Origin of the sequence: Aquabacterium sp. OR-4 (assembly GCF_025290835.2) — a bacterium.
Lineage (GTDB): Bacteria > Pseudomonadota > Gammaproteobacteria > Burkholderiales > Burkholderiaceae_C > Pseudaquabacterium.
In genome coordinates this window covers 1977281-2207966 of sequence record NZ_JAOCQD020000002.1, presented here as the reverse complement: position 1 = coordinate 2207966, position 230686 = coordinate 1977281, and the positions used below count along the sequence as shown (strand labels likewise).

Here is a 230686-nt window from a genome sequence, read left to right as displayed (position 1 = left end):
GCGCCTGATGGCGGGCCTGGATGTGCCCACCGAGGGCCGCGTGCGCGTGGATGGCCGCGATGTCACCGGCATGGCGGTGCGCGATCGCAACGTGGCCATGGTGTACCAGCAGTTCATCAACTACCCGTCGATGACGGTGGCCGACAACATCGCCTCGCCGCTCAAGCTGCGCGGCGGCCTCAGCCGTGCGGCGATTGCCGAGCGGGTGCAGGCGCTGGCCGCGCAGCTGCACATCGAGCCCTTTCTGCAGCGCCTGCCGGCCGAGCTGTCGGGCGGCCAGCAGCAGCGCGTGGCCCTGGCCCGTGCGCTGGCCAAGAACGCGCCGCTGATGCTGCTGGACGAGCCCCTGGTCAACCTCGACTACAAGCTGCGCGAAGAGCTGCGCGACGAGCTCTCGGCGCTGTTTGCCGCCGGCGATTCCACCGTGGTGTACGCCACCACCGAGCCCACCGAGGCCCTGCTGCTGGGCGGCTGGACGGCGGTGATGGACGCCGGCCGGCTGCTGCAGTACGGCCCCACGGCCGAGGTCTTTCACCGCCCGGCCAACATCCGCGTGGCGCGGGCCTTCAGCGATCCGCCGATGAACCTGATCGCCGGTGGCCTGCAGGCGCTGGGCCCCGAGCTGGCCGGGCCGCTGCGCGACAGCCTGGCCATGGCCACGCCCGACACCACGCTGGGCCTGCGCGCCGGCGCGCTGCGGGTGCAGCAGCGCCCGGGCGACATCGCGCTGCCCGGCACCGTGGAGCTGGCCGAGATCTCGGGCTCCGACACCTATGTGCATGCCGACACGCCGGCCGGCGAACTGGTGGTGCAGCTCACCGGCGTGCACTACTTCGAGCTGGGTGCGCGCATCACGCTGTACCTCGATCCGCAGCAGGTGTATGTGTTTGCGGCCGACGGGCTGCTCAGGCGCGCGCCGGGCGTGGCCGTGGCGACGGCGGGGGTGAACTGACATGGCCCGCATCGATCTCGACCTGGCCCACAGCTACAAGCCCGACCCGCAGCAAGACAGCGACTACGCGCTGCTGCCGCTGAAGATGACGTTCGACGACGGTGGCGCCTATGCGCTGCTGGGCCCCTCGGGCTGTGGCAAGACCACCATGCTCAACATCATCTCGGGCCTGGTGCAGCCCTCGCATGGCACGGTGCGCTTCGGCAGCGACGATGTCACGCGCAAGTCGCCGCAGCAGCGCAACATCGCCCAGGTGTTCCAGTTCCCGGTCATCTACGACACCATGACCGTGGCCGAGAACCTGGCCTTTCCGCTGAAGAACCGCGGCGTGCCGGCCGATCGCATCAAGGCCCGCGTGGGCCAGATCGCCGAGATGCTGGAGCTGTCGGGCCAGCTCAACACCCGCGCCGCCGGCCTGGCCGCCGATGCCAAGCAGAAGATCAGCCTGGGCCGCGGCCTGGTGCGCGACGACGTCAGCGCGGTGCTGTTCGACGAGCCGCTCACCGTGATCGACCCGCACCTCAAGTGGCAGCTGCGGCGCAAGCTCAAGCAGATCCACCATGAGCTCAAGCTCACGCTGATCTACGTCACGCACGACCAGGTGGAGGCGCTGACCTTTGCCGACCAGGTGGTGGTGATGACCCGCGGCCGCGCGGTGCAGGTGGGCACGCCCGATGCGCTGTTCGAGCGCCCGGCGCACCGCTTCGTGGGCCACTTCATCGGCTCGCCGGGCATGAACTTCCTGCCGGTGGCGCTGCTGGGCGAGGCCCGGTCACAGGCCCCGGCCGGCGCCCAGACCCTGGGCGTGCGCCCCGAGTACGTGACGCTGGCCGCGCCCGGCGACGCCGGCGCGCTGCCGGCCACCGTGCAGCGCGTGCAGGACATCGGCACCTACCGCCTGCTCACGGCCCGCCTGGGCGGCGCGGACGGCACGGGCGAACACGCGGTGCGCGCCCGCCTGGCACCTGAGCTGAGCGTGCCGGCCGTGGGCAGCACCACCTGGCTGGGCCTGCTGGGCAGCCACAGCTGCTGGTACGGCGCCGACGAGCAGCTGATCAGCAGCCCGATCCACATGAAGGAGGAGCTGGCATGAAGCCGGTCAACCAGAAGGCCTGGTGGCTGGTGCTGCCGGTCTTCATCTGCGTGGCCTTCTCGGCCATCCTGCCGCTGATGACGGTGGTGAACTACTCGGTGCAGGACATCATCAGCCCCGAGCGCCGCGTGTTCGTGGGCACCGAGTGGTTTGCCGCGGTGATGCGCGACAGCGAGCTGCACGAGGCCCTGCTGCGCCAGATCGGCTTCTCGCTGGCGGTGCTGGCGGTGGAGATTCCGCTGGGCATCGCGCTGGCGCTCAGCATGCCGGCCAGCGGCTGGAAGAGCAGCGCGGTGCTGGTGGTGGTGGCGCTCAGCCTGCTGATCCCCTGGAACGTGGTGGGCACCATCTGGCAGATCTTCGGCCGTGCCGACATCGGCCTGCTGGGTGCCGCGCTGCAGCGCCTGGGCGTGGACTACAGCTACACCGGCAACTCCACGCACGCCTGGCTCACGGTGCTGGTGATGGACGTGTGGCACTGGACGCCGCTGGTGGCCCTGCTGTGCTTTGCCGGCCTGCGCAGCATCCCCGATGCCTACTACCAGGCTGCGCGCATCGACGGTGCCAGCAAGCTGGCGGTGTTTCGCTACATCCAGCTGCCCAAGATGCGCGGCGTGTTGATGATCGCGGTGCTGCTGCGCTTCATGGACAGCTTCATGATCTACACCGAGCCCTTCGTGCTCACCGGCGGCGGCCCGGGCAATGCCACCACCTTCCTCAGCCAGTACCTCACGCAAAAGGCGGTGGGCCAGTTCGATCTGGGGCCGGCTGCGGCGTTCTCGCTGATCTACTTCCTCATCATCTTGCTGATGTGCTTCATCCTCTACAACTGGATGCAGCGCGTGGGCACCACCGCGCAGGAGGGGGCCGGCCATGAATGACAGCCGCTCGCCGCTGCGCAGCCTGGTGCTGGCGCTGTACCTCGTGTTCGCCGTGCTGCCCATCTACTGGATGGTGAACATGAGCTTCAAGACCAACGAGGAGATCGTGGCCAGCTTCTCGCTGCTTCCGCAGCACTTCACCTGGGCCAACTACAAGCTGATCTTCACCGACCCCAGCTGGTACTCGGGCTACATCAACAGCCTGATCTATGTGGCCATCAACACGGTGATCTCGCTCACCGTGGCGCTGCCGGCGGCCTATGCCTTCAGCCGCTACAGCTTTCTGGGCGACAAGCATGTGTTCTTCTGGCTGCTGACCAACCGCATGACGCCGCCGGCGGTGTTTCTGCTGCCCTTCTTCCAGCTCTACACCACGGTGGGGCTGATGGACACGCACATCGCGGTGGCGCTGGCGCACCTGCTGTTCAACGTGCCGCTGGCGGTGTGGATCCTGGAAGGCTTCATGAGCGGCATCCCGCGCGAGATCGACGAAACCGCCTACATCGACGGCTACAGCTTCCCGCGCTTCTTTCTCACCGTGTTCATTCCGCTGATCAAGGCCGGCATCGGCGTGGCGGCGTTCTTCTGCTTCATGTTCAGCTGGGTCGAGCTGCTGCTGGCGCGCACCCTCACCAGCGTCAACGCCAAGCCCATCGTGGCCACGATGACACGCACCGTCAGCGCCAGCGGCATGGACTGGGCCACGCTGGCGGCGGCCGGCACGCTGACCATCGTGCCCGGCGCCATCGTGATCTGGTTCGTGCGGCACTACATCGCGAAGGGTTTCGCGATGGGACGGGTTTGAGGAGTCGCTGAGATGTTCGACTGGATGGTTTGGACAACGCCGGTGGCAGTGTTCTTCTGCTGCATTGCGCTGATGCTGCTGGGCATGACCGTGTGGCAGGTGAAATCGCCCACGGTGATGCGCAAGGGCTGGCTGCCGATCGCCACCACGCGTGGCGACCGCCTGTTCATCGGCCTGCTCACGGCGGCCTACATCAACCTGGGCTTCGTGGGCCTGGCCGGCAAGCTGGCCGAATGGTTCTCGCTCGACAGCGAGCCCAGCGTGTGGATCAGCCTGGTGCTGAGCATGCTGGTGCTGGGCCTGGTGATGCGCAAGGGATGAACTGATCTACCCGAGGATCCGGCCCGGTGCTTCCCCGGGGCCGTGGTGATCCTTCACTGCAACGCGGGGAAGCTGTTGAGTTCGATACCCCAACGAGGAGAGAGAGACATGAAGATGCGTTACACCGCGCTGGGCCTGGCGGCAATGTTCGTCGTGGCCAGCCCTGCCTTTGCCGGTGAGGCCGAGGCCAAGAAGTGGATCGACAGCGAGTTCCAGCCCAGCACGCTGAGCAAGGACGCGCAGATGGCCGAGATGAAGTGGTTCATCGAAGCCGCCAAGAAGCTGCAGGCCAAGGGCGTGAAGGAGATCTCGGTCGTGTCCGAGACCATCACCACGCACGAGTACGAGTCGAAGACCATGGCCAAGGCCTTCGAGGAGATCACCGGCATCAAGGTCAAGCACGACCTGATCCAGGAAGGTGACGTGGTCGAGAAGCTGCAGACCAGCATGCAGAGCGGCAAGAGCATCTACGACGGCTGGATCAGCGACAGCGACCTGATCGGCACGCACTACCGCTACGGCAAGATCCTGAACCTCACCGACTACATGAGCGGCGCGGGCAAGGACTTCACCAACCCCGGGCTCGACCTGAAGGACTTCATCGGCACCAAGTTCACCACCGGTCCCGATGGCAAGCTGTACCAGCTGCCCGACCAGCAGTTCGCCAACCTGTACTGGTTTCGCGCCGACCTGTTTGCGCGCCAGGACCTGAAGGACAAGTTCAAGGCCAAGTTCGGCTATGACCTGGGTGTGCCGCTGAACTGGAGCGCCTACGAGGACATCGCCGAGTTCTTCACCAACGACGTGAAGAACATCGACGGCAAGCCCATCTACGGCCACATGGACTACGGCAAGAAGGACCCCAGCCTGGGCTGGCGCTTCACCGATGCCTGGCTGAGCATGGCCGGCACCGCCGACATCGGCGCGCCCAACGGCCTGCCGATCGACGAGTGGGGCATTCGCGTGGCCGACGACAAGTGCACCCCGGTGGGTGCCAGCGTGGCCCGTGGCGGCGCCACCAACTCGCCGGCCGCCGTGTATGCGCTGAGCAAGTACGTCGACTGGATGAAGAAGTACGCCCCGAAGGAAGCCACCGGCATGACCTTCGGCGAAGCCGGCCCGGTGCCGGCCCAGGGCCAGATCGCGCAGCAGATCTTCTGGTACACGGCCTTCACCGCCGACATGACCAAGAAGGGCCTGCCCGTGGTCAATGAAGACGGCACGCCGAAGTGGCGCATGGCCCCCGGCCCCAACGGCCCGTACTGGAAGCAGGGCATGCAGAACGGCTACCAGGACGTGGGCTCGTGGACCTTCTTCAAGGACCATGACGCCAACAAGACCGCCGCGGCCTGGCTGTATGCGCAGTTCATCACCGCCAAGAGCACCAGCCTGAAGAAGACCATCGTCGGCCTGACGCCGATCCGCGAGAGCGACATCCAGAGCAAGGCCATGACCGACATGGCGCCCAAGCTGGGTGGCCTGGTGGAGTTCTACCGCAGCCCGGCGCGCGTGGCCTGGAGCCCCACCGGCACCAACGTGCCCGACTACCCCAAGCTGGCCCAGCTGTGGTGGAAGAACGTGGCCCAGGCGGTGACGGGTGAAAAGACCCCACAAGGCGCGATGGACAACCTGGCCGACGAGATGGACCAGGTGCTGGGCCGGCTCGAGCGTGCCGGCATGGCCAAGTGCGCGCCCAAGCTGAACAAGAAGGAAGACCCGAAGAAGTGGCTGTCCGACAAGCAGGCGCCGTGGGCCAAGCTGGCCAACGAGAAGCCCAAGGGCCAGACCATTGCGTACCAGACCCTGCTGGACGCCTGGAAGGCCGGCAAGGCACGCTGATCGTCCACGCCCGATGTCTCTCGGGCCGGCTGAGGCCGGCCCGCTCCAGGAGTTGGCCGCCGCCGCGCGCACTGCGCGCCGGCGGCTTTTTTTGTCAGGCGTGGGCGTCGCTGGCCAGGCGCACCGGCCGGCCTTCGTTGGTGATGGTCGGGTCGGTGCAGCGGCGGCGGCCCAGCGCATCGAGCACCGCCACGCGGTAGCTGTAGCTGCGCGGCTGGCGGTTGGCGTTGCGGTCGAACAGGGTCACGGTCTGGGCGTTCACCCACACCGGCGCCTGCGGAAACTGGCTCTTGTGCCCGCCCTCGATGACGATGGCGCCCAGCGTGGGAAAGCTGTAGCCCAGGGTCTGCAGCCTGAACTCGAGCGTGTGCGGGCCGTCGGTGACGGGCAGCGTTTCAGGGTTCACGATCACCTGGCCATCAACGACGCTGACGTTCACGGTGAGGATGCTGGCGGGGGGGTGAGGCATGGCAGGCGTGGAGGCTCAGTGAGCGGCAGCAAGGCGCCGGCGCAGATCGGCGCACATCGGGTGCCGGAAGGCCGATGCCTCGACGCTATCGGCCAGCGCCTGCGCCGGCTGTAGCTGCCCCAGCGCGTGCAAGGCCATGGCCCGCACGCAAATGCCGCGAAAGTCACGCCGCGGCTCGGCGCTGGCCAGTCGCCCGGCGGCAGCCTGCCAGTGTGCCGTGGCCTGCCCGTGCTGGCCGCGGGCGGCCAGGTGGTCGCCCAGGCGCAGGGCCAGCTCGGCGGCCACGCGCTGCTGCAGCGCATCCAGCCGCACGCCGCCGGCCTCGCGCTCGGCCAGCCGGGCCAGATAGCCGCTCAGCGCGTCGGGGCTGGCCAGGCCCAGCGGCAGCGCCTGGCGCAGGTAGCTGCCCTGCAGATCGACCTGCCAGTACAGCTTGCCGCTGCCGGCCTGCAGCAGGCGCTCGAGCGCCGGGCGGGCCAGGGCCAGCTCGGCGCGCCCGGTGGCGGCATCGCCGCGGGCCTGGGCCAGTTCGGCCAGATCCAGGCGCACCAGCAGCAGCTGGGCCAGCCAGTCGAGGTTGGCGCTGTCCAGCGCCACCAGGGCCTGGCTGCCCTGCAGCGCGCGGGCCAGCGCGGTGGCGGCCTGGTCGAAGCCGCTGGCGCCGTCCAGCAGCGCCAGCACGCCCAGCTCGCGCGAGGCCAGTGCCAGCTGCTGCTGCACCGGGGCCTGGCGCGCGCTGCCGGGCAGGCGCTGCAGCGCGGCAACCTTGCCGCCCAGTGCGCGGCGCGCGGCGTCGTGCTCGCCCAGCAGCTGGTGGGCCTGGGCGATCCAGCCCAGCACATTGGCCACCTCGCCTTCCGAGTCGGGGTGTCGGGTGGCATCGGCCTGGTGCACCGCCAGCGCCTGCTGAAGGGCGCCGAGCGCCTCGCGCGGGCGGCCCGTCTCGAGCTGCACGATGCCCAGGTTGGCCTGGGCATAGCCGCGTTCGAGCTGCCATTCGCGTTGCGCCGGGTTGATCGCCACCAGCTGCTCGGCCAGCTCGCGGTAGCGCTGGAATTGCGCCTCGGTATCGGCCAGCAGGCCGCGGCGCCGCGCGATGTAGCCCAGCCAGTACACGCTTTGCGAATGGTCGAAGATGCGCTGGCCATCGCGCGGGCTGCGGGCCAGCAGCAGGCCGGTGGCGCGGGCGGCCTCGGCAAAGCCCTGGGCGGCGTCGTCGAGCTGGCCGCGCTTTTCGGCCAGCTCGCCGATCAGGTGCAGCGCGCGGGCACGCCGGCCCAGCGCGTCGGCGTCCAGGCGCTGGGCGGGGTCGGCGGCGTAGTGCGCCAGCACGCGTGCGCCCACCGCATCCAGCACGTCGAGCCGGCCCACCGGCTGCAGCTTGCGCCGCAGGTCGCCGAGCATGAACTCGATCAGGCCCTCGGCCTGGTCGCGCTGGCGGCGCGCCTCGCGGCCTTCCAGCAAGGCATTGCCAACGGCCGCGGCCAGCACCAGCGTGGCCGCGCTGCCGGCGGCCACGGCCAGCCGGTGGCGGCGCACGAAGCGCCCGGCCAGGTACAGCCGGCTGTCGGGGCGGGCGGTGATCGGGGCATGGGCCAGCCAGCGCCGCAGGTCGTCGGCCAGCGCCGCGGCGTTGGCATAACGCTCGGCCGGGGCTTTTTTCAGCGCGCGCGCGACGATGGTGTCGAGGTCGCCGCGCAGTGCCCGTGCGCGGCGCGGTGCATCGGGCCCGCCCTGGGCGCGCACCGCGTCCGACAGGCGTGGCGGCTGCACCTCGAGCACGGTGCGCAGGCGCTCCAGCGGCGCGGCCTCGCGCGGCGTGGTCGGGTGGCCGCCGCCCAGCAGGCCGTACAGCAGCACGCCCAGCGCATACACGTCGGTGGCGGTGGTCACCTCGCCGCCCTGCAGCTGCTCGGGCGCCGCGCAGTGCGGGGTGTAGGCGCTGCCGGCGCGCTGGGTCAGCTCGGTGGCGTCGCTGCCGCCCTCAAGCAGCTTGGCGATGCCGAAGTCGAGCAGCAGCGCGCGGCCCTCGGGCGTGACCAGGATGTTCGAGGGCTTCAGGTCGCGGTGCAGGATCAGCCGGTTGTGGGCATGGGCCACGGCGTCGATCACCCCCAGCAGCAGCTGCACGCGGGCGCGGGGCGCCAGCTGGTGCGCGTGGCACCAGCGGTCGATCGGCACGCCGGCCACGTGCTCGAGCACCAGGTAGGGCAGGGCACCGTCGCGCGCCACGCCGGCGTCGAGCAGGCGGGCGATGTGCGGATGCGCCAGCCGCGCCAGGATCGCGCCTTCGCGCGCAAAGCGCTCGGCCTGGCCCGGGGCCGTGCTGCCGCCCAGGCCCAGCAGCTCGGCACGCAGGAACTTGATCGCCACCTGGCCTTCGTAGCGCCCGTCGCTGCGCCGCGCCAGCCACACGCTGCCCATGCCGCCTTCGCCCAGCAGGCGCTCCAGCGTGTAGGGGCCCACCGCCTCGCCGGCCGCCGGTGCCGCCACACCGGCGCCCGACATGGCCTGCAGCGCGGCCAGCCCCGGCACCGCCGGGGCGCCCAGAAAGCCGGCCTGGCTGAGCGCGGCGTCGCGCTGCAGCAGCTCGGCCAGCTGCGCGGCCAGCGCCGCATCCTCGGCCTGCAGCGCGGCCAGGCGGGCGTGGCGCGCGGCCTCGTCCAGATCCAGCAGCTCGTCGAGCAGCGGGCTCAGGCGGGTCCAGTCGGCAGGGCGGCTCACTTGAGGGCCAGCGACAGCAGCAGCCGCGCCTTCTGCCAGTCGCGCTGCACGGTGCGCTCGGTGATGGCCAGCGCCTCGGCGATCTCGGCATCGCTGAGGCCGCCGAAGTAACGCATCTGCACCACGGCGGCCAGGCGGGCATCGGTGGCGGCCAGCTCGGCCATGGCCTCGTGCACGCGCAGGATCTCGTCGGCCGGGGCGGTGGCGCCGTGCAGGATGGCGGTGTCGAGCGTGATGTGCTCGGCGCCGCCGCCGCGGCGCTGGGCCTCACGCGCACGCACCCAGTCGATCACCACGCTGTGCATGGCCTGGGCGGCATAGGCGAAGAAGTGGCGCCGGTCGGCAAACTGCAGGCCCTGGGCGCGCTGCCAGCGCAGGTAGCCCTCGTGCACCAGGGCCGTGGTGTCGAGCAGCGTGATCGCGCCCGAGCGCCGCAGCCGCGCGCGCGCCAGCTGCTGCAGCTCGCGGTACAGCAGCTGCACCACCTGGTTGGCGGCCTGCGCATCACCGGCACCGGCGGCCTGCAGCAGCTGGGTGATGGCCGGCGGCGAGGCCTCGGCCAGCGGCGGCGAGAGCACCGGCGCGGCCGGTGGTGGGGTACTGCTGCAGGCGGACATCGATACACAGTGTCACATGTCTGGGCAGGACTTTTTTTGCCGGGGCATGTCGGTTTGGCGCCGCGCGCTGCGTTTGAACAGGGCAGCACCGCTTTGCCGTCACTGCCCCATGAAACACCCGCCCCTGCGTGCCCCCGGCCTGGCGTCCGACCGGCCTGCCAGCCCGGCCGATGGGCTGCCGCCCGCACCGGCGATGGGCCTGCGCCCGCCGCTGCCGCCGGTGATGGTGTGCGCCGACATGGCTGCCGCCACCACCGCGCTGGAGGCCCAGCTGGGCCGCTGCCGCCGCCAGGCCCGGCGCGCCACGGTGCTGTGGGTGCAAGGCGCGAGTGGCGCCGCCGACGACGCGCTGCCCGACCTGCTGCAGGCCATGGGCCAGCGCCTGCGCCACCGCGTGCGGGCCAGCGACGGTGTGCTCCAGGTGGCCGCGCAGGGCTTTGTGGTGCTGCTGGCCGATGCCGATGCGGCCGCGGCCAGCGGCGTGTGCGCGCGGCTGCGCGCCGTGCTGCAAGGCCCCTACCGCGGCGCGGGCGGGCGCGCCGCGGCGCTGCTGCCGCTGCACCTGGGCATGGCGGTGCATGGCAGCGATGGCCACAGCGCCCAGGCCCTGCTGCTCCTGGCCACCCTGCGCGCCGCCGCGCCCGACTGACCGGGGTGGCTGCGCGTTGAACGCGCCAGCCCGGGGTCGCCTGGCGCGGCCGCGGCTCAGCCGGGTGCGGCCGGGGCCGCCAGCTCGGCGGCCGTCCACTCGGCGATCTGCGTGCTCAGCAGCGGCAGTGGCAGCGCGCCCTGGTCGATCACTGCGTTGTTGAAGCGGCGCAGGTCGAAGCGGGCGCCCAGCGCCTGGCGCGCCTGATCGCGCAGCTGCAGGATGTGCAGCTGGCCCACCATGTAGGCCAGGGCCTGGCCGGGGGTGGACAGGTAGCGGTCGACCTCGGCGGTCATGAACACCGGGCTTTCGCCCACCGTCTCCACCATGTAGGCAATGGCCTGCTCGCGGCTCCAGCCCAGGGCGTGCAGGCCGGTGTCGACCACCAGGCGCGCGGCGCGGAAGGTTTGCGCCTGCAGGAAGCCGTAGCGGTCTTGCGGCGTGGTGTAGAAGCCCACCTCGTCCATCAGGCGCTCGGCATACAGGCCCCAGCCTTCGCTGAAGGCGGTGTAGCTGCCCTGGCGGCGAAAGGCCGGCAGGCCGCTCAGCTCGCGTGCACGGCCGATCTGCAGGTGGTGGCCGGGCACGGTCTCGTGGGCCACCAGCGTGGGCAGGGCCCAGCGCGGCCGGCGCGAGAAGGCCAGCACATTGGCGTTGTACCAGCCGGGTGCGCTGCCATCGGCCGGCGGGCCGTTGTAGTTGTCGGCCGCGCCGGGGCCCAGGTGGGCCGGCATCGGGCGGATGCCGTAGGGCGCACGCGGCAGCTCGGCAAACAGCCGCGGCATCTCGGGGTCGAGCCGCTTGGCCACGGCGCGGTAGGCCTCCAGCATGGCCTCGGCGCTGGCGTAGAAGTGCTCGGGCTGGCGCAGCGCGGCGCCGGCCTCGGCAAAGCTGCCGTGCAGGCCCATCGCGGCCATCACCGGCTTGAACTCGGCCTGCAGCCGTGCCACCTCGGCCAGGCCCATGGCATGGATCTGGCGCGGCGTGAGCGCGGTGGTGGTGGACTGGCGCGACAGCTCGGCATACAGCGCCTCGCCGCCGGGGCGCTGGGCCAGGCCGCCGCCGGCGGGCGCGGCCGGCAGGTAGCGCTCGGCCACAAAGGCGCGCAGCCGGCGCATGACCGGCAGCACCTGGCCGGTGATGGCGGCCTCGCCCGCGGCCTGGAAGGCCAGGCGCTCGGCCTCGGGCAGCACCGGCGTGCGGCGGTTGAAGGGCTCGAAGAACGGGCCCTGGCGCACCGCCGGCGCCAGCTGGCCGTCCAGCTGGCCAAGCACGCGCTCGAGCACCGGCCGTGCCGACACCCAGCCCAGCGCGATGCCGCGCTCCAGCCGGGCGACTTCCTGCTCGACCCGCGCCGGCCAGGCGGCCAGGCGGGCCAGCAGCTGCTGGCGCTGCGCCGGCGTGTCGACCGGCACCTGCAGCAGCACCGAGGCCAGCATCTGCTGCACGCCCGACAGCGAGCCCAGCGACAACGTGCGCCAGCCCTCGAAGGCGGCGAGGCGCTGCTGCGCCTCGAGGTTGTGGATGAACATCGCGCGCGACACGCGGTCGGTGGCGCCCAGGCTGTCGGGCGCGATGGCCCGTGCCTCGGCCAGCCAGCCGGCGGTGAGGGCCAGGCGCGCCGCATCGGCCGCGGGCGACACATCGGCCCAGCGGTCACCAAAGCGGTGGTCGCCGCGGAAGGTGGCCCACTCGGGCGTCTGGCGGGCGGTTTCGTCCCAGTGGCGGGCAAACAGCGCGTGCAGGGCCTGGGCGGCGGGGCTGCGCGCCGCGCCGGGCGCGGGGGGGCCGGATGGGTGGGCGTGTGGGTGGGCGCGGACGTCTGCGCCAGCGCCGGGCCTGCACCCAGCACCGGCAGCGTGGCCAGCGCCAGGCTGTCGGCCAGCCAGTGTCGTCGGGTGATGTTCATCGGCCCCGATGCTAGGCCGCGCGCCGGCCTGCCGGCCGCGCCAGGCGGGGCCAAGGGTGCGAACGGTGGTTTGCGGGGCGCCAGCGGCGGCTGCAAACGGCCGCCGGCCTGTCACCAGGTGTGCAGCAACAGCCGCGAGCCGGCCCCGCGGGGCGATCCGCGCCGCCTTGCAAGCGCAGGGCGAGATGCGCAGCACCGCCCTGTGCCCGCGCAGCACAAAGCCGCTCAGCCCACCGCCGCCTGCGCCGCCGCCAGCCGCGCAATCGGCACGCGGAAGGGTGAGCAGCTCACGTAGTCCAGCCCCACCTGGTGGAAGAAGGCCACCGAAGCCGGGTCGCCGCCATGCTCGCCGCACACGCCGGTGGCCATGCCGGGCCGCGCGCCGCGGCCCTTGGCCACGGCCATCTGCACCAGCTGGCCCACGCCCTTTTGATCGATGCTGCGGAAGGGGTCGTGCTCGTACAGGCCCTGGGCCAGGTAGGTGGGCAAAAAGCTGCCGGCGTCGTCGCGGCTGAAGCCCAGGGTCATCTGCGTCAGGTCATTCGTGCCGAACGAGAAGAACTCGGCCTGGGTGGCGATGCTGTCGGCCACCAGCGCGCCACGCGGCGTCTCGATCATGCTGCCGATCTGGTAGGCGATGCGCTCGCCGCGCTCGGCAAACACCGCCTCGGCGCTGCGGCGGATCACCGCGGCCTGGGCATTGAACTCGCGCACCGTGCCCACCAGCGGCACCATGATCTCGGGCTGCACGGCAATGCCGCGGGCCCGGGCGTTGAGCGCCGCCTCGAGCACCGCGCGGGCCTGCATCTCGGTGATCTCGGGGTGGCTGATGCCCAGACGGCAGCCGCGGTGGCCCATCATCGGGTTGGCCTCGTGCAGCTCTTCCACGCGGGCCTGGATGCGGCCCAGGCTCACACCCATCTCGGCGGCCAGCGCGCGCTGGCCGGCTTCGTCATGCGGCACGAACTCGTGCAGCGGCGGGTCGAGCAGGCGGATGGTGACCGGCAGGCCGCTCATCTCGCGGAACAGGCCTTCAAAACACGCAGCACTTGCCCATGCCGCGCGCCACCACGGCGGCATGGCTGGTCATGCCGCCGCGGGCGGTGAGGATGCCCTTGGCCACGCTCATGCCGCGCAGGTCTTCGGGCGAGGTTTCCTGGCGCACCAGGATCACCGCCTTGCCCTGCCGGGCCCAGGCCTCGGCCTCGTCGGCAAAAAACACGATCTGGCCGCTGGCCGCGCCGGGCGAGGCCGGCAGGCCGCGGGCGATCACGCGTGCATCGGCCAGTGCCTGGCGGTCGAACACCGGGTGCAGCAGCTCGTTCAGGCGCTCGGGATCCACGCGCTTGAGCGCCGTGGCCTCGTCGATCATGCCCTGGCCCAGCATCTCGATGGCGATGCGCACCATGGCCGCGCCGGTGCGCTTGCCGTTGCGCGTCTGCAGCATCCACAACCGGCCCTGCTGGATCGTGAACTCCAGGTCCTGCATGTTCTTGAAGTGGTTCTCGAGCGTGGTCTCGGCGGCCAGGTGACTTGCTGCGGCGTGCGGATGCCGGCCACCACATCTTCACCCTGGGCATTGGCCAGGAACTCGCCGTTGAACAGGTCTTCGCCAGTGCCGGCATCGCGCGTGAAGGCCACGCCGGTGGCGCTGCTGTCACCCAGATTGCCAAACACCATGGCCTGCACGTTCACCGCCGTGCCCCAGCTGGCGGGGATGTCGTTCAGCTCGCGGTAGACGCGGGCACGCTCGTTGTTCCAGCTCTCGAACACCGCCACCACGGCGCCCCACAGCTGCTGCCACGGATCCGTTGGAAAGTCGTGCCCGATGCGCGCGCGGATCAGCGCCTTGAAGCGCGCCACCAGCTCCTGCAGATCGGCGGCATCGAGCTCGGTGTCGAGCCTCACGCCCTTCTTCTCCTTGACCATGTCGATGATCACCTCGAAGGGGTCGTGATCCTCCTTGCGCGCCGGCTTCAGGCCCATCACCACATCGCCATACATCTGGATGAAGCGGCGGTAGCTGTCCCAGGCGAAGCGGGCATCGCCGCTGCGCTGGGCCAGGCCGATCACGGCCTCGTCGTTGAGGCCCAGGTTCAGGATGGTGTCCATCATGCCGGGCATCGAGGCGTGCGCGCCCGAGCGCACCGACAGCAGCAGCGGATCAGCCGCATTGCCGAAGCGCTTGCCCATCTCCTGCTCGACAAAGCCCACGCCTTCCAGCACCTGGCCGCGGATCAGCGCCAGCACGGCCTCGCGGCCCCGTGCGGTGTAGGCGGTGCAGGCCTCGGTGCTGATCGTGAAGCCGCTGGGCACCGGGATGCCCAACCGGCACATCTCGGCCAGGTTGGCGCCCTTGCCACCGAGCAGGTTCTTCATCGTGGCATCGCCCTCGGCGCGGGCGCTGCCGAACAGGTAGACGTATTGGGTGCTGGCCATCGATCCGCTCCCGCCCCAGCGACATGCCGGGCTTCAAACCGATAGCGTCGGCCCGGCGCGGCATGCCGTGTTTGACATCGCGCAAGCGTTACCCTCGCGCCCCATGTGGATCGGAACCCTGTTTGCGCTGGCCGCCGGCCTGATGTGGGGCCTGGTGTTTGCCGGGCCGCAACTGCTGCCCGACTACCCGGCGGCGATGCAGGCTTTCGGGCGCTACATCGCCTTCGGCCTGATCGCCGCGCCGCTGGCCTGGATCGACCGCGCCCGCATGCGCGAGCTCACGCGGGCCGACTGGATCGAGGCCGCCAAGCTGGGCCTGGTGGGCAACATCGTGTACTACCTGTTCCTGGCCAGCGCCATCCAGCGCGCCGGCGGGCCGCTGCCCACGATGATCATCGGCACGCTGCCGGTGGTCATCGCCATCAGCAGCAACCTGCGCGATGCGCGGCGCGACGGCCGCCTGCCCTGGCTGAAGCTGCTGCCCTCGCTGGGGCTGATCGGCGCCGGCATTGCCTGCGTCAACCAGGTCGAGCTGCAGGCCCTGCGCGCCGACCCGGCGGGCGCCGAACTGGTGAGTTCAGGCGCCTATGCGCTGGGCGGCGCGCTGGCGGTGGGCGCGGTGGCCTGCTGGACCTGGTACCCGATGCGCAATGCCGACTGGCTGCGGGCCCATGCCGAGCGCTCGCCACGTGCCTGGGCCACGGCGCAAGGCCTGGCCACGCTGCCGCTGGCGGCGCTGGGATTTGCCGCGTTCTGGGCCTGGAGCGCGGCCAGCGGCAGCACCCTGGCCATGCCCTTCGGCCCGCGGCCAGGCCTGTACATCGGCCTGATGCTGGCCATCGGCCTGCTGGCCTCATGGGCCGGCACGCTGTGCTGGAACGAGGCCAGCCAACGCCTGCCCACCACGCTGGTGGGCCAGCTGATCGTGTTCGAGACGCTCAGCGCGCTGGCCTATGCCTATGTGCTGCGCGGCCGCGCGCCCGATGCGCTCACGCTCGCTGGCGTGGCCCTGCTGGTGGCCGGCGTGATGTGGGCGCTGCGCGTGCGGCCCGAGCCGGTGGCCGAGGCCAGCGCGCACGCCGCCTGAAAGCCGCGCCGCATGCGTGTTTCAACCGATTTTGAAACCGCTTTCATGACGGCATCATGCGGCCATGAACACCCGTCCTGACGCCCCGGTCGATGCCGGCCTGCCCGCCGTGCGCCGCAGCGACTTTCCGGCCGACTTCCGCTGGGGCTGCGCCACGGCCTCGTACCAGATCGAGGGCGGCGTGCACGAAGCCGGCCGCGGCGAGTCGATCTGGGACCGCTTCAGCCACACGCCCGGCAAGGTGAAGAACGGCGACACCGGTGACACCGCCTGCGACCACTACCACCGCTGGCCCGAAGACCTGGACCTGCTGCAGCGCCTGGGCGCCAACGCCTACCGCTTCTCGATCGCCTGGCCGCGCATCCAGCCCACGGGCCGCGGCGCGGCGCTGCAAGCCGGACTGGACTTCTATTCACGCCTGGTCGACGGCCTGCTGGCGCGCGGCCTGCAGCCCTGGGCCACGCTGTACCACTGGGATCTGCCGCAGGCCCTGCAAGACGAAGGCGGCTGGATGGCGCGCGACAGCGTGGCGCGGTTTGCCGACTACGCCGACATCGTGACCCGCGCGCTGGGTGACCGCGTCAAGCACTGGATCACCCACAACGAGCCCTTCTGCACCGCCTTTCTGGGCCACCAGCACGGCGTGCATGCGCCGGGCGTGAAGGACCTGGGCCTGGCCCTGCAGGTGCACCACCACCTGCTGCTGAGCCACGGGCGCGCGCTGCCGGTGATCCGCGCCAACGTGGCCGATGCGCAGGCCGGCATCACGCTGAGCCTGCACCCGATCAGCCCGGCCAGCCCCAGCGCGGCCGATGTGGCCGCCGCCCGGCGCCACGACGGCGGGCGCAACCGGCTGTTCCTCGACCCGCTGTTCGGCCGCGGCTACCCGGCCGACGTGATCGAGCGCCTGGGCCCGCTGGCGCCGCGCGTGGTGGCCGGCGACCTGGCCGAGATCGCGCAGCGCTGCGACTTTCTCGGCATCAATTACTACTTTCCCGAGGTGGTGGCCGATGCCACCCACGACGCCGGCCACGACCCGTTGAAAGACCCGCTGGCCACCCGCGTGGTGGACGCGCCTGGCGTGGCGCGCACCGCCTTCGGCTGGCCGGTGGTGCCCGAGGGCCTGACCGAGCTGCTGACCCGCGTGCACCGCGACTACGCGCCGCCGGCGATCTACATCACCGAAAACGGCTCCACCTTCGACGACCAGGTGCAGCCCGATGGCGCGGTGCACGATCCGCAGCGCCTGGCCTTTCTGGTCCGGCACCTAGCGGCGGCGCGCGACACGCTGGCCGCTGGCGTGCCGCTGAAGGGCTACTTTGCCTGGAGCCTGCTCGACAACTTCGAGTGGGCCGAGGGCTACCTGCGCCGCTTCGGCCTCACCCATGTCGACTTTGCCACCCAGCAGCGCACGCTGAAGACCAGTGGGCAGTGGTACGCGCGCTTTTGCCGCGACAGCCTGCCGGCCGCACCCGGCACGGCGGGCTGACGCGCGGCTGATCGGGCCGCCTGATCAGACCACCCGATGAGACCGCCCGATCAGACCGCCCGATCAGGCCCCGCGCCGGGCGCGGCGCGCCGCCAGCAGCAGGCCGCCGCCGGCCAGCATCAGTGCCCAGTCGGCGGGCTCGGGCACGGGCGCGGTGGCGCGCAGCTCGAGGCGGGTGTGCAGCTCGCCGTTGAAGGCCGTGGCGCTGCCCAGGCCGATGAAGCTGGGGCTCAGCAGCGCGCCACTGGCATCGGCAAAGTTGAAGCTGCCAGAGAGCAGCGGGCTGTCCGGCGCGCCGTGGGCCAGCGAGAGCACCAGCTGCGCGGCGCCGCTCACCGGCGCCAGGGTGGCCGCGCCGATCACGGTGATCGCGCCCAGCGCAAAGTCCTGCTTGCGCAGCACCACCTGGGCGCCACCGCCGGTCTGGCCGGTGACGAACAGCTCGACATAGTCGTTGCTGTTCGAGAAGCCGTCGGCGAAGCGCAGGCCCGCGGTGTGGCCGAGCGCAGGCAGGCTGTCGAGCGACAGGCGCAACGAGGCCGCGAAACTGCGTGATTGGGCAAAGCCCGATGCCGGATCGGAGGTGTTGGTCAGCAGCCGCAGGCGCACCGAGCGGCCCTGCGCACCCAGCGCATTGCTGGCCACGTCGCCTTGCGTGGCGTCCAGGCGCAGCGCGCTGCCCGACTCTTGCGCGGCCAATGCCGGATCGGCCCCCGCGGCCACGCCCAGCAGCTGGTAGCTGGCGGCGGTGGCCGTGCCGGTGAAGGCCGGGCCGACCAGCAGGTTGCCGTTGTCGAACCCATCGCCCAGCCAGCGGCTGTTGCCCAGCACCCAGTCGGCCGAGCTGCCGTCGCGGTAGACGTTGAGTTGGGTCATGGCCGTCACCGGCGCGGCGGCGCTGGCCAGCTGGCCGGCCAGCAGGCCGGTGCTCAGGGCCGCGGCCTGCACGGCGCGCGACAGCAGCAATTGCCGCGACGTGGCGCGGCTGGATGGATTGGACATGGGGCCTCCCGGTTGAACAACAAAGGCCCGTCGGCGACTCCCCTCGCCTCGAGGCCGCGGCATGTTATCGGCCGTGCCGGCACGGCGGACACCGCTTCTGGGGGGGGCGTGGTGGTGACGGGGGCCGGGTGGCCGTAGTTGGTGGTCGGCGGCTGTGGCCTGTGGCCGGTGCGCCGGTGCGCCGCGGGCCAGGCCCGCTCAGGGCAGTCCCAGCGCCATCCGCTCGAGCCAGCGGGCCCAGTTCACCGGGCCGCGGTCGCGGCCCAGGCGCACCACCACCGCATCGGCCTGCGGCACGACCACGATGTACTGGCCGTGCAGGCCCTGGGCAAACAGGGTCGGGCTCGGGCTCAGCATTTCGCTGGGCACGCCGCGCACCGCGGGCTGGGCCAGGCGCCGCCACTGCCAGGCATAGAAGGCCGGCGGTGCCCACGGCCGCCGCTCGATGTTGCGCTGCGCCTCATCGCTGGCGCCGGGCAGGCCCTGCTGCGCTGCGGTGCTCTGCCGCAGCCACTCGGCCGGCAGCACGGCGCGGCCGTCGCGCTGGCCGCCATCGAGCACCAGCTGGCCCAGGCGCGCGTAGTCGACTGCGCGCGCGTTCAGGCAGCAAAAACCGCGCACCACGCCCGAGGCGGCGCTGTCCAGGCTCCAGCTGGCCGGGTAGGCGGCACCCATCGGCTGCCACAGGCGTTGCTCGACATAACGCGCAAAGGGCTGGCCCACCGCGCGCTGCACGGCCATGGCCAGCAGCTGGGTGTCGCCGCTGCTGTAGGCGTAGGCCTGGTCGGGCGGGCCGGCAATGCGCAGGCGCCGGATCTCGGCGTTCAGGTCGGGCCGCAGGTAGAAGCGGCCGGCCTCGGCAAAGGGGTTGTTGTAGCTCTCGTCGAAGGCGATGCCGCTGCGCATGCTGAGCAGGTGGCGCAAGCGGATCTGGCCAAAGCGCGGGTCGTTGGCCCGCAACTCGGGCAGGTGGCGGGTGATGGGCTCGTCCACCCCGGCGATGTGGCCATCGGCAATGGCCAGGCCGACCATCAGCGAGACCACCGACTTGGCTGCCGAGAAGCTGGTGAACAGGCTGTCGCGCTGGTAGCCGTGAAAGTAATGTTCGGCCACCAACTGGCCACGCCGCAGCACCAGCAGCGCCACGGTGCCGTTGTCGGCCAGCCAGCGCGCGGCGGCGTCGTCGTCCATGCCGTCGGGCCAGGGCAGGGCGGCGGGCGCCTCGGGCAGCGGCCGGGGCGTGGCCGCGGCGGCGATGGGCGCATTGTCGAAGTGCTGGTGGTCGGTGATCATCGACCGGCCCTGCAGGATCATCCAGCCGGGCAGGCTGCTGCAGCCGGCCAGCAGCGTGGCGGCGGCCAGCAGCGCGGTGATGGACAGTCGCCGGGTGGTGGCCAGTCGCCTGGTGGTGGCCGGCGCGCGTGTCATGCCAGCACCTCGTCCAGCCATTCCACCCAGTGTTTCACCGGGGTGGCCGTGCCGCTCTGCAGGTGCTGGATGCAGCCGATGTTGCCGCTGAGGATCACCGCCGGCTGCAGCTCGGCCAGGTGGCCCAGCTTGCGGTCGCGCAGCTGGTGGCTCAGCTCGGGCTGCAGCACGCTGTAGGTGCCGGCCGAGCCGCAGCACAGGTGGCTGTCCTGGCCCGCCACCTGGATGCTCAGGCCCAGTTCGCGGAAGGCGGCTTCCACGCCGCCCTTGAGCTGCTGGCCGTGCTGCAGCGTGCACGGCGGGTGGTAGGCCAGGCATGTGCCCTGCCCGGCGGGTGAGGCGGGTGCCCCACCGCCCGGCGCCCCCGCCGGGCGGGGGCGGGCGCCCAGCGTGCTCTTCAGCGTGGGCAGCAGATCGGGTAGCAGTTCGCTCACATCGCGCGTCAGGCGGCTGATCTGCGCGGCCTTGTCGGCGTACTCGGGGTCGTGCGCCAGCGCGTGGCCATACTCCTTGACCGTGACGCCGCAGCCGCTGGCGTTCATCACGATGGCTTCCACCTTGCCCTGGCCGCTCAGGCCGGCCACATGCGGCCACCAGGCGTCGATGTTGCGCTTCATGTCGGCCAGGCCGCCGGCATGGTCGTTGAGGTGGCTGCGGATGGCGCCGCAGCAGCCGGCTTCGTCGGCCACCAGGGTCTGGATGCCGCAGGCGTCGAGCACGCGCGCGGTGGCCGAGTTGATGTTGGGCAGCATGGCCGGCTGCACGCAGCCCATCAGCATCAGCACCTTGCGCGGGTGCTCGCGCTGCGGCCACAGCCTGGCGCGCGGGTGCGGGGCGCCGGGCACCTTGTCCTTCAGCGCGGCGGGCAGCAGCGGGCGCACCACGCGGCCCAGGGCCATGGCGGTGCCGAACAGCGGCGAGTTCAGGCCCTCCTTGAGCAGCCAGCGCACCGCGCGCTCGGGCATCGGGCGCTCGACCTTTTCTTCGACGATGCGCCGGCCGATGTCGACCAGCTGGCCGTACTGCACACCGCTGGGGCAGGTGCTCTCGCAGTTGCGGCAGGTCAGGCAGCGGTCCAGGTGCTGCTGGGTGGCGCGCGTGGGTGTGGCGCCTTCGAGCACCTGCTTGATCAGGTAGATGCGGCCGCGCGGGCCGTCGAGCTCGTCGCCCAGCAGCTGGTAGGTGGGGCAGGTGGCGGTGCAGAAGCCGCAGTGCACGCACTTGCGCAGGATGGCCTCGGCGGCCTGCCCGTCGTGGCTGGCCTGGAACTCGGCGGCGAGATGGGTTTGCATGGGCGGCGGTGGGGCAGGAAGGGGCGGAGTTCAGGCCAGGGTGTAGGCCAGGACCCAGTAGTGGGTGTGGGCGATCCACTGCGCATCACGCGCACGCGGGCCCAGGCGGGCGATGGCGTCTTCGGCCGTGGGAAAGTTCTTCAGCACCTCGTGCACCGAGCCGTCGTCGAGCGTGCGGTTCTGGTAGGTGTTGCCGTCGGCATCGGTGCGGCTGATCGGCGTGCTGCTGAGCTGCACATGGCTGTTGTCGAGAAAGACCACCTGCGCGCCGGGTTCCAGCCGCGCATGCAGTGCCTGCAGCCAGCCGCCCAGCCGGGCCAGCGGCACATGGCTCCACCAGCAGCCGGCAAAGGCGGCGTCGAAGCGCTGGCCTTCGATCTGCGCAAAGCTGTAGGCATCCAGCTCGGCAAACTGCACGCAGGCCGGCAAGGCCTTGCGGCGCGCCACGGCCAGGGTCTCGGGGTTCAGGTCGGTGGCCAGCCACTGTGCGGCATCGCGCGCGCCGTGCGGGGTCCACCAGCCGGTGCCGCAGGCCACCTCCAGCACACGCCGGCCGGTGAATTGCGTGGGCAGCCAGGCCTCCATGGCGCGCAGATCCTCCTGCCGCTCGGGCTTGAAGTACACGCGCTCGTAGTAGGCGGCGCGCTGGCGGTAGTAGTCGGCCATGTCGCGGGTGATGTCGCTCATGTGGCGTGTCACTCCTCGGCGAACAGCCGGCCGCGGTTGAACAGCCGGTCGGGGTCGAAGGCATGCTTCAGCCGGCGGTGCACGGTGGCCAGCGCAGGCGCCAGCGGCGTGAAGGCGCCCTGACCCTTGTCACCGGCAAAGGCCGTGGCATGGCCGCCCACGCGGGCGGCGGCCTCGCGCATCTTGGCCGCCGGCGTGGTGGTGGCCACCCAGCGCTGCGCGCCGCCCCACTCCACCAGGTGCTCGCCCGAAAAGGGCAGCACCGGCGCCGTTTGCGGCACCGACAGCCGCCACAACGTGGCGCCGGCGGCCACGGCCTTGTGCGCGCCCTGGAAGAACTCGTCGCTGTGGTCGCGCAGGCCCTGCCAGAAGGGCGCGGCCAGGGGCTCGTCCACCACCTCGCCGCCCAGGCGCTGGCGGGCCGACTGCACGGCAGCTGCGGCGCCACTCAGGCGCAGCACCAGCATGCCGCTCCACCAGGCGCTGGCGTTGACCGGCAGCGGCTGGCCGCCCCACTCGTTGAGCTTTTGCAGTGCCGTGGCCTCGTCCCACTCGAAGCGCAGCGTGATGCTGGCCGGCGCCACCGGCAGCACCTTCAGGCTGACCTCGCAGATCACGCCCAGCACGCCCATCGATCCGGCCAGCAGCCGGCTCACGTCATAGCCGGCCACGTTCTTCATCACCTGGCCGCCAAAGCTCATCAGCTCGCCGCGGCCGTTCAGCAGCGTGGCGCCCAGCATGTAGTCGCGCACGCTGCCCACCGCGGCGCGGCTGGGCCCGGCCAGGCCGGCGGCCACCATGCCGCCCACCGTGCCGCCCACCGTGCCGCCCGACGTTGCGTCGGGTGTGCCGCCGCCTGCACCGCCGGCCAGTGCAAAGCGCGGCGGCTCGAACGGCAGGCACTGGCCGCGCTCGGCCAGCGCGGCTTCCAGCTCGGCCAGCGGCGTGCCGGCGCGCGCGGTCACCACCAGCTCGCTGGGCTCGTAGGCGCTGATGCCGGCCAGCGGCCGCACATCCAGCGTGAGGCCGGTGATCGGCCCGCCGTAGAAGGCCTTGGTGCCACCGCCGGCGATGTTGAGCGCCAGGCGGTCGCTGCGCGCGCCGCGGACCTGGTCGATCAGGCGCTGGAGGGCGAGATCCTGCGTGGCCACGGTCAGAACCTTTCCAGTTCAGGGAAGGGCAGCAGCCCCTTCTTCACATGCATGCGGCCGTACTCGGCGCAGCGGTGCAGCGTGGGGATCACCTTGCCGGGGTTCAGCGTGCCCTGCGGGTCGAAGGCGTGCTTGAGCGCCAGCATCTGCTCGCGCTCTTCAGCGCTGAACTGCACGCACATGCTGCTGAGCTTTTCCACCCCCACGCCGTGCTCGCCGGTGACGGTGCCGCCCATGGCCACGCTGGTCTCCAGGATGTCGGCGCCGAACAGCTCGCAGCGGTGCATCTGGTCGGGGTCGTTCGCATCGAACAGGATCAGCGGGTGCAGGTTGCCATCGCCGGCATGGAACACGTTGCAGCAGCGCAGCTGGTACTTCTTCTCCATCTCGGCAATGGCGATCAGGATGTCGGCCAGGCGCTTGCGCGGGATGGTGCTGTCCATGCACATGTAGTCGGGGCTGATGCGGCCGCTGGCGGGGAAGGCGTTCTTGCGCCCGCTCCAGAACTTCAGCCGCTGCGCCTCGTTCTCGCTGACCGTGAGCTGGGTGGCACCGCAGCGTTGCAGCACCGCCAGCATGCGGCCGATCTCTTCTTCCACCTCCTCGGGCGTGCCGTCGCTCTCGCACAGCAGGATGGCCTCGGCGCTCAGGTCGTAGCCGGCGTGCACGAAGTCTTCCACCGCGGCGGTCATCGGCTTGTCCATCATCTCCAGCCCGGCCGGGATGATGCCGGCGGCGATCACCGCGGCCACCGCGTCGCCGGCTTTGCGGATGTCGTCGAAGCTGGCCATGATGCAGCGCGCCACCTGCGGCTTGGGCGTGAGCTTGACCGTGACCTCGGTGATCACCGCCAGCATGCCCTCGCTGCCCACCATCACCGCCAGCAGGTCGAGGCCCGGCGCGTCGAGCGCCTCGCCGCCAAACTCGATGGCCTCGCCCTCCACCGTGTAGCCGCGCACCTTGAGCACGTTGTGCACCGTGAGGCCGTACTTCAGGCAGTGCACGCCGCCGGAGTTTTCGGCCACGTTGCCGCCGATGGTGCAGGCGATCTGGCTGCTGGGGTCGGGCGCGTAGTACAGGCCGAAACGCGCCGCCGCCTCGCTGATGGCCAGGTTGCGCACGCCGCACTGCACCACCGCCGTGCGGCTGACCGGATCGACCTTGACGATGCGGTTGAACTTGGCCAGTGCCAGCGTCACGCCCAGCGCATGCGGCATGGCGCCGCCGAAGAGACCCGTGCCGGCGCCGCGGGCCACCACCGGCACCTGCAGCGCATGGCAGGCGCGCAGCACGGCGGCCACCTGGTCTTCGGTTTCGGGCAGGGCCACCACCAGCGGCCGCTCGCGGTAGGCGGTGAGGCCGTCGCACTCGTAGGGCACGGTGTCCTCGGCCTGCCACAGCAGCGCATGGGCCGGCAGCTGGCGCGCCAGCGCGGCCACCACCTCGCGCTGGCGCTCGGCGCGGGCGGCACGGTCGGGGCTGTCGGTGGGGGCCGCGGTGGCCGTCAGGGCCAGGGCGGGTGTCGGGGCGTTCATCGGTGTCTCCTGGGCTCAGGCGGGCTCAGCCGGTGCAACTGTACGCATGGATTGCCGGACGACCCGTCGCCTGGGCGCAAAGGGGCTGCACCCTGGGTGCGGGCAATGGCGCGGGTGGGTGGGGTTGTGCCGGGATGGCTTGCGCGCTGGGCTGCGCTGGGCTGGCCTCGTTGGCTGGGGTGTCGCAGGGTTCGTTGCAGCGCGCCGGGTGTTCGCCCCGGCGGGCGACCTACTTTCTTTTTGCGAAAAGAAAGTAGGCAAAGAAAGCGCATCCCAACTTTCCGACACCACTGAGCATTTTGTTTGGTGCATCGAGGCGGGCGCCTCGCCCGCCCCGCGGGCTCGAACATAGCCAGCCGGAGAAAGTTGTAGCCGGTCCACGCGCGCGGGCCCCCCGGTCAAGACTTGCGGGCGCAGCGTGGTGTGGGAAGGGCTTGGTCCATGGCATGGCCTTGACCCCAGTTCTGCCCTTGAGCGCAGCGCGCGGTCAATGGCATGGCAGCGTCCGCTGCCAGAGCCTTCACAGATGAGTGTCCATGCCATCGGCGGCCATGTGTCCCATGCCAAGCCCATGTCGCCCGCCGGGGCGAACCCCCGGCGCGCTGCAACGAGCCATGGGAAACCACGCCAGCGAAGCCGCGCGCTCAAGACATCACGACGATCAGTGGATCACCATCAAGGTGAACGGCCACACATACGCCTGCAGCGTCACGAACAGGCCCACCAGGCAGGCCAGGGCCACCGAGTGGAAGAACACATAGCGCAGGATGTCGCCTTCGTGGTTGAACCAGCGGGTGGCGGTGCTGGCCACCACGATCGACTGCGCATCGATCATCTTGCCCATCACCCCACCCGAGGAGTTGGCCGCTCCCATCAGGTTGGGGCTCAGCCCCAGCTGCTCGGCCGCCACCTTCTGCATGCCGCCGAACAGCACGTTGCTGGCCGTGTCCGAGCCGGTCATGGCCACGCCGATCCAGCCCATCAGCGTGCCGAAGAAGGGGTACAGCACGCCGGTGCCGGCAAAGGCCAGGCCCAGCGTGGTGTCGGTGCCCGAGAAGCGGGTGAGCGTGCCGAGCGCCAGCATCAGCACGATGGTCAGCAGCGAGGTGCGCACCAGCCACAGCGTGCGGCCGAAGGTGCGCACGATGTCGCCCAGGCCGTAGCCCATCACCAGCGCCCCCACCACCGCCGACAGCAGGATGCCGGTGCCGGTGGCCGACAAGCCGTTGAGCACGTACACCGCGGCCTCCTTGTGCGGCGTGGGCACCACCGGCGGCACCTTCTCGATCAGGTTGTGCAGGCCGCCGATCGGGAACTTGGGCGCCCAGATGTCGTTGAGCGCGCTCTTCACCGCCGGCAGGCCCCACACGAACACCGCCACGGTCAGGATCAGCCAGGGCGTCCAGGCACGCAGCAGGGCCTGCGGGCTGTGCTGGACGATCACCGTGGCCGGCTTGGCCGTGCCGCCGTCGCTCTCATGGCCCTTCAGGCTGGGCGAGGTCCAGATCTTCTTCGGCTGCCAGAACTTCAGGAAGCCCACCAGGCACACCATGCTCACCAGCGCGGCGATGATGTCCACCAGCTCGGGGCCGATGAAGTTGCTCACCAGGTACTGCGGGATGGCAAAGCTCAGGCCCGTCACCAGGATGGCCGGCCACACCTCCCACATGGCCTTGCGCCCGGCAAAGGCCCAGATCAGCCAGAACGGCACCAGCAGGCTGAAGAACGGCAGCTGGCGGCCGATCATCGCCGTCACTTCCATCAGGTCGTAGCCGTGCACCTTGGCCAGCGTGATCACCGGCGTGCCCAGCGCGCCAAAGGCCACCGGCGCGGTGTTGGCGATCAGGCTCAGGCCCGAGGCGGCCAGCGGGCTGAAGCCCAGGCCGATCAGGATGCCGGCGGTCACGGCCACCGGTGTGCCGAAGCCCGCCGCACCCTCGAAGAACGCGCCGAAGCAAAAGGCGATCAGCAGCAGCTGCAGGCGCCGGTCGGCGGTGATGCCCGAGAGCGAATCCTGCAGGATCTTGAAGCTGCCGTTGCCCTCGGCCAGCTGCTGCAGGAAGATGATGTTCAGCACGATCCAGCCAATCGGCAGCAGGCCGGTCAGCGCGCCGTAGAACGCGGCATTGCCGGCCAGGCCCACCGGCATGCCGTAGCCCCACACCGCCACGCCGAACGCCGCCACCAGGCCCAGGCCGGCGGCGATGTGGGCCTTGATGTGCAGGAAGCCCAGCGCCACCAGCATCACCACCACCGGAATGGCCGCCAGCGCGGTCGAGATCCACATGTTGTGGAAGGGGTCGTACACCTGCTGCCAAAGCATGGCTTGTCTCCTGGCTTGTGTTTGAACGTCGGGTTGGGCGCGGCAGCCGGTGCCCATGCACTGGGCCCGACCCGCAGCGCGGGGCCCTGCCTTGCGTGCATCCAACAGCCACAACAAGCAGGCCGCGCCGGGGCGAGATGGTGCGCGGGCGCCCCGTGGCGGGGCGTGAAAGCTGGCACCGCCGCGCGTGAAGCTTTTTCACGCGTTCAGGTGGTGTTCAGGCCGCGCGGGCGGGCCGGGGCCGGGTCAGTCGGTGGCCAGCGCCCGCGTCAGCCAGTCGACAAAGGCCTGGCACTCCCAGCGCGCCAGCGTGCCGGGCTTCCAGCACAGCCAGTGGTGCAGCGGCGAGGGCACGGCGCGTGGCGACAGGCGCACCAGCCGGCCGCTGTTGAGCCAGTCGGCGGCCAGCTTCAGCCGGGTGAGCGCCACGCCGAAGCCGGCGGCCGCGGCGTCGAGCACCAGGCCCACGTCGTTGAACTGGGCGCCTTCGCGCGGCTCGGGCAGCACGATGCCGCAGGCCTGGAACCAGTGGCCCCAGGGCACCAGGGTGCTGCGGATCAGGCGCGCACGGCCCACCTCCTCGGCGGTTTCGAAGTGGCCGATGAAGGGCCCGGCCTCGCCCTCGTAGGCCGGGCTGCACACCGGGGTGACCTGGTCGCTGAGCAGGCGCACCTGCTCGATGCCGCTGTAGGGCCCGGTGCCGTAGCGGATCTCCAGATCGGCCTCCTCGGCCTTCAGGTCGGCCAGCGGAATGGCCACCTGCATCACCAGCTCCACCTCCGGGTAGGCATGGCGAAAGGCCGCCAGCCGCGGCAGCAGGATCTGGCGCGAAAAGGTGGGCGTGACCGCCAGCCGCAGCCGCGCCACCGGCTGGGCCGGTGCGTCCAGGCCGGGCAGCTGGGCCAGCGCCTGCAGGCCCAGGCGCACCTGGGTGAGGTAGGCCGCACCGTCGGCGCTGAGCGTGAAGTCGGCGCGGCTGAACAGACGCCGGCCGAGCTGCGATTCGAGCTGGCGGATGCGGTGGCTGACGGCGCTGGGCGTGACGGCCAGCTCATCGGCCGCGCCGCTGACGCTGCGCAGCCGCGCCACGGCCTCGAAGGCCTGCAGATTGGCGATGGGCGGAATGCGTGGCGCGGGCATGCGGCTTCACGGTTGCGGGCCGCGGGCCGAGCGCCGGGTCGCGCCCAGGCCGGCCCGCACCCGCCTGGCGGCGGGCGTTGCGTACCCGCGGCGCCGGGGGCTCACAGCAACACCGTCAGCACGCCGGTGTAGCCGTACAGATGGTGGCGGGCGACCTCGCCGCCGGCGAAGAAGCCGATCAGCGGCACATCGCCCAGCGCACGCTGCACGATCAGCGCCTCGGCCGAGGGCCCGCCGAAATGCGGCCCGCCGCGGCCCGAGCACGAGACATAGATGGCCGCGGCAATGCGCCGCCCGGGTGCCTCGCCGGCCGGCGGCGGGGCGGCGCCAGGCAGCACCGGCACCGGCGCGTCGGCCTCGAGCTCGTCGCGGATCTCGGCGCAGATGCGCACCAGGTCGCGCCGCGCGGCGGCCACGTCGCGGCGGCAGAAGGCCAGCTGCTGGCCGGGCGCCAGCACCTCGGCCACCGCCACGCCCTGGCGCACGGGGTCGATGCCGACCAGGTGGCGCACCCGCGTGTCGGCACCAAACTGGCCGCCGCGCGCCAGCATGGTGTCGTCGGCATCGCTCAGCGCCACCAGCGTGCCGCGCAGGCCGGCCACGGCCTGCTGCGGCTGGGCCAGGCTGAGCTGCAGATCGGCCAGCAGCTGCGGCAGCGCCGGCTGGCCGTCGAGGGTGAGCACCAGGTTCTGCTCGGCCGTGGTGACGCGGCGCGTCGGCCCGGCCGGCTGGCAGCCCTGGGTGACGCGTGACAGCAGCGGCACGCCGGCCGCGAAGGCCACGCCCGAGAGCCCGCCCTCGAACACGCCGTCGGCGATGTGCAGGTTGCGCCCGCGCGAGGCGGCCAGGCCGCCGAACAGGTAGCCCGAGCCGGTGCGCTCGGCCAGTTCGACGATCAGCTCCTCGAGCTCGGGCGTGGCCGGATCGGCATGCACCAGGGCCGTGTCGGCCAGGGCCTCGTCGAGTGGCCGGCGGCCGTTGAACACGCTGAACTGCGTGGTCGGCAGGTCCAGCAGCATCAGCACCAGCGCCGGTTCGTCGAAGTACTCCACGCCGCTGGCCATCACGCCCACGCCCACCGCGCCGGCCCACTGCACGCCGGGCCAGCGCTGGCGCGCATCGTCGAGCAGGGCCTCGGCCTGCGGCACGTAGCGGTCGCTCAGGTACAGCAGGCCCAGCGTGGGATGGAAGGCCGGCCGCCGCGCCGCGCGCTGGGCATCGGCCTGGGCGGCGGCCAGGGCCAGCGCCATGCGCGCATCGGGATGCGTGGCGTGGGCGGTGATGGCGGCTTGCATGGGCGGGGTGGGCCGGTGGGCTGGGGCTGGCGGGTGCGAGGGTGCGGGTGCAGGTGGGAGCAGGCGGGTGGCGGCAGGGCGGGCTGCGCCGGTGCCTGCGCCTCAGCGCGGGCTGCGCTTGGCCGCCGCCTTGCGGGCGACCTTGGCCGCGGCCTTGGGCGCCGGCGTGCCGGCCGCGCCCCGGCGTGCCGGCTTGCGCGCGGCCGGGGCTGGCGGCATCGCGGCACCACCCGCCGCAGCCCCCACCGTGCCGCCCATGGTGCCGCCCATGGTGCCGCCCATGGTGCCCGCCACCGAGGCGGCCTTCTGCGCCACGCTGGCGGCCGTCTTGACCATGTTGCCGGGCATGGCCGCGGCCTTTTTCAGCGTCTCGCCGGCGGCGTCGAAGCTCTGCTTGACCATCGCGCCGGCCAGGTTCTTGGCGGCATCGGTGGCGCTGTCGTTCATGGCCGAGGCGGCCAGGTCGGTGAACTGCTTGGTCAGCGCGCCCCACCACTGCATCGGGTCGATCACACCCGGCGGCACGCTGGCCGTCGGGGCCTCGGCCGGCGCCTCGGGTTCGGGCTCGGGGGCCGGTGCCGGCGCGCTGGCACGGGCTGCCGGGCTGGGCGCCGGGCTGGGCTCCGGCACGCGGATCTTGAGCGACTCGGTCAGGTCGCCCAGCGAGACGTTCATGGTCTTCAGCGTCGACAAGGTCATGCGCTGCACCTCCAGCGCCTGGATGGTGGCGCCCAGCATGCGCGCGTTCTGCTCCAGCCAGAACTGCACGGTGCGCAGCTCCTCGATGCGCTTTTCCAGCTCCTGCGGGTCGAGCGTGGGGGCGATCCAGTGGCCCACGTTGGGCAGCGCCGCACCGGCGTTCTTCACCAGGCCCTGCAGGAAGTCGAAGCCGGGAACCATCTTGGTGAAGGACAGAGGATCGGACATGCGCATCTCCTAGGCTGGATTTGGGGTGTGCCGGCCATGGTAGCCCGGCGCGCCGCGCCGTGGCGGGCGCCGCGCGCGCGGGCCCATGCTCAAGGGGCGGGGCGTTCGAGCCGCAGCACGCCGTCGGTCTGCGTGAAGCTCAGCTTGGACAGCACGTCCATGCCCAGCAGCGGCGCGCCCAGCTGCGGCAGCACGGTGAGCGGCAGGCGCTCGGCGCGCACGCCGCCATCCAGCAGCAGATCGGCCCGCGCCTGCCAGCCCTGCACCACGCCGCCGGCGGTGTGGCTCTGCACCCGCGCCTCGGGCTGCAGGCCCAGCTGCTCGGCCAGGGCCAGCGGCAGCGCGGTGCGCGTGGCGCCGGTGTCGACCAGAAAACTCACCGGCCGCCCGTTGACGCTGCCGGTCCAGTGAAAGTGCCCGTCGGCACTGCGCCGCAGCTCGATGTGCCGGCCCTCGATGACGATGCGGCTGGCCTGCTGCTGCGCCTGCCAGGCCTGCACGCCCAGAAACACGGCCGTGCCCAGCACCAGCCAGAGGGTGATGTGCTTGAGGGTGCGGGGAAATTCGGTCATCGGTGGCGCGGCATCGGCCGGCGGGGGGAGATGCGCCGCACGATGCCACAGCCCGCGCCAGGCCTGCGGCATCATCGTGCACCAACAGGGAGGATATTCAAATGGCAGGCATGTTGGGCCGCCCGCGCACGGGCGGCATTGGATGGCGGGACTGGGCCGCCGGGCTGGCGGCGCTGTGGGTCGGCATGGCCGCCCAGGGGCAGACGGCCGCGGTGGCGCCGGCGGCCGGTACGGCTGCCGCGACCGCAACCACGGCTGCAGCCACGACCGCCGCCCATGCGGCGGCCGGGCCCGCCAGCGCGTTGCCGCCGGCGGCGCTGTTCTTCAGCCATGACGACCTGGGCGAGGTCGAGCTGTCACCGTCGGGCCGGCAGCTGGCGGCCATTGCCAATGTGCGCGGCCGGCGCGCCCTGGCGGTGCTGCCCGTGGACGGCGCGGGCACGCCCAGGGTGGTGGCGGCCTATGCCGATGCCGACATCGAAAGCTTCGAGTGGGTGGGCAACGAGCGCCTGACCTACCGCCTGGTGGACCTGAGCCGCGGTTCGGGTGACCAGCGCGGCGCGCCGGGGCTGTTCACGGTGCAGGCCGACGGCCAGGGGCAGCGCATGGTGGTGCGCATGCGCTGGGACACGGTGGTTGATCGCGTCGGTCCCGGGCGCCAGCCGCTCGAGTGGCATCACCGGCTGCTGGCGGTGCCGCGCGACACGCAGGACGAGGTGGTCATCGGCCGCATGGTGTTCGATGGTGGTGGCGACCTGCGCGAGGTGGTGCCGATGCGCCTGAACCTGGCTACCGTCACCACCCGCTCGCTGGCCGCGGGCATGCCCGACGGTGCCACCGACTGGTGGTTCGACCCCCGCGGCGAGCCGCGCCTGGCGCAGGTCGTGCGCGACGGCGAGCTGCGGCTGCACTGGCGCGGTCCGGGCGACGCCGCCTGGCGCGAAATTGCGCGCATGCCCAACACGCGCCGGCCGTGGTCGCCGCACTCGGTGGACGAGCAGGGGGGGCTGTACGTCACCCAGCCCGCCGGACGCGAGGGCACCAGCGAGCTGCGCCGCTTCGACTTTGCCACCGGCCAGCCGGCCGGCGAGTCGCTGGTGCGCACGCAGGGCTTCGACTTTCGCGGCAGCCTGGTCAGCGCGCCCGAGGGCGGGCCGGTGCTGGGCGTGCGCGCCGAGACCGACGCCGAGACCACGGTGTGGTTCCAGCCCGATCTGAAAACCTGGCAGGCCGAGGCCGACAAGATGCTGGCCGGCCGGGTCAACCGCCTGAGCTGCCGGCGCTGCACCGGTGACGACCCGGTGCTGCTGGTGGCGTCGTGGTCCGACCAGCAGCCCGGCGAGCTGTGGCTGCTGCGCCCGCGCCGCAGCGACGCGCGCTGGAGCCGCCTGGGTGTGGTGCGCAAGGACATCGAGCCGCGGCGCATGGCCACGCTCGATTTCCACCGCGTGCCCACGCGCGACGGCCAGCAGATGCCGCTGTGGCTCACGCTGCCGGCCGGCGCCGACAAGGACAAGCGGCCGCGCCCGGCGGTGCTGCTGGTGCACGGCGGCCCCTGGGTGCGCGGCGGCCATTGGCGCTGGGATGGCCAGGCGCAGTTTCTGGCCTCGCGCGGCTATGTGGTGATCGAGCCCGAGTTCCGCGGCAGCACCGGCTACGGCGCGCGCTGGTTCCAGGCCGGTCGCAAGCAATGGGGCCGGGCGATGCAGGACGACCTGGTCGATGCCGTCCACTGGGCCGCGGCGCAGGGCCATGTCGATGCCGGCCGGGTGTGCATTGCCGGCGCCAGCTATGGCGGTTATGCCGCGCTGATGGCGCCGCTCAAGCATCCCGGCATCTTTCGCTGCGCCGCCTCGTGGGTGGGCGTGACCGATCCGCGCGCGATGATGAACCGCTGGGACGCCTGGCAAGACTTCAACGACGAGGTGCGCCGCTACAGCTGGCCGGCGCTGGTGGGCGATCCGGTGACCGATGCCGCGCTGCTGGACGAAGCCACACCGGTGCTGCGCGCCGCCGAGTGGCAGATTCCGCTGCTGCTGGCCTATGGCGCGCAAGACCGCCGCGTGCCGCTGGCCCAGGGCGAGGCCTTTCGCAACGCGCTGCGCCGCGCCGGCAAGCCCGAGCCCGAGTGGATCGTCTACGCCGACGAAGGGCATGGCTGGCTCAAGCCCGAGAACCGCTTCGACTTCGCGCGGCGGCTCGAGGCCTTTCTGGCACGGCACCTGAACTGACAGGCCGAGCGTCGTTCACCCACGCCCGCCTTGCACCCCAGGGCGCCCCGGCCCGTCAGGGGGTCTCGGCGGGGGCTGCGTCGGCCGGGGCGCGGCCGCTTCGGCGGCGTCGGGGGCTTCACCAGCCTCGGCCTCGGCCGCGCTGGCCATGCCCGGCCCCACCACGCGCTGGGCCAGGGCGCCGAACAGGCTTTGCCCGTCGCGGCCCTTCAACTCCAGGCGCACGGTGTCGCCCAGGGCCAGCCAGGCGCTGCGCGGCTCGCCGTGCAGCGCGGTCTCCAGCGCCCGCTTGTCGGCCAGGCAGCCCACGCCCTGCGCCGCATCGTCGGCGCGGGCCGGGCCGGCGCCCAGCATGCAGCCGGCGCGCAGGTTGCGCGTCTTGGCGGCCCGGGCGATCAGCTCGCCGAAGTGCCAGGCCATGCCGGCACCCGGGCACTGGCCCAGCTTGCGGCCATTGACCGCGGCCAGCAGCGGCAGATGCACCCGGCCGCCCTGCCAGGCCTCGCCCAGCTCGTCGGGGGTGATTGCCACCGGGCCGAAGGCGGGCGCCGGCAGCGCATGCTCGGTGGGCGCCAGCGCGCGCAGCCGCCACAGGTTGGCCAGCACCAGCAGGCGCACGCCGTCCAGGCCCTGCTCGGCGCTGGCGCCCATGTCCACGTCGCCGGTGATGGCGGCCAGGCCGGCGCCGAAGTCGATGTCCCAGGCGGCCGAGCCGAACCAGGCGTCGTCGCAGGGGCCGAGAAAGTCATCGCTGGCGCCCTGCAGCAGGGGCGGCTGCGCTGGCGCGTCGCTGTCGGCCGCGGCTTCAGCGCCGGCCTGGCGCTGCGCCGGCGCGGGCCAGGCATCGGCCTGCAGCCAGCCATAGGCACGCGGCAGCGGCGCCATGCACTGGCGCGGCTCAAAGGCAAAGGCATGGCGCGCCTTGCCCTGGTTCAGCGTGGTGTACAGGTCCTGCAACTGCGGCGACAGGAAGTTCCAGTCGTCCAGCACCTGCTGCAGCCGGCTGGCGATGCCGTTGGCGTAGTGCGCGGTGCTGAGGTCGCGCGAGACGACCAGCAGCTGGCCGTCGCGCGAGCCATCCTTGTAAGTGGCGAGTTTCATCGTGGTGGTGCGGTCTTGGGCGGTCTTGGGCGGTTCTGTCGGGCGCGGACTGTCGGGCGCGTTCTGTCGTGCGCGGCGCGGTGCCGCGGGCCGGGCCGCGGGGCCCGCCGGATTTGGCACCATTGTCCGATGCGCGCGCCACCCCCCCATGCCCGCCAGCCGCCGCCGCCCGGCCGGCGGCCATGGCCGCGCCTGCTGCTGCTGGCAGGCCTGGTGCTGGCGGCGCACGGCCTGCTGATCGCGCACTGGCTGGCGGGCACGCCGCCCAGCGGCAGCGGCGCGGGCCCGGCGCCGCGGCCGATGCTGCTGGTGCCACCGGCCTTGGCGCCGCCCGCTGCCCTGGCCCGGATGGCCGACACCGCGCCACCGGCCGCCGCCGCCCGGCCCGCCCCCCGCCGAGCGCCACGCCCAGCCGGCCCAGGCCCCGACCCCGACCCGCCCGCCCCCTGGCGCCGCAGCCCGGCCCGAACCCGCCGCCGCCGATGGCCCGCGGCCACCCGCGCACGATGCCGCGGCCCCCGGCGAGGCCGCCGCCCCCTGGCTGGCGCAGCGCCCGGCCGCCGCCGCGGCGCCGGCCGCGCCCGACGCCGCCGCCGACGCCGCCACCGATGCCGAACCCGACGCCGAGTCCGCCCCGCCGCCGCCGGCCGATGGCGCGCCGCCGCCGGTGTACGCCACGCGGGTGCCGCTGCCGGTGCTGCTGCGCTACCAGGTGCGCAGCGGCCAGGCCGATGCCGCAGGGGACGGCACCGCGCCGCCGGCCCGTGGTGAAGCGCGCCTGCTGCTGCGCCACGATGGCCGGCGCTACACGCTGCAGCTCGAGGCCCAGGCCGGCGGCCGGCCGCTGCTGGAGCAGGCCAGCACCGGCGGTTTCGACAGCGCCGGCCTGGCGCCCGAGCGCTTCACCGACCGACGCCGCGGCCGCGGCTGGCGCGCCGCCAACTTTCGCCGCGACACCGGCCGCATCGGCTTCTCGGGCCCGCGCATCGACTTTGCGCTGCTGCCCGGCACGCAAGACCGCTTGAGCGTGCTGGCCCAGCTGACCGCCATCGTGGCCGCGGCGCCCGAAACGCCGCCGGCCGGCGGCATCCGGGTGTTCGTGGCCGATGCGCGCGGCTGGGCCGAGACCTGGCACTGGCAGCTTGACGGTCACCCGTCGCTCCATACCCCGCTGGGCAGCCTGACCCTGGCGCACTGGCGGCGCGAGCCGCCCAGGCCCGAGGGCCTGCGCGTGGAGGCCTGGCTCGACCCCGCACGCGGCCACTGGCCGGCGCGCCTGCGCTTCACGCTGCTGCGCAGCGGCCAGGTGCTCGATCTGCTGCTGGCGGCCGAGCCGGCGCCGCCGCCGTGAGCGCCGCCGCGGCCCAGGCCCGCTGTCCACCCCCTTGACCGGGCGCCTGCCACCGGCTTGAAAGCCGCGGCGGCGGCCCCAGCTGCAGGTCAAAGGAGTTTCACCATGCAGATGCTCTACAACTCGGATCACTTCGTCGTCGTGGCCTTCGACCTCAGCGGCGACGCCGTCGCGGCCGCGCCGCTGGTGGCCGCCGCGCCAGCCGCCGCCCCGTCGGCCGCGGTCGAGCCCACCGAGGCCGCCGCCGCCGACGTCAGCCCCACCGTGCCGGCGCCGCCGCGCCTGGGCGGCTACGAGATCGTCGACAAGCTGGCGCGCAAGGAGATCTTCATCCAGGGTGCGGTGGCGGCGTCGTTCCAGCAGGGCGTGCAGGCGCTGGTGGCGCAAGGGCCCGATCCCGAGGCGCTGGACGAGTTCATCGGCAGCTTCACCACGCTGGCGCAGCAGCCGGTCGTGCTGCACTGAGCCTTCTGACCGGGCGGCCCGAGCCGGCGCGCCGGCCGCCGGCTTGCCCTGCGCCCCGGCCTGGGCCAAGATCGCCCCGCCACGGTGCCTTGCCGGCCGCTGGTGCGGGCGGGGCGCAACCCCGGTCAGCGGGGGAGGGCGCGGCGTGGCGCGAGGGCACGGTGCATCGCAGTGGATCCTGTCGCCGGGCATGGCCGAGTCGCCGGTGCTCGACCGCCTTTGCGCGCATTTCGTGCTGGCGCTCACCGTGCGCCATGGCGGCCAGTTCAACCTGCGGCGCGACGGTGCCAGCCTGCTCACCCTGGTGGGCCGCCACCTGGCCTGGCCGCCGGCCGTGCTGGGCCGGCTGCGTGCCTACCTGGGCCGGCGCTGCGAGGGCCATGCGCTGTGGCGCGGCCACCAGGCGCTGGATGACGCCGGTTTCATCCGCCGCCACGGCCCCTGGCGCGGGCCCTACGAAGAAGGCACGCTGTTTTTCTACCTCGACGAGTACCTGAAGGACGCGCCGAAAGACTTTGCCGCCGTGCTGGCCGCCAGCTGCGAATGGCTGGCGCGCGACCTCAAGAAGCAGCACACCCAGGTGCAGAAGAACATCGACGCGCTGGCGCAGCTGCTGCAGCTCAATGCCGCCGAGCGCGCGGTGCTGCTCTACGGCACCCTGGCGCGCTACCAGCGCGAACTGCGCGGCCTGCTGGTCGAGTTCAAGGTCAGCAATGCCCACGAGGCCTATGCGGCGATTGCCGCGGTGGCGGGGGTCGACCAGCGCGAGGTGGCCGAGGCCTTGCGCGCCGGCAGCCGGCTCGAGCGCATCGGCATGGTCGAGAACCTGATCTCCGAGCACAACATCACCGACCTGGCCGACCTGATGAAGGTCAGCGACCAGCTGCCGCCGGTGCTGATGCGCGAGTACCAGGGCCCCGAGGAGCTGATGGCGGTGTTCACCCGCCCGGCCGCGCGCAGCGCGCTCGCGCCGTCCGATTTCAGCTACGTGGCCGACGATGTGCAGGTGCTCACCCGTCTGCTGGCCAATGCCGTGGCCCAGGGCGCGGCGGGGGTCAATGTGCTGATGTACGGCCCGCCGGGCACCGGCAAGACCGAGCTGGCCAAGGTGTGCGCCCAGGCCGCCGGCCTGGCGCTGTACGAGGTGGAGTACGCCGACCGCGACGGCCATGCGCTGAGCGGGCGCGACCGCTACCGCTCGCTGCAGGTCAGCCAGGTGGTGCTGGCCGGTGACCGCCGCGGCCCCGAGGGTGCCGCGCCCGCCCTGCGCGAGGCCGCCGCCAGCGCAACGCCCGGCGTGGCCCTGCTGTTCGACGAGGTCGAAGACGTGTTTCCACCGCTGGCCGCCGACGCCGCGCAGTGGATGGCGCGCTTCGATGCCGGTGGTGGCGCCAGCGAGGGCGGCCACGCCAGCGTGTCGGGCAAGGCCTGGGTCAACCAGGTGCTCGAGAGCAACCCGGTGCCGGTGATCTGGATCACCAACCGCATCGAGCAGATCGACCCGGCCTTTCGCCGCCGCTTCCAGTACCACCTCGAGCTGAAAAGCCCGCCGCCCGGCGCGCGCGATGCGCTGGTGCGCCGCGCGCTCGAAGGCGCGCCGGTCAGCGACGCGCTGGTGGCCCGGCTCACCGAGCGCCGGGCGCTGACGCCGGCGCAGATCCGCACCGCGGTGCGCTTTGCCCGCCTGGCGGGCCACGATCAAAGCCCCGGTCAGGGCCTGGAGGCCATGATCGAGCGCCAGCTGGGCCATGCCGACCGCGCGCTGGGCGTTGATTCGGCCAGCCGCGCGCGGCCGGTGGTCACGCGTTACGAGCTCGAGCTGCTGAACCTCGAATGCCGCTACGAGGTGTCGCGCATCGTCGAGGCGCTGCGCCTGCGTGGCCACGGCACGCTGTGCCTGCACGGCGCGCCGGGCACCGGCAAGACCGCGCTGGCCGAGCATGTGGCCGAGCGCCTGGGCCGGCCGCTGATGGTGCGCCTGGCGTCCGACCTGATGAGCAAGTTCGTTGGCGAGACCGAGCAGGCGATGGCGCGCATGTTTGCCGAGGCGCAGGCCGAGCAGGCCGTGCTGCTGCTCGATGAGGCCGACAGCTTTCTGCGCAGCCGCCAGCGCGCCGAGCGCGCCTACGAGGTCACCGAGGTCAACCAGATGCTGGCCGGCATGGAGCGTTACGCCGGCATCTTCATCGCCACCACCAACCTGTTCGAGCAGCTCGACGAGGCGGCGCTGCGGCGCTTCGCGTTCAAGATCCGCTTTCTGCCGCTGCAGCGCGCGCAGCGCGAGCGCATGTTCGTGGCCGAGGCGCTGGGCGGCGACCCCGCCGCGCTCACCGAGGCCCGGCGCAGCCGTCTGGCCGCGCTGGATGCCCTGACGCCGGGCGACTTTGCCGCCGTGCGCCGCCAGGCCGAGGTGCTGGCCACCACGCTGGCGGCCGACGAGTTTCTCGAGCAGCTCGAAGCCGAGCACCGGCTCAAGCCCGAGGTGCGCCAGCGCCGCAGCATCGGGTTCACGCCGGGCTGAGTGCGGGCCCCCCACATCGCTGCACTGCTGCACTGCTGCACTGCTGCGCTGCTGCACTGTTGCGCCCCTGCGCCCCTGCGCCCCACCCGGGCGCTCGGTTGCCGGGGCGAGCCCGGCGGGACCGGGTGGGCCGTGACATCGGCTTCACCCGGCGGCTTCAGGCGCGGCCGGGCCGGTCGATATCCTCATCGATGGAAAGCCTGGCCCGTCCCCTGTTCAGCAACCTGCCCGTGGCCGGCGCTTGGGTCGTGGCCGCGCTGGGCCTGGCGGCGGGCGTGGTGTTTGGCGTCTGGCAGTGGCAGCGTGCGCGCCGCCTGCAGCGCGCGCTGCAGGCCAGCCACGACAACCTCGCGCAGCTGCGCGACGAAGCCGATGAACTCGGCGTGCCCGGCCTGCTGGGCCGCGCCCGCTTCAACCGTGCACTCGAGGCCTGCGCCCAGGGCTGCGACCGCGACCGCACCGCGCTGGTGCTGCTGTTCGTCAACCTCGACGGTTTTCGCTCGGTCAACGACGCCTGGGGCTACCGCAGCGGCGACGGCGTGATGGCCCAGGCCGCGCGCCGGCTGATCGAGGTGGCCGGCGCCGCCGTGCCGGTGGGGCGCCTGGGCGCCGACGAGTTTCTGCTGCTGGTGCCCGGGCCGCTGGACGGCGGCTGCGCGCTGGCCGGCCGGCTGTGCCAGGCCCTGGCGCGGCCGTTCGAGCTGGCCGGCACCGCGCAGGCGCGGCTGACCTGCTCGGTGGGCCTGGCCGCCTACCCGGCGCATGGCTCGCACAGCCGCCTGGTGGGCCACGCGGCGCAGGCCATGCGCGCGGTCAAGCGCATCGGCGGCGACGACTACATGGTGTTCGAGCCGCAGATGGCGGTGAGCCTGCGCGAGCAGACGGCCCTGGTGGCCGACCTGCGCGACGCGGTCATGCTGGGCCAGCTGGAGCTGTACTACCAGCCCAAGGTCGATGCGCAGACGCTGCAGATCACCGCCGCCGAGGCGCTGCTGCGCTGGCACCACCCGCAGCGCGGCATGGTCAGCCCGACGGTGTTCATCCCGCTGGCCGAGCGCCACGGCCTGATCGGCGCCATCGGCAACTGGGTGATCGAGGACGCCACCCGCCAGGCCGCCGCCTGGCGCGACCAGGGCCTGCGCATGCGCGTGGCCATCAACCTGTCGGCCTACCAGATGCGCCAGGACGACCTGGCCCAGCGCATCGAGGGGGCGCTCAGCCGCCGCGGCCTGTCGCCGGGGCGCTTCACGGTGGAGATCACCGAATCGGTGGCGATGGAAGACACCCAGGTCACCCAGCGCAGCTTCGAGCACCTGCGCGCGCTGGGCCTGCATGTGTCGATCGACGACTTCGGCGTCGGCCAGGCCAGCCTGTCCTACCTGCGGCGCCTGCCGGCGGCCGAGCTGAAGATCGATGCGTCCTTTGTGCAGGACGTGGCCACCAGCGCCGACGCGCGCGCCATCGTCGACGCCGTGGTGCGCATGGCCCATGCGCTGGCGCTGCGGGTGGTGGCCGAGGGCGTGGAGACGCCGGCCCAGCGCGATGCGCTGGTGCGCCTGGGCTGCGACGAGCTGCAGGGCTTCCTGTTCGCGCGGCCGATGCCGGCGCGCGCGCTGGCCGCCTGGGCCCAGCTCGACGGCGACCGCCCGCCGCGGCCGGGCCAGGCCGCGGCCGGCCAGCCGGCCGACCGGGCGCAGTTCCGCGACTCGCTGTTCCACGACACCGAGCCCTCGGCCAACTGAACAAGGCCTTGGCGCGGGCCGCGGCCGGCCGGGCTTTCTACAATGCGGCCATGAGCTTCGTCCACCGCCCCTATACGCGCGCCGCCGCGCTGCCTGAAACGCTGAAGCAGCGCATCGTCATCATCGACGGCGCCATGGGCACCATGATCCAGCGCCACAAGCTGGGCGAGGCTGATTTCCGCGCCGAGCGCTTTGCCACCCACGGCAAGGACCTGAAGGGCAACAACGACCTGCTGGTGCTGACCCGCCCCGACGTGATCGCGCAGATCCACGAGCAGTACCTGGCCGCCGGCGCCGACCTGATCGAGACCAACACCTTCGGCGCCACCAGCATCGCGCAGGAGGATTACGACCTCGGCCACATCGCCCGCGAGATGAACGTGGCCGCCGCCCGCCTGGCGCGCGAGGCCTGCGACAAGTTCAGCACGCCCGAGCATCCGCGCTACGTGGCCGGCGCGCTGGGCCCCACGCCGCGCACCGCCAGCATCAGCCCCGATGTCAACGACCCCGGCGCGCGCAACGTCGATTTCGACACCCTGCGCGCCGCTTACCGCGAGCAGGCCGAGGGTCTGCTGGAAGGCGGCTGCGACCTGTTTCTGGTGGAAACCATCTTCGACACGCTCAACGCCAAGGCGGCGCTGTTCGCGCTGGATGAGCTGATGGACGAAACCGGCCACCGCCTGCCGGTGATCATCAGCGGCACCGTCACCGATGCCTCGGGCCGCATCCTCAGCGGCCAGACCGTGCCCGCCTTCTGGCACAGCGTGCGTCACGCCCGGCCGCTGGCCGTGGGCCTGAACTGCGCGCTTGGCGCGGCGGTGATGCGCCCCTACATCGAAGAGCTCAGCAAGGTGGCCGGCGACACCTTCATCAGCTGCTACCCGAACGCCGGCCTGCCCAACCCGATGAGCGACACCGGCTTCGACGAGACGCCCGATGTCACCGCCGGCATGCTGGGCGAGTTTGCCCAGGCCGGCTTCGTCAACATCGTTGGCGGCTGCTGCGGCACCACGCCCGAGCACATTGCCGCCATTGCGCACAAGCTGTCGGGCTACCGGCCGCGCAGCAAGGCCGATCCGCTGTTCAGCGGCCTGCTGGCCGCCTGAGCGCTGCGCGCCCGCGGCCGCCATGGCTTCCAAGGGGCAAGCCGGGCCCGACCTGTTCGGCGGCTCGGGGCAGCTGAGCGCGCAGGCCATGGCCGAGCGCGACCGCCACACCGTGCTCGACGCGCTGTGCCTGGCCGGCGCACCGCGCGGCAAGACCTGGCTGATGCAGTTTCTGCGGGCGCTGGAATGGCGCTCGGCCGACGGCACGCATGCGCTGTCCAACGACGAGATCACCCAGGCCTGCCAGCAGCTGGTGGCGCGCGGCGAGGCGCATGCGGTGGAGGGCATCGGCTGGCGTGCCGACCCGGTGGCGCGCGATCAGCGCTGGCCGGCGCTGTGGCGCCACCCGCAGGCGCCGACCTTCTGGCGCGCCTGGGCCTGGGCCACCGGCGGCGGCATCGGCAACATGGCGGTCGAGCCGCACTGGGTGAGCCTGCGCACGCCCGACGATGGCGAGGCCATCACCCGCCTGGCGCTGCTTACCCGGCCGGCGGTGGACGAATTCAACCGCCTGCTGCACGGCCCGCTCAACCGCGCCATCACGCCCGAGGCCTTGCTGCTGGCGCTGGCCGAGCCCTTTGACGCCGAGTTTCTGGCCGCGCTGTCGCCGGCGCTGCTGTGGGGCCTGGTCGAGCGCCTGCTGCAGCAGCTGCCCGGCGCGATGCGCGCCTTTCCGGCGCTGCGCGACTGGCTCGACACCCGCCTGGCCAACCTGGGCGCCGCGGCCGATCAGGTGCCGGCCGGGCTGTGGCTCGAGCTGGTCGAGCAGCGCCTGCTGGCGCTGCAGCCCGCCGCCTGCCGCGCCGCGCTGGCGCAGCTCAACGCCAGCAGCCCGGTGTGCGGCATCTTCAACGGCCTGCTGCAGCTGCAGGCCGGCCACTGGGCCGAGGGCACGGCCACGGTGGCCGACAGCCTCAAGGCCGCCGCCAAGCTGGTGGGCAAGCGCAACCGCCTGGTGCCCGAGCGCGTGACCCGCTGGCATGCGCTGGGCCTGCTGGCCCAGGGCGATGTCGAGTCGTGGACCGCGGCGCGCAAGTTTGCGCTGGCCGAGGCCGGCAGCCGCAGCCCGGCACCCACCGACGGCTGGGGCCGCATCGCCCATGCCGCGGCGGTGCGCCTGGGCGACGAGCGCCCGGTGGCCCTGGCCTTTGACGCGCCGCAGGCCCGCTGGTCGGGCCGCGTGGTGGCCGACGACGAGGCCATGCGCCTGGTGCTGGCGGCCTGGCTGGGCCATGCGCCGCAGGACTGGACGGCACCGCGGGTGCAGGCCGTGGCCGATGCGCTGCGCCGCCAGGGCGAGCACTGGCTGGCCGAGCTGCTGGACCAGGCCTGCCGGCGCCTGGGCTGGCCGCAGCCGCAGCGGCCCGACGACGCACCGCCGCCCTGGCCGGTGGACTTTTTCCCGCCGCCGGTGGAGCCCTGGCGCGAGGCCCTGGCCGCCATTGCCGCACTCGACACCCCGGCGGCTGCCACGGCCAGCGGCGCCGCCGCCCCGCTGCACTGGCGCTTGACGCTCGACGCCGCCGGCCGTCCGCACGACCTGCAGGCCTTCGAGCGCGGTGCCCCGGCCAAGGGCGGGCGCGGCGCGGTCAAGGGCAAGCCGCTGGGCCTGGCCACGCTGAAGAAGGCCACCCGCTTGGACGCGCGCGACGCCGCCGTGGCCCGCTGCCTGCGCCAGGCCGACTGGAACCGCCGCCTGCAGTGGCTCGACCTGGCTGCCGCCGTGCTGGCCCTGGTGGGCCACCCCGACCTGGCGCTGGCCGATGCACCCGAGCAGCCGGTGATGCTGGAAGAAGGCCGGCCCACGGTGGAAATGCGCCGCGAGCGCGCCGCCGATGGCAGCGAGTGCTACCGCCTGCAGGTGCTCGAGCTGGGCAGCGCGCACGAGGCGCCGCCCGCGCTCGACCACCAATGGGACGGCGTCAAGCACGAGGAAGAAGCCGCGCGCCGCGACGCCGTGCGCATCGTGCGCGACGGCCCCGACCGCGCGCGGTTGCTGCAGCTCTCGCCCGCGCACCGCCGTGTGCTCGAGCTGTCGCGCCAGCCCTGGGCGGCGCCGGCCAGTGCGCAGGCCGAGCTGGCCGCCGCGCTGCGTGCGCTGGCCGGCCACTTCACCGTGCACAGCGAGGCCACGGCCGGGCGCGCGCTGGCGGCCGAATCGCGCCTGGTGGCCCAGCTCACGCCACGCGGCGGCACGCTGCAGGTGCGCCTGGCGGTGCGGCCCTTCCACGCCCTGGGGGCCGACGTGGGCCCGCTGCTGCCGCCGGGCGATGGCCGGCTGCGCTGGGTGGCACAGCAGGGTGGCGAAACCTGGGCCGCCACGCGCGATCTGGCCGCCGAAAGCGCCCACCTGGCCGCGCTGGCCGAAGGCCTGCCCTTCCTGGACGATCCGCAGGCCCAGCCCGGCCTGTGCGGCTGGCACATCGCCGATCCGCAGCAGGCGCTGCAGGCCATCGAGACCCTCGGCCGCCATGTGGCCGTGGTGGCGCTGGAGTGGCCGCAGGGCCAGCCGCTGCGCGTCATCGCCCCGGCCGAGGCGCAGCTGCAGGCCGTGGTCAAGACCGGCGGGCGCGACTGGCTGGGCCTGGACGCCACGCTGAAGGTCGACGACCGCACCGTGCTCAGCCTGCGCCAGCTGCTCACGCTGGTGAATGAATCGCGTGGCAGCCGCTACCTGCCGCTGGCCGAGAACGCCTGGCTGGCGCTGACCGACCGGCTGCGCCAGCAGCTGGCCGACCTGGCGGCGCTGGCCGAGGCCGCGCCCGCGCCCGGCTCGGCCAAGGGCCGCAAGGCCGCCGCGCAGGATGACGGCGTGCAGCTGCCCGCCGCCGCCGCCGGCTGGCTGGCCGACGCGCTGGCCACGGCCGATGGCCGCGCGCCGGCCGGCGACAGCGCCTGGCAGCAGCGCGTGACGGCCCTGGCCCATGCCGCGGCGCTGGAGCCCCAGGTGCCGCCCGCGCTGCAGGCCTCGCTGCGGCCCTACCAGGCCGACGGCTTTGCCTGGCTGGTGCGGCGCACGGCCGCCGGCTTTGGCGTGGTGCTGGCCGATGACATGGGCCTGGGCAAGACCCTGCAGACCCTGGCCCTGCTGCTGTACCGCCAGGCCGAGGGCCCGGCCCTGGTGGTGGCGCCCACCTCGGTGGTGGCCAACTGGGCCGCCGAGGCGGCGCGCTTCGCCCCCGGCCTGCGCGTGCGCGACCACGCCACCGAGCGCGAGGCCGCGCTGGCCGATCTGGCGCCGGGCGACGTGGTGCTCACCAGCTACGGCCTGCTGCTGCGCGACATCGACGCCTTCACGCCCACCGATTGGGGCAGCCTGGTGCTGGACGAAGCCCAGGCGCTGAAAAACGCGGCCACCCAACGCGCCAAGGCCGTGGCCGAGCTGAAGGCCGGCGCGCGCCTGGCGCTCAGCGGCACGCCGGTGGAAAACCGCCTGGCCGACCTGTGGTCGCTGATGAACCTGCTCAACCCCGGCCTGCTGGGCAATGCGCAGCGCTTCAACGAGCGTTTTGCCAACCTCATCGAGCGCCAGCGCGATGCCGCGGCACAGGCCCGGCTCAGGCGCCTGGTGGCGCCCTTCATCCTGCGCCGCACCAAGGCGCAGGTGCTCGACGACCTGCCGCCGCGCACCGAGATCGTTCACCGCATCGAGGCCGGCGACGCCGAGCGCGCGCTCACCGAGGCCCTGCGCCGCGACGCGGTGGAGCGCGTCAGCCAGGCCGCCAAGAGCGGCGGCCACGCCGCGGTGCAGGTGCTGGCCGAGCTCACCCGCCTGCGCCGCGCCGCGTGTGATCCGCGCCTGGTGCTGCCCGAACTGGCCGACGAGGGCCTGCAGCAGGGCGGCGCCAAGCTGCAGGCCATCGAATCGCTGGTGCTCGAGCTGGTGGAGGGCCGCCACCAGGCCCTGCTGTTCAGCCAGTTCACCGATTTTCTCGACCGCATCGGCGAGCGCCTGCAGGCCTGCGGCGTGCCCTTCCAGCGCCTGGACGGCAGCACGCCGGCACCGCAGCGCGCGCAGCGCGTGGCGGCCTTCCAGCGCGGCGAGGGCGCGGTGTTTTTGATCAGCCTGAAGGCCGGCGGCTTCGGCCTGAACCTCACCGCGGCCGACTACGTGATCATTGCCGACCCCTGGTGGAACCCCGCCGCCGAAGACCAGGCCAGCGGCCGCGCCCACCGCATGGGCCAGCAGCGCCCGGTCACCGTCTACCGCCTGGTGCTGGCCGGCTCGGTGGAAGAGCGCATCGTGGCCCTGCACCACGACAAGCGCGCGCTGGCCGACGGCCTGCTGGAAGGCCAGGATGCGGCCGGCGCGGTGATCGACGCCGAGGCCATGCTGGCGCTGTTGCGCGGCTGAGCGGCGGCGTTCGCGGGTGCGCCCGATGGCGATCGGGGCCTGCGCTCAGCCGGCCGCCGGCTCCAGATCGGCCCACAGCACCTCGGGTGGCAGCACCAGATCCACGCTGGCCAGGTGCACCGGCTCGCTGGCCTCGCTGGGGTGCAGTACCCACAGGCCGTCGGCGCCCTTGCGGAACAGGTCGCAGCGCTGGCGGTCCACATCCACCAGCAGGTATTCGCGCAGGCTGGGCAGTTGGCGGTAGGCGGCGAACTTGTCGCCACGGTCGTAGGCGCCGGTGGAGCGCGACAGCACCTCGGCCACCAGCACCGGCTCGCGCTTGATCAGGCGGTCGGCCAGGTCATTGGCGCTGCAGGTCACCATCAGGTCGGGGTAGAAGAAGCAGTCGGCGGTTTCGACGCGCAGCTTGACGTCGCTGCCGTAGACACGGCAGGGGCTGCCGCCAAGGTGATGGCGCAAAGCGATGTAGAGATTGCCGGCCACGGTGGCATTGCGATCTTCACCCCCCGCCATCGCAAACACCTCGCCCGCGATGAATTCGGTCTTCTCGGTCTGCCCGGCGTCCCAGGCCAGGTACTCCTCGGCCGTCATGCGAGGCTTTTGCAAGGTGTATCCCATGGGCCGCTCCGACACGCGAAGGTTCATGCCCGTCAGTCTAGCGGGCCGAGATGCCCGACCGCCACCCGGCTGCTCGTGCAAACGTCGGGATTGGCCCATCCGTACAATGCGGGCTCTTCCCGAGGAGCGTTGCGACGGCGGCCCGATCATGCATCAGGCGCGCCGCCAGGCTCGGGACGGCGTGGTGCCCGCCCGGGCCTGCGCCAGGCAACGGCGCTCACCCCACGCTGTATCTGCAGCCGTCCAGGGTGAGCCGGGCGGCTTTTTGCTTGCCCTGAGACCTGCCGCTGCCCGCCATGACCGACGCTGCCCAACGCCCCCATCCCGTCGCCCCGATGCGCCTGTCCGGCCTGGAGCCGGTCACGCTGGATGCGGGCGCGCTGTTCGTCAACATCGGCGAGCGCACCAATGTCACCGGCTCCAAGGCCTTTGCGCGCATGATCCTCGAGGGCCGTTTCGAGGACGCGCTCAGCGTGGCCCGCCAGCAGGTGGAGAACGGCGCGCAGATCATCGACGTGAACATGGACGAGGCCATGCTCGACAGCCAGGCGGCGATGGTGCGGTTCTTGAACCTGATCGCCAGCGAACCCGAGATCGCGCGCGTGCCGATCATGGTGGACAGCTCGAAGTGGAGCGTCATCGAGGCCGGCCTGAAGTGCATCCAGGGCAAGGGCATCGTCAACTCGATCAGCCTGAAGGAGGGCGAGGCCGAGTTCCGCCGCCAGGCCACGCTGCTGCGCCGCTACGGCGCCGCCACCGTGGTGATGGCCTTCGATGAGCAGGGCCAGGCCGACACCTTTGCGCGCAAGACCGAGATCTGCGCGCGCGCCTACAAGATCCTGGTGGATGAGGTGGGGTTCCCGGCCGAGGACATCATCTTCGACCCCAACATCTTCGCCATTGCCACCGGCATCGAGGAGCACGCCAACTACGCGGTCGACTTCATCGAGGCCACGCGCTGGATCAAGACCCACCTGCCCGGCGCCAAGGTGAGTGGCGGCGTGTCGAACGTCTCTTTCAGCTTCCGCGGCAACGAGCCGGTGCGCGAGGCCATCCACACCGTGTTTCTGTACCACGCCATCCAGGCGGGCATGGACATGGGCATCGTCAACGCCGGCATGGTGGGCGTGTACGACGACATCCCCGCTGATCTGCGTGAACGCGTGGAAGACGTGGTGCTGAACCGCCGTGAAGACTCCACCGAGCGCCTGCTGGAGGTGGCCGAGAGCGTGAAGGGCGCGGCCAAGGACGACACCGCGCGCCTGGCCTGGCGCGCCGGCAACGTGGACGAGCGCCTCAGCCACGCGCTGGTGCACGGCATCACCGACTTCATCACCGAAGACACCGAGGAGTGCTGGCAGGCCATCAGCGCGCGCGGCGGCCGGCCGCTGCATGTGATCGAAGGCCCGCTGATGGCCGGCATGAACGTGGTGGGCGACCTGTTCGGCCAGGGCAAGATGTTTCTGCCGCAGGTGGTCAAGAGCGCCCGCGTGATGAAGCAGGCCGTGGCCCACCTGCTGCCCTACATCGAGGCCGAGAAGGCCGCGCTGCAGGCCGCCGGTGGTGATGTGAAGCCCAAGGGCAAGATCGTGATCGCCACCGTCAAGGGCGACGTGCACGACATCGGCAAGAACATCGTCACCGTGGTCTTGCAGTGCAACAACTTCGAGGTGGTGAACATGGGCGTGATGGTGCCTTGCCAGGACATCCTGGCCAAGGCCAAGGTCGAGGGCGCCGACATCATCGGCCTGTCGGGCCTGATCACGCCCAGCCTCGAGGAGATGCAGCACGTGGCCGCCGAGATGCAGCGCGACGAGCACTTCCGCATCAAGAAGATCCCGCTGCTGATCGGCGGTGCCACCTGCAGCCGCGTGCACACCGCGGTCAAGATCGCGCCGCACTACGAAGGCCCGGTGGTCTACGTGCCCGATGCCAGCCGCTCGGTGGGCGTGTGCGCCGATCTGCTGAGCGACGAGCGCGCCAGCAAGTTCATCGACGACCTGAAGAGCGACTACGACAAGGTGCGCGAGCTGCACGCCAGCAAGAAGGCCACGCCGCTGGTGCCGCTGGCGCAGGCGCGTGCCAACAAGGCGCGGCTGGACTGGGCGGCCTACACGCCGCCGGTGCCGAAGTTCATCGGCCGGCGCCAGTTCAAGAACTACGACCTGGCCGAGCTGGCCCCCTGCATCGACTGGGCGCCGTTTTTCCAGACCTGGGACCTGGCCGGCAAGTTTCCCGAGATCCTGAAAGATGCCGTGGTGGGCGACGAGGCGGTGCGCGTGTTCAGCGACGGCAAGCGCCTGCTGCAGCGCGCCATCGACGGCCGCTGGCTGCAGGCCAACGGCGTGGTGGGCCTGTGGCCGGCCAACACGGTGGACGACGACACCATCGCCATCTACACCGACGAGTCGCGCAGCGAGGTGCTGATGCACTGGCGCCCGCTGCGCCTGCAGACCGAGCGGCCGGTGATCGACGGCGTGGCCAGGCCCAACCGCAGCCTGGCCGACTTCATCGCGCCGCGCGTGGATGCCGGCGGCAAGGATGACTACATCGGCCTGTTCGCCGTGACTGCCGGCCTGGGCGCCGACAAGAAGACCGCCCAGTTCGAGGCCGACCACGACGACTACTCGTCGATCATGCTCAAGGCCATTGCCGACCGCCTGGCCGAGGCCTTTGCCGAGCGTCTGCACCAGCGTGTGCGCACCGAGCTGTGGGGCTACGCGCCGGGCGAGCGCTTCAGCAACGAGCAGCTGATCGCCGAGGCCTACCGCGGCATCCGCCCCGCACCGGGCTACCCGGCCTGCCCTGACCACAGCGTCAAGCGCGCGATGTTCAATGCGCTGCAGGCGCATGACATCGGCATGAGCCTGACCGAAAGCCTGGCCATGACGCCGGCCGCATCGGTGAGCGGCTTCTACCTGGCCCACCCCGATGCGGCCTACTTCAATGTGGGCCGCATCGGCGAAGACCAGCTGGCCGCCTGGGCCGCCGCCGAGGCGATGGACGAATCGCTGGCCCGCCGCCTGCTGGCGCCGGTGCTGGGCTGAGGCCGGGCACCCGCCTCAAGACCCCGGCAGTGCCCGCCGGTACTGCAGCGCCTCGGCCAGCTGCGGCACGCCGATCTGGTCGGCACCGGCCAGGTCGGCGATGGTGCGGGCCACCTTGATCACCCGGTGCAGGCCGCGGCCTGACCAGCCCAGGCGCGTGGCGGCCTGTTGCAAAAACTGCGCGGCGGCCGGTGCCAGCGCGGCATGCGTGTCGAGGTCGGCCGCTTCCAGCAGCGCATTGGGCCGCCCCTGGCGCGCGGCCTGGCGTGCGGCGGCGTGGGCCACGCGCCCGGCCACGGTGGCGCTGGGCTCGCCTTCGGCCTGGGCCAGCAGCTCGGCGGGCGGCACCGCGGCCACTTCCACCTGCAGGTCGATGCGGTCGAGCAGCGGGCCCGACAGCCGGCCCTGGTAGCGCGTGATCTGCTCGGGCGTGCAGCGGCAGGCGCGGCCGGCCACCTGGGCGCCCAGCCAGCCGCAGGGGCAGGGGTTCATCGCCGCCACCAGCTGAAACGCGGCCGGAAACTGCGCCTGCCGTGCGGCGCGCGAGATCGTGATGCGCCGGGTTTCGAGCGGCTCGCGCAGCGCCTCCAGCGCGCTGCGCGGAAACTCGGGCAGCTCGTCGAGAAACAGCACGCCGCCATGGGCCAGCGAGATCTCGCCGGGCCGTGGCGGCGAGCCACCGCCCACCAGGGCCACGGCGCTGGCCGAGTGGTGCGGCGCGCGGTGCGGGCGCTCGCGCCAGCGCGCCGGCGCCAGGCCGCCGGTGCCGGCCGTGGCCAGGCCCTGCAGCGCGGCGGCGGCCAGGGCCTCGTCTTCGTCCATCGGCGGCAGCAGGCCGGCCAGGCGCTGGGCCAGCATGGATTTGCCGCTGCCGGGCGGGCCCACCATCAACAGGCTGTGCTGGCCGGCCGCGGCGATCTCGAGTGCGCGCTTGGCGGCGGCCTGGCCGCGCACATCGCGCAGATCGGCCGTGGTTGCGGTGGCCACGGCGGGTGGCGGCGGCGGCAGCACGGGCAGCGCTTCGGCGGGGCCGTCCTCGGCGCTGTCGGGGCGCATGGCGCGCACCACATCCATCAGGTGGTTGGCGGCGCACACCCGCACGCCGCCAGCGCGCGCCGCGGCCTCGGCGCTGGCGCGCGGCAGCACCAGGCTGCGCGGGCTGCCCTCGCGGCGCAGCGCCAGGGCCAGGGCCAGCGCGCCGCGCACCGGGCGCAACTCACCGGCCAGGCTCAGCTCGCCGGCAAACTCGGCCTGGGCCAGCTTGGCGGCATCGAGCTGGCCATCGGCGGCCAGGATGCCGAGGGCGATCGGCAGGTCGAAGCGGCCGCTTTCCTTGGGCAGATCGGCCGGCGCCAGGTTGACGGTGATGCGCTTGTTGTGCGGAAACGCAAAGCCCGAGGTGCTGAGCGCGGCGCGCACGCGCTCGCGGGCTTCCTTGACCTCGGTGTCGGCCAGGCCCACCAGCGTGAAGCTGGGCAGGCCGTTGGCCAGGTGCACTTCCACCTGCACTTCAGGGGCCTGCAGACCGTCCAGTGCACGGCTGCTGATCACGGCCAGCGTCATCGTGGTGCTCCTCCTGGTGCCATTCGGGGGTGAATGGATTGTGCGCGTCCCTTGAACTGGTGAATTCAACGCACCACATCAGTGCGCCAGGTGGATTTGCGCCATGTCGGTGCGGGCAAATGCTGCATTCCGGGTTGTGCACACCGGCTTGGGGCGCCCGCTGGCGTGCTGCACCGGCCGTGGCCGGGGTGCTGCCCTTGGCACAAAAGCTGCAGAAACCTACCGGATCGCTCAACCCATAAACCATTCCCCGCGGAGTCAACAGACATGAAGAAAACGCTGCTCGCCGTCTCGGCTGCCCTGGCCGCCATGGCCCTGCCCACCGCTTCGTACGCCGACCTGGCCTTCAACGTTGGCGCTGTCAGCGACTACCGTTACCGCGGCATCTCGCAGACGCGCCTGAAGCCCGCGCTGCAAGGTGGCGTCGACTTCACCGCCGGCGGTTTCTACATGGGTGCCTGGGGCTCCACGATCAAGTGGATCAAGGACGTGCCGGGCGGCGGCTCCGATGTCGAGATCGACCTGTACGGCGGCTACAAGGGCGAGATCGCGAAGGACCTGGCCTTTGACGTGGGCCTGCTGCAGTACTGGTACCCCAGCGCCACCAGCGCCAGCTGGAACACCGTCTACAAGAACCCCAACACCACCGAGGCGTATGGCGCACTGACCTTCGGCCCGGCCACCGCCAAGCTGTCGTACGCGCTGACCAACCTGTTCGGCAACTACGACTACGCCGCCGGCAAGGACAGCAAGGGCAGCTACTACCTCGACATCAGCGCCGGCTTCGACGTGGGTGGTGGCCTGATGCTCACGCCGCACATCGGCTACCAGAAGGTGATCGACATCGCCAACGCCTCGTACACCGACTACTCGCTGACCCTGAGCAAGGACTTCAGCGGCGTGGTGCCCAGCATCGCGATCGTGGGCACCGATGCCAACAAGAGCTTCTACGTGCCGGGCGCCAACGCCAACAGCACCAAGTTCCTGGGCAAGGCGGCGCTGGTCGTCGGCGTCAAGTACAACTTCTGAACGTGCTGGAGTAATGCCATGAAGATGGTGACCGCCATCGTCAAGCCTTTCAAGCTTGACGAAGTTCGTGAGGCCCTCAGCGCCATCGGCGTGCAGGGCATCACCGTGACCGAGGTCAAGGGCTTCGGTCGGCAAAAGGGCCACACCGAGCTGTACCGCGGCGCCGAGTACGTGGTCGACTTCCTGCCCAAGGTGAAGATCGAAGCCGCCGTGGACGACGCCATCGTCGACCGCGTGATCGAGGCCATCGAGGGCTCGGCCCGCACCGGCAAGATCGGCGACGGCAAGATTTTCGTCTCGCCCCTCGAGCAGGTGGTGCGCATCCGCACCGGCGAGACCGGCAAGGACGCGCTCTAAGCGCCCCCAGGGACGGGCTGCGCCCATCCCGCCCCCGCGGGGGTCAGGCCCAGTGGCTGTGCCACCTGGGCCTGAGGCGCCCCTCATCCGGCAAGAGAACCTCCACGAAAGACATGCCATCATGAGAAAGCTGTTTGCTTCACTCGCCCTGGGCCTCGCGGTCCTGGGCTTTGCGGGCGGGTCGCTGGCGCAAGACGCCGCGGCCTCCGCGCCGGCGGCGCCCGCCGTCGCTTCGGCCCCGGCCGATGCCGCACCGGCCGCCGCGCTGGCCCCGGCCGCCGCTGCAACGGCCGAAGCCGCCTCGGCGCCTGCCGCTGCGGCCCCCGTGGCCAACAAGGGCGACAACGCCTGGATGCTGGTGTCCACCCTGCTGGTGATCATGATGACGATCCCCGGCCTGGCCCTGTTCTACGGCGGCCTGGTGCGCAGCAAGAACATCCTGTCGGTGCTGATGCAGGTGATGGTGACCTTCTCGCTGATCGTCGTGCTGTGGGCCATCTACGGCTACAGCCTGGCCTTCACCGAGGGCAATGCCTACATCGGCGGCTTCGACCGGCTGTTCCTGAAGGGCGTGTTCGACCCCGCGGCCGGCACCTTCGCGATGGCCGCCACCTTCAGCAAGGGCGTCTACATCCCCGAGCTGCTGTTCGCTGCCTTCCAGGCCACGTTTGCCGGCATCACCTGCTGCCTGATCGTGGGCGCCTTTGCCGAGCGCATCAAGTTCTCGGCCGTGCTGCTGTTCTCGGCGCTGTGGTTCACCTTCAGCTACGCGCCGATCGCGCACATGGTCTGGTACTGGATGGGCCCCGACGCCTACGCCAGCAAGGACGTGGTTGACGCCATGAACGCCAAGGCCGGCCTGATCTGGCAATGGGGCGCGCTGGACTTTGCCGGCGGCACCGTGGTGCACATCAACGCCGCCGTGGCCGGCCTGGTGGGTGCCTTCATGATCGGCAAGCGCGTGGGTTATGGCCGTGAAGCCATGGCACCGCACAGCCTGCCGCTGACCATGGTGGGTGCCTCGCTGCTGTGGGTGGGCTGGTTCGGCTTCAACGCCGGCTCGGCGCTGGAAGCCGGCAACTCGGCCATCCTGGCCTTCATGAACACCTTCACCGCCACCGCCGCCGCGGTGCTGGCCTGGAGCCTGGGCGAGGCCATGCTGCGCGGCAAGGCTTCGATGCTGGGTGCAGCCTCGGGTGCCGTGGCCGGCCTGGTGGCCATCACCCCGGCCGCCGGTAACGTGGGCCTGATGGGCGCCATCGTGATCGGCTTCGTCTCCGGCTTCGCCTGCCTGTGGGGCGTGCACAGCCTGAAGAAGATGCTGGGCGCCGATGACTCGCTGGACGTGTTCGGCGTGCACGGCGTGGGCGGCATCGTGGGTGCCCTGCTGACCGGCGTGTTCAACACGCAGGATCTGGGCGGCCCGGGCCTGGTGACCGACTGGGTCACCGCCACCGTGGGCTCCAACCCGATCGGTGCCCAGGTGTGGATCCAGCTGAAGGGCGTGCTGCTGACCGTGGTGTGGTCGGCGGTGGTGGCCGCGGTCTCGTTCAAGATCGTCGACCTGGTGATCGGCCTGCGCGTCACCGAGGAAGAAGAGCGCGAAGGTCTGGACATCAGCTCGCACGGCGAGACGGCGTACAGCAAGTGATCGCCTGCGGCCGGGCAGCCAGCCCGGCCGGCGTCACGCGCTAGAAGAAAAAAGGGCTGCCTGCGGGCAGCCCTTTTTGCATGCCGCCGCGTGCGGCCGCGACCTCACGGCGCCGCTGATCGCGCAAAGGCGTCCTTCAACAGAGGGACGGGGGCGTGCCGGTGCGGCGGCCGGCGGGCGCGCCGCTATCCTGCCGGCCATGCGCCGATTTCTGAGTGATCTGTCCCTGCCGGCCGTGGTGGCCGGCTTCGTGGCCGTGCTGGTGGGCTACACCAGCTCGGTGGCCATCGTCTTCCAGGCCGCGCAGGCGCTGGGCGCCAGCGCCGCGCAAACGGCCAGCTGGATGTGGGCCCTGGGCCTGGCCATGGGCATCAGCTGCGTGGGCCTGAGCCTGCGCTGGCGCATGCCGGTGCTCACCGCCTGGTGCACGCCGGGTGCGGCGCTGCTGGCCGCCACCCAGGGCGTGGGCCTGGCCGAGGCCACCGGGGCCTTCATCGTCTGCGCGCTGCTGATCATCCTGGCCGGCGTGAGCGGCCTGTTCGAGCGCGTGATGGACAAGGTGCCGATGGCCGTGGCCGCGGCGCTGCTGGCCGGCGTGCTCACCCGCTTCGGGCTCGACGCGGTGCTGGCGGTGCGCAGCTCACCCGCGCTGGTGCTGGTGATGGCCGGCGCCTTTCTGGCCGGGCGGCGCTGGTGGCCGCGCTACGCGGTGCCGGGCGTGTTGCTGGCCGGTGTGGTGCTGGCCGCGCTGCAGGGCCGGCTGGACGGGGCGGCGCTGGGCGCGGCCCTGCATGGCGCCTGGGCCACGCCGGTGTGGGTGACGCCGCAGTTCAACCCGGCCACGCTGGTGGGTGTGGCACTGCCGCTGTTCATCGTCACCATGGCCTCGCAGAACCTGCCGGGCGTGGCGGCCCAGCGCGCCGCGGGTTATGCGGTGCCGGTGTCGCCGGTGACCACCGCCACCGGCCTGGTCACGCTGGTGCTGGCACCCTTCGGCTGCTTTGCGATCAACCTGGCGGCCATCACCGCGGCCATCTGCATGAGCCCCGAGGCCCATGCCGATGCCGCCAAGCGCTACACCGCGCCGGTGGTGGCCGGAATCTTCTACACGCTGCTGGGCCTGGCCGGTGGCGCCGTGGCGGGGCTGTTTGCGGCCTTTCCGCGCGAGCTGGTGGCGGCGGTGGCCGGGCTGGCGCTGCTGGGCACCATTGCCGGCGGCCTGGCCGCGGCCTTGCGCGACGAGCGCCACCGCGACGCGGCTGCCATGACTTTTCTGGTCACGTTGTCGGGCGTCAGCATGGCCGGCATCGGCGCGGCCTTTTGGGGCGTGGTGGCCGGCGCCGTCACGATGGCCGTGCAACACTGGAAGCCCGCTCGCTGATTTCACCTGACAGGCCCGCCATGAAGCTGCTGTTCGTTGCCGACCCGCTGGAAACCTTCAAGACCTACAAGGACACCACTTTCGCGATGATGCGCGAGGCCGCGCGCCGCGGCCACCAGCTGTGGGCCTGCGAGCCGGCCGACCTGGTGTGGGTGAAGGGCGCCCGCGTGGTGGCGCGCGGCGCGCGCTGCATCACGCTCAAGGGCGAGGCTGCCAGCGCGCCGGTGACCAGCGCCGTGCACAGCGATGCCTGGTTCGATGTGGCCACCCAGGCCGAGCTGGCCCTGGCCGACTGCGATGCCGTGGTGATGCGCAAGGACCCGCCCTTCGACAGCGAGTTCTTCTACGCCACCCACCTGCTCAGCCAGGCCGAACGCGAGGGCGCACGCGTGTTCAACCGCCCGGCGGCGCTGCGCGACCATCCTGAAAAGCTGGCGATCCTGGAATTTGCGCAGTTCATCGCGCCCACGCTGGTGACGCGCAGCGCGGCCGCGATCAAGGCCTTCCATGCCGAGCACCAGGACATCATCCTGAAGCCGCTGGACGGCATGGGCGGCATGGGCATCTTTCGCGTGGGCAGCGACGGCATGAACCTGGGCAGCATCACCGAGACCCTCAACCGCGACGGCGCGCAGAGCGTGATGGTGCAGAAGTACCTGCCGGCCATCGTGCACGGCGACAAGCGCGTGCTGCTGATCGGCGGCGAGCCGGTGCCCTACAGCCTGGCACGCATTCCGCAGGGCAGCGAGATCCGCGGCAACCTGGCCGCCGGCGGCAAGGGCGTGGCCCAGCCGCTGACCGAGCGCGACCGCGAGATCGCCGCGGCGCTGGGCCCGATACTGGCCGCACGCGGCCTGCTGCTGGTGGGGCTGGACATCATTGGCGACAGCCTCACCGAGGTCAACGTCACCAGCCCGACCTGCTTTCAGGAGATCATGCAGCAGACCGGCTTTGACGTGGCGGCGATGTTCATCACCGCGCTCGAGTCGCAGCTGCACTGAACCCCGCACCGACACCACAACGCCATTCTTCAGGGAGACCCCACCCCATGCCCATCCAGACCCGAGCCGCCGTTGCCTGGAAAGCCGGCGATCCGCTGACCATCGAGACCGTGGACCTGCAAGGCCCGCGCGACAACGAGGTGCTGGTGGAAGTCAAGGCCACCGGCATCTGCCACACCGACTACTACACGCTCTCGGGCGCCGACCCCGAGGGCCTGTTTCCGGCCATCCTGGGCCACGAGGGCGCGGGTGTGGTGATGGAGGTGGGCAAGGACGTGACCTGGCTGAAGCCCGGCGACCATGTGATCCCGCTCTACACGCCCGAGTGCCGCAACTGCAAGTTCTGCCTGAGCAAGAAGACCAACCTCTGCCAGGCCATCCGCGCCACCCAGGGCAAGGGCCTGATGCCTGATGGCAGCAGCCGCTTCAGCATCAACGGCGAGCCCATCCTGCACTACATGGGCACCAGCACCTTTGCCAACCACATCGTGGTGCCGGGCATCGCGCTGGCCAAGATCCGCCCTGACGCGCCCTTTGACAAGGTCTGCTACATCGGCTGCGGCGTGACCACCGGCGTGGGCGCGGTGCTGTTCAGCGCCAAGGTCGAGGCCGGCGCCAACGTGGTGGTGTTCGGCCTGGGCGGCATCGGCCTGAACGTGATCCAGGCGGCCAAGATGGTGGGCGCCGACAAGATCATCGGGGTCGACCTGAACCCGGCCCGCGAGGCCATGGCGCGCCAGTTCGGCATGACCCACTTCATCAACCCGAAAGAGGTGCCCAACGTGGTGGATGCCATCGTGCAGCTCACCGACGGCGGGGCCGACTACAGCTTCGAGTGCATCGGCAACACCCAGGTGATGCGCCAGGCGCTCGAGTGCACGCACAAGGGCTGGGGCCGCAGCATCATCATCGGCGTGGCCGAGGCCGGCGCCGAGATCAGCACGCGGCCGTTCCAGCTGGTCACCGGCCGCAAGTGGGAGGGCTCGGCCTTCGGCGGCGCGCGTGGCCGCACCGACGTGCCCAAGATCGTCGACTGGTACATGGACGGCAAGCTCAACATCGACGACCTGATCACCCACAAGCTCAAGCTCGAGGACATCAACGAGGGCTTTGCGCTGATGAAGCGCGGCGAGTCCATTCGCTCGGTGGTCGAGTTCTAGCCGCACCCGTAGAGCTGACGCCATGAGCCTGGATCGTATGGAACTGCTCAGCCAGCATGGCTGCTTCGGCGGCCAGCAGCGCTTTTACAAGCACATGTCGGCCGAGATCGGCCTGCCGATGCGCTTTGGCGTGTACCTGCCGCCGGCCGCGCTGGCCGGCCAGCGGGTGCCCGTCGTGGTGTGCCTGGCCGGCCTGACCTGCACCGAGGAAACCTTTGCCATGAAGGCCGGCGCGCAGCGCCTGGCCGCGCAGCTGGGCCTGGCCCTGCTGATGCCCGACACCAGCCCGCGCGGTGCCGGCGTGGTGGGTGAAGACCAGCACTGGGACTTTGGCGTGGGCGCCGGCTTCTACCTTGACGCCACGCAGGCCCCCTGGGCCGGCCACTGGCGCATGGAGAGCTATCTGCTGAAGGAGCTGCTGCCGGCGATGGCCACCGAGTTCGGCCTCGACGGCGAGCGCGTGGGCATCCTGGGCCACTCGATGGGCGGCCATGGCGCGCTGACGCTGGCGCTGCGCCATCCGGCACGGTTTCGCAGCGTGTCGGCGCTGGCGCCGATCTGCGCGCCCACGCAATGCCCCTGGGGCCACACCGCGTTCAACGGCTATCTGGGCCAGGACGAGGGCCACCACGCCGAATGGGCCGCTCACGATGCCAGTTTGCTGATGGCGGCCAAGACCGCGCCGCCGTACCCGGGGGGCATCCTGGTCGACCAGGGCCTGGACGACAAGTTTCTGGCCGAGCAGCTGCACCCCGAGGCGCTGGAAGCCGCCTGCGCCAGCGTGGGCCAGCCGCTCACGCTGCGCCGGCATGCCGGCCAGGATCACGGCTACTACTTCATCGCGTCGGTGATCGACGACCATCTGAGGCACCACGCCAGCCAGCTGGCGTGAGCTCCGGTCCGGCCGCTCAGGCCGCGCAGCGCTGGGCTGTGGCGGGCAGGGCCGTGGTGGCCAGCGCCGGCAGGTTGGCGGCGCTGCGGCGGTGGCGGCCGGCAAAGGCCTCGAACACCTCCACCGTCATCGGCTTGGCAAACAGCCAGCCCTGGGCGTAGTCGCAGCCGGCGGCCTGCAGCCACAGGCGCTGCTCGTCGGTCTCCACGCCCTCGGCAATCACCTGCATGCCCAGCTCGTGGGCCATCACGATCATGGCCTTGCACAGCGCGCGGCCGGTGTCGCCCTGGTGCGAGCCGTCGGTGAGGCCGCTGACAAAGCTGCGGTCGATCTTCAGGTAGTCGATGTGGAACTTCTGCAGGTAGGCCATCGAGCTGTAGCCGGTGCCGAAGTCGTCCAGCGACACCGGAATGCCAGCATCGCGCAGCGCCAGCAGCTGGGTCGAGACCTCGGCGCCGGTGTCGAGCAGCAGGCCCTCGGTGATCTCCACCGCGATGGCGTCGCCGGCCAGGCCGCGGCGGGCCAGCTGCTCGGCCCAGGTGCCGCGCGGGCCGGCCGGGCCGCGAAACTGCAGCGGTGAGCGGTTCACGCTGATCTGGAAGCGCGCATGCAGCGTGGCGCGCCAGTGCTGGGCCTGGTCGGCGGCAGTGCGGAACACCCACTCGCCGATCTCGCCGATCAGGCCGGTGGCCTCGGCGATCGGCACAAACACGGCCGGGCTGATGGCGCCGCGTTCGGGGTGCTGCCAGCGCAGCAGCGCCTCGGCCTTGTGCACCTGCCCGCTGGCCAGGTGCACGATGGGCTGGTAGACCACGCTCAGCTGCTGCTGCTGCAGGGCCTGGCGCAGGTCGGCGGCCAGGCGCATGCGCAGCTGGGCGTCGTCTTGCAGCGTGCGGGTGAAGTGGTGGAAGCGGTTGCGCCCGGCGTCCTTGGCGGCGTAGAGCGCCTGGTCGGCGTGCTGCAGCAGGTTGTCGATGCCCACGCCGTCGTCGGGGCAGCGGGCGATGCCGATGCTGGCCGAGATGTAGACCTCCTCGCCGGCCAGCGTGAAGGCCTGGCTCAGCGCAGCGATGATGCGCGCGGCAATCGCCTCGGCCTGCACGGCGCCGCCGGCCAGCTCGGGCAGCACCACGGTGAACTCGTCGCCGCCCATGCGCGCCAGGGTGTCGGTTTCGCGCACGCAGGCGCGGATGCGGCGCGTGGCCTCCACCAGCAGCTGGTCGCCGCTGTCATGGCCCAGCGTGTCGTTGACGGTCTTGAAGTGGTCCAGGTCGATCAGCATCAGCACCAGCGGCAGCTGGCTGCGCAGGCTGCGGATCAGGCCCTGCTCGAGCCGGTCGCGCATCAGGCGGCGGTTGGGCAGGCCGGTCAGCGCGTCGAAGTGCGCCTGCTGCCACACCAGGGCCTCGGAGGCCTTGCGCTCGGTGATGTCGACCATGATGCCGGTGTGCACCACGCCCTGGGCGTCACGCGCCACCTCGGTGGACTGGGCGGCCAGCCACTTCTCGCGGCCGTCGTCCAGGCGCACGCGAAACTCGGCGGCCAGCGCCTGGCCTTCGAGGTGGGCGCTGGTGAGGGCGCGCATCAGCGGCTCGCGGTCCTCGTCGACCACCAGGCGGTGGATGCGCCAGCCATCGGCCATCAGCTGCTCGGGGGCCAGGCCGAACAGGGTTTGCGCGCCGGCGCTGGCGTAGTCGTAGTGCAGCTGGCCGGCGGCATCGAAGCGCAGGCGAAACAGCATGCCCGGCACCTGGCCGGCAATCTGGCGCAGCATCTCCTCGCGGCCGCGCAGCGTGTCGGTCACCGCCAGCTGCTCGGTGAGTGCCGAGCGCAGCCGGCGCAGCACGAACTCGCACGACAGCATCACCACCAGGCCCAGGCCGGTGAAGCCCACGCCCAGGTTGATCCAGCGCAGCAGCGGCAGCTTCGAGATGCCGCGCACCATGGGCAGGCTCAGCTCGAGCCCGACGCCCACGCCCACCAGCGAGCAGGTGCACAGCGCCAGCACCGCCAGCGCGCCGCGGCGGCCCAGCAGCAGCATGGCCAGGATGGGGGTGGCCAGCAGCCAGGCCAGCATCATGGCGCCCAGGTGGGTGAGCAGCCACACGCCGGTGCCGTAGAACACCGCCAGCACGCCCAGCGCGCGCAGCCGGTAGCCCAGCGGCCGGGCCAGCTTGAGCAGGCACACGCCGCCCAGCACGCCACTGGCGGCCCACAGGTGGCGCCAGTCGCCCATGTTCAGGCCCACGGCCACCGACATGGCCACCTGCAGCGCACCGGCCAGCAGGCCGGCGCGCAGCAGGTGATCCAGCAACTGCAGGCGCCATTGCTGCAGTGCTGCCGAGGCGCGGTGGCTCAGGCCGCCGGCCGGGGCCGGCAAGTCGTGCGATGGGGAGGGGGATGCGTACGGCGTGGTCAAGACGGGGTGCCGGCGGCCGGGAAAGGCGGCACGCGGGCTTGCACCGCTGTATCGGCCCGGGCCTGCGCACAGTGCAGCCCCGGCCACCGCGTGCCGGCCTGAACTGTGGCAAAAGTCCGCTGCGGCATGGCCGCGCCCAATGGCAACCAGCCGGCCACGCCGGAAGGCGATCAGCCGGCCGCGCCGCGCTGTGCCCGCTGGTCGGCAATGAACGCGCGGTACCAGTGCGCGCTGTCCTTGGGCGTGCGCTGCTGGGTGGCGTAGTCCACATGCACCAGGCCGAAGCGTTTGGCGTAGCCCGAATCCCACTCGAAGTTGTCGAGCAGGCTCCAGCAGAAGTAGCCGGCCACGTTGGCGCCCTGTGCCATGGCCTGGGCCACGGCGTCCACGTGGCGCTGCAGGTAGTCGGTGCGGGCGGCGTCGTCCACGCGGCCGGCCAGCAGCTGGTCGGCATGGGCCATGCCGTTCTCGGTGATCAGCATCGGCGGCGGCTGGTAGGCGGCGCTCAGGCGCAGCAGCAGGCGGGTGAGCGACTGCGGGTGTGTCTCCCAGCCCATGTCGGAAAAGCCCAGCGCGCCGGGCGCCGGCAGCGGCGGCTGGCGGGTGCTGAGCCACTCGCGGGTGTAGAAGTTGACGCCCAGAAAATCCATCGGCTGGCCGATGGTGGCCAGGTCGCCGGCCTGCAGCTGCGGCGCGTCGGCGCCCAGGTGCTCGAGCACATCGGCCGGGTAGTGGCCGAGGAACAGCGGGTCCATGTACCAGCGGGTGGACAGGCCATCGGCCAGGCGCGCGGCGCGGCGGTCGGCCTCGCTGGGCTCGGCGGCCCAGGGCGGGGTGTGGTTGAGCACGATGCCCAGCGGCGCGCGCGTGGCCGTGCGCATGGCCTGCAGCGCCAGGCCGTGCGACAGCAGCAGGTGGTGCGAGACCTGGAAGGCCGCCCGCCGGTTGCGCAGGCCGGGCGCGAACTGGCCGGTCTGGTAGCCCAGCGTGGCGGTGCACCAGGGCTCGTTGTGCGTGGCCAGGCCGGCCAGGCGGTCGCCGAAGCGGCGCGCCACCTCGGCCGCATAGTCGGCAAACAGCGCGGCGCAGTCGCGCGACTGCCAGCCGCCCATGTCATCCTGCAGGGCCTGCGGCAGATCCCAGTGGTACAGCGTGGCATGCGGCGCGATGCCGGCGGCCAGCAGGTCGTCGATCAGCCGGTCGTAGAACGCGAAGCCGGGCGCGTGCCAGGCGCCGCGCCCCAGCGGCTGCAGCCGCGGCCAGGCGAACGAGAAGCGGTAGGCGTCCACGCCCAGCCAGCGCATCAGCTGCAGGTCGACCGCGTGGCGGTTGACATGGTCGCAGGCGATGTCGATGTGGCTGCCGTCCTTCACCTTGCCGGGGGTGGCGCAGAAGTGGTCCCAGATCGAGCGGCCGCGGCCCGCGGCATCGCCCTCGATCTGCGCTGCGGCGGTGGCCACGCCCCAGGCGAAGCCGGGCGGAAAGCCGGGGAGGGAGGCGGGCGCGCCATGGCTGGCGCCGGCCGCGGCGGGCGGCGGCGTGTGCGGGAGAGGCATCGGAGTTCCTGGATTCAGGCCGGCCGGTGTTTGCCGGGCTGGCGCGGGAAGGGCGCGAGGCAGGCGGCCAGCACCGAGGGCACGGCCGCGAACATCACGAGAATGAAGTAGGCGCGGTAGCCCAGGTGGTCGGCCAGCGGGCCGCTGAGCGCCTGGGTGGGCACCAGCATCAGGTTCATCAGCGCGGTGCAGAACGCGTAGTGGGTCATGTGGTACCGGCCCGGCGACACCTGCTGCATCATGTAGAGCATGTTGGCCACGAAGCCGAAGCTGTAGCCGAACTTCTCCACCGACACCAGCGCCGCCACCATCCACAGCGACAGGCCATGGCCCGGCCCGGCCAGCTGCGACAGGATCACGTAGGTGATGTGCGGCAGGTTCAGGCACAGCGCCATGAACACCAGCGTCTTGCGGTTCAGGCCGTGGCGGGCCAGGAAGGCGCCGCCCAGCAGGCCGGCCACCAGGCTCACCGCGGTGCTGGCGGTGCCGTCGATCAGGCCCTTCTGCATCAGCGTGAGGCCGATGCCGCCGGCCTCGGGCGCGGCCTGCAGAAACAGCGGCCCCTCGATCTGCAGCAGCCCCTCGGAGCTGCGGTAGAAGAACACGAACAGCAGCATGCCCCAGATCTGCGGCTTGGCGAAGAAGTCGACGATGGCCTCGACGAAGCTGCGCGCCACGTTGGCCACGCCTTTCGGGCGCTGGGCCTGGCTGCCGCCGGGCAGCATCCAGGCGTGGTAGGCGGCCAGCAGCGCCAGCGTGGCCGCCGACAGGCCCATCGCCCAGCCCCAGGCGCTGGTGGCCGGCAGCCCGTGCTGCTGCTGCAGCGAGCCGGCCGTCCACACCACCAGGGCGGTGCCGAACAGGCGGCCGATGTTCCAGAACACGCCCTGCACGCCAATGAACGCGGCCTGCTGCTTCTCGCCCAGCGCGGTGAGGTAGATGCCGTCCACGCAGATGTCCTGCGTGGCCGAGGCGAAGGCCAGCACCCACAGCAGCGCGATGGTGATCTGGAAGTAGTTGGGCAGCGGCAGGCACAGCGCAATGCCGGCCAGCAGCAGCGCCATCAGCGCCTCCATGGCCAGCACGAAGAAGCGCTTGCTGCGGTACATGTCCAGGAACGCCGCCCAGAAGGGCTTGAGCGACCAGGCGATGCCGATGCTGGCGGTGGCCAGCGTGATCTGGCCGTCGCTGTGGCCCAGGTCCTTGAACATGGTGCCGGCCACCCAGATCACCATCGCGAACGGGATGCCTTCGGCCAGGTAGGCCGAGGGCACCCACAGCCAGGGTGGGCGCCGGGGGCTGGGCGGGCGGCTCATCGGGCGGCGCTCAGGCGCGGTGGCATGCGGCCGGCGTCAGAAGCGCACCTGGGTGCGCAGGCCGTAGGTGCGCGGCGGGTTGTAGAACGAGGTCCAGGTGCCGCCGGTGACCCACGAGGCGTCGGTCTTGACCTTCTCGTCGCCCACGTTCACCACGAAGGCCTCGACGAACCAGCGGCCCTTGCCCTCTTCATAGCGCAGGCTCAGGTCGGCGGTGCTGTAGGCGCCCTGCAGGCGCGCGTCGGGCGTGGCGCGCGCGGTGGCCGAGTAGCGGCCGTCCATCTCGCCAAAGGGGCCGAGCTTGGTGCGCGACTGGTGGTGCACCTGCACGCGCGGCGTGAGCTTGCCGCCGGCGGCGGCGAAGTCGTGCTCGAAGGCCACCGTGGTGGAGAACTTCGGCGCATGCGGCATCTGCTGGCCCGACAGGTTCTGCGCATTGGCCGCCACGGCGCAGTCGAGCAGGGCCGAGTCGCAGGTCAGGAAGTCGTCGTACTTGGCGTCCAGCACCGAGGCGTGGCCGGTGATGCGCGTGGCCGGCGTGACGCGCCAGCTCCACTCGGCCTCCAGGCCGTTGATGTTGGCGCGCGCGGCATTGCTGGTCACCAGCTGCTGCTGGCGTGCGGTGCCGGTGCCGGTGTACTCGATCGACGAGACCTGCATGTCCTTGTACTTCATCGCGAAGCCGGCCAGGTTGACGGCCAGTGCGCGGTTGAAGAACTCGGCCTTGGCGCCCAGTTCGAGGTTGGTGAGGAACTCGGGCTTGTGGCGCCGGCCGCCATCGGACAGCCCGCCCGACTTGAAGCCGGTGCTGGCGGTGGCATAGGTCATCAGGTCGCGGCTGGGCTTGTACTCGACGCGCGCCAGCCAGGTGCTGGCGTTGTCCTTGGCCACGGCGTCGTTCCTGCCGCCGCCCGGCCAGGTGCCGGTGCCATCGGGCAGGGCGCTGGCGTGGGCGCTGCCGCAGGTGGCGTGCGAGACCACGCCGCCCGGGCCGATCAGGCGCCCGCCGGTGGCCAGGGTGGCGCCGAAGTCGGGGCACACCCAGTTGCGGCCGCCCACGTCCTTCTTCTCCTCGCGGGTGTAGCGGCCACCGAGGGTGGCGCTGAGCATCGGCGAGATCTTCCAGGTGCCCTGGCCGAACACGGCGTTGGACGACAGCGTGCGCTTGGGCTGGATGAAGCTCATCGCCCAGGCGGTGTCGGTGGGCGCCGTGGGGTGCACGACGATCGGGCCGCCGCCGGCCAGCAGCGGGCTTTGCGAGATGTCGATGTCGAAACGGATGCGGTTGTCCTCGCTCACCGAGAACAGGCCGGCGATCCACTCGAAGCTGCCGCCGCCGATCGACTTGAGGTTCAGCTCGTGGGTGCTGCTGTCAAAGCGCGACCACTCGGTGCGGTGCTCATGCTTGAAGCCGGGCTGGGTGCCGGCGTCGTTGTCGCTGGCGTTCTTGCGCGCCATGCTGGTGAGGCTGCCGATGTAGCTGAGCTCCAGCGCCGGCGTGATGGCCCAGTCGACCCGGGTGCGCAGCTGGGTGCTGTCCTGGTCGAGCATGCCGGGGGTGTCGACCAGGGCCGAGTTCCACTTCTGGCCGGCGCGCGGGGTCTGCATCAGCGAGACCTGGCCGGCGCCGTTGTCGCGGTAGTACTCCAGCGCGGTGGTGGTGCTGATGTCGGGCGTGGGCAGCCACAGCAGCGTGGCGCGCACGCCGGTCTGCTCGGTGGCGCCGTACTGCTTGGCGCCGGGCTGCACATTGCTGCGCGGCTGGAACTCGACCCAGCCGTCCTGCTTGTCGCTGATGGCGGCGATGCGCAGCGCCGCGCGCTCGCCCAGCGGCAGGTTGGCGGCGCCCTGCAGCGCCAGGCGGTGGCGGTCGCCGACGGTGATGCCGACGAAGCCGCTGGTGTCGCCCAGCCGCGGCTTGGCGGTGACCAGGTTCACCGAGCCGGCGGTGGCATTGCGGCCGAACAGCGTGCCCTGCGGGCCGCGCGCCACTTCCACGCTGGCCAGGTCGAACATCAGCGCCGTGGCGCCCTGCGGCCGCGGCGAGTAGATGCCGTCGACATGGAAGGCCACCGCCGGGTCGCCCAGCTCGGTGTGGTTGGTCGAGCCGATGCCGCGCAGAAACACGTGCACGCCGCCCGAATCTCCATGCTGCTCGACCGTGAGGTTGGGCACCATCGACTGCAGCGTGCTGAGGTCCTTGACCTGCGCCTTGTCGAGCTCGCGCTGCGAGAAGGCGGTGACGGCCAGGGGCGTGTCCTGCACCGTGGTCTGGCGCTTGGTGGCGGTGACGGTGACGCGCTGGGTGTCGGCGGCGTCGGCCGCCGCGGTCTGGGTGGTCTGGGCGGTGGCCGGCGTGGCGGCCAGCGGCGCCAGCAGGGCCAGCACGGCGGCACTCACGGTGCGCAGGGCCAAGGGTCGGGTCATGGCATGTCTCCTGGTGCCGCGGCGTGCATGCGCCGCGGTGGTGTGGGTCTGGATGCAAAGGCGTTCCGGCAGCGCAGCGCACAAGGGCCCGCAGCCGCACGGATTGCCGATTGACAACGCTGTCAAACGGACAAATGCGATGTTCTAGCGCTTGTCCTGCGCTGTCAACGTCAATGAACCGTTTGCCGGATCGGGACTAACCCGCGGCCTTGGGCGCCTGCACCGAGGCGCGCAGCAGCAGCCCGTAGGGCAGCACGCGGTCGGTCATGGCCGGCGCCGGGGCGACCGGCCCGCCGGCGGGCTGTGCCATGGCCGGCGCCGGCTCGGCCGGGCTGGCCGACGAGCGCGACACCAGCATGTCGACCGCCGCCTCGGCCATCTCGTTCACTGGCTGGCGCACGGTGCTCAGGGGCGGCCAGATCAGGCTGGCCAGCGGCGCGTCGTCGAAGCCCGCCACCGACAGGTCGCGCGGCACCTGCAGCCCGTGCTGCTGCGCCGCGGCCAGCACGCCCAGCGCCATCTCGTCGTTGGCGGCAAAGATGGCGCTGGGCGGCTCGGGCAGGCTCAGCAGCGCATGGCAGCCGGCCATGCCGCTGGGAAAGCTGAAGTCGCCCGGCACCACCAGCGCCGGGTCATCGGCCAGGCCATGCGCCAGCAGTGCCTGGCGAAAGCCCTCGCGCCGGTGCGGCGCCGCGGCCTGCCGCGGGTTGCCGTGGATGTGGCCGATGCGCCGGTGGCCGTGGCCGATCAGCACCTCGGTGATGGCGCGCGCGGCGGCCACGTCGTCGATCGACACATTGCCGAAGCCCGGCCGCGCCATGCCCGGCGAGATCAGCACGCAGGGCACGCGCGCGTCGCTCAGCAGGCGCAGGATGTCGGGGTCGTCGCAGACCGGTGGCGCCAGGATCAGGCCGTCGGGGCGCAGCGCGGTGAGCATGTGGCGCAGCTGGTCGGGCACATGCTCGCCGCTGTCGTCGAGCTGCTCGACCACCAGGTGGTAGCCCAGCGCCCGGCAGCGCGCGGTGGCGCCTTGCTGCAGGCCCATCACGAAGGCCGCGCTCGAGGCGTAGTACAGCAGGCCCAGCAGGCTGGAGCGGGCCCGCGCCAGGCTGCGCGCATGCAGGTTGGGCCGGTAGTCGAGCGCCTTCACCGAGGCCATCACCCGCTCGCGCATGGCCGGCACCACGTTGGGCTCGTCGTTGAGCACGCGCGACACCGTCTTCATCGACACCTGGGCATGGCGCGCCACATCCGTGATGGTGGGGGCGGCAGGGTGACGGGGGCTCATCGGCAGGACAGGGCGGCAGCAGCCGGCGGGCGGTGGCGGGGCGGCGTCACTGTGCCACAAGCCCCGGCGCGGGCGCCGCCGGCCCGCACCCGCGCAGCCGCGACAATCGCGCCCATGGCCCTGATCACCCTTGCCGACGCGCAGCTTGCGTTCGGCCACGTCGCCCTGCTGCACCACACCGCGTTTGCGCTTGAAACCAACGAGCGCGTGGCGCTGATCGGGCGCAATGGCTCGGGCAAGAGCAGCCTGCTCAAGATCATGGCCGGGCTGGAGAAGCTCGACGACGGCACGCTGCAGCAGCAGCAGGGCCTGCGCCGCTTCTATGTGCCGCAGGAGCCCGAGTTCAAGCCCGGCGCCACGGTGTTCGAGGCCGTGGGCGAAGGCGTGGCCGAGGCGCGCGCGCTGCGCGAGCGCTACGAGGCGCATGCCGATGGCGAGGATCTCGACGCGATCCAGACCCGCATCGAGGCGCTGGACGGCTGGAACTGGGAAAACCGCGTCACCGAGGCGCTGCAGCGCCTGGCGCTGGACGGCGAGGTGCTGGTCGAGCGCCTGTCGGGCGGGCAGAAAAAGCGCGTGGCTCTGGCCCAGGCCCTGGTGGCGCGGCCCGACGTGCTGCTGCTCGACGAGCCCACCAACCACCTCGACATGGACGCCATCGACTGGCTGCAGGGCCTGCTGACCCAGTGGCAGGGCTCGCTGGTGACCATCAGCCACGACCGCGCCTTCATCGACGCGGTGGCCACCCGCATCGTCGAGCTCGACCGCGGCATCCTGCGCAGCTACCCGGGCAGCTTTGCCGCCTACGAGAAGGTGAAAGAGGACGAGCTCAACAGCGAGGCCCTGGCCAATGCCCGCTTCGACAAGCTGCTGGCGCAGGAAGAGGTGTGGATTCGCAAGGGCGTCGAGGCCCGCCGCACCCGCAGCGTGGGCCGCGTGGCGCGGCTGCAGCGCCTGCGCAGCGAGCGCGCGGCCCGGCGCGACCAGGTGGGCCAGGTGCGGCTGGAGCTCGACGCCGGCCTGCCCAGCGGCAAGATCGTGGCCGAGCTGGCCCATGTGGGCAAAAGCTTCGGCACGGCGCCCGAGCACAAGCTGATCGTGCAGGACTTCAGCACCACCATCCTGCGCGGCGACAAGATCGGCCTGGTCGGCCCCAACGGCGTGGGCAAGACCACGCTGCTCAAGTTGATCCTGGGCGAGCTGGACCCCGATGCCGGCAGCGTGCGCCTGGGCACCAAGATGCAGGTGGCCTACTTCGACCAGATGCGCGCCGGCCTGAACCTCGACGCGACCCTGGCCGACACCATCAGCCCGGGCAGCGAGTGGGTCGAGATCGGCGGCCAGAAAAAACACATTAAGAGCTATCTGGGCGACTTCCTGTTCTCGCCGGCGCGCTCGGACAGCCCGGTGCGCACGCTGTCGGGCGGTGAGCGCAACCGCCTGCTGCTGGCGCGCCTGTTCGCCTTGCCGGCCAATGTGCTGGTGCTCGACGAGCCCACCAACGACCTCGACATCGAGACGCTGGAGCTGCTGGAGGAGCTGCTGCAGGGCTATGCCGGCACGGTGTTCCTGGTCAGCCACGACCGGCGCTTTCTCGACAACGTGGTCACCAGCCTGCTGGCCTGGGAGGGCGACCTGCAGCCCGGACGCTGGCGCGAATACGAAGGCGGCATCGCCGACTGGCGCGCCCAGCGCGCACGCATGCTGGCAGCCCAGGCCACCGCCGCCGCCGCGCCGGCAGCGCCTGCCGCACCGGCGGCTGCGGCCAAGGGCGCCGCGGCTCCTGCGCCGGCCCCCGCGGTGGCGGTTGCTGCTGCCGCACCCAAGGCCCGCAAGCTCAGCTACAAGGAGCAGCGCGAGTTCGACGAACTGCCCAAGCGCATCGCGGCCCTTGAGGCCGAGCAGAAGACCATCGACACCACGCTGGCCGACGGCAGCCTGTACGCCACCGATGCCGCCCGCGCCGCCTCACTGGCCCAGCGCCACGCGGTGATCGACGACGAACTGCTGGCGGCGCTGGAGCGCTGGGAGCAGCTCTCAACCTGAGCCGGCCCGCACCCGCGCGGCGGGTGGCCGCCGTACACGGCGGCCGGGTGCGCCATTCACCTCGGGCCGAGCGCCGGGCCGCTCCCAAGCCGGCCCGCACCCGCGCGGCGGGTGGCCGCCGTACGCGGCGGCCGGGTGCGCCATTCACCTCGGGCCGAGCGCCGGGCCGCTCCCAAGCCGGCCCGCACCCGCTTGGCGGGTGGCCGCCGTACACGGCGGCCGGGTGCACCATTCACCTCGGGCCGTAGCCCTCCCAGCCCTCGTTGGTGGCCGCCGGGTGTGAGCGGCTGACGATCAGGGCCGATTGCAGGTACAGCGCGTTGAGCAGGCGCATCGCGCCCTCGCGGCTGATGCCGGGCCAGTCGGCGATCTCGCGCAGGTTGTGGGTCTGGCGGCGCAGGCGCGCCACGCAGCTGGACAAGACCGTGGGCATGGTCAGCCCGCCCAGGTTGACGCCTGGCGACACGCGGTAGGCGGCCTGGCCGGCCAGCTCGGGCAGCAGGGCGGCGCGGGCGCCGGTGAGCGCCACCGCCCACAGCACCGGCGCCAGTGGCGCATAACCCAGGGAATCGCCCATGCGCGCCAGCAGCGTGGCGTCGCGCGGCGGCCGGCTGAGCGCCGGCTGCACATGCAGAACCTGCACGCGGGCCAGGTCGCTGGCCAGGAACTCGGCCACCGGCTGCTGGCAGTGCACCATGCCGTCGGAGGGGTAGATCGACAGCGTCAGCTCCTGCCCCGGCGCCTCGAGCCGGATGGCCAGCGGCTGGGTGTGGCGCACGCCGGCGGCCAGCACCTCGAGCAGTTCGCGGCGGTCGCCGTCGCGCTTTTCAAAGCGCATCAGATCCTGCAGCAGCGAGGGGCTCAGCGAGTTGAGGTGGGTGGCCCCGCTGTCCAGTGCATCACCGGCGTGCGAAGCCGGGCCGGCGGGTCGCAAACCCCGCGGGTCAGACGCGGGCGGCAGGGGCTGGGTGGACTGGAACATGGTGCGCGGGATAACGCCGGAATGGTACGCGCGCACCGAGCGGCGCCCACCGCCGGGCTTGGGGGCCCCGCATTCGCGGTGGGGAGCTCATGGCGGCTGCTGATTCAGCAGCAGGGCGCGCGCGTTTTCAAAGGCGCGCCAGAAGCGCAGATCCTGCGCCGAGGCAAAGTTCACCCGCATCAGCGGGCTGCTGCAGGGTACGGCGTGGAACAAGCTGCCCGGCGCCAGCAGCCAGCCGGCATCGGCCATGCGCGCGGCCAGCGCGTCGGTGTCGACACCGGTATCCACCCAGCCGAAGAGGCCGTGCGGTGCCGTCACAAAACGGCAGCCGGCGGCCTCGGCCAGGCGCACCACACGCTGGCGGGCGCCCTCCAGCTGCAGCTGCACGCGCTCGGCATGGCGGCGCAGCAGGCCCTGGTCGAGGCACCAGGCCACCGCGCGCTCCATCAGCGAGGGCGTGGTCAGGGTGGTCAGCAGCTTGGTGTCGATCAGGCGCTCGGCCAGCGCCGGCGCGGCGGCCACGTAGCCCACGCGCCAGTTGGGCGCCAGGATCTTGGAAAAGCCCGAGACGTACACCGTGCGCTGCAGGCCATCCAGCGCCGACAGCCGCGGCGCATGCGCCGGTGCCAGCCAGGCGTAGGTGTCGTCCTCGACGATGGTCAGGTCGTGCGCGTCGGCCAGCTTCAGGATCTGGTGCGCCGCGGCCAGCGACAGCGTGTGGCCGGTGGGGTTGTGCAGCACGCTCACGGTGACGTACAGCCGCGGCCGGTGCTCGGCCAGCAGGCGCGCCATCACCGCCAGGTCGGGGCCGTCATGGCCGTCCTTGCAGCGCGGCACCGGCAGCAGGCGCATGCCCAGGCGGCTCAGGCGCGCGAACTCCACCGCCCAGCCGGGCTCGTCGACCAGCACCGCATCGCCCGGGCGCAGCAGCGTGCGCGCCACCAGATCGAGGGCATGCGTGGCGCCGGTGGTGGTGACGATCTGGCCCGGCGCCGCGGCCAGGCCCAGATCGCCCACCAGGCGGCGCGACAAGGCCTGGCGCAGCCCGGCGTCGCCGGCCGGCTCGCCATAACGCAGCGCCTCCTGGGCGTCGGGCAGGGCGCGGCGCAGCGCGCGGGTCAGCAGCGCGGCGTCCAGCCAGGCCTCGGGCAGCGTGCCCTGGCCCGGGCCGGGGCCGATCAGCCGCGGCAGCGTGGCGGTGGCGGCGGCCTGGGTCGGCGTCACCGCCTGGCTGCCGCTGCGCTGGAACATGCCGCGGATCAGCGCCGTGGCGTCCACCGGCGCCTCCAGCGTGGCGCCGCCCGGCAGCCCGTCGGGCGGAATCAGCGCACCGGCCGGCGCCGCGGTGCGCGCCGCGGCCACCGGCCCGCGCACAAAGAAGCCGCGCTGGCGCCGCGCTTCCACCAGGCCCTGGGCCTGCAGCTGGTCATAGGCCAGCACCACGGTGCTGGGGCTCACGCGGTGCTGGCGCGCGCAGTCGCGCACCGAGGGCAGGCGCGCACCGGGCGTCAGCGTGCGGTGGCGGATGCGCTCGGCAAAGTGCGCCGCCAGCTGTGCGCCCAGCGGCTGGCCGCGGCCGGGCAGCGGGGCGCCGGGCAGGGCGTCGGGCAGCGTGCCGGGCAGCGTGCCGGGCGGTGGGGCTTCCGGCGTGGAGGGGGTCGGGTCGGGCATGGGTGCGGCGCCTGGGTGTATTGTTGTTGTGGGCAATACAGATGCGTTATCTGTACTGCTGACTGTGCTGCTACTGTGCTGATGGTGCCCCTAGACTGGCCGGCATGTCCAGCCCCCCATCCACCCTTGTCGCCGATCCGGTGCCGTCCCGGCCCGCCAACGCACCAGCCGGCCTGTCGCCGGCCACGCGCGGCTGGCTGCTGGGCGCGCTGGGTGTGGCCCTGTTCGCACTCACCATCCCGATGACCCGCCTGGCTTCCGGCAGCTTGGCGGCGCCGCAGCTGCCGGCCGAGTTCGTGGCCATCGGCCGCGCGGCGCTGGCCGGGCTGCTGGCGGCCGGCTGGCTGCTGGCGGTGCGCGCGGCCTGGCCCACGCCCGCGCAATGGCGCGGCCTGGTGCTCACCGCCAGCGGCGTGGTGTTCGGTTTTCCGCTGTTTCTGGGCTGGGCCGTGCAGCGGGTGGAGGCGGCGCATGCCGCGGTGGTGTCGGGCCTGCTGCCGATGGCCACGGCCGCGCTGGCCGCGTTGCTGCTGCGTCAGCGCGCCAGCACGGCGTTCTGGGCCTGCGCCGCGCTCGGCATGGGCCTGGTGCTGGGCTTTGCGCTGTGGAAGGGCGGCGCCCACCTGCAGGCTGCCGATGGGCTGCTGCTGGCCGCCGTGCTGTGGGGCGGCTTCGGTTATGTGATGGGCGCGCGCCTGTCCACGCCGGGTGGCCCGGCGCGGCCAGCCATGGCGCCCGAGCAGGTGATCAGCTGGGTGCTGGTGGCCAGCCTGCCGGTCACGCTGCCGCTGGCGGCCTGGGTGGCGCCGGCCGACGTGGCCCATGTGCGGCCCGCGGCCTGGGGCGGCTTCGTCTATGTGGCCGTGGTGTCGATGTGGCTGGGCTTTTTTGCCTGGTACCGCGGCCTGGCGCTGGGTGGCATGCTGCGTGTCAGCCAGGTGCAGCTGGTGCAGCCGTTCCTGTCGATGGCGCTGGCCGTGCCGTTGCTGGGCGAGGCGGTCGATGCCGCCACCGTGGCCTTTGCGCTGGCCGTGATGGCCACCGTGGCGCTGGCCCGCCGCCTGCCGATGCGCCCCGCTGCGCGATGATGCGGCCGCCGAACCTTGATGCCCCTGCTTTGGAGAGTGAGCACCCCATGACGCTTTGGACCCAGGCCCGCCGCAGCGCGCGGCTCAACCCGTCGATCATCCGCGAGATCCTGAAGGTGACCGAGCAGCCCGGCGTGCTGTCGATGGCCGGTGGCCTGCCCTCGGCCGACACCTTTCCGGTCGAGGCCATCCGCGCCGCCTGCGAGCGGGTGCTGAGCGATTCTCCGAAGCAGGCGCTGCAGTACTCGTCCAGCGAAGGCTTTGCGCCGCTGCGCGAGTGGGTGGCCGCCCAGCTGGCGTCCCAGGGCATGCGGCTGGCGCCCGATCAGGTGCTGATCACCACCGGCTCGCAGCAGGGCCTCGACCTGGTGGCCAAGGTGCTGGTCGACCCCGGTGCGCCGGTGGCGGTGGAAACGCCCACCTACCTGGGCGCGCTGCAGGCCTTCAATCCCTTCGAGCCGATCTACGCCAGCCTGGCCGGCGACGGCGAAGGCCCGCGCCCCGAGGCCCTTGCCGCGCTGCCGCACGACGCGCCGGGCACCCGCTTCGCCTACCTGCTGCCCAACTTCCAGAACCCCACCGGCCGCGTGATCGGCGCGGCGCGGCGCGATGCGCTGGTGGCCGCGGCCCAGGCCGCCGGTGTGCCCATCGTCGAGGACAACCCCTACGGCGACCTGTGGTTCGACGCCCCGCCGCCGGCGCCGCTGGCCGCACGCTGGCCCGAGGGCGTGATCTACCTCGGCAGCTTCAGCAAGGTGCTCACGCCCGGCTTCCGCCTGGGCTACCTGGTGGCGCCGCCCGAGCTCTACCCCAAGCTGCTGCAGGCCAAGCAGGCGGCCGATCTGCACACGCCGGGCTTCAACCAGCGCGTGGTGCACGAGGTCATCAAGAACGGCTTTCTCGACCAGCATGTGCCCACCATCCGCGCGCGCTACCAGCGCCAGTGCCAGGCCATGGCCCAGGCGCTGCAGCAGCACATGCCCGAGGGCACCGAGTGGCAGGTGCCGCAGGGCGGCATGTTCTTCTGGCTGCGCCTGCCGGCCGGCTGCGATGCGCTGGCCCTGCTGCCGCAGGCCGTGGCCGCCGGCATCGCCTATGTGCCCGGCTCGGCCTTCTTTGCGCCGCAACCCGGCCATGGCCCCGGCCAGGGCGCCGATGCGCGCACCCTGCGCCTGAGCTTCGTGACCCTGACGCCCGACGACATCGCCCAGGGCGTGGCCCTGCTCGGCCGCGTGCTGCGCGAGCACCTGGCCAAGCATGCCGAGCCCACGCCATGAGCGCGCCGGGCCGCTCCCGGGCGCGGATCCCGCAGCGCGCAGCGCGCAGGGGGGGCCGGTGAGCGCCATGGCCCTGCCCGATCTGGCCGCGCTGCGTGCCGCCCAGGCCGTGGTGGCCGCCGCCATGCCGGCCACGCCGCAGCACCGCTGGCCGCTGCTGGAGCAGGCCATCGCCCGGGCGCCGGACGACGGCACGCAGCTGTGGGTCAAGCACGAGAACCACACGCCGGCGGGGGCCTTCAAGGTGCGTGGCGGCGAGGTCTACCTGCAGCAGCTGCTGCAGCCACCGGCCCGGCGCCCGGCCGGCCTGGTGAGCGCCACGCGCGGCAACCATGGCCAGTCGATCGCCCGCGCCGCGGCGCGCCACGGCCTGGCGGTGTGCATCGTGGTGCCGCGCGGCAACAGCCGCGAGAAAAACGCCGCGATGCGCGCGCTGGGCGCCGAGCTGCTGGAGCACGGCGACGACTTCCAGGCCGCCAAGGAGCATGCCCAGGCACTGGCCGCGGCGCGCGGCTGGGCCATGGTGCCGTCCTTCCACCCGCAGCTGGTGGCCGGTGTGGCCAGCTATGCGCTCGAGCTGTTCGACGCCGTGGCTGGGCTGCAGCGGGTGTATGTGCCCATCGGCCTGGGCTCGGGCGCGGCCGGCCTGATCGCTGCGCGCGATGCCCTGCGCCTCGATTGCGAGATCGTCGGCGTGGTGTCCAGCGGCGCGCCGGCCTATGCGCTGTCGCTGGCGCGGGGCGAGGCGGTGTCGCACCCGGTCAGCACCGAGCTGGCCGACGGCATGGCCTGCCGCACGCCCGACCCCGACGCGCTGCCGGTGCTGGCGCGCGGCCTGGCCCGTGTGGTGCAGGTCGACGACCACGCCGTGGCCGCCGCGATGCGCCAGCTGTTCGAGGCCACGCACCAGGTGGCCGAAGGCGCCGGTGCCGCCGCCTGGGCTGCGGCCTGGGCCGAGCGCGCGCAACTGGCCGGCCGCCGCACCGCGGTGGTGATGAGCGGCGGCAATGTCGACCGCGACATCTACCAGCAGGTGCTGGCCGGCACCTGGCAGCCCGCCACCGCCATCACCGCCACCGCCTGACCCCCGCCTTGCAGGAGAACCCGAGACCATGACCGCGCGCCGCTTCAGCCAACTCGATGTCTTCAGCGCGCAAGCCCTGCGCGGCAACCCGCTGGCCGTGGTGCACGACGCCACGGGCCTGGGTGACGCCGAGATGGCCGCCTTTGCCCGCTGGACCAATCTGTCGGAAACCACCTTCCTGCTGCCGCCCAGCGACGACGCCGCCGCGGCCGGCGCCGACTACCGCGTGCGCATCTTCACGCCCGGCGGCGAGCTGCCCTTTGCCGGCCATCCCACGCTGGGCAGCTGCGCCGCCTGGCTGGCCGCCGGCGGCAGCCCGCGCACGCCCGGCGTGGTGGTGCAGCAGTGCGGCGTGGGCCTGGTGCGGGTGCGGCGCGACGGCACCCGCCTGGCCTTTGCCGCGCCGCCGCTGCGCCGTACCGGCGAGGTCGAGCCCGGCCTGCGCCGCCTGGTGGCCACCGCGCTGCGCCTGCCCGACGACAGCATCCGCCGCCTGGTGTGGGTGGACAACGGCCCCGGCTGGATGGCCGCGCTGCTGCCCGACGCCGCCACCGTGCTGGCCCTGCAGCCCGACTTCGCGGCCATGCAGTCGCTCAAGCTGGGGGTGGTGGGGCCGCATGCGGCGGGCGGCGAATGCGCCTTCGAGGTACGCGCCTTCGTGCCGGCGCTGGCGGTGCCGGAAGACCCGGTCACCGGCAGCCTGAACGCCGGCCTGGCGCAGTGGCTGATCGGCGAGGGCCTGGCGCCCGAGCGCTATGTGGCCGCACAGGGCGCCGCGCTGGGACGCGCCGGTCGCGTGCACGTGGCGCGCGACGGCGCCGACATCTGGATCGGCGGCGACGTGGCCACGGTGGTGCAGGGCCAGGTCAGCCTGTGAACTGCGAACTCGACCACCTGGTGGTGCTGGCCGACACGCTGGCGCACGGCGCCGCCTGGTGCGAGGCCACGCTGGGCGTGGCCCCCGGCCCGGGTGGCCGCCATGCGCTGATGGGCACCCACAACCGTGTCCTGCGCATCGATGGCGACGGCTTTGCGCAGGCTTACCTCGAGATCGTCGCCATCGACCCCGACGCCGCGCCGCCGGGCCGCGCGCGCTGGTTCGGCATGGACGACCCGGCGCAGCAGCGGCAGCTGCGGCGCAACGGGCCGCGCCTGGCGCACGCCGTGCTGCGCACGCCCGATGCCCAGCAGCTGCACCATGGCCTGGGCACGCTGGGCTGCCAGCCGGGCCGCGCGCTGAAGATCTCGCGCGAGACCGCCAGCGGCACGCTCCACTGGTGCATGCTGGTGCGCGACGACGGCGCCATCGACCTGGCCGGCCATCTGCCCACGCTGATCCAGTGGCAGGGCATGCACCCCACCGAGGCCATGCCGGCCAGCCCGGTGCGCCTGCAATCGGCCACGCTGGGCGGCCTGCCGGCGCCTGTGCGCGAGCTGCTGCGCCTGCGCGGGCTGAGCGGCCACGACACCGGCCCGGCCGTGACGGTGACGCTGGACACGCCGCGCGGCGCCGTCACACTGCACAGCACGCCCTGAACCACGCTCACGCACCGCCATGGCCACTGAAGAACTGTTTCGCGACGACGCCACGCTGGCCCAGTGCGAGGCCACCATCACCGCGGTCAGCGAGGCCGGCATCGAGCTCGACCGCACCGTGTTCTACCCCCAGGGCGGTGGCCAGGCCGGCGATGCCGGCATGCTCACCCGGGCCGATGGCACCGGGCTGGCCGTGGCCGATACGCGCAAGGGCGCCGGGCCCGGCCAGATCCTGCATCTGCCCGCCCCCGACGCCGACCTGTCGGGCTGGCAGCCCGGCCAGCGCGTGCGCGCGGCCATCGACATGGCCCGGCGCCAGGCCCACCGGCGCTTTCACACCGCCACGCACCTGCTGTGCGCGCTGGTGCCGCACCCGGTGGACGGCTGCTCGATCACCGCCGGCTACGCGCGGCTCGACTTCCACATGACCGAGCCGCTCGACAAGGACGCGCTCAGCGCCGGCATCGCGCGCCTGGTGGCCGCGGCGCACCCGGTGCAGCCGCGCTGGATCAGCGAGGCCGAGCTTGACGCCAACCCCGGCCTGGTGCGCAGCATGAGCGTGCAGCCGCCGCGATCGGCCGACGGCCAGGGCCGCATCCGCCTGATCGAGATCGCCGGCGTCGACCTGCAGCCCTGTGGCGGCACGCATGTGGCCAACACCGCCGAGATCGGCGCCGTGGTGGTCACCAAGATCGAAAAGAAGAGCGCGAAGACCCGGCGCGTGGTGCTGGGCTTCAGTTCACAAGCGTGATCGAAGCAGGGCGAGGCCAGCGTCGGGTCGTTCGCTCGAGCGCCGAGCGAAGCGGTTCATCCGGAGCGAAGCGGCGCGAGGCCAGCGCCGGGCCGCCCCAAGCGACCGGCCTCGCCGACCCCTTGGGGGTGCCTGGCCGATCCCGGCCAGGCGGGGCTGTCAGTTGCTGTACTTCTCGGCCCGGAAGTCGTCGTGGCAGGCCTTGCAGCTCTGGCCCACACCGCCCGCGGCGGCCTTGATCGCGTCCAGGCTGCCGGTCTTGGCGGCGGCGTCCAGCTTGCCCATCTCGGTCACCATCTTGTCGGCGGCGGCCTTGTACTTGGCGGCTTCCTTCCAGATCTCGGGCTTGGCGCGGTGCGGCAGGCCCTTGTCGGTGCCTTCGCCAAACGCGGTGAAGGGCAGCGCGGCCAGGCTGTTGGCGATGTTGGCATTGAAGGCGGCGGCCTTGGCATCGAACGGCACCTTGCCCTGGGCCATGGCGGCCACGCGGCTGAAGTGCGCGGCCATCACCACAAACGCGCCCTGGCGGTACTTGATCGCGTCCTCGGGCTTCTGGAACTGGGCGGCAGCGGGCAGGCTGGTCAGCAGGGTCAGGGCGGCGACGGGCGCCAGCAGCAGGTGTTTCATGCGGGGATCTCCAACGAATGACCAAAGGGGGTGCCCCGGCCAAGCTGGGTGAGTGCCTGGGTGCGGCCTGGGCGACGCGAAGTCTACGGTGCAAGCTGCCTGTTTATTCCGGTCGAGGCCGACCCGGCCCGGCGCAGCAGCGGTTGGTGCGCGCCGCGCATTCGGCTATCGTTGTCCGCATCAATGGCTTGCACCGGCCCGCTGCCGGCACCGATTGCCCCATGTCGCTCGAAGCTCACACCCAAGCGGTGCGGGTGTGGGATCTGCCCACCCGCCTGTTCCATTGGCTGCTGGCCGCGGCCGTGCTGGGCCTGTTCGTCACTGGCCAGATCGGCGGCAACCTGATCGTCTGGCACATGCGCCTGGGCCTGCTGGTGGGCGCGCTGCTGGTGTTCAGGCTGCTGTGGGGCGTGGTGGGCGGGCGCTGGTCGCGTTTTGCCAGCTTTGTGCGCGGGCCGGGCACGGTGCTGCGCTACCTGCGCGGGCAGACCCAGGCGTCCGAGCACCTGGATGTCGGCCACAACCCGCTGGGCGCCGGCTCGGTGCTGGCCATGCTGGCGCTGCTGGCGCTGCAAGTGGGCAGCGGCCTGGTGGCCGACGACGAGATCGCCACCACCGGCCCCTTGAACCGCTTCGTGTCGAGCGATCTGGCGCTGCAGGCCACGGCCTGGCATGCCGGGATCGGCCGCTGGCTGCTGGTGGCGCTGGTGGTTCTGCATGTGCTGGCCATCGTGCTGTACGCGCGGCGCGGCAAGCGCCTGCTGCCGCCGATGATCAGCGGCGACAAGCAGCTGCCCGCCAGCACTCCGGCCAGCACCGATTCGCTGACCACCCGCCTGCTGGCCGCCGTGCTGGCCGCCGCCTGCGCGGCCGCCGCGCTGTGGCTGGCCCGGCTGGGCGGCTGAGCCGCGCGCAGCCACCGCGGCGGTAGACTGCCGCGCAGCCGCCCCGCCCGCCAACCCGACGCCCTGCGCCCGCCCGCCCAGCCCGATGCCGCAAGCCGACATCCGCCTGCAGTCTGCCGACTCGCCCGAACTGCTCGACGCCGCGCGCGTGCTGTTTCGCGAGTACGCGCAGCAGCTGGGCATCGACCTGTGCTTCCAGAACTTCGACGCCGAGCTGGCCGAGCTGCCCGGCGCCTATGCGCCGCCGCAGGGCGGGCTGCTGCTGGCCTTCGTCGACGGCGAGCTGGCGGCCTGCGGCGCCTTTCGGCCGCTGCCCGATGTGGACTATGCCAACGCCAGCGAGATGAAGCGCCTGTACGTGCGCCGCGCCTTCCGCCGCTTCGGCCTGGGCCGGCTGATGGCGCAGGCGCTGATCGACGCCGCCACCGGTGCCGGCTACTCGTGCATGCTGCTCGACACGCTCGACGACATGGAGGCCGCGCGCGGCCTCTACGAGACCCTGGGTTTCTTCGAGGTACCGCCCTACTATTTCAACCCGATCCCCGGCGCGCACTACCTGAAGGTGGATCTGGCCTGAGCATGGGCAAACCGGGCCCGGCCATCGGGCGCCGGCGCTTCTTCACACCGCAGGCTGCTCCGCCCGCGTCACCCTGTTGTTCCGGCCATGACCCTTCTTGATCCCGCGGCGCTGAGTGCGCTGCCCGTGCCGCATGCGCTGCTGGGCGAATCGCCGTTGTGGCATCCCGACGAGCAGGTGCTGTACTGGGTCGACATCCCCGGGCGCGTGCTGCACCGCTTTGACCCGCTGCGCGGCGAGCACCGGGCCTGGCCGCAGGCCTCTGATCCAGCCTGCTGCGTGCCGGTGCTGGGCGGCGGCCTGCTGCTGGCCATGCGCGACGGCCTGTGGCACTTCGACACCCGGCGCGGCGAGCGCACCCGGGTGGCCAAACCGCCGTACGACCCGGCCACCCAGCGCTTCAACGACGGCAAGGCCGATGCGCAGGGCCGCTTCTGGATCGGCACCATCGACGATGCCCGCGAGCCGCGCGCCGCGCTGTACTGCCACACGCCCGGCGAGGGCCTGAAGCGCGTGGCCGAAGGCATCACCGCCAGCAACGGCCTGGCCTTCAGCCCCGACGGGCGCACGCTGCTGTGGGCCGATACCAAGGCCCATGCGGTCAGTGCCTTCGATGTTGACGGCCACGACGGCAGCCTGTCGAACCGCCGCGTCTGGCGGCAGTTTGCGCTGCGCGACACGGCTCGGCCGATCACCGAGTACGGCGGCCGGCCCGATGGCGCGGCCATGGACAGTGCCGGCGGCTACTGGCTGGCGCTGTTCGAGGGCCAGCGCCTGCTGCGCCTCGATCCGCAAGGCCACACGCTGGCCGAGCTGCCGCTGCCGGTGCGCTGCCCCACCATGCCCTGCTTTGGCGGCGCCGACCTGCGCACCCTGTACATCACCAGCTCGCGCGAGAAGCGACCGGCCGACGAGCTGGCCGCCCAGCCGCTGGCCGGTGGCGTGCTGCAGATGCGGGTGGAGGTGCCGGGGCTGCCGGCCTACCTGGCGCGGCTGTAGCGGCTGTGACGGTTGTCACGGCGACAATCGGCGCCGGCGGCACGCGCTGCCGGCGGCCGCGAACCCGGCCGCCAAGGCCGGCACGGCGAGGCGCTTGTCGGCGCAAATCCTACGCCCCTGAGGGGAGAGGTCGACCGTAAGGGGTTTCCACGTATACTCCCGCGGTTTGCCGCAACCCCCAACGAGCCCCCGAATGCCTGATCGGCGCGACGCCACAGCCGCCCGACAAGACACCTGGGGCCAGCCAGAAGATGAGGCGGCAGACGAGGGTTTCAAGAGGCTCAGTCGCGAGGAGGCGGCCGCCCTGCGAGCCCGCCATCCGTCGGTGTCACCCTGGCGGGTCATCGCCGTGCAGGCGGTGGTGGGTGTGGCGGTGGCCCTGATCGGGCAGCTGCTCACCGGACGGTCCGAGGTGGCGTGGTCACTGCTCTACGGGGCAGCGGCTGTGGTGGTGCCGGGGGCCTTGATGGCGCGCGGCATGACCCGCAAGCGCCCTGGCATGACAGCCGGCTCGTTGGCCGTCAGTTTCATGTTGTGGGAGCTGGTGAAAATCGGTGTTTCGGTCGCGATGCTGGGCGTCGCGAACTGGATCCTGCAGCCTCCCCACTGGCCTGCCCTGCTGGTCGGTCTGGTGGTTGCGCTGAAGATGTATTGGGCGGCGCTGCTGATGTGGCGACGTTCGAAGTTTTGACTGGTTACGACAGGATTACAGACCCATGGCAGCCGAAGGCAGTGGACCCAGCGCTGGTGAGTACATCACCCATCACCTGCAGCACCTGCAGAAGGATTTCTCCTTCAACAGCGTGAAGCAGAAAGACATCGTCGATTTCAGCCTGTTCAATTTCGACTCGCTGTTCTTCTCGACCGTGTTGGGCCTGGTGGCCGTGTTCCTGCTGTGGCGTGGCGCGCGTGCCGCCACCTCGGGCGTGCCCGGCCGCTGGCAGGCTGCGGTGGAGATGCTGTTTGAGCTGGTGGACAACCAGGCCAAGAGCGTGATCCACAACGAGGCCAGCCGCCGTTTCGTCGGCCCGATGGCGCTCACCGCGTTCATCTGGATCTTCCTGATGAACTTCATGGACATGCTGCCGGTGGACTTCCTGCCGCAGATCTGGCACACCGCCGGTCCGGCGATGGGCTTCAAGGACTACATGCGCGTCGTGCCGTCGGCCGACCTGTCCACCACGCTGGGCATGTCGACCTTCGTGCTGCTGGTGTGCCTGTTCTACAGCGTCAAGATCAAGGGCCTGGGCGGCTGGGGCCATGAGCTGGTGTCGGCGCCCTTCGGTTCGCACCCGGTGCTGTGGCCGTTCAACTTCCTGATGCAGATGATCGAGTTCCTGGCCAAGACCGTCTCGCACGGTATGCGGCTGTTCGGCAACATGTTTGCCGGCGAACTCGTCTTCATGCTGATCGCGCTGATGGGCGGTGCCTGGGCACTGAATGCCTCGGGCATCAGCCTGGCCCTGGGCCACGTTGTGGCCGGCACGATCTGGACGCTGTTTCACATCCTCGTGATCGTGCTGCAGGCGTTCATCTTCATGATGCTCACGCTGATCTACATCGGTCAAGCGCACGATCATCATTGAGATTTTTCCCTTCCTGTTTTCCTTTTCCCTTTCCTTCCCTCACCTGTCTTTTGGAGACTTGAAATGAACGACATCCTCGGTCTGGTTGCTCTGGCTTGCGGCATCATCGTGGGCCTCGGCGCCATTGGCGCTTCGATCGGTATTGCGCTGATGGGCGGCAAGTTCCTCGAGTCGTCGGCCCGTCAGCCTGAGCTGATGAACGAACTGCAGACGAAGATGTTCATCCTGGCCGGTCTGATCGACGCCGCGTTCCTGATCGGCGTGGCCATCGCCCTGCTGTTCGCGTTCGCCAACCCGTTCGCCGCCACGCTGCTGGCCAACCTGCCGAAGTAATCCCGGCTCCCTTTCAGGCTTGAAAGGAGTTAAGCCGTGAACATCAACGCAACTTTGTGGATCCAGTGGATCCCCTTTGCGATCCTCGCCTTCGTGACGGCCAAGTTCATTTGGCCGCCGCTGGCCAAGGCCCTGGACGAGCGCGCAAAGAAGATCGCGGATGGTCTGGCGGCTGCCGATCGTGCCAAGCTGGAACTGGCCGACGCCAACAAGCGCGTCGAGCAGCAACTCAGCGCAACGCGTGACGAAGCGGCCAAGCGCCTGGCCGATGCCGAGCGCCTGGGTGCCAGCCTGGTCGAGGAAGCCAAGCGTCGCGCCAGCGACGAGGCCGCCAAGATCCTGGCCGCCGCCAAGGCCGACGCCGACCAGCAGCTGATGCAGGCGCGTGAGCAACTGCGTGACCAGGTCGCCGGTCTGGCCGTCAAGGGCGCCGAGCAGATCCTGCGCCGCGAGGTCAATGCCCAGGCCCACGCCGATCTGCTGTCGCAGCTGAAGAGCGAGCTGTAAGCCATGGCCGAGCTCGCAACCATTGCGCGTCCGTACGCCGAGGCATTGATCGCGGCCGGCGCCGACCAGGCGGCCGTCACCCAGGTGGCGGCGCTGGCGGCGGTGGCGGCCGATGCCGAGGTGCAGCAGTTTGCCGGCCACCCCAAGGTGACCGGCCAGCAGGTGCATGAACTCGTCGCGGGTCTTGCCGGTCGCCAGCAGGCGATGGGCACGACCGCGCTGAACCTGCTGCAGGCCGTGGTCGACAACGGCCGCCTGGCCGCCCTGCCCGAGATCGCGCTGCAGGCGCAGGCGCTGCTGAACCAGCGTTCCGGCGTGTCGCAGGCCCTGGTGCAGAGCGCCTTTCCGATGGATGCCGCCCAGCTGGGCGAGATCCAGCCGGTGCTCGAACAGCGCTTCGGCCGCAAGCTCGAGATCGTGGTCGAGGTCGACGCCAACCTGATCGGCGGCATCCGCGCCGTGGTTGGCGACGAGGTGTTTGACACCTCGGTGCGCGCGCGCCTCGAGCGCATGCGCCTGGCCCTGACCGCCTGACCGGACAAGGTCTGCCCCCATTGCGCCCGCGCGCCCGAAGAACCCCTCCAGCACGTCGGCTCTGCCGAGCCGACGTGAGCGGAACTGCAAAGTCCCGGAGCACCCCATGCAACTGAATCCCGCAGAAATTTCCGAGCTGATCAAGAGCCGCATTGAGGGCCTTGGCGTCTCGGCCGACATCAAGAACCAGGGCACGGTCGTGTCCGTCACCGACGGCATCGTGCGCGTGCACGGCCTGTCCGACGTGATGGCCGGCGAAATGCTCGAGTTCCCCGCCACCGCCAGTGGCCAGGCCACCTACGGCCTGGCGCTCAACCTCGAGCGCGACTCGGTTGGCGCGGTGATCCTGGGCGAATACGAGCACATCTCCGAAGGCGACACCGTCAAGTGCACGGGCCGCATCCTGGAAGTGCCGGTCGGCCCCGAGCTGATCGGCCGCGTCGTCAACGCGCTGGGTCAGCCGATCGACGGCAAGGGCCCGATCAACGCCAAGATGACCGACGTGATCGAGAAGGTCGCGCCCGGCGTGATCGCCCGCAAGAGCGTTGACCAGCCGGTGCAGACCGGCCTGAAGTGCATCGACTCGATGGTGCCGATCGGCCGTGGCCAGCGCGAGCTGATCATCGGCGACCGCCAGACCGGCAAGACCGCCGTGGCCATCGACGCGATCATCAACCAGAAGGGTCAGAACATGACCTGCGTCTACGTCGCGATCGGCCAGAAGGCTTCGTCGATCAAGAACGTGGTGCGCGCTCTGGAACAGCACGGCGCGATGGACTACACCATCGTCGTCGCCGCGTCGGCCTCCGAATCGGCCGCCATGCAGTACGTGTCGGCCTACTCGGGCTGCACGATGGGCGAGTACTTCCGCGACCGCGGCCAAGACGCGCTGATCATTTACGACGACCTGTCCAAGCAGGCCGTGGCCTACCGTCAGGTCTCGCTGCTGCTGCGCCGCCCGCCGGGCCGCGAAGCCTTCCCTGGCGACGTGTTCTATCTCCACAGCCGCCTGCTCGAGCGTGCAGCCCGCGTGAATGCCGACTACGTCGAAGCCTTCACCAAGGGCGAGGTCAAGGGCAAGACGGGTTCGCTGACCGCCCTGCCGGTGATCGAAACCCAGGCCGGTGACGTGTCGGCCTTCGTGCCGACCAACGTGATCTCGATCACCGACGGCCAGATCTTCCTGGAAACCAACCTGTTCAACAGCGGCGTGCGCCCGGCCATCAACGCCGGCATCTCGGTGTCGCGCGTCGGTGGTGCAGCCCAGACCAAGCTGATCAAGGGCCTGTCGGGCGGCATCCGTACCGACCTGGCGCAGTACCGTGAACTGGCCGCCTTCGCGCAGTTCGCCTCCGATCTGGACGCTTCCACCAAGAAGCAGCTGGACCGCGGCGCACGCGTGACCGAGCTGCTCAAGCAGGTGCAGTACGCCCCGCTGTCGATCAGCCTGATGGCCGCCTCGCTGTACGCGGTGAACAAGGGCTACTTCGACAGCGTCGAGGTCAAGAAGGTCCTGGCCTTCGAGCACGGCCTGCACCAGCACCTCAAGAGCAGCCACGCGGCCCTGCTGGCCAAGCTGGAAGCCGAGAAGGCTCTGGACAAGACCGCCGAAGAAGAACTGGCCGGCGCGATCACCGCGTTCAAGAAGTCCTTCGCTTAATCACCCCGAAGCGGCCTGGCGGCCGCCTCCCCCTCAAGGGGGCGACGCCAGCGGCCCGGCACAGCCGGAACCGCGGCGTCCGCTTGAAAGGAGTGCCAGATGGCAGTCGGAAAAGAAATACGCGGCAAGATCAAGAGCTTCGAGAACACGAAGAAGATCACCAAGGCCATGGAGATGGTCTCGGCCTCGAAGATGCGCAAGGCGCAGGACCGCATGCGCGCGGCCCGGCCCTATGCCGACAAGATCCGCAACATCACGGCCAACCTGTCTCAGGCCAATCCTGAGTACAAGAGCCCGTACATGCGCCAGGGCGACGAGTCCAAGGTGACCGGCTTCGTTGTCGTCACCACCGACAAGGGCCTGTGCGGCGGCTTGAACACCAACGTGCTGCGTGCCGTCACCAACAAGATGCGTGACGTGCAGGCCGCCGGCGGCAAGAGCCAGGCCGTGGCCATCGGCAACAAGGGTTTCGGCTTCCTCAACCGCCTGGGCGCCCCGGTCATCAGCCATGTCACCCAGCTGGGCGACACGCCGGTGCTCGAGAAGCTGATCGGGCCGGTCAAGGTGATGCTCGATGCCTTCGTCGAAGGCAAGGTCGATGCGGTCTACCTCTGCTACACCAAGTTCATCAACACGATGAAGCAGGAACCGATGGTCGAGCAGCTGCTGCCGCTGACCGCCGAGCGCCTGGAGCAGACGGCGGCCGAGAAGGTGCAGCACGGCTGGGACTATGTCTACGAGCCGGATGCGGCGTCGGTGATCGACGACCTGCTCACCCGCTACATCGAGGCGCTGGTCTACCAGGCCGTGGCCGAGAACATGGCCTCGGAGCAGTCGGCGCGCATGGTGGCCATGAAGGCCGCCACCGAGAACGCCGGCACGCTGATCGCCGACCTGAAGCTGGTCTACAACAAGACCCGCCAGGCGGCCATCACCACCGAGCTGTCCGAGATCGTCAGCGGCGCGGCCGCCATCAGCGGCTGATCGGCCGCACGCAACGAATTCAGATTGAAGGATTACCAAATGGCTAACACCCAAGCACAAGGCAAGATCGTCCAGTGCATCGGCGCTGTGGTGGACGTTGAGTTCCCGCGCAACAGCATGCCCAAGGTGTACGACGCGCTGAAGCTCGAAGGCTCGGCGCTCACCCTCGAAGTGCAGCAGCAGCTGGGCGACGGCATCGTGCGCACCATCGCGCTGGGCTCGTCCGACGGCCTGCGCCGCGGCCTGATGGTCAGCAACACCGGCTCGGCCATCACCGTGCCGGTGGGCAAGGCCACGCTGGGCCGCATCATGGACGTGCTGGGCAACCCGATCGACGAGCGCGGTCCGGTCAGCATGGACCTGTCGGCCCAGATCCACCGCAAGGCCCCGGCCTATGACGAGCTGAGCCCCAGCCAGGAACTGCTGGAAACCGGCATCAAGGTGATCGACCTGATCTGCCCGTTCGCCAAGGGCGGCAAGGTGGGTCTGTTCGGTGGCGCCGGCGTGGGCAAGACCGTGAACATGATGGAGCTCATCAACAACATCGCCAAGGCGCACAGCGGCCTGTCGGTGTTTGCCGGTGTGGGCGAGCGCACCCGCGAGGGCAACGACTTCTATCACGAGATGGCCGATTCGGGCGTCGTGAACCTCGAGAAGCTCGAAGACTCCAAGGTGGCCATGGTCTACGGCCAGATGAACGAGCCCCCGGGCAACCGTCTGCGCGTGGCGCTGACCGGCCTGACCATCGCCGAGTCGTTCCGCGACGAAGGCAAGGACGTGCTGTTCTTCGTCGACAACATCTACCGCTACACGCTGGCCGGTACCGAAGTGTCGGCACTGCTGGGTCGCATGCCTTCCGCCGTGGGCTACCAGCCGACGCTGGCCGAAGAAATGGGCCGCCTGCAAGAGCGCATCACCTCCACCAAGGTGGGCTCGATCACCTCGATCCAGGCCGTGTACGTGCCGGCGGACGACCTGACCGACCCGTCGCCTGCCACCACCTTCGCCCACTTGGACGCCACCGTGGTGCTGAGCCGCGACATCGCCTCGCTGGGCATCTACCCCGCCGTCGATCCGCTGGACAGCACCTCGCGCCAGGTCGACCCGAACGTGGTGGGTGAAGAGCACTACAACACCACCCGCGCCGTGCAGGGCACGCTGCAGCGCTACAAGGAACTGCGCGACATCATCGCCATCCTGGGCATGGACGAACTCAGCCCGGAAGACAAGCTGGCCGTGGCCCGCGCGCGCAAGATCCAGCGCTTCCTGTCGCAGCCCTTCCACGTGGCCGAGGTGTTCACCGGCTCGCCCGGCAAGTACGTGCCGCTGAAGGAAACCATCCGCGGTTTCAAGATGATCGTGGCCGGCGAGTGCGATCACCTGCCGGAGCAGGCCTTCTACATGGTCGGCACCATCGACGAGGCCTTCGAGAAAGCCAAGAAGATGCAGTGAGCGGCGCAATAACCGGCGCATACGGGCGCCGGGCGTCGTTGCCCTCCTCGCCGTACGGGTGTACGGCTGTGGGGGGCGCCTAGCCCGACACCCGTCTGCTTGGTTCTTGCACCACTCACCCGCCTTTTGACGCTTTTAAGGAAATCCCATGGCAACCATTCACGTCGACGTGGTCAGCGCTGAAGAAAGCATCTTCAGCGGCGAGGCCAAGTTCGTCGCGCTGCCGGGCGAGAACGGCGAGCTGGGCATCCTGCCCCGCCACACGCCGCTGATCACCCGCATCAAGCCGGGTGCGGTGCGCATCGAGCGCGCTGACAACGGCCAGGAAGAGTTCGTGTTCGTGGCCGGCGGCATCCTCGAGGTGCAGCCGCACTGCGTCACCGTGCTGGCCGATACCGCCATCCGCGGCCATGACCTCGACGAAGCCAAGGCCACCGAGGCCAAGAAGAAGGCCGAAGAGGCGATCAAGAACGCCAAGAGCGACCTCGATCTGGCCCGTGCCCAGAGCGAGTTCGCGATGATGGCCGCGCAGATCGCCGCCATCGCCAAGCTGCGTCGCAAGTGAGCCTGGCGGCCGCAGGCCGCCGCGCACCGCGCTCCAGAAGACCCGCCGGGTGTGTACCCTGCGGGTCTTCGTCATTTCAGGAGCGCATGCCATGGGCAACAAGGCCAGCCGGAAGAACGCCGACGCCAAGGGTGGCAAGGGTGGCAAGGGTGGCAAGGGCGGCACCCGGCCGGCGCGGGGTGCGACCGAGCGCCTGTCCAAGGCCGACTACCTGGATCAGCTCGAGCCGCTGCAGCTGGAGCTGAACAACCTGGCGCGCTGGCTGGCCCACACCGGGCGCCGGCTGCTGGTGGTGTTCGAGGGTCGCGATACCGCCGGCAAGGGCGGCGTGATCGAGGCCATCGCCGAGACCCTCAACCCACGCCAGTGTCATGTGGTGGCGCTGGGCACGCCCAGCGAGCGCGAGCGCACGCAGTGGTACTTTCAGCGCTACGTGCCGCACCTGCCTGCGGGCGGTGAAATGGTGCTGCTCGACCGCAGCTGGTACAACCGCGCCGGTGTCGAGCGGGTGATGGGCTTTTGCACCGAAGACCAGGCGCAGGCCTTCCTGAAGCAGGCGCCGCAGTTCGAGCAGCTGCTGGTCGACGACGGCGTGCTGCTGCTGAAGTACTGGCTCACGGTCGACCAGGCCGAGCAGGAGCAGCGCTTTGCCGAGCGCCTGGACGATCCGCTCAAGCGCTGGAAGCTCTCGCCCATCGACATCAAGGCCCGCAGCCACTACGCCCAGTACGGGCTGATGCGCGATGCCATGCTGGCCGCCACGCACACCCGGCATGCGCCGTGGACGCTGGTCGACTTCAACGACCAGCGGCGCGGGCGCCTGGCCCTGATCCGCCATCTGCTGGCCCAGGTGCCCGACACCCAGGTGCCGGTGTCGCCGCTGAAGCTGCCCAAGCTGGGCCATGCACCGCTGGTGGAGCAGTTCGGCACGCGGCTGCGGCCGATCTGACGGCCCGTTACTGCACCAGCGGACGGTCTGGCAGTTCGTTGGGGTTGCGCTGGCCCTCGGCCAGCGCGAAGTGCTGGCGCAGCAGGGCGTCGAGCCGGTCGATGGTGAGCAGCAGGCCCTGCTCGAAGCGGCCGGCCCGGAAGGCCTCGCGCATCGGGCCCAGCAGGGCCTCGAACTCGGCCGGCGAGACCGCGCGGGCCAGGCCGCGGTCGGCCACGATCTCGATCGCATGCTCGGCCAGCAGCAGGTAGACCAGCACGCCGTTGTTGTGCTCGGTGTCCCACACCCGCAGCTTGCCGAACAGCATCACCGCGCGCTGGCGCGGCGACAGCCGCTTCCACAGGTACGACAACGGCAGCCCGGCCTCGACCACCACGCGGATCTCGCCGCTGTGGCCGCGTTCGCTCTCGGCCACGCGGGCCTCGATGCGCGACAGCGCGGCGGCCGGTACGGCGCGGCCCACGTCGGCCTCGTCCCACCAGCGGTGGCGCAGCAGGCGCAGGATGCGGTTCATGCGTCAGGCTCCATCGCGTTCACCAGTCGCCCGAGGCGCCGCCGCCGCCAAAGTCGCCGCCACCGCCCGAACTGAAGCCGCCACCGCCGCCGCCGCCACCGCCCCAACCACCGCCGCCACCGCCGCCCCAGATGATGGGCACGCCGCCCGAGCCACCGCGGCCGCGCCGGCCGCCGCCCAGACCGATCACGCCCACCAGCACCAGGGCCGCCACACCGGCACCCAGGCCCAGCAGCACGCTGGTGCTGAGCCACCAGGCCAGCGTGCCGGCGCCACCGGCCGTGGCCACCGTGCCCAGCTTGCGGCCCAGCATGGCGCACAGCACGCTGCCCGCCAGCGGCACCGCGACAAAGAAGAACAGGCCCAGCTGCTCGAGGTCGAAGCCGCCGCCACTGCCCTGGCGCTGCGCAGCCGGCGCGGGGGCGGGCAGGTTCTCGCCCTGGATGCGGGCGATCAGCGCGTCCACACCGGCCGACAGGCCGGCCGCGTAGTCGCTGCGCTTGAAGGCCGGGGCGATCTGGCGGTCGATGATCTGCCGCGCCGCCAGATCAGGCACCGCGCCCTCCAGGGCCTTGGCCACCTCGATGCGCACGCGGCGGTCGTCGCGCGCCACCACCACCAGCACGCCATCGCCCACGTTGCGGCGGCCGATCTTCCAGGTGTCGGCCACCCGCTGGGCGAAGGCGGCAATGTCCTCAGGCGCGCTGGTGGCCACCAGCAGCAGCACGATCTGCGGCCCCGAGCGCGACTCGAACTCGGCCAGCCTGGCGTCCAGCGCGCTGCGCTCGGTGGCCGGCAGCAGGCCGATGGTGTCGACCACGCGGCTGCTCAGCGCCGGCACCGGCTGCAGGTCTTGCGCCAGCAGCGCCCTGGGCAGGGCCAGGCAGCCCAGCAGCAGGGCCAGCTGCAGCAGCCAGGCGGGCAGGCGCCAAGGGCCGGCGTGCATCAGGCGGGCCGGCATCCGATCCGCGCGCACCGGGCCCGGCAGGGCGTGCTCACTTGCTGGCGGGCTTGTCGAAGCTCACGGCCGGCGGGGCGCTGATGGCCGCCTCGTTGCTCACCGTGAAGCCGGGCTTGGTCTTGTAGCTGAAGACCATGGCCGTCAGGTTGCTGGGAAAGCTGCGTGCCAGCACGTTGTAGGCCTGCACGTCCTTGATGTAGCGGTTGCGGGCCACGGTGATGCGGTTCTCGGTGCCCTCGAGCTGCACACGCAGGTCCTGGAAGGCGGCATTGGCCTTCAGGTTGGGGTACTGCTCGCTGACCACCATCAGCCGGCTCAGCGCGCCGGTGAGCTCGCCCTGCGCGGCCTGGAACTTCTGGAAGGCCTCGGGGTTGTTCACCAGCTCGGGTGTGGCCTGGATGCTGGTGGCGCGCGAACGCGCCTCGATCACCTTGGTGAGCGTGTCCTGCTCGAAGCCGGCCTCGCCCTTGACCGTGGCCACGATGTTGGGAATCAGGTCGGCGCGGCGCTGGTACTGGTTGAGCACCTCGGCCCAGCCGGCATTGACCTGCTCGTCGAGCTTCTGAAACTCGTTGTAGCCGCAGCCCGACAAGGACAGCGAGCCCAGCACCAGGGCCGCAGCCAGCAGCGAACGCGAAACACGACGGACCATGCGCAACCTCCTCAACACCGGTGTGGTGCGGCAGCATAGCTGAGGCGCTGCGGCGGAACTTCAAGCCCGCGCCGCCACAGGCCCAGCCGCGATAATCCGCGGATGACTCTGCCGCCCACCCCGCACCTGGCCAACGACTGCTTTCTGCGCGCCTGCCTGCGCCAGCCCACCGAGTACACGCCGCTGTGGCTGATGCGCCAGGCCGGCCGTTACCTGCCCGAATACAACGCCACGCGGGCCCGCGCCGGCAGCTTCATGGGCCTGGCCACCAACCCCGACTACGCCTGCGAGGTCACGCTGCAGCCGTTGCAGCGCTATGCGCTGGACGCCGCCATCCTGTTCTCCGACATCCTCACCGTGCCCGATGCCATGGGCCTGGGCCTGAGCTTCGCGGCTGGCGAGGGCCCGCGCTTTGCCCACCCGGTGCGCACCGAGGCCGACGTGGCGCGCCTCGAGGTGCCCGATCTCGACAAGCTGCGCTACGTGTTCGATGCGGTGCGCACCATCCGCAAGGCGCTGGAGAGCACCGACGCCGACGGCCGGCGCGTGGGCCGCGTGCCGTTGATCGGCTTCTCGGGCAGCCCCTGGACCCTGGCCTGCTACATGGTCGAAGGCAGTGGCTCCGACGACTACCGCCTGGTCAAGAGCATGGCCTATGCGCGGCCCGACCTGATGCACCGCATCCTGTCGGTCACCGCCGATGCCGTGGCCGCCTACCTGAACGCCCAGATCGACGCCGGTGCGCAGGCGGTGATGGTGTTCGACAGCTGGGGCGGCGTGCTCGAGCACCGCGCCTTCGAGACCTTCAGCCTGGCCTACACGCGCCGCGTGGTCAGCCAGCTCAAGCGCCAGGCCGAGGGCCGCCAGGTGCCGGTGATCGTGTTCACCAAGGGCGGCGGCCTGTGGCTGGAGCAGATCGCCGCCTGCGGCGCCGACGTGGTGGGCCTGGACTGGACCTGCGACCTCGCCACCGCGCGCCGCCGCATCGACGACCGCGTGGCCCTGCAGGGCAACATCGACCCGATGGTGCTGTTTGCGCCACCCGAGGCCGTGGCCGCCGAGGCGCGCGCCGTGCTGGACGCCTTCGGCAACCCGGCGCGGGCCGACGGACGCTTTGGCGGGCATGTGTTCAACCTCGGCCATGGCATCAACCAGCACACGCCGCCAGAGCATGTGCAAGCCCTGGTTGAGACGGTTCACACGCATTCGCGAAGCCTGCGCCAGCAGGCTTGATGCGGTCACACGACAGAACGAAAAAAGTCGGTGAGTGAGCGCTCAGGGCTTGACTTATCCCCAAATCGCGATCTGCGACACACAAGCGTCATACACGGTGCGCCGCAGCATGGAATATGCAGCGAATGCGTGCCAAGTCATTGATTCATATAGAAAAATTTTAGCTGCTCAGGAATTGGGCAATCCAAGCCGAAGCCCGATGGATCAAGCACTTAGCGCGGCCGTGAGCAGCTTTCCCACAAAGTTATCCACAGAAACCGGGGACAGTGCAAAAAGTCGTTCCCAATCATCAACTTATCCCCAGGTGTTGATGTGAATACGCAGCTTCCGGCCGCGCCCGCAGCGGCGGCGCCGGGAGACGGCCTGACCACCGTCAAGGTGGCAGTGGAAACCCCACAGCACAGCGGCCTGGTCGGGGCCCTCGACTACGCGAGCGAGCGCTCACTGGAGCCCGGCACGCTGGTGCGCGTGCCGCTGGGCCGGCGCGAGCTGCTGGGCATCGTGTGGCCGGGCGCGGCCACGGCCGACCCGGCGGCCGAGGCCGATCTGGCCGCCGGCGGTGACGGTGGCAATGGCGCCGCCGCCAGCCACCGCCTGCGGCCCTTGACGGCGGTGCTCGATGCGCTGCCGCCGCTGCAGCCGGCCTGGCTGGCGCTGGTGGACTTTGCCGCGGGTTACTACCAGCGCAGCGTGGGCGAGCTGGCGCTGGCCGTGCTGCCGCCCGAGCTGCGCAAGGTCGATCCCACCCAGCTGGCGCGGCGCCTGAAGCGCCTGGCCAAGAACCTGGCCAAGGCCCCGGCCGCGGTGGCCGAGCCGGCCCTGCCCGAGCTGGCCCCCGAGCAGCAGACCGCGCTGGAGGCCCTGGCCGAGCAGGCCGCGCAAGCCCGCCCGCTGCCGCTGCTGCTGCACGGCGTGACCGGCAGCGGCAAGACCGAGGTCTACCTGCGGGCCACCGCGCAGGCGCTGGGCAGCGGCCGCCAGGCGCTGGTGCTGGTGCCCGAGATCAACCTCACGCCCCAGCTCGAGGCGCGCTTTGCCGAGCGCTTTCCCAACCACCGCCTGGTGGCCATGCACAGCGGCCTCACGCCGGCGCAGCGCCTGCAGCACTGGCTGGCCGCCCACCTGGGCCTGGCCGACATCGTGCTGGGCACGCGCATGGCGGTGTTTGCGCCGCTGCCGCGCCTGGGCCTGGTGGTGGTGGACGAGGAGCACGACCCCTCCTACAAGCAGCAGGAGGGCGCCCGCTACTCGGCGCGCGATCTGGCCGTGTACCGCGGTCACCTGCACCATGTGCCGGTGATCCTGGGCTCGGCCACGCCCTCGCTCGAGACCTGGCACAACGCGCAGGAAAAGCGCTACCGGCTGCAGACCATGGCCGCGCGCATCGGCGGTGGCACGCTGCCGCGCGTGCGCCTGTTCGACATGGGCGTGCTGCCGCGCGAGAAGGGCCGCGGCGGCAGCACGCCGCTGTTTGCGCCGGCGGTGCTGGCCTCGCTGCAGGAGCGGCTCGACCGCGGCGAGCAGAGCCTGGTGTTCCTCAACCGCCGCGGTTATGCGCCGGTGCTGCACTGCCCCGATTGCGGCTGGAAGAGCGGCTGCCCGCACTGCAGCGCCTGGCGCGTGTTCCACAAGGGCGAGCGCACCCTGCGCTGCCACCACTGCGGCTTCACCGAGCGCGTGCCGCGCGCCTGCCCCGAGTGCGGCAACCTCGACATCGCGCCGCTGGGCCGCGGCACCGAGAAGCTCGAGGAGCAGATCGCCACGCTGCTGCCCGGCGCGCGCATCGGCCGCATCGATGCCGACACCGCGCGCGGCAAGGGCGAGCTGGAGAACCGCCTGGCCGAGGTGCATGCCGGCGATGTGGACATCCTGGTGGGCACGCAGATGGTGACCAAGGGGCATGACTTTCGCCGCATGACCCTGGTGGTGGCCGTCAACCCCGACAGCGCGCTGTTTGCCAGCGACTTTCGCGCGCCCGAGCGCCTGTTTGCGCTGCTGATGCAGGCCGCCGGCCGCGCCGGGCGTGACGCCGAGGCGGCCGCGCGCAGCGAGATGTGGGTGCAGACCTGGCACCCCCAGCACGCCCTGTACGCGGCCTTGAAGAAGCACGACTACGCGGCCTTTGCCGGCACCCAGCTGGCCGAGCGCGAATCGGCCAGCCTGCCGCCGTACAGCCACCTGGCCCTGCTGCGCGCCGAAGCCCGCGACGTGGCCGTGGCCCAGGCCTTTCTCGACGACGCGGCGCTGTACGCGCAGGGCCTGCCCGGCGCCGAGCACGCGGTGGTCTATCCGCCGGTGCCCCCGCCGGTGAGCAAGGTGGCCGGCATCGAGCGCCTGCAGATGCTGGTGGAGGCGCCCTCGCGCGGCCGCCTGCAGCGCCTGCTGGCCGACTGGGTGCCCGAGCTGCACCACCTGCGCCAGACCCGCCACAAGCGCCTGGCGCGCTGGGCCATCGACGTCGACCCACTGGGCATCTGAGCGCGCTCAGCGCGGCTGCAGCACCCGGCACGCATGGCCCGCCGCCAGGGCCTGCTCACACGACGGGAAGGGCCGCGAAGGCCCGCCGAAGCGGGCCAGCAGCGCCAGCGCGCGGTGATGGGCCTGGCGCAGCGCGGGGTCGCTGGCGAGGCAGGGCTGGCCGGCCAGCATGCGGGCCTTGTGTCTGGTGATGCCGGGCATGGCGTGGTGTGGCGTGGTGCGGCGTGGTGTGGCGCGCGCCGTCATGCCCGGGCCAGCAGGCGGGCGGCCAGCGCGGCGATGGCCCGGCGCAGCGCCACCGGGCGCTGCACGCTGAACGCGAAAGGCAGGCGCGCCAGCTCGCGGGCCACCCAGTCCAGGTTGTCGGCCTGGGTGTCGAGCTGCACGCCGCGGCCGTGCGGCGTCAGCGTGCCCAGCTCGGCAAACACCGCACGCCGGGCGGTGGCCGGGTCGCAGTGCAGCAGCACGCGCACCGTGTGGGCGCGTGGCAGCGTGGCGATGGCGTGGCGCAGGTGTGCCAGCACGTCAAAGCCCTCGGGCCGGCCAAAGCTGGCCGGCAGCGCCTGCACGTGCTGCACCCGGTCAAGCCGAAAGCAGCGCAGCGCGCCGCGCAGGTGGCAGTGGCCCACCGCATACCAGGCCCCACCGCGCCAGGCCAGGCCATACACATCGACCGCGCGTTCGGTGTCGCTGGGGCTGTCCGGCGTGGCGGGCACCGCCCGGTAGCTCAGCTGCACCCGTTGCCGGGCGCGCGCCGCGGCGCTCAAGGCGCGCAGCGTGGCCGGCGCGCCATGGGCGTAGGGGCGGGCCAGGTCGAGGGCCACGGTGGCGTCGATGTCGGCCAGGCGCTGGCGCAGCGGCGCCGGCAGCACCCGCGCCAGCTTGGCCTGGGTGCTGGCGATGGCCGGTGTGATGCCGCCCAGGCCCAGCGCGCCGGCCACGTGCAGGCCCACGCCGAGCGCCAGCGCCTCGTCGTCGCTGAACATCATCGGCGGCAGGCGGTAGCCCGGGCGCAGCACATAGCCGCCATCGCGGCCGCGGCGGGCCTCCACCGGCACACCCAGCGCCAGCAGGTGGTTCACGTAGCGGCGCACGGTGCGCCGGTCAACCTCGAGCCGGCGTGCCAGCTCGGCGCCGCCCAGGCCCTGCGCACCGGCGTCGGCCTGCAGCAGTTCCAGCAGGGCCAGGACGCGGCTGGTGGGGCTGCTCATGCGCCGCATGATGCCAGCGCAGCGCGCGCCGGGCCGGGCGCGCGCTGCGCGATACAGGGCCGAATCTGTCCGCTTTGCTTTCTAGACTGCCGGCCTTGCCCACCGCTGCCGGAACCCGTGATGCCCGAACTTGCCGCCGCCCAAGCCCTGCACGCCGCTGCCGCGCCCGACCTGTGGCTGTTTTTCCTGATGGTGGCCGGCATCATTGCGCTGCCGGGCATGGACATGGCCTTCGTGGCCGGCAGCGCACTGGCCGCCGGGCTGCGTGGCGGCCTGGCCGCGGTGGCCGGCATCGTGGCCGGCGGCCTGGTGCACGTGGCGGTGGCGGCCAGCGGTGTGGCCGCGCTGTGGCTGGCCTGGCCGGCGGGCTTCAATGCGCTGCTGCTGGCCGGCGCGGCCTACATGGCCTGGATCGGCTGGAGCCTGCTGCGGGTGCACGATGCCGGCAGCCTGGGCGTGGCGGCCGATGCGCCGCGGCGCGGCTGGGCGATCTTTCGCCGCGGTGCGCTGACCTGCCTGCTCAACCCCAAGGCCTATGCGTTCATGCTGGCGGTGTTTCCGGCCTTCATGGCCGCGCCGGGGCGCTCGATGCTGGCGCAATCGGCCAGCCTGTCGGCGGTGATCGCCTGCACGCAGATCGCCGTGTACGGCGCTGTGGCCGTGGCCGCCGCCAGTGCCGGCCACTGGGGTGCCGGCGCCGGCACGGCAGGCCGGCGGGCCCGGCTGTGGGCCACCCGCGGCGTGGGCCTGATCCTGCTGCTGGGCGCGGCGGCCGCGCCCCTGATGGCCTGGCGCAGCCAGGGCTGACAAGCTGTGAATGAACCTGCTGCGCGGGCCCATGGCGGCCCTGCGCGACTCGCCGTATGGGTGTACGGCTGCGTTGCTCGAAGCACCCTGAGCCGGCTCGCGACGGTTCATTCACACCTTGTGAGACCGTCCCGCAGCCGGCCGGCCAACCTGCCCGGCGGGTGGCGGCGCGTGCCGGCGGCGCCGGGTGCCCTCGCTCAGAAGTTGCGGTTGCGCCGCGCCAGGCGCAGCGCGGCCAGCAGGCCGGCCACCACCAGGGCCAGTGTGGTGGGCTCGGGCACGGTGTGGGCGCTGTCCACGCCCGACAGGCTCAGCGCCCACTGGGCACCCTTGTGGCTGTCGGGCGTGTTGGGGTCGTAGCTGGGCTGATCCCAGGCCGCGATGTCGATCGGTGTCTCGGCGTCGTAGGCGAAGCCGTCGCCCAGCTGGCTGCCGTTGGCGGCGTTGGGGGCCGCGGTCAATACCAGCAGCCAGTTGCCGGTGCCCAGCGTGGCGTCGATGCGGGCGTCGTAGTTGCCCAGCGGGTCGAAGGGCGACAGCGCGTCGTCGTCGTTGCTGTCCACCCGCCGGCCGCTGGCGTTAAACAGTGTGAGCATGGGGTCGAAGTTGACGCCGTGGTCCCAGCCGCTGGTGATCAGCGACACGGTGCCCGCCCCCGAGGTGCTGAAGGCCACGCGCACCTGCGAGTTGTGCGCGGCCAGCTGGCCCGAGAGGCTGACGACGGCCGCCTGGGCGGCAGGGGCCAGCCACAGCGAGGCGGCCACGAGGGCCGCGCCGGCCAGGGACAGCGGGCGATGGAGCAGGGAGGGGGTCATGGGGTCGGCTCGTTAGAGGTGGGCGCAGCGGGTGCGGTGAATCAGGGCGGTGGCGCGGGCGGCAGGGGCGGGGTGGGCCGCGCTCAGGGCGCCAGGGCCGGCGGGTTGGCCTTGGGCGTCGTCTGCGCCGCGGGCTGCAGGCGGTTGCTGCCCTCGCGCACCTCGAAGGCGGCGGCCAGGGTCTGCACATGGCTGACGCTCTGCACCGTGTCGACGTGCCAGAACTCGCCCACCACGCGCGCGGGTGTCACGTCCAGCAGCATGTAGCCGCGCTTGTGCAGGTTGATGAACTTGAAGTGCGGGTTGATGCCGCGCAGCAGGTTGGCGGTGTTGCCGCTGGTGTCGCCGTCCACGCCCGGCGAGCTGATCGAGGTGCCCACGAACTCCACCGCGCTGGAGCCGTTGCCGCTCACCGGGTCGTAGCCGCCGCTGGCCAGGTCGCGGTTGTGCGGGTCTTGCGACAGGTCGGCCGCCCAGCTGCTGTGGATGTCGCCGGTGAGCACCACCACGTTGCCGACCGGCGGGCCGCCGGTTTGGCCCTTGATGACGTCGAACACGCGGTTGCGCGCCGGGTTGTAGCCGTCCCACTGGTCGCTGTTGAGGAACACGCCGCCGCCCTGCGCATTGGGCGCGCCCTGCAGCTTGAGCTGGGCGAACATCACGCCCTGGCCCAGCATCTTCCAGCGCGCGGTGCTGGTCTGCAGCTTGTTGAACAGCCAGCTTTCCTGCTCGGCGCCCAGCAGGCTGCGGCTGGCGTCGGCAAAGCTGCCGGCCTGCACGAAGCCGTTGCCGAAGGGCGTGGCGATGGTGGCGCTGAGCGGCTGGGCGCGGCCCGACAGGCGCTCTTCCAGCATCAGCAGATCGACCAGGTTGCCCAGCTTGAAGGCCCGGTGGTTCTTGCGCAGGTCCCGGGTGTCGACCGCACGGATCGGCATCCACTCGTAGTAGGCCTGCAGGCCCGCGGCCACGCGCGCCGCATAGTCGCCCTCGGTGGCGGCCTGGTGGTTCTCGGCACCGTCCTTCCAGGTGTCGTTGGTGATCTCGTGGTCGTCCCAGATGCACACAAAGGGGTGCTGGCGGTGGGCGGCCTGCAGGTCGGCATCGCGCTTGTACTGGGCGTGGCGCTGGCGGTAGTCCGACAGGCTCACCATCTCGGTGGCCGGCTCGGGCGTGCGCAGGCTGCCGTACTGGTTGGCGCCGTATTCGTAGAGGTAGTCGCCCAGGTGCAGCACCAGGTCGAGGTCGGCCCGCTCGGCGATGCGCGCATAGGCATTGAACAGGCCGTAGGCGTGGTTGCTGCAGCTGGCCACCGCGATGCGCAGGTGGTCGACCGCGCCCGTGGGCAGGGTGCGCGTGCGGCCCACCGGGCTGTCGGCGCCTTCGGCGGTGAAGCGGTAGTAGTAAGTGGTGCCGGGCTGCAGGCCGATGGCGTCGACCTTCACCGTGTAGTCGCGCGCCGGGTGGGTCTTGGCCTGGCCGCGCAGCACCACGCGGGTGAAGGCGGCATCAGTGGCCACCAGCCATTGCACGCTGATGGCCGAGCGCAGCACCGGCGGCGTGACACGGGTCCACAGGATCACGCGGTCGGCCAGCGGGTCGCCACTGGCCACGCCATGCTGGAACACGGCTGCGGTGGCGGCGCCGGCCAGCGGCGACAGCGGCAGCGTGGCCGCCGCGGCCACGGTGGCCGCGCCCGAACGCTTGAAAAACTCGCGGCGGCTGGGGCCGGATGCGGCGGCTTGAACGTGGTGGGGACGGCCCATGGTGCGGTACTTCCTGGTCGGCGCCGACGCGCGGCAGCATGTGGCCGGCTGGCCACGAATCTGCAAAGAAGTGTGCGTGGGTGATCTGTCAGCCTGACCGGCGCCGGGCCGCCGCGCGTGGTCCGAACGGACTGCGGCCGCGTGTCAGTCGCTGCGGCTGCGGCTCTGGCTGCTGCTGCTGCTGCTGCTGCTGCCGGCACGGTGCGCGCCAGCGCTTGGCCCCGGGGGCGGGGGCGCGTGCCTTCTGGCCCCCGGCCTCCGGCCCGCCGCCGGGCCCGTCAGGCCAGCGGGCGCCAGGTCAGCGGCGTGCCGCTGTCATGCACCCACAGCAGCCGCAGCACGGGGCGGCGTGCCGCGGGGCCGGTGATGGGCCGCGCGGCTGCAGAGGCGGCTGGGGAGGTGGCTGAGGAGGCGACTGGGGCGCCGGCTGAGCAGGCGTCTGTGGATCTGGCCGATGCGGCGGCCGAAAGCGCCGCCAGCAGCGCGGCGCGCGCGTCGGCCGGGCGATCGCCTGCCAGCAGCAGCGTGGGCCGGCGCGCCTGCCAGTGCGGCAGGCGGGCCAGGGCGGCGGGGCCGTCGCGCAGCCAGCCGCTGTCCCAGCAGTCGCTGCGGCGTGGGGCGCGGCCCAGTGCGCGCAGCAGGTCGTCGCACTTGACGCCCAGGCGCAGCGCCAGGCGCGCGCCCGTGCCGGCGCAGGCCTGCAGGCGCAGGCTGCCGTCGATCTGCAGGGCCAGCGCCTCGGCCAGTGCCGGGGCGCCCCGGCCCGACAGCTCGGCCACGGCCAGCGCAGGCTGCGGCGCATGGCACCACTCGAGCAGCGCAGCGGCCAGGGGCTGGCCGATCCAGGCCTGCACCGCGGCCAGGGTGGGTGGCCCGGCCGCGTTGCCGTTTGCGCCGGTGGCCAGCACTGGTGCGCGCAGCAGCTCGTCGTCAAAGCGCGACAGCAGCCCGCCCAGCAGCCCGCCCGGGGGCCTGTTGCCGGCCTCAGCCACGGGCCTGCACGCCAAACCACCAGGCCAGCAGCGTGAAGCTGGCAAAGGCCAGTGCGGTGCTGGCCAGGATGATGCGCGCGATGCGGCCGGTGTCGGCGCCAAAGCGCTCGGCCAGCAGCGCCACGTTGCTGGCGCTGGGCAGCGCGGCGGCCAGGGTCAGCGCGGTGGCCTGCTCGGCCGACAGCGGTGCGCCCAGGTGTTGCGCCAGCGCGCAGGCGCCCCACACCAGCAGCGGATGCAGCAGCAGCTTGACCAGCGCCACCGGCAGGTACTGCGCCAGCGGCGTGCGCGTGTGGGCATGCTGGCCGGCACGCCACAGCACCGCGCCGATGGTGAACAGCGCCACCGGCGTGGCCGAGTCGGCCAGCATGGCCACCATGCGCGCCACCGGGGCCAGCGGCGCCGGCAGCGCCAGGCCGGTGGCCGAGGCCGCGCCGCCCAGCAAGATGGCCCAGCCCAGCGGGTTGGCCAGGGTGCCGCGCAGCGCCCGCAGTGCGGCGCGGCGCGCGCCATGTTCGCCAGCGCCCTGCAGCTGCGACAGCGCAATGCACAGCGAGCTGGTGAACACCATGTCGATCAGCACCGTGGCGATCACCGGCCCGGTGGCGGCCGGCCCCATCAGCGCGGCCAGCAGCGGCACGCCCATGAAGCCCGAATTGGGAAATGCCGCCACCAGTGCGCCGAACGACGCGTCACGCAGGCCGATGCGCGCGCTGCGCGTGCCCAGCACCGTGAGGCCCACCACCAGCACCGCCACCGGCAGCCACACCGCCATCACGAAGGGGTTGAACAGCTGCCACACCGGCAGCCCGGCGCCAAAGCGGAACAGCAGGCAGGGCAGCGCAAAGTACAGCACATAGGCGTTGAGCCCCGGCACCGCGGCCTCGGGCAGCAGCCGGCTGCGCGCGGCCAGCCAGCCGCCCAGCACCAGGGCAAAAAACGGCAGCGTGATGGCAAGAATGGCCTGCATGGCGCCGGCAGTATCCCAGCCGCACTGCGCCGGCCCGGGGGCAGGGGCGCCGGCCCGGCATGCGCGGATGCAGGAAGAGGGCGCCCGTCAGCCTTGCTGCACGCCCGGCTGGCGGGCGTCAACCGCGAAGCGCGCCTGCACGGCCACGGGGCTGCGCGCATCGCTGCTGTCGTGCACCGCCAGCATCTCGGCTTGCAGCTGGTGGGCGTCGAGCGTGAGCACGGTGCAGCCGCGCTGGTCGCTGCGGCCATGGCGCAGGTGCGGGTTGTGGGCCAGCAGGCGGTCGACCAGCAGCTGCGGCACGCCGTGGCTGCTGATCGAGGTGCAGCAGAACTCGGTGGCCACCGCCGGCGCGCGCTCGTCGCGGAAGTCGGGCTTCAGGTCGGCGGCGTAGTGGGCGTGCACGTCGCCACCCAGCACCACGGTGCCGGCCAGCCGGCGCTCGGCCACGCCCTGCAGCAGGCGCTGGCGCGCCAGCGGGTAGCCGTCCCAGCCGTCCACCCAGGCGGTGCCGGCATCGCTGGGCGTGACCGCGGTGCGCGAGGCGCGGGCCATCAGCGTGGTTTGCACCAGCAGGTTCCAGGGGCGCTCGTGATCCCAGCCATCGGCCAGCCAGCGCTCCTGCGCGGCACCCAGCGGGCTGCGCGCCGGATCGGCCAGCGCCGCGCAGTCGGCCACCTTCACGGTGGGCGAGCGCGGGCCGCCCAGCAGCGGCTGGCAGGCCTGCGGGTCGCGGTGCTGGCGGGTGTCCAGCAGGTGCAGCGTGGCCAGGCGGCCCCAGCTGGCGCGCTCGAACAGCGGCAGCGCACCGTTCACCGGGCGCTGGGCCTTGCGCAGCGGCTGGTGCTCCCAGTAGGCCTGGTAGGCGGCGGCGCGCTGGCGCGTCAGGTCGGCATGGCCCAGCTGCGGGCCGTGCAGGCCGGCGTAGTCGTTGATGACCTCGTGGTCGTCCCAGATCAGCCACCAGGGCATGGCGGCATGGGCGGCCTGCAGGGCCTCGTCGCTCTTGTGCAGCGCATGGCGTTCGCGGTAGTGGGCCAGCGTGCGCGCGGCCGGCAGATCGTGCGGGCGCACGCTGCTGGGCGGGGCGGCGTATTCGTAGATGTAGTCGCCGGCGAACAGCACCAGATCGAGCCCGCGCTGCGCCACATGCGCCCAGGCGGCGTAGTGGCCATGCTCCCAGCGCTGGCAGCTGGCCAGCACGGCGCGCAGGCGGCTGCCCTGCAGCGGCGCGTCGGCCGCCGGCGCGGTGCGGGTGCGGCCCACCGGGCTGCGCTGGCCCAGCGCGGTGAAGCGGTAGAAGTACCAGCGCCCGGGCGCCAGCCCCGCCGGCTCGGCATGCACGCTGTGCGCCCAGGCGGCCTCGGCCAGCTCGGTGCCGCGCGCGGCGATCTGCGTGAAGGCCTCGTCGTGCGCCAGCTCCCACTGCACCGGCGCCTGCGGCGGCAGGTCGAGGCCGGTCAGTCGGGTCCACAGCACCAGGCTGCTGGCGCGTGGCTGGCCCGAGGCCACGCCCAGCGCAAAGCGCGGCACGTCGGCGGCGGTGACGGCCAGCGCGTGGCGCACGAACAGCGGGGCGCTCAGGCCCAGCGTGGTGCCGGCGGCCAGCAGGGCGCGGCGGTGAAGCGACAGTGGGCTCATCCAGGGCGTTGCAAGGGGTGAAATGGTGCGCCGCTATCATCCGCGGCCGCCAGGGTGGTGGCCGCAGGCCGGCTGCGCGCGCCGGGCGGCGGCCCGGGGCCGGCCATTGTCCCGGTGCCCCGGCGGCATCGACCGCTCCAACCGCCGCGGCGGCCCCGGGGCCGCCCGCCGTGGCGCGGCCCGATCATCCCAGCATCCGATGGCATCTTCCCCTCCTTCGCTCAACCCCGCCCAGCTGCAGGCCGTGCACCACCTCTCGGGGCCCTGCCTGGTATTGGCTGGCGCCGGCTCGGGCAAGACGCGGGTGATCACCCACAAGATCGCGCGCCTGCTGCAGGCCGGGCTGGAGCCCAAGCAGATCGCCGCCATCACCTTCACCAACAAGGCCTCGCAAGAGATGCGCGAGCGGGCCAAGGGCCTGGTGGGCGGCAAGGCCGCGCGCGACCTGGTGGTGAGCACCTTCCACAGCCTGGGCGTGCGGCTGCTGCGCGAGGATGGCGAGCGCCTGGGCCTGAAGCCCAAGTTCTCGATCCTCGACGCCGACGACGTGCTGGGCGTGCTGCGCGATGCCGGCGGCACCACCGACGCCAAGCTGGCGCGCAGCTGGCAGTGGCAGATCAGCCTGTGGAAGAACCAGGGCCTGGACGCCGACGGCGCGATGGCCGCCGCCAAGACCGCCGACGAGCAGCAGTGCGCGCAGCTGATGCGCCGCTATGAAGAGCGCCTGGCCGCCTACCAGGCGGTGGACTTCGACGACCTGATCAGCCTGCCGCTCAAGCTGCTGCAGCGCGACGCCGAAACCCGCGCCAAGTGGCAGGACACCTTTCGCCATGTGCTGGTGGACGAGTACCAGGACACCAATGCCGTGCAGTACGAGCTGCTCAAGGCCCTGGTGAGCAGCGACAACCCGCGCACGCGCGGCCAGTTCACCGCGGTGGGCGACGACGACCAGAGCATCTACGGCTGGCGCGGCGCCACCATCGAGAACCTCAAGCGCCTGCCCGAAGACTGGCCCGACCTCACGGTGATCCCGCTGGAGCAGAACTACCGCTCCACCAGCTCGATCCTGCGGGCCGCCAACAACGTGATCGCCGCCAACCCCAAGATCTTCGAGAAGAAGCTGTGGAGCGAGTTTGGCGACGGCGAGCCGGTGCGCCTGGCCGAATGCGATGGCGAGGAGCACGAGGCCGAGCGCGCGGTGGCCTTCATCCAGGCGCAGCGGGCCCGTGGCGGCGATGTGAAGTGGAGCGACTTCGCCATCCTCTACCGCGCCAACCACCTGGCGCGGGTGTTCGAGCAAAAGCTGCGCAGCGCGCAGATTCCGTACAAGGTGTCGGGCGGCCAGAGCTTTTTCGACCGCGCCGAGATCAAGGACCTGTGCGCCTGGCTGCGCCTGCTGGTCAACCAGGACGACGACCCCGCGTTTCTGCGCGCCATCACCACGCCCAAGCGCGGCATCGGCCACGCCACGCTGGGCAAGCTGGGCGAGTTCTCGGGCAAGTGGAAGGTCAGCCTGTTCGAGGCGCTGTTCAAGGAAAGCCTGGGCGCGCAGCTCAGCACCAAGGCGCTGGACGGCCTGCACGAGTTCGGCCGCTACATCAACGAGATGGAGCACCGCGCCCGCCACACCCGCGGCGCCGAGACGGCCAAGGCGATGTTGCTCGAGTGGCTCAAGGACATCGGCTACGAGCAGCACCTCTACGACAACGAAGAGAGCGAGAAGGTGGCCGCGGCGCGCTGGACCAATGTGCTCGACTTCGTCGACTGGGTGGCCAAGCGCTGCGGCGGCGAGCTGGCCGAGGACGGCACCACGCAGATCCGCGAGCAGCAGACCGTGCTGGACGTGGCCCAGACCATCAGCGTGATCATCAGCCTGGCCGAGCGTGGCGACGACCAGGAGATGGTCACCCTGTCCACCCTGCACGCCAGCAAGGGCCTGGAATGGCCGCACGTGGTGCTGGCCGGCGTCAACGAGGGCCTGCTGCCCTTCAAGGCCGATGCCGAGGACATGACGCCGCAGCGCCTGGAAGAAGAACGGCGCCTGATGTACGTGGGCATCACCCGCGCACGCAGCACGCTGATGGTGAGCACGCTGCGCCGGCGCAAGAAGGGCCGCGAGACGGTGGCCGGCATCCCCAGCCGCTTCATCGCCGAGATGAAGCTCAACGAAAGCACCACCAAGGAAGACCCGCGCGAGCGGCTCAAGCGCCTGCGCGCCGAGCTGGCGGGCAAGGTGGCGGCAGCGCCCGATCCCGGCAAGGCCTGACCCGGTGTGAATGCACCTGAACCGCCCCGGTTTTTGCGCAGGCTCCAAGCCTTGAGAAGAGGGCGCCATGAAGAAGTCGAGCAAGTTCTCCCCTGAGCGCCGCGAGCGGGCCGTGCGGAGGGTTCAGGAGCAGCGCGGGGAGTACCCGTCGATGTGGGTGGCGATTGCGTCGATTGCGCCGGTGGGCGTGGTGCCCGAGCCGGGCCGCTGGGCGCTGTGGCTGGCGGCGTTGGGCGCCTGGGCCGGGTGGCGCCGCGGCCGCGCCAGACACGGCGTGCGCCTGGCCTGATCCGCGGGCCGCACCCGATGGCGCGCGGCGCCACCGGCCGCGACACTGCGCGGCGACCGGGCGGTGCCGTCTGCCACCCGGCGTGCTCGTCGGTGGTCGGTGTGTCATGCCCTTGCTCTTTCCTGCCTTTCTGGTCAGCGCCGCGCTGGCCATTGCCAGTGCCAGCGGACTGCTGGCCGCGCCATGGCTGCTGTGGCTGACCAAGCCGCTGACCACGCTGCTGGTCATTGCCCATGCCGCGCAGCGCGGCCGCGAGAACGGGCGCAGCGGCCAGGCGCTGCGCCGCGCGGTGCTGGCGGGCCTGGGGCTCTCGCTGCTGGGTGACGTGGCGCTGCTGTGGCCGCGCGAAGGCTTTCTGCCCGGCCTGGTGGCCTTTTTGCTGGCGCACCTGGCCTACCTGGTGGCCTTCACGCGCGGCGGCGTGCGCTTCATCGCGCACCGCGGCCCTTTCGTCGTCTATGCCGTGGTGGCCGGTGCGGTGCTGTGGCGGCTGTGGCCCGGTGTGCCCGGCGCGCTGCGCGCACCGGTGATCGCCTATGTGCTGTGCCTGGCGGCGATGGCCGCGCAGGCCGCCGCGCGCTGGCTGCTGCTGTCCGAGGGCAGCACGGTGCAGGCACGGCTGGCCCGGCGTGCGGCGCTGGGCGGTGGGCTGTTTCTGGTGTCGGATGCGCTGCTGGCCACGAACAAGTTCGCCGGGCCCGTGCCGCTGGCATCGCTGTGGGTGCTGGCCAGCTACTGGGCCGCGCAGTGGCTGATCGCCAGCGCGCTGCCACCGCAGCGCCGCTGAGCGCCGCTGAGGGACGCTGGGCGCCTACGCCGGGCTGTGTCGCGCCGCGCTCAAGGCACCGCCGCCTTCAGTGCCGCCACCTCGTGGCAGGTCAGCTCGTAGGGGTTGCCGTCGGGATCGGAGAAGTACAGCGACCACGACTCGCCGTGATCGGCGAAGCTCACCGCCAGCCCGGGCTGGGCGGCCAGGTGGGCGCGCCAGGCCGGCCATTGCAGCGCACCCAGCGCCAGTGCCAGCGTGGCGCGGTTGGGCCACTGACCCGGTTGGGGCGGCCGCTCGAACAGTGCCAGGTTCACGCAGCCCGCCGCATCGGCCAGCACCAGCGGCCCGCCGTCCTGCGCCCAGTGCGCCAGCGCAGCCACCGGGCGCAGGCCCAGCACGCGCCCATACCAGGCGGTGGCCGCGGCACGGTCGGGCACCCACACGTGCAGATGGTCGAAGCCCGCGAGCGGCGGCGCACCGGCGGCCAGCGCCGCGCGCGTGGCGGCCTGGGCCCAGACGGTGGCGATGCCGCCATCGGCCGCCGGCCAGCGCTGGCCCAGTTGCACGCAGGCATGCACCAGCTTGGCGGCATGGTCGTCGTTGCTGGCCATGGCGGCGGCGTGCAGTGCGGGCCAGGGCCAGGCCGCAGGCGCTGGCGGGTGATCGGCCGCATCCAAACGCTTCAGCCGGGCGGCACGCAGCGCGGCGGCCAGCGCCAGCGCGAACTCGCGCATGGCCTGGGTGCGCGCCGCGGGGTCGGCCAGCAGCGGCATCAGCACCGCCAGCGCGCGGCAGGCCGTCACCGCATGCAGCACGGTGAAGCTGCCGGTGGCGGCGTACAGCGCGGCCACCTGCTCGGCCAGTGTGCGCAGCGTGGTCGGGTCGACCTGCAGCGAGGCGGCCACGGCATCGAAGCCCGGCGTGGCCGCCACCGCCTGCAGGCGCAGCACGATGCGCGGCTGCGGCAGCGGGCCGTCAATGGCCACGGCCTGCAGCGCGGCCCGCCAGTCGGGCAGCGGGCGGCTCATCGCCGGCCACGGCGCGGCGGGCTCGCGCAGGGGCAGCCAGGCGGCGGCCCAGTAGGCCAGGCCGGCGGCCAGCTCGCCGTCGTGGCCGGCCTCCAGCGCATGGGCGGTGCGGATCAGGCCGTGGAAGGCGCCGCCGGCCACGCCCGGCATCAGCAGCGGCAGCGCCTGGCGCAGCGTGGCATCGCGGCCCTGGGCCGCCAGGCGGGCGGCAAAGTGCGCCTGCAGCGGGGCGTGGGCCACCATGCGGCCGCGCAGCGCCGGCCAGTCGGGCTGCTCGCCGGCGGGGGCCGCGCGCCCGCGTGGCTCCAGCCGGGTGGCGTAGCTGGCGGCGTAGCCGGCCAGGCGTTCGGGCGTGGCGCCCAGCTGCTGCAAGGCGTGCAGCAGCATCGGCAGGTGGTTGGACAGGCCGCGCTCGTATTCGGGCGCATGGGCGCCCAGGCCCTGGTCGAGCAGGTGGTGCAGCGCCGCGGTCGCGGCCGCGGCCGCGGGCTCGGGCGCCGGTCTGGCGGCGGGGGCGGGCGTGGGTGCAGGCGTGGGTGCAGGCGTGGGTGCGGATGTCAGGGTTGGCATGGCAGCGGTGGCTTGGGCGGCGATGAACAGGCGCCTAAGATAGAAGTTCAAGTGAACTTCAAGTCAAGCGGGGAGCAACATGACAGACCACGCCGCCGGGCGCCCGGGCGCCACTGCCGCGCTGCGCGAATCGCCGCGCGAAAAGCCCTGGATCAGCATCGGCGAGCTGGCGCGCCGCGCCGGCGTGGCCGCCAGCGCGCTGCGCTTCTACGAGAGCCAGGGCCTGCTCAGCGGCACGCGCAGTGCCGGTGGCCACCGCCAGTACCCGCGCCATGTGCTGCGGCGCGTGGGCTTCATCCGCGCGGCGCAGACGGTGGGCCTGGGGCTCGACGAGATCCGCGCCGCACTCGCCGGTCTGCCCGAGGGCCGCACGCCCACCAAGGCCGACTGGCAGCGCCTGGCGCGCGGCTGGGCGCCGCTGATCGACGCGCGCATTGCCGCGCTGCAGCGCCTGCGCGGCCAGCTCGATGCCTGCATCGGTTGCGGCTGCCTCAGCCTGAAGGCCTGCGCGCTGTACAACCCGGCCGATGGCGCGGCCGTGCGCGGCCCCGGTGCGCGCTACCTGTTGGGCGATCGCGCGTCGGAGGTGCTGGCCGAAGCGAGGGCGAACGCTTGAGCGGGCTGCGTCGCGAGCGGGCTCAGGGTGGCCTGAGCAACGCAGCCGTACACCCGTACGGCGAGCAGCGCAAGGCCGCCATGTGCCCGCGCAGCAGAAGGGCGCGCAAGCGTCACATGCCCTTGAAGAGGTGGGTGTAGCTGCGGCTGACTTCCAGCTTTTCGGTGTGGCCCTTGATGGCCACGATCTGGCGGCCGCGAAAGTCGCGGCTGATGCCGGCGATGCACTTCACGTTGACCAGGGTGCTGCGGTGGATCTGCCAGAACAGCGCCGGGTCGAGCTCGTCCACCAGCTCCTTGATCGGCTTGCGGATCAGCGCCTCCACCGTGGGCGTCTGCACCCGGGTGTACTTCTCGTCGCTGATGAAGAACAGCACCTCGGCCACCGGAATCATCTGGATGCTCTGGCCCACGGTGGCCTGGATCCAGTCGAGGTAACGCGGTGCGTGGCCGGGGCTGAGCCGCGCCGAAAGCGCATGCAGCAGCTGCTGCACCGGCGGCTGCGGCGCGGCGTCGGCGCCGTCAGCGCCATCCAGGCTGTCGCGGCGCGCCAGGCGGCTGCGGATGCGCGCCACGGTGAGCTGCAGGCGCTCGCGCTCGGCGGGCTTGAGCACATAGTCGGCCACGCCCTGCTCGAAGGCCTGCACGGCGTATTCGTCATAGGCGGTGATGAACACGATCTCGGGCAGGTGCTCGTCGTCGCCGATGTCCAGCTGCGCGATCTGGCGCGCCGCCTCCACGCCGGTGAGGCCGGGCATGCGGATGTCGAGAAACACCAGGTCGGGCCGGTGCTGCTGCACCAGCTCCACGGCCTCGAGGCCGTTCTTGGCCTCGGCCACGATCTGCAGCTCGGGCCACACCTCGGTCAGGCGGGCGCGCAGTTGCTCGCGCATCAGGCGCTCGTCGTCGGCGATCACCGCGCGCGGCGCGGTCGTGGCATCCAGCGGGCTGGGGGTGGGGGCGGTCATGCGCCGGCTCCTTCAACGGGTTTGTAGGGCACGGTGATGGTCACGCGCGTGCCGCCGCCGGGATTCTCGGCGATGGTCAGCGCGGCCTTGGTGCCGTAGAGCAGCTGCAGGCGCTCGCGGATGTTGGCCAGGCCCACGCCGGTGCCGGCGGTGGCGGCGCGGCCGAAGCCCAGGCCGGTGTCGGCCACGCTGATGGCCAGCTTGCCGTGCAGGATTTCGGCCTTGACCGCCAGGTGGCCGCCCTCGGGCTTGGGCTCCAGGCCGTGCTTGATGGCGTTCTCGACCAGGGTCTGCACCATCATGGCCGGAAACTCGGCCGAGAGCAGGCCCTCGGGCACGTCGATGGTGGTGGTCAGGCGCTCTTCCATTCGCACCTTCAGGATCTCGAGGTAGGGGCGGATGACGGCCAGCTCGCGGCCCAGGTCGCGCGGCGTGCCGCCTTCGCTGCCGGCGGTCTCGCGCATGGTGGGCATGCTGGCGCGCAGCAGCGCGATCAGGTTCTTCTGCATCTGGCTGGCGCGCTGCGGGTCGACCTCGATCAGGTGGTCGATGCTGGCCAGCGTGTTGAACAGGAAGTGCGGCTCGATCTGCGCCTGCATGGCCGCCATGCGCGCCTCGACCACCTGGCGCTTGAGCGATTCGGCTTCGGCCGTCTCCACCGCCTGCGCGGCCGTGGCCTCGGCGCGGATCTGCTGCCTGTAGGTGATCTTCAGGATCACCGAGCCCACGATCCACAGCATGGCCAGGCTGGGCAGAAACTCGCCCAGGCTGACCTCGTGCGTCTCGCGCTTGGGCATCGCGCGGCGGGCGTCGGCGATGGCGCGGGCGGCGTCGAGGGTGGCCTGGCGGCCGGCCTCGCGTGCGGCCTGGGCCTCGGCGCGCGCGGCTTCGAGCTCGTCGCGGGCGTCCTCGCGGGCGTCGCGCACGGCTTCCTCGATGGCGTCGCGAGCGTCTTCCACCGCCTGGCGCACGGCCTCGCCGGTGGCCCCCGGCGGCAGCCGGATGTCGACCAGCGGTGCCGTGCCGCCCGGCGCCTGGCCGGCGGCCGATGCCGCAGCCTGGGCCTGCGAGGCTGCGACGGCGCGTGTCTTGGGCACGATGCGCACGCCATGGTCGTCAATGGTGATCTCCACGCCATCGGTCTTGCTGCCCTTGGGCGGCTTCTCGATGTGGATGCCGGGCCGCACCTTGGATGCCGAGGCCGCGGGCGCCGCGGGTGGCTTGGGCGCCTCGGGTGCGCCGATCTTGGGAATCTCCGGCAGCTTGGGCAGCTCGGGCGCCAGCGTCACGGTGCGCGTCCAGTGCCAGCTGAAGGGCGGAATGTTCTGCAGCAGGCCCGAAACGATCATCAGCAGCACCGACAGCACGATGAAGCGCCGCCAGGTGATGCCCACCAGCCAGCTGCCATAGGCGTGGTAGCCGCGCAGGCTGGCGGCCGAGAAGCGCTGCCAGCGGGCAGGCCAGGGCGAGGCCGGATTGGGGTTCATGGGAGAAGGGCTGGCGATGCTGGGGATGGACGGACTGTACGCAGGCCGTCATGGCCGCCACCAGACGCGTGCGACGCACCGGCCGGTGCGCCGGATGGGGTGCAGCAGCCGGCGACGGCCGCGGCGCGCTCAGGGCGGGTCTTGCCGCACCGCCTCCACCTGCACCCGCAGCGTCACCCGCTCGGCCACGAAGGGCAGGCCGTAGGTGATGCCCCAGGCGCTGCGCTCGAGCACGGCGCTGAAGTCGCCGCCGCACACCTCGCGGCGCAGCAGCGGGTGGGTGTAGCAGCGAAAGCGCTCGGCCATCAGCGTGAGCGGCCGGCCCTGGCCGCGCAGCGTGAACTCGCCGCGTACCGCGCGCACGCCGCCCTGGGCGTCGAACTCGAAGCCGCTGGCCACGAAAAACGCCTGCGGGTGGCCCTCGGCGTCCAGCAGGTCGGGCCCGCGCAGACGGGCATCGAGCACCGGCAGGCCGCTGCTCACCTGGGACACGTCCACCACCACCTGCACACGGCCGCGCCGCGCTGCGCGGTCGAGCTCGACCTCGCCCTTGAGCGGCCCGAAACGCCCGCGCAGCGTGGCCGTGTCGAAGTGCAGCACCTCGAAGTGCACGAAGCTGTGCGTGGGGTCGAGCTGGTAGGCCACGGGCTGGGCCGTGGCAGTGCCGGCGCTCAGCAGGCCGAGGCCCAGAAGCAGCAGAGGTCGCGCAAGGGTCATGCGCCGCATGCTGGCAGAAACGACAAAGCCCCGCCAGGGCGGGGCTTGCAGTGGGTGCCGGTGGGCCAGCGAGCCCGCCCGGCGGGTGGCGTCGCGTACCCGCGGCGCCGGGTGCCCCAGCTTATTGCTTGACGGCCTCGACCTGGATGACGACCTTCACCGCATCCGAGAAGCCGTAGTTCAGGCCCCAGGTCATGCCGTACTGGCTGCGCACCACGCTGGTCTCGAAATCGCCGCCGCAGACCTCGCGCTTGAGCATCGGGCTTTCGTAGCAGGCGAAGTTGCTGGCCTTCAGCGTGATCGGGTTGGTCTTGCCCAGCAGCGTGAGGCTGCCGCTGACCTCGGCCACCTTGTCGCCGTTGAACGTGAACTTGTCGGCCACGAACTTGGCGGTGGGGAATTCGGCCGAGTTGAAGAAGTCCTTGCTGGTCAGGTGCTTGTCGAAGGCGGCGGTGCCGCTGCTGATCGAGCCGGTTTCCAGCGTGATCTCGACCTTGCCGCTCTTGCCGGCCTTGTCCAGCGTGACGGTGCCGCTCTTCTTGTCGAAGCGGCCGCGGTTGGTGCTGGCACCGAAGTGCAGGATCTCGAAGGTGGCGAAGGTGTGCGTCGGGTCGATCGCGTAGGTGGCGCTCTGGGCCTGGGCGCCGAAGGCGAGGGTGGCCAGTGCGGCGGCGGCGAGGGTGCTGCGGAACATCGGGATCTCCGGGTTGAAAAGTCGGGGTTGAAACGCTGGGGGGGTGGTGCTCACAGCGGGCCGAGGCCGGTGAGCGCGAGCTTGAACTTGACCTGCACCTCGTCGGCCACCATCGAGGTGTCGGCCCATTCGCCTTCGCCGATCTTGAATTCGAGGCGCTTCATCGCGAAGGCGCCGGTGGCGGTGCTCAGCGCGCCGTTCTGCACCACGGTGACCGGCACCACCACATCGCGGCTGTTGCCCTTGATGCTGAGCTTGCCGGCCACCTCGAACTTGCCCGCACCCAGCGGCTTGATCGTGGTGCTGGTGAAGCTGGCCTGCGGAAACTTGGGCACGTTGAACCAGGCCGGCTTGACCACCTCGGCATCGGTCTCGGCGGTGCCAAAGCTGGCCGATCCGGTCTCGATGGTGAAGGCCACCTTGCCGGCCGCGGCCTTCTTGGGGTCGAACGCGATCTGCGCGGTCCACTTCTTGAACTTGCCCTCGACCGGCACGCCCATCTGCTTGCTGACGAAGCCGATCTCGCTCTTGGCGGTGTCAACCTGCTGCGCCAGGCTGGGGGTGGCGGCCGCGGCCAGCAGGGCCAGGGCGGTGGCCGACAGGCCGGAATGGAGTTTGATCATGGATCGGTGGGTGCTGCGGTGCAGACAAAGAAGACGACCGGCCTGTGATCAGGCCCGGCCGCCAGAGGTTCCGCCCAGGCGCATGCGGTTGATCAGGCCGTCGCGGTCGATCAGCTGGTGCTTCAGGGCGCCGGCCACGTGCAGCAGCACCAGCAGGGCCATCAGCCAGGCGCTGCGGGCATGCCAGGGCTTGATGGCCTCGGCCAGCGCCTTGTCCACCGGCACGAAGTCGGGCAAGGGCCAGACGCCGAACCACACGATCGGGTAGCCGGCCGCCGAGCTGTAGGCCCAGCCGATCAGCGGCACGGCAAAAAACAGCAGGTACAGGCCCACATGCGCGGCATGCGCCGCCGCGGCCTGCCAGGCGGGCATCGGCACATCGGCCGGCGGGCGGTGGCCCAGGCGCCACAGCAGGCGCAAGGCCGACAGGGCCAGGATGGTCACGCCGGCCCACTTGTGCCAGTTGTAGAGCTTGAGCCGGGTGGGCGACATGCTCAGCCCGGTCATGTACAGGCCCACCCCGAAAGCGCCCACGATGCCCAGCGCCAGCAGCCAGTGCAGCACGATGGCCGGGGCGGTGTAGCGGGCAGGGGCTGCGGAAGTGGCAGGGCGGGGCGCAATCGTCATGCGCCGCAGTGTCGCCGCCGCATTGGCCCCCGGGCTTCAGGCCACTTGAGTCGCTGATTCAGTTTGATTGAACGTAAGCAGCACGACGATGCGGGTTGTTTCAATCTGTGAGCCGCTGGGCGTGGCCGTGCGCCAGCCTGTCCAGCAGCGCGGCGCAGCGGGCCGCGTCGGGGCCGGTCAGCAGGCCGTGGCGCAGCGCGAAATCCAGCGTGGCCAGCGTGGCATCGGTGGTCATCTCGCCGGCGGCGGCGCGGGCCAGCGCCTCGGCCACCGGCCAGCAGTGCAGGGCCTGCACCTCGCCGTCCTGGTTCTGCGGTAGCAGGTCGGGTGGCAGGGCCAGGTCGTAGACGCTCAGCCATTCGAGCTGGAAGCCTTCGGGAATGTCGCGCGCCAGGCGCAGGATGCGGCCCGGTGCCAGGCCGGCCATTTGCATGGGCGTGAGGCCGGCCTCCTCCCAGCCCTCGCGCAGCACGGTCTGGGCCGGCGTCTGGCCATGCGGCACGCCGCCGCCCACCAGGTTGTCGAGCAGGCCGGGATCGGTGGGCTTGCTGTCGCTGCGGCGGGCAATCCACAGCTGCGCGGGCCGGCCGTCGGCCATGCCGGTGTCGGTGACATAGCCGTTGCAGTGCGCGCCAAAGGTGGCCGTGCCCCAGAAGCGCGAGGCCGCGCGTTCGAAGGTGGCCAGCAGATCGGCTTGCGCGTCGGGTGAGCGGCCATCGGCCGGCAGCGCCAGCACCGGGTAGGTTTCGTTGCGCCAGGCCACGATCAGGCCTTGCGCATGCAGCGCGGCATTGGCCTCGGCAAAAAAGGCCTGGCGCTGCGCGGCGGGCAGGCCGAGCGTGACGCCCGCCTCGTCGATGCGCAGCGCATCGGCCCAGCGCGCCAGCGCCGGCAGGTGCGCGCGGGCCACCGAGCCGGCCAGGCGCGGTGTGCCGGCGTCGTCGATGCGAAAGGGCAGGCGCGGCACGCGGGCGTGCACGGCGTCGGCCAGGGCGGGCCAGGGGGCGGTGGCTTGCATGGGGAGGCTGCGGGCGCTGTGGTGGCGCGCAGTGTGCCGCAGGCCTGCGGCAGCCCGACGACGCCCGCTGTGGCGCCCCGCGGCTTCGCTGGCGGTCAGGCCGCCTGCCGGCCGCCCGCCGGCTGGCCGCGCCACTGTGCCAGCAGCGCCGCCCACTTGGGCCGCACGGCGGCCAGGTGGCGCGCCTTGACATGGCCGTAGCCGCGGATCTCTTCGGGCAGGCTGGCCAGGCTGACCGCCAGCGCCAGGTTGCCGGCGTTCAGGCCGCGCAGCAGTTCGTCGACCGTGTCGCGGTACTCGCCGATCAGCGCGCGCTCGGTGCGGCGCTCGTCGGTCTTGCCGAACGGGTCGAAGGCCGTGCCGCGCAGGCCCTTCAGGCGGGCCAGCAGGCCGAAGGCGCTGCGCATCCACGGGCCGTAGGCGCGCTTGATCATCTCGCCCTGCGCATTGGTCTTGGCCAGCAGCGGCGGCGCCAGGTGGTGCACCAGCCTGTAGTCGCCCTCGAACTGCGCGGCGATCTTGGCGCTGAAGCTGGCGTCGGTGTGCAGTCGGGCGACCTCGTACTCGTCCTTGTAGGCCATCAGCTTGAACAGGTAGCGCGCCACCGCCTCGGCCAGGCGGGTGCTGCCGGCCGCGGCGCCGGTGGCGGCGCTGGCCTCGGCCACACGCACGCGCTCGACCAGGGCCGCGTACTGCTGCGCATAGGCCGCGTCCTGGTAGAGGGTGAGAAATTCGACGCGCTGCGCGACGATGGCCTCCAGCCCCGGCTTGCGGATGAACTGCATGACCTGCGCGCCGCCCCGGCCGGCGGGCAGCAGGGCCATCACGGCGGCCAGGTCGTCGGCACAGCGGCGGCCCCATTCGAAGGCCGCCTTGTTGTTGTCGACCTGCGTGCCGTTGAGCTCGATGGCGCGCAGCAGCGCGGCCTGGCCCAGCGGCACGCGGCCCTTCTGCCAGGCAAAGCCCAGCAGCAGCGGGTTGGTGTAGATGCTGTCGCCCAGCAGCTGCACGGCCAGTTGCTCGGCGTCGAAGGCGCCCAGGTTGGCGCGGCCCACGGCGCTGGCCAGCGCGGCCTCGCAGCCGCCGTTGCGGGCGTCGGGGTGCTGCCAGTCGGGGTTGTGCACAAAGGCCGCGGTGGGCGTGGCGTGGGTGTTCAGGGCCACGAAGCTGCGGCCCTCGCGCATCAGGCTCAGCGTGGCCTTGCCGGCGGCCACGATGGCATCGCAGGCGATCACCAGGTCGGCCTTGGCGGTGTCGACCTTGGTGCTGAAGATGGCCTCGGGCCGGTTGGCGATCTGGATGTGGCTCCAGGTGGCGCCGCCCTTTTGCGCCAGGCCGGCCGAGTCTTGCGTGATCACACCCTTGCCCTCCAGGTGCGCGGCCATGCCCAGCAGCTGGCCGATGGTGATCACGCCGGTGCCGCCCACGCCGGCCACCACGATGCCCCAGGCCGCCTCGGCCACCGGCAGCACCGGCTGGCTGATCGGCGGCAGCGCGAAGGGGTCGATGCGGCTGTCCTTCTTCGGCTTCTTCAGTTGCCCGCCCTCGACCGTGACGAAGCTGGGGCAGAAGCCCTTGGTGCAGCTGTAGTCCTTGTTGCAGGTGCTCTGGTTGATGCGGCGCTTGCGGCCGAAGTCGGTTTCCACCGGCTCCACGCTGAGGCAGTTGCTCTGCACCGAGCAATCGCCGCAGCCCTCGCACACCAGCTCGTTGATGACCACGCGCCTGGCAGGATCGACCATCGTGCCGCGCTTGCGGCGGCGGCGCTTCTCGGTGGCGCAGGTCTGGTCGTAGATGATGGCCGTGGTGCCGCTGAGCGTGCGGAACTCGCGCTGGAGGCGATCGAGTTCGTCACGGTGGTGCACGGTGACACCGGGCTCGAGTGCCACGCCGCTGTACTTGGCCGGCTCGTCGGTCACGATCACCAGCCTGGCCACGCCTTCGGCCAGGCAGCTCTTCATGATCTGCAGCACGCTGTGGCCTTCGGGGCGCTCGCCCACGCGCTGGCCGCCGGTCATGGCCACGGCGTCGTTGTAGAGGATCTTGTAGGTGATGTTCACGCCCGCGGCGATGCTCTGGCGGATGGCCAGGATGCCGCTGTGGAAGTAGGTGCCGTCGCCCAGGTTGGCGAATACATGCGCGTCCAGGCTGAACGGCGCCTGGCCCACCCAGGTGACGCCCTCGCCGCCCATCTGCGTGAAGGTGGCGGTGCTGCGGTCCATCCAGTTGGCCATGTAGTGGCAGCCGATGCCGGCCAGCGCGCGGCTGCCCTCGGGCACGCGCGTGCTGGTGTTGTGCGGGCAGCCCGAGCAGAACCAGGGCAGGCGCTCGCCGGCGTCGGTCTGCAGCGACAGCACCGCGCGTTCGCGGGCCTCCAGCACCTGCAGGTGGGCGTCCATGCGGGCGGCCACGTCGTCGGGCACGCCCAGGCGGCGCAGCCGGCGGGCGATGGCCTTGGCGATGATGGCCGGCGTCAGGTCGGCCTTGGCGCGCAGCAGCCAGTTGCCGCTGGGGTTGGGCAGGCTCCATTCGCCGCCGTCGTGGCTGCCGTCGGCCTCGTCGAACTTGCCCACCACGTCGGGGCGCACGTCGGGGCGCCAGCCGTAGAGCTCTTCCTTGAGCTGGTACTCGATGACCTGGCGCTTTTCTTCCACCACCAGGATCTCTTTCAGGCCGGTGGCGAACTCGCGCGTGGTCTGCGCCTCCAGCGGCCACACCACGTTGACCTTGTGCAGGCGGATGCCCAGGCAGCGGCAGGTGGCGTCGTCCAGGCCCAGGTCGTGGAGCGCCTGGCGCGTGTCGTTGTAGGCCTTGCCGCTGGCGATCAGGCCGAAGCGGTCGTCGGGCGTGGCGATGACGTTGTGGTTGAGCCGGTTGGCGCGGATGTAGGCCAGCGCGGCGTACCACTTGGTGTCCATCAGCCGCGCCTCCTGCTCGAGCGCGGTGTCGGGCCAGCGCATGTGCACGCCGCCCGGCGGCATCGCAAAGTCGCCGGGCAGCACGATCTGCACGCGGTCGGGGTCGACGCTGACGCTGGCCGCGCTTTCCACCACCTCCTGGATGGTCTTCATGCCGGCCCACACGCCGGAGAAGCGGCTCATCGCGATGGCATGCAGGCCCATGTCGAGGATGCCCTGCACATCGCTGGGAAAAAACACCGGCAGGCCGCAGGCCTTGAAGATGTGGTCGCTTTGATGTGCGGCGGTGCTGCTCTTGGCCACATGGTCGTCGCCGGCGATGGCGATCACGCCGCCGTGCCGGCTGGTGCCGGCCATGTTGGCGTGCTTGAACACGTCGGAGCAGCGATCGACCCCCGGGCCCTTGCCGTACCAGATGCCGAACACGCCATCGTGCTTCTTGCGTTCAGGAAACAGGTCGAGCTGCTGCGTGCCCCACACCGCGGTGGCCGCCAGCTCTTCGTTGACGCCGGGCTGGAACACGATCTGGTGCTGGGCCAGATGGGCCTTGGCGGCCCACAGCGACTGGTCGTAGCCGCCCAGCGGGCTGCCGCGGTAGCCGCTGATGAAGCCGGCGGTGTTGAGGCCCGCGGCCGCGTCGCGCTGCTGCTGCAGCATGGGCAGGCGCACCAGGGCCTGCACGCCGCTCATGAAGGCGCGGCCGCGCGCCAGGGTGTACTTGTCGTCGAGCGAGATGGTCTCGAGGGCACGGCGGACGGCGTCGGGCAGCGGGGCGTTCATGCGGGGCCTCGGTCACGGTGGAAATCGGCGCCGCAACAAGGCGGCGGCAGGTCGGGGCAGTTTAGAAAAAGCCCGCCGTGAAGTCTTTTCTTTTGATGCCGTTGTAGCGATGATTGGCGAAAGGAGCTTGCTCGAACAATGGCTACCAAAGAAAGAATCGCGCCCAAACCACGCGCATCAGGGAAAACACCCTCGGCCGCCGGTCGGGCCGCTGCGGCCGGCAGCGGCGGTTTGGCCACGGCCACGGCCGCGGCAGGCGCCGGGGCCGACGATGGCCAGGCCGCCGACACCCCCAACACCCCCGACACCCCCGAGGCCGCCGAGCTGGCGCACGGCCCCGGGCTTGACCGCTACGACATCGCCATCCTCGACGAGCTGCAGCACGACGCGCGGCTCACCAATGCCGAGCTGGCCTCGCGCATCGGCCTGTCGGCGGCGCCCACCTGGCGGCGCGTCAAATGGCTCGAGCAGCAGCGCTACATCACCGGCTACCGCGCCGAGATCGACCGCCGCCGCATCGGCCTGGGTGTGCTGGCCTTCGTGCGCATCGACGCCGAGCGCAACAACGCCGAGGCCACGCGGGCGCTCGAGGACGCCATCCGCGCCTTGCCCGAGGTGCTGAGCTGCCACTACATCAGCGGCGCCGGCACTTTCGAGCTGCAGGTGCTGGCCACCGATCTGGACGCTTATTCGCGCTGGGCGCACGACACGCTGTTCAAGCTGCCCAACGTGAAAGACCTGCACACCAGCTTCTCGCTCGGCGAGGTCAAGGCCGGTGCGGTGTGGCCGCTGGGGCACCTGCGGCGCAAGCGCCCCTGACGGCGAACCGGCCGATGGGCGAGACCCCGGCGTTCGACGAGGCGGCCGCGCTGCGCGCGCATGCCGAGCGCGTGGCCCAGCTGTGCCGGCCGGGTGCGGTGGCGCGGCACCTGTCGCAGGCGCCAGACGGCTGCTTGCCGCAGCGCATCGAAACCCATTTGTCGACCCTGCTGCTCTACCCCGAGCGGGTGCTCAAGCTCAAGAAGCCGCTGTGCCGGCCCTTTGTCGACTTCTCCACCACCGCGCTGCGCGAGGCCGCCTGCCGGCACGAGCTGCGGCTGAACCGCCGCGCCGCGCCGCAGCTCTACCTCGACGTGCTGCCGGTGTGCCACACGCCCGACGGCCTGCGGCTGGGCGCCGCCACCGTGCCTGACGGCGCCGTGCTGCACGGGGCCGTGCCTGACGGTGCCGTGCTCGACTGGGCCGTTCTGATGCGCCGCTTCGACGCCCGCCAGGGCTTTGACCACCTGGCCCGGGCCGGGCAGCTGCAGCCGGCGCAGGTGGACGCGCTGGCCGCCGAGGTGGCGCGTTTTCATGCCCTGCTGGCGCCGGCGCCGGCCGGGTTCGGCAGCGCCGAGCGCACCCGCCACTGGCCGCGCGACAACCTGCGCGAGCTGGCCGCGCTGCTGCCGCGGCAGGGCGCCGGGGCCGCCGCACGGTTGGCCCGGCTGGCCCAGCTGGCCGACTGGACCGAGGCCCGCGGTGCGGCGCTGGCCGCGCTGATCGAGCAGCGCCGCGCCGGTGGCCGGGTGCGCGAATGCCATGGCGACCTGCACCTGGGCAACATCGTGTGGGCCGGTGGCGCGCCACTGCTGTTTGATGCGCTCGAGTTCAACCCCGCGCTGCGCCACATCGACACGCTGGGCGATCTGGCCTTCTGCTTCATGGACCTGCACGCCCATGGCCTGCCGCGGCTGGCCTGGCGCTTCGTCAGCGCGGCGCTCGAGGCGGCCGACGACCACGCCGCGCTGCCGCTGCTGGGCTGGTGGGCGGCCTACCGCGCCGCGGTGCGCGCCAAGGTGGCGCTGCTGGCAGGTGACGAGCCTGGCGGGCCTGGCGGGCCTGCCGGGCAACCTGCACTGGCGCGCGCCGACGCCCTGCTGGCGCTGGCGCTGCGCCTGGGCCCGCAGCAGGCGGCCGCGCCGCGCCTGGTGCTGATGATGGGCCTGTCGGGCAGCGGCAAGAGCCGCGTGGCCGCCGCCTTGGCCGAGGGCCTGGGCGGCGTGCGCCTGCGCTCCGATGTGGAGCGCAAGCGCCTGTTCGGCCTGGCTGCCGATGCCCGTGGCGGCGCCGCGCTGGGCCTGTACACCCCCGAGGCCAACCGCCGCACCCATGCCCGCCTGCATGCGCTGGCCGAGGGCGCGCTGCGCGCCGGCGTGCCGGTGGTGCTGGACGCCGCCAGCCTGCGCCGCAGCGAGCGCGACGCGGTGCGCGCCTTGGCCGCGCGCCTGGGCCTGCCCTTTACCTTGGTGCTGTGCGAAGCCCCCGAGGCGCTGCTGCGCGAGCGCCTGGCCCAGCGCGCCGCACGCGGCGACGATGCCTCGGATGCCGGCCCCGAGCTGCTGCACTGGCAGCAGGGCCTGGCCGAGTGGCCCGACGCGGCCGAGGCGGCCGAGGCGGCCGCGCGGCCTGACACAGCCGTGGCGGCCGCAGGCGCTGCGGGGGCTCCGGACGCCCGCTTGGCTGACGTGCCGGGCGGCGCCGCCGGCCGGGCGGACATCCGCCGCCTCGACACCGCCGCCGCGCAGGGCCAGGCCTGGCCGCAGCAGGTGGAGGCCTGGCTGGCGGACTGGTGGGTGGCCCGGGCCGGTCCGGCGGGGCGCCCGGCCGGTTCACCCCCGCCGGCGTGAAAACCGCGCGACCGCGCCGCCCCGGCCGCCCGGCCGGCTCAAGTGCCGCGCGGGGCCGGCCGAAAAGCCGGAACAGTGCCGTTCCACGAATCCAAGGCCCCCGTGTCCCTGTCACGCCTTCTGCTTGGCGACTCGCCGCATCAACGGGTGCGTGCATCGCAGACCCTGCTGGCCATCGGCGTGTTCGTGGTGTGCGCCGCGGTGCAGGGCCTGGCGGTGGCGATGGGCCTGATGCAGGCGGTGGATCTGGCCTGGCTGAGCGCCTACACGCTGAGCGGCTCGGCCGTGTTCTATGCCCTGGTGCGCACCGGTGCCAACCTGCGCCTGGGCAGCGATCCGTCGCTGACCATGCCGCAATCGCTGTTTGCGATCTCGTCGGTGAGCTGGTCGTATGCGGTCACCGGGCCGCTGCGCGGCGCCTTCGTGGCGGTGATGCTGCTGGTCATCCTGTTCGGCATCTTCAGCCTGCGCCCGGCGCAGGCGCGGCTGCTCTCGGTGGCCGGCTTTGGCGGCCTGGCCGCGGCCATGCTCTGGTGCACCCTGGGCCCCACGCCGCGCTACCCGCCGCGCCTGGAGCTGCTGCACGGCCTGCTGGCCGCCATCGTGCTGGGCGCCACGCTGGTGCTGGTGGTGCGGCTGGGGCGCATGCGCGCACGCCTGTCGGCGCAGAAGGCCGAACTCACCGGGGCGTTGGCGCTGAACCGCGAGCTGGCCACGCGCGACATGCTCACCGGTCTGCTGAACCGCCGCGCCATGAGCGAGCTGCTGGCCCAGGAGCAGCCGCGCCAGCGCCGTGCCGGCGGCCCGATGGCGCTGGCGCTCCTGGACATCGACCACTTCAAGCGCATCAACGACCGCCACGGCCACCTGGTGGGCGATGCGGTGCTGCAGCACTTTGCCGAACTGGCGCGCGCCGAGCTGCGCGGCGGCGATGCGCTGGCCCGCTGGGGCGGCGAGGAGTTTCTGCTGCTGCTGCCGGGCACGCCGCTGGCCGCGGCCGAGGGCGTGCTGCGGCGGCTGCGCGAGCGCATCGCCAGCGCCGACTTCAGCGCCATCGTGCCGGGCCTCACGGTGAGCTTCTCGGGCGGGGTGTCGGTGTGCAGCGCCGAAGAGGTGTGCGAGCGCGCCATCGAGCGCGCCGACCAGGCCCTCTACCGCGCCAAGAACGCCGGCCGCAACTGCATCGAGCTGGCGCCCGGCTGAGCGGCGCAGGCCGCGCCGCTCAGCCCGCGTCGAGCGGGTACACCGGCCGCTGCACCTGCGTGAACGGGTACAGGCTGTAGTCGGAGCTGGTCACGCCGGCGCTGTCGCATTCCACCAGCGCCGCGCACAGCGGGCCGAACACCGGCCGGCAGTACATGCGTGACTTCAGCAGCACAAAGCGCGGGCCGGGCCGCTGCGCCACGTCCAGCCCCACGCAGCCGAACACGCCCAGGTCATAGGGCTCCTGCGTGCGCTCGGTGACCACGATCTGCGCCGCGCCGATGTCGAACAGCACCGTGCGCCCCATCTCGCAGCGCTGGCCGGTGTAGATCGGCCCGGTGACGGTGTACACGCCGTCCGACAGCCGGCGCACCGTGCCGCTGAGCAGCGGCGGCGTCTTCTCCCGGCCGGGGCCGGGGCGCAGGGCCGGCATCGCGCGCTTGTTGCCCAGCGCCAGCGTGAGGCGGGCGCCTTCGCCCGCGGCCCACAGCGTGGCCACGGCCTCGGGGTCGCACAGCGGGCCCATGGCGATGCCGCTCATGCCCGCGGCCAGCGCGGCCAGCAGCACATCCATCGTGTCGCAGGTGCCGCCGCTCATCACGTTGTCGCCGTGGTCGAGCAGCAGCACAGGTCGGCGCGTGGCCTCAGTCCCGCCGGGCCGCCCCAAGGGACTGAGCGCCCCCTCGGGGGGCAGGAGCGCAGCGACGTGGGGGCCGGAATCAGTCCCGCCGGGCCGTCCCAAGGGACTGAGCGCCCCCTCGGGGGGCAGGAGCGCAGCGACGTGGGGGCCAGACTCCGGCTGGGCCTCGGCCAGCGCAGTGGCGCGCGCCAGCGACTGCGCCAGCGGCTCGCTGCGGTAGACAAAGCCCTCGCGCTGCGCCCACACCTGCTGCGCCAGGCCGTCGGCCGTGCGCTGGGCGCGGGCATGGCCCGCCGTGTCGTCGGTGTCGGTCACCACCACGCTGACGCAGGGAGCCGGGATATCGGCCAGCGCGAAGCCGGCAAACACCGTGACCGCCGGCACGCCCTGGCCCTCGGCCTCGCGGGCACTGGCCACGGCGGCGGTCATCGCGGCGCTGTCGCCGCCCAGCGTGGCGCTGCGCAGCGTGTGGCTCATCAGCGCCAAGCGGTGCCAGCGCAGGGCATAACGCACCTGGCCATCGGCCATGGCCAGCAGCAGGCGCGCGGCGTGTTCGCCGGTTTCGTACATGTCCACATGCGGGTAGGTCTTGAAGCCCACCATCACATCGGCGTTGGCCATCATGCGCGGCGTGATGTTGCCGTGCAGGTCGAGCGCCACGCCGATGGGCACGCCCGGCGCGGCGGCGCGCAGGCGGGCCAGCAGCTCGCCCTCGCCATCGTCGAGGTGGGTGGTGACCATGGCGCCGTGCAGATCGAGCAGGATCGCATCGCAGCCCGGCGCGCAGGCCTCGATGTGCTGCGCCATGCGCTCATAGGCCGCCGCGTCGACCCGGCCGCTGGGGTTGGCGGTGGCGGCCAGCGGGGTGAGCACCGTGTCGCCGCGCCGCGCTGCGGCGTCCAGAAACGCCGCCATCGCGGTGCGCATGCCCTGCTGGCTGCGCCGCGCGTCGTCGTCCCATTGCGGATCGAACGCGGCCAGCGGCGTGGGCACCGGCGAGAAGGTGTTGGTCTCGTGGTTCAGGCGGGCGATGAGCAGCTGCATGCAGCCAGCTTAGCAAGGCGCGGGCCTCAACCCGGTGGCATCAGCCCCCGCGGCCAAAGCGCCCACACGCGCAGCGGCTGCTTCATGCGGCCGGCCTGCTGCTCGGCCTGCTCGCCGGCGCCCCAGAACAGGTCGATGCGCACTGCGCCAACGATGGCGCCGCCGGTGTCCTGGGCCATCACCAGGCGCTGCAGCGGCGTGGTGGCCAGCGGCTCGGTGGTGTCCAGCCACAGCGGCGTGCCGTAGGGCACGGCCTGCGGGTCCACCGCCACCGAGCGGCCGGCGGTGAGCGGCACACCCTGCGCGCCGCGCGGGCCGGGCACGGGGCCGGCCGGGCTGGCCTCGGGCAGCGGCTCTTCGCGGAAGAACACCACGCGCGGGTTGCTCCACAGCATCTCGTTCAGGCGCGCCGGGCTGGCGCGCTCGCCCCAGGCGCGGATGGCCGGCCAGTTGGCGCCCTCGGGCTTGAGCTCGCCCTGGTCGATCAGCCAGCGGCCCACCGACCTGTAGGGCTGGTCGTTGTGGCCGGCAAAGGCCAGGCGCACCTGGGTGGCGCGCGCGCCGGGGCTGTTGTCGCCCTCGGCAAAGCGCAGCCGGCCCGAGCCCTGGATCTGCAGCACCAGCACGTCCAGCGCACTGGCCACCCAGGCGATCTCCTGCCCGGCCAGCGCGGCGCGTGCGGCGGGCACGGTGTCGAGCTGCTGGCGGGTCCAGTAGGGGCGGCGGCTGGCCAGGTCGGCCGGCGCGCGGTACAGCGGCACCTTGAACTGCGCGCTGGGCTTGCGGCTGGCGGCCACCAGCGGCTCGAAGTAGCCGGTGGCCAGGCCTTGGGCCTCGCCGGCATGCGACTCCACGCGCCAGGGCTGCAGCTCGCGCTGCAGAAACTCGCGCGCAAAGCCGTCGTCGGGCGGCTGGAAGGCATTGACCCGGGCGCACACGCCGGCCCAGGCCGGGGGCGGGCGCTGGCAGCCGGCGCGCAGGGCGGGCCACAGCTCGGCGGCCCGGTCGGCCTGCCAGCCGGGCAGTGCAGGCCAGTCCACCGGCACCCAGCGTGCACGCGGGCGCAGCCAGGGCGCGGGCTCGGTGGCGCTGGGGGCGGCCGGGGCGGTGGTGGTGGGGCCGCCGGGTGGGGCGGCCACCACCGGGGCCGGTAGGGCAGCGGGGCGCTGGCTGGCGCAGCCGGCCAGCAGCGCAGCGGCGGCCGCCAGCAGCAACAGGGCCGGCCTGGATAATCTGGACATGCTCATGATTCTGCTGGAAGCCCTGGGCGCGCTGGCGCTGCTGCTGTTCATCGTGTGGTGGACCATGTTCTCCGGCCGCAAGAACGGCGAGCGCCGCGACGACGGCCAGGAGTGACGCGCCGGGTGGCCTACCCCCGTTTCTCAAAGTCGCGAAACGCCGCGAACAGCCAGGAGCGCATGCCGATCACCAGCGTGTAGGGCCGCTTCTGGTCGTCGGGCAGGCGCTGGTCGGCCAGGTGCTGCTGGGCAAAGTCTTGCGCCAGGCGCTGCAGCCGCTCGTTGAACAGCGCGGCCAGGCTGCGGCCGATCTCGCCGTGCACCAGCATCAGCAGCTCGCCCTCGCCGTCGAAGCCGCCGCTGAAGTAGTCGGTCAGCGCATGCTCGCGAAAGAAGTTCATCACCGGCCCGTGCGGCCGCCAGCGAAAGGTCTTGGCCACCTTGAGCCGGTAGCGGTTCATCGGCCGCAGCTCGATGATGCCCAGGCGGTCAAGCTGGCTGAGGGCACGCACCACGGCCGGCTCTTTCAGGCGGTAGCTGGCCAGCATCTGCTCCACCGTCCACTGGCTCATGCAGCAGATGGCCACCAGCAGCAGCTGGCGGTCGGCGACCACGGCGCGCTCCTGCTCCTGCGTCAGCTCGCGCAGCAGCGGCTGGGCGTCGGCCACGCCGCGCGCCAGCTCGGCGAAGTCGATCTTCAGCACGCGGCAGACCTCGTCCACCCGCGCCAGCGTCATCTCGCCGCGGCTGAACATGCGCTTGATGCTCGATTCGGCCAGGCCCAGCTCGCCCGCCAGGCGTGCGTAGGTGATGCCGGCGGCCTTGAGCTGGCCCTTGAGCTGCTCGACCAGCGCCTGGGTGGTGGACATGTTCGCCCCTGAAAAGTATCGAATGACGATACCACCAGCGTCGCTCAGCAACACTCCAGCAGTATTCGCGCTACCTTGCCAGGCTGTCCGGGCACCATGCGGTCATGTTCAACGCGCCCTTCACGAGCCCCGACATGAGCCCCGCCCCTGCCGCCAGCGCTGCTGCCCTGCCCACCACCCGCCCGGCGGCCACCGCCACGCTGCAGCGCGACACCCGCGCCTGGCGCGTGCAGGTGTGGGTGTCGTTTGCCCTGGCGGCGCTGCTGTGCGCCAGCGGCCTGGTCTGGCTGCCCGGTGACGACCTCGACCGCGCCTTCATGGTGATGGGCTATGCCTTCTGCCTGACCAGCGCCTTCGTGCTGGCCAAGTTCATCCGCGACAACGCGCAGCAGCCTAGCGACACGCCGATGTGGCGCTGGGTGGTGTGGGGCAGCTTTGCGCTGGCCATGGGCCTGACCGGCTGGGGCCTGGCGCGCATGGGCATCAATCCGGTGTGGAAGGCCTACCTGGGCGTGGCCTGGCTGTACCTGATCTCCAGCGTGTTCACGCTGGCCAAGACCCTGCGCGACGGCTTCGAGGCCGACCAGGCCGACCGTGCGCAAGCCGCGCTGCGCAGCGAATGACCCACCCACCCCCACCAAGGAGCCAAGGATGACGAAGACAACGATCTGGACGCGCCCGCTGCTGGCCACCGCGCTGGCGGCGCTGCTGGCCACGGCCGGCGGCGCACGGGCGCAGGGCGCCTCGCAGGCCAGCAGTGCGCTGTCGCTGCTGCCGGTGGCGGTGGTGGTGGCGGCGCCATCGGCGGTGCTGGCGGGTGGTGCGCTGCTCACCGTGGTGGCAGTGCAGGCCTCGGCCGAGGGCACGGTGTGGGTGCTCGAGCGGGTGTCCGACGGCGCGCGCCTGTCGCTGCAGATGGCCGGCGGCGCGGTGCTGGCCAGCGGCGCGGTGGTGACCGTGGCCGCGTTGTCCAGCGGCTGGGTGCTGTCGCAGGCCGGGCGGGTGATCTGCTTCATCCCCAACGAGATCGGCCAGGCCCTGCTGCACAACGAGCGGGTGACGCGATGAGCGGCCGCTGGCAGCACGGCATCGTGCGCGGCCTGGTGCGCGGCCTGGTGCGCGGCCTGGTGCGCGGCTTGTCCTGTGACCCGGTTCGCGACCCGGTGCACCGCCCGCAGCCGCCACGCACCCTGGCCGGCGTGCGGGCCGCCGCGCTGACCGCCGCGTTGGCCACCGCGCTGACCACCGGGCTGGTGGCCACCCCGGCCCACGCCGGCCAGGACTGCGAGCCGGCGGCACCCGGCGTCGAGCCGGTGGCGCGCGGCCTGGCCCTGGCCGAACAGGTGCGCGGCCGGCTCGAGGCCAGCGGCGCGCAGGTGCTGCTGCTGGCGCGCGCCGGGCAGGACTTGTCGCGCCACGGCCTGCGCTGGTCGCATGTGGGCCTGGCCTATCGCCAGCCCGAGGATGGCCGCTGGCGCGTGCTGCACAAGCTCAACCACTGCGGCACGGCCGAGGCGGCGCTGTACCGCCAGGGCCTGGGCGAGTTTTTCCTCGACACGCCGCACCGCTACGAGGCCGCCTTTGCGCCGCTGGCGCCCGAGCTGCAGGCCGCCCTGCTGCCGCGGCTGCGCGATGCGGCCCAGGCCACGCGCCTGCACCAGCCGCGCTACAGCATGGTGGCCTACGCCTGGGGCCAGCGTTACCAGCAGAGCAACCAGTGGGCGCTGGAGATGCTGGCCGCCGGGGGCGGTGCCGGCAACCGCGACGCCGCCCAGGCCTGGCTGCAGCAGCGCGGCTTTGTGCCGCAGGTGATCCAGCTCGACACCTTCACGCGGCTGGGCGCGCGGATGTCGATGGCCCATGTGGCCTTTGACGACCACCCCACCGGCGAGCGCCTGGCCGGGCGCATTGCCACGGTGACGGCCGATGCCATGTTCCGCTGGCTGCGCGACGAGGGGCTCGCGGGCGCCGTCACAGTCGTGCGATAAACAGCGCCGATCCCACAGGACGACGATTGCCGCCCATGCATCAAGACCCGCAACCCAACCAGTTTGCGCTGCTGCGCCAGAGGCGCTTTGCGCCTTTCTTCTGGACGCAGTTTCTCGGCGCGGCCAACGACAACGTCTTCAAGTTCGCGTTCACGATGCTGGTCACCTACCGCATCAGCGTGGGCTGGCTGCCGCCGGCGATGGCCGGCCTGGTGATCGGTGCGGTGTTCATCCTGCCCTTTCTGCTGTTCTCGGCCACCTCGGGCCAGATCGCCGACAAGTTCGACAAGGCGCGGCTGACGCGCATGGTCAAGAGCCTTGAGCTGGCGATCATGCTGATCGGCACGGCGGGCCTGTTCCTCAAGCTGGTGCCGGTGCTGCTGGCCTGCATCTTTCTGCTGGGCCTGCACAGCACGCTGTTCGGCCCGGTGAAATACGCCTACCTGCCGCAGCACCTGAGCGAACGCGAGCTCACCGGCGGCAACGGCATGATCGAGATGGGCACCTTCGTCGCCATCCTGCTGGGCAATGTGGTGGGCGGCGTGCTGATCGCCCTGCCCGACGACGCCTGGCTGCCGGCCGCCGAGGCCGTGGCCCTGACCTGCCTGGCCCTGGCGGTGCTGGGCCGCATCACCGCGCAGTACGTGCCTGCCACGCCCAGCACCGAGCCGGGGCTGGCGATCAACTGGAACCCGGTCACCGAAACCTGGCGCAACCTGCAGCTGGCGCGTGGCAACGTGGTGGTCTACCGCTCGCTGCTGGGCATCAGCTGGATGTGGTTCTTCGGCGCGGTGTTCCTGTCGCAGTTTCCGTCCTTCGCCAAGGACGTGCTGCATGGCAACGAGCATGTGGCCTCGCTGCTGCTGGTGGTGTTCTCGCTCGGCATCGGCGTGGGCAGCCTGCTGTGCGAGACCTTCAGCCACCGCCATGTCGAGATCGGCCTGGTGCCGCTGGGCGCCATCGGCATGAGCGTGTTCGCGGGCGACCTGTACCTGGCCTCGCGCGCGCTGCCGCCGGCCGAGCTGCTGACGCTGTCGGCGTTTCTGGCGCAGCCAGCGCACTGGCGCGTGCTGGCCGACCTGTTCGCGCTGTCGCTGTTTGCCGGCCTGTACAGCGTGCCGATGTATGCGCTGATCCAGCTGCGCTCGCCGCCCAGCCACCGCGCGCGCATCATTGCCGCCAACAACATCCTCAACGCGGTCTTCATGATCGCCAGCAGCCTGATCGTCGGCGCGCTGCTGTCGGCCGGCTTCACGGTGCCGCAGGTCTTCGGCCTCACGGCGCTGGCCAACCTGGCGGTGGGGCTCTACATCTTTCTGCTGGTGCCCGAGTACCTGCTGCGCTTCGTGGCCTTCATGCTGTCGCGCTGCATCTACCGCTTTCGGGTGACGGGTGACGAACACATCCCGGTCAGCGGTGCGGCGCTGATCGCCTGCAACCACGTGAGCTATGTCGATGCCGTGCTGCTGATGGCCGCCAGCCCGCGGCCGATCCGCTTTCTGATGGACCACCGCATCTTCGCGGTGCCGGTGCTGGGCTGGCTGTTCCGCCTGGCCAAGGCCATTCCCATCGCCCCGCGCAGCGAAGACCCGGCGGCCTACGAGGCCGCGCTGGCCGCGGCCGACCAGGTGCTGGCCGAGGGCGATCTGCTGGGCATCTTTCCCGAAGGCGCGATCACCCGCGACGGCACGCTGGGCGAGTTCAAGGGCGGGCTGATGAAGATCCTGGAGCGCCGGCCGGTGCCGGTGGTGCCGGTGGCCCTGAGCCACCTGTGGGGCTCGTTTTTCTCGCGCATTGACGGCGGCCGGGCCATGGTGCGCCCGTTCCGCCGCGGGCTGTTCAGCCAGGTGGGCCTGGCCGCCGGTGCGCCGCTGGCGCCAGGCGAGGTGACGCTGCCGGTGCTGCGGCAGCGGGTGCAGGCCCTGATCCAGCCCTGATCAGGCGGGGAATCCGCCGCGGGATCAGGCGCGGGATCAGGTGGCGGCCGTGACAGCGCGGCGGCGCGCGCCCACGGCGCCCAGGCCGGCCAGGGCCAGGCCCACCAGGGCCAGCGCCGAGGGCTCGGGCACATCCTGCGTGGTGACCACCAGGCGCAGGTTCTCGCTGCCCGAGGGCTGCAGGTACAGGCTGCTGATGCTGGTGTCCACTGGCGCGAAGTGCAGCGCGAAATAGGTGTCGCCCGCCGCCACGCGCGGCAGCAGCAGGCTGGTCACGTCCAGATCGTTGGCGGTCATCGGGTCGGCACCGTTCACCGTGAACACCTGGCTGGCCAGCACATCGGGGGCAGCGAAGTGGCTGCCCAGCGTGCCGGTGGCGGTGAACGCGGTCACGGTCACCTGCTGCGGGGCCAGGCCGCCGCCGATGTTGAACTGCAGCGAAGCGTGCGTCACCGTCTGGCCGGCCAGGCCGCTGATGTTCTGCTGCAGGTAGGAGTGCGCGTTGTCCATCGAGAACGCATTCACGTACCCGCCGCCGCCAAACACCGTGGTGAAGCCATTGCCGCTCACCGGGCCGGCGCCCAGGAAGGGCAGGTTGTAGGTGATGACAGCAGCCTGCGCGCTGCCGGCGACAGCGGCCACCAGGCTGAGGGCAAATGCGGCAACGGCGTTCTTCATGGGCGGATTCCTTGGTGGGTGGGCTTGGGCCCGTCGCCTGGCGCGCTGCTGCAGCGCGGCCGACGACGGGAGCCCGCCGCTCTCAGCAGCATCCGTGCCCGCAGTTCGCGCCTGATCAAAATCAAGCACTTGGCCGCGTCCGTGCGACCGATGCAACGGCCGCTGTCAGATTTGCCGACGCCTTGGGTTCACCGCAGGCGTCTGCGGCCGGGTGCCGAGGGTCGGGCCGTCAATCGCAGCGCAGGCCCTGCGCCGCCAGCAGCGTGCGCACCCGGTCGCGCAGGCCGCGCGGCACCTTGCCGCTGACGGCCAGCGCCGGGCCGCTGGCCAGCATGCGCTCGAACAGGGCGCGCACGCGCTCGCCGTCCACTGCGGCGATGCCGGCGCGCCACTCGGCCAGGCTGCGCACGCGGCCGTGGATGAACAGGTCCAGCGCCGCGGCCTCCAGCCGGCGTGCGGGTTCTTCGAGTGCGCGCAGGCGGCGCACCAGCAGCTGGTTGTGGGCGCGCTCCAGATCCACCGGGTCGATGCGCCGGGCCTGCAGTGCCAGCAGGCGCGCCAGCTCGGTGAGGCATTCGTCCAGCTGTTCGGGGGCGGTGCTGGCCTCGATGACGAACTGGCCGCCGGCATCCAGCACATCGGCCGAGGCGGCGGCGTAGTACACCAGGCCGCGTTTTTCGCGCAGCTCGCCCAGCAGCGGCGAGCTCATGCCTTCGCCGAACAGCGCCGCGGCCACCGCCGCGGTGGCGTCGTCGGCCTGCTGGCCGGGCACGCCAAAGCCCATCACCAGATGGCTCTGGCTGCTGCCCGGCATGGCCTTGCTGGCGATGCCGCCGCCAAAGCTGGCCGGCGCGATGAGGTTGGGCGCCAGCGCCGGCGCGGCGCCGAAAGCGGCCTGCACGTCGCGCGCCAGCGTGTCCAGCGGGGTCGGGCCGGCCACGGCCACCACGATGTTGGCGCCGCCGTACTGGCGCTGCACATGGCTCACCAGATCGGCGCGGGTGAAGCGCTCGATGTTGCGCCGCGTGCCGATCACCGGCTGGGCCAGCGGGTGCGTGCCCCAGCTGGCATGGTCGAACAGCTTGAAGGCGGTGGAGACGGGGTCGTCCTCGTCCTCGGTGAACTCGTGCAGCAGCACCTGGCGCTCGCGCTCGAACTCGTCCTCGGGAAAGCTGGGCTGCAGCACGATGTCGCCCAGCATCGCGATGAAGCCGCTCACATCGCGTGCCAGGCCGCGCATGTGGAAGGCGGTGTGGTCCTTGTCGGTGTGGGCATTGACCTCGGCGCCCAGGCGTTCGGCGTCGAGGTTGATGTGCTGCGCGTCGCGCGTGGCCGTGCCCTTGAACACCATGTGCTCGACCACGTGCGACAGGCCGCTGGTGAGCTTGCTCTCGTGGCCGCTGCCGGCGCGCACGAACACGCTGACGCTGGTGGTCTCGGCCTGCGGCGCGTGGATGCAGGCCAGGCGCACGCCGTTGGCCAGCGTGGCGACTTGGGGTTCGGTGGGGGCGGTCATCGGCGGCAGGGGGTGCGGGGCCGCGATGATAGGGCGGGCCGGGGCGCCGCGCGCGGCAGGGTCAGGTGGCCAGGCCGGCGGCCAGCGGCACGCTGGCGGCGGCGGCGCGCTGCTTGCGCGCGTAGTCGGCCATGCTGGGCGATTGCGCCAGCGCCGCGGCACGGATGCGCGCCACATGCTTGAGCACGCGGTCGCTGGTGGCCGGGGCCAGGTGGCGGGCCTGGGCGATGCCGTGGCGGGGCAGGCGGTTCATGCCGGCCAGGATGAAGAACCAGTTGTTGGCGCCAAACAGCGACATGCGGCGGTTGATGTCGGTGGCATGCGGCAGCTTCTCGTCCCACAGCGCCAGCAGGTCGGCCAGCGCCGGGCTGATGCGCTCGGGCGCGGTGGCCTCGCGCCAGAAGGGCGTGTCACGGCGCATCGACAGCACGTAGTGCATCACGATGAAGTCGCGCAGCTCGGCGTACAGATCGCCCACCTGGGCGTTGTAGCGGGCCTGCGAGGCGGCGTGCGGGCCGTCGCCCGGCAGGTAGTCGAGAAACTGCTGCAGCGCGAACTCGATCAGGTAGATGCCGGTGGATTCGAGCGGCTCGATGAAGCCCGAGGCCAGGCCGAGCGCCAGGCAGTTCTTCTCCCAGCTGCGCGCGCGGCGGCCGATCTTCATGCGCAGCAGGCGCGGCTCGGCCAGGGCCTGGCGCGCGCCATGGCTGCGCTGCAGCGTGGCCACGGCCTCGTCGTCGCTGCAGTGCCGCGACGCGTACACGTAGCCGGTGCCGCTGCGCGACTGCAAGTCGATCTCCCAGCGCCAGCCGGCGGCCTGGGCGGTGGCGGTGGTGTAGGGGCGCAGCGCCGGGTTGGCGTCGCCGTGGGCCACCGGGCAGGCCACGGCGCGGTCGCACAGCAGGTGCTCGTCGTAGGGCACCCAGGGCACGCCCAGCGCCTGGTCGATCAGCAGGCCGGCAAAGCCGGTGCAGTCGACATACAGGTCGGCCTTGAGCACGCGGCCGTCGGCCAGCTCGACGCCGGTGATGCCCTCGTCGCCGGTGTGGGCGCGCAGCACGCGGGCCGCGTGGTGGTGCACGCCGCGCGACACCGCCACCTCGCGCAGCACACCGGCCAGCAGCGTGGCGTCGAGGTGGTAGCCGTAGGGCAGCGGCGCCTCGTAGTTGGGCGAGTTCATCAGCTTGGGCGACAGGCCGGCATCCATCAGCGCCGTCTGCACCGAGCCGCAGTCGCCATAGGGCGCGTGCAGCAGGCCGCGCTGCTTGAGGTTGAGCCAGTGCACCATCGTCGAGTAACCGTCGAGCGTGAGCGGCGGATCGAAGGGATGGTCGTAGCGGTCGCTGGCGGCGTCGCCGCCCTGGCGCCAGCCGACGAAGCGCACGCCGTTCTTCAGCGTGGCCTCGGCGCGGGCGAACAGCAGGGGCTCGGGAATGCCCAGCAGCGACATCATCTGGCGCAGCGTGGGCACGGTGGCCTCGCCAACGCCGATGGTGCCGATCTCGGGCGACTCCACCAGGTCGATGCGCACCGGCCGCGCGGGGTCGCCGCCCAGCGTGCGTTGCAGGTAGGCGGCCGCCAGCCAGCCGGCGGTGCCGCCGCCGACCACGAGCACGGATTTGCAGGGATTCATCGGGCAGGTCCTTTGCGGCGCATGCCGCGGGGGCACTGCCGGATCAATGGGCCTGCGTACTGCCTGCCCGGTTCACGTTGACGAAAAAGCGCTGCGTGAGCCGCGCCGACGCCATCGAGAGGTTACGGGCGACGTCATGCATCGCGATCGAATGAAAAGCGGTGCCCGGGTACATCACCAGCCGGTTGAAGCGGCCCTCGGTGGCGTGCAGGTGTTCCCACGGGCCGGCGTCGTCGATGGCGTAGCTGGCGGGCTGCTGGGTCTCGCCGTGGTCGCGCAGCCAGGCGCCATAGGCCTCGCGCTCGGCCGCGTCGCGCACGAAGGCCTGGCCGGTGGGCCGGTGGCGGAAGAAGCTGGTGCCGATCTCGTAATCGGGGTTCAGGTACAGCACGCCGGCCAGCGGCACGCCGTCCACATGCGGGTGCTTCTGCCGCGCCAGCATCTCGCTGGCCGGGGTGGTGACGATGGAGAAATCGGTGCTGATGTCGCCAGGCCGGCACTGCACGCTGCCCATGGCCGCCAGCAGCGTGCACAGCGCCTGCAGCAGCGGCCGGCGCTCGTCGTCGTCGATCTGCGCATGCAGGCCGGGGTAGTAGGCCAGCGAGCTGTCGTAGCGGCCTCCCAGCGCACGCTGGCGCACGGCCAGCGGGTCGGCAAAGAAGTCGTCGATCAGCATCACCGGGCAGCCGCTGGACAGCGTGACCACCTGCACCCGCGCCGCCGGGTTGATGGCGAAGATGTCGCGTGCGGGTGCCGGCGTGCGCAGCGCCTGCGCCAGGGTCTGCGGCTCAGACATGCTGGCGGGCGCGGCGGCGCCGTCCGGCGGCCACGGCGGCGGCCAGGGCCACCGCGGTGAGGCCCACCATGGCCGGCTCGGGCACCGTGCCGCCGCTGGGCGTGGTGCTGACCACCAGCGGCGCCAGCTGCAGGTCCAGGCGCATCGACTGCAGCGCAAACTGGCCCACCGGCGCGTCCACGCGCAGGTCGAGGATGCCGTCGCTGCTGAGGTCGCTGAGGGCCAGTGCATCGAGCGCCAGGCTCACGTCCAGCGCGCCCGAGATCGACGAATAGACATTGCGCTCGCGGTGGTACATGTAGGTGCGCGAGCACGAGGCGTCGTAGCAGCCGGCATAGCCGTCGTACAGGTAGCCGCCGAAGGGCGTGCTGCTGCTGGCCACGGTGCTGGCGGTGTCGGTGGCGCTGGTCTGGCCCACGCTGACGCGCATCTGGTCGGCCACGTTGTCGGTGTAGAGGAGGTCGCGGTCGGCGTAGCGCACGTAGTCGTTCACGTTGTACGAGGCATAGGCGGTGTAGCCGCCCGAGCAGCTCCAGCTCCACCAGCTGCAGTAGGAGCTGACGTAGTACGAGTACCAGGCCAGGTGCGAGCCGCCGTAGCTGGTGCTGGTGTTGTAGTCGCCATAGGTGCCGGCGGCGCCGTAGCTGGCTTCCGAGAAGCCGAACACCGAGACCTGGCCGCCCACCACCTGGCTGGCCTGCTGGCCCTGGCTGGCCAGGAAGCTGTTGATGTCGAAGGACAGCGCTGCGCTGCCTCCGGGCTGCAGCAGCGACGAGAGCGTGAAGCTCTGCGACAGCGTGATCGGCGCGGCGGCCGATGGCGCCACCGCAATGGCCCCGGCCGCGGCGGCCAGGGCGATGGGAAGGCCGGGAATGTTCTTCATGGTGTGCTTGATCCAACAACGTCCAACAACGATGGATGCACTCTATGAAGCCCGGCCGCGCGGCAACAGCCCCCCGCGCGCTGCCGGCCGCGGCAGGCGCGATTTCTGCCGTGAGGCAGGTCACGCTGGGCCGCCGGGCGTGATGCCGGGCGTGATGCCGGGCGTGACGCCGGGCGTGATGCCGGTCTGTGACGCCGGTCTGTGACGCCGGGCCCTGCGGCGCTCAGCCCGCGGTGCGGGCCGGCAGCACGAAGCTGCGCGGCGCCTGCCGCAGCCGGCGCAGGATGGCGCCGACGATGCGCCGGCGGTCAAGCCCGCCGATGCCGCGCGAGCGCAGCGCCACCGCCAGCGCCAGCGCGAAGCTGACGCCCAGGTTCAGCACGCCGGTTGCCGCCAGGCCGGCCACGCACCACCAGAACGCCGGCTGCTGCAGCGTGGCCCAGCCCAGCGTGCTGGCCGCCGCGGCCAGCTGGCCGGTGGACAGCGTGACGTGCCGCACCTCGATGGGCAGGCCCACAAAGGCCAGCACCACCGGCACCACGCCCAGCATCAGGCCCAGCGACACATTGGCCGCCATGCCCGAGATGTTGGCGCGCCACCAGCCGGCCCAGCGTGCGGCGCGCGGGCCACCCAGGCGCGCCACCATGGCCGGGTGCCAGGCCAGCGCGCTGTCGAGGCGGTGGTAGACGAACCAGTTCTCCACCCAGCCGGCGGCCAGGCTGCTGCCGAACAGCAGCACGCCGGTGAAGGCGGCATACAGCGCGGTGGGGCCCAGCAGGGTGATCGAGTGCAGCACGTACTGCGCATCCTTGGCGCCCACCAGCGGTGCGCCAAAGGCCTGCCAGGCCAGCCACTGGGCCAGCAGCACCAGCGGGGTCACGGCGGCCAGGTTGCCGGCAATGCCGGCGATCTGCGAGCGCACCAGGTGCGTGACCTCGTCGACGAAGGATTCGATGGCCGCCGCATCCTGGCCATCGCCCTTCACCGCGGCCAGCTTGTCGGCCATGGTCGGCGCGGTCATGGCCGGCTGCTTGGTGGCCACCGTCCAGTGCAGCAGGTGCACGATGACGAAGCTGACGGCGTAGTTGAGGCCGGCGGCCACGCCGCCCCAGAACGGCGCCAGGCCCAGCGCCAGCAGCGCGAACTTGGCAAAGGTGGTGCCGGCGATGACCGCGCCGCCGCCCAGCGCGGCGCGCAGCATGGCGCGGTACTCGGCCGCGGTGCGGGTGATGTAGTGCTCGCCGGTCTCGGCGTGGCGCTCGGCCACCTTGCGCGCCAGCAGCGAGTACTGCCGGCCCAGCAGCGCGCGCAGGCTGCGCCGCTGCTGCGCCAGCGTCACCAGATCGACCAGCAGGCGCTGCAGCGCGGGCGCCGGGGCGGGCGCCAGCAGCACGTCGAGCAGGGCCTCCAGGCGCAGCGTGCGCTCGCGCAGCTGGTCCAGCTCGAACAGGATGTTCACCGAGATGCCATGCGCCTCGAGGTGCTCGTGCACGCTGTCGGCGGCGCTGCGGCAGCGCTGCAGCAGGGCGCGCAGGTAGTTGGCCTGCTGGGCCACGGCATCGGCGCGGCCGGCGGCCAGGGCCTCGTCGAGGTCTTCGGCGCAGCGCACCAGCTGCTCGAACGGCCGGTCGGCCACCAGGGCCGGCGCCACGCGCTGGCGCAGCGCCGGTGCAAAGGCCGCGGCGCGGATGCTGCTCACCAGCCAGGTGATGGCCTGCAGCAGCGGGGCGCGCCAGTCGGCCGCGGCGGCGGCGGCCGTGGCCTCGGGCGGGCGCTCGGCCGGGCTGTTGCCCGCGGCGTCGGCGCGGGCGGCCGAGAACAGCGCCGCCAGCCGGGCCAGCGTGGCGGCGTCGATGGCGGCCAGCCAGCGCGCGTCGTCGGGGTGCGGAAACAGCAGCGCAAACAGCGCCGCCAGGTCGTCGGTGTCGGGCGTGCCCGGCAGCAGGCGCAGGCGCAGGCGCTCGGCCACCTCGCCGCCCAGGTCGCGCCGCGCGGTGAAGCCGAAGTCGGCAAACAGGCTGGCCACATCGCTCTCGCGCCACAGCCGGCCCAGCAGCGCCAGCACGCGCTCGCGCGGCCCGGCGTTGCGCTCGAGCATGTTGAGCAGGTGCTTGAGCCGCAGCACCGGCCGCGGCGTGGCGTCGCCATCGGCGCCGCGCTCATCGCGGCCGTGGCGCAGCCATTCGGTCAGGCGGATCAGCCACAGGTGCCGCTCGGGCCGCGCCGCGCCGGGGTCGGCGGCATTGACCAGGGCGGTGAGATCCCAGGCGGCAGCTGTCAATGCAGCATGGCCGCGTCGGCCAGCATGAACTCGGGCACCGTCGACTCGAACCACTGCGCGTCTTCGGTGATGCCGATGAAGGCGCCGCGCATCGAGCCCTGCGGCGTGGCGATCTGCGCCCAGCTGGTGTACTCGAACTGCTCACCGGGCTGCAGCAGCGGCTGGTGGCCCACCACGCCCAGGCCGCGTACTTCTTGCGTTTGGCCGCGGTGGTCGGTGATCACCCAGTGCCGGGCGATCAGCTGCGCCGGCACATCGCCGGTGTTGGCGATGGTGATGGTGTAGGCAAAGCCCCAGCGCTCCTCGGAGGGCTCGGTCTGCTCGGGCAGCGGACGAACCGCGACGGTGCTGGTGAATTGAGGGCGGGCCATAGGGCGCATTCTAGGAAGGCTGCGAAAATCGTGCCGGTTGCGCTGAGGGATCTCCCCGGGCGCCCTCAAGTTCCCTTGCACGCCAACCCCATGAGCCGCACCTACCGCATCGCCCCCAGCATCCTCTCGGCCGACTTTGCCCGCCTGGGCGAGGAAGTGCGCCAGGTCATCGCCGACGGCGCCGACTGGATCCATTTCGACGTGATGGACAACCACTACGTGCCCAACCTCACCTTCGGCCCGATGGTGTGCGAGGCGCTGCGCAGGCATGCGGTGCGGCCCGACGGCACGCCGGTGCCGATCGACGTGCACCTGATGGTGCAGCCGGTGGATGCGCTGGCCCAGGCCTTTGCCAAGGCCGGCGCCAACCTGATCAGCTTTCACCCCGACGCCAGCACCCATGTCGACCGCACGGTGCAGCTGATCAAGGCCGCGGGCTGCCAGGCCGGCCTGGTGTTCAACCCGGCGCTGCCGATCGACGTGCTGGAGTGGACGCTCGAGCAGCTCGACCTGGTGCTGGTGATGAGCGTGAACCCCGGCTTCGGCGGCCAGAGCTTCATCCCCTCGGCGCTGAAGAAGATCGAGCAGATCCGCCGCCTGATCGAGGCCTCGGGCCGCGACATCCGGCTCGAGGTGGACGGCGGCATCAAGGTCGACAACATCCGCCAGGTGGCCGACGCCGGCGCCGACACCTTCGTGGCCGGCAGCGCGATCTTCGGCCAGCCCGACTACCGCGCCGTGATCGACGCGATGCGCGCGCGCCTGGCCGGCTGAGCGGCGTGGGTCAGCCCGGCGCCTGATCGCGGCGCGGCGCTTGCGCGGCGGCCGGCACCGCGGCGCGCCGAGCGCCGGTGTGTGTGCGGGTGAGGGTGCGGGTGTGGGCGCGGGTGCGTCGCCACCACAGCCACAGGCCGCTGCCCAGCAGCAGGGCGGGCAGCAGGCCGAACAGGCTCCACAGCAGCCGCGCCAGCAGGCCCAGGGCTTCACCGCTGTGCAGCGGAAACAGCCAGTCGACCACGGTGTTGCCGGCCGGCCCGCGCAGCGGGTCGTGCACCGCGGCGATGCGGCCCTGGCCATCGATGCGCACCCGGGTGCTGCCGGTGTCTGCCCGGGGCTCGCCCGGCTGCAGCAGGCGCACCTCGGCCACCGGCTGCTGGCGCGTGGGCAGGCTCAGGCGCGACCAGGCCGCTTGCGGAAAGTGCGCCGTGGCCACCGCCAGCAGCGCATCGGGCGCCAGCAGCGGGCCGGCGGCCGGGGTGGCCGGGGTGGCCGGTGTGGCCGGGGTGGCCGGCGTCATGGCCGCGGCCATGCGCGGCAACCACTGGCTGGGCAGCACGGCCGAGACCATGGCGCGGGTGCTGTCGTCGAACACCAGCGCGGCGCCGGTCAAGGACAGCAGCAGGGCCAGCGGCGCCAGCCACAGGCCCGAGGCGCGGTGCAGGTCGTACCACCAGCGCGCCGGCGCGCTGCCGGCCTTGACCGTCAGCGCCCGCCACCAGGCGGCGCGGCTGTGCTGGCGCGGCCAGGCCAGCCACAGGCCGCTGAGGGTCAGGCCGGCCAGCACCAGGCCGGTGGCGCCCACCACCAGATGGCCCTCGTCGCCGGCGAGCAGGCGGCTGTGCAGCTCGTAGAGCAGCGGCACGGCATGGGCGCGGTCGAGCCGCACCGCGCCGCGCAGCCGCTGGCCCAGGTACAGGCCGCACTGCGCGTCGATGAAGTGCTCGCGGCGCAGGCCGCTGGCGGCATCGCGCCGCTCCCACACCTGGTGCGCCGCGCCGGCCTGCTGCGGTGCCACCACGATGGCCGGCCGCGCCGCGGGGGCGGCCTGCTTCAATACCGCCAGCACCCTGGCCACCGGGGCGGCCGGCGCTGCCGGCGCTGCCGGCAACGCTGAGCAGCGTGCCGGCTGCGCGGCGAACCAGGCCGGGTTCAGGGCTGCATCGATCTCGGCCTGCCACACCATCAGGCTGCCGCTGAGGCCCAGCAGGGCCAGCACCAGGCCCGCCAGCAGGGCGCTCCAGCGGTGCAGCCAGGCCAGTGTCTTGCGCATGGTCATGCCCGCGGCCGTCAGAAGCGGCGCTGCCAGCTCAGGTTGAGCGCGCGGCCGCGGCCGGCGTAGTAGTCGTCGTCGGCACCGGCGTAGTGCGACTGGCTGTAGTAGGTGATGAACTGGCGGTTGAACAGGTTCTCGACGCCCAGGCCCAGGTCGCCCCAGGGCGATTGCCAGCGCAGCGACAGATCGGCCACGGTGTAGCCGGCAAAGTGCTCATCGAGCAGCGTGGTGCCCGAGTACCGGCCCACGTTGGCGTCGCGCGGGAACCAGCGCGCCGCGCTGGCCTGGGCGTGCCAGCCGGGGGCGAACTGCCAGCCGGCGCCCAGCACCAGCTTGTCAGGGCTCTGCGAGCGCGCGCCCAGATCCAGCGTCAGCGGCAGGTCGGCGCCGGCGGCCGTGCGGCCACGGGTGCGGGCATAGGTGGCATCCAGGCGCAAGGCCGTCGTCGGCTGCCACTGGGCGGCCAGCTCGAAACCCTTCACGACGATGGGCACGCGCTGCACCGTGCCGATGCTGTTGGTGACGACGATCTGGCTGCCCAGATCGGAGCTCGACTCGTACACCGAGGCCGTCACCTGGGCCGTATTGCCGCGCCAGGCCAGGCCCAGCTCGCGGTTCTCGGTGACCACCGGCTGCAGGTCGACCAGCTTGTTCACCGATTGCCCGGCGGTGCGCACCGCGCGCAGGATCAGGCCGGCGTCGGGCGGGCCGAAGCCCTCGTTGTAGGAGACAAAGCTCGACCAGCCGCTCTGCCCGAAACGCCACACCCCGCCCAGGCTCTTGACCAGCTCGTGCGCGCGGCGCGTGCCGCCGGCCACCGCGCGGCTGCCGTAGAAGGCCAGCGTGCTGTAGTCGTCCACCTGCAGGCGGCTGCGCTCGTCGCGCAGGCCGCCGCGCAGGGTCAGCGGGCCCTGGGTGTACTCGAGCTGGGTGAACGGGGCCGTGCTGCTGAAGTTGAGCGGCGGCACCCACATGCGGCCGGTCTGGGTCAGGCGCTGCGACGAGGTGTCGCGCAGCAGGTCGAGGCCGAGGGTCAGCTCCAGGCCCTGCAGCAGCAGGTTGGGCCGCACCCAGCTGCTGCGCAGGCCCTGCTTCTCGGCCAGCACCTCGCTCTGGTCGACCAGCGTGCCGCTGGGCGCCAGGCGGGTGTCCTGGAAGGTGGAGATCACGCCACCGGTGTAGCGCGCCGCGAAGTCCTGCCAGAACAGCTGCACGCTGGCGGCGCCGCCGCCCAGGCTGGCGTGCGTCCAGTCCAGGCTGGCCGACTGCACGCGGTTGCGCGGCACATCCCAGGCCATCGGCGCGGCCTGCGAGCTGGTGGGCACGCCGGTGGCCCGGCTGCCCGGCACGTTGACCCAGTTGTCGAAGCCGCGGCTCTCGAAGCGGTTGACCATCAGCTGCAGGCGCTGCTCGCCGAAGTCACGGCCGATCTTCACGAAGGCATCGGCCGCCTCGTGCAGCGATTCCACCGCCAGGCGCCGCCCCTGGCCGTCCACGCCCACGTCCTGGCTGCGGGCGCCCAGGTAGGCCAGCACATCGACGGCGTCGGCGCCCTCGCCGCGGTGCTCGAGCAGGTAGCCCAGCTTCCAGCTGTGGCTGTCGGCATGGCCCTGGCTGCCGTACTTCAGCGCCACCGTGTGGTGCGTGCCCACCTGCTCGGCACGCCGGGTGATGGTGTTGAGGATGCCGCCGGTGGCGCCCATGCCCTGCATGGCCGAGGCACCGCTGACCACCTCGATGCGTGAGACCACCATCGCATCGGCAAAGTAGCCCTCGCGCCCGCCGAAGCGCAGCGGGTTGGTCTGCGGAATGCCGTCCAGCAGCAGCAGTGCGGTGCGGCCGCGCAAGCCCTCGCCAAAGTTCGACAGCTTCTGCGTGGACGGTGCATAGCCCGGCACCTGCAGCGAGAGCAGCGCACCGGGGTCTTCACTGACCAGGCCCTGGGCCTCGATGTCGCGGCGGGTGATGACGCTCACCGCGCCCGGAATCTGCGCCAGGGCCTTGCTGCTGCGTGTGGCGGTGACCACCACCTGCGCATCGGCGGCGTCAGGCGAGGGCGTCTGGGCTGGCTCCTGAGCCTGAGCCTGAGCCTGGGTGACCGGCAGGGCCGAGGCGGCGGCCAGGGCGATGGCCAGCCGTGCCGCCAGGTGGGTGGCCGATGGCGCGGGCATGCCGGCGTCGCCACGCGGGGCCAGGGGCAGGCCGGCTGTCGATCGGCGGCGGGAGGAGGGCGCGAGGAAGGGCATCTCGTATTTCTCTGCTGCTAATGCAAATGCGAATAGCTCGCATTATGTTTCCAATTGACCCAGGGCAGTGTGGCTGCCGCACCGGGGCGCACCGCGATGCCGCGCGCTGGCAGGGCCCGGCCGGGCTGGGCCGATACGGGCTTGGCGGCCGCGCGCCGCGGGCCTAATCTGTGGCGGTGATCGGCCGCAGCGGTGGGTGGTCTGTGGTCTGTGGTCTGTGTTCTGCGGTTCGTGGTTCGCGGCTGCGATCCGCCGCTGCGATCCGCCGCTGCAATTGGCCGCCTCAATCCGCCGCCGCGGGTCGATGTAGCCGTCGGGCTGCGCCCGCACAAGGAGAACGCTCATGTCGCCCCGCATTGCGTCTGCAGGTTCCGGCTGGCCCACGCCGCGGCCATGGGCGTCATGGCCCGGACGGTGGCTGTGGCTGTGCCTGAGCCGGCTGTCGCACGGGCTGGTGCAGGTGTTGGCGCTGGTGCCCGTGCCGGTGCTGGTGCTGGCCTTGGGCGGCTGTGCCGCCGTGCCGCAGGCGCTGCAGGCCCCGCCCCTGGCCGAGGCCCGGTTCGCCGGCCCCGCGCAGGCGCCCGATGCGGCCGCGGTGATGGGCCTGTCGCCGGCCATGCGCAGCTACCTCGACCACGAGTTCGCGGCGCGCCGGGTGGGCCGGCGCGGCACGGTGGCCGAGCTGTCGCAGGCGATGTTTGCGCGCGGCGCGTTGCGGCTCGAATACGACACCGAGCGCACCCGCACCGCCGCCGAGGCCTTTGACGAGCGCGCCGGCAACTGCCTGTCGCTGGTGCTGATGGCCGCCACGCTGGCGCAGCAGCTGGGGCTGGAGGTGCGCTTCAACGAGGCCCTGGTCGAGGCCCAGTGGCGGCGCGAGGGCGATCTGGTGCTGCGCAGCGGCCATGTCAACCTGACGCTGTCGCCGCGCGAGCGCCGCGACGGCTGGTACAGCAGCAGCGACGGCGAGGCGGTGACGGTCGACTTCATGCCGCCCGAGCAGCTGCGCGGCATGCGCCTGCGCCCGATCAGCCAGGCGCGGGTGCTGGCGATGTTCTTCAACAACCGCGCCGCCGAGCAGCTGGCCACGCTGTCGGCCGCCGCGGGTGGCAGCCGGCCGGCGGGGCCAGACGGGGCCGGCGGGCCGGCCGCGGCCGCCGCCTGGCCGGGTCCGGCCGCGGCCACGCCGGCATCCGGCGCGCTGGCCGAGGCCTTCTGGCTGGTGCGCGAGGCGCTGCGGCTCGATCCCGGCTTCGAGGCCGCGCACAACACGCTGGGCGTGGTCTACCAGCGCGCCGGCTTCGAGGCGCTGGCCGGGCAGGTGTTCGAGGCCTTGCTGGCGCAGCGGCCCGACGATGCCAGCGTGCTGGGCAACCTGGCCATGCTGCGCAGCGGCCAGGGCCGGCTGGCCGAGGCCGCGGCCCTGCGCGCGCGCCGCGACGCGCTGGACGCCTGGGTGCCCGGCGCCGACCGCGACCGCGGCATGCTGGCGCTGCGCCGCGGCCAGCTGGACGACGCGCGCCTGCTGTTCGAGCAGGAGATCGCACGCAGCGGTGCCACGCCCGAGCTGCAGTGGTGGCTGGCCCAGGTGCGCTGGCGCCAGGGCCAGACGCGGCTGGCCGAGCAGGCGCTGCAGCAGGCGCTGCTGCTGGCCGAGCGTGGCCAGCTGCCCGCGCCCGAGCAGGCCCGCTATGCCGGCAAGCTGGCCTGGCTGAAGGCCCAGGCCCAGGCCCAGCCCGGCAGCGCGGCGGCGCCCACGCCCTGAGCGCGGGCCGCCGTCCCGCGGCGGACAGTGCCCGCCCACCCGCTGCGGCACACTGGCCCGCACGGCTGGCGGCGGGCGCGGCCGGCACGCACAACGAGGAGACACACCACGATGGGACCGCTGGCGGGTTTGCGGGTGATCGAGCTGGCCAGCATCGGCCCCGGCCCGATGTGCGCCATGTTGCTGGCCGATCTGGGCGCCGAGGTGCTGCGCGTCGACCGCACCGAGCCCAGCGGCCTGGGCGTGCCCATGGCCACGCGCTTCGACGTGGCCGGCCGCAGCCGCCGCTCGGTGGCGCTGGATGTCAAGCAGGCCGCCGGCCGCGATGCCGCGCTGCGCCTGATCGACCGCGCCGATGTGCTGATCGAGGGCTGGCGCCCCGGCGTGGCCGAGCGCCTGGGCCTGGGGCCCGAGGTCTGCCTGGCGCGCCACCCCGGCCTGGTGTTCGGCCGCATGACCGGCTTCGGCCAGACCGGCCCGCTGGCCCAGGCCGCCGGGCACGACCTGAACTACATCGCGCTCAGCGGGGCGCTGCACGCCATCGGCGGTGCCGACAAGCCGGTGCCGCCACTGAACCTGGTGGGCGACTACGGCGGCGGCGGCATGCTGCTGGCCTTCGGCCTGCTGGCCGCGCTGTTCGAGCGCAGCCGCTCGGGCCGTGGCCAGGTGGTGGATGCGGCGATGGTCGACGGCGCCTCGGCGCTGATGGGCATCTTCCACGGCCTGGCCGCCGGCGGGCAGTGGGACACGCAGGCGCGCGCCGCCAACCTGCTGGACGGCGGCGCGCCCTTCTACGACACCTACGCCACCGCCGATGGCCAGTGGGTGAGCATCGGCGCGCTGGAGCCCAAGTTCTTTGCCGAGCTGGTGCAGCGCATCGGCCTGGATGCGTCCTTCATCGCCCGCCAGTACGACCGCCGCTGCTGGCCCGCGCTGCGCGCCGCCATCGCCAGCGCCATCGCCGCCAAGACGCGCGACGCCTGGAGCGCGCTGCTCGAGGGCAGCGATGTGTGCTTTGCGCCGGTGCTCACGCTGCAGCAGGCGCAGCAGCACCCGCATGCGGTGGCGCGCCAGGCCTTCATCAATCTGGCCGGCGTGGTGCAGCCGGCGCCGGCACCGCGCTTCAGCCGCAGCCAGCCCGAGGCGCCGCGCCCGCCGGTGGCCGCCGGTGCGCACAGCAGCGCGGTGCTGGCCGAGGCCGGCTTCAGCGCCGACGAGATCGCCGCACTGCGCGCGGCCGGCGCGATGGCTGGAGAATGAGGCGCATGGCCACCCTTCCTGATCTGCCCATTCCTGCCGACGAACCCGCGGCGCGCGCCGCCGCCTCGCTGATCGTGCTGCGCAACCATGCCCAGGCCGGCCTGCAGGTGCTGATGCTCAGGCGCGCCGAGCGCCCGGGCGACCAGAACAGCGGCGCCGCCGTGTTTCCCGGCGGCCTGCTCGACGCCAGCGACCGCGGCCACTATGCGCGCTGCCGCGGCGTGGACGACGCCACCGCCAGCGCCCGCATGGGCCTGCCGGCCGACGGCCTGCACTACTGGGTGGCGGCGGTGCGCGAGTGCTTCGAGGAAGCCGGCCTGCTGCTGGCCAGCGACGACGCCGGCCAGCTGGTCGATCTGCAGCGGCTCGACGCCGACGAGCTGGTGGCCCTGCGCCGCGCGCTGCACGCCAACCAGATCGGCATGGAGGCCGTGTGCCAGCGCTTTGGCGTGCAGCTGGCCACCGAGCGCCTGGCCTACTACAGCCACTGGATCACGCCCAGGGGCATGCCCAAGATCTTTGACACGCGCTTTTTCATCACCGAGGCGCCGGCCGGCCAGACCGCGGTGGCCGATGCCACCGAAACCGCCGAGCTGATGTGGCTGACGCCGCAAGAGGCGCTGTCACGCGGCTTCAAGCTGCTCAACGTCACCGAGATCACGCTCAAGCACCTGGCCGGCTTTGCCAGTGCCGCCGAGGCCGTGGCCTGGGCGCGGGCGCAGGCCCAGGTGCCCAGCATCCGCCCGCGCATCGGCCGTGCCGCCCAGGGCCGCAAGCCGGTCAACCCGGGTGACTGGCCCTTTGCCGAGCTGGGCCGGGTCGACCCCGCCGGCCGCGGCACCGGCCTGGTGGAGCTGATCCCCGGCGAGCCGCTGTGGCTGAGCCCGCGCGTGCTGCGCGTGGTGGCGCCCAACGGCAGCCTGATGACCGGGCCGGGCACCAATGCCTACTTCATCGGCGCGCCCGGCAGCGACGACTGGGCCCTGCTCGATCCCGGCCCCGATGACGCCGCCCATGTGCGCGCGCTGCTCGACGCCGCGCCCGGGCGCATCACCCGCATCCTGATCACCCACACCCACAAGGATCATTCACCCGGCGCCGCCGCCATCCACGCGGCCACCGGCGCGCCCACCTACGGCCTGGTGGCGCGCCACCCCGAGTGGCAGGACACCGGCTTCAAGCCCACCCACACGCTGCACGGCGGCGAGACGCTGCGCCTGGGTGAGGGCGTCACGCTGCGCGTGGTGCACACCCCCGGCCATGCCAGCAACCACCTGTGCTACCTGCTCGAGGAGGAGAAGCTGCTGTTCACCGGCGACCACCTGATGCAGGGCAGCACCGTGGTCATCAACCCGCCCGATGGCGACATGGCGGTGTACCTGCGCTCGCTGGAGCAACTGCTCGACGAAGACCTCGAGTGGCTGGCACCGGGCCATGGCTTCCTGATCGAGCAGCCGCATGCGGTGATCCGCAAGACCATCGCCCACCGCCTGGGCCGCGAGGCCAAGGTGCTGGCCGCGCTGGCGGCCACGGCGCAGCCCGAGGCCGCGCTGCTGGCCACGGTGTACGCCGACACGCCTGCCGCGCTGCACACCGTGGCGCTGCGCTCGCTGCGCGCGCACCTGCTCAAGCTGCGCGGCGACGGCCGTGCGGCGGGCGACAGCGGCGGCAGCTGGGCGCTGGCGCAGCCACCGGCATGAGCCACCCGGCCGGCGGCCGCGGGGCGGGCGCTGCCGTGAACCCGGTGCCGAACCCGCAGTTCGAGGCCGCGCATGCGGTGCTGCGCGCCGAGATCCGGCTCGAGCGCCTGGCCGGCGTGAGCGCCGCGCTGATGCGCGACGGCGTATTGATCGACAGCTTCTGCGCCGGCCTGGCCGACCGCGAGGCCGGCACGCCGCTGCGCAGCGACAGCATCCACCGCGCCTTCTCCAACACCAAGCTGTTCACCTCGGTGCTGGTGCTGATGCTGCACGACGAGGGCCGCTTCGGTCTGGACGATCCGGTGGCAGAGTACCTCCCCGAGCTGGGCGCGCTGCGCGTGTTGCGGCCCGGTGCCACCCGGCTGGACGACACCGAGGCGCTGGCCCGGCCGGTCACCATCCGCCACCTGCTCACGCACCAGGCCGGCTTCAGCCATGGCGTGTTTGCGCCCGGCACGCCGCTGCACGAGGCCTATCACGCCAGCGGCGCGCGCAGCCCGCACACCTCGCTGGCCGAGCTGATGCCGCTGCTGGCCGGCCTGCCGCTGCAGTTCCAGCCCGGCGAGGGCTGGGACTATGCGCTGGGCTGCGACGTGCTGGCCCGGCTGGCCGAGCGGCTGTGCGGCCAGGCCTTCGGCGACCTGCTGCAGCAGCGCCTGTTCGGCCCGCTGGGCCTGCGCGACACCGGCTTTGTGCTGCGGCCCGAGCAGGTGCCACGCCTGGCCGCGCTGTATGCCGGCGATCCGGCCCATGTGCTGGCCAGCGGCCTGCGCCGCCTGCACGACACGCCCTGGCCCCAGGCCTACCTGCAGCCGGTGGCGCGGCAATCGGGCGCCGGCGGCCTGTTCAGCACCCAGGCCGACATGCTGGCGCTGCTGCAGGCCCTGCTGCCGGCCCACCCGGCGGCGCTGCTGCGGCCGGCCACGCTGGCCGCGCTGTACACCGACCAGCTGCCGCCCGGGCGCTGCGTGCGCTTTGCCAACCAGGGCGCCATCGCCGCACTGGGCTTCGGCCTGGCCGGGGCGGTCAGCCGCACGGCCTCGCCGCTGGTGCCGGCGGCGGCGGTGGGCGAGCTGCAATGGGGCGGGCTGGCCGGCACGCACTGGTTCATCCACCCGGGCCGGCGACTGCTCGGCGTGCTGATGACCCAGCGCATGATGGGCTTCTGGAACCCGTTCTGGTTCTTGTACCGGCAGCGGGTGTACGAGGCCCTGGGCTGAAACACGGCGGCGGCCCGCCGGGGCCGCCGGGGCCGCCGCAGTGGAACCTGCCGCTCAGCCGGCCTGCTTGAGCAGCTCGGCCACCTCGGCCTGGCGCGGGAAGGCGGCGCCCAGCTTGGCCAGCTTGTCGAGCTCGAGCCGGGCGGCCGGCTTGTCGCCCTTTTGCAGCAGCAGGCGCGCCAGCTGCAGGCGGAAGTTGGGCGTGTCGGGGGCCAGGCTCACGGCCCTGGCCTGCGTTTCCAGCGCCTTGGGCAGCTGGCCTTCGGCGGCCAGCGCAAAGGCCAGGGTGTCGAGCATGGCCGGCGCCTCGGGCGCCAGCTTCAGCGCGCGCTCGGCCATGGCCACGCCACCGGCCTTCTTTTGCGCTGCCAGCACATAGGCCAGGTTGTTCAAGGCCACCGCCTGGCTGGGCAGCTTGTCCACCACCGTGCGGTACAGCTGCTCGGCGCGGGCCAGGTCCTTGCCGGCCATGGCCATGTCGCCCAGGTGCAGCACGAAGCCCAGGTCGTCGGGGTGGCTCTGGCGCCACTCGGTGGCCAGCTTGTCGGCCTCGGCCTTCTTGCCGGCGGCGGTGTAGGCCATGTACAGGCGCTGGGCGGCCTCGCCCGGGGCCTTCTTGGCCAGGGCCTTGCGGTAGGCGGCGATGGCGTTGTCGGACTGCCTGGCGCGCAGCGCGGCGTCGCCCTCGGCGATGAAGCCGGCCGCGTCGTCGGGGCGCTGGGCTTGCAGCTTGCGCGCCAGGCTCAGCGCCTGCTCGGTCTTGCCTTCGCTGAGCGCCAGCTGCATGGCCGCCTGCAGCACCTGCGGTGCGTCGGGCGCGATCTCTTGCGCGCGGCGCACCGCGGCGGCGGCGGCGGCGGGGTTCCTGGCCGCGGTGTGGGCATCGGCCAGGCGCAGCTGCGGCATCGGCGACTGCGGCATCAGCTGCGCCAGCTTGCCGAAGCTGGCCACCGCCTGCTGCCCGTCGCGCGCCAGCAGCTGCACGCGGCCCAGGCGGTCGAGCAGCTCGGGGTTGTCGGGCACGGCGCTGGCCGCGGCCTGGGCGGCTGAGAGCGCGCGCGGCGTGTCGCGCTGGCCCAGGTGGTGCTCGATCAGCAGCACGCGGGCGCGCACATCGCCGGGGTCGGCCTTCACGGCGTCGTCCAGCCACTTCAGCGTGTCGTCGGGCTTGCCGCCGCCGCGCTGGTTGATCTCGGCCATCGCCAGCATCGCGCCCACATGCTTGGGGTTGCGCTCGAGCACCTGGGTGAAGCGCGCGCGGGCGGCATCGGGCTTCTTCTCGCTGAGGTCGAGCATGGCCAGGCCCGACACGGCCGGCAGGTAGTCGGCCTGCTTGGCCAGCGCGGCCTCGAAGTGCTTGCGCGCGCCGGGCAGGTCTTTGGCCTGCAGCGCGATGCGGCCGCGCAGCTGCTCGGGCAGCGGTTCCTTGGGCATCTTGACGGCCAGGGCGTCCACCGCCTTCAACGCACCGGCCACGTCGTTGCGGCGCATGCGCGCGCTGATCAGCGTGAGGTCGGCCGAGGTGCCCTTGTCCTTGGCGGCAATGTCTTCCAGCGCGGCAAAACCGGCGTTGTCCTGGCCCTTGGACAGCTGGGTCACGGCCAGCGCGGTCTGCAGCCGGGTGTCGTCGGGGCGCAGCTTGCCGGCGCGGGCGAACTCGGACTCGGCGGCCTTGCTGTCGCCCTTCATCAGATGGGCCTGGGCGCTCAGCGCCAGGGCTTCGGCGTCGGGCGGGTTGGCCTCGACCAGCGGCTTGAGGGTGAGCAGGGCCTTGTCGGCCTGGCCGCTGCGCAGCAGGGCGGTGGCCAGCAGGCGGCGCGGCGCGGGCGATCGGGGGTACAGCTGCACCGCCTTGCCCAGCAGCGCCTCGGCCTGGGCGGTGGCGCCCAGCTTCAGCTCGGCCTGGCCGGCCAGCAGCAGCACGCGCGGGTTCTCGGGCGCGCCGCGCAGCAGCTGCTGGGTGATCTCGCGCACGCGCTTGTGCTCGCCGCGGCTGTCGGCCAGCACGGCCTCGTAGAACAGGGTTTGCGGCTGGTTGTGCGCCACCTTGTCGAGCGCGGCCCATTGCTGGGTGGCGCCGGCGAGGTCGCGCCGGGCCAGCAGCGCGTTGATCACGGCCAGGTGGGTGCCGATCAGCTTGCCGTCGAGCTCGAGCGCCTTGCGGTAGGCGGCCAGGGCCGGCGCCGCATCGCCCGCGGCACCGGCCTGCTGCAGCAGCAGATCACCCTGCAGCACCCAGGCCGGGGCGTTGCCGGCCTGGGCCGCGGTGAGCGCCTGGGCCTGCTTGAGCGCGCCGGGCAGGTCACCACGGGCGGCGGCCAGGCGGGCCTGCATCAGGCGCGCGGCGGGCAGCTCGGGGGCGCGGCGCAGGGCCTGGGCCAGCGCCTCCTCGGCGGCGCCCAGGTCGCCCTCGCTGGCCTCGGCCTGGGCGATGGCGGTCTTGAGCTCGGCATCGGCCTGGGCCTCGGCCAGCTCGTTCTTGCCGAACTGCAGCACCAGCAGTTTGCCCTTGCCCTGGGCCAGCATGGCCTGGGCCAGCACCGGCAGCACGGCGGTGTCGGGGTGGCCGGCCTCGAGGGCGCGGCGCAGCTCGGCCTCGGCGCCGGCGGGGTCGCCGGTCTGCAGCAGCAGCTGGCCCAGCAGGAAGCGGCCCTCGGCCGATGACGGGTGCTCCTGCAGCATGGCCTTGAGCTGCACCTTGGCCGACTCGGGCGACTTCTCGCCGATCAGCTCGCGGGCCCGGGCCAGCTGCGAGGCCTCGGTGGCCAGCAGGCGCGGCACCATCACCACCGCAGCGGCCACCACCGCGGCACCCACGCCGAGCGCCAGCACGATCTTGGCGGTCTTGCCCAACAAGGGCTTCTTCGGGCTGCCGCCCGGGCGGGACGAGCGGTGCGAACGGGAGCTGGAGCTGGACGACATGCGGCAACGAACCTTGGTGCGCTAAAGGGCGCGGGGCAGTATCGCGCAGCGGGCCTGGCCTGCCCACGGGGCCGCCGTGGCGCCGCCATCAAAGCGGCGATGTCGTGGCGCGCTTCTCGCTGCCGGCCCGGACAGGCCTTGCGGTCGTGCCGGCAGGGCCCTACTGCGGATCGCCCAGCCCGGCCAGCAGCGCGGCATTGCCGCCGGCCGCCGCGGTGTTGACGGTGAGCGTCTGCTCGGCGCAAAAGCGCGGCAGGTAGTGCGGCCCGCCGGCCTTGGGGCCGGTGCCCGAGCGGCCCTCGCCGCCGAAAGGCTGCACGCCCACCACCGCGCCGATCATGTTGCGGTTGACGTACACGTTGCCCACCTTGGCCAGCCGGGCAATGCGCTCGGCGCGGCTGTCGATGCGGGTCTGCACGCCCAGCGTCAGGCCGTAGCCCAGCGCGTTGATGCGCGCCACCAGCGCCTCCACCGGCCCGCGCCAGCGCAGCACATGCAGCACCGGGCCGAAGATCTCTTCGCGCAGGTCTTCCAGCGCGGCCAGCTCGAAGGCCACCGGCGCGATGTGCGTGGCCGCGTGCCGGGCCGGCAGCGGGCTGCGGGCGATCAACCGCGCCTCGCGTTCCAGCCGCGCCACATGGCGTGACAGGTGGGCATGCGCCTCGGCGTCGATCACCGGGCCGACATCGGTGGCCAGTTCGCCGGGCGCGCCCAGGCGCAGCTCGGCCATGGCGCCGGCCAGCATGGCGATCACGCCGTCGGCCACGGCCTCGTGCACGCACAGCAGGCGCAGCGCCGAGCAGCGCTGGCCGGCCGAGTGGAAGGCGCTGCGCACCACGGCGTCGATCACCTGCTCGGGCAGTGCGCTGCTGTCGACCAGCATGGCGTTGAGGCCGCCGGTCTCGGCGATCAGCGGCACGATGGCGCCATCGCCCGCGGCCAGCGTGCGCTGGATGATCTTGGCCACCTGGGTGCTGCCGGTGAAGGCCACGCCGGCGCACAGTGGGTGGGCCACCAGGGCCGCGCCCACGGTCTCGCCGGGGCCGTGCAGCAGCGCCAGGGCCTCGGCCGGCACGCCGGCCTCGACCAGCAGCGCGCAAAAGGCGGCGGCCACGGCCGGCGTCTGCTCGGCCGGCTTGGCGGCCACGGCATTGCCGGCCACCAGCGCGGCCACCACCTGGCCGGCAAAGATGGCCAGCGGAAAGTTCCACGGCGAGATGCACACGAACACGCCGCGGCCGTGCAGGCGCAGCGTGTTGCGCTCGCCGGTGGGGCCTGGCAGGGTGACTTCGGCCAGGCGCTCGTCGGCCTGGGCGGCGTAGTAGCGGCAGAAATCGACCGCCTCGCGCAGCTCGGCCACGGCATCGGGCAGGGTCTTGCCGGCCTCCACCGCCAGCAGCGCGCAATAGGCCGGGCCGCGGGCTTCCAGCAGATCGGCGGCACGGCGCAGCACGGCGGCGCGCTGGCCCACCGGCAACTCGGCCCAGGCCGCTTGGGCGGCGGCCAGCGTGGCCATCGCGGCGGCGGCCTGGGCGGCGGTGGCCTCGGGCACGGCGGGCAGGCCACCGGCGCTGCGCGCAGCCGCAGTGCCGGCGGGCAGCGCCGTCGCAGTGTCAGCGCGCAGCGCCGCCACGGCGGCCAGCAGCGGTGCGCGCTGCTCGGGCACGGCCAGGTCCAGCCCGGCCGAGTTGCGCCGGCTGGCGCCGTACAGCGCGGCCGGTGCCGGCAGGCCGGCATGCTGGGCCGGCTGCAGCGGCGAGCGCAGCAGCTGCGCCACCGGCACCGCGTCGTCGGCCAGCTGGTGCACGAAGGACGAGTTGGCGCCGTTCTCCAGCAGCCGGCGCACCAGGTAGGCCAGCAGGTCGCGGTGCTCGCCCACCGGCGCATAGATGCGCAGCGGCAGGCCCGGCTGGCGCGCCAGCAGCTCGCGGTACACCGCCTCGCCCATGCCGTGCAGGCGCTGGAACTCATAACCCGGCTCGTCAGCCGGTGGCAGCTGCGCCGCCGCCTGGCCCGCCATCTGCAGGATGGCCGCGATGGTGCCGGCGTTGTGGGTGGCGAACTGCGGCAGGATCAGCCCGCGGTGGCCCAGCAGCGCGCGCGCGCAAGCCAGGTAGGCGATGTCGGTGTGGTGCTTGTGCGTGAACACCGGGTAGCCGGCCAGGCCCAGCTCCTGGGCGCGCTTGACCTCGCCGTCCCAGTAGGCGCCCTTGACCAGGCGCACCATGAAGCGCAGGCCGCGCGTGCGGGCGATGGCGGCCACCGCGTCGATCATCTCGCGGCTGCGCGTCTGGTAGGCCTGGATCGCCAGGCCGAAGCCGCGCCACTGCGGGTGCCGGCCCTGTACATGCGCGGCCAGCGCGTCAAACACGGTGAGCGACAGCTCGAGCCGGTCGCTCTCTTCGGCGTCGATGGTGAGGTTGATGTCGGCCGCGGCGGCGTCGTCGATCAGCGCCGCCACGCGCGGCAGCAGCTCGGCGCGCACGCGGTCGAGCTGCGCCTCTTCATAACGCGGGTGCAGGGCCGAGAGCTTGATCGAGATGCCGTCGCGCTGCGCCGGGCCGGCGCCGCGGGTGGCCTGGCCGATGGCGGCGATGGCGGCCGCGTACGAGGCCAGGTAGCGCTGCGCGTCGGCATCGGTGCGCGCGCCTTCGCCCAGCATGTCGAACGAGAAGGTCAGCTGCGGCTGCTGGCCGCGCTGCGACGCGGCCTCGCCCAGCGCCTCGGCGATGTGCCGGCCCAGCACGAACTGCTTGCCCAGCAGCTGGATGGCGCGCACCGTGGCGGCCACCACGGTCTGCGCGCCCAGGCGGTCCAGCAGGCCGGGCTGGGCCTCGGCCCCGCTGCTGCCCGGCAGCATGCGCTTGGCCAGGCCGATGGCGCTGGCGGAGATGCCCGCCAGCAGCTTGTGCTGCGAGCCCTCGGCCTGCGCCTGGCTGAAATCGGCGCGACCCAGCTGATCGGCCGTCAGTGCGATGGCTGTCTCGGCATCGGGCACGCGCAGCAGGGCCTCGGCCAGGCGCATCAGCGCCAGGCCCTCGGCGCTGCTGATCGGGTACTCGCGCAGCAGCGACTCCATGGCCCAGAACGGCGCCGGCGTGTCGCGCACCGCCTGCACCCAGGGGCCGGCGCGGTCGACCACGGCCGACCAGTCGAGCCCGCCGGCGGCGCGCAGGCCGGCCAGCAGCTGCTGCACCACGGCCACCTCGTCGCGGCAGGGTGGGGGCAGTTGCGAGGCGGTGGGCAGCGGCGCCGGGGCGGGATCGGCAGAGGGGGCGGACATGGCAGGCCTTTCGATGCGGACGCGCCGGCATCGTGCAGGGCCGGCGAACAATGCGCAAGCGTAGGCCGGCAGGCCCTTGGCTGACTCGCTGAAATCTCGGCCTGCCGCCGAAGAAAATTCAGCGCGACAGCCGCCGCGGCAGCACCGCCGCCTGCTCGCCCACCTGCCACAGCAGCGCGGTGGTCATCGCAAGGCCTTCGCGCAGCACGGCGGGCAGCACATGCTCGTTGGGGGCGTGCTGGCTGCAGGCCGGGTAGCTGTGCGGAATCCACACCGTGGGCAGGCCCAGGATGTCGGCAAACACGTCGTTGGGCAGGCTGCCGCCCAGGTTGGGCAGCAGTGCCGGCGCGCGGCCGGTGGCCTGCGCCAGCGTGCTGAGCGCCAGGCGCACCCAGGCGTTGTCGGGGTCGAGCCGGGTGGCGCCCATGACCACCGGATGGCTGACCGCGATGTCACCGAAGCCGTGCGCGGCCAGGTGCGCCAGCAGGTGCTCGCGCAGCCGCGCCGCATCGGTGCCGACCACAAAGCGCAGCTGCAGCGTGGCGCGTGCGCTGGGCGGGATGGCGTTCACCGGCGCCGCCGGGTTGCCGCAGCCAAAGGCCAGCACCTCCAGCGTGTTCCAGCCGAACACGCGCTCGGCGGGGCTGAGGCCGGGCTCGCCCCAGGCGGCATCCACCCCGGGATCGCCCGGGCCGCCGCCCACCGCAATGTCGGCCAGCGTGGCGCGCACATTGGCGGGGATGGGCGGCGGGCGCAGGCCCTGCACGCGGATCACGCCGCGGCCATCGACCAGGCAGGCGATGGCATTGGCCAGCACGGTGCCGGGGTTGCGCAGCAGGCCGCCCCAGTTGCCGCTGTGGTGGCCACCCTCGCGCAGCGTGAGCGTGAGATCGACATTGGCCACGCCGCGCGAGCCCAGAAACACCGTGGGCCGGTCGGCGCGCAGGCGCGGGCCGTCGCTGGCGATCAGCACATCGGAGGCCAGGCGCGCGCGCTCGGCGCGGCAGAAGGCGGCCAGGCCGGGCGAGCCGGTTTCTTCGCCCATCTCCACCAGCCACTTGGCGTTGAAGCCCAGGCGGCCGCCGCGGGCCTGGCGCACGGCATCGAGCGCGGCCAGGTTGATGCTGTGCTGGGCCTTGTTGTCGGCGGCGCCGCGGCCGTACCAGCGCGCGCCGCTGGCCGACGCGTCGGCCGTCAGCGTCCATGGGTCGCGCCCCTCGGCCCACTGGCCCTCGTGGCCGCGCACCACGTCGCCATGGCCGTAGAACAGCACGGTGGGCAGGGCCGGGTCTTCAAGGCGCTCGGCGCTCAGCAGCGGCGGCGCGCCGGGCTCGGGGTTGGCATGCAGGGCCACGGCGAAGCCCTGGGCCTCGAAGGCCGGCTGCAGCTCGTCGGCCAGGTAGGCGTGCAGCTCGGCGGCGCGCTCGGGGTTCTGGCTCTCGGTGCGGCAGGCCACGCGGCGCGCCAGGGTGTCAAAAAACGCACCGCTGTCAAACAGCGCTTCGGCGTGCCTGACGGCGGCGCTGAGCGCCCCCTCGGGGGGCAGGAGCGCAGCGACGTGGGGGTTCGCCTCAGCCCCGCCGGGCCGCCCCAAGGGGCTGAGCGCCCCCTCGGGGGGCAGGAGCGCAGCGACGTGGGGGTCCATTCACTGGCCCTGGCCAAGCAGCTCGAAATGCTCCACCACCGGCGGTGCCGCGAAGAACGGGCCGACGATGGCGCGCCATTGCGGGAACAACGGGCCGCCGCGGAAGTGCACGGTGTGGTCTTCCAGCGTCTCCCACAGGATCTGCAGCACGTAGCGCTCGGGCGATTCGATGCCCTTGTTCACCTTCCAGCCGCGAAAGCCCTGGGCCTGGCTGATCACGGTGGCAAGGCCGCGCTGGATGGCTTCGTCAAAGGCGGCCTGCTGGCCAGGCTGGATGCGGATGTCGGCAAGTTCGAGGATCATCGGGGCGGTCTCCAAACGGGGATCGAATGCGGGGCGGGCCAGTATGCCGCCCGCTGCACACCACCCAGCCGAGGCCGCCATGCCGCACCGCCACCACCTGCTGATCATCGACGCGCAAAACGACTTCTGCGACCTGCCGCCCGAGTGGTGCCCCACCGATCCGGTGAGCGGCCGGCGGCTGGCGCCGGCGCTGCCGGTGCCCGGCGCGCATGCCGACCTGCAGCGCCTGGCGCGCTTCATCGCCGGCAGTGGCGCGGCGCTGGACGCGATCACCGCCACGCTCGACAGCCACCACCGCGTGGACATCGCCCACCCGCCGTTCTGGCGCACCGACGAGGGCGGCCCGGTGGCGCCCTTCACCCAGATCACCGCCGACGACGTGATGGCCGGCCGCTACCACCCGGCCGACGAGACCCATGCACCGCGCGCGCTGGCCTACCTGGAGGCGCTGGAGGCGCGCAGCCGCTACACGCTGATGGTGTGGCCGGTGCACTGCCAGATGGGCAGCTGGGGCCAGTGCCTGCATGCCGAGGTGCTGGCCGCCTGCAGCGCCTGGGAGGAGCGCCAGGGCCGGCCGGTGCAGGTGCTGCACAAGGGCGACAACCCCTGGACCGAGCACTACAGCGCGCTGCAGGCCGAGGTGCCCGACGAGCACGACCCCGCCACCGGCCTGAACCATGCGCTGCTGGCGCGGCTGGACCGCGCGGCCCAGCTGTTCATCGCCGGCCAGGCTTCGAGCCACTGCGTGCGCGCCACGGTGGAGCACCTGGTGGCGCACCTGCCCGCGCACCGGCCCGAGCGCCTGGTGCTGCTGAGCGACGGCATGAGCCCGGTGCCCGGCTTCGAGGCGCAGGCGGCCGAGTTCATGGCCGAGATGCGGGCGCGCGGCGTGCGCAGCATGAGCCTGGCCCAGGCGCAGGCGGCGCTGCTCAGCCCGGCGGCTTGAGGCCGGCCCCGCCACCGCCACGGCCACCACCGGGCGGCGTGCTACCGGGCGGCGTGCCACCGGGTGGCGCGCCACTGGCTTCGCCCGGGCCGTGCCAGCCGGCCGGCAGCTGACGCGCAAAGCGCGTGGCGGCGGCCTGCAGGCCCCACAGCAGCTCCACGAAGGCCGGCTGGTTGAGCAGCGGCTCGCCGCCCAGCACCAGGCAGTGGTCGATGCCGTCGATCCAGAACGGCACGAAGCTCACCGAGGGAATCAGCAGGTTCACGTCGCGGTGAAAGCACACCCGGTCGCTGGCGCCATGCCAGCCGCGTGCGCGCTGGCGCGCCGCGAACTCGGTGAAGTCGGCCGCGGCCACGCACAGCGCCTCGGCCTCGCTGGCGTTGTAGCCGGTGTGGCCCACGCAGAAGCCGCCGTCCGAGGCCAGCGCCGCGCAGCGCTCGCCCGACAGCCCAGCAATGACCTGGGGCACAAAGTCGTCCAGCCGCACATCGGGCGCCCGCAGCGCGCGGTGGATCACCGTCAGCCAGCCGGCATCGGCGGCGCGTGGCAGCAGCCGGGCGTGGCCGGCATCGCGCGCCAGCCAGGCGGCCGGCGACAGCAGCTCGGGCCCGGCCAGCACGGCCTGCAGCGCCAGGCGCTCGGCATCGGGTTCGGCGCGGGCAAAGGCATGCAGCGCACCGGCGGCGGTGAGCGCCAGGCGCGGCGGGCCCTCGCCGCCACCCTCGGGCAGCACACCGGTGCTCATTCGGGTGCGTACAGCGGGTCGAGGCTGTAGATCAGGGTCTTGACCAGCATCACCATGTCGCTGCGCTCGCGGGCGTCGGCGTTCATCACCAGCGCCGGCACGCCCAGGCGGGCCAGCTCGGCCATCACCGCGGGGCGCAGCCCGCGCTCGGCCAGGCTGTCGCTGTGGGTCAGGCCGACCACCAGCGCGGTGTCGTCGATGACGCGGCGGAACGCGCTGACGCACAGCCGCAGGTCGTTGAGCGGGTCGGGCGCGGTGGCGCGCACCAGCATCACCAGGCCCAGCGCATGCTCGGTGAGGATGTCCCACATGAAATCGAAGCGCTCCTGCCCGGGCGTGCCGTACAGGCGCACGCGGTCGCCGTTGTCGAGGTGGAGCACGCCGTAGTCCATGGCCACCGTGGTTTGCGGTTTGAGCTGCTGCACTTCGTCAGAAGCGCGGGCCTCGGTGGACACCACCTCGATGTCGGACAGCGTGCGGATGGCCTGGGTCTTGCCGGCGCCCACCGGGCCGACGAACACGATCTTGTGGATCTGGGACATGGGGTTTGGCGGGGCTCTCAGAACAGCTTGGCCAGCAGCGACCGGATGAAACTGCGCCGCGGTGCCGCGGCACGGGCCGCCGCGGGCGCCGGCAAGGCGGCGCTGCCGGCCAGCCGCGCCGGCAGCGCCGTGGCCAGGCCCGACAGCAGCGCGCACAGGGCGAACAGGCCCACCCGGCCGGGGTCCACGGCGGGATAGGCGCGGCGCAGCGCGGCCACGCTCTGCGGCCCCTGCAGGCTCAGCAGCGCCATCTGCACGAAGGTGTCGGGCACCTCGGGCAGCCGGGTGAAGTTGGGCAGCTGGTGCAGGCGGAAGGCCAGGGCGCCGTCCACCGCCGGCAGATCCTCGTCGAAGGTGTTGTAGACCAGGGCCCAGACAAAGGCATCGAGCGCGCGGCGGCCGTCGCTGCGGCGGCCGTACAGTGCACGAGCGGCGGTCTCGGCCTGGGCGTCATCCAGGGCCTGCACCGCGGCAATCTCGAGCATCAGCCGGTGCTGGGTGAGGCGCTTGCGCAGCGCGGTGGCGATGTTGGAGGCCACCCAGTTGTGCCGCGGATCGAAGATGGCGCCGGTCTGGCGGCCGATGTGGAAGGCGTGCGGCGCGTCGTGCATGGCCACGCCCAGCACCAGCGACAGAAACGGATTGGCCGCCACCGCCGGGCAGGCCGCATCCACCGCCGCACGGGTGTCGGCGGCCAGCCGGAAGGGCTGCATCGGCGCGGGGGCGTCTGGCGGTGCGGTGGCGCTTGGCGGTGCGGTGGCGGCTGCGGCGGTCGCCGTGACGCTGGCGCTGGTGGTGGCTGCAGCGGATGCAGCGGATGCAGCGGATGCAGCGGATGCAGCGGATGCGGCTGCCGCGGCGGCCGGCACGGCGGCCGTGGGGGCGGGGCGGGCCACGGGCAGCGGCGGCGGCTCGGTGGCCGGGCCGGGCGGCTGGGTGTCGAGCCACTGCGCGGCCGAGGTGGCGGCCAGGCGCTCGGCGCGTGGCGCTGCCGACACGGCGGCGGCCCCGGCTGCGCTGCTGGCGGGCGCGCCGCGCGCGGGCGCCTGCGGGCCGGTGGCCGGCGTGGCCGGCAGCACCATGGCGCGCACACGCTCGGCCAGGCTGGGCCGGCGGGGCGGCGGCTCGCTGCCGCGGCCGGTGGCATCGCCGCGGGCGCGCGTTTCGCCGCTGGCCAGCCCGGCATCGCGCACCCGCTGCAGCGCCGCGCGCATGGCCGCCATCGAGGCCGGGTGGGCCAGCATCACGCGCAGCGGGCCGGTGCGCGGCGTGACACCCGCGCTGCCCGCCGCGCTGCCAGCCGCGCTGGCCGCCGCGCCGGCCGGCAGGCCGTCCGAGTGTTCGGTGGCATGGTCGCCCAGGTGCGGCGGCCAGCCGCCGCCGCCGGGGGGCAGCAGCAGCACGGCCGGGCGCGAGCCCAGCAGATCGAGCCGCAGCGCCTGCTCGTGCTGGGGCGACCATCGCGCCCAGCCGAAGCCCAGCAGGTCGACCACGCACAGGTCGTCGTGCCGGGCGTGCAGCGCCACGCTGGCGGCGCCCAGGCCGGGCGTGCGGTCGTGGCGCACGATGTTCACCGCGCCGAACACCGCGCGCACGATCAGCTCCACCGCACTGGCGGTCTGCGGGGTCATGCCGGCAATCAGCACGCGGTGGCGCGGCAAGGGGGTCATGCGGCGGGCCTGTGGGGGTGGGCCTGGCGCGGCTGCATGGCGTGCTGCGTGGCCTGCCAGGCGGCGGGCAGCGGCAGGCCGTTGCGCAGGATCTCGCGCCGCGCCAGCAAAAACGCCAGGGTGTCGTGGCACACCCGGCAATGGTCCAGAAAGGCCTGCTGCGCGGCCATGTCACCCTGGCGCCAGGCGCGCAGCGCGGCGGCGGCGAGCAGGCGCGAGTCGTCGGAGTTGCCGCGCAGGGCGCGCGGCGGCACATCCAGCGAGGCGGCGGCCAGCACGCTCCAGCGCGTGGCCAGCGGGTTGGCGGGCGGCAGGCGCCGGCCCTCCACATGCACTGCAAAGGCCTGGGCCAGGGCGCTGCCCAGCCGTGCGCGCAGTGCGGCCAGGGTTTCGCGGCGCTGGGCCAGCGGGGCGTCGGGGCAGGCCACCAGCCAGTCGGCCAGCGCGCCCTGGGCCGGCTCGGCGCCGGGCATCTGCAGCGCCACGCGCAGCCGTGCGGCATGGGCCGCGGCGTCGCGCGGGCGCCGCAGCACCAGCCGCGACAGGCTGCGAAAGGCCAGGCGCACGGCCGTGTCGTCGGCGCTGGGGTACATCGGGGTCACGGCGGGTGGGGTCGGGCAGCTCAGTCGAGCAGCGTGTCCATCAGGTCGACCATGAACTCGGCGTCTTCGGCCTGCATGGCTTCAAAGCCGCCGGGCATGCCCAGCGCCTCGAGCACCTCGCGGTCGCTGCTGTGGCTGCTGTCCACACCGGTGAGCGTGGCGCACAGCGTTGGCACCTGTTCGGCCACCCGGGCGTGGGCCAGCATCACGTGGGTGATGTCGTGCAGCGCGCTTTCGATCACCACCTGCAGCTGGCTGCGGGTGAGCCGCGACAGCGCATGAAAGGTCTCGGCCAGGAAAAACGCCACGTCGGCCTCGCCCTTGATCAGGCGGCGTGCCGCGGCCTGGTGGCTGTCGCACAGCTGCCATTGCAGATCGGGTTCGTGCAGGTCGGCGGCCTCGAGCAGGCGCAGGCCGATCAGCTTGACGTCGCGGTGGTCGGCCATGGCCACGCGGCAGCCGGGGCGCAGGTCTTCCACGCGCCGCAGGGCCGAGCCGGCCTGGGCGGCGATGAGCATCTCGTCGGCCTTGCCCACCGGCCGCGCAAAGGCGCTGAAGCCGCGCTGGCGGATCAGCTCGGCGGCGTCGAAGGGGTTGGCGTAGACCAGGTCGACCTGGCCGGCAGCCAGCAGCTCGGCCTGCTCGTGGGCCGAGGCCGGCATCAGCAGGTGCAGGCGCAGGCCCGAGCGCTGCTGCAGCAGCGCGTTCAGCATGTGCCAGCCGCCAAAGCGCTCGGGCGCGAAGTCGGGGGCGATCAGCAGGTTCAGCGTCATGCCGCGGCTCCCGGCTCGGCGGCGCGCATCTGCGCGTACAGCGCGGTGTACTCGGCCACCTTGGCGCGCGAGGGCTTGCGCCGCACCGAGGTGTAGCCGGCCACCACGCCCTGGCGCACATTGGGCACCACGGTGGCATACACCCAGTAGCAGGCGCCGTCGCCACGCAGGTTCTTCACATAGCCGTGCCATTTGCGGCCGGCGCCCACGGTGGCCCACAGGTCGGCAAAGGCGGCGCGCGGCATGTCGGGGTGGCGCAGGATGTGGTGCGGCGCGCCCAGCAGCTGCTCGCGCAGGTAGCCGCTCATCTCGACGAAGGCATCGTTGGCATGGGTGATGAGGCCGGCCGTATCAACCCGCGAGACGATCAGGTGGCCATCCGGAAACGCCACCTCGGCGTCGGTGCAGAACACCGTGCGCCGGGTGCCGTCGTGGTGCAGCAGGCTGTGCTGTTGGGCGGGCTGCGCGGGCGGCAGCATGTCGGGCAGGGCCATGTCACACCAGACGGGCCAGCGACTCGGCGGCGCGCCGCATGTCCAGGAAGATCAGGCCCAGCTTGGCGTTCGGCTTGGCCAGCACGGTGAGCACCGCCTCGGTGCCCGAGGCGCTCATGATCACGTAGCCGCGCTCGCCCTGGATCAGCACCCGCTGCAGCGCGCCACGCGCCAGCTCGCGCGCCGCACGCTCGCCCAGCGACAGCAGGGCCGCCGACATGGCGCCCACACGGTCTTCGTCCATGCCCTGCGGCAGTGCCGAGGCCATCATCAGCCCGTCGGTGGAGATCAGCGCCGAGGCCTCGATGTCGGCGGTGGCGCCGTTCAGTTCAACGAGGGTCTGCTGGATCATGTCGATGCGCATGGCGCGGTACTCCCTGGATGGTTGGCGCAGTGCCGGCCTTGCCACCCATGGCAAGCGCCGCCTGTCAATCGCTACCGTAATGACGTGGCGGCCTCATTCTCTTGACCGGTGTCAGGTGCCCGTCCGGACGCCCTGTAACCCCCATCACACTTCACCGGCTTCTTACATGCCGGATGAGCGTGCTGCACCGTGGCCGGGCACCGCCCAGGCCAAGGCCCTCGAGCTGGCTGACACGGGGGCGATCAGGCGGGCGGCCTGCCCCTTGCGGTGCGTTGCACCGGCATGAATGTTGCACTGCATCAAAATAGTGGACGAACCGGGCTCCGGGTCACCGTCGCGTCACGCCGGGGGGCCATCGTGCAGTCCGAACCGGGAAACCTGCCTGTCATGAACACTGCATTCCGCCCCCTGGCCGGCCGCCGCGGCCTGATCGTTGGCGTGGCCAACGAGCACAGCATTGCCTGGGGCTGTGCGCGCCGCGCCCATGGCCTGGGCGCCGAGCTGGCGCTGAGCTGCCTGAACGCCAAGGCCGTGACCTACACCGCGCCGCTGGCCGAGCAGCTGGGCGCGCCGCTGTTTACCTGCGATGTGAGCGACGCCACGGCCATGCAGGCCATGGTGGACAGCGCCGCACGGCAGCTGGGCGGGCTGGATTTCGTGGTGCATTCGATCGCCTGGGCGCCCCACGACGATCTGCACGGCCGCGTGGCCGACAGCAGCGCCGATGGCTTTGCGCGGGCGATGCAGATCTCCTGCCACTCGTTTGCGGCGCTGGCCCGGCTGGCCGAGCCGCACATGCGCGAGGGCGGCACGCTGGTGACCATGAGCTACCTGGGCGCCGAGGAGGCCGTGCCGCACTACGGCCTGATGGGCCCGGTGAAGGCCGCGCTCGAATCGATGGTGCGCTACCTGGCGCTGGAGCTGGGCCCGGCCGGCATCCGCGTGCATGCCGTCTCGCCCGGGCCGGTGCCCACGCGCGCGGCCTCGGGCCTGCCCGAGTTCGACAGCCTGATGGCCAGCGCGCGCGCGCAGGCGCCGCTGCGCCGCCTGGTCACGCTGGACGAGATCGGCGACTGCGTGGCCTTTCTGGTGGGCCCTGGTGCCACCGGCATGACCGGCCAGACCTTGTTTGTGGACGCCGGCGTCCACGCTGTTCGGTAGGCATGGGGCACCCGACCCCGGCGGGCACGCGGATCCACCCGCCGGGCGGGTTGGCCGCGCCTGACGCGATCTTTGATGCTTGAAACCTGGAGCACGCCATGGGCGCCCCCGACGAGCTGATTGAAAACCTCACCTTCGACGAACTGCAGATCGACCAGCGTGCGCAGGCCGTGCGCACGCTGACCATGGCCGACATCCAGGCCTTTGCGCTGGTGTCGGGCGATGTGAACCCGGCGCATGTGGATGCCGAATACGCCGAGGGCACGCGCTTTCACGGCGTCATCGCCCACGGCATGTGGGCCGGCGCGCTGATCTCCAGCCTGCTGGGCACCGAGTTCCCCGGCCCGGGCACGATCTACCTGTCGCAGGACCTGCACTTTCACCGCCCGGTGCGCGTGGGTGACACGCTCACCGTGAGCGCCACCGTGCTGACCAAGGACCCGGCCACGCGAAATGTCACGCTGGCCTGCGAGGTGCTGAACCAGCATGGCGAGCCGGTGGTCACGGGCCAGGCCCTGGTCAAGGCGCCGGCGGCCAAGGTGGTGCGCCCGCGCGTGGCCATGCCCACGCTGCACCTGTTTGACCCCGAGGCGCGGCTGGCGGCCTGGGTGCAGCAGCTGGCCACCAGCCCGCAGCGCGGCGCCGCCGTGCCCTGCGGGGTGGTGCATCCGTGCGACGAAACCTCGCTGCGCGGCGCGCTCGAGGCCGCGGCGCATGGCCTGATCGTGCCGCGCCTGCTGGGCCCGGCGGCGCGGCTGCAGGCGCTGGCCGCGTCACTGGGCCTGTCGCTCGAGGGCGTGGCCATCGACGACCAGCCGCACAGCCATGCCGCCGCCGCCCGCGCCGCCGAGCTGGCCGCGCGCGGCGAGCTGGCCATGCTGATGAAGGGCAGCCTGCACACCGACGAGCTGATGCACGCGGTGATCGCCGAACCGCGGCTGCGCACCGGCCGGCGCCTGAGCCATGTGTTCCGCTTCGAGGTGCCGGCCTACGACCGGCCGCTGCTGGTCACCGACGCGGCGATCAACATCGCGCCCACGCTGGAAGAAAAGGCCGACATCGTGCGCAATGCCATCGGCCTGGCGCATGCGCTGGGTGTGGCCTGCCCCAAGGTGGCCCTGCTCTCGGCGGTGGAGGTGGTGACGCCGCGCCTGCAGTCCACGCTGGACGCTGCCGCGCTGTGCAAGATGGCCGACCGCGGCCAGATCACCGGTGCGCTGCTCGACGGCCCGCTGGCCTTCGACAACGCCATCTCGGCCGAGGCCGCGCGCATCAAGGGCATCCGCTCGCCGGTGGCCGGCGCCGTGGACATCCTGGTGGTGCCCGATCTGGAGAGCGGCAACATGCTGGCCAAGCAGCTCGACTACCTGGCCGGCGCCGCCAGCTGCGGCGTGGTGCTGGGCGCCCGCGTGCCGATCGCGCTGACCAGCCGAGCCGACAGCGCCGCCTCGCGCCTGGCCTCGGCCGCGCTGGCCGCACTGGTGGCCTGGCAGGCCGCGGCAGCAGGCCAGGCCCGCGGCTGAGGCCGCCCGGGCATCGGCCGGCTAGACCCCCAGCAGCCGGTGCAGGGCCTCGGGGTCTTCGGCCAGCGTGGCCGAGGCGCCGGCCAGCACGATGCGGCCCTTCTCCATCACCAGCGCCTGGTCGGTGTGGGCCAGCACCATGCGGGCGTTGCGGTCGACGATCAGGGTGCTGATGCCGCTGTCGCGGATCAGCGCGATGACGCGCCAGATCTCGGCCACCACCAGCGGCGCCAGGCCCTCGGTGGCCTCGTCCAGGATCATCAGCAGCGGGTTGGTCATCAGCGCGCGGCCGATCGACAGCATCTGCTGCTCGCCGCCGCTGAGCTGCTGGCCTCCGTGGTCCAGCCGCTCGGCCAGGCGCGGAAAGGTCTCGAGCACGCGTTCATACGTCCAGTCGCGCTGGCCGGTGACGCTGGCGCGGGCGCTCATCAGCAGGTTCTCGCGCACGCTCAGGTTGGGAAATATGCCGCGACCCTCGGGCACATAGCCGATGCCGCGCCGCGCCATGCGCTCGGGCGCCTGGCCGGTGCAGTCCTGGCCCAGCCAGCGCACGCTGCCGCCGCGCGGCTTCACATAGCCCATCAGGCTGCGGATCAGCGTGGTCTTGCCCATGCCGTTGCGACCCATCAGGCCCAGCGCGGTGCCGGCCGGCAGCGACACGTCCACGCCGCGCAGGATGTGGCTGTCGCCCAGGTAGGTGTTCAGGCCTTCGACCTGCAGCAGCGGGGCCCTGGCGTCAGCGGTGCTCAATGCGCGTCCCCCAGGTAGGCGATCTGCACCTGGCGGTCGGTGCGGATGGCCTCGGGCGTGCCGCTGGCGATCACCTGGCCGTTGACCATCACCGTGATGCGCTCGGCAATGCGGAACACCGCGTCCATGTCGTGCTCCACCAGCGCGATGGCATGGCCGGGCTTCAGGCGCTGCAGCAGGGCCAGCATGCGGTCGGTCTCTTCGGCGCCCATGCCGGCCAGCGGCTCATCCAGCAGCAGCACGCGCGGGCGGGTGGCCAGGCACATGGCGATCTCGAGCTGGCGCTTGGCGCCGTGGCTCAGCGTGCCGGCCGGGCGCCGGGCGGCATCGGCCAGGCCGGCGGCCTCGAGCGCCTCGTGGGCGATGGCGCCGCTGGCGGCGCAGGCCGCGGCCGACTGCCACAGCGCCCAGGGCCGGGCACGCGCGGCCTGGGCGCACAGGCGCGCGTTCTCGAACACCGTGAACTCCGGAAAGATGGTGGTGCGCTGGTAGCTGCGGCCGATGCCGGCACGTGCGCGCCGGGGTTGCGGCATGGCGGTGATGTCCTGGCCCTGCAGCGCGATGCGCCCGGCGCTGGCCGGCATCTCGCCTGACAGCATGTTGATCAGCGTGCTCTTGCCGGCGCCGTTGGTGCCGATCACCGCATGCACCTCGCCGATGCGGAAATCCAGCGACACGTCGTTGACCGCGGCCAGGCCGCCGAAGCGCCGGGTCAGGCCCTGGCATTGCAGCAAGACCTCGCTCACGATCCGGACTCCTTGCGCCTGGCCAGGCCGATCAGGCCCTTGGGCATCAAGGCCACGCAGGCCATCACCGCCAGGCCCAGCGTGAGCTGCCAGCGCTCGGCCAGCACATGGCCCACCAGGGCCGGGGTGGACAGCGCTTCCTTCAGCAGCACGAAACCGATGGCGCCGATGACCGCGCCGCGCAGATGGCCCAGGCCGCCCAGGATGATGACCAGCAGCACCGCGCCGCTCTCGTGCCAGCTGAGCATCTCGGGGTTGACGAAGCCGTCCTTGGCCGCCACCAGAAAACCCGCCAGACCGGCCAGCATGCCGGCCAGCACGAACGCGGCCCACTTGTACAGCGTGGTCGAGAAGCCGGCCGCGCGCATGCGCTGCTCATTGACGCGGATGCCGGCCAGCGCATGGCCGAAGCGCGAGCGCCGCAGCAGCGCCAGCAGCGCATAGGTGGCCACCAGCGCGCCCAGCGCCAGCCCGTACATGCTGCGCTTGTCGTCGAGGTTGATCAGGGTCTGGCCGCCGAGCGCCAGCACCGGCCGCAGGTTCAGGTAGATGCCGTCGGTGCCGCCACCGGCCTTGGTGTCGTGCACCACGAAGTAGGCCATCTGCGCAAAGGCCAGGGTCACCATGATGAAGTACACGCCCTTGGTGCGCAGGCTCAGGGCGCCCACCGCCGCGGCATACACGCCGGCCGCGGCCATGGCCGCGGGCAGCAGCAGCAGCAGGTTGCCGGCCTCGAACTCGGGCGAGAGCTTCACCGTGGCATAGGCGCCGATGCCGTAGAACGCGGCGTGGCCCAGGCTCACCAGGCCGGTGGTGCCGACCAGCAGCTCCAGGCTCAGGGCAAACACGGCCAGCACCATCACGCGCAGCACCAGGTCCTGCAGGTAGGGGCTCAGCACGGCGGGCAGGGCGGCCAGGGCCAAGGCGGCCAGCAGCGGCAGCCAGCGGTTCAGTGTGGCAACCATCTCACCAGCCCTTGCGCATCAGGCCTTCGGGCCGCCACACCAGAATCACCGCCATCAGCAGGTACACGCCGATGCCGCTCAGCTCGGCAAAGAACACCTTGCCGAAGGTGTCGACCAGGCCCACCAGCAGGGCCGCGACCAGGGCGCCAGGGATCGAGCCGATGCCGCCGATCACCACCACCACGAAGCTCACGATCAGCACATGGCCGCCCATGCCGGGGTACACGCTGCTCATCGGCGCGGCGATCATGCCGGCCAGCGCCGCCAGGGCCACGCCACCGGCAAACACCACGCGGTACAGCCAGGTGATCGGAATGCCCAGGCCGCGCACCATGTCGCGGTTGCTGGCGCCGGCGCGGATCATCATGCCCAGGCGGGTGCGGTTGACCGTGAACCACAGCGCCGCGCCGATGGCCAGGCAGGCCAGCGAGGCAAACAGGCGGTAGACCGGGTAGGTCATCAGCTCGCCCAGGGCCACCGTGCCGGCCAGCCAGTCGGGCGCCTTGACGCCATGCACGTCGTTGCCCACCAGCATCGAGCGCAGCTCCTCGAACACCAGGATCAGCGCCCAGGTCATCAGCACCTGCTGCAGGTGATCACGCTGGTACAGGTAGCTGAAGAAGGCCCATTCGAGCAGGTAGCCGAACAGCGCCGCCAGCAGCGTGCCGCACACCAGCATCAGCACGAAGTTCTGGCCGAACAGCGGCGCCAGCCCGAAGGCCAGGTAGGCGCCCAGCATGTAGAAGCTGCCGTGCGCCAGGTTGATCACGCCCATGATGCCGAAGATCAGCGTCAGCCCCGAGGCGACGAGAAACAGCAGCAGGCCGTACTGCACGGCGTTCAGACACTGGACGGCGAAGGTGGCGAGGTCCACGGTTGCTCGGTGGGGGAAGGGTCAGCGGTCGAAGCAAGCGGCCGCCGCGGAACCGGCTGCGCCGGTCCGCTGGCGGCGCCCCCTGGGGGAGGCGCCGAAGGCGCTTCGGGGGGGGAGAGTTAAATCCTGCAGCCGCGGCCGGGATCGGCCAGCGCCTTGACCGCCACGCCGCTCATCACGTTGTAGTCGCCCTTGACCTCGCGCACGTAGAAATCCTGCGTCGGGTTGCGCTGCGGGCTCAGCGTGAACTTGCCGCGCGGGCTGTCGATGGTGGCCTTGTTCATGGCCGCCTGCAGTTCGCTGCGCTTGGCAAAGTCGCCCTTCACCGCGGCCAGGCCGGCGGCCAGCAGCTGCGCCGCGTCGTAGCCCTGCACGGCATACACGTCGGGGTTGCTCTTGTAGGTCACGGCGTACTTGTTGCGGAAGGCCGTGTTGCGCGGCGTCTCCATCGAGTCGGCGTAGTGCATGGCGGTGACCAGGCCCTGGCCGGCCGCGCCGATGGCGGGCACCGTGCCTTCGGTCAGGAAGCCCGAGGCCACCAGCGGCACGCTCTTGCGCAGGCCGGCGGCGTCGTAGTCCTTGACGAACTTCACCGCGCCACCGCCGGCGAAGAACGCAAACACCACATCGGGCTTTTGCGCCGCGATCTCGGTGAGCAGCGCCTGGAACTCGACATTGGGGAAGGGCAGCGACAAATCCTTGATGACCTTGCCGCCGCCTTTTTCAAAGGCCTCGGTGAAGCCCTTCACCGTCTCGGTGCCGGCGGCGTAGTTCCAGGTGATGGTCATCGCGCGCTTGTGGCCCTTCTGGGCGGCGATCACGCCGGTGGCATAGCCCGGCTGCCAGTTGCTGAAGCTCGAGCGGAAGATGTTGGGCGCGCACAGCGGGCCGGTGATGGCGTCGGCCCCGGCATTGGGCACGATCAGCAGCGTGTTGCTCTCCTTGGCCGCGCGGGCCATGGCCAGTGCCACGCCGGAGTGCACCGTGCCGACGATCACGTCGACCTGATCGCGCTTGATCAGCTTGTTGACGTTGTCGGTGGCCTTGCTCGGCTCGCTTTCGTCGTCCACCTTGAAGAACTGGATCGCGCGGCCGCCCAGCTTGCCGCCCTGCTCGTCGACATGCAGCTTGAAGCCCTTCTCGATGGCATCGCCCAGCGCCGCAAAGGTGCCGGTGTAGGGCAGCATGAAGCCCACCTTGAGCGGCGGTGGCGTCTGCGCCGCCGCGCCCAGGCTGAGTGCTGCGGCGGCGGTGGCCAGGGCCAGCTTCGAGAACGGAAAAGGCATCTTGGTGGTCTCCGGGCGCGCCCGCTGCGCGGGCCGTGGTTGCAGGGTCGTCGCGGGCGGCGGGCCTGCGGCCGGCCGGTGGCGCGGGCGCCGGTGGCCGTCTGTTGCAGGGCCTGCGCGCCCCGCGCAGCCTGGGCGGCAAGTTAACGGCCGGCTGGGGTGAAGTCAAGCAATATAGTGCATGCTCGGTGTTTGTACCGAGGGCTTTGGTGCACCATATTGCGTTGCCTAGGTGACGTCGCCGGGCGCGGGCGGCTCCTACACTGGGCCGACCGATGTCTGCCGCATCCCCCGCCGCACCCCCCGCCGCATCTCCCGTTATCGAAATCGAGCCGGCCTACGCCTGGGTGGTGGTGTGGGCCTGCTTCGTTGCGCTGGGCGTGATTTTTGGCGTGTCGTACTCGTTTGCCGCCTTCTTCGAGCCCTTCGCGCTGGCTTTTGGCGCGCCACGTGCGCAGGTGGCGCTGGTGTTCGGCTTGTGCGGGCTGATCTACTTCGTCGGCGGCGCTGGCGGGGGCCTGCTGGCCGACCGCTTCGGCCCGCGCCGGGTGTGCAGCGCCGGCATGCTGTGCATCGCCGCCGGCCTGCTGGGCGCCAGCCTGGCGCCCGACATCCGGACCGTGTACCTGGCCTATGGCGGCGGCGTGGGCCTGGGCATCGCGCTGGTCTACACACCGTCGATCGCCTGCGTGCAGCCCTGGTTCACCCGGCGGCGCGGCCTGGCCGCGGGCATGGCCAGCGCCGGCATCGGTGCCGGCACGGTGGCGGTGCCCTTGCTGGCCGCCGCGGCCATTGCCGCATGGCAGTGGCGCGGCGCGCTGCAGGCGCTGGCCGTGGGGGTGCTGGTGCTGGGCCTGGGCGCCACGCTGCTGCTGCGCCGCGCCCCGGCCGCCACCGCCCAGGGTGGTGCGGCTGTGGCCGGCCACACGCTGGGGCAGGCCGTGCGCAGTGCGGCGTTTCGGCGCCTGTACCTGGCCACGCTGGTGGCCGGGCCGGTGATGTTTGTGCCGTTTGCCCATGTGTCGGCCGCGGCGCGCGACCTGGGCGTGCCCGATGCCCGGGCCGTGGGCCTGGTGGGGCTGATCGGCATCGGCAGCCTGGTTGGCCGCTTTGTCATCGGCGCCGCGGCCGACCGCCTGGGCCGGCCGTTGACGCTGGCGCTGGCCCAGGCCTCGCTGGGCCTGTCGTACCTGGTGTGGTGGGGCGCTTCGGGCTACTGGGCCATGGCGGTGTTCGCGCTGTGGCTGGGCCTCAGCTACGGCGGCATGGTGTCGCTGATGCCGGCGCTGGTGATGGACTTGTTCGGCCCGCGCGCGGTGTCGGCCATCCTGGGCACGCTGTACAGCGGTGCGGCGCTGGGCAACCTGGCCGGGCCCTGGCTGGCGGGCGCGGCCTTCGACGCCTGGCACGGCTACACGCCGGTGATCTGGGTCTGCCTGGCCCTGGCGGCCCTGGGCACGCTGCTGTACGGCAGCCTGGTGCCGCGGCCCGCGGCGGTGGCGGGCGCGGCATGAACCGGGCGGGGCGATGAAGCAGCTGTCCTGCGGCATCCTGGTGCTGAATGACCGCGCCGAGTTGCTGATGTGCCATGTCACCGGGGCCTGGCACTGGGACATTCCCAAAGGCGGCGCCGAGGCCGATGAGGCGCCGCAAGCCGCCGCGCTGCGCGAAACCCGCGAGGAATGCGGCCTCGTCCTGAGCGGCGTGGACTTGCTCGACCTCGGCCGCCAGGCCTACCAGCGCAGCAAGGATCTGCACCTGTACGCGGTGCGGGTGCAGGCCTTCGATGCGACGCTGTGCCACTGTAGCAGCCGCTACACCGACAGCTGGGGCCGGCAGCGCGACGAGATGGACGGCTTCGAGTGGACGCCGTTCGACCGGGTGGTGCGCCGCAGCGCCCGCCACCTGGGCGAACTGCTGACCCAGACCGTGTCACTGCCCGCGCTGCTGGCCCGCCTGCAACACAGCGGGCCTGCCGCTACCTCGCCGCGCCTGCTGCCGCGCCGCATGGCGTGAGGCTGCGCGCCTGCGGCATTTGCCGCAAATGCCCGCTGCCGGCGCTGGGCCGAGGCTGGGCCGCCGCGGGCCGGCCAGCGACTGTCGGCATTACAGCCGGTTACTGAAGTGACATTTGCCGCTCTGAATCCGCGCGCTGCGCTGCCGTAGTTACCGACAGGCGAGCACAGGCTGATCAGAGGTGATCACCGGCCAGCCGATACCGAGGCCACCGAGCATTACCATGAAGCGGACCCTGATCTCCCGGATGCGCAAGTCAGCGCACGATGCCCTGCGCGATGGCTTGTCGCTGCTGCCCCAGTCATGGCGCTTCGAGTTCTATCGCGCGATGGTGAAGTGCGACCCGACGCCCGACCCGCGGCTCGAACTCAAGATCGCCGAGACGCAGGAAGAGCTGGAAGACTGCTTCCGCATCCTGCACGACTCGTATGTGAGCGCCGGCTTCATGAAGCCCGACCCCTCGGGCCTGCGCGTCACGATCTACCACGCCCTGCCCACCACCACCACCTTGTGCGCCAAGTGGGACGGCAAGGTGGTGGGCACCATCAGCATCATCCGCGAAGGCGTGTTCGGCTTTCCGCTGCAGTCGGTGTTCGATCTGACGGCGGTGCGGGCCAAGGGCGGCAAGATCACCGAGGTGTCGTCGCTGGCGGTCGATCCGCGTTACCGCGGGCTGGGTGGGCAGGTGCTGTTTCCGCTGATGAAGTTCATGCGCGAGTACGCGCGCGACTACTTCGACACCCGGCACCTGGTGATCGCGGTCAATCCCAACCGCATCGAGATGTACGAGGGCCTGCTGGCCTTTACCCGGCTGCAGGCCTGCGAGGTGAACAACTACGACTTCGCCAACGGCGCACCGGCCGTCGGCGCCACGCTGGACCTGCAGCTGTCGCCCGAACAGACCCGCCTGCTCTACCGCGACCGGCCGGCGCACCGCAACCTGCACAGTTACCTGTATGTGGATCCGCTGGCCAACATCCGTTGGCCCGAGCGGCACTTCCACACCACCAACGACCCGGTGCTCACGCCGGCGATGATGGATTACTTCTTCAACCAGCGCACCCAGGTGTTCGAGACGCTGGACGATCGCAAGCGCCTGCTGCTGCGCTCGATCTACGACCTGGACGACTACGCCGGCGTGCTGCCGATGCCGCGGGCCGGCGCCACGCTGGGCGCGGCCATGCGCCAGCACCAGCGCTTCTCGCTGCGCTGCCCGGCGCAGCTGGAAGTGGCTTCGTACGGCACGTCGATCGCCTATCCGCTGCAGGTCATCGAGCTGTCACGCCACGGCTTCCTGGCCGAGTGCCCCACGCCCTTGCCCGAGGGCACCAGCGGCACGCTCACGGTCGACCTGGGCAGCGCCGACACCGCCGTGGTCGAGGCGCGCGCCGTGCGCTGCCATGTCAGCCAGGGCGTCACGTACCACGGCTTCATGGTGGCGCGGCCCGATGCGTCGTGGCAGCGCTGTGTTGATGCACTGCACAGCGGCCGCACCCACCGCGATCTGGCGCCACAGCCAGTGCAGGCCGCGGCCGACACCGGCACGGCGCCACCGCAGGCCATGCCGGCGTCGCTGGCGGCCGCCGCGGTGGCTTCGGCCGGCGCCTCGGCCGCTGCCGCGGCCCGCGAATCGATGCTCACACCGGCCTGAACACCCCATCTGCGGGGGGCAAGCCCCCCTGTGTCGCGTCTTTCGCACGCTGTGTATCAAGAACCTTCGAAGGCGAAGGTGTAAGAATCTCCGACTGCCGTGACATACATCGCGCGCCCCCTCCGCCGCACCGCGCGGTGCGCACAGGGCCTGCGTACAGTGGCATGGTGATGTGCCCTCGGGCAGACATCGAGGGGTTGCATTCGCGCCCCCGTCCTGCCCGCAGCAAGTGGCCGGTTGCCGCAAGGCCCGGCCATTGATCCATGGGCGTTGCGGCGCCCGTCGATGCTGCGAGGCGTGGTGCAGTGGGAGTGTTCGGTGGTCAGGCTTTTCAATCACTATTTCCACACCTGGACGGTGCAGCGCATCGCCTTCGACTTCCTGCTGTCGCTGCTGGCGCTGGCCGGGGTGGTGCTCATCCAGGCCGACAGCCTGGTCAAGGCCTTGCCCAGCGCAGCGCCGCAGGTGCTGGCACTGGCAGCCGGGCTGTTCATGATCAACGGCCTGTCAGGCCTGTACCAGCGGGTGCAGGACTGGTCCTTCGTCGAGTCCACGGCACGTGCCCTGGTGGCGCTGGCATTGGCGGTGCTGCTGACCTACCAGATCTTCGCGCTGCTGCCGGTCGGCTTTGGCGATTCGGTGGCCATCCGCACCTCGGCCATGCTGGTGATCGCGGCGCTGATCCTGCGCCGTGTGGTGATGGGTTACTGGGCCACCCAGTCACGCGCCGGCTCGCGCGTGCTGGTCTTCGGCTCGGGCCCGGCGGCGCAAATGGTGGGCGCCACGCTGCGCGCCGCCGATCCGCTGGCCACCATCGTCGGCTACTACCCCGGCCCGAATGAAAAGCAGCCGGCCGTGCCCGAGGCCGAGCGCCTGCCGGCCACGCAATCGCTGATCCAGTCGGCGCGCAGCCTGGGCGTCGACGAGATCATCGTCGCGCTCACCGAGCGCCGCGCCGGCAGCATGCCGCTGCGCGAGCTGCTCGATTGCAAGCTCTCGGGCGTGCGGGTGTTCGACCTGACCACCTATTTCGAGCGCATGCTGGGCCAGATCCGCATCGACTTCGTCAATGCCGGCTGGCTGGTGTTTGGCGACGGCTTCAACCAGGGCTTTTATCGGTCGGCGGTCAAGCGCGCCTTCGATATTTTCTTCTCCACGCTGCTGATCGTGCTGTCGGCGCCGCTCATGCTGCTGGCGGCCATTGCCGTGGTGATGGAAAGCAAGGGCCCGGTCTTCTACCGCCAGGAGCGCGTGGGCGCCAACAACCGCGTGTTCAAGGTCACCAAGTTCCGCAGCATGCGCACCGATGCCGAGAAAGACGGCAAGCCGCGCTGGGCCAGCAAGAACGACGACCGCGTCACCCGCGTGGGCCAGTTCATCCGCCGCACCCGCATCGACGAACTGCCGCAGCTGTTCAACGTGCTGGCGGGCGACATGAGCCTGGTGGGCCCGCGCCCGGAGCGGCCGTTCTTCGTCGAGCAGTTGACCAACGAGATTCCGTACTACGCCGTGCGCCACAGCCTCAAGCCTGGCGTGACCGGCTGGGCCCAGGTGCGCTACCAGTACGGCTCTACCATCGAAGACTCGCAGGAAAAGCTGCAGTACGACCTGTACTACGTGAAGAACCACAGCCTGCTGCTCGATCTGGTGATCCTGTTCGAGACCGTGGGCGTGGTGGTCACCGGCAAGGGCGCCCGCTGACCGCGCGCAGGCGGCGCATGCTGGCGCCGGCGCAGGCGCGCGGCCTGCCGGCTGCGCGCTGCCGCCTTTGCCAGACCCGGCCCTGACGATGCTCGACACCTCCGACGGCCTGCTGCGCCTTGGTTACCTGCTGGCGTTTGCCGCCTACGGCATCTACGCGCTGTACCTGTGGCGCACCGGGCTGCTGCGCACCAACCCCGGCCCGGCCTCGCGCGGCTACCTGGTGGCCATCGTGGCCAGTGCCGCCTGGGGCGCGGCGGCCTGGTTCGATCTTGATTCCAGCAAGCGCCTGAGCTGGCACCTGGCCGAGGGGCTGGATGACCTGCGCCACCTGGCCTGGCTGGCCTTCATGATGTGGCTGCTGCCGCACGAGCCAGGGCGCCAGCCGCGGCGCCACTGGGGCTGGCACACCGCGCTGGCGCTGGCGCTGTGCAGCCTGGCCGTGAACGCCTGGCTGGCCTGGCTGCCCGAAGACGTGGACCGCGCCTCGCGGCTGGTGGCCACGCTGCGCCTGGCCTGGGCCGTGGCCGGCTTGCTGCTGGTGGAGCAGCTGTTCCGCAACCAGGCCGAGCAGTCCACCTGGGCGGCCAAGCCGCTGTGCCTGGCGCTGGCCGGCTTGTTCATCTACGACATCTACCTGTACTCGCAGGTGATGATGTTCGGCCGGCTCGACTTCGATGTGGCCGACGCCCGCGGCCTGGCCCATGCCGTGGCGGTGGCCCTGCTGTTCGTGGCCTCGCGCCGCCATGCGCGCTGGCTGAGCAAGATCGAGATCTCGCAGACGGCGGCTTTCTACTCGGCCTCGCTGCTGCTGATCGGCGGCTACCTGCTGGTGATGGCCGGCGCCGGCTACTACGTGCGGGTGGCCGGCGGCAGCTGGGGCGGCGCACTGCAGGTGGCGCTGCTGTTTGCGGCGCTGGTGCTGCTGGGCGTGCTGCTGGCCTCGGGCACCATGCGCGCGCGCATGCGGGTGTTCGTGGGCAAGCACTTCTTCCGCTACCGGTATGACTACCGCAAGGAGTGGCTGCGCTTCACCGCCTTGCTCAGCAGCTGTGCCGAGCCGCAGCAGGTGGGCGCCACCGTGGTGCGAGGGCTGGCCGACATGGTCGAGGCCCAGGGCGGCGGCCTGTGGCTGCGTGTCATCGGTGAAGACCGCTGCGTGCTTGCCGCCAGCTGGAACCTGCCGCAAAGCGACGCCCGCGAGCCGCTGGATTCGCCCTTCATCACGCTGATGCGCGAACGCGAGTGGCTGTTCAACCTGGCCGCCGACCGCCATGCCCCCACCGAGCGCGACGCGCTGGCGGTGCTGCCCGACTGGCTGCGCGCCATGCCGCAAGCCTGGGTGGTGGTGCCGCTGATCGTGGGTGACGAGCTCAACGGTTTTGTCGTGCTCACCCGCCCGCGCGCACCGGTCGAACTGAACTGGGAGGTGCGCGACCTGCTCAAGACCGCCGCCCGCCAGGGCGCGGCCTTTCTGGCGCAGATGCATGCCACCGAGGCCCTGCTGGAAGCGCGCAAGTTCGAGGCCTTCAACCGCATGTCGGCCTTTGTGGTGCACGACCTGAAGAACATCGTCACCCAGCTGGCGCTGATGCTCAAGAACGCCGAGCGCCACCGCGACAACCCCGAGTTCCAGGCCGACATGCTGGAGACGGTGCAGAACTCGGTCGAAAAGATGCGCCAGCTGATGCTGCAGCTGCGCGAAGGCCAGCGGCCCACCGGCCTGCAGGCCGGCGTCGACCTGAGCGCCATCGCCCAGCGCCTGCAGGATGGCGCCCAGCAGCGCGGCCGCGAACTGCTGCTCGACCTCGGCGATCGCGTCGCCACCCGCGGCCATCCCGATCGGGTGGAGCGGGTCATCGGCCATGTCGTGCAGAATGCCTTCGAGGCCACGCCGCCCACGGGTAAGGTGTGGCTGCGGCTGGCCCAGTCCGCCGGCCGGGCGGTGGTGGAAGTGGGCGACACCGGCGCCGGCATGAGTGCCGAGTTTGTGCAGAACCGGCTGTTCCGGCCCTTCAACACCACCAAGGCCAGCGGCATGGGCATCGGCACCTTCGAGAGCTTCCAGTACGTCAAGGAGCTCGGCGGCCAGATCGACGTCAAGAGCGAGCCCGGCGTCGGCACCCTGGTCACGATGCTGCTGCCGCTGTTTGATCTGCGCACCGGCAGCGATCTCCACGCCCCCACCGGCCCCGCCAAGCTATGAGCCAAGACAACGACCGACCGCTGCTGGTGGTTGAAGACGACCTCGCGCTGCAAAAGCAGATCAAGTGGTCGCTCGACCGCTTCGACGTGGTCACCGCCAGCGACCGTGAATCGGCCCTGGCCGCCTACCGCCGGCACCGGCCCGCGGTGGTCACCATGGACCTCGGCCTGCCGCCCGACCCCGACAGCACCGGCGAGGGCTTTCGCCTGCTGAGCCAGCTGCTCGAGGCCGATGCCGAGCTGAAGGTGATCGTGCTCACCGGCCAGAACGACCGCGCCAATGCGCTGCGCGCGATCTCGCTGGGTGCCTACGACTTCTTCGCCAAGCCCTTCGAGCCCGAGATGCTGGCGCTGACCATCGAGCGCGCCTACCGCCTGTTCGAACTGCAGGCCGAGAACCGCCGCCTGCAGTCGGTGCAGCCCAGCGAAACCCTGGGCGGCCTGATCACCCGTGATCCCGACATGTTGCGCGTGGGCCGCATGATCGAGAAGGTGGCACCCAGCGATGCCACCGTGATGCTGCTGGGCGAAAGCGGCACCGGCAAGGAAGTGCTGGCCACCGGCCTGCACAACGCCAGCCGGCGCAAGGGCAAGTTCGTGGCCATCAACTGCGCGGCCATCCCCGAAAACCTGCTCGAGAGCGAGCTGTTCGGCTACGAGCGCGGCGCCTTCACCGGCGCCACCAAGACCACCGTCGGCAAGATCGAAACCGCCAATGGCGGCACGCTGATGCTCGACGAGATCGGCGACCTGCCGATGCCGCTGCAGGCCAAGCTGCTGCGCTTTTTGCAAGAGCGCAAGATCGAGCGACTGGGCGGCCGCCAGGAGATCGCCGTGGATGTGCGCGTGGTCTGCGCCACGCACCAGAACCTCAAGGGCCAGATCGCCGAAGGCCGCTTCCGCGAAGACCTGTTCTACCGCCTGGCCGAGATCGTGGTCGACATCCCGCCGTTGCGCGCGCGCAGCGGCGACGCCGTGCTGCTGGCCCACGCCTTCTTGCGCCGCTTTGCGCAGGAGAACAAGCGTGGCGCCATGAGCCTGGGCGACGACGCCGCCCGCGCCATCGAATCGCATCCGTGGCCCGGCAACGTGCGCGAGCTGCTCAGCGCCGTGCGCCGCGCCGTGATCATGGCCGACGGCAACCGCGTCACCGCACAAGACCTGGGCTTGAGCATGGCCGCCATCACCCCTGCGGCCGAAGGCGACGTGGCCGACGCCGGCGGCACGGGCGACCTGGATCTGCGCCGGGTGCGCGAAGCCGCCGAACGCCAGGCCGTGCTGGCCGCGCTGGCGCGCACCGACAGCAACATCGCCAAGGCCTCCGAACTGCTGGGGGTGAGCCGGCCCACGCTGTACGATCTGATGCACCGCCTGGCCATCACGGCCAAGTAGGCGCTGCCGCCGCCCGCGCATCGCGGCCATGCCCGTGGCCCAGCCATCCCGCCCCATGCCCGCACGCCGCCTGAAGCTGCTGATGTTTGCCGAGGGCGTCACGCTGGCCCATGTGGCGCGGCCCGTGGCGCTGGCGCGCCTGCTCGACCCGGCGCGTTACGAGATCGTGCTGGCCTGCACGCCGCGCTACGCACGCTTTGCCACCGATGCGCGCTGGCGGCGCGTTGATCTCAACAGCGTTGCGCCGGCTGATTTCAATGACCGCCTGGCCCGCGGTGCCCCGGTCTACAGCCACGAGACACTGGCGCGCTATGCCGCCGAAGACGCGGCCCTGATCGCCGCCGAGCGGCCCGACGTGGTGGTGGGCGACTTCCGGCTGTCGCTCTCGGTGAGCGCCCGGGTGGCCCGGGTTCCCTACCTCGCCATCGCCAACGCCTACTGGACCCCGCTGGCCCCGCCGCGCTACCCGATGCCGGTGCTGCCGCTGTCGCGCGCGCTGCCCCTGCCGCTGGCCCGCACCCTGTTTGCCATCGGCCGGCCCATCGCCTTCCACCAGCACTGCGGGCCGATGAACCGGCTGCGCCGCGCGCATGGTTTGCCGGGCTTCGGCAACGACCTTCGCCGCGCCTACTCCGACTGCGACCACCTGCTGCTGCCCGATGTACCGGCGCTGTTTCCGCAGGTTCAACTCGGTGAGCACGCCAGCTGGATCGGACCGCTGGCCTGGGCGCCACCGGTTTCGCTACCTGATTGGTGGTCCGAAACGGCGTCGCCAGGCCTGCCCTGGGTCTATGTCACGTTGGGCAGCTCCGGTCCGACCGAGGCCTTGCCGGTGGTGCTGGGTACCCTGGCCGATATGCCTGTTCGGGTGATGGCCTCTACGGCGGGCGGGTCGCTTCCGGTCCGCGTGCCGCCGAACGCTTGGATTGCGCCGTACTTGCCGGGCGACCAGGCCGCCGCGCGGTCCAATTGGATGGTCTGCAACGGCGGCAGCATGGGTACACAGCAGGCACTGGTTGCTGGCGCGCCGGTCCTCGGCCTTGCAACCAACATGGACCAGTTCCTCAACATGGAACCTCTGGTGGCCGCTGGGGCTGGGGCGGTGCTGCGGACGGACTGTCTGAACCCCCAGATGCTGCGCGCGGCGGTGGAAACCGTTCAGTCTGAACTCGCCAAAACGGCAGCCTTGCGCATTCAGGCCATTTTGGAGCAGCCGTCAGTTGAGTCAGCACTGGAGCGGGTTCTCGCCCGGATCGGCGTCACCGGCTAAGGCACGGCCACTGGCCGCTCAGCGCGGGACGGAGTTCGAAAACGCCTGAAGCACGATCACTCCGCCCAGAATTAGACCGATGCCCAGCCGAGCGGGCGGATCCATGGTCTGGTGAAAGAACACCTGGCTGACCAGCGTGATCAGTACCAAGCCCGAGCCCGTCCAGGTGGCGTACACGATGCCCACAGGGATGGTGTCCAGCGTCAGGCTCATCAGGTAGAGCGACGCGGCGAAACACAGCGCCATTGCCACGGCCCAGGGCCAAATCTTCTTGAAGCCGTCGGTCAGCTTCATCGCCGTGATGGCCAACACCTCAGCTACGATTGCTGCGAGCAGGGTCAGCCAGTCAAGCATGGGTGGTCTCTGAAAACCCCTGGATCACGATCACGCCCGCGGTGATCATGCCGATGCCCAGCAACGCTGCCGCATCCAAGCTCTGGCCGAGCCACGCCCACGCCACCACGGTCACCATGGCAACACCGACGCCTCCCCAGGTGGCGTACACCACAGGCACCGCAATTCGGCGCGTCACCACCGTCAGCAGAATGAATGACAGTTCGTAGAGGACGATCACGACCGCTGACGGCCAAAGCCGGGTGAAGCCCTCGGTGAACTTGAGCAGGCTGGTGGCGGCGACCTCGCTGATGATGGCCACTGACAGCAGCAGCCAGTACAGCGGTGGCACCGCGTTCGGGCCGGGTTCTGTCGCGGTGGCCTTGTCGCCAACCTGGCCGGCAATTGACGACGGCGTACCCATGTCGCTGCTCAGGTGAACCGGGCCTGTAAGGAGTTAAGAATTGGGTTGACCATACGGGTCATGTGCATCAAAGGATGCATCGTGGCCCCGAACTTGGCTTTGAGCTCGTAGCCACCCTGATTCAGCACATAGGCCTTCAGCCCATGCTCGATGCACCATTGCACGTTGTACAAGAAGCTGACGAAGTACAGGTTGTATTGGTGTGCTTGTGAGTAGTCCATGCCAATGTACTTGTCCATCAGTCGTCCGTCATGCACTGTGCACAAATTGAATCCAATCAATTGACGGGAATCGTTTTGTCCTGAGAAGTACAGGAAATAGACCGAATGCTCCGGCTGTAGACGACCAAAGCCCTCGAAGTAGGCTGGTGTCAAGGTTTCGAAGTGCAGATCGCTGCGGTTGTAGACCTGTCGATACAAGCCATGCAATGCCTGAGCGAGCGGCGGATCGATGGTCTGGCGCGCTTCCACGATGAGGCCGCCCCGCGAATTGGTCTGTTTCTGCTTGCGCCTTAGATCTTTTCGCGTCCCAGTTGACAGCGATTCGAGGTATTCGTCCAGGCTCTTGTACGGCAGATCAATAACAGGCATGGGCAAGGCATCGCTGCGCGAATAGCCGAGAACCCGCAGCGATGCCAAGCTGGCGTCGGAATCGTCCGCGGCGAAGTCCTTCATAACAATCATGCGCGCTCGCTTCTGGCGGGCATGAGCACAAAGGGCTGCGTCGAACGCGCGCCAAAGCGCTGGGTCCGCTGCCACGTCAGCTGCGACGGCAATCACCGACCGCTCGGTAGCGAAGCCGCCGCAAAACAGCGTGCGCCAGACCATCAGGCCAGGCCAAACGCGTTGCATGCGTGCCAGCCGTTGCTGCGCCTTGCCTTCGAATGCCAACCGGAAGTCAAAATCGGCAACGTATAGCGGAGCGATCATTACCAGGCGGCCAGCGCGGCGTAGCAACAGGTAACCGAACTCGAAGCCGGGGAGGCCTGCCTGATCCTGTACCATGTAATAGTCTCGACCCTCTTGTTCAGAAGGCCAAAGGCTCCGCCACTCGACTGCGTCCACCTGTGCGGCTGTTGCGACCACCTCGGTTTGATACGCCATATCAACGGCGCGGATGCTCATGTGGGGGAAGTTGGCGTAGGTGTTTCAGAAAAAAGTCGCGAGGATCAACTGCAGCGACCGGCGATTTGGGATGAGGCCGTACTCGGCGCTTGCACTACCGCTTGCACCAAACCACTGCGCAGCCACGTCAATACGGTCGAGGTGGTAGCGCACTTCAAGCCAGGCGAAACGGCTGTGGTCGTCGGCATTGACTCGTACGAAGCCGTTCAAATCGAGGTTCTTCACGGCCAGGCTCTTTTGCGAAACGTACACAAGCCACGCACCGCGCGACGCGTTATCTTGACGCTTCTGGGCGTCGAGCAGATAAGTGCCCAGCACATCAGTGCCCTGGGCAGCAGCAGCCCAACTTTCTCTATTCGGTGCGGCACCATCGTGAGCGTACTCCACGGTGATGGCGGTTCGCGTGGGGGCGGTGTAGGTTAGCCCTGCGGTCCAGCGTGCACGCTTCGGCGACGAGGACGAGGGCGAGCCGTCGAGCAAAGATGCCAGTCGATCGGATTCCGGGCCGCGAGAAAACTCGCCGTGTGCCACGATCGCATCGGTCATCAGGTAGGTGCCGTTGGCGCCCAATTGCGGTCCGCGCCCCTCCTCGGCATAGCCCAGCATTTGCCAGCTCAGGCGCTTGCCGCTCTTGCCACTCCACGTCAGAAGCCCGCGCTTTCGGCTATTCGTAGCGCCAAGATCAAGACTGAATGGGGCATCGCTCGCATGGTCAGCCAGCTTCGGAGCCAAAGCCAGCGACAGCCCTCCGCCGGTCCACAACTTCTGGGCGCGTAGCATCACAGTGCCCAATCGAATCTCGCGCAATGCCAAAGGGTCAGCTGTTGAGATTGCGCGTAAGGCACCCCCGCGGAAATAGTCCGTTGGGTTGTTGCCGTAGGCCGGGCCATTGCGAAGATTGATGCGACCAAACTCAAGCACCATTTCGCCAGCCCCGTCCTGCCAGCTGAGGTAGCTTTCGCGCAAGCTGTTGGTGGTGGCGCGCTCACCTGAATCGGCCGGGTGTATGTCGTCAAGTCGATTTGACAGCACTGCGCGCCAGCCGGGCAAGGGCCGAAAGGACTGTGTGTAGTCGATCGATACTCGGCGCGAATCGACGTTGCCCAACCCGCCGCGTCGCGTCAGCCGCCCTGCAGCAAGTTCGCCAAACAGGCGTAGGTTTGCTGCGGAGACTTCGCTACGTGTAGGCGCGATATCTGCGGCTGGCGCCTCCAGTGCCAGGGCATCCTCATCTGCAGCCCGCACGTTAGCGCACATGGTGAAGAGGATGGCCAGAGCAATGAACCGGGGCAATCCCGCAGAGTCGCCAAATTCGGTGCTCATGGCAATCAATCTCCCTGAAAGCGCTGCAGAAAGTCGCGCTGGAACCACGTGGTTGGCAAGTTGCGTGAGGCGTAGTCGGAGAAGCGCACGATGGTGACGGATTGCGGGTTCACGCCGTCGATGATGACGGTTTCCGTCGGCCGCTCGGTGCCGAGCTGCAACTGGAATTTGCGGTAATAAGCCGTCTTCAGCAATCGTCCGGAATCGGCGATGAATCGTGCCTTTAGCGGCCATCGCGAATCTGCATCGATCCAAAGCTCGATCGAAGCATAGGTCGAGTCTTCAGTCGCTGCGGTCAGCGCCAGCTTGATGCTCTTGCGTTGCTTCCGCTCACCATCGGTGATGGTTTCCTCTGCAGCAATGCTGGCTTTGTAGTCGCGCGCAAAGTTCACTGTCACGACATCGCCATTCGAGGCGTCGCCCAACAGTCGTTGTTGTGGCGAGATGCGCACACTGGCCTTGGTGCCAGGGTCGTAAAACCACATGTCGCTGCCATTCTTTAGTAGCAGCTTGCCCGTGTCTCGAACAGGCTGAACAAAGCGCAACAAGCTTGCGAACTGAGTGCCTCCAGTTTGCTCCATCGATCGGGAGTAGCTGACCAACTGGCTTGTGTCGACCTGTTGGCCCTTCTCGAACTCGGTTAGTGTGACCGTTACTCGAAACGGCTGACCCGGATTCCGGACTGCGTCGCTGGCAGCCAGCAGCGCCTGTGCGTCGGACGCCGCATGCAAAGGCAGCGCCGAGATACCGGCCCCCATGAACCACAAGGCTTTGCGAAGGAAGCTAGCACGTGTCCACATCAGATATGCCTCAGTGCGTCGACGATCTTCAACTGAGCAGCGCGTCGCGCAGGCCACCAAGCCGATAAGGCGGCAATCACCACCAAACCGACCGCTGTAAGCGCGATCATGCCCCCCTGGCCCCAAACCCGCACAGTCAGCGGTAGGCGCTCCGAACCCCCGGGTGGTAGCCAGGTGAGTTGCAGGCTATTTACGATCCACGAAATAACCAGCGCGCTGGTGATGCCCGCCACAGCGCCCGCCATTCCCAATACCAGACCTTCCGTCACAAATAGCTGGCGGATACCCGCCTGTCGCAGACCAACCGCGCGCAAGGTGCCGATTTCAGTGGTGCGTTCGACCACAGCGGCGTTCATTGTGTTCGTTACCGTGAAAAGCACGATGCCGCCGATGAGGGTGAAGATGAAGCCGAAGATCGTGTCGAACAACTGCACTGTCTGCGTGTAGAACGGATTGAGTTCAATGAAATCGAGGAGAGCCAACGGTTCGTCGGGTGCTACACGCGCTATGAGTGCCTTTAGCGCTTCGCGGGCCACGGGCAGATCTGCAGTACGTGCCAACTGAACCATGATGGCGGTGGCACGCGGTTCGGAACGGCCAAAAACCAGTTGTTGGGCCTGCTGGAACTGCAGCACGATCGCGATATCGTCGAGTTCCTTGGTGCCTTGGTTCTCAGCTGCCTGCACGTACAACGCGGCCACGTTCGGCGAACCGCGACCGTGACCTGACAGGAGTTCTATTTTTGCTTTGGGGGCATGCGGAGGCGCGGGCGCAGCAATGGCGCTAGCACCGCCGCGCCCTTTGTCTTGGGCCTTCGAGGAGGGCTTGCTAGGCGCCTTGCTCTCCAGATCTGCCAGCGCTGCGATATCTGCATCGAGTGAGGGTCCCTTGGGTGCCTTCTCGGTCTCGGGCTTCGGACAGTTGGTGATGTTCAAAGCGGCGCACAGCAGTAGCACCCGGGCCACGCCGGTGCCCACGATGGCCGCATCGGCGGGTGCGCCGTCTAAGACGTAGGGTGGGCTAACTTGCGCGCTGCCAAATTCGTTCCATTGGCGCATGCGTGTCACGTCGGCGGCTATCAGACCTGTGCCAATTACTGTGCGTGATACGCCGGCGTCGTAGTTGCCTGCCACGCCCCCAAACTGCAGCATCGGCGTGACAACCGTAACCCATCCTCTCAGTGCCGGGTCTTCTGCAATGGCTTGCTCGATACGGCGGTTTTGACGAATGGCGTAGGCAGTCGGATTGCCGCTGCCATACAGAAAGTAGTCGCGATGCTGAATCTGGAGGTGGCCGCCATTTCGCACGTACTCAGTCAACATGGCAAGGCGGATGTCGGCGGTGTAGCCCCCGAACAGCAACAACGAAGCGGCGCCAATCGCCAAAGCCAGCAGGGTCGCGAGCGATCGGCGGCGATTGCGCAGCAAGTTGCGCAGCGCTAGCGACAAGGTCTGGTTCATTCGTCGTCCTCAACGACGAATGCATTGGCATTTGACGCCGACTCGGGTGCGGCCGCAGTCGTAGCTTCAGGCTCTGCCTTGCGAATGATCTTCTGGATGACACCATCGCGCAGCATGATCAGGTCGTCGGCCGCGTCGATCAAGCTTCGGTCATGCGACGCGAAGATAAATGAGATCCGGTAACGCTCTTGCATGTGGCGCATGAGTTGAATCACGGCCGCGCCGGTTTGGCTGTCGAGGTTGGCGGTGGGCTCGTCGGCAATCACCAGTTTGGGTTTTCGCGCCAACGCCCGCGCGATCGCGACGCGCTGGCGTTGGCCGCCAGACAGTTGCCCCGGTAGATTCCGCGCCCGGTCGGTCAGGCCAACCAGGTCTAACAGCTTCTTCACGCGACGCTGGCGACGCTCTGGTGCCATTCCGGCCAAGACGAGTGGGTACTCAACGTTCTCGAACGTTGTCAGCACCGGGATCAGGTTGAAGCTTTGGAAGACGAAACCGATGTGGGCTGCGCGAAAGTCGGCCAGTTCATCATCTGATAGTTGCTGGATGTCTATGCCGGCAACTGAGACGGTACCGCGGTCGGGTCGGTCGATGCAGCCCAGCATGTTCAGCAGTGTGGACTTGCCACTGCCCGAAGGACCCAGCAGGACGGTGAAACGCGCCGGACGTACCAGTAGGTCGATCCCGCGCAGCACGGGCACTTCAACCTCATCCATCTGGTAGGTCTTGTGGATCCCGGAAAGCAGAGCAACAGGTTCGGTCACGGCAAGGTGTATCGGCAGGGCCGTAGCATCAGATTAGCGCCGGCCCGCATGTCTGGCGACTGTTGACCGTTGGCCGTGTATTCTGACCGTTTGTCAGCCGCACAACGGTGGACCACACGAACTTTAGGAAAGTGAAGGCCGAGCATGAAAACCACAACAATTGACTACTTGCTGTCCACGCTAGCCATCGCGCTGTTGCTCTTCACGGCGCTCGCTTTACCGGTCGCGCTGCACCCACGCTTGGCGGCCGTCGTTGGGGCTCATCATGTTTTGCTGGAGGTCGGGCTCTTTTTCGTGGGCTATGGACTTGCGTCAGCACTGATGACCAGGCTGCTGCTTCACTGGCGACCGCTGCCAACGGGCACCCATGAGGAGAACTCACCCGAGTTTACGTACTGGAAGTTCCTGACAGTCATTTACCGATTGGGGTATGGCGCCTTGTGCCCTTTCGTCCCTGTGTTCCTGAAGCCCTTGCTAGAGTCATTGTTCGGGGCATCCGTGGGCCGTGACGTGGCACTGGGCGGCAGCATTGATGACCCCTACGCGGTGTCCATAGGCGACGGTACGGTTCTAGGCAATGCGTCCTTGGTGACCGCCAATTTTCTGGCGGGTGGAAAGCTCGTTTGTGGCACGGTGCGAATCGGGGCGCGGGTTACCGTCGGCGCGAATGCCATCGTATACCCGGATACCGAGATCGGCGATGGGGCCACATTGACGGTGGCGAGCGTGTTGATGCCTGGCGCAAGAATACCTGCCGGCGAAACATGGCGTGGAAATCCGGCGCGGAAATGGGCTGGCCCGGTCAATGTTTGATGCCGGGATCGCTCGAGGATAAGGACTTGGTCGGGATATTGCTTCGAAAATAGATGCATTCCCAAATGCGATGGGATATTTGCATTGCCCATCAACTTGGCTTTTGATGGATATCGAGGGGCAAGTAATTTCGGCGGCCGTTGAGCAGGCGACGTAGCGCTGATTGAGCAACGGGCTTCATCACGCAGATGGCGCAAATTGCAACGGCCATCGATTTTGATTGGCAATAACTCCAATTCGATCATGCATGGCACTACATTCGAACTCGGCTTTCCATTAGCCACTTGAATTGAACTCGATTCAAGTGTGGAAGGGTTGCGCAAGTGATTTTTTTTTGCCGCACAAAGTGCTATTCGCGCGAATAAAGAACCATTCTAGTCCCGTCCTGACCTTGATCACTGAAACAAGTCCCGCCGATACCGCATCTAGAACGAGGGATTGTCTTGTCTTTGATCTGGAAAAATATGCAACAGTCCGGAATACTTGCTAGTTTGCGCGCCTTCTGAAATCCGCAATGGTTCTGGCGACCTCAGGATTCGGCTTCAGTTTCTCTGCGTCAGACAGGGCGGCCTCGGCTTCGGCTCTCTTTCCTGCTTTCAGTAGTACTTGAGCAAGCGTCACATGATACCCAGCCACATCTGGCGCAGTTGAGATTGCTAGCCTTGCCGATTCGACGGCCTTCCCCAGTTGGCCCTCTGACGCTTGTGCCAACGCCAGTGTGTCAAGTAGGGCGGCTGCGTCTGGTGACTGTTTCAATGCTTGTTCAGCCAGAGCGACGGCGCCGGTCTTGTTCAACTTTACCCTTAGCCAGGCTAGATTGTTGAGCGCCGACGGTGAGTTGGGTGCCAGGCGATTGACGTCGGAAAAATACTTCTCTGCAAGTGGCCATTGCTCGCCTTGTAGTGCGACAGTCCCGAGGAAAAATCTAAAGTTGGCATCCTGCGGGTGCTTTTGCAGCCACTCGTCAGCGAAGCCCTGAGCGATCTTGTCACTCTTTGTTAACTTGAGCAGGGCAAATATTCTAGATGGAAGGGCTAAGGGGTGTTTCCGATCAAGCCCACCGCGATAGGCCGACAATGCAGCATCGTTCTTTCCCAAGCGCAAAAGGATGTCGCCCTCCAGGATATGTCCAAGGCCATCATCCGGCCGGTCCTTCTGCACTGACTTGGCGGCTTTTATTGCCAACTCTGGGCGCTTCTCCTTCATCCCAAGGGATACCAGTCCCCTATTGGCCTCGAGACTGTCGGGGTCCAGCTCTAGCGCTTTGCGAAAGCTTGCTTCAGCTTTGCTGGCTCGCCCGGCAACTGCCTCGGCTTGAGCCAACTGCACATGGCCTTTGGGGTTGCTAGGCGCTTGGGTGATCAACTTTTGAAAGGTGGCTAGTGCTTGATTGACATCGCCAGACATCATTTGTGCGTTGCCAAGCATGGACAAAACACCAAGATCTGCAGGTAGCGCCGCGTTGGCGGCTTGGGCGGCCTCCAAAAACGCCTTGGTCTCGTTGCGCCGTAGATGGTGGGCCATCAGTGCCTTACGGGCTGTGGCGTCTGCTGGGCTGCCAGCAACTGCATCAGCAAGTGTCTTTTGGACATTCGCAGGGGCGGCATTTCTGCGTTGCTGAAGTTCAGCCAGTACCATGCTGGCGCCAACGGCGCGTGGTTCTTTCTTCAGGAACTCCGTCAATCTTGTTTCGGCTTGATGATATTTGCCCTCGATCCGATCCAGTGAGACCAGAGCCAAGAGGGCCGGGAGTAATTTGCTATCCTTTGTTAAGGCTGATTCAAACTGTTGACGCGCGGCGACCAGGTCGCGCTTCATCATGGAAACTTGACCTAGCAACAAAATTGGCTGAAGACTGTCTGAGGCCTTGGATCGAAGCTTTTCGATGGATTTCGTGGCGCCGTCGAAGTCTCTTCTTTGTAGCTGCGCCGATATCAAAGCCATGTCGGCAACTGTATCCTTAGAGCTGTCTGCGGTGCTTTGCAGAAGGGCAAGGGCTGCTTCGGGATCGCTTCGCATCTTGGTAAGTGCGAGTTGGGTTTTTGTGCCAGCGTCCTCCGGGGCTATTGCAAGCGCTTGAACATATAATTTTTCCGCTTTTCCTGTGCGGCCACTGGCGAGATGCGCATTTGCTGCCAAGCTGAGAATATCGCGGTCAGTAACGGCGCCTTGCAGAAGTGGTTCAAGCGCTTCCAGCGCCCTTTCGGGTGAGCCGGCCTTGAGTTGAGCCCGAGCAAGTGCCTTGCGATGCGCCGCTGATTGCGGTGATTGATAGACCGCCCGCTGGAGTTGTGTTACGGCACTGACAATGTTGCCAAGTTCGAGGTCTACCACACCTGATAGCGCGATTACCTCGACGTTGCTGACGCCGGCGCGCATCAGTGCCTGCAGGAGATCGCGTGCACGTTGAAAGTCCTTTGCATGAGCTGCGAGCGCAGCCGAAGCAAATACAGTTTGGGGGTGCTTTGGAAGTGCCTTTGACATGGCCTTTAGCGCTGCCGAAGCTCCGGCGCTATCCCTCTCCAGCAATGTCAATTGAATCAGATTGCTATGTGCCAACGCATTCGTCGGTTGGTGCGCGACCACCTTTTCGTAAGCCGCTTTTGCTTCGCCAATATTGCGCTTGCCGTAAAGCAGTAAGTCTGCCCTGGTCATCCAAAGTTCGGGCCGCTCACTGGCGCCTGGAAGAGTTGCTGCAACATCCAAGTACTTGAATGCTCGTTCCAGATCGCCGGAGCTGGCAAAGATTCGCGCCGCAAGCGCGCTCGCACGTGGATGCCCTGGGTGTACATTCAAGGCGTTCTCAACCAATGCCAAAGCCTTGGCTTTTTGCCCAAGGCGGAGTTGGGACAACGCGATCCAGCTGGTGAGTTCGGCTTGCGAAGATTTATCCTGCAATTTGGTGTCGCTATAGGTCTCGATTGCTAGCGCAAATTGTTGCTTCTCGACCAAGGCGCGAACGAGGCCGGGTGCTGTCGCTTCTGTGGCGGCGCCGGCCTCCGAGGCCTTCTTGAATTCAATGCTCGCGCCATCCGGGTCGCCGGAGTCCAAGAGAATATTGGCCAATTTCAGGCGTGTGGCTGGGTCGCTGGGATGCGCCTGCAGTTCTTCGCGCAATATTGACATTGCCAATTGCGGATTGCCCTGCTTCAGGGCCTGCAGTGCCTGTTCTGCTTTGGCGTGCTTGTCTTCCCCGCTGCATGCGGCGAGAGTGCAGGCCACGGCAACAATGCACAGAATCTTGGTGCGCCCTGGCCCGGCGAATTTGCGGCGTGCAACTGACTTCACGACCTCTCCCATCGATAGGCTGCACTTGGCAGCCAAAACTTTGACTCAGTCGACAGGATAAGGGCAATTTGAGGCGTGCGATGGGCGAGCTCGTCTGGGCTGGGCTGATGTCGCTACAACGTGAGAACCGGAGGGCGATCGCGCGTCTGCCGCCAAACTGCCCTCCGCCTGGCGGTGTGCCTGCATGGCGAAGTCCTTGGCGGCAGGTGTGTTCTGTCTCAATGCGTGAAGCCGTTCGTTTGGCGACCTGGGACGAGCGGGTGTGCGTGCGGATGGCGTGTGCTCCGGCAGTCGCGCGGCCTTCGTCCCGCATGGAGCCGTCGCACAGGAAGGCGTGTCGATTTGCTTGACAGTCGACTCGGTCACTTGTTGGATGCGCGCCGTAAGCTATTGATAAAAAAAGGAAAAACTGGTTTGGCACGATCCTGGCTAGCACAGAGTAGCGGCGGTCAGACGCTGTCGATGTTTAACACCTCAAGGGGATCAGCATGATCAAGTTCTTCACGAAGTCGGCTATCGCGCTGGCGCTGGCTGCTTCTGGCACCGCTTTCGCGGCGCCTACCACCATCGATCTGTTCTCAGTCGATCAGTACGTGTCCGTCGATCGTAATCAGACCTGCGTCGGCATTGGCTTGTGCGCAGCGCGTATGCCCACTGGATCCAACTTCGCGGGTAGCGTCTCGAGCAGCGCCGTTGACGCAGCGATTCCTTCTTCGATCATCGGCACCGAGCGGGATGTTGCGATCACCCAGGCGTCGGGTCTGACTGCCATCAATGGCGCCGAGGCCTTCGTTGATTCGGGCCTCTTCACTATCAACAACGACACCGGTGTGATCAGCACGGTTATCGTTCAGTGGGACGGTGCAGACAATTCGGGTTCGCTCGACACGAATGGTCTGGGTGGCGTCGATTTGCTCAACGGCACCGGCGACGCTTTGAACTCTTATTTCAGTGTTGACGTCGAAAGCGCCGATCACGGCTTCAACTTCACGATCGATATCTACGACATGAGCGGAGCTCATTCGTTTATCACGCTGATCAGCAATGCACATCCGGTTCCGGCGACCACGAGCATCTCGTTGGATGCTTTCGTTTTCCCCGGTACGTGCGCGGCGCTCGTTATGAGTGGGTTTGGAACGGCTGAGTGCTCGATCGATCCTCTCTTGAATCTTGAGGATGTTGGCGCGATCCAGGTCAAGTTTGTGGGCACGCAGGCCGCTCTCGACATGTCTCTTGACCAACTGACGACCACGGTTCCCGAGCCGGGTGCTTTGGCGCTGGTTGGTGCAGCACTCGCCGGTGTGGGTTTCGCCTCGCGTCGTCGCAAGGCTGCCTAAATCTGTAGTTAGTTGACTGTTGGTCGGTCGCTCTAGGTGATCGGCGCCACATGCGAAAAAGGGCGAGGTACTTCTCGCCCTTTTTTATTTTGTCAACGCAAATGGCGACAAGCGCTCGGACCTGGATTTTGGGTTTATCGCTCGGCCTATTCTTGCTAGCCATACTGCGTTCTTTGCATCTTGTCCAAGCGCGCGATGCAGCAAATTAATTCGCTTGGCGGAAATGTCGGCGTCGAAATTTTGCTCGCTGAACTGTCTGCCTTGCTGTGCGTATCTATAGAAAATCAGTGGGGTCATCTCCGGTTGGCTTTGAAGCTTGGAGCGGGTAGCGCTTAGCCACAATCGTTGTACGGCATGTCCAACATTGACATAGTCGTCCAATGTGACTGGAGCTGTACTTGCCACAATCGCGACGTGAGCCGCACAAAGCATCGACGGCACAAAGTCCATCTGCAGTCGCGGTGCCAGCGTGCCGCCCAGCCAGCGGTTCATGAAGCTCACGCGCTTCCAGTCGGCCATGGCCCAGCGCATCAGTTTCAGCGTCATGGCATCAACGCCAAGCGCCTGGTCGGGCACTTTGTCGGCGCTGTAGCGCTGGCCCCAGTCGATGATGGCGCGGTGGACTTCGAAGGCTTCGCGCATCGTCAGCCGCAACTTGGCGTTGGCGAACATCAGGCGAGCCATGCGCCATCGATCGCCAAGGCTTGAGAACCAGCGCAATGTGTAGCCTGCGGGCAGCGCGTCCTGCAGTTGCTGCATCTCATCTGCAGTCAGCGGCCGGGTGCTGTAGGGGCGCCGGTTGACGCTGCGGCGCGGAATGGCGCTCAGCAAGCGGTCCGGCGCCAGCCCCTCGCTATGGCGCAGTCGCACGTCAAAGGTCGGGCGGGTGTCGGGTGCATCCAGCCGACGGGTCACATCGAGTGCCAGCGATTGCTCGGTGGCCGCAATGCGCATCGTTTCGATCATGGCGCCGATGGCGATTTGGCTCGGGTGGCCGTCCAGGTCGTACACGCAGTGGTCGCGGGTGTCGAAGCCGTGGATGACCAGGTGATCGGCAGCAAGTCGTTCAAAGCGCCACGGCTGGGTGTTGTCGCCGCTGGGTGCCCAGCGGGCCAATTCGATCAGGCGGGGAATCGCCGAGTCGGCAATGTTCATGTGTCGGGGCCCTGTGCCTGCTTGTTCATCAGCTGTCGACGGCCGATGGCCAGCGCGATGCGTTGCAGCGGGTTGCGGTGGCCACCCGGTCGCCAGGTCCGTGCTGCGCGCCCGGTGTAGGCGTCAAACTGGGTGCCGCTGGGCGCCAGCCGCACGGTGCCGCGTTGCAGCAGCAGTTTCAAGGCTTCGGTGCCGGCCACGCCGGCACAGATTTGGCAGGCCATGGATGTGGACGGGCCGCGGCGCCGGGCCAGGTCGACTGCCCGTGCGTCAACCAGATAGCCGCGGTGCAGCATGGCGGGTGCCAGGCCCACGGCAAAGCGCAGCGCCTTTTCCACGTCCGGCAAATTGCCCCAGCCAAAGTAATCGTCGAAGCTCATTCCGCCTGGTGCAAACACCAGCAGTGCCGCGCCCATGCCGATCGGTCCGGCGGTGATGGCGGGAATGCCTTTGGCGGCGCAGGCGGCAAACACGTCGCGACGGGCGTCGAACGCGAAGAAGTCCAGCCCGTCGATGTACAGATCGACCCCGTCCAGAAACTGGTCGATGTTCGATCGGTTGATGCCTTGTGGAAACTCGCACAGCTTGATCTCGGGGTTGATGTCGCGGGCTTGTGCCGCCATGACCTCGAGCTTTGGCTTGTCCAGGGTGGACATCATCGCGCCGGCCTGACGGTTGAAGTTGGCCAGGTCGAAGCTGTCGAAATCGGCAATATTGAATGCGCCGATGCCCAAACGGGCCAGGGTGACCAGGTGAACGCCGCCCACGCCGCCCATGCCGGCGATGGCAACGCGCTTGAGCCGAAGAATCTCCTGCTCATGTTCGGCCACCCAGCCGATGTTGCGGGAGAAGGCGTCCGAGTAGGAGAAGTTTCTTGGCATCGGGCAGCGGTGGCCTGTTGGAGGTTTGTCGCCGAAAGAGGCCTTGGCTACTTCGGCAGCATTCGCTGCAGTGCGCAGTCGCAGGCGCTGCAGCGGTGTGCTTGGCGTGAACTATGCGCCCAACAGGCGCGGCAACCCCCCAGTGTGCAATGGATGTGTCCGAAAGCTATGACATCATTGCTGCTTGGGCGGAACGGCCTGGCGACGTCTGGCGTGTGTTCACCACAGGCGGTCGAGTCTGCTGCCTCTGCGGGTTACCGGCAATGCCGCTGGCCCATTGACCTCGTCATCGGGATTCACAACGTGCATACGTCGCTTTACCAACTGGGCAACCGCATTCGACTGGGCATTTTTGCTGGCCTCCTGGCCGCGCTGGCGGGGTGTGCCACCCAGTCGAGCTTCCCTCCTGCGCCGGTGTCCGCCGGTGTTCAAGACTATACCTACATCATTGGCGCCGGTGACAGCGTCAACATCATCGTCTGGCGCAATCCCGAGCTGTCGATGTCGGTGCCGGTGCGGCCCGACGGCAAGATCGCGGCGCCGCTGGTGGAAGAGCTGCCGGCGCAGGGCAAGACCTCCACCGAGCTGGCGCGCGATGTTGAAAAGCAGCTCGGCAAGTACGTGCGTGATCCGGTGGTCACGGTGCTGGTCAACGGCTTCGTCGGCCCCTACAGCGAGCAGATCCGCGTGGTGGGTGAGGCGGCCAAGCCGCAGTTCCTCAGCTACAAGAAGAACATGACGCTGCTCGACGTGATGATCGTCGTGGGCGGCATCACCGACTTCGCCGACGGCAACCGTGCCAGCATCCTGCGCACCAGCGAAGGCAACAAGCAGTACTCGGTGCGCCTGAAGGACCTGCTCAAGCGTGGCGATGTGTCGGCCAACGTCGAGGTCAAGCCCGGTGACATCCTGATCGTTCCTCAGGGCTTGTTCTGAGCGCGTTTCGGCCGATATTGGTTTCTCAGCAGTCTTGACGCCAGGCGACGATGGAAGAGCTCACTAGACAGATCACGACCATCCTGCGCGGGATGTGGAAGCACCGCTGGCCGGCCCTGATCCTGGCCTGGGTGGTCGGCATCGTGGGCACGGTGGTCGTGCTGCGCATTCCCAACAGCTACGAGGCGTCGGCGCGCATCTTCGTCGACACCCAGTCGATCCTGAAGCCGCTGATGTCGGGCCTGGCGGTGCAGCCCAACATCGACCAGCAGGTGTCGATGCTCAGCCGCACGCTGATCAGCCGGCCCAACATCGAGAAGTTGGTGCGCATGGCCGACCTCGATCTGAAGTCGGCCACCAAGGCGCAGCAGGATGCCTTGATCGAAGGCCTGATGAAGACGGTGCAGATCCGCAGCACGGGCCGCGACAACCTGTACACCCTGAGTTATGCCGAGGCCGACAAGGACCGCGCCAAGCGCGTGATCCAGTCGATGGTGTCGATCTTCGTCGAGTCGAGCCTGGGCGCCAGCCGCAAGGACACCGACTCGGCCAAGGTGTTCCTCGACGAGCAGATCAAGACCTACGAGAAGCAGCTCGAAGAGGCGGAGGCGCGACTCAAGGAGTTCCGCATGCGCAACATCGACAACCAGCTCGGTGGCGAGGGCAAGGATGCGGCTGGACGGCTGGGCGAGATCTCGCAGGCTTTGGCCACGGCCAAGCTCGAATTGCGCGAGGCCGAGGATTCGCGCGATGCGGCCAAGCGCCAGATGCAGCTGGCCCAGTCGGGCGGCGAGGCGCCGGCGGCCGCGGCGGCCCAGTCCAGTGCGGCCGAACCGCAGGGCAATTTCTCCACGCCCGAGATCGACGCGCGCCTGGAGGCCCAGCGCCGCAGCCTTGACGGCCTGCTGCAGCGCTACACCGATCTGCACCCGGATGTGGTCAACACCCGCCGCCTGATCAAGGACCTGGAAGACCAGAAGCGCCGCGAGGTGGCCGAACTGCGCAAGGCGGCGGTCGCCGCGCCCGGCACGCCGCAGGGCACCTCGACCGCGGGCTCGGTGATCGCCCAGGAGTTCTCGCGCATGCTGGCCACCAGCGAGGTGCAGGTGGCTGCGCTGAAGGCGCGGGTGGCCGAGTACACCGCGCGCTACAACGCGGCCAAGGGCGGCTTGAAGATCGCGCCGCAGATCGAGGCCGAGGCGGCCCAGCTCAACCGCGACTACGGCATCATCAAGCGCAACTACGAGTCACTGGTCACCCGGCGCCAGTCGGCCACCATGTCGGGCGAGCTCGAGATGGCCTCGGGGGTGGTGGACTTCCGTCTGATCGACCCGCCGCGCGTGTCGCCCAAGCCCGTGTCGCCCAACCGGGTGGCGCTGGTGTCGGTGGTGCTGGCGCTGGCCATGGCGGCCGGCCTGGGCCTGGCCTTTGCGGCCAGCCAGCTGCGGCCGGTGTACATGGACGCGCAGCAGCTGCGCGAAAAGACTGGCCTGCCGCTGCTGGGCGTGGTGGGCATGGTGGTCAACGACGATGTGCGGCGCCGTGATCGCATGGCGAATTTCCGCTTCGCGGCGGGAACGGGCGGCTTGCTTGCCGGCTTCCTGATGGTTCTGGTGACCGTGTCGATTCTGGCGGCTCGGCAGGCGGGGTGACGGCATGAGTAGTCTGATTGAACAGGCCGCGGAGCGACTGGCCAAGATTCGTGCGGCCGGCATCGAGGTGCCGGTCGACGAGGGTCTTCCCGGGCCGGCGGCGGCCACGGCGGCCGCTGTGGCAGCGCCTGTGGCGCCCGCGTCGGCGGCCGATGTGGCCGAGCCGGTGGCGATGGCCGCGCAGGATCTGCCAGCCAGTGCGGTGTCTCGCCTGGTCGAGCTGGACCTGGTCAAGCTCGCCAGCGACAACCTGCTGGTGCCCAACCTGCCGCGCAGCAATCTGGCCGACCAGTTCCGCGTGATCAAGCGGCCGCTGCTGGCCAATGTGTCGGGCAAGGGCGCTGGCGCGGTGCGCCATGGCAACCTGATCATGGTCACCAGCGCGTTGCCGGGCGAGGGCAAGAGCTTCACGGCGATCAACCTCGCGCTGAGCATCGCGGCCGAGCTGGATCACACCGTGATGCTGGTGGATGCCGACGTGGCGAGGCCGTCGGTGCTGCGCAAACTGAACCTGCCGCCGGCGCCAGGCCTGCTGGACTTGCTGGAAGGCAAGGCCGAGATGCAGGACGTGCTGCTGCGCACCAACGTCGACAAGTTCACGTTGCTGCCCAGCGGCCAGCCGCATCCCAAGGCCACCGAGCTGCTGGCCAGCGATGCCATGCGCCAGCTGCTGGATGCGATGGCCTCGCGCTACCCCGACCGGATCATCATCTTTGATTCGCCGCCCCTGTTGCTCACCACCGAGTCGCGCGTGCTGGCCAGCCAGATGGGCCAGGTGGTGATGGTGGTGCATGCCGGCAAGACCTTGCAGGCCGATGTGCAGCATGCGCTGGCCACGATCGAGGTCTGCCCGATCCGCCTGATGCTGTTGAACCAGGCGCAGTCGACGATGGGTGGCGGCTACGGCTACGGCCACCGCTATGGTTATGGCTACGGATACGGCTATGGGGCCGACGCCGCAGCCCCCGCCGGCGCACAGGGGCAGGACGGTGCCGCTGAACCGCGCTGAGCCCCCGGGCCTGGCGCTGCGCAACACCGGGTACTGGGCCTCGGTGGCCTGCGTGCTGGCCGCCATGGGCTTGCCGTCGCTGGCGGTGGCGCAAAGCAACGGCGTGCTGCAGCCGAACGCCGCGGTCTCGGTCACCGCCACCGACAACGTCAATGGCGGCCCCGATACCAAGTCGGCCGACATCCTCACCCGCCTGTCGGCCGGGGTGGGCTACTCCAGCCGCTCGGGTCTGCTGGTGGGCCGGGCCAACTATGCGATTTCGCAGCTGCTGTATGCCCGCACCGACGAGCGCAATGCCCTGCAGCATTCGCTGCTGGCCAATCTGTCGGCCGAGGTGTTGCCCTCGCGCGGCTTCGTCGACCTGACGGCCTCGGTCGCGCAATCGGCCAAGTCGGCCTTCGGCACCCAGCCCACCAACGACGGGCGCGAGTCGGACAACATCACCGAGCTGGCCTCGGTTGGCGTGGCGCCGCGGCTGTCGGGCCTGCTCTTCGGCCAGGTGGCCTACTCGCTCAGCGGCGCCTACCGCATCACCGACGCGTCGGGCACCACGAGCGGGGACACCACGCTGCGCTCGGCCGCCTTGGTCCTGAGCCCGGCCTCGGCCGGGCGGCTGAGCTGGAACGTCGGCTTCAACCACCAGTTGACCAGCTACAAGGCCGGCAGAAGCACCGAGACCGACAGCGTCAACGTGGGCGCCGGCTGGCAGGTGCCCGAGGCCGATCTGAGCCTGCGGGCGAGCACCGGTCGCGAGGTGGGTGATCTGGCCTCGTCGTCGGGACGCGGCGGGGGCACCTGGTCGGCCGGTGCGACCTGGGTGCCGTCGCCCCGGACTTCGGTGGATGCCACCTTCGGCGAGCGTCCGAGCGGCAACACCTACCAGCTGGGTTTGTCGTACCGCACGCCGCTGACCGTCTGGCGCGTGGCGGCCAGCCGCAACCTGTCGTCGACGCTGGCCTTGTCGAGCCTCACGCTGGGCACCAACTACGACCTGTACTTCGCGCTGTTCGCGGCCTCCGAGCCCGATCCGGTCAAGCGCGACGTGCTGGTCGAGAACTACCTGCGGGCCAACGGCATCCCGCGTGATGGCCTGGTGCGCGGCAGCTTCCTGAGCTCGGCACAGACCCTCGACGAGCGCCTCGAGCTGTCGTCGGCCTGGCGCCATGCCCGGTCGTCGGTCACCGTGTCGCTCAGCCGCAACCTGTCGCGGCGCGTCGGTGGTGCCGTACAGGCCACCGGCGACCTGGCCCAGTCGAGCCAGGTGCGCATGAACAACGTGTCACTGAACCTGTCGCATCAGCTCGCCCCCGACCTGAGCACCAACCTGGGTCTGGGTGCCAACCAGTCCCGTGGCGATTTGTCCACCCAGTCCAGCCGTGCGCGCTTTGTCACGTACCGCCTGGGTGGTTCGCTGTCGCCGCGCACGTCGTGGTCGGTTTCCGCGCGGCGCAGTCTCAATGAGACCGGCGCCCGCTCGTACTCGGAGAGTTCGCTCACCGGGACCTACAGCATGCAGTTCTGAGCCATGTACGAAGCGTTTTACGGGCTCACCAACAAGCCCTTCCAGCTCAACCCCGACCCGACTTTCTACTTCGGTAGCAAGCAGCACCGGCGTGCCAAGGCCTACCTCGACTACGGCGTGTCGCGCAACGAGGGCTTCATCGTCATCACCGGCGAGATCGGTGCCGGCAAGACCACGCTGCTGCGCACGCTGATCGACAGCCTGCACGGCAGCAATGTGGTGGTGGGCCATCTGGTCACCACCCAGCTCGGCGCAGAGGACACGCTGCGCATGGTGGGCGCCTCGTTCGGCTTCAAGGTCAAGGACGTGCCCAAGAGCGAGCTGCTGATCACGCTCGAGGCCTTCTTGATCAGCCAGACGAGCAAGGGCAAGCGCTGCCTGCTGATCGTCGACGAGGCGCAGAACCTCACGCCGCGCGCGGTCGAAGAGCTGCGCATGCTGTCGAACTTCCAGTTCGGCAACCAGGCGCTGATGCAGAGCTTTCTGGTCGGCCAGCCCGAGTTTCGCGAGATCCTGCAGCGGCCCGAGATGGAGCAGTTCCGCCAGCGCGTGGCGGCCACCTGCCACATCGGGCCGATGGACCAGGAGGAAACCCAGCACTACATCGAGCACCGCCTCAAATGCGCCGGCTCGTCGGGCAAGCCCAGCTTCGCGCCCGGCGCGCACGAGTCGATCTACAAGGCCTCGGGCGGTATTCCGCGGCGCATCAACTCGCTGTGCGACCGCCTGCTGCTGGCCGGATTTCTGGGCGGCAAGACCCATTTCGAGGGCACCGACGTCGACGAGGTGGTGAAAGAGTTCGCCCAGGAGGCCGAGGTGCCGTCGCGGCCGGCCGTGGCCCAGGCCCAGGTGGGCGAGGGCGCTCGCGGCGACATCAGCGCGCCGATGCCGCTGAGCACCACCACGGCCGCGGCGCTCGATGTGGACCTGAGCAAGTTGCAGCTCGATCCGGCGGCGGCCGACACCATGTCGCGCCAGATCGGCCGGCTGGCCGGCGAAAGCCGGGGCGACCAGCTGCAGCGCATCGAGCGCGGCCTGCTGCGCCTGGAGCGCACCAACATTCAGCTGCTGGCGCTGATCCAGCAACTGGTGGCGGCGGTCAAGAAGCCAGGCGACGAGGGCCCCAAGTAGCCATGCAGCGTGATCTGCGGCGCAGCCTCGGCCCGCGCGCCGCGCACGCCGTCACACCCTTGCGCTAGCCTCGGCGTGCGCCGCCACCGATGTCCCGACCCATGCAGTCCACCCCGATCACCAACGCGCTGACCATCGACGTCGAAGACTACTTCCAGGTCTCGGCGATGGCGCCCTACATCGCGCGCAGCGAGTGGGATACGCGCGAGTGCCGGGTGGAGGCCAATGTCGACCGCATCCTGGCGCTGCTGGCCCAGCGCGGTGTGCGCGCCACCTTCTTCACGCTCGGCTGGATTGCCGAGCGCTACCCGCAACTGGTGCGGCGCATCGTGGCCGGCGGCCACGAGCTGGCCAGCCACGGCTATGGCCACGAGCGCGCCAGCGACCTCAGCCGCGCCCAGTTCAGCGACGACATCGTGCGCGCCCGTGCGCTGCTCGAAGACATCGGTGGCGTCACCGTCACCGGCTACCGCGCCCCCAGCTTCTCGATCGGCCAGGGCAATCTGTGGGCCTTTGACTGCCTGCGCGAGGCCGGCTACCGCTACAGCTCGAGCCTGTTCCCGATCCAGCATGACCACTACGGCATGCCCGATGCGCCGCGTTTTGCCCACAGCGTGCGCCAGGGCCTGCTCGAGGTGCCGGCCACCACCGTGCACCTGGCCGGCCGCAACCTGCCGTGCAGCGGTGGCGGCTGGTTCAGGCTGATGCCCTATGCGCTGTCGCGCTGGATGATCCGCCGCGTCAACGCGGTCGATGGCCAGGCGGCGGTGTTCTACATGCACCCCTGGGAGGTCGATCCCGGCCAGCCGCGGGTGCCGGGCATCGATGCGCGCACGCGCTTTCGCCACTACGTCAACCTCGACAAGGTGCATGGCCGGCTCGATGCGCTGCTGCGCGACTTCCGCTGGGGCCGCATGGACGAGGTCTTCCTGGTCGCCGCCGAAGCGGCTGGCACCCGCGCCGTGCCGCCGGCCCCGGGCCTGCAGAGCGCGGCATGACGCCCGCCGCAGTGAGCACCACCGGGCTGCAGGTGCGCAGCCTGGCGAGCAGCGATGCGGCCACCTCGGCGCGCTGGGATGCCTTTGTGCTGCAGTGCCCGCAGGCGAGCTTTTTTCACCGCGCCGGCTGGCAGCGGGTGATCGAGCGCGTGTTCGGCCACGAGACCCACTTTCTGTATGCCGAGCGCGATGGCCGCATCGCGGGCGTGCTGCCGCTGGCGCGGGTCAAGAGCCTGCTGTTCGGCCATGCGCTCACCGGCCTGCCCTTTGCCGTGTACGGCGGCGTGGCAGCCAGCGACGACGAAGCCGTGGCCGCGCTCGAGGCCCAGGCCCAGGCCATTGCCGAGCGCAGCGGCGTGCAGCATCTCGAGCTGCGCAACGTGCAGCGCCGCCATGACGACTGGCCGCTGCAAGACCTGTACGTCACCTTCCGCAAGCCCATCCTGCCCGACGAAGAGGCCAACATGCTGGCCATTCCGCGCAAGCAGCGGGCCATGGTGCGCAAGGGCATCAAGAACGAGCTGCGCAGCGAGATCGACCCCGGCGTCGAGCGCTTTTTTGCGCTGTATGCCGACAACGTGCACCGCCACGGCACGCCGGCCATGCCCAAGCGCTGGTTCCAGGCGCTGCGCGACGAGTTCGGCGACGACTGCGAATGCCTCACCGTGGTGGCGCCCGACGGCCGGGCCTTGTCGGTGGTGATGAGCTTCTACTTCCGCAACGAGGTGCTGCCCTACTACGCTGGCGACCATGTCGATGCGCGCGACCTGGCGGCCAACGACTTCAAGTACTGGGAGCTGATGCGCCGCGCCTGCGCCCGCGGGCTCGAGCTGTTCGACTACGGCCGCAGCAAGCAGGGCACCGGCCCCTATGCGTTCAAGAAGAACTGGGGCTTCGAGCCCACGCCACTGCACTACGAGTACCGCCTGTACAAGCGCGACAGCGTGCCCCAGAACAACCCCAACAACGCCAAGTACAAGCTGCTGATCGAGACCTGGCGCAAGCTGCCGATCGGCGTGGCCAACTGGCTGGGGCCCTTCATCGTGCGCAGCCTGGGCTGAGCCGCAGGCCGCCCCGTCCACCATGGCCAAGCTGCTGTACCTGGTGCACCGCCTGCCGTACCCGCCCAACAAGGGCGACAAGGTGCGCTCGTACCACCTGCTGCGGCACCTGCTCGAGCAGGGGCACCAGGTGCACCTGGGCACCTTTGTCGACGACCCCGACGATGCCCAGCACCTGCCTGCCCTGCGCGCGCTGTGCGCCAGCCTGTGCGCCGTGCCGCTGGCGCCGCGCGGTGCGCGCCTGCGCAGCCTGGGCGGGCTGGCCACCGGCCAGGCGCTCACGCTGCGCTACTACGCCGATGCCGGCCTGCACCGCTGGGTGCGCGAGACCGTGGCCCGCGAGGGCATCGACGCGGTGGTGGTGTTCTCGTCAGCCATGGCGCCCTATGCCGTGCACGCCCCCGGCCGGCCGCTGCTGCTCGATCTGGTGGATGTGGATTCGGCCAAGTGGACCGAATACGCCGCCAACCACGCCTGGCCGATGTCGTGGATCTATCGCCGCGAAGGCGAACGCCTGCTGGCCTACGAGCGCATGGCGGTGCAGGGTGCCACGCAGTCCTTCCTGGTCACCGACAAGGAAGTGGCGCTGTTCGAGCGTCTGGCGCCCGATTGCGCCGGCCGTGTGGCGGCGGTGGGCAATGGCGTCGATGCGCAAAGCTTCGCGCCGCTCGCCGAGCGCGCCTCACCGTTCACCGCCGACGAGCTGCCGCTGGTGTTCACCGGCGCCATGGACTACTGGCCCAATGTCGACGCGGTGAGCTGGTTCGTGCAGGCCATGCTGCCGGCGCTGCGCCAGCGCTGGCCGGCCCTGCGCCTGCACATCGTCGGCCGCGCGCCCAGCCCGGCGGTGCAGGCGCTGGCCGGTGCGGCGGTGCAGGTCACCGGCACGGTGCCCGACGTGCGGCCCTACCTGCAGCATGCGCGCGCCGTGGTGGCGCCGCTGCGCCTGGCGCGCGGCGTGCAGAACAAGGTGCTCGAGGCCATGGCCATGGCCCGGCCGGTGGTGTGCGCAGCGGCCTGCGCCGAGGCCATCGCCGCCGCCGATGGCCAGCACCTGGCCGCCGCCACCACGCCCGACGACTATGTGCGGCAGATCGACACGCTGCTGCGCGACGCCCCCGCCGCCGAGGCCCTGGGCCAGCGCGCGCGGCATTTCGTGCTGGACCACTACAGCTGGGCAGCGCGTCTGGCGCCGCTCGACCGCATCCTCGAACGCGCGCTGGCCACCGCCCGCAGCGCACCGACCCCGGCCTTCGCATGAACACCGCCACCTTGCCCGCCCTGCGCATCCCGTCCGTCTGGCGCGGGCCCGGCCTGGCCATGCTGGCCTACCTGGCCGCCGTGCTGTGGCTCTACCGCGCCACCGGTCTGGGCATGGTCGAGATCTGGGACCGCTCCGAGACCTTCACCCACGCCTTCGTGGTGCCGCCCATCTCGCTGTGGCTGATCTGGCGCCAGCGTGAGGCGCTGGCCGCGCTGACGCCGCGCGCCCAGCCCTGGATGCTGCTGCCGCTGGCCCTGCTGGCGGCGCTGTGGTGGCTGGCCGACAAGGTGGTGGTCAATGCCGCGGCGCACTTTGCCTTCACCGGCCTGCTGGTGGCCGGCGTGCCGGCGGTGCTGGGCTGGGCGGTGGCGCGGCAGATCCTGTTTCCGCTGGGCTTTCTGTTCTTCGCCGTGCCCTTCGGCGAGTTCATGACGCCGCTGCTGATGGAGATGACGGCCGACTTCACCATCGGCGCGCTGCGGCTGACCGGCATCCCGGTGTTCCGCGAGGGCCAGCAGTTCGTGATCCCGTCGGGCCGCTGGTCGGTGGTGGAAGCCTGCAGCGGCATCCGCTATCTGATGGCCTCGTTCATGGTGGGCACGTTGTTCGCCTACCTCAACTACACCAGCATGCGCCGCCGCCTGCTGTTCGTGGTGGCCTCGCTGCTGACGCCGGTGCTGGCCAACTGGCTGCGCGCCTACATCATCGTGATGCTGGGCCACCTGTCCAACAACAAGATCGCCACCGGCGTGGACCACATCGTCTACGGCTGGGTGTTCTTCGGCATCGTGATCACGGCGCTGTTTTTCATCGGCGCGCGCTGGGCCCAGGCCGAGCAGCCGTTCGACGCCAGCCGCGTCGGCCCGCCGGCCAGCGTGCCGGGCCAGGGCCAGACCTGGCTGGCGGCCCTGCTGTGCATCGCGGCCGTGGCCTGGCCGCTGCTGCTGGCCAAGGCCGGCCCGGGCGCAGCCAGCCCGGCACCAGCCCTGGCGCTGCCCGACACCCTGGGCCCCGGCTGGTCCGCCGACGACAGCCGCCTGACGACCTGGCGGCCGCGCTACGAAGGCGCATCACCCGAACTGCACCGCGGCTACCGCGGGCCGCAGGGCGCGGTGGGCGTGCACCTGATGTACTACCGCGACCAGGCACCCGGTCGCAAGCTGGTGAGCTCGGTCAACATCCTGGTGCACAGCGAGGACGAGGCCTGGAACCAGGTCAGCCAGACCCGCCGCACGGTCAGCGTGCCGGCAGGCGGGCCCGACCGCTGGCTGGCGGCCGATCTGCTGGGCGAGCCGCGTGGCAGCGCCATGGGCAGCAAGCAGGCGCTGAAGCTGCGCCGCGTGTACTGGGTGGGCGGCCGCTGGACGCCCAGCGACTTCGAGGCCAAGCTGTGGGAGGCCTGGCTGCAGCTCAGCGGCCAGCCCGACGACGGCGCCGCACTGATCCTGTCGGCCGACGATCTGCCCGGCGCGCCGGCCGATGCCGTGCTCGACGCCTTCACGAATGCAAACTCCGACGCGCTGCGGCGCCTGCTGATTCAGGCGGGCACACGCTGACCCCACCCGGCTCGGGGAGAATCGCGCCGGAAAACAGCGGATTCATGACGCCCAGCGAGGTGCCGGGCCACAAAGATCGATGCAAGGAACGCAAGACATGACGACGACGTTGGCCGTGATCGGCTTGGGTTATGTGGGGCTGCCGCTGGTGGTGGAGTTTGGCAAGCAGATGCGCACCATCGGCTTCGACATCCACGAAGGCAAGGTGGCGGCCTGCCAGAGCGGCACCGATCCCTCGCGCGAACTCACCGATGCGCAGATGGCCGAGGCCAAGCACGCCGTCTACACCAGCGATGGCGCCATGCTGGCCGAGGCCGACATCATCATCGTGGCCGTGCCCACGCCGGTGGACGAGGCCCACATCCCCGACTTCAAGCCGCTGATCGGCGCCAGCAACAGTGCCGGCAAGAACCTGAAGAAGGGCGCCATCGTCGTCTACGAGAGCACCGTGTACCCCGGCGCCACCGAAGAGGTGTGCATCCCGGTGCTCGAGAAGGCCTCGGGCCTGAAGTGGAAGCAGGATTTCTTCGTGGGCTACAGCCCCGAGCGCATCAACCCGGGCGACCGCGAGCACACGCTCACCAAGATCCTGAAGATCGTCTCGGGTGACACGCCCGCCACGCTGGACCAGGTGGCCAAGCTCTACGAGTGCATCGTCGTGCCCGGTGTGCACCGCGCCAGCAGCATCAAGGCCGCCGAGGCCGCCAAGGTGATCGAGAACACCCAGCGCGACCTGAACATCGCGCTGATGAACGAGCTGGCGATCATCTTCGACAAGATCGGCCTCGACACCACCGAGGTGCTGGAAGCCGCCGGCACCAAGTGGAACTTCCTGAAGTTCAAGCCGGGCCTGGTGGGCGGCCACTGCATCGGCGTCGACCCGTACTACCTGACCCACAAGGCCGACATGCTGGGCTACCACCCGCAGGTCATCCTGGCCGGCCGGCGCATCAACGACGGCATGGGCAAGTTCGTGGCCGAGCAGACGATCAAGAACATGATCGCCAGCGGCAGCTACATCAAGGGCGCGCGGGTCAACGTGCTGGGCCTGACCTTCAAGGAGAACTGCGGTGATCTGCGCAACAGCAAGGTCATCGACATCATCCGCGAGCTCGAGAGCTATGGCGTGGACGTGTTCGTGGCCGACCCGCAGGCCGAGGCCGAAGAAGCCATGCACGAGTACGGCGTGCGCCTGACGCCCTACGACGAGCTGCCGCGTGCCGATGCCATCGTGGCCGCGGTGTCGCACACCGAGTTCGCCAGCCTGTCGGCCGACGACATCGGCAAGAAGCTGGTCAAGGGCGGGGCCTTCATCGACGTCAAGGCGGCGTTCAAGCCCGAGATGATCACCGGCGCGGGCTTCCGCCTCTGGCGTCTGTGACACCCGGCGCCGGGGCTGTCGGCCGGTGAAGCAGGTGCAGTCCTCGCGGCCGCCCTTGGTGATGCACGTGGTCTACCGCTTCGACACCGGCGGCCTCGAGAACGGCGTCGTCAACCTGATCAACCACATGCCGGCCAGCGCCTACCGCCATGCGGTGGTGGCGCTCACCGAGGTGGCCGATGGTTTTGCGCGCCGCGTGCGGCGCAGCGATGTGCACTACGCGTCGCTGCACAAGCCGCCCGGCCATGGCGCCAGGCTGTACCCGCGCCTGGCCGCGCTGATGCGCGAGCTGCAGCCGGCGGTGGTGCACACCCGCAACCTGGCGGCGCTGGAATGCCAGGTGCCCGCGGCCTGGACCGGCGTGCCCGTGCGCGTGCATGGCGAGCACGGCCGCGACGTGGAAGACCTCGATGGCCGCAGCCGCAAGCACCAGTGGATGCGTCGGCTCTACCGCCCCTTCGTGCACCAGTACGTGGCCTTGTCGCAAGACCTGGCCGGCTACCTGCAGCACCGGGTGGGCGTGCCGGCGGCGCGCCTGAGCCAGATCTACAACGGCGTGGACACCCAGCGCTTCAGCCCGGCGCCGGATGGCCGCGCGCCGATTGCCGGCAGCCCGTTCAACGCGCCCGGCCTGTACCTGCTGGGCACCGTGGGCCGCATGCAGACCGTGAAGGCGCAGACCGACCTGGCCCGCGCCTTCATCCGTGCCTTGCAGCTTCAGCCGGCGCTGCGCGAGCGCCTGCGCCTGGTGATGGTGGGCAGCGGGCCGCTGCGCGACGAGGCGCTGGCCCTGCTGGCCGAGGCCGGCGTGGCCGATCTGGCCTGGCTGCCGGGCGAGCGTGCCGACGTGCCGGATGTCATGCGCGGCCTCGATTGCTTCGTGCTGCCGTCGCTGGCCGAGGGCATCTCGAATACCATCCTCGAGGCCATGGCCTGCGGCCTGCCGGTGGTGGCCACCGCGGTGGGCGGCAATGCCGAGCTGGTGCAGTCCGGCGTCACCGGCACCGTGGTGCCGGCCGCCGATGTGCAGGCCATGGCCGAGGCTTTGCTGGCGCTGGCCGACGACCCCGCCCGATCAGCCGGCTACGGCCGTGCCGGGCGGGCGCGGGTCGAGCGCGAGTTCAGCCTGCAGGCCATGGTGGGCGCCTACCAGGCGCTGTACGACCGCCTGCTGGCGCAGCGGCAACCCAACGCAAAGCGGAACTGACACACCATGTGCGGCATCACCGGACTCGTCGACACCCGTGGCACCCGGCCGGTAGACCGCGCCGTGCTGCAGCGCATGAACGACTCGCAGCACCACCGCGGCCCTGACGAAGGCAGCCTGCACATCGAGCCGGGCGTGGGCTTCGGCCACCGGCGGCTGTCGATCATCGACGTGGCCACCGGCCAGCAGCCGCTGTTCAACGAGGACGGCTCGGTGGTCATCGTCTTCAACGGCGAGGTCTACAACTACCAGTCGCTGATCCCCGAGCTGCAGGCGCTGGGCCATGTGTTCCACACCAAGAGCGACACCGAGGTCATCGTCCACGCCTGGGAGCAGTGGGGCGAGGACTGCGTGCTGCGCCTGCGCGGCATGTTCGCCTTTGTGCTGTGGGACCGCAACCGCCAGACGCTGTTCATGGCGCGCGACCGCATGGGCGTCAAGCCGCTGTACTACGCGCTGCTGGACGACGGCACGCTGCTGTTCGGCTCGGAGCTGAAATCGCTGATGGCCTACCGCGGCCCCAATGGCAGCGGCCTCCAGCGCGACATCGACCCGCGCGCGGTGGAGGAGTATTTCGCGCTCGGCTACGTGGCCGAGCCGCGCACCGTGTTCCGCCAGGCGCTCAAGCTGCCGCCGGCGCATTGCCTGAGCATCCGCCGCGGCCAGCCGGTGGGCCAGCCGCGCGCCTACTGGGACGTGCGCTTCACGCTCGACCGCCAGATCGGCGTGGACGAAGCCTGCGCCGAGCTGCGCCAGCGCCTGCAGGAATCGGTGCGCCTGCGCATGATTGCCGAGGTGCCGCTGGGGGCGTTCCTGTCGGGCGGCGTCGATTCGAGCGCCGTGGTGGCCACGATGGCCGGCCTGAGCGAAGGCCCGGTCAACACCTGCTCGATCGCCTTCGACGACCCCAAGTTCAACGAGAGCGAGTTTGCGGCCATGGTGGCCAATCGCTACGGCACCAACCACCGCGTGGAGACGGTGCTGTCCGACGACTTCGACCTGATCGACACGCTGGCGCGCCTGTACGACGAGCCCTATGCCGACAGCTCGGCCATCCCCACCTACCGCGTGTGCCAGCTGGCGCGCAAGCATGTCACGGTGGCGCTCTCGGGCGACGGCGGCGACGAGACCTTCGGTGGCTACCGCCGCTACCGCCTGCACCTGATGGAAGAGCGCATGCGCGCGGCCCTGCCGGCCGGGCTGCGCCAGCCGCTGTTCGGTTTTCTGGGCAAGGTGTATCCCAAGGCCGACTGGGCGCCGCGCATGTTCCGCGCCAAGACCACCTTCGAGGGCATGGCGCGCAATGCGGTGCAGGCCTACTTCCACTCGGTGTCCATCCTGCGCGGGCCGATGCGCGAGCAGTTGTTCAGCGCCGCGCTCAAGCGTGAGCTGGCCGGCTACCAGGCGCATTCGGTGTTCGACGAGCATGCCGCCCGTGCCGGCACCGACGACCCGCTGGCGCTGATCCAGTACCTCGACCTGAAAACCTACCTGGTGGGCGACATCAACACCAAGGTCGACCGCGCCAGCATGGCCCACAGCCTGGAGGTGCGCGAACCGCTGATGGACCACGAGCTGATTGAGTGGCTGGCCACCCTGCCCAGCGACCTGAAGATCCGCGGCCAGGAAGGCAAGTTCCTGCTCAAGAAGGCGATGGAGCCGGCCCTGCCCAACGATGTGCTCTACCGCCCGAAGATGGGCTTCTCGGTGCCGCTGGCGCGCTGGTTCCGCGGCCCGCTGCGCCAGCGCGTGCGCGACGCCGTGCTGGGCGAGCGCCTGGCCGAGACCGGCTGGTTCAACCCGCAGTACCTGAAGCACCTGGTCGAGGCCCACCAGGCCGGCACCAGCGACTACAGCGCGCCGCTGTGGACACTGCTGATGTTCGAGGCTTTTTTGCGCAACGTGGTCGATGACGGCGGCGCCGGCGCACCTGCGCCGCGCGTGCCCACCGGGGCGGGGGTGCCGGCATGAGCGCGCCGGGCCGCTCCCAGGCGCGAATCCCGGAGTGCGCAGCACGGAGGGCAGCCCAGTGACTCTTCGCGTGCTGCATGTGCTGGATCACTCGATTCCGCTGCACAGCGGCTACACCTTCCGCACCGCCGCGCTGCTGCGCGAACAGCGCCGCCTGGGCTGGAACACCTTCCACCTCACCAGCCCCAAGCACGCCGCCGCGGCTGGTGCCGATGCGCCGCAGGACGAGCAGACCGTGGACGGCCTGCACTTCTACCGCACGCCGCCCTCGCGCTCGGTGCTGGCGCGCTGGCCGGTGCTCGACCAATGGGCGCTGATGCAGGCCACCGAACAGCGCCTGCTGCAGGTGGCGCAGCAGCTGCGGCCGCAGCTGCTGCACGCACATTCGCCGGTGCTCAATGCGCTGCCGGCCATCAACGTGGGCCGGCGCCTGGGCATCCCGGTGGTCTACGAGGTGCGTGCCTTCTGGGAGGACGCCGCGGTGGACCACGGCAGCACCACCGAAGGCAGCCTGCGCTACCGGCTCACCCGCGCGCTCGAGACCCGCGCGCTGCAGCGTGCCGACCATGTGTTCACCATTTGCGAAGGCCTGCGCCGCGACATCGTGGCGCGCGGCATCGCTGCCGACAAGGTGACGGTGATCGCCAACGCGGTCGACATCGATGCCTTCGATGTCGGCGGCCAGCCCGATCTGGCGCTGAAGGCCGAGCTGGGCCTGGCCGATGCCACGGTGCTGGGCTTCATCGGCAGCTTCTACGCCTACGAAGGCCTCGATCTGCTGCTCGACGCCTTGCCGGCGCTGCTGCAGCGCCGCCCCGAGGTGCGCGTGCTGCTGGTGGGCGGTGGCCCGCAGGATGCCGCGCTGAAGGCCCAGGCCCAGCGCCTGGGCGTGGCCGACAAGGTGGTCTTCACCGGTCGTGTGCCGCACGCCCAGGTGCAGCGCTACTACGACCTGGTGGACGTGCTGGCCTACCCGCGCCACAGCATGCGCCTGACCGAACTGGTGACGCCGCTCAAGCCGCTGGAGGCCATGGCCCAGGGTCGGCTGCTGGTGGCCAGCGATGTGGGCGGGCACCAGGAGCTGATCCGCCACGGCGAGACCGGCCTGCTGTTCAAGGCTGGCAGCGCGAGCGCGCTGACCGATGCCATCGACCAGCTGCTGCAGCAGCGCGAGCGCTGGCCGCAGCTGCGCGCGGCGGGCCGTGCCTTCGTCGAGCAGGAGCGCAACTGGACGGCCTCGGCCCGCCATTACGCGCCAGTGTTCCAGCGCCTGGCGGGCGCGGCCCAGCCGCAACCAGCCTGAGCAGCGATGGCCACCAAGCCCCCGCACATCGTCGTGCTGAGCAGCCTGTTTCCGAGCGCGGTGCAGCCGGGCGCGGGCCTGTTCATCCGCGAGCGCCTGTTCCGGGTCGGGCAGCGCCTGCCGCTCAGCGTGGTGGCGCCAACGCCGTGGTTTCCGCTGCAGGGTCTGCTGCGGCGCTGGAAGCCGGGCTTTCGGCCCGGGGCGCCGGCGCACGAGCAGCAGTCGGGGCACGCGGTGTGGTTTCCGCGGTTTCTGTCGGTGCCCGGCGTGCTCAAGCAGCTGGATGGCCTGGCCATGGCACTGGCCGCCTGGCCGCGGCTGCGCGCGCTGCGCCGCGCCGGCCAGCTCGACCTGATCGACGCCCACTTTGCCTACCCTGACGGTTACGCGGCCACGCTGCTGGGCCGCTGGCTGGGCGTGCCGGTCACCATCACGATGCGCGGCAGCGAGTCGCGCCTGGCGCGCGACCCGGTGCTGGCACCGCGTCTGGCGCAGGCGCTGCACCGCGCCACACGGGTGTTTGCGGTGTCGGATTCGCTGCGCCAGGTGGCCATCGGCCTGGGGCTGCCGCCCGACAAGGTGCAGGTGGTGGGCAATGGCGTCGATCTGGCGCGCTTTCGCCCCGAGCCCCGCGCCGAGGCGCGGCGCGCACTGGGCCTGGCGGCCGATGCGCCGGTGTTGATCAGCGTGGGCGGCCTGGTCGAGCGCAAGGGCTTCCATCGCGTCATCGAGCTGCTGCCGGCGCTGCTGCAGCGCCACCCCGGCCTGCGCTACCTGGTGGTGGGCGGGCCCAGCCCCGAGGGCGACATGGGCGAGGCGCTGCGGGCCCAGGTGGCCCAGGCCGGGCTGGACGAGGTGGTGCGCTTTCTCGGCCCGCTGCCGCCCGATGCCTTGCGCGGCCCGCTGTCGGCCGCCGATGTGTTCGTGCTGTCCACCCGCAACGAGGGCTGGGCCAATGTGTTTCTCGAAGCCATGGCCTGCGGCCTGCCGGTGGTGACCACCGCGGTGGGCGGCAATGCCGAGGTGGTGTGCCGGCCCGAGCTGGGCACCGTGGTGCCCTTCGGCGATGCCGCGCAGCTGCAGGCGGCGGTGGACGGTGCATTGCGTCACGACTGGAACCGCGCCGCGATCCGTGCCTATGCCGAAGACAACACCTGGGACCGGCGCGTCGACACCCTGGTGGGCGTGTACCAGTCGCTGCACCGCCAGAGCGGCGGCGATTCCACCGCGCCCTTGTCGGCGCCCACGCACTGAACTCTCATGACCGGGCTGTACACCGCGATCACCTCGGGCCTTGTGTTCCCACTGCACGAGCGCCTGAAGCGCCACACCAGCGTGGCCGTGCGCCGCGGCCTGGAGCAAACCCAGTGGTGGCCGGCCGAGCGCCTGCAGACCCTGCAGGTGGAGCGCCTGCGCGCGCTGCTGATGGATGTGGGCCGCCAGGTTCCCTACTACCGCGATCTGTTTGCCGAGCGGGGCTTCGATCCGCAGGCGCTGCGCAGCCTGACCGACCTGCAGCAGCTGCCGCTGCTGACCAAGCCGCTGATCCGCGCCAACACGGATCGGCTGAAGCATGCCCAGGCCGCCGGCCTGGCGCGCTTCAACACCGGCGGCAGCTCGGGCGAGCCGCTGATCTTCTTCATCGGCCGCGAGCGTGTCAGCCACGATGTGGCGGCCAAGTGGCGTGCCACGCGCTGGTGGGGCGTGGACATCGGCGACCCCGAGATGGTGGTCTGGGGATCGCCCATCGAGCTGGGCGCGCAAGACCGCGTGCGTGCGCTGCGCGACCAGCTGCTGCGCACCGAGCTGCTGCCGGCCTTCGAGATGAGCGAGGCCAAGCTCGACGGCTTTGTCGCCGCCATCCGCCGGCGCCGGCCGCGCATGCTGTTCGGCTACCCGTCGGCGCTGAGCCACATCGCCCGCCACGCCCAGCAGCGCGGCCAGCGCATGGACGACCTGGGCATCCGCGTGGCCTTCGTCACCAGCGAGCGGCTGTACGACGACCAGCGCGCCACCATCTCCAGCGTGTTCGGCTGCAAGGTGGCCAATGGTTATGGCGGCCGCGACGCCGGCTTCATTGCGCATGAGTGCCCCGAAGGCGGCATGCACCTGACGGCCGAGGACATCATCGTCGAGATCGTCGACCGCGACGGTCGCGTCTTGCCGCCGGGTGAGGCGGGCGAGGTGGTGGTCACCCACCTGGCCACGCGCGACTTCCCCTTTGTGCGCTACGCCACCGGCGACGTGGCCGTGCTGGGCACCCAAGCCTGCGCCTGCGGCCGTGGCCTGCCCTGCCTGGAGCGCATCGAGGGCCGCACCACCGATTTCGTGATGGCCGCCGATGGCACCGTGATGCACGGCCTGGCGCTGGTGTATGTGTTGCGCGACCTGCCGGGCGTGCGCCAGTTCAAGATCATCCAGGAAAGCCTGCTGAGCACCCGCGTGCTGGCGGTGGTGGACGACAGCGTGCGGCCCGACTTCGAGGCCCATGTCATCGGCCGCTTCCAGCAGCGCCTGGGCGCCAGTGTGGTGGTGCAGGTCGAGCGCGTGCAGGCCATCGCGCCCGAGAAGTCGGGCAAGTTCCGCTATGTGATCAGCCAGGTGGCCGGCCGCCCGGTGCCCGAGACCGGCCGCCATGCGTGACCTGATCGTCGCGGCCATCGTCTTCGGCTCGCTGCCCTTCGTGCTGCGCCGGCCCTACTGGGGCGTGCTGCTGCTGGCCTGGCTGGGCTACATGAACCCGCACCGCCTGTGCTACGGCTTCATGCTGAGTTTTCCGGTGGTGATGATCGTGGCCCTGGCCACGATGATCAGCCTGCTGATGACCAAGGACCCGAAGAAGATCGTCTGGTCGCGCGAGACCATCATGCTGGCGCTGTTCATCGTCTGGATGGGCATCACCACGCTGATGGCCGAGTACCCCAAGCTCGCCGGCGCGCAGTACGAGAAGGTCATCAAGATCCACATCCTGACCTTCATCACCCTGATGGTGCTGAACACGCGCGAGCGCATCCACGGCTTTGTCTGGATCCTGGTGCTGTCGCTGGGCTTCTACGGCATCAAGGGCGGCATCTTCACCATCGCCAACGGTGGTGCCTACCGGGTCAATGGCCCGTCCACCACCTTCATTGCCGGCAACAACGAGCTGGCGCTGGCCCTGGTGATGACCATCCCGCTGATCCGCTACCTGCAGCTGCAGGAAACGCGCAAGTGGTTCAAGCTGGGGCTGCTGGTGGGCATGGTGCTCACACCCATCGCAGCCATCGGCAGCCAGTCGCGTGGGGCCCTGCTGGCGCTCTCGGTGGTGGGGCTGGCGTTCTGGCTGAAAAGCCGCAACAAGATGGCCATGGCGGTGCTGGTGTCGGTGCTGGTGGCGGTGATCGTGTCGCTGATGCCCGAGTCCTGGTACAAGCGCATGGACACGATCAACACCTACGACCAGGACGAATCCGCGCTCGGCCGCATCAATGCCTGGGGCTGTGCCTGGAACGTGGCCAAGGACCGCATCTTCGGCGGCGGCTTCGAGCTTTGGCAACCGGGCATGTTTGCCCAGTACGGCCCCGATCCGCTCAACGTGCGCGATGTGCACAGCATCTACTTCGAGGTGATGGGCGAGCAGGGCTTCATCGGCCTGGCGATGTTCCTGTCGCTGCTGGGCATGGCCTGGTTCAAGTGCCAGACGGTGATCCGGCTGTCGCGCAAGAACCCCGAGCTGTCCTGGGCGCGCGACCTGGCGGCGATGATCCAGGTGTCGATCATCGGCTACATGGTCGGTGGCGCGTTCCTGGGCATGGCCTACTTCGACTACCCGTACCACCTGATCGTGCTGGTGGTCATGACCCATCACCTGCTCACCAAGGCCCAGGGCCAGGTGCCGGGCCGGCCGGGGCTGCCCGAGCCACGGCATCAGCCGGCCAAGGCGGCCTTGTCGCCCGCGCACCCGTGAACGGGCGGGCCCGGGGCGGCGGTCTGGCCAGGGCGGCGGCGGATAATGTCACGCCACCCGCCAGCCGCCATGCGCGCACCGTCACGGGTGCCGACGAGAATCATCGACCGGCACTGAACCTGCCGCGAAGCCCGCTGGCCCGCACAGGCTGGCCCGGCGCCCACCCGCTAGGCGCTGCCGGCACCTGACCCGAGCATTCCATGACATCCCGCCGTACCGGCCTGCTGGCCCACCATGAACTGATCACCACGCTGGCCTGGAAGAGCGTGGTGGTGCGCTACAAGCAGGCCTACCTGGGCCTGGCCTGGACGGTGGCCAAACCCGCGATGATGATGGCCATCTTCACGGTGATGCGCAGCTTCATCGGCATTGACAGCGGCAGCGTGCCCTACCCGGTGTTGGCCTATTGCGCGCTGATGCCCTGGATGTTCTTCCAGGAGTCGGCCTCCGAGGGCGTCAACAGCGTGGTGGGCAATGCGCACCTGATCAAGAAGGTGTACTTCCCGCGCGAGATTTTTCCGCTCACCGCGGTGGTCACCAAGCTGGTCGAGCTGGGCATCAACCTGGGCATTCTGCTGCTGCTGATGGCCTGGTACGACATCCTGCCCGGCGTGCAGGCGCTGTGGGTGCCGCTGCTGGTGATCTACACGGTGCTGGTGGCCCTCACCATCGCGCTGGCCGGCGCGGCGATCAACGTGCACTTTCGCGATGTCGGGCAGATGCTGCCGCTGCTGATGTCGCTGGCCATGTACCTGTCGCCGGTGATCTACCCGCTGGCCCTGGTCAAGCAGCGCCTGCTCAGTCAGGGCATGGCGGGCGAGCATGGCAGCTGGCTGTACACGCTGTACACGGCCAATCCGCTGGCCGGCATCATCGATGCGTTCCAGCGCGTGCTGCTGGCCAATCAGCCGCCCGATCCCCAGGCCATGCTGCCGGGTCTGGTGGTGGTGGGGATTCTTCTGCCGCTGAGCTACCTGTTCTTCAAGCGCGCCGAGTCCCACTTCGCGGACGTGATCTGACATGAGCTCCCCCATCATCGAGGTCGAGCACCTCACCAAGGAATTCCGCCTGGGCCAGCTCAGCGGACTGGGCCAGAACCTGCGCGACGGCCTGGCGCGGCTGCGCGGCAAAGAGGTGGCGCCGCGCCAGCTGTTCAAGGCGCTCGACGATGTCAGCTTCTCCATCCAGCAGGGCGAGGTGGTGGGCATCATCGGCCACAACGGCGCCGGCAAGAGCACGCTGCTCAAGACCCTGGCCGGCATCAGCCAGGCCACGCGCGGCCGTGTGGCCGTGCATGGGCGCGTGGCGCCGCTGATCGAGGTGGGCGCCGGCCTGGTGTCCGAGATGACCGGGCGCGAGAACATCTTTCTCAACGGCGCCATCCTGGGCATGGGCCGGCGCGACATCCGGCGCAAGTTCGACGAGATCGTCGACTTTGCCGAGATGGACAAGTTCATCGACACGCCGGTCAAGCGCTACAGCTCGGGCATGCAGATCCGCCTGGCCTTTGCCATCGCCACCGCCGTGGAATCAGAGGTGCTGATCGTCGACGAGGTGCTGGCGGTGGGCGATCTGGCCTTCCAGCGCAAGTGTTATGACCGCATCGACAGCTTCGTGCGCTCGGGCGACCGCACGCTGCTGCTGGTGAGCCACAACCTGCGCCAGGTCGAGCGCCTGTGCAACCGGGTGCTGATGCTCAACCGCGGTCAGCTGGTGATGGACGGTGACCCCAAGCCGGTGTGCGATGCCTTCCTGAACCAGAACAACGCCAAGATCGTGGCCGACCGCAAGGCCGCCGCCGCCGGGCGTTTCGAGTCCTCGGGCGAGATCAAGGTGATCACCGTGAAGGTGGGCGGCACCCGGCAGGCCACGCTGGAAGGCACGGTGGTGTCGGGTGACGATGTCGTGGTGGAGGTCGAGTTCGAAGCCACCCGGCCGCTCGAGGAACTGATGTTCACGATGGCCATCCACACCACCGACCTGTTCTTCATCGCGGTCACCAGCAGCGAGACCCGCATGTCGGTGCCCGCGGTGGCGCCGGGCCGTGCCCGCCTGCGTTGCCGCCTGGCCGGCGTGGCGCTGACGCCGGGCGCCTATGCCATCCACTTCTCGGTGGAATCGGGCGCGGCCAACTCGCCCATCTTCCGCGCCGACAACGTGGCCACCTTCCAGGTCGAGATCGATTCGTCGCGCGTGGCGCCCGTGTCCGAGCGCCTCGGCACCGTCTGTGCCGACGCGCACTGGCAACTCGATGGCTCGGGGCAGGGCCATCCGGTGGCGGCCGCCGTGGGTCTGGCGGATGTGCGCTGACAGCGTGACGGTCGCGCCCGATGCGCCGCAGCCAGCGGCCGCCGTCGATCTGCTGGCCTGCTTTGCCGAGTTTGCATCGCTCGCCCCGGGGCGGCACCGCCGCCAGCTGGGTGGCACCACGGCCGTGCTCGTTGTGCCGGCCGGCGAGGCGCCGCGCAGCCTCACCCTCACTGCCAGCGGTGCCCTGACGCTGCGCCTGCCGCCGGGCTGCGCCATGGCGGCGGCGCCTGGCGGCGGGCATGTGCTGAGCCGCGCCGAGGCCGGCGCGCCTTCGTACTGGGCGCCGCACTGGCCGCGCGCAGCCGAGCTGGATGCGCTGGGCCGCCTGCTGACCCTGGAGCCACTGCCGATCGACCGTTTCGAGGCCACCGGCGAGGGCCTGAGCCTGTCGATCCGGGCGCCGGGCCGGCAGATCGAATGGACACTGTGGCAACTGCCGGCGGCCATGGCCTGGCGCGAGGCCGGCACGCTCGAGCGCTCGCGCTGGTTCATGCTGGGCTCGCACACCGTGGTGGCGGGCCGGGCCGATGTCTACCAGCACCTGGTGGCCGGCACGGTGTTCGAGAACCGCAAGGCCTGGCCCAATGACTGGCGCGTGTTCTCCGAGAACGACGGCCATGCGCTGCACCTCACGCTGCAGGGCCTGGCCCGGGCCAGCGGCGATGCCATGCTGCAGGCGCTGCGCCGCCAGGTGCTGGACGCGGTGCTCGCGCGCCAGTCCGACGATGGCGGCTACCGCCACGGCGAGTGGACCCAGCTGATGGAGTCGCACTACCGGCTGCACTGCAGTGCCATGCACCTGATGATGGATGCGCTGGACGAGGCGCCCGAGCCGCGCGTCGAGCAGGCGCTGCGCCGCGCCGCGGCCTATCTGGCCCGGCAGTCGGTGCCGCTGTCCTTCGGCCACTGGCTGCTGCACGACGAGCTGGAGCACTCGCTCGACGCCATCCGCCAAAGCCCGCTGCGCTGGGTGCCCAGCCGCGCCTTCGGCAAGGCCGAGTCGAACATGCTGGTGCTCAACTCGCACCTCGACGGCATGGTGGCGCTGGCCCGCTATGCCAGGCTGACCGGCGATGCGCAGTACGCGCCGCTGCTGCAGTCGGCCCACCAAGCCACGCAGGCCGTGTTGTCGCTGCGCCCGGCCGAGTGGCTGTACAAACCGCTGTTCGCGCTGATCGGCTGGACCTTCCTGCCGGTCGACCGCGCCATGGCCCTGCCGGTGTGGCAGCGCGCGCTCAAGCGCCTAACCTGGCAGCGCCTGATCCCGCTGCTGCCCAAGATCAAGGCGCGCTACCCGCGCTTCGTGATGCCCGGTGGCTACATCGACCGCGACCTGTCGCAGCTGCACTGGGCGCTCGATTACCACGCCATCAATCTGATGGACCTGGTGCGCTACCTGCGGCACTTTGACGACGCCGTGGTGCGCCAGGTGCTGCTCGAGTCGCTGGACTTCACCCACGCCAGCGGCCTGGTGCAGCGCTGGATGGAGCTGGGCTACCGCAGCTACGCGGTCGGCTTCTGGGTCGAGGCGCTGTGCCATGCCTGCCAGCTGATGCCCGCCGAGGCCAAGTACCGCCGCTGGCTGGCCGAGGCCGTGCTGCTGCTGCAGGACGCCGGCATGGGCCTGCCGCCCAGCGTGCTGGGCGCCAACGGAGAGGCCGTGCCGGCCAGCCAGCAGCTGCCGTGCCCCGAGCCGGCCGACGCGGCGCTGCGCATCGTCAACCTGGGCACGCGCGCCGCGCCCGAGCTGCTGGTGGTCAACACCGGCAAGGCGGCGCTGGCGCTGCAATGGGCCCGGCCGCCGCAGGCCGCACTGGCCTGGCATGACGCGGACGGGCGGCCGGTGCCGGCAGCAGGCGCGGCCGTGCCGCCGCAGGTGCCCGCGCGCGGCTGGCTGTGGGGCCGTGCGGCACACTAGAAACACCATGCACATCGCAATCGTCGCGCCGGAATTCCCGCCCGAGATCGGCGGCATGCAGACCTATGCGCTCGAGTTCGCCGAGGAGCTGCTGCGCCGCGGCCACCGGCTCACCGTGTTCACCCGCCGCCGCCAGGAGGCGCAGGCCCAGCTGCCCGGCGCCGAGGTGCGCGGCGTGCTCAGCGGCCGCGCCGGCCCCGACTGGGCGCAGATGCGCGATCTGCAGGCCGATGCCTGGCATGTGATGAACGCGGCCTACGCCTGGGTGGCACTGCGCCGCCAGCCCACCGTGGTGTCGATCCACGGCAATGATTTTCTGCGGCCCTACATCCCGGTGGGCGAGCCCGATCTCGCGTCGCTGCCTGGGGCCTGGCGCGTCAACAGCCTGCGCCTGGCGCTACAGCAGCGCATCGGCGCCTGGCGCACGCCGCGGCTGATGCGCGCCGGGCTGCGGCGCGCCACGCGCATCCTGTCCAACAGCCGCTACACGCAGCAGGTGTTCCTGGAGCGCTTTCCCGAGTGCGCGCCGCACACCAGCACCGCGCTGGTCGGTGTGGGCGCGCGCTACTTCACGCTGCCGCCGCGTGCGGCGGCGCCGGCCGGTGCGGTTCCGCATCTGGTCACCATCTGCCGCCTGTCGGAGCGGCGCAAGAACGTGGACCGCGTGCTGCGCGCACTGGCCCGCCTGGCGCCCACGCACGACTTCCGCTACACCATCGTGGGCGACGGCGATGCGCGGCCCGAGCTGGAGGCGCTGGCGATGTCGCTGGGCCTGGCCGGGCGGGTGCGCTTCACCGGCTTTCTGTCGCAGCCGGCCATGCAGCAGGTGCTGTCCGAATCGGATCTGTTCGTGCTGGTGGCCTCGATCAACCCGGGCAGCCACGAAGGCTTCGGCATCGTCTACCTCGAGGCCAATGCCTGGGGCGTGCCCACGCTGGCCGCGCGCCTGGCCGGCGCCGCCGAGGCGGTGGAGGAGGGCGTCTCGGGCCACTTCACCCAAGGCGTTGAAGAGGCCGACATCGCGGCCGCGCTGGCGGAGTTTCTGCAGGGCCGGTGGCGCATCGCCCCGGCCGACTGCCAGGCTTTTGCGCGCCGCTTCGGCTGGGACCAGGTGGTCGACCAGGCCCTGCCGTGGTACAGCGCCGCCAGCGCGCGGCCCACGCGGCAGCCGGTGGCCCAGGACAGGGTGTGAGATGAGCGTGCAGTTGTCGGTGGTGATGCCCTGCTTCAACGCGGCGCCCTATGTCGAGCAGGCGGTCGAAAGCGCCTTGATGCAGGCCGGCGGCGCGGCCGAGCTGGTGGTGGTGGACGATGGCTCCACCGACGGCTCGGGCGAGATCCTGCAGCGCCTGGCGCAGCGCCATGCCGGCCGGCTGACGCTGCTGCACACCCAGCGCATCGGCCCCTATCCGGCGCGCAACCTGGCGCTGCAGCAGGTGCGCGGCGAGTGGATCGCCTTTCTCGATGCCGACGACTGGTGGACGCCGAACTTCGGCAGCGCCATGCTGGCGGCGCTGCAGGCCAGCGGCGCCGACGCGGCCTACTGCGGCTGGCAGAACGTGGGCATTGCCGGCCCGCGCGGCGAGCCCTTCGTGCCGCCCGACTACCTGGCCGAGGGCGCGGTCGAGAACTTTCTGCACCACTGCCCCTGGCCGATCCATGCGGCGGTGCTGCGGCGCTCGGTGGTGCAGCGCCTGGGCGGTTTCTCCGAGCGCATGTTCTCGTCGATGGACTACGACTTCTGGATCCGCATGCTGGGCGTCACCCAGCACCTGGTGCGGGTGCCCGAGGTGATGGCCTTCTACCGCTGGCATGGCAGCGGCCAGATCTCGGCGGCCAAGGCGCGCCAGGTGCTGCATGCCTGGCAGGTGCGGCGCGACTTTGTGCAGGCCCATCCGGCGCTGGCCGCCACGCTGCCGGCCGGCCGGCGCCGCGAGCTGGTCGATGGCGCGCTGATGGCGCAAGGCCGCTCGATGTTCTGGCGCCGCGACCTGGGCGAGGCCCAGCCGGTGCTGCGCCAGGCCCTGCGCACCGGCGCCTGGGGCTGGCGCGACCTGCCCATGCTGATGGCCGCGCAGCTGCCGGCGCCGTGGTTCCAGCGCCTGCTGCAGCGGCGCGGCGGCGAGGGCGCGTGATGGTCCAAGCGGCTGCTCCCGCGCGTGCCGACCGCGTGCCGGTGCTGATGTACCACCGCGTCGAGCCCGTGCTCGCCGCGTCCGAGCGGCGTTATGCGGTCAGCACCGCGCAGTTTGCCGCCCAGCTCGACTGGCTGGCCGCCCACGGCTGGCAGCCCTGCACCTTGGCCGCGTTCATGGCCTGGTACCTCGACGGTGCCGCACTGCCGCCGCGCAGCGTGCTGATCAGCTTTGACGACGGCTTTGCCGGCCTGCACGCCCAGGTGCTGCCGCAGCTGGCGCGGCGCGGCTGGCCGGCCACGGTGTTTCTGGTCAGCGCGCTGATCGGCGGCCGCGAAGGCTGGCTGGCACGCGAGCAGCAGGCCAGCGGCGCGGCCCATGCACTGCTCTCGGCCGCGCAGATTGCCGAGATGGCGGCCGCCGGCATCGAGTTCCACAGCCATTCGCGCCACCACGCCCGGCTCACCGAGCTGGACGACGAGCGCCTGGCCGACGAGCTGGCCGGCTCGCGTGCCGAGCTGCAGCAGCTGCTGGGCACCGCGGTCGAGGCCATCGCCTATCCCTATGGCGGCGTCGACGATCGCGTGCGCCAGGCCGCGGCGCGGGCCGGCTACCGGCTGGGCTTCAGCGTCGAACCGGGCTTCAACCGCGCCGCCGGGCCGGCGCTGGCGGTGCGCCGGCTCGACATCACCGGCTTCGACACGCCCGCACGCTTCGGGCGCAAGCTCAACCTGGGCACCAACGATGGATCGCTGGCCTACCAGCTGCGTTACGTCGGGCGCCGCCTGGCCGCGCGGCTGCGGCCCCATGCTGCAGGAGGCACGCCGTGAGCGACAACTTGCCGGGGCTGGACGCCTCGGTCATCGTCTGCACCTACAACCGCTGCGAATCGCTGGCCGAGACGCTGCAGGCCATCGGCGCGCTGCAGGTGCCGCCCGACTGGCGCTGGGAGCTGGTGGTGGTGGACAACAACTCGCGCGACGACACGCGGGCCACGGTCGAGCGCTTCCAGGCCAGCCGGCCCGAGCTGAGCGTGCGCTACGAGTTCGAGGCGCGCCAGGGCCTGTCGCATGCCCGCAACCACGCCATTGCCGCGGCGCGCGGCGAGTGGCTGGTGTTCACCGACGACGACGTGCTGCCCGCACCCGACTGGCTGCTGCTGCTGGTGCAGGGCATGCGCACGCATGGCTGCAGCGCGGCCGGCGGCTACATCGCGCCGCTGTGGCTGGCCACGCCGCCACGCTGGCTGACCGAGCGCTTCTACGGTTTTCTGGCAGTCAAGACCGACGCCGACGGCCCGCGCGAGGTGCGCCGCCACGACGAGATGCCCTTCGGCGCCAGCCTGGCCTTCCACCGCCGCGTGTTCAGCGAGGTGGGCCAGTTCGATCCGCAGCTGGGCCGCATGGGCAACAAACTGGCCGGCGGCGAGGAGATCGACGTGCTGATGCGCATCGTCGAGCATGGCGGCAAGGTGATGTACTTTCCGCAGGCCAAAGTGCGCCACAAGGTCGAGGCCTTCCGGCTCGAGAAGCGCTACTTCCGCCGCTGGCGCTACCAGTGCAGCCAGGCCGAGGCCGCGGCCTGGCCGGCACCCAGCGGGCGCCACTGGCAGGGCGTGCCGCTGTACCTGTTTCCGCAGCTGCTGCGGGCCGCGGCCCTGACCCTGAAGATGCACCTGCTGCGGCCGGCCGACGAGGCCTTCCGCCAGGAAATGATCGTCTGGCACTTCCTCGGCCTGATCCGCGGCCTGCGCCAGCGCCAGGGCGGCTGAACGCTTGCAAGAGGACACACCCGCGATGAGTCTCGTGAACCGCCTGCGCAATGCGTGGCGCTGGCGCCAGCGTGATTGGCAGCTGAAATCGTTTCTGGCCGCGCTGAAGCAGCAGCGGCTGGACCGGCCCTTCGTGATCATTGCCATGCCGGGCAGCCTGCATGTCACCTGGCTGGCGCTGCAGCGCGTGCCGGCCGGGGTGGACCGGCTGATCGTGCTCAACGGCCTGCCGGCCTGGGAGGTCAAGCTCGCGCAGCAGCTGTTTGGCGGCCAGCCGCTGGTGCATTGCGGCGCGATGATGGAGCACGACCAGGTGCTCGATCTGCTGTTCGAGGGCTTGCAGGGCGATTTCGGCATCCTCGACTACGACTGCTTCGTGCTCGACGCCTCGCACTTCGAGCCGATGCGCCGGCTGGCGCCCGGCGTGCAGATGAACGCGGTGTTCTCGCGCGTGCATCCGCAAAGCGGCCTGCGGGTGCCCGAGACCTTCTTTCTGTTCTTCAACCGCGAGGCCATTCGCGGGCTGGGCCAGCGCCATGGCGTCAGCTGCCATCCCAAGCGTTGGCGCGACCTGAGCCCCGCGGTGGCCGAGCGGCTGGCGGGCGAGGGCTTTGGCGAGGGCCGCCTGCCCGAGGCGCACAAGGATTACTTCGACACCCTGCGCGTGCTGATGATGCTGGGCCGGGCCGAGGGCCTGCGCTTCGACTTCCTGGCCGACTTTCCGGCCACGCCCACGCCCAGTGGCGAGATCTTCCACGTGGGCGGCATCTCCAACCCGCGCCAGGTGGATGGCCTGTGGCGCTTTCGCGGCGTGTACTTCTGGCGCCGTGCGCTCGAGGTCTGCGACATGCCGGCGCTGAAGGCCCGCTACGCCCGCGAATACGGCCCCGGCACCGCAGCGCAGCTGCGCCAGGCCCACCCGGCCTGGGCCGCCGAAGTGGGCGACGAGTTTTTCGCCTTCTGCGACCGGCTGCTCACCTCGGGCGCACTCGGCGCCGCCAGCCGGTGACGGCATCCGGCCTGCCCGCGCTGCTGCCGCGCGTGGCACGCGCACTGCGCCAGCGCTGCGTGCAGTGGCTGCGGCGCAGCCCGCGCTGGCAGGCCTGGGAGCGGCGCCGCCTGGCCTGGCTGGCTGCCGGCATGCACAGCGCCCAGGTGCAGGCACGCCCGGCCGGCCTGGCCGCGCCGCTGCTGGACATGGCGCTGCTGCGCCAGGCCTTCGAGGCCGAGGGCGACTACCACGTGGTCGATCTGGATGCGCTGCAGCCGCACGATGCGGCCGCGCTGGCCGCGGCCGGCATCGACCTGGCGGTGCTGCGCGGCCAGCGCAGCGACCGGCGCCTGAAGGCCGCCGGCGCCGGATCGGGCCTGCTGCCGCCGCAGATCTTCGACGCCGGCTACCAGCGCGACGCGCTGCAGGCCGGTGCGCTGGCCTTCGACAGCCCCTGCAGCGGTCGCCCGCTGCGCAGCGCGCACTCGCTGCTGGCGGCCTCGGGGGCCTCGGTGTTCTACCGCTTCACCGAAGGCGAGCGGGTGTTCTACCTGGCCGTGGGCCGCGAGAGCCTGGGCTACCAGCCGGTGTACTGGTACTTCCCCGCGCAGCAGCTGGTGGCCTTGCTTGGCAGCCGCGACTGGGCCTGGCTGGGCCGCTGGGAGCTCGACCAGCTGCGCGCCTTCATGCTGCAGCACCGGGCCGATGTGGCGCGCTACCTGCAGCCCGCCGCCGCGCCCCATGCCCGCGTGGCCCTGGTGGACCACCACCACTTCGCCCACCACCTCTGGAACAGCCTGTCGGGCGTGCAGGCGCTGCTGGGCCGGGCCTCGGGTGGCGCTGACGGTGCCGATGGCGCGAACGAGGCGGGTGGGCCGATTAGGGCGAACAACCCGGCGGCGCCGGCCTTCGAGCGCCTGGCGGCCACGGCCGAGCCGCTGGGCCCGATCGAGGAGATCTTTCCCGAGCTGGCGCCCGGCGCGGTGCTGCACCTGTCGGCGGCCGATCTGCCGCTGCGCGCGGTGCGCGAGGGCTGGTTCATCGTGCGCGCCGGCGGCCTGGTGGTCAACGACGACCTGGTCAGCCGCCTGCGCCGGGTGGCGCTGGCGCATTGCTCCGACACCGCGCGCCAGCAGCTGGCCGGCCTGCGTGCGGCCAGCGGGCCGCGGGTGTGGTTCACCATCCGCACCGGCACCCGCACCTGGGCCTCGCAGGCCCAGGGCATTGCCGAGCTGGCCAGCGCGCTGCACCAGCAGCAACCCGGCATGGCGCTGGTGATCGACGGCCTGGCCGTGCCCTGGCTGCGCCGGCCGACCGACAAGTTCAGCTGGCTCGACGGCATGCGCGCGGCCGAGCTGCAGCTGGTGGCCGAGATCCGCGCCCGCCTGCCGGCCGGCCTGCCGGTCACGGTGCTGGCCGGCGCGTCGATCTTCGACGGCGTGGCGCTCAGCGAGGCGGCCGATGTGTATGTGGCCACGCACGGCACGCTGCAGAACAAGCTGGGCTGGCTGGCCAACTGCCCGGGCGTGGTGCACGGCAGCAGCCTGGTGCTGCGCGGCATCAGCGGCCCGATCGGCCAGTACTGCGCGTTCTGGTCGCGCGCCGGCGGCGTGGCGCCGCGCTACCTGCAGCCCGACCAGGTGCACGACATCGAGCAGGTGACCGGCGCCAACACGCGGCGCTGGGCCCAGACCCTGAACCACTACGAGGTGGATGGCCCGGCGCTGCGCCAGGCGGTGGCCGAGGTCTTGGCGCAGCGACAGCCGGCCGCCTGAGCCGGCGCGAAGCCCGCTGCTGCGCGGCCGTGGCCGGCGCTCAGTGGCCGCTCAACCAGGCCTCAGGGTGCCGGCCGCTCACCGCGCTGCACGGCGCCCATCACGCTGGCAAAACCGGGAAACAGCAGCCGGTTGGCATGCGCGCTGAGGTGGTCGCCGTCAAAGAACAGCGGCCGGCCCTGGGCATCGAAAGCCTGGCAGCGGGCATCGGGGCACAGCGGCTCGAACGGGTCCCAGAGCCAGGTGCCGGGTTGCTGCACGGCGCGCTCCAGCGCCGCCTGCACCGGCGCGCGCAGGGCCAGCAACAGGTCGCGCGGCACCTCGAAGCCCGGCGCGCACACCGGGTTGCCGCGGTTGAACCAGTCGGCGCAGCGAAAGGGCGGCGACAGGTGCACCGGCTTGGGCGCCTCGAGCACGATCTTCAGGCCGCGCTGGCGCAGCCGCTCCACCTGCACCAGGGCCTGGCGCTCGGCCGCGGCGCGCTGCGTGGCGGCCGCGGGGCTGCGCTGCTCGGCCAGCAGGGCATCGAGGTCGTAGCGCCGGTCCTGGCCGCCGATGCGTGGCATGCGCAGTGCGGCCAGCAGCACCACGTCGCCGGGCCGGGCCAGGCGCTCGACATCGGCCATGGCCGCCTCGGCAAAGGCCAGGCAGCGTGCATCGTCGGCCGGCGTGGCCTTGTAGAAGTTGGCAAACGAGCAGCCGCTGCGCCCGTACTGGCGCACGGTCATGGCGCTGGCATCGGCCCACTGGCGCAGCAGCGTGGTGTAGGCGCCGGCATGCGAGTCGCCGATCACGAACAGCTGGGTCGGCACGGCGCGCGCCGTGCAGTCGGCCGAGCCCAGCTCCAGCACCGTGGCCGCCGGCAGCTCGCGCCAGCGCTCCTGCGCCGTGCACAGGCGCGCGCTGCCGGCCGCGGGCGCCCAGGCGCTGGGGTACCACAGCGTGGCCTCGCGGTTGACCACCGAGCCGATGCGGTGGCGCAGGTGGAAGACCTCGCGCGCCAGCTGCCAGGCCAGGGCCACGGCCAGCAACGCCGCGGCCACGATCAGCCATTGCGGCAACGCCAGCACGCGCGGATGCCGGCGCAGCGGCACCTCGATGGCGTGGTACGACAGCGTGGCCAGGGCCACCGTGGCCACCAGCGCCAGCGCCAGCGTGGCGGGTGACTCGAGCCCGGTGGTCCAGCGCAGCAGCACGTACACCGGCCAGTGCCACAGGTACAGCGAGTACGACAGCCTGCCCACCGCCACCGTGGCGCGGTGGGCCAAAGCGGCCTGCACCGGGCGGCCCCAGCGCGCCGGCGGCTGGCCGCAGGTCATCGCGTGGATCAGCCAGGCCGTGCCCAGCACCGGCAGCAGCGCCTGCGGAAACGGAAACGGCTGGTGGCTCACCACCGCCAGGCCGGCCAGCACCAGCAGCGCACCGCCCAGTGCGCCATGGCGGCCCAGCCCGGGCCAGCGGGCCAGGACGCCGCTGCGCTGCCACTGCAGCAGCAGGGCGCCGGTGGCCAGCTCCCAGAAGCGCGAGGGCAGCAGGTAGAAGGCCTCGTCGGGCCGCGTGCTGCTGGCCCAGGCGCACCAGGCCAGCGAGGCCGCCCACAGCAGCGCCGTGCCGTGCCGGCCCAGCCAGGCCAGCGCCGGCCGCGCACTGCCGCGCTGCAGCCACAGAAAGAACACCAGCGGGAAGACGACGTAGAACTGCTCCTCCACCGCCAGCGACCAGGTGTGCACGAAGGGGTTGAACTCGGCGCGCGGCGAGAAGTAGCCGTCGGTGTGCCACAGCAGGGCGTGGTTGCTCAGGCCCAGAAAGGCCCACAGCCCCACCTGCCGCGTGGCCTGGCTCAGCCAGGCATCGGGCACGAACAGCGTGGTCAGCAGCGCGGTGGCCAGCAGGCAGCTCAGCAGCGCCGGCAGGATGCGCAGCACCCGCCGCGCATAAAACGCCAGCGTGTAGCGGCCCAGCCCGGCCGGCGCGCGGTTGGCCAGCGAGGCGGTGACCACGTAGCCCGAGATGACGAAGAACACGTCCACCCCGGTAAAGCCGCCGGGCAGGGCCTGCGGCAGCAGGTGGTACAGCATCACCGCGGCCACCGCCACGGCGCGCAGGCCGTCCACGGCGGCCACGTGCTGGCCGGTCTCGCGGGTGGCGGTGTCGGTGCCGGTGGCCGGCACGGGGCCGGCAGCGCCCAGCCGCGCGCTCACGCGCCTGTGCGGCCCAGCAGGCCGATGCGGGCCGCTGCAGCGTCGCGATAGGCACTGCCCTGGAAGCGGCAGTCACCGATGAAGTGCACGAAGGCGCTGTGCTCGGCGCGGTGCAGGCAGTCGCAGTAGCGCGGATGGGGCAGCACCATCACGTCGGGGCTGTTGGCCAGCGCGATGTTCGACATCACCTGCTCCGAGCCCCACTCGCGCCAGCGCTCGCCCAGCAGCCGGCTCATGCGCTCGGAGAAGTCCTCGATGAAGCCGGCGCTGGTGGCGCCGCGCGCAAAGCCGGCAAAGCCCGAGCAGCCGCGGATGTAGCGCAGCCCGGCCCAGGCCGGGTCGCGGTCGAAGTGCTGCTCGGCGGCCACCTGCACATGCACCTGGGCGGCGGTGTTCAGGCGCCGCGCATCGGCGGCGCGCTCGGCAAAGGTCTCGCTGCGCTGGTCGTCCCAGGTGCCCAGCGCGAACGAGCGGTTGGCGGCAATGGCCGCCACCACCTCGGGCAGGGCATCCAGCGTCAGCGTGTCGGCGTCGAGCTGCATCACGTAGCGGTCGGCGCAGTGGCGGGCGATGCCCAGCAGCCGCTCCCAGGTGCCGCCGCTGGGGCAGCGCGCCGAGCGGTGGGCGGTGATCGGCTCGATCACCACGCCGGGCAGGTGGCGGGCCAGCAGGGCGTGGTCGTCGGGCTCGAGCGAGCCGTCGTCGAGCACCATCGCGGCGCCCAGCGGCACCTGGGCGGCAAAGGTCTTCACCGCCACCAGGTACATCAGCACATCCTTGTGCTGCAGCTGGCTCAGCACCATCACCGGGCGTGCGCTGTCCAGCCGCACCGGCGGCGTCTCGAGCACGCCGGCACAGCGGCGGTTGAACAGCTCGCGGCCAAGCTGGCCCTTGAGGTTGTGGAACATCTCAGTCTTCCTTGCGCGGCCGGCCGGCCAGAGACTGCAGGCCGTCGACGGTCATGCGGGCGGCCAGCCGCAGGCGCGGCAGGCTGGGCTCGCGGCGTTCGCTCATCAGCAGGGCGTGCCAGGCTTCGCGGTAGCGGCCTTGCTGGCGGCACCAGTAGGCCAGGTCGAACCAGCTCTTGGCCGCGCCACGGCTGACCGTGCCGATGGCGCGCTGCGGCGCCTGCTCGTGTTTCAGGCGGGCCAGCAGGGTCTCCATGGTGTCCACGCCGGCCAGCAGAAACTCGTGGAAGCGCTCGGGCCGCGAGGCATAGCTCTGGCCGTCGCAGCGCTGGCGGTACAGGCCCTCGGGGCACAAGGCCACGCGTGAAAACGCGGCGGCGCGGATGCCCCAGTCGCTGCGGTCGAGCACACGGCCTTCGGTGAAGAAGCCGATGCGCTCGAACACCTCGCGCCGCACCACCTGCTGCTGGAAGGCCATCGGCACGCGGCGCACCAGCGCATCCAGCAGATCAGGGCCGAAGCTCAGCACGCCGCGCTCGAGCTCGGTGCCGCGCGCCTCGGCCAGCGTGCGCTCGAGGGTGGGCATGCAGTCCTTCTCGGTCCAGTCGGCGTTCTGGCCGAACCACGAGACGCCCACGCACACCACCTCGATGGCCGGGTGGCGATCCAGCACGCCCAGCGCGCGCGCCAGGAAGTCGGGCGCCAGCAGGTCGTCGTCATCGAGAAAGGCCAGCACCTCGCCGCGCGCTGCGCGCACCGCGGTGTTGCGGGCGGCCGCGCTGCGCCGCGGCTGCTCATGGCGCACCAGCTGGATGCGCGCCTGCAGCTCGGCCGGCAGGTCGTCGATACGTGCCGGCGGGGTGGAGCCGTCGTCGACCAGCACCACCTCCCAGTCGGAGACGGTTTGCGCCATCACGCTGGCCAGGGCCTCGCGCAGCAGGGCAGGGCGGTTGTGCGTGGCCACCAGCAGCGAGACGCGCGGCCTCGGCTGTGACGGCGCCGGGACATGCGCCGGCCGGGAGGATGTTGCGCTCATTGCAGGTACTGCTGTCGTCCGATAGCATGCCCGGCGCGTTCAGGAATGCCGGGGCCGGCTTGCAGGTTGGAAAGATGAGATTGTCCACGTCGAAGGTTCAACATGGTTTGCCAGGCCGCAGCGGCGTCGCTTCGGGGGGGCTGCGCCGGCGTGCGGGCATGCTGGTGCTGGCGGCCCTGGTCGCCGTGGCGCTGCCCGACCTGGCCGTGGCGCAGAAGTACCGCGGCAACACCTCGGCGACCGAGATCGCCAAGCTGCCCAAGTACTGCTATGCGCAGTACCTCAGCGAGGAACTGGCCAAGGACCCGCAGCATTCCATTCAGGGCTGCGGCGCGTTCATGAACCACTTCTGCCCGGGCCTGGTGGACATGATGCGGGCGCAAAAGCCCACCGCCCAGCGCTGGGAGCGTGCCGAGCGCGTGGAAAGCGCACGCAAGAACTTCGCCTACACGCTGACCCACA

The 230686-nt window shown here is 70.9% G+C and carries 190 protein-coding genes and 1 riboswitch (2 of these 191 cut by a window edge); of the genes, 101 read left to right on the top strand and 89 right to left on the bottom strand.

What is annotated here, in order from left to right; translation table 11 throughout:
- From N4G63_RS21860 to N4G63_RS21835, 6 genes are all read left to right on the top strand, one after another.
- Positions 1 to 952, top strand: the 3' portion of a protein-coding gene (locus tag N4G63_RS21860; protein WP_260786791.1) for an ABC transporter ATP-binding protein. 134 nt of this gene lie to the left of the window's left edge; 952 of the gene's 1086 nt are visible here — the last part of the coding sequence; the start codon falls outside the window, past its left edge; it ends in the stop codon at positions 950 to 952.
- 1 nt (position 953) lies between these two features.
- The gene (locus N4G63_RS21855) at positions 954 to 2045 is read left to right on the top strand and encodes an ABC transporter ATP-binding protein (protein ID WP_260786792.1); all 1092 of its coding nucleotides are present in this window, start codon (positions 954 to 956) and stop codon (positions 2043 to 2045) included.
- A complete protein-coding gene (locus tag N4G63_RS21850; protein WP_314600198.1) occupies positions 2042 to 2926 on the top strand; it encodes a carbohydrate ABC transporter permease in 885 nt (294 codons plus the stop codon). Before N4G63_RS21855 ends, N4G63_RS21850 begins: the two co-directional genes overlap by 4 nt.
- Positions 2919 to 3731 (top strand): carbohydrate ABC transporter permease, encoded by an 813-nt coding sequence (locus N4G63_RS21845; RefSeq protein ID WP_260787625.1) that lies wholly within the window; start codon positions 2919 to 2921, stop codon positions 3729 to 3731. The genes N4G63_RS21850 and N4G63_RS21845 overlap by 8 nt, the downstream gene beginning before the upstream one ends.
- A 12-nt stretch (positions 3732 to 3743) precedes the next feature.
- A complete protein-coding gene (locus tag N4G63_RS21840) occupies positions 3744 to 4052 on the top strand; it encodes a DUF2160 domain-containing protein (RefSeq protein ID WP_260786793.1) in 309 nt (102 codons plus the stop codon).
- 108 nt (positions 4053 to 4160) lie between these two features.
- Positions 4161 to 5891: an ABC transporter substrate-binding protein gene (locus N4G63_RS21835; protein WP_314600197.1), complete on the top strand. Its 1731-nt coding sequence runs from the start codon at positions 4161 to 4163 to the stop codon at positions 5889 to 5891.
- A gap of 94 nt (positions 5892 to 5985) precedes the next feature.
- Here N4G63_RS21835 and N4G63_RS21830 read toward each other — a convergent pair whose 3' ends face one another.
- Genes N4G63_RS21830 through N4G63_RS21820 form a run of 3 tightly spaced genes read right to left on the bottom strand, consistent with a single transcriptional unit; the run spans position 5986 to position 9701 of the window.
- Positions 5986 to 6360 (bottom strand): hypothetical protein, encoded by a 375-nt coding sequence (locus tag N4G63_RS21830; RefSeq protein WP_314600196.1) that lies wholly within the window; start codon positions 6358 to 6360, stop codon positions 5986 to 5988.
- A 15-nt stretch (positions 6361 to 6375) separates the two neighbouring features.
- Entirely contained in the window at positions 6376 to 9084 is a 2709-nt protein-coding gene (locus N4G63_RS21825; protein ID WP_314600195.1) for a protein kinase domain-containing protein, read from the bottom strand.
- Positions 9081 to 9701 (bottom strand): ECF-type sigma factor, encoded by a 621-nt coding sequence (locus tag N4G63_RS21820; protein WP_260786797.1) that lies wholly within the window; start codon positions 9699 to 9701, stop codon positions 9081 to 9083. The genes N4G63_RS21825 and N4G63_RS21820 overlap by 4 nt, the downstream gene beginning before the upstream one ends.
- A 109-nt stretch (positions 9702 to 9810) precedes the next feature.
- Here N4G63_RS21820 and N4G63_RS21815 point away from each other — a divergent pair, with 109 nt between their 5' ends.
- Positions 9811 to 10350: a hypothetical protein gene (locus N4G63_RS21815; protein ID WP_260786798.1), complete on the top strand. Its 540-nt coding sequence runs from the start codon at positions 9811 to 9813 to the stop codon at positions 10348 to 10350.
- A 56-nt stretch (positions 10351 to 10406) separates the two neighbouring features.
- Here N4G63_RS21815 and N4G63_RS21810 read toward each other — a convergent pair whose 3' ends face one another.
- The 4 genes from N4G63_RS21810 to N4G63_RS21795 form a co-directional block, all read right to left on the bottom strand.
- Positions 10407 to 11993, bottom strand: coding sequence for a DUF885 domain-containing protein (locus N4G63_RS21810; RefSeq protein ID WP_443112077.1), 1587 nt, complete (start codon positions 11991 to 11993; stop codon positions 10407 to 10409).
- Positions 11994 to 12484: 491 nt separating this feature from the next.
- Entirely contained in the window at positions 12485 to 13276 is a 792-nt protein-coding gene (locus N4G63_RS21805; protein WP_314600194.1) for a putative PEP-binding protein, read from the bottom strand.
- Between the two features lie 16 nt (positions 13277 to 13292).
- Positions 13293 to 13727 (bottom strand): PEP-utilizing enzyme, encoded by a 435-nt coding sequence (locus tag N4G63_RS21800; RefSeq protein WP_314600231.1) that lies wholly within the window; start codon positions 13725 to 13727, stop codon positions 13293 to 13295.
- Entirely contained in the window at positions 13628 to 14698 is a 1071-nt protein-coding gene (locus tag N4G63_RS21795; protein WP_314600193.1) for a PEP/pyruvate-binding domain-containing protein, read from the bottom strand. Before N4G63_RS21795 ends, N4G63_RS21800 begins: the two co-directional genes overlap by 100 nt.
- Positions 14699 to 14801: 103 nt before the next feature.
- On the opposite strand from N4G63_RS21795, the gene N4G63_RS21790 reads away from it, so the two are divergent.
- Both N4G63_RS21790 and N4G63_RS21785 read left to right on the top strand, forming a co-directional pair.
- The gene (locus N4G63_RS21790; protein ID WP_260786801.1) at positions 14802 to 15785 is read left to right on the top strand and encodes a DMT family transporter; all 984 of its coding nucleotides are present in this window, start codon (positions 14802 to 14804) and stop codon (positions 15783 to 15785) included.
- Positions 15786 to 15849: 64 nt separating this feature from the next.
- On the top strand, positions 15850 to 17274 hold the full coding sequence (locus N4G63_RS21785; RefSeq protein ID WP_260786802.1) for a GH1 family beta-glucosidase: 1425 nt from the start codon (positions 15850 to 15852) through the stop codon (positions 17272 to 17274).
- A 63-nt stretch (positions 17275 to 17337) separates the two neighbouring features.
- On the opposite strand, the gene N4G63_RS21780 is transcribed toward N4G63_RS21785, so the two are convergent.
- The 11 genes from N4G63_RS21780 to N4G63_RS21730 all read right to left on the bottom strand — a co-directional run bounded on the left by N4G63_RS21780 (position 17338) and on the right by N4G63_RS21730 (position 30626).
- Positions 17338 to 18276, bottom strand: a complete 939-nt coding sequence (locus tag N4G63_RS21780; RefSeq protein ID WP_260786803.1) for a PEP-CTERM sorting domain-containing protein — start codon at positions 18274 to 18276, stop codon at positions 17338 to 17340.
- A 198-nt stretch (positions 18277 to 18474) separates the two neighbouring features.
- On the bottom strand, positions 18475 to 19704 hold the full coding sequence (locus tag N4G63_RS21775; RefSeq protein ID WP_260787626.1) for a serine hydrolase domain-containing protein: 1230 nt from the start codon (positions 19702 to 19704) through the stop codon (positions 18475 to 18477).
- A complete protein-coding gene (gene glcF, locus N4G63_RS21770; protein ID WP_260786804.1) occupies positions 19701 to 20996 on the bottom strand; it encodes a glycolate oxidase subunit GlcF in 1296 nt (431 codons plus the stop codon). The genes N4G63_RS21775 and glcF overlap by 4 nt, the downstream gene beginning before the upstream one ends.
- 30 nt (positions 20997 to 21026) lie before the next feature.
- A complete protein-coding gene (locus N4G63_RS21765; RefSeq protein WP_314600192.1) occupies positions 21027 to 21683 on the bottom strand; it encodes a class I SAM-dependent methyltransferase in 657 nt (218 codons plus the stop codon).
- 8 nt (positions 21684 to 21691) lie between these two features.
- Positions 21692 to 22840: a glycolate oxidase subunit GlcE gene (glcE, locus tag N4G63_RS21760; protein ID WP_443112091.1), complete on the bottom strand. Its 1149-nt coding sequence runs from the start codon at positions 22838 to 22840 to the stop codon at positions 21692 to 21694.
- Positions 22837 to 24369, bottom strand: coding sequence for an FAD-linked oxidase C-terminal domain-containing protein (locus tag N4G63_RS21755; protein WP_260786806.1), 1533 nt, complete (start codon positions 24367 to 24369; stop codon positions 22837 to 22839). Before N4G63_RS21755 ends, glcE begins: the two co-directional genes overlap by 4 nt.
- A gap of 661 nt (positions 24370 to 25030) precedes the next feature.
- Positions 25031 to 26692 (bottom strand): L-lactate permease, encoded by a 1662-nt coding sequence (locus N4G63_RS21750; RefSeq protein WP_260786807.1) that lies wholly within the window; start codon positions 26690 to 26692, stop codon positions 25031 to 25033.
- 246 nt (positions 26693 to 26938) lie between these two features.
- The gene (locus tag N4G63_RS21745) at positions 26939 to 27832 is read right to left on the bottom strand and encodes a LysR substrate-binding domain-containing protein (protein ID WP_260786808.1); all 894 of its coding nucleotides are present in this window, start codon (positions 27830 to 27832) and stop codon (positions 26939 to 26941) included.
- 101 nt (positions 27833 to 27933) lie between these two features.
- A complete protein-coding gene (locus N4G63_RS21740) occupies positions 27934 to 29127 on the bottom strand; it encodes an FIST signal transduction protein (protein WP_260786809.1) in 1194 nt (397 codons plus the stop codon).
- Between the two features lie 102 nt (positions 29128 to 29229).
- Positions 29230 to 30054: a PhaM family polyhydroxyalkanoate granule multifunctional regulatory protein gene (locus N4G63_RS21735; protein WP_314600191.1), complete on the bottom strand. Its 825-nt coding sequence runs from the start codon at positions 30052 to 30054 to the stop codon at positions 29230 to 29232.
- An 89-nt stretch (positions 30055 to 30143) separates the two neighbouring features.
- Positions 30144 to 30626 carry a retropepsin-like aspartic protease family protein gene (locus N4G63_RS21730; protein ID WP_260786812.1) on the bottom strand — a complete coding sequence of 161 codons (483 nt, stop codon included), beginning with the start codon at positions 30624 to 30626 and terminating at the stop codon, positions 30144 to 30146.
- 101 nt (positions 30627 to 30727) lie between these two features.
- Here N4G63_RS21730 and N4G63_RS21725 point away from each other — a divergent pair, with 101 nt between their 5' ends.
- The gene (locus N4G63_RS21725; protein WP_260786813.1) at positions 30728 to 32857 is read left to right on the top strand and encodes a S9 family peptidase; all 2130 of its coding nucleotides are present in this window, start codon (positions 30728 to 30730) and stop codon (positions 32855 to 32857) included.
- 15 nt (positions 32858 to 32872) lie between these two features.
- Here the strand turns inward: N4G63_RS21725 and N4G63_RS21720 are convergent, their stop codons facing one another.
- Positions 32873 to 33958, bottom strand: a complete 1086-nt coding sequence (locus N4G63_RS21720) for a fumarylacetoacetate hydrolase family protein (RefSeq protein ID WP_314600190.1) — start codon at positions 33956 to 33958, stop codon at positions 32873 to 32875.
- Between the two features lie 667 nt (positions 33959 to 34625).
- Between N4G63_RS21720 and N4G63_RS21715 the strand changes: the two genes are divergently transcribed.
- The 6 genes from N4G63_RS21715 to N4G63_RS21690 all read left to right on the top strand — a co-directional run bounded on the left by N4G63_RS21715 (position 34626) and on the right by N4G63_RS21690 (position 45497).
- On the top strand, positions 34626 to 35309 hold the full coding sequence (locus N4G63_RS21715) for a DUF3108 domain-containing protein (RefSeq protein WP_314600189.1): 684 nt from the start codon (positions 34626 to 34628) through the stop codon (positions 35307 to 35309).
- Positions 35310 to 35414: 105 nt separating this feature from the next.
- Entirely contained in the window at positions 35415 to 35774 is a 360-nt protein-coding gene (locus tag N4G63_RS21710; protein WP_260786816.1) for a BTH_I0359 family protein, read from the top strand.
- Positions 35775 to 35964: 190 nt separating this feature from the next.
- Positions 35965 to 38295, top strand: coding sequence for an AAA family ATPase (locus N4G63_RS21705; protein ID WP_260787627.1), 2331 nt, complete (start codon positions 35965 to 35967; stop codon positions 38293 to 38295).
- 191 nt (positions 38296 to 38486) lie between these two features.
- Positions 38487 to 40037 carry a putative bifunctional diguanylate cyclase/phosphodiesterase gene (locus tag N4G63_RS21700; RefSeq protein ID WP_260786817.1) on the top strand — a complete coding sequence of 517 codons (1551 nt, stop codon included), beginning with the start codon at positions 38487 to 38489 and terminating at the stop codon, positions 40035 to 40037.
- Between the two features lie 50 nt (positions 40038 to 40087).
- Positions 40088 to 41143 carry a homocysteine S-methyltransferase family protein gene (locus tag N4G63_RS21695; RefSeq protein WP_260786818.1) on the top strand — a complete coding sequence of 352 codons (1056 nt, stop codon included), beginning with the start codon at positions 40088 to 40090 and terminating at the stop codon, positions 41141 to 41143.
- A gap of 22 nt (positions 41144 to 41165) precedes the next feature.
- Positions 41166 to 45497, top strand: coding sequence for an SNF2-related protein (locus tag N4G63_RS21690; RefSeq protein ID WP_260786819.1), 4332 nt, complete (start codon positions 41166 to 41168; stop codon positions 45495 to 45497).
- 45 nt (positions 45498 to 45542) lie between these two features.
- On the opposite strand, the gene N4G63_RS21685 is transcribed toward N4G63_RS21690, so the two are convergent.
- On the bottom strand, positions 45543 to 46103 hold the full coding sequence (locus N4G63_RS21685; RefSeq protein WP_314600188.1) for a Uma2 family endonuclease: 561 nt from the start codon (positions 46101 to 46103) through the stop codon (positions 45543 to 45545).
- 127 nt (positions 46104 to 46230) lie between these two features.
- Positions 46231 to 46341, top strand: a riboswitch (S-adenosyl-L-homocysteine riboswitch).
- A 70-nt stretch (positions 46342 to 46411) separates the two neighbouring features.
- Here N4G63_RS21685 and metH point away from each other — a divergent pair.
- Entirely contained in the window at positions 46412 to 49162 is a 2751-nt protein-coding gene (gene metH / locus N4G63_RS21680) for a methionine synthase (RefSeq protein ID WP_260786820.1), read from the top strand.
- 15 nt (positions 49163 to 49177) lie between these two features.
- Here metH and N4G63_RS21675 read toward each other — a convergent pair whose 3' ends face one another.
- Positions 49178 to 50725 (bottom strand): YifB family Mg chelatase-like AAA ATPase, encoded by a 1548-nt coding sequence (locus N4G63_RS21675; protein WP_260786821.1) that lies wholly within the window; start codon positions 50723 to 50725, stop codon positions 49178 to 49180.
- 267 nt (positions 50726 to 50992) lie between these two features.
- Between N4G63_RS21675 and N4G63_RS21670 the strand changes: the two genes are divergently transcribed.
- The 7 genes from N4G63_RS21670 to fghA all read left to right on the top strand — a co-directional run bounded on the left by N4G63_RS21670 (position 50993) and on the right by fghA (position 58196).
- On the top strand, positions 50993 to 51754 hold the full coding sequence (locus N4G63_RS21670) for a TorF family putative porin (RefSeq protein WP_260786822.1): 762 nt from the start codon (positions 50993 to 50995) through the stop codon (positions 51752 to 51754).
- 18 nt (positions 51755 to 51772) lie between these two features.
- Positions 51773 to 52111: a P-II family nitrogen regulator gene (locus tag N4G63_RS21665; RefSeq protein WP_260786823.1), complete on the top strand. Its 339-nt coding sequence runs from the start codon at positions 51773 to 51775 to the stop codon at positions 52109 to 52111.
- A 121-nt stretch (positions 52112 to 52232) separates the two neighbouring features.
- Positions 52233 to 53762: an ammonium transporter gene (locus N4G63_RS21660; RefSeq protein ID WP_260786824.1), complete on the top strand. Its 1530-nt coding sequence runs from the start codon at positions 52233 to 52235 to the stop codon at positions 53760 to 53762.
- 199 nt (positions 53763 to 53961) lie between these two features.
- On the top strand, positions 53962 to 55143 hold the full coding sequence (locus N4G63_RS21655; protein ID WP_260786825.1) for a benzoate/H(+) symporter BenE family transporter: 1182 nt from the start codon (positions 53962 to 53964) through the stop codon (positions 55141 to 55143).
- Positions 55144 to 55163: 20 nt separating this feature from the next.
- A complete protein-coding gene (gene gshB / locus N4G63_RS21650) occupies positions 55164 to 56144 on the top strand; it encodes a glutathione synthase (RefSeq protein WP_260786826.1) in 981 nt (326 codons plus the stop codon).
- Positions 56145 to 56197: 53 nt separating this feature from the next.
- The gene (locus N4G63_RS21645; RefSeq protein WP_260787628.1) at positions 56198 to 57304 is read left to right on the top strand and encodes an S-(hydroxymethyl)glutathione dehydrogenase/class III alcohol dehydrogenase; all 1107 of its coding nucleotides are present in this window, start codon (positions 56198 to 56200) and stop codon (positions 57302 to 57304) included.
- 22 nt (positions 57305 to 57326) lie between these two features.
- Complete coding sequence (gene fghA, locus N4G63_RS21640; protein WP_314600187.1) at positions 57327 to 58196, top strand: S-formylglutathione hydrolase; 870 nt, start codon at positions 57327 to 57329, stop codon at positions 58194 to 58196.
- A gap of 16 nt (positions 58197 to 58212) precedes the next feature.
- Here fghA and N4G63_RS21635 read toward each other — a convergent pair whose 3' ends face one another.
- The 5 genes from N4G63_RS21635 to N4G63_RS21615 form a co-directional block, all read right to left on the bottom strand.
- On the bottom strand, positions 58213 to 60576 hold the full coding sequence (locus N4G63_RS21635) for a putative bifunctional diguanylate cyclase/phosphodiesterase (RefSeq protein ID WP_260786827.1): 2364 nt from the start codon (positions 60574 to 60576) through the stop codon (positions 58213 to 58215).
- 209 nt (positions 60577 to 60785) lie between these two features.
- Entirely contained in the window at positions 60786 to 62171 is a 1386-nt protein-coding gene (locus N4G63_RS21630) for a GH1 family beta-glucosidase (protein ID WP_260786828.1), read from the bottom strand.
- A gap of 14 nt (positions 62172 to 62185) precedes the next feature.
- The gene (locus N4G63_RS21625) at positions 62186 to 63487 is read right to left on the bottom strand and encodes an MFS transporter (RefSeq protein WP_260786829.1); all 1302 of its coding nucleotides are present in this window, start codon (positions 63485 to 63487) and stop codon (positions 62186 to 62188) included.
- Between the two features lie 36 nt (positions 63488 to 63523).
- Positions 63524 to 65914, bottom strand: coding sequence for a TonB-dependent receptor (locus N4G63_RS21620; protein WP_314600186.1), 2391 nt, complete (start codon positions 65912 to 65914; stop codon positions 63524 to 63526).
- A 196-nt stretch (positions 65915 to 66110) separates the two neighbouring features.
- Entirely contained in the window at positions 66111 to 67202 is a 1092-nt protein-coding gene (locus N4G63_RS21615; protein WP_260786831.1) for a LacI family DNA-binding transcriptional regulator, read from the bottom strand.
- 114 nt (positions 67203 to 67316) lie between these two features.
- On the opposite strand from N4G63_RS21615, the gene N4G63_RS21610 reads away from it, so the two are divergent.
- Complete coding sequence (locus N4G63_RS21610) at positions 67317 to 69248, top strand: ATP-binding cassette domain-containing protein (RefSeq protein WP_260786832.1); 1932 nt, start codon at positions 67317 to 67319, stop codon at positions 69246 to 69248.
- Between the two features lie 232 nt (positions 69249 to 69480).
- Here the strand turns inward: N4G63_RS21610 and N4G63_RS21605 are convergent, their stop codons facing one another.
- The gene (locus N4G63_RS21605) at positions 69481 to 70230 is read right to left on the bottom strand and encodes a hypothetical protein (protein WP_260786833.1); all 750 of its coding nucleotides are present in this window, start codon (positions 70228 to 70230) and stop codon (positions 69481 to 69483) included.
- Positions 70231 to 70317: 87 nt separating this feature from the next.
- Positions 70318 to 71901 (bottom strand): aminotransferase-like domain-containing protein, encoded by a 1584-nt coding sequence (locus tag N4G63_RS21600; protein ID WP_260786834.1) that lies wholly within the window; start codon positions 71899 to 71901, stop codon positions 70318 to 70320.
- A gap of 104 nt (positions 71902 to 72005) precedes the next feature.
- Between N4G63_RS21600 and N4G63_RS21595 the strand changes: the two genes are divergently transcribed.
- The 6 genes from N4G63_RS21595 (at position 72006) to N4G63_RS21570 (ending at position 77637) form a co-directional block, all read left to right on the top strand.
- Entirely contained in the window at positions 72006 to 72989 is a 984-nt protein-coding gene (locus tag N4G63_RS21595; protein WP_260786835.1) for a DMT family transporter, read from the top strand.
- Positions 72990 to 73036: 47 nt separating this feature from the next.
- The gene (locus N4G63_RS21590; RefSeq protein WP_260786836.1) at positions 73037 to 74266 is read left to right on the top strand and encodes an aminotransferase-like domain-containing protein; all 1230 of its coding nucleotides are present in this window, start codon (positions 73037 to 73039) and stop codon (positions 74264 to 74266) included.
- Between the two features lie 67 nt (positions 74267 to 74333).
- The gene (locus tag N4G63_RS21585) at positions 74334 to 75350 is read left to right on the top strand and encodes a threonine dehydratase (protein WP_260787630.1); all 1017 of its coding nucleotides are present in this window, start codon (positions 74334 to 74336) and stop codon (positions 75348 to 75350) included.
- Positions 75351 to 75378: 28 nt separating this feature from the next.
- Positions 75379 to 76227: a PhzF family protein gene (locus N4G63_RS21580; RefSeq protein WP_260786837.1), complete on the top strand. Its 849-nt coding sequence runs from the start codon at positions 75379 to 75381 to the stop codon at positions 76225 to 76227.
- A complete protein-coding gene (locus N4G63_RS21575; RefSeq protein WP_260786838.1) occupies positions 76224 to 76886 on the top strand; it encodes a VOC family protein in 663 nt (220 codons plus the stop codon). The genes N4G63_RS21580 and N4G63_RS21575 overlap by 4 nt, the downstream gene beginning before the upstream one ends.
- A gap of 19 nt (positions 76887 to 76905) precedes the next feature.
- Positions 76906 to 77637, top strand: a complete 732-nt coding sequence (locus N4G63_RS21570; protein WP_260786839.1) for an alanyl-tRNA editing protein — start codon at positions 76906 to 76908, stop codon at positions 77635 to 77637.
- Positions 77638 to 77796: 159 nt separating this feature from the next.
- Here N4G63_RS21570 and N4G63_RS21565 read toward each other — a convergent pair whose 3' ends face one another.
- Entirely contained in the window at positions 77797 to 78264 is a 468-nt protein-coding gene (locus N4G63_RS21565; protein WP_260786840.1) for a c-type cytochrome, read from the bottom strand.
- A 221-nt stretch (positions 78265 to 78485) separates the two neighbouring features.
- Here N4G63_RS21565 and N4G63_RS21560 point away from each other — a divergent pair, with 221 nt between their 5' ends.
- The 13 genes from N4G63_RS21560 (at position 78486) to ppk2 (ending at position 89315) form a co-directional block, all read left to right on the top strand.
- Positions 78486 to 79169, top strand: a complete 684-nt coding sequence (locus tag N4G63_RS21560; protein WP_260786841.1) for a cytochrome b/b6 domain-containing protein — start codon at positions 78486 to 78488, stop codon at positions 79167 to 79169.
- Between the two features lie 85 nt (positions 79170 to 79254).
- Positions 79255 to 79746, top strand: coding sequence for a GNAT family N-acetyltransferase (locus tag N4G63_RS21555; RefSeq protein WP_260786842.1), 492 nt, complete (start codon positions 79255 to 79257; stop codon positions 79744 to 79746).
- An 87-nt stretch (positions 79747 to 79833) separates the two neighbouring features.
- The gene (locus N4G63_RS21550; protein ID WP_260786843.1) at positions 79834 to 80745 is read left to right on the top strand and encodes an SMP-30/gluconolactonase/LRE family protein; all 912 of its coding nucleotides are present in this window, start codon (positions 79834 to 79836) and stop codon (positions 80743 to 80745) included.
- Between the two features lie 193 nt (positions 80746 to 80938).
- The gene (locus tag N4G63_RS21545) at positions 80939 to 81436 is read left to right on the top strand and encodes an ATP synthase subunit I (RefSeq protein ID WP_314600185.1); all 498 of its coding nucleotides are present in this window, start codon (positions 80939 to 80941) and stop codon (positions 81434 to 81436) included.
- Positions 81437 to 81461: 25 nt separating this feature from the next.
- Positions 81462 to 82331: a F0F1 ATP synthase subunit A gene (gene atpB / locus N4G63_RS21540; protein WP_314600184.1), complete on the top strand. Its 870-nt coding sequence runs from the start codon at positions 81462 to 81464 to the stop codon at positions 82329 to 82331.
- Positions 82332 to 82394: 63 nt separating this feature from the next.
- Positions 82395 to 82664 (top strand): F0F1 ATP synthase subunit C, encoded by a 270-nt coding sequence (gene atpE / locus N4G63_RS21535; protein ID WP_260786845.1) that lies wholly within the window; start codon positions 82395 to 82397, stop codon positions 82662 to 82664.
- 36 nt (positions 82665 to 82700) lie between these two features.
- The gene (locus N4G63_RS21530; RefSeq protein ID WP_260786846.1) at positions 82701 to 83171 is read left to right on the top strand and encodes a F0F1 ATP synthase subunit B; all 471 of its coding nucleotides are present in this window, start codon (positions 82701 to 82703) and stop codon (positions 83169 to 83171) included.
- A 3-nt stretch (positions 83172 to 83174) separates the two neighbouring features.
- The gene (locus N4G63_RS21525) at positions 83175 to 83705 is read left to right on the top strand and encodes a F0F1 ATP synthase subunit delta (RefSeq protein WP_260786847.1); all 531 of its coding nucleotides are present in this window, start codon (positions 83175 to 83177) and stop codon (positions 83703 to 83705) included.
- 106 nt (positions 83706 to 83811) lie between these two features.
- Positions 83812 to 85365, top strand: coding sequence for a F0F1 ATP synthase subunit alpha (gene atpA, locus N4G63_RS21520; RefSeq protein ID WP_314600183.1), 1554 nt, complete (start codon positions 83812 to 83814; stop codon positions 85363 to 85365).
- Between the two features lie 99 nt (positions 85366 to 85464).
- Complete coding sequence (gene atpG / locus N4G63_RS21515) at positions 85465 to 86349, top strand: F0F1 ATP synthase subunit gamma (RefSeq protein WP_260786849.1); 885 nt, start codon at positions 85465 to 85467, stop codon at positions 86347 to 86349.
- 39 nt (positions 86350 to 86388) lie between these two features.
- Positions 86389 to 87801: a F0F1 ATP synthase subunit beta gene (gene atpD / locus N4G63_RS21510; RefSeq protein WP_314600182.1), complete on the top strand. Its 1413-nt coding sequence runs from the start codon at positions 86389 to 86391 to the stop codon at positions 87799 to 87801.
- A gap of 148 nt (positions 87802 to 87949) precedes the next feature.
- A complete protein-coding gene (locus N4G63_RS21505; protein ID WP_260786851.1) occupies positions 87950 to 88366 on the top strand; it encodes a F0F1 ATP synthase subunit epsilon in 417 nt (138 codons plus the stop codon).
- Positions 88367 to 88457: 91 nt separating this feature from the next.
- Positions 88458 to 89315 carry a polyphosphate kinase 2 gene (gene ppk2, locus N4G63_RS21500; protein WP_260786852.1) on the top strand — a complete coding sequence of 286 codons (858 nt, stop codon included), beginning with the start codon at positions 88458 to 88460 and terminating at the stop codon, positions 89313 to 89315.
- A gap of 7 nt (positions 89316 to 89322) precedes the next feature.
- Here the strand turns inward: ppk2 and N4G63_RS21495 are convergent, their stop codons facing one another.
- Genes N4G63_RS21495 through N4G63_RS21485 form a run of 3 tightly spaced genes read right to left on the bottom strand, consistent with a single transcriptional unit; the run spans position 89323 to position 91442 of the window.
- On the bottom strand, positions 89323 to 89829 hold the full coding sequence (locus N4G63_RS21495; protein WP_260786853.1) for a TPM domain-containing protein: 507 nt from the start codon (positions 89827 to 89829) through the stop codon (positions 89323 to 89325).
- A 19-nt stretch (positions 89830 to 89848) separates the two neighbouring features.
- Entirely contained in the window at positions 89849 to 90775 is a 927-nt protein-coding gene (locus tag N4G63_RS21490; protein ID WP_260786854.1) for a TPM domain-containing protein, read from the bottom strand.
- A gap of 49 nt (positions 90776 to 90824) precedes the next feature.
- Complete coding sequence (locus tag N4G63_RS21485; RefSeq protein ID WP_260786855.1) at positions 90825 to 91442, bottom strand: LemA family protein; 618 nt, start codon at positions 91440 to 91442, stop codon at positions 90825 to 90827.
- Positions 91443 to 91544: 102 nt separating this feature from the next.
- Here N4G63_RS21485 and hemE point away from each other — a divergent pair, with 102 nt between their 5' ends.
- The gene (gene hemE, locus N4G63_RS21480) at positions 91545 to 92675 is read left to right on the top strand and encodes a uroporphyrinogen decarboxylase (protein WP_260786856.1); all 1131 of its coding nucleotides are present in this window, start codon (positions 91545 to 91547) and stop codon (positions 92673 to 92675) included.
- 312 nt (positions 92676 to 92987) lie between these two features.
- Entirely contained in the window at positions 92988 to 95153 is a 2166-nt protein-coding gene (locus N4G63_RS21475; RefSeq protein ID WP_260786857.1) for a primosomal protein N', read from the top strand.
- 6 nt (positions 95154 to 95159) lie between these two features.
- Here N4G63_RS21475 and N4G63_RS21470 read toward each other — a convergent pair whose 3' ends face one another.
- Both N4G63_RS21470 and N4G63_RS21465 read right to left on the bottom strand, forming a co-directional pair.
- Positions 95160 to 95354 carry a maltose acetyltransferase domain-containing protein gene (locus N4G63_RS21470; RefSeq protein WP_260786858.1) on the bottom strand — a complete coding sequence of 65 codons (195 nt, stop codon included), beginning with the start codon at positions 95352 to 95354 and terminating at the stop codon, positions 95160 to 95162.
- A gap of 41 nt (positions 95355 to 95395) precedes the next feature.
- Positions 95396 to 96364, bottom strand: coding sequence for a helix-turn-helix transcriptional regulator (locus N4G63_RS21465; RefSeq protein ID WP_260786859.1), 969 nt, complete (start codon positions 96362 to 96364; stop codon positions 95396 to 95398).
- A 120-nt stretch (positions 96365 to 96484) separates the two neighbouring features.
- On the opposite strand from N4G63_RS21465, the gene N4G63_RS21460 reads away from it, so the two are divergent.
- Positions 96485 to 97171, top strand: a complete 687-nt coding sequence (locus N4G63_RS21460; protein ID WP_260786860.1) for a LysE family translocator — start codon at positions 96485 to 96487, stop codon at positions 97169 to 97171.
- A gap of 197 nt (positions 97172 to 97368) precedes the next feature.
- Here the strand turns inward: N4G63_RS21460 and N4G63_RS21455 are convergent, their stop codons facing one another.
- The 5 genes from N4G63_RS21455 to N4G63_RS21435 all read right to left on the bottom strand — a co-directional run bounded on the left by N4G63_RS21455 (position 97369) and on the right by N4G63_RS21435 (position 103352).
- Entirely contained in the window at positions 97369 to 97986 is a 618-nt protein-coding gene (locus N4G63_RS21455; RefSeq protein WP_260786861.1) for a DVUA0089 family protein, read from the bottom strand.
- An 83-nt stretch (positions 97987 to 98069) separates the two neighbouring features.
- Positions 98070 to 99749 carry an alkaline phosphatase D family protein gene (locus N4G63_RS21450; RefSeq protein WP_314600181.1) on the bottom strand — a complete coding sequence of 560 codons (1680 nt, stop codon included), beginning with the start codon at positions 99747 to 99749 and terminating at the stop codon, positions 98070 to 98072.
- 278 nt (positions 99750 to 100027) lie between these two features.
- On the bottom strand, positions 100028 to 100741 hold the full coding sequence (locus N4G63_RS21445) for a hypothetical protein (protein WP_260786863.1): 714 nt from the start codon (positions 100739 to 100741) through the stop codon (positions 100028 to 100030).
- Positions 100734 to 101711 carry an AEC family transporter gene (locus N4G63_RS21440; RefSeq protein WP_260786864.1) on the bottom strand — a complete coding sequence of 326 codons (978 nt, stop codon included), beginning with the start codon at positions 101709 to 101711 and terminating at the stop codon, positions 100734 to 100736. Before N4G63_RS21440 ends, N4G63_RS21445 begins: the two co-directional genes overlap by 8 nt.
- Positions 101712 to 101798: 87 nt before the next feature.
- Complete coding sequence (locus N4G63_RS21435; protein WP_260786865.1) at positions 101799 to 103352, bottom strand: alkaline phosphatase D family protein; 1554 nt, start codon at positions 103350 to 103352, stop codon at positions 101799 to 101801.
- 199 nt (positions 103353 to 103551) lie between these two features.
- On the opposite strand from N4G63_RS21435, the gene N4G63_RS21430 reads away from it, so the two are divergent.
- From N4G63_RS21430 to N4G63_RS21420, 3 genes are all read left to right on the top strand, one after another.
- Positions 103552 to 105618, top strand: coding sequence for an ATP-dependent helicase (locus tag N4G63_RS21430; protein WP_260786866.1), 2067 nt, complete (start codon positions 103552 to 103554; stop codon positions 105616 to 105618).
- Positions 105619 to 105685: 67 nt separating this feature from the next.
- On the top strand, positions 105686 to 105907 hold the full coding sequence (locus N4G63_RS21425) for a PEP-CTERM sorting domain-containing protein (RefSeq protein ID WP_260787692.1): 222 nt from the start codon (positions 105686 to 105688) through the stop codon (positions 105905 to 105907).
- 106 nt (positions 105908 to 106013) lie between these two features.
- A complete protein-coding gene (locus tag N4G63_RS21420) occupies positions 106014 to 106694 on the top strand; it encodes a lysoplasmalogenase (RefSeq protein ID WP_260786867.1) in 681 nt (226 codons plus the stop codon).
- A 50-nt stretch (positions 106695 to 106744) separates the two neighbouring features.
- Here N4G63_RS21420 and N4G63_RS21415 read toward each other — a convergent pair whose 3' ends face one another.
- Entirely contained in the window at positions 106745 to 108274 is a 1530-nt protein-coding gene (locus tag N4G63_RS21415; RefSeq protein WP_260786868.1) for a questin oxidase family protein, read from the bottom strand.
- A gap of 79 nt (positions 108275 to 108353) precedes the next feature.
- On the opposite strand from N4G63_RS21415, the gene soxR reads away from it, so the two are divergent.
- The gene (soxR, locus tag N4G63_RS21410; RefSeq protein WP_260786869.1) at positions 108354 to 108890 is read left to right on the top strand and encodes a redox-sensitive transcriptional activator SoxR; all 537 of its coding nucleotides are present in this window, start codon (positions 108354 to 108356) and stop codon (positions 108888 to 108890) included.
- A gap of 112 nt (positions 108891 to 109002) precedes the next feature.
- On the opposite strand, the gene N4G63_RS21405 is transcribed toward soxR, so the two are convergent.
- From N4G63_RS21405 to N4G63_RS21370, 8 genes are all read right to left on the bottom strand, one after another.
- Positions 109003 to 109857, bottom strand: a complete 855-nt coding sequence (locus tag N4G63_RS21405; RefSeq protein ID WP_260786870.1) for a LytR/AlgR family response regulator transcription factor — start codon at positions 109855 to 109857, stop codon at positions 109003 to 109005.
- Entirely contained in the window at positions 109854 to 111344 is a 1491-nt protein-coding gene (locus N4G63_RS21400) for a sensor histidine kinase (RefSeq protein WP_260786871.1), read from the bottom strand. The genes N4G63_RS21405 and N4G63_RS21400 overlap by 4 nt, the downstream gene beginning before the upstream one ends.
- A 129-nt stretch (positions 111345 to 111473) precedes the next feature.
- Positions 111474 to 112061 (bottom strand): YceI family protein, encoded by a 588-nt coding sequence (locus N4G63_RS21395; protein WP_260786872.1) that lies wholly within the window; start codon positions 112059 to 112061, stop codon positions 111474 to 111476.
- Positions 112062 to 112182: 121 nt separating this feature from the next.
- Positions 112183 to 112755: a YceI family protein gene (locus tag N4G63_RS21390; RefSeq protein WP_260786873.1), complete on the bottom strand. Its 573-nt coding sequence runs from the start codon at positions 112753 to 112755 to the stop codon at positions 112183 to 112185.
- Positions 112756 to 112805: 50 nt separating this feature from the next.
- Complete coding sequence (locus N4G63_RS21385; RefSeq protein ID WP_260786874.1) at positions 112806 to 113378, bottom strand: YceI family protein; 573 nt, start codon at positions 113376 to 113378, stop codon at positions 112806 to 112808.
- Between the two features lie 48 nt (positions 113379 to 113426).
- Positions 113427 to 114005 carry a cytochrome b gene (locus N4G63_RS21380; RefSeq protein ID WP_260786875.1) on the bottom strand — a complete coding sequence of 193 codons (579 nt, stop codon included), beginning with the start codon at positions 114003 to 114005 and terminating at the stop codon, positions 113427 to 113429.
- A 100-nt stretch (positions 114006 to 114105) separates the two neighbouring features.
- Positions 114106 to 115023 (bottom strand): NUDIX hydrolase, encoded by a 918-nt coding sequence (locus N4G63_RS21375; protein ID WP_260786876.1) that lies wholly within the window; start codon positions 115021 to 115023, stop codon positions 114106 to 114108.
- A 95-nt stretch (positions 115024 to 115118) separates the two neighbouring features.
- Positions 115119 to 118721 (bottom strand): indolepyruvate ferredoxin oxidoreductase family protein, encoded by a 3603-nt coding sequence (locus N4G63_RS21370; RefSeq protein WP_260786877.1) that lies wholly within the window; start codon positions 118719 to 118721, stop codon positions 115119 to 115121.
- A gap of 324 nt (positions 118722 to 119045) precedes the next feature.
- Between N4G63_RS21370 and N4G63_RS21365 the strand changes: the two genes are divergently transcribed.
- From N4G63_RS21365 to N4G63_RS21355, 3 genes are all read left to right on the top strand, one after another.
- Entirely contained in the window at positions 119046 to 119540 is a 495-nt protein-coding gene (locus N4G63_RS21365; protein ID WP_260787631.1) for an Lrp/AsnC family transcriptional regulator, read from the top strand.
- Positions 119541 to 119554: 14 nt separating this feature from the next.
- Complete coding sequence (locus N4G63_RS21360) at positions 119555 to 121390, top strand: bifunctional aminoglycoside phosphotransferase/ATP-binding protein (protein ID WP_314600180.1); 1836 nt, start codon at positions 119555 to 119557, stop codon at positions 121388 to 121390.
- A 147-nt stretch (positions 121391 to 121537) separates the two neighbouring features.
- On the top strand, positions 121538 to 122593 hold the full coding sequence (locus N4G63_RS21355; protein ID WP_314600179.1) for a GGDEF domain-containing protein: 1056 nt from the start codon (positions 121538 to 121540) through the stop codon (positions 122591 to 122593).
- A gap of 19 nt (positions 122594 to 122612) precedes the next feature.
- Here the strand turns inward: N4G63_RS21355 and N4G63_RS21350 are convergent, their stop codons facing one another.
- From N4G63_RS21350 to N4G63_RS21340, 3 genes are all read right to left on the bottom strand, one after another.
- Positions 122613 to 124277, bottom strand: a complete 1665-nt coding sequence (locus N4G63_RS21350) for a M81 family metallopeptidase (RefSeq protein WP_260786881.1) — start codon at positions 124275 to 124277, stop codon at positions 122613 to 122615.
- A gap of 26 nt (positions 124278 to 124303) precedes the next feature.
- Positions 124304 to 125518: a murein transglycosylase A gene (mltA, locus tag N4G63_RS21345; RefSeq protein WP_510182768.1), complete on the bottom strand. Its 1215-nt coding sequence runs from the start codon at positions 125516 to 125518 to the stop codon at positions 124304 to 124306.
- A 128-nt stretch (positions 125519 to 125646) separates the two neighbouring features.
- Entirely contained in the window at positions 125647 to 126384 is a 738-nt protein-coding gene (locus N4G63_RS21340) for a helix-turn-helix domain-containing protein (protein ID WP_260786883.1), read from the bottom strand.
- A 134-nt stretch (positions 126385 to 126518) separates the two neighbouring features.
- Between N4G63_RS21340 and N4G63_RS21335 the strand changes: the two genes are divergently transcribed.
- From N4G63_RS21335 to N4G63_RS21320, 4 genes are read left to right on the top strand one after another with little or no spacing between them, the layout of a single operon-like run.
- Complete coding sequence (locus N4G63_RS21335; protein ID WP_260786884.1) at positions 126519 to 127007, top strand: YiaA/YiaB family inner membrane protein; 489 nt, start codon at positions 126519 to 126521, stop codon at positions 127005 to 127007.
- Between the two features lie 28 nt (positions 127008 to 127035).
- Positions 127036 to 127452: a hypothetical protein gene (locus N4G63_RS21330; protein ID WP_260786885.1), complete on the top strand. Its 417-nt coding sequence runs from the start codon at positions 127036 to 127038 to the stop codon at positions 127450 to 127452.
- The gene (locus tag N4G63_RS21325; RefSeq protein WP_314600178.1) at positions 127449 to 128372 is read left to right on the top strand and encodes a DUF2145 domain-containing protein; all 924 of its coding nucleotides are present in this window, start codon (positions 127449 to 127451) and stop codon (positions 128370 to 128372) included. Before N4G63_RS21330 ends, N4G63_RS21325 begins: the two co-directional genes overlap by 4 nt.
- 35 nt (positions 128373 to 128407) lie before the next feature.
- A complete protein-coding gene (locus N4G63_RS21320) occupies positions 128408 to 130309 on the top strand; it encodes an MFS transporter (RefSeq protein WP_314600177.1) in 1902 nt (633 codons plus the stop codon).
- Positions 130310 to 130345: 36 nt separating this feature from the next.
- Here the strand turns inward: N4G63_RS21320 and N4G63_RS21315 are convergent, their stop codons facing one another.
- The 7 genes from N4G63_RS21315 to apaG all read right to left on the bottom strand — a co-directional run bounded on the left by N4G63_RS21315 (position 130346) and on the right by apaG (position 138467).
- Positions 130346 to 130987, bottom strand: coding sequence for a PEP-CTERM sorting domain-containing protein (locus N4G63_RS21315; protein WP_260786886.1), 642 nt, complete (start codon positions 130985 to 130987; stop codon positions 130346 to 130348).
- A gap of 229 nt (positions 130988 to 131216) precedes the next feature.
- The gene (locus N4G63_RS21310; protein ID WP_260786887.1) at positions 131217 to 132503 is read right to left on the bottom strand and encodes a M16 family metallopeptidase; all 1287 of its coding nucleotides are present in this window, start codon (positions 132501 to 132503) and stop codon (positions 131217 to 131219) included.
- Positions 132504 to 132564: 61 nt separating this feature from the next.
- Positions 132565 to 134136, bottom strand: a complete 1572-nt coding sequence (locus N4G63_RS21305; RefSeq protein ID WP_260786888.1) for a tryptophan halogenase family protein — start codon at positions 134134 to 134136, stop codon at positions 132565 to 132567.
- Positions 134137 to 134179: 43 nt separating this feature from the next.
- Positions 134180 to 134932, bottom strand: coding sequence for a DUF6445 family protein (locus N4G63_RS21300; protein ID WP_260786889.1), 753 nt, complete (start codon positions 134930 to 134932; stop codon positions 134180 to 134182).
- Positions 134925 to 135815 carry a hypothetical protein gene (locus tag N4G63_RS21295; protein ID WP_260786890.1) on the bottom strand — a complete coding sequence of 297 codons (891 nt, stop codon included), beginning with the start codon at positions 135813 to 135815 and terminating at the stop codon, positions 134925 to 134927. The genes N4G63_RS21300 and N4G63_RS21295 overlap by 8 nt, the downstream gene beginning before the upstream one ends.
- A gap of 223 nt (positions 135816 to 136038) precedes the next feature.
- A complete protein-coding gene (tlpB, locus tag N4G63_RS21290; RefSeq protein ID WP_260786891.1) occupies positions 136039 to 138096 on the bottom strand; it encodes a transporter-like protein TlpB in 2058 nt (685 codons plus the stop codon).
- Positions 138093 to 138467, bottom strand: coding sequence for a Co2+/Mg2+ efflux facilitator ApaG/CorD (apaG, locus tag N4G63_RS21285; protein ID WP_260786892.1), 375 nt, complete (start codon positions 138465 to 138467; stop codon positions 138093 to 138095). The genes tlpB and apaG overlap by 4 nt, the downstream gene beginning before the upstream one ends.
- Positions 138468 to 138557: 90 nt before the next feature.
- Here apaG and rpe point away from each other — a divergent pair, with 90 nt between their 5' ends.
- Positions 138558 to 139241 carry a ribulose-phosphate 3-epimerase gene (gene rpe / locus N4G63_RS21280; protein ID WP_260786893.1) on the top strand — a complete coding sequence of 228 codons (684 nt, stop codon included), beginning with the start codon at positions 138558 to 138560 and terminating at the stop codon, positions 139239 to 139241.
- A gap of 10 nt (positions 139242 to 139251) precedes the next feature.
- Here rpe and N4G63_RS21275 read toward each other — a convergent pair whose 3' ends face one another.
- Both N4G63_RS21275 and N4G63_RS21270 read right to left on the bottom strand, forming a co-directional pair.
- Complete coding sequence (locus N4G63_RS21275) at positions 139252 to 140517, bottom strand: PepSY-associated TM helix domain-containing protein (RefSeq protein ID WP_260787633.1); 1266 nt, start codon at positions 140515 to 140517, stop codon at positions 139252 to 139254.
- A gap of 17 nt (positions 140518 to 140534) precedes the next feature.
- Complete coding sequence (locus tag N4G63_RS21270) at positions 140535 to 142691, bottom strand: TonB-dependent receptor (protein ID WP_314600176.1); 2157 nt, start codon at positions 142689 to 142691, stop codon at positions 140535 to 140537.
- Positions 142692 to 143109: 418 nt separating this feature from the next.
- On the opposite strand from N4G63_RS21270, the gene N4G63_RS21265 reads away from it, so the two are divergent.
- The 4 genes from N4G63_RS21265 to N4G63_RS21250 all read left to right on the top strand — a co-directional run bounded on the left by N4G63_RS21265 (position 143110) and on the right by N4G63_RS21250 (position 148711).
- Entirely contained in the window at positions 143110 to 144531 is a 1422-nt protein-coding gene (locus N4G63_RS21265) for a tetratricopeptide repeat protein (protein ID WP_260786894.1), read from the top strand.
- A gap of 111 nt (positions 144532 to 144642) precedes the next feature.
- Positions 144643 to 145791: a CaiB/BaiF CoA transferase family protein gene (locus tag N4G63_RS21260; protein WP_260786895.1), complete on the top strand. Its 1149-nt coding sequence runs from the start codon at positions 144643 to 144645 to the stop codon at positions 145789 to 145791.
- 5 nt (positions 145792 to 145796) lie between these two features.
- Complete coding sequence (locus N4G63_RS21255; protein ID WP_260786896.1) at positions 145797 to 147491, top strand: MBL fold metallo-hydrolase; 1695 nt, start codon at positions 145797 to 145799, stop codon at positions 147489 to 147491.
- Positions 147488 to 148711, top strand: coding sequence for a serine hydrolase domain-containing protein (locus N4G63_RS21250; protein WP_260786897.1), 1224 nt, complete (start codon positions 147488 to 147490; stop codon positions 148709 to 148711). The genes N4G63_RS21255 and N4G63_RS21250 overlap by 4 nt, the downstream gene beginning before the upstream one ends.
- A gap of 54 nt (positions 148712 to 148765) precedes the next feature.
- Here the strand turns inward: N4G63_RS21250 and prsT (N4G63_RS21245) are convergent, their stop codons facing one another.
- The 4 genes from prsT (N4G63_RS21245) to N4G63_RS21230 form a co-directional block, all read right to left on the bottom strand.
- The gene (gene prsT / locus N4G63_RS21245) at positions 148766 to 151633 is read right to left on the bottom strand and encodes an XrtA/PEP-CTERM system TPR-repeat protein PrsT (protein ID WP_314600175.1); all 2868 of its coding nucleotides are present in this window, start codon (positions 151631 to 151633) and stop codon (positions 148766 to 148768) included.
- A 160-nt stretch (positions 151634 to 151793) separates the two neighbouring features.
- Entirely contained in the window at positions 151794 to 154916 is a 3123-nt protein-coding gene (gene putA, locus N4G63_RS21240) for a bifunctional proline dehydrogenase/L-glutamate gamma-semialdehyde dehydrogenase PutA (protein ID WP_260786899.1), read from the bottom strand.
- Between the two features lie 118 nt (positions 154917 to 155034).
- Entirely contained in the window at positions 155035 to 156462 is a 1428-nt protein-coding gene (locus N4G63_RS21235) for a M20 family metallopeptidase (protein ID WP_260787634.1), read from the bottom strand.
- Between the two features lie 99 nt (positions 156463 to 156561).
- Positions 156562 to 156864 (bottom strand): antibiotic biosynthesis monooxygenase family protein, encoded by a 303-nt coding sequence (locus N4G63_RS21230; RefSeq protein WP_260786900.1) that lies wholly within the window; start codon positions 156862 to 156864, stop codon positions 156562 to 156564.
- A 79-nt stretch (positions 156865 to 156943) separates the two neighbouring features.
- Between N4G63_RS21230 and N4G63_RS21225 the strand changes: the two genes are divergently transcribed.
- Positions 156944 to 157810, top strand: coding sequence for a cysteine hydrolase family protein (locus tag N4G63_RS21225; RefSeq protein WP_260786901.1), 867 nt, complete (start codon positions 156944 to 156946; stop codon positions 157808 to 157810).
- Here N4G63_RS21225 and N4G63_RS21220 read toward each other — a convergent pair.
- From N4G63_RS21220 to N4G63_RS21190, 7 genes are read right to left on the bottom strand one after another with little or no spacing between them, the layout of a single operon-like run.
- The gene (locus tag N4G63_RS21220) at positions 157794 to 158555 is read right to left on the bottom strand and encodes a hypothetical protein (protein WP_260786902.1); all 762 of its coding nucleotides are present in this window, start codon (positions 158553 to 158555) and stop codon (positions 157794 to 157796) included. The two genes, N4G63_RS21225 and N4G63_RS21220, sit on opposite strands and share 17 nt — an antisense overlap.
- Positions 158552 to 159097: a GTP-binding protein gene (locus tag N4G63_RS21215; RefSeq protein WP_260786903.1), complete on the bottom strand. Its 546-nt coding sequence runs from the start codon at positions 159095 to 159097 to the stop codon at positions 158552 to 158554. The genes N4G63_RS21220 and N4G63_RS21215 overlap by 4 nt, the downstream gene beginning before the upstream one ends.
- 17 nt (positions 159098 to 159114) lie before the next feature.
- Positions 159115 to 160767 (bottom strand): hypothetical protein, encoded by a 1653-nt coding sequence (locus N4G63_RS21210; protein WP_314600174.1) that lies wholly within the window; start codon positions 160765 to 160767, stop codon positions 159115 to 159117.
- On the bottom strand, positions 160764 to 161369 hold the full coding sequence (locus N4G63_RS21205; protein WP_260786905.1) for a hypothetical protein: 606 nt from the start codon (positions 161367 to 161369) through the stop codon (positions 160764 to 160766). The genes N4G63_RS21210 and N4G63_RS21205 overlap by 4 nt, the downstream gene beginning before the upstream one ends.
- Before the next feature lie 20 nt (positions 161370 to 161389).
- Positions 161390 to 162142 carry a PhnD/SsuA/transferrin family substrate-binding protein gene (locus N4G63_RS21200; RefSeq protein ID WP_260786906.1) on the bottom strand — a complete coding sequence of 251 codons (753 nt, stop codon included), beginning with the start codon at positions 162140 to 162142 and terminating at the stop codon, positions 161390 to 161392.
- Complete coding sequence (locus N4G63_RS21195) at positions 162139 to 162636, bottom strand: PAS domain-containing protein (protein ID WP_260786907.1); 498 nt, start codon at positions 162634 to 162636, stop codon at positions 162139 to 162141. Before N4G63_RS21195 ends, N4G63_RS21200 begins: the two co-directional genes overlap by 4 nt.
- 1 nt (position 162637) lies before the next feature.
- Positions 162638 to 163000 carry a roadblock/LC7 domain-containing protein gene (locus tag N4G63_RS21190; RefSeq protein WP_260786908.1) on the bottom strand — a complete coding sequence of 121 codons (363 nt, stop codon included), beginning with the start codon at positions 162998 to 163000 and terminating at the stop codon, positions 162638 to 162640.
- Positions 163001 to 163387: 387 nt separating this feature from the next.
- On the opposite strand from N4G63_RS21190, the gene fabI reads away from it, so the two are divergent.
- Complete coding sequence (gene fabI / locus N4G63_RS21185) at positions 163388 to 164161, top strand: enoyl-ACP reductase FabI (protein WP_260786909.1); 774 nt, start codon at positions 163388 to 163390, stop codon at positions 164159 to 164161.
- Between the two features lie 98 nt (positions 164162 to 164259).
- On the top strand, positions 164260 to 165684 hold the full coding sequence (locus tag N4G63_RS21180) for a bifunctional enoyl-CoA hydratase/phosphate acetyltransferase (RefSeq protein ID WP_260786910.1): 1425 nt from the start codon (positions 164260 to 164262) through the stop codon (positions 165682 to 165684).
- A gap of 21 nt (positions 165685 to 165705) precedes the next feature.
- Here N4G63_RS21180 and N4G63_RS21175 read toward each other — a convergent pair whose 3' ends face one another.
- From N4G63_RS21175 to N4G63_RS21155, 5 genes are all read right to left on the bottom strand, one after another.
- Complete coding sequence (locus N4G63_RS21175) at positions 165706 to 166407, bottom strand: ABC transporter ATP-binding protein (protein WP_260787635.1); 702 nt, start codon at positions 166405 to 166407, stop codon at positions 165706 to 165708.
- Between the two features lie 23 nt (positions 166408 to 166430).
- Positions 166431 to 167180, bottom strand: coding sequence for an ABC transporter ATP-binding protein (locus N4G63_RS21170; protein WP_260786911.1), 750 nt, complete (start codon positions 167178 to 167180; stop codon positions 166431 to 166433).
- A complete protein-coding gene (locus N4G63_RS21165; RefSeq protein ID WP_314600173.1) occupies positions 167177 to 168145 on the bottom strand; it encodes a branched-chain amino acid ABC transporter permease in 969 nt (322 codons plus the stop codon). The genes N4G63_RS21170 and N4G63_RS21165 overlap by 4 nt, the downstream gene beginning before the upstream one ends.
- A 1-nt stretch (position 168146) precedes the next feature.
- Positions 168147 to 169019, bottom strand: a complete 873-nt coding sequence (locus N4G63_RS21160; protein WP_314600172.1) for a branched-chain amino acid ABC transporter permease — start codon at positions 169017 to 169019, stop codon at positions 168147 to 168149.
- A 119-nt stretch (positions 169020 to 169138) separates the two neighbouring features.
- Complete coding sequence (locus N4G63_RS21155; RefSeq protein ID WP_260786912.1) at positions 169139 to 170305, bottom strand: ABC transporter substrate-binding protein; 1167 nt, start codon at positions 170303 to 170305, stop codon at positions 169139 to 169141.
- A 275-nt stretch (positions 170306 to 170580) separates the two neighbouring features.
- Between N4G63_RS21155 and N4G63_RS21150 the strand changes: the two genes are divergently transcribed.
- From N4G63_RS21150 to N4G63_RS21120, 7 genes are all read left to right on the top strand, one after another.
- Positions 170581 to 171819: an MFS transporter gene (locus N4G63_RS21150; RefSeq protein WP_260786913.1), complete on the top strand. Its 1239-nt coding sequence runs from the start codon at positions 170581 to 170583 to the stop codon at positions 171817 to 171819.
- Between the two features lie 13 nt (positions 171820 to 171832).
- Positions 171833 to 172321: an NUDIX hydrolase gene (locus tag N4G63_RS21145; RefSeq protein ID WP_260786914.1), complete on the top strand. Its 489-nt coding sequence runs from the start codon at positions 171833 to 171835 to the stop codon at positions 172319 to 172321.
- A gap of 223 nt (positions 172322 to 172544) precedes the next feature.
- Complete coding sequence (locus tag N4G63_RS21140; protein WP_260786915.1) at positions 172545 to 173972, top strand: GNAT family N-acetyltransferase; 1428 nt, start codon at positions 172545 to 172547, stop codon at positions 173970 to 173972.
- 318 nt (positions 173973 to 174290) lie between these two features.
- Positions 174291 to 175673, top strand: coding sequence for a TIGR03013 family XrtA/PEP-CTERM system glycosyltransferase (locus N4G63_RS21135; protein WP_314600171.1), 1383 nt, complete (start codon positions 174291 to 174293; stop codon positions 175671 to 175673).
- An 88-nt stretch (positions 175674 to 175761) separates the two neighbouring features.
- Positions 175762 to 177879, top strand: coding sequence for an XrtA/PEP-CTERM system histidine kinase PrsK (gene prsK / locus N4G63_RS21130; RefSeq protein WP_314600170.1), 2118 nt, complete (start codon positions 175762 to 175764; stop codon positions 177877 to 177879).
- Complete coding sequence (gene prsR / locus N4G63_RS21125) at positions 177876 to 179270, top strand: PEP-CTERM-box response regulator transcription factor (protein ID WP_260786918.1); 1395 nt, start codon at positions 177876 to 177878, stop codon at positions 179268 to 179270. Before prsK ends, prsR begins: the two co-directional genes overlap by 4 nt.
- 55 nt (positions 179271 to 179325) lie before the next feature.
- Positions 179326 to 180540 (top strand): glycosyltransferase, encoded by a 1215-nt coding sequence (locus tag N4G63_RS21120; RefSeq protein ID WP_314600169.1) that lies wholly within the window; start codon positions 179326 to 179328, stop codon positions 180538 to 180540.
- 18 nt (positions 180541 to 180558) lie between these two features.
- Here the strand turns inward: N4G63_RS21120 and N4G63_RS21115 are convergent, their stop codons facing one another.
- Genes N4G63_RS21115 through N4G63_RS21085 form a run of 7 tightly spaced genes read right to left on the bottom strand, consistent with a single transcriptional unit; the run spans position 180559 to position 186720 of the window.
- Positions 180559 to 180894, bottom strand: a complete 336-nt coding sequence (locus tag N4G63_RS21115; RefSeq protein ID WP_260786920.1) for a DMT family transporter — start codon at positions 180892 to 180894, stop codon at positions 180559 to 180561.
- Positions 180887 to 181297, bottom strand: a complete 411-nt coding sequence (locus N4G63_RS21110) for a DMT family transporter (RefSeq protein WP_260786921.1) — start codon at positions 181295 to 181297, stop codon at positions 180887 to 180889. The genes N4G63_RS21115 and N4G63_RS21110 overlap by 8 nt, the downstream gene beginning before the upstream one ends.
- Positions 181298 to 181305: 8 nt before the next feature.
- Positions 181306 to 182421 (bottom strand): GNAT family N-acetyltransferase, encoded by a 1116-nt coding sequence (locus N4G63_RS21105; protein ID WP_314600168.1) that lies wholly within the window; start codon positions 182419 to 182421, stop codon positions 181306 to 181308.
- Between the two features lie 24 nt (positions 182422 to 182445).
- Positions 182446 to 183744: a hypothetical protein gene (locus tag N4G63_RS21100; RefSeq protein WP_314600167.1), complete on the bottom strand. Its 1299-nt coding sequence runs from the start codon at positions 183742 to 183744 to the stop codon at positions 182446 to 182448.
- 5 nt (positions 183745 to 183749) lie between these two features.
- A complete protein-coding gene (locus tag N4G63_RS21095; protein WP_260786926.1) occupies positions 183750 to 184544 on the bottom strand; it encodes an outer membrane lipoprotein-sorting protein in 795 nt (264 codons plus the stop codon).
- Positions 184544 to 186004: an ABC transporter permease gene (locus N4G63_RS21090; RefSeq protein ID WP_260786927.1), complete on the bottom strand. Its 1461-nt coding sequence runs from the start codon at positions 186002 to 186004 to the stop codon at positions 184544 to 184546. The genes N4G63_RS21095 and N4G63_RS21090 overlap by 1 nt, the downstream gene beginning before the upstream one ends.
- A complete protein-coding gene (locus tag N4G63_RS21085) occupies positions 186001 to 186720 on the bottom strand; it encodes an ABC transporter ATP-binding protein (protein ID WP_260787637.1) in 720 nt (239 codons plus the stop codon). Before N4G63_RS21085 ends, N4G63_RS21090 begins: the two co-directional genes overlap by 4 nt.
- A gap of 192 nt (positions 186721 to 186912) precedes the next feature.
- On the opposite strand from N4G63_RS21085, the gene N4G63_RS21080 reads away from it, so the two are divergent.
- A complete protein-coding gene (locus N4G63_RS21080; protein WP_260786928.1) occupies positions 186913 to 187581 on the top strand; it encodes a hypothetical protein in 669 nt (222 codons plus the stop codon).
- A gap of 486 nt (positions 187582 to 188067) precedes the next feature.
- Here N4G63_RS21080 and prsT (N4G63_RS21075) read toward each other — a convergent pair whose 3' ends face one another.
- Positions 188068 to 190881: an XrtA/PEP-CTERM system TPR-repeat protein PrsT gene (prsT, locus tag N4G63_RS21075; protein ID WP_314600166.1), complete on the bottom strand. Its 2814-nt coding sequence runs from the start codon at positions 190879 to 190881 to the stop codon at positions 188068 to 188070.
- Between the two features lie 476 nt (positions 190882 to 191357).
- Here prsT (N4G63_RS21075) and N4G63_RS21070 point away from each other — a divergent pair, with 476 nt between their 5' ends.
- A complete protein-coding gene (locus tag N4G63_RS21070; RefSeq protein ID WP_260786930.1) occupies positions 191358 to 192206 on the top strand; it encodes a PEP-CTERM sorting domain-containing protein in 849 nt (282 codons plus the stop codon).
- Positions 192207 to 192290: 84 nt separating this feature from the next.
- Here the strand turns inward: N4G63_RS21070 and N4G63_RS21065 are convergent, their stop codons facing one another.
- Both N4G63_RS21065 and N4G63_RS21060 read right to left on the bottom strand, forming a co-directional pair.
- Positions 192291 to 193361, bottom strand: a complete 1071-nt coding sequence (locus N4G63_RS21065; RefSeq protein ID WP_260786931.1) for a nitroreductase family protein — start codon at positions 193359 to 193361, stop codon at positions 192291 to 192293.
- A complete protein-coding gene (locus N4G63_RS21060) occupies positions 193358 to 194242 on the bottom strand; it encodes a ThiF family adenylyltransferase (protein ID WP_314600165.1) in 885 nt (294 codons plus the stop codon). Before N4G63_RS21060 ends, N4G63_RS21065 begins: the two co-directional genes overlap by 4 nt.
- 324 nt (positions 194243 to 194566) lie before the next feature.
- On the opposite strand from N4G63_RS21060, the gene N4G63_RS21055 reads away from it, so the two are divergent.
- The 25 genes from N4G63_RS21055 (at position 194567) to N4G63_RS20935 (ending at position 226079) form a co-directional block, all read left to right on the top strand.
- A complete protein-coding gene (locus tag N4G63_RS21055; RefSeq protein WP_443112090.1) occupies positions 194567 to 195178 on the top strand; it encodes an XrtA/PEP-CTERM system exopolysaccharide export protein in 612 nt (203 codons plus the stop codon).
- A 50-nt stretch (positions 195179 to 195228) separates the two neighbouring features.
- Entirely contained in the window at positions 195229 to 196830 is a 1602-nt protein-coding gene (locus tag N4G63_RS21050; protein ID WP_260786933.1) for an XrtA system polysaccharide chain length determinant, read from the top strand.
- Positions 196831 to 196834: 4 nt separating this feature from the next.
- Positions 196835 to 197839 carry an XrtA-associated tyrosine autokinase gene (locus N4G63_RS21045; protein ID WP_260786934.1) on the top strand — a complete coding sequence of 335 codons (1005 nt, stop codon included), beginning with the start codon at positions 196835 to 196837 and terminating at the stop codon, positions 197837 to 197839.
- A complete protein-coding gene (locus tag N4G63_RS21040) occupies positions 197820 to 199361 on the top strand; it encodes a TIGR03016 family PEP-CTERM system-associated outer membrane protein (protein WP_260786935.1) in 1542 nt (513 codons plus the stop codon). Before N4G63_RS21045 ends, N4G63_RS21040 begins: the two co-directional genes overlap by 20 nt.
- Before the next feature lie 3 nt (positions 199362 to 199364).
- Complete coding sequence (locus N4G63_RS21035; protein ID WP_314600164.1) at positions 199365 to 200492, top strand: XrtA/PEP-CTERM system-associated ATPase; 1128 nt, start codon at positions 199365 to 199367, stop codon at positions 200490 to 200492.
- A gap of 101 nt (positions 200493 to 200593) precedes the next feature.
- Positions 200594 to 201490 (top strand): XrtA system polysaccharide deacetylase, encoded by an 897-nt coding sequence (locus tag N4G63_RS21030; protein ID WP_260786937.1) that lies wholly within the window; start codon positions 200594 to 200596, stop codon positions 201488 to 201490.
- Positions 201487 to 202551 (top strand): FemAB family XrtA/PEP-CTERM system-associated protein, encoded by a 1065-nt coding sequence (locus N4G63_RS21025; protein WP_314600163.1) that lies wholly within the window; start codon positions 201487 to 201489, stop codon positions 202549 to 202551. Before N4G63_RS21030 ends, N4G63_RS21025 begins: the two co-directional genes overlap by 4 nt.
- A 22-nt stretch (positions 202552 to 202573) precedes the next feature.
- Positions 202574 to 203812, top strand: a complete 1239-nt coding sequence (locus N4G63_RS21020; RefSeq protein ID WP_260786938.1) for a TIGR03087 family PEP-CTERM/XrtA system glycosyltransferase — start codon at positions 202574 to 202576, stop codon at positions 203810 to 203812.
- A complete protein-coding gene (gene xrtA / locus N4G63_RS21015) occupies positions 203809 to 205371 on the top strand; it encodes an exosortase A (protein ID WP_314600162.1) in 1563 nt (520 codons plus the stop codon). Before N4G63_RS21020 ends, xrtA begins: the two co-directional genes overlap by 4 nt.
- A gap of 97 nt (positions 205372 to 205468) precedes the next feature.
- Positions 205469 to 206752, top strand: a complete 1284-nt coding sequence (locus N4G63_RS21010) for a nucleotide sugar dehydrogenase (protein ID WP_260786941.1) — start codon at positions 205469 to 205471, stop codon at positions 206750 to 206752.
- A 34-nt stretch (positions 206753 to 206786) separates the two neighbouring features.
- Positions 206787 to 207959, top strand: a complete 1173-nt coding sequence (locus tag N4G63_RS21005) for a TIGR03088 family PEP-CTERM/XrtA system glycosyltransferase (protein ID WP_314600161.1) — start codon at positions 206787 to 206789, stop codon at positions 207957 to 207959.
- A 6-nt stretch (positions 207960 to 207965) separates the two neighbouring features.
- Positions 207966 to 209930: an XrtA/PEP-CTERM system amidotransferase gene (locus tag N4G63_RS21000; RefSeq protein ID WP_314600160.1), complete on the top strand. Its 1965-nt coding sequence runs from the start codon at positions 207966 to 207968 to the stop codon at positions 209928 to 209930.
- 58 nt (positions 209931 to 209988) lie between these two features.
- Positions 209989 to 211233: a TIGR04063 family PEP-CTERM/XrtA system glycosyltransferase gene (locus tag N4G63_RS20995; RefSeq protein WP_314600159.1), complete on the top strand. Its 1245-nt coding sequence runs from the start codon at positions 209989 to 209991 to the stop codon at positions 211231 to 211233.
- A gap of 6 nt (positions 211234 to 211239) precedes the next feature.
- A complete protein-coding gene (locus N4G63_RS20990; RefSeq protein ID WP_260786945.1) occupies positions 211240 to 212487 on the top strand; it encodes a glycosyltransferase in 1248 nt (415 codons plus the stop codon).
- A 6-nt stretch (positions 212488 to 212493) separates the two neighbouring features.
- Complete coding sequence (locus tag N4G63_RS20985) at positions 212494 to 213876, top strand: phenylacetate--CoA ligase family protein (RefSeq protein WP_260786946.1); 1383 nt, start codon at positions 212494 to 212496, stop codon at positions 213874 to 213876.
- Positions 213869 to 215179: a putative O-glycosylation ligase, exosortase A system-associated gene (locus N4G63_RS20980; RefSeq protein ID WP_260786947.1), complete on the top strand. Its 1311-nt coding sequence runs from the start codon at positions 213869 to 213871 to the stop codon at positions 215177 to 215179. The genes N4G63_RS20985 and N4G63_RS20980 overlap by 8 nt, the downstream gene beginning before the upstream one ends.
- Positions 215180 to 215379: 200 nt before the next feature.
- Positions 215380 to 216198: an ABC transporter permease gene (locus N4G63_RS20975; RefSeq protein WP_260786948.1), complete on the top strand. Its 819-nt coding sequence runs from the start codon at positions 215380 to 215382 to the stop codon at positions 216196 to 216198.
- A 1-nt stretch (position 216199) separates the two neighbouring features.
- Entirely contained in the window at positions 216200 to 217489 is a 1290-nt protein-coding gene (locus N4G63_RS20970) for an ABC transporter ATP-binding protein (protein ID WP_260786949.1), read from the top strand.
- Positions 217490 to 217493: 4 nt separating this feature from the next.
- A complete protein-coding gene (locus N4G63_RS20965) occupies positions 217494 to 219407 on the top strand; it encodes a hypothetical protein (protein ID WP_314600158.1) in 1914 nt (637 codons plus the stop codon).
- Between the two features lie 7 nt (positions 219408 to 219414).
- Positions 219415 to 220599 (top strand): glycosyltransferase family 4 protein, encoded by a 1185-nt coding sequence (locus tag N4G63_RS20960; RefSeq protein WP_314600157.1) that lies wholly within the window; start codon positions 219415 to 219417, stop codon positions 220597 to 220599.
- Between the two features lies 1 nt (position 220600).
- Positions 220601 to 221542, top strand: coding sequence for a glycosyltransferase family 2 protein (locus N4G63_RS20955; protein WP_260786952.1), 942 nt, complete (start codon positions 220601 to 220603; stop codon positions 221540 to 221542).
- Positions 221542 to 222372: a polysaccharide deacetylase family protein gene (locus N4G63_RS20950; protein ID WP_314600156.1), complete on the top strand. Its 831-nt coding sequence runs from the start codon at positions 221542 to 221544 to the stop codon at positions 222370 to 222372. Before N4G63_RS20955 ends, N4G63_RS20950 begins: the two co-directional genes overlap by 1 nt.
- Positions 222369 to 223313: a glycosyltransferase gene (locus N4G63_RS20945; protein ID WP_260786954.1), complete on the top strand. Its 945-nt coding sequence runs from the start codon at positions 222369 to 222371 to the stop codon at positions 223311 to 223313. The genes N4G63_RS20950 and N4G63_RS20945 overlap by 4 nt, the downstream gene beginning before the upstream one ends.
- Before the next feature lie 25 nt (positions 223314 to 223338).
- Positions 223339 to 224322 (top strand): hypothetical protein, encoded by a 984-nt coding sequence (locus N4G63_RS20940; protein WP_314600155.1) that lies wholly within the window; start codon positions 223339 to 223341, stop codon positions 224320 to 224322.
- Complete coding sequence (locus N4G63_RS20935) at positions 224319 to 226079, top strand: hypothetical protein (RefSeq protein WP_314600154.1); 1761 nt, start codon at positions 224319 to 224321, stop codon at positions 226077 to 226079. The genes N4G63_RS20940 and N4G63_RS20935 overlap by 4 nt, the downstream gene beginning before the upstream one ends.
- A gap of 62 nt (positions 226080 to 226141) precedes the next feature.
- Here the strand turns inward: N4G63_RS20935 and N4G63_RS20930 are convergent, their stop codons facing one another.
- The 3 genes from N4G63_RS20930 to N4G63_RS20920 are packed head-to-tail and all read right to left on the bottom strand — an operon-like array spanning position 226142 to position 230224.
- Positions 226142 to 228280 carry an acyltransferase family protein gene (locus N4G63_RS20930; protein ID WP_314600153.1) on the bottom strand — a complete coding sequence of 713 codons (2139 nt, stop codon included), beginning with the start codon at positions 228278 to 228280 and terminating at the stop codon, positions 226142 to 226144.
- Entirely contained in the window at positions 228277 to 229188 is a 912-nt protein-coding gene (locus N4G63_RS20925; RefSeq protein ID WP_260786958.1) for a hypothetical protein, read from the bottom strand. Before N4G63_RS20925 ends, N4G63_RS20930 begins: the two co-directional genes overlap by 4 nt.
- Position 229189: 1 nt before the next feature.
- Entirely contained in the window at positions 229190 to 230224 is a 1035-nt protein-coding gene (locus tag N4G63_RS20920) for a glycosyltransferase family 2 protein (protein WP_260786959.1), read from the bottom strand.
- Positions 230225 to 230382: 158 nt separating this feature from the next.
- Here N4G63_RS20920 and N4G63_RS20915 point away from each other — a divergent pair, with 158 nt between their 5' ends.
- On the top strand, positions 230383 to 230686 hold the 5' portion of the coding sequence (locus tag N4G63_RS20915) for a hypothetical protein (protein ID WP_260786960.1). Its footprint extends 80 nt past the window's final position; 304 of the gene's 384 nt are visible here — the first part of the coding sequence; it begins with the start codon at positions 230383 to 230385; the stop codon falls past the right edge of the window.

Coding starts and splice junctions, on each gene's coding strand:
- N4G63_RS21485 (WP_260786855.1), bottom strand. CDS start 91,442: ATGGTCCGTCGTGTTTCGCGTTCGCTGCTGGCTGCGGCCCTGGTGCTG.
- N4G63_RS21425 (WP_260787692.1), top strand. CDS start 105,686: ATGAAGAAGTCGAGCAAGTTCTCCCCTGAGCGCCGCGAGCGGGCCGTG.
- N4G63_RS21155 (WP_260786912.1), bottom strand. CDS start 170,305: ATGCCTTTTCCGTTCTCGAAGCTGGCCCTGGCCACCGCCGCCGCAGCA.
- N4G63_RS20980 (WP_260786947.1), top strand. CDS start 213,869: ATGCGTGACCTGATCGTCGCGGCCATCGTCTTCGGCTCGCTGCCCTTC.
- N4G63_RS21740 (WP_260786809.1), bottom strand. CDS start 29,127: ATGCAAGCCGCCATCACCGCCCACGCCACGCATCCCGATGCGCGCATG.
- N4G63_RS21325 (WP_314600178.1), top strand. CDS start 127,449: ATGAGCGGCCGCTGGCAGCACGGCATCGTGCGCGGCCTGGTGCGCGGC.
- N4G63_RS21420 (WP_260786867.1), top strand. CDS start 106,014: ATGCCCTTGCTCTTTCCTGCCTTTCTGGTCAGCGCCGCGCTGGCCATT.
- N4G63_RS21330 (WP_260786885.1), top strand. CDS start 127,036: ATGACGAAGACAACGATCTGGACGCGCCCGCTGCTGGCCACCGCGCTG.
- N4G63_RS21165 (WP_314600173.1), bottom strand. CDS start 168,145: ATGGTTGCCACACTGAACCGCTGGCTGCCGCTGCTGGCCGCCTTGGCC.
- N4G63_RS21610 (WP_260786832.1), top strand. CDS start 67,317: ATGGCCCTGATCACCCTTGCCGACGCGCAGCTTGCGTTCGGCCACGTC.
- atpE (WP_260786845.1), top strand. CDS start 82,395: ATGAACGACATCCTCGGTCTGGTTGCTCTGGCTTGCGGCATCATCGTG.
- N4G63_RS21580 (WP_260786837.1), top strand. CDS start 75,379: ATGACCGCGCGCCGCTTCAGCCAACTCGATGTCTTCAGCGCGCAAGCC.
- N4G63_RS21660 (WP_260786824.1), top strand. CDS start 52,233: ATGAGAAAGCTGTTTGCTTCACTCGCCCTGGGCCTCGCGGTCCTGGGC.
- N4G63_RS21225 (WP_260786901.1), top strand. CDS start 156,944: ATGCCGCACCGCCACCACCTGCTGATCATCGACGCGCAAAACGACTTC.
- N4G63_RS21550 (WP_260786843.1), top strand. CDS start 79,834: ATGACCCTTCTTGATCCCGCGGCGCTGAGTGCGCTGCCCGTGCCGCAT.
- N4G63_RS21855 (WP_260786792.1), top strand. CDS start 954: ATGGCCCGCATCGATCTCGACCTGGCCCACAGCTACAAGCCCGACCCG.
- N4G63_RS21275 (WP_260787633.1), bottom strand. CDS start 140,517: ATGCGCAAGACACTGGCCTGGCTGCACCGCTGGAGCGCCCTGCTGGCG.
- N4G63_RS21085 (WP_260787637.1), bottom strand. CDS start 186,720: ATGGATGAGGTTGAAGTGCCCGTGCTGCGCGGGATCGACCTACTGGTA.
- N4G63_RS21835 (WP_314600197.1), top strand. CDS start 4,161: ATGAAGATGCGTTACACCGCGCTGGGCCTGGCGGCAATGTTCGTCGTG.
- N4G63_RS21495 (WP_260786853.1), bottom strand. CDS start 89,829: ATGAACCGCATCCTGCGCCTGCTGCGCCACCGCTGGTGGGACGAGGCC.
- N4G63_RS21080 (WP_260786928.1), top strand. CDS start 186,913: ATGAAAACCACAACAATTGACTACTTGCTGTCCACGCTAGCCATCGCG.
- N4G63_RS21830 (WP_314600196.1), bottom strand. CDS start 6,360: ATGCCTCACCCCCCCGCCAGCATCCTCACCGTGAACGTCAGCGTCGTT.
- N4G63_RS21720 (WP_314600190.1), bottom strand. CDS start 33,958: ATGAAACTCGCCACTTACAAGGATGGCTCGCGCGACGGCCAGCTGCTG.
- N4G63_RS21300 (WP_260786889.1), bottom strand. CDS start 134,932: ATGTCTGAGCCGCAGACCCTGGCGCAGGCGCTGCGCACGCCGGCACCC.
- N4G63_RS21360 (WP_314600180.1), top strand. CDS start 119,555: ATGGGCGAGACCCCGGCGTTCGACGAGGCGGCCGCGCTGCGCGCGCAT.
- N4G63_RS21115 (WP_260786920.1), bottom strand. CDS start 180,894: ATGCTTGACTGGCTGACCCTGCTCGCAGCAATCGTAGCTGAGGTGTTG.
- N4G63_RS21385 (WP_260786874.1), bottom strand. CDS start 113,378: ATGATCAAACTCCATTCCGGCCTGTCGGCCACCGCCCTGGCCCTGCTG.
- N4G63_RS21570 (WP_260786839.1), top strand. CDS start 76,906: ATGGCCACTGAAGAACTGTTTCGCGACGACGCCACGCTGGCCCAGTGC.
- apaG (WP_260786892.1), bottom strand. CDS start 138,467: ATGGCCCGCCCTCAATTCACCAGCACCGTCGCGGTTCGTCCGCTGCCC.
- N4G63_RS21705 (WP_260787627.1), top strand. CDS start 35,965: ATGGCCGAGTCGCCGGTGCTCGACCGCCTTTGCGCGCATTTCGTGCTG.
- N4G63_RS20925 (WP_260786958.1), bottom strand. CDS start 229,188: ATGTTCCACAACCTCAAGGGCCAGCTTGGCCGCGAGCTGTTCAACCGC.
- N4G63_RS21665 (WP_260786823.1), top strand. CDS start 51,773: ATGAAGATGGTGACCGCCATCGTCAAGCCTTTCAAGCTTGACGAAGTT.
- xrtA (WP_314600162.1), top strand. CDS start 203,809: ATGAACACCGCCACCTTGCCCGCCCTGCGCATCCCGTCCGTCTGGCGC.
- N4G63_RS21415 (WP_260786868.1), bottom strand. CDS start 108,274: ATGCCAACCCTGACATCCGCACCCACGCCTGCACCCACGCCTGCACCC.
- N4G63_RS21775 (WP_260787626.1), bottom strand. CDS start 19,704: ATGACACGCGCGCCGGCCACCACCAGGCGACTGGCCACCACCCGGCGA.
- putA (WP_260786899.1), bottom strand. CDS start 154,916: ATGTCCGCCCCCTCTGCCGATCCCGCCCCGGCGCCGCTGCCCACCGCC.
- N4G63_RS21750 (WP_260786807.1), bottom strand. CDS start 26,692: ATGCTTTGGCAGCAGGTGTACGACCCCTTCCACAACATGTGGATCTCG.
- N4G63_RS20950 (WP_314600156.1), top strand. CDS start 221,542: ATGGTCCAAGCGGCTGCTCCCGCGCGTGCCGACCGCGTGCCGGTGCTG.
- atpG (WP_260786849.1), top strand. CDS start 85,465: ATGGCAGTCGGAAAAGAAATACGCGGCAAGATCAAGAGCTTCGAGAAC.
- N4G63_RS20970 (WP_260786949.1), top strand. CDS start 216,200: ATGAGCTCCCCCATCATCGAGGTCGAGCACCTCACCAAGGAATTCCGC.
- N4G63_RS21455 (WP_260786861.1), bottom strand. CDS start 97,986: ATGACCCCCTCCCTGCTCCATCGCCCGCTGTCCCTGGCCGGCGCGGCC.
- N4G63_RS21785 (WP_260786802.1), top strand. CDS start 15,850: ATGAACACCCGTCCTGACGCCCCGGTCGATGCCGGCCTGCCCGCCGTG.
- N4G63_RS21395 (WP_260786872.1), bottom strand. CDS start 112,061: ATGACCCTTGCGCGACCTCTGCTGCTTCTGGGCCTCGGCCTGCTGAGC.
- N4G63_RS21490 (WP_260786854.1), bottom strand. CDS start 90,775: ATGCACGCCGGCCCTTGGCGCCTGCCCGCCTGGCTGCTGCAGCTGGCC.
- N4G63_RS21755 (WP_260786806.1), bottom strand. CDS start 24,369: ATGAACGCCCCGACACCCGCCCTGGCCCTGACGGCCACCGCGGCCCCC.
- N4G63_RS21320 (WP_314600177.1), top strand. CDS start 128,408: ATGCATCAAGACCCGCAACCCAACCAGTTTGCGCTGCTGCGCCAGAGG.
- N4G63_RS21350 (WP_260786881.1), bottom strand. CDS start 124,277: ATGCAGCTGCTCATCGCCCGCCTGAACCACGAGACCAACACCTTCTCG.
- N4G63_RS21020 (WP_260786938.1), top strand. CDS start 202,574: ATGGCCAAGCTGCTGTACCTGGTGCACCGCCTGCCGTACCCGCCCAAC.
- N4G63_RS21145 (WP_260786914.1), top strand. CDS start 171,833: ATGAAGCAGCTGTCCTGCGGCATCCTGGTGCTGAATGACCGCGCCGAG.
- rpe (WP_260786893.1), top strand. CDS start 138,558: ATGAGCCGCACCTACCGCATCGCCCCCAGCATCCTCTCGGCCGACTTT.
- N4G63_RS21625 (WP_260786829.1), bottom strand. CDS start 63,487: ATGAGCCGCCCGCCCAGCCCCCGGCGCCCACCCTGGCTGTGGGTGCCC.
- N4G63_RS21675 (WP_260786821.1), bottom strand. CDS start 50,725: ATGACGCTGGCCGTGATCAGCAGCCGTGCACTGGACGGTCTGCAGGCC.
- N4G63_RS21745 (WP_260786808.1), bottom strand. CDS start 27,832: ATGCCCGCGCCACGCATTCCGCCCATCGCCAATCTGCAGGCCTTCGAG.
- N4G63_RS21840 (WP_260786793.1), top strand. CDS start 3,744: ATGTTCGACTGGATGGTTTGGACAACGCCGGTGGCAGTGTTCTTCTGC.
- N4G63_RS21305 (WP_260786888.1), bottom strand. CDS start 134,136: ATGAATCCCTGCAAATCCGTGCTCGTGGTCGGCGGCGGCACCGCCGGC.
- N4G63_RS21850 (WP_314600198.1), top strand. CDS start 2,042: ATGAAGCCGGTCAACCAGAAGGCCTGGTGGCTGGTGCTGCCGGTCTTC.
- N4G63_RS21310 (WP_260786887.1), bottom strand. CDS start 132,503: ATGACCGCCCCCACCGAACCCCAAGTCGCCACGCTGGCCAACGGCGTG.
- N4G63_RS21195 (WP_260786907.1), bottom strand. CDS start 162,636: ATGGCCCTGCCCGACATGCTGCCGCCCGCGCAGCCCGCCCAACAGCAC.
- N4G63_RS21655 (WP_260786825.1), top strand. CDS start 53,962: ATGCGCCGATTTCTGAGTGATCTGTCCCTGCCGGCCGTGGTGGCCGGC.
- N4G63_RS21105 (WP_314600168.1), bottom strand. CDS start 182,421: ATGAGCATCCGCGCCGTTGATATGGCGTATCAAACCGAGGTGGTCGCA.
- N4G63_RS20955 (WP_260786952.1), top strand. CDS start 220,601: ATGAGCGTGCAGTTGTCGGTGGTGATGCCCTGCTTCAACGCGGCGCCC.
- N4G63_RS21695 (WP_260786818.1), top strand. CDS start 40,088: ATGAGCTTCGTCCACCGCCCCTATACGCGCGCCGCCGCGCTGCCTGAA.
- mltA (WP_510182768.1), bottom strand. CDS start 125,518: ATGTCCAGATTATCCAGGCCGGCCCTGTTGCTGCTGGCGGCCGCCGCT.
- N4G63_RS20940 (WP_314600155.1), top strand. CDS start 223,339: ATGAGTCTCGTGAACCGCCTGCGCAATGCGTGGCGCTGGCGCCAGCGT.
- N4G63_RS21690 (WP_260786819.1), top strand. CDS start 41,166: ATGGCTTCCAAGGGGCAAGCCGGGCCCGACCTGTTCGGCGGCTCGGGG.
- N4G63_RS20975 (WP_260786948.1), top strand. CDS start 215,380: ATGACATCCCGCCGTACCGGCCTGCTGGCCCACCATGAACTGATCACC.
- N4G63_RS21120 (WP_314600169.1), top strand. CDS start 179,326: ATGCCCGCACGCCGCCTGAAGCTGCTGATGTTTGCCGAGGGCGTCACG.
- atpA (WP_314600183.1), top strand. CDS start 83,812: ATGCAACTGAATCCCGCAGAAATTTCCGAGCTGATCAAGAGCCGCATT.
- N4G63_RS21025 (WP_314600163.1), top strand. CDS start 201,487: ATGACGCCCGCCGCAGTGAGCACCACCGGGCTGCAGGTGCGCAGCCTG.
- prsK (WP_314600170.1), top strand. CDS start 175,762: ATGCTCGACACCTCCGACGGCCTGCTGCGCCTTGGTTACCTGCTGGCG.
- N4G63_RS20960 (WP_314600157.1), top strand. CDS start 219,415: ATGCACATCGCAATCGTCGCGCCGGAATTCCCGCCCGAGATCGGCGGC.
- N4G63_RS21450 (WP_314600181.1), bottom strand. CDS start 99,749: ATGGGCCGTCCCCACCACGTTCAAGCCGCCGCATCCGGCCCCAGCCGC.
- N4G63_RS21215 (WP_260786903.1), bottom strand. CDS start 159,097: ATGTCCCAGATCCACAAGATCGTGTTCGTCGGCCCGGTGGGCGCCGGC.
- N4G63_RS21630 (WP_260786828.1), bottom strand. CDS start 62,171: ATGCCTCTCCCGCACACGCCGCCGCCCGCCGCGGCCGGCGCCAGCCAT.
- fghA (WP_314600187.1), top strand. CDS start 57,327: ATGAGCCTGGATCGTATGGAACTGCTCAGCCAGCATGGCTGCTTCGGC.
- N4G63_RS21555 (WP_260786842.1), top strand. CDS start 79,255: ATGCCGCAAGCCGACATCCGCCTGCAGTCTGCCGACTCGCCCGAACTG.
- N4G63_RS21595 (WP_260786835.1), top strand. CDS start 72,006: ATGTCCAGCCCCCCATCCACCCTTGTCGCCGATCCGGTGCCGTCCCGG.
- N4G63_RS21560 (WP_260786841.1), top strand. CDS start 78,486: ATGTCGCTCGAAGCTCACACCCAAGCGGTGCGGGTGTGGGATCTGCCC.
- N4G63_RS21545 (WP_314600185.1), top strand. CDS start 80,939: ATGCCTGATCGGCGCGACGCCACAGCCGCCCGACAAGACACCTGGGGC.
- N4G63_RS20920 (WP_260786959.1), bottom strand. CDS start 230,224: ATGAGCGCAACATCCTCCCGGCCGGCGCATGTCCCGGCGCCGTCACAG.
- N4G63_RS21095 (WP_260786926.1), bottom strand. CDS start 184,544: ATGTGGACACGTGCTAGCTTCCTTCGCAAAGCCTTGTGGTTCATGGGG.
- N4G63_RS21265 (WP_260786894.1), top strand. CDS start 143,110: ATGTCGCCCCGCATTGCGTCTGCAGGTTCCGGCTGGCCCACGCCGCGG.
- glcF (WP_260786804.1), bottom strand. CDS start 20,996: ATGCAAACCCATCTCGCCGCCGAGTTCCAGGCCAGCCACGACGGGCAG.
- N4G63_RS21100 (WP_314600167.1), bottom strand. CDS start 183,744: ATGAGCACCGAATTTGGCGACTCTGCGGGATTGCCCCGGTTCATTGCT.
- N4G63_RS21820 (WP_260786797.1), bottom strand. CDS start 9,701: ATGTCCGCCTGCAGCAGTACCCCACCACCGGCCGCGCCGGTGCTCTCG.
- N4G63_RS21045 (WP_260786934.1), top strand. CDS start 196,835: ATGAGTAGTCTGATTGAACAGGCCGCGGAGCGACTGGCCAAGATTCGT.
- N4G63_RS21435 (WP_260786865.1), bottom strand. CDS start 103,352: ATGAGCCCACTGTCGCTTCACCGCCGCGCCCTGCTGGCCGCCGGCACC.
- N4G63_RS21090 (WP_260786927.1), bottom strand. CDS start 186,004: ATGAACCAGACCTTGTCGCTAGCGCTGCGCAACTTGCTGCGCAATCGC.
- gshB (WP_260786826.1), top strand. CDS start 55,164: ATGAAGCTGCTGTTCGTTGCCGACCCGCTGGAAACCTTCAAGACCTAC.
- N4G63_RS21615 (WP_260786831.1), bottom strand. CDS start 67,202: ATGAGCCCCCGTCACCCTGCCGCCCCCACCATCACGGATGTGGCGCGC.
- N4G63_RS21335 (WP_260786884.1), top strand. CDS start 126,519: ATGAGCCCCGCCCCTGCCGCCAGCGCTGCTGCCCTGCCCACCACCCGC.
- N4G63_RS21505 (WP_260786851.1), top strand. CDS start 87,950: ATGGCAACCATTCACGTCGACGTGGTCAGCGCTGAAGAAAGCATCTTC.
- N4G63_RS21030 (WP_260786937.1), top strand. CDS start 200,594: ATGCAGTCCACCCCGATCACCAACGCGCTGACCATCGACGTCGAAGAC.
- N4G63_RS21805 (WP_314600194.1), bottom strand. CDS start 13,276: ATGAGCGGCCTGCCGGTCACCATCCGCCTGCTCGACCCGCCGCTGCAC.
- N4G63_RS21220 (WP_260786902.1), bottom strand. CDS start 158,555: ATGAGCACCGGTGTGCTGCCCGAGGGTGGCGGCGAGGGCCCGCCGCGC.
- N4G63_RS21230 (WP_260786900.1), bottom strand. CDS start 156,864: ATGATCCTCGAACTTGCCGACATCCGCATCCAGCCTGGCCAGCAGGCC.
- N4G63_RS21070 (WP_260786930.1), top strand. CDS start 191,358: ATGATCAAGTTCTTCACGAAGTCGGCTATCGCGCTGGCGCTGGCTGCT.
- atpB (WP_314600184.1), top strand. CDS start 81,462: ATGGCAGCCGAAGGCAGTGGACCCAGCGCTGGTGAGTACATCACCCAT.
- N4G63_RS21585 (WP_260787630.1), top strand. CDS start 74,334: ATGGCCCTGCCCGATCTGGCCGCGCTGCGTGCCGCCCAGGCCGTGGTG.
- N4G63_RS21465 (WP_260786859.1), bottom strand. CDS start 96,364: ATGAGCAGCCCCACCAGCCGCGTCCTGGCCCTGCTGGAACTGCTGCAG.
- metH (WP_260786820.1), top strand. CDS start 46,412: ATGACCGACGCTGCCCAACGCCCCCATCCCGTCGCCCCGATGCGCCTG.
- N4G63_RS21600 (WP_260786834.1), bottom strand. CDS start 71,901: ATGCCCGACCCGACCCCCTCCACGCCGGAAGCCCCACCGCCCGGCACG.
- N4G63_RS21440 (WP_260786864.1), bottom strand. CDS start 101,711: ATGCAGGCCATTCTTGCCATCACGCTGCCGTTTTTTGCCCTGGTGCTG.
- N4G63_RS21795 (WP_314600193.1), bottom strand. CDS start 14,698: ATGGCCAGCACCCAATACGTCTACCTGTTCGGCAGCGCCCGCGCCGAG.
- N4G63_RS21790 (WP_260786801.1), top strand. CDS start 14,802: ATGTGGATCGGAACCCTGTTTGCGCTGGCCGCCGGCCTGATGTGGGGC.
- N4G63_RS21765 (WP_314600192.1), bottom strand. CDS start 21,683: ATGAGCGACATCACCCGCGACATGGCCGACTACTACCGCCAGCGCGCC.
- prsR (WP_260786918.1), top strand. CDS start 177,876: ATGAGCCAAGACAACGACCGACCGCTGCTGGTGGTTGAAGACGACCTC.
- N4G63_RS21250 (WP_260786897.1), top strand. CDS start 147,488: ATGAGCCACCCGGCCGGCGGCCGCGGGGCGGGCGCTGCCGTGAACCCG.
- N4G63_RS21605 (WP_260786833.1), bottom strand. CDS start 70,230: ATGTTCCAGTCCACCCAGCCCCTGCCGCCCGCGTCTGACCCGCGGGGT.
- N4G63_RS21670 (WP_260786822.1), top strand. CDS start 50,993: ATGAAGAAAACGCTGCTCGCCGTCTCGGCTGCCCTGGCCGCCATGGCC.
- N4G63_RS20985 (WP_260786946.1), top strand. CDS start 212,494: ATGACCGGGCTGTACACCGCGATCACCTCGGGCCTTGTGTTCCCACTG.
- ppk2 (WP_260786852.1), top strand. CDS start 88,458: ATGGGCAACAAGGCCAGCCGGAAGAACGCCGACGCCAAGGGTGGCAAG.
- N4G63_RS21035 (WP_314600164.1), top strand. CDS start 199,365: ATGTACGAAGCGTTTTACGGGCTCACCAACAAGCCCTTCCAGCTCAAC.
- N4G63_RS21050 (WP_260786933.1), top strand. CDS start 195,229: ATGGAAGAGCTCACTAGACAGATCACGACCATCCTGCGCGGGATGTGG.
- N4G63_RS21255 (WP_260786896.1), top strand. CDS start 145,797: ATGGCCACCCTTCCTGATCTGCCCATTCCTGCCGACGAACCCGCGGCG.
- fabI (WP_260786909.1), top strand. CDS start 163,388: ATGAACACTGCATTCCGCCCCCTGGCCGGCCGCCGCGGCCTGATCGTT.
- N4G63_RS21270 (WP_314600176.1), bottom strand. CDS start 142,691: ATGCCCGCGCCATCGGCCACCCACCTGGCGGCACGGCTGGCCATCGCC.
- N4G63_RS21710 (WP_260786816.1), top strand. CDS start 35,415: ATGCAGATGCTCTACAACTCGGATCACTTCGTCGTCGTGGCCTTCGAC.
- N4G63_RS21295 (WP_260786890.1), bottom strand. CDS start 135,815: ATGAAGAACATTCCCGGCCTTCCCATCGCCCTGGCCGCCGCGGCCGGG.
- N4G63_RS21150 (WP_260786913.1), top strand. CDS start 170,581: ATGTCTGCCGCATCCCCCGCCGCACCCCCCGCCGCATCTCCCGTTATC.
- N4G63_RS21725 (WP_260786813.1), top strand. CDS start 30,728: ATGGCAGGCATGTTGGGCCGCCCGCGCACGGGCGGCATTGGATGGCGG.
- N4G63_RS21110 (WP_260786921.1), bottom strand. CDS start 181,297: ATGGGTACGCCGTCGTCAATTGCCGGCCAGGTTGGCGACAAGGCCACC.
- N4G63_RS21340 (WP_260786883.1), bottom strand. CDS start 126,384: ATGTCCACCACCCAGGCGCTGGTCGAGCAGCTCAAGGGCCAGCTCAAG.
- N4G63_RS21845 (WP_260787625.1), top strand. CDS start 2,919: ATGAATGACAGCCGCTCGCCGCTGCGCAGCCTGGTGCTGGCGCTGTAC.
- N4G63_RS21730 (WP_260786812.1), bottom strand. CDS start 30,626: ATGACCGAATTTCCCCGCACCCTCAAGCACATCACCCTCTGGCTGGTG.
- N4G63_RS21460 (WP_260786860.1), top strand. CDS start 96,485: ATGCCCGAACTTGCCGCCGCCCAAGCCCTGCACGCCGCTGCCGCGCCC.
- N4G63_RS21200 (WP_260786906.1), bottom strand. CDS start 162,142: ATGACGCTGAACCTGCTGATCGCCCCCGACTTCGCGCCCGAGCGCTTT.
- N4G63_RS21140 (WP_260786915.1), top strand. CDS start 172,545: ATGAAGCGGACCCTGATCTCCCGGATGCGCAAGTCAGCGCACGATGCC.
- N4G63_RS21380 (WP_260786875.1), bottom strand. CDS start 114,005: ATGACGATTGCGCCCCGCCCTGCCACTTCCGCAGCCCCTGCCCGCTAC.
- N4G63_RS21000 (WP_314600160.1), top strand. CDS start 207,966: ATGTGCGGCATCACCGGACTCGTCGACACCCGTGGCACCCGGCCGGTA.
- N4G63_RS21735 (WP_314600191.1), bottom strand. CDS start 30,054: ATGTCCGATCCTCTGTCCTTCACCAAGATGGTTCCCGGCTTCGACTTC.
- N4G63_RS21375 (WP_260786876.1), bottom strand. CDS start 115,023: ATGCAAGCCACCGCCCCCTGGCCCGCCCTGGCCGACGCCGTGCACGCC.
- N4G63_RS21590 (WP_260786836.1), top strand. CDS start 73,037: ATGACGCTTTGGACCCAGGCCCGCCGCAGCGCGCGGCTCAACCCGTCG.
- prsT (WP_314600175.1), bottom strand. CDS start 151,633: ATGTCGTCCAGCTCCAGCTCCCGTTCGCACCGCTCGTCCCGCCCGGGC.
- N4G63_RS21525 (WP_260786847.1), top strand. CDS start 83,175: ATGGCCGAGCTCGCAACCATTGCGCGTCCGTACGCCGAGGCATTGATC.
- N4G63_RS21010 (WP_260786941.1), top strand. CDS start 205,469: ATGACGACGACGTTGGCCGTGATCGGCTTGGGTTATGTGGGGCTGCCG.
- N4G63_RS21780 (WP_260786803.1), bottom strand. CDS start 18,276: ATGTCCAATCCATCCAGCCGCGCCACGTCGCGGCAATTGCTGCTGTCG.
- N4G63_RS21620 (WP_314600186.1), bottom strand. CDS start 65,914: ATGACCCGACCCTTGGCCCTGCGCACCGTGAGTGCCGCCGTGCTGGCC.
- N4G63_RS21060 (WP_314600165.1), bottom strand. CDS start 194,242: ATGCCAAGAAACTTCTCCTACTCGGACGCCTTCTCCCGCAACATCGGC.
- hemE (WP_260786856.1), top strand. CDS start 91,545: ATGACTCTGCCGCCCACCCCGCACCTGGCCAACGACTGCTTTCTGCGC.
- N4G63_RS21180 (WP_260786910.1), top strand. CDS start 164,260: ATGGGCGCCCCCGACGAGCTGATTGAAAACCTCACCTTCGACGAACTG.
- atpD (WP_314600182.1), top strand. CDS start 86,389: ATGGCTAACACCCAAGCACAAGGCAAGATCGTCCAGTGCATCGGCGCT.
- N4G63_RS21400 (WP_260786871.1), bottom strand. CDS start 111,344: ATGAACCCCAATCCGGCCTCGCCCTGGCCTGCCCGCTGGCAGCGCTTC.
- soxR (WP_260786869.1), top strand. CDS start 108,354: ATGACAGACCACGCCGCCGGGCGCCCGGGCGCCACTGCCGCGCTGCGC.
- N4G63_RS21370 (WP_260786877.1), bottom strand. CDS start 118,721: ATGAACGCCCCGCTGCCCGACGCCGTCCGCCGTGCCCTCGAGACCATC.
- N4G63_RS21815 (WP_260786798.1), top strand. CDS start 9,811: ATGAAACACCCGCCCCTGCGTGCCCCCGGCCTGGCGTCCGACCGGCCT.
- N4G63_RS20990 (WP_260786945.1), top strand. CDS start 211,240: ATGGCCACCAAGCCCCCGCACATCGTCGTGCTGAGCAGCCTGTTTCCG.
- N4G63_RS21470 (WP_260786858.1), bottom strand. CDS start 95,354: ATGCCCGGCATCACCAGACACAAGGCCCGCATGCTGGCCGGCCAGCCC.
- N4G63_RS21565 (WP_260786840.1), bottom strand. CDS start 78,264: ATGAAACACCTGCTGCTGGCGCCCGTCGCCGCCCTGACCCTGCTGACC.
- N4G63_RS21315 (WP_260786886.1), bottom strand. CDS start 130,987: ATGAAGAACGCCGTTGCCGCATTTGCCCTCAGCCTGGTGGCCGCTGTC.
- N4G63_RS21405 (WP_260786870.1), bottom strand. CDS start 109,857: ATGACCGCCCCCACCCCCAGCCCGCTGGATGCCACGACCGCGCCGCGC.
- N4G63_RS21065 (WP_260786931.1), bottom strand. CDS start 193,361: ATGAACATTGCCGACTCGGCGATTCCCCGCCTGATCGAATTGGCCCGC.
- N4G63_RS21190 (WP_260786908.1), bottom strand. CDS start 163,000: ATGCGCATCGACATGATCCAGCAGACCCTCGTTGAACTGAACGGCGCC.
- N4G63_RS21700 (WP_260786817.1), top strand. CDS start 38,487: ATGGAAAGCCTGGCCCGTCCCCTGTTCAGCAACCTGCCCGTGGCCGGC.
- prsT (WP_314600166.1), bottom strand. CDS start 190,881: ATGGGAGAGGTCGTGAAGTCAGTTGCACGCCGCAAATTCGCCGGGCCA.
- N4G63_RS21260 (WP_260786895.1), top strand. CDS start 144,643: ATGGGACCGCTGGCGGGTTTGCGGGTGATCGAGCTGGCCAGCATCGGC.
- N4G63_RS21390 (WP_260786873.1), bottom strand. CDS start 112,755: ATGTTCCGCAGCACCCTCGCCGCCGCCGCACTGGCCACCCTCGCCTTC.
- N4G63_RS21430 (WP_260786866.1), top strand. CDS start 103,552: ATGGCATCTTCCCCTCCTTCGCTCAACCCCGCCCAGCTGCAGGCCGTG.
- N4G63_RS21210 (WP_314600174.1), bottom strand. CDS start 160,767: ATGACCCCCTTGCCGCGCCACCGCGTGCTGATTGCCGGCATGACCCCG.